The sequence below is a fragment of the Mycobacteroides abscessus ATCC 19977 genome, assembly GCF_000069185.1.
Classification (GTDB): domain Bacteria; phylum Actinomycetota; class Actinomycetes; order Mycobacteriales; family Mycobacteriaceae; genus Mycobacterium; species Mycobacterium abscessus.
The window spans coordinates 621,814-847,929 of sequence record NC_010397.1; the positions used below are offsets into that span (position 1 = coordinate 621,814).

A 226,116-nucleotide genomic window follows, 5' to 3' on the forward strand; every position below is an offset into this window, starting at 1 on the left:
TCAGTACGGTGCTCAGCCCGTTGTGTGCCGCGGTGAGCGCCGCAACCATGCCGGCACCACCACTCCCGACGACGACGACGTCGTACTCCTGCTCAGTCATGTAGAACACGTTATAGAATTGAGGCGGCCTGGCGCTACCGGCGCTGGCCTGTGGTTTCATCGCCCGGACGCTGTGATGTTGCGGTGAAAACAGAAACATGTTGCTGTTTTGGCTACACGACGATGAGGGAGGCCCCGTGCCGGGTCGTTCGGACATGCCGTCGGCCGATGTCATCATCGTCGGGTATGGGGTGGCGGGTGCGTCCGCCGCACTGGCGGCCCTGGAGCGCGGGGCGTCCGTGATCATCCTTGAGCGATTCGATGGTGGCGGAGCTTCGGCCATCTCAGGAGGCATTTATTACGCCGGCGGCGGCACTAATATTCAGCGTGACGCCGGGGTCGAGGACACTCCGGAGCTGATGCTGGAGTACCTGCGGCTTGAGGTCGGCGATGCCGTCAAACCCGAGACGCTTCAGAAATTCGTCGACGGCAGCGTGGACACTCTGAATTGGCTGCAAGGTTACGGAGTTCCGTTCGAAGGTTCGCTGGCACCTTTCAAGACTTCGTACCCGACTGACGACTACTACCTCTACTTTTCCGGCAGTGAATCCTCCGGCATGGCGCGTGCCGCCACCCCGCCCCGCCAGCGCGGGCACCGTGCCTTTGGCCGGGGGGTGTCCGGTAAGGCGTTGTTTGCGCCCTTGGCGGATTCTGCGGAGCGTTTGGGGGCCGACGTGTGGCGGCAGACCAGGGTCACCGGGCTGGTCGTCGAGGAGGGGCGCGTTGTCGGGGTGCGCGGGATGACGCTGAAGGACGCGCCGGCCTGGGCCCGCCGGTTGTACTCGCGTCTTACGCACTACGCGACCAAGCCGGGCATCTACTACCCGCCGATGCGAAAGACGCTCGAAGGCCCCGCATATGCGTTGGAGCGCCGGTTCGCCAAGCCATTTGAGATCCGTGCCGACGACGGAGTGATCCTGTCGTCCGGTGGTTTTATCGCCAATCGTGAGCTCGTACGGCGGCATGCTCCGGCCTATCTGGACGGGCTCGAGCTCGGCACCGCCGGCGACGACGGAACCGCACTGAAGCTGGCCGAGCCGTTGGGCGCGGCAACGGGGCATCTCGATGAGATCTCGGCCTGGCGGTTTATTGTGCCGCCTGCCGCTTTCCTGGGTTCCTTGCTGGTAGATACCAAGGGGCAGAGGATGATTGACGAGTCTCGCTATGGAGCGGCCTTGGGCAAGGAGATTGTGCGTACGGCCGGCGGAGTGGGATATCTGGTTGCCGACCAGCCGTTGGTGAAGCGGGCCCGCCAACAGTTGGGATCGCAGACGCTGTGGTTTCAGCGGATTCAGGCCGAGGCGTTCCTCAACGTGGGGCGCAAGAAGGCCGGGTCCATCGAGGAGCTGGCAGCCAAGGCTGGTATCGACCCGGAAGGATTGGCGCGCACCGTATCCGAACACAACCGGGCCATTGCCGGTGGCACCCCCGATCCGCTGGGGAAGCCCGATGACATCAGGGTGCCCATTGAGCGGGCGCCGTTCTATCTGTTCAACGTGTCCATCAAGACCAACATGCTCAATCCGTGTCCGATGCTGACTCTTGGCGGTCTGGTCGTGGACGAGGAGACTGGTGCCGTGCAGACCACGTCGGGCGCGGCGATCCCGGGGCTCTATGCCGCCGGGCGTGCGGCGGTCGGTATCTGCTCAAATTCGTATGTGAGCGGATTGTCCCTGGCCGACTGCGTCTTCTCCGGACGCCGGGCCGGGACCGAGACTGGAAGGCGTATAGATGCTTAGTTCCGAGGTACGCGATTCGATCGCGGCCGACCTGGCCGAGGCCGAGCGCACCCGAGTGGCGATCGCGCCGCCCACCGACACGCATCCGGATTTTGACGTGGTCGACGCCTATGAGATCCAGCTCATGAATATTCGCTCCCGTCTAGCGGACGGCGCCAAGGTCGTGGGGCACAAGGTGGGCCTATCGTCCGAGGCGATGCAGAAGATGATGGGCGTCCACGAGCCGGACTATGGGCATCTGTTGGCCGATATGGAGCTGTTCGAGGATGTGGCGGCCTCGGCGTCCAAGTTCCTGTTCCCGCGGGTTGAGGTGGAGGTCGGGTTCATCCTGGCCGCAGACCTGCCCGGCGAAGATTGCACCGAGGACGATGTGCTGGCCGCGACCGCGGCGTACGTGCCGTCCATCGAGGTGGTGGACAGCCGGATCACCAACTGGCAGATCAAGATCTGCGACACCATCGCTGACAACGCCTCCTCTGCGGGGTTTGTCGTTGGTAAGCAACGGGTTTCACCCAAGGACATCGACATCAAGTCGATCGACGCGGTGCTGACCTGCAACGGTGAGAAGTTGGCCGAGGGGAGAAGCGATGCGGTACTGGGTAATCCGGTGACATCGGTGGCATGGCTGGCACGCAAGGTGGCCTCGTTCGGGGTGCGTCTGCGGGCTGGCGACGTGGTGCTGCCAGGTTCGTGCACGCGGGCGTTCGACGCGCATCCGGGCGACGAGTTTTTAGCCGAGTTCGCCGGACTTGGTTCGGTCCGACTGGCTTTCGAGTAGAGGAGAGATTGTGGCGTCAAAGGCATCTGTAGCGATCGTCGGTTCGGGAAACATCAGCACCGACCTGCTGTACAAATTGCAGCGTTCCGAGTGGCTGGAGCCGCGGTGGATGATCGGCATCGACCCCGAGTCCGAAGGTCTCAAGCGTGCCCGCGGTTTCGGTCTGGAAACCTCGCACGAGGGTGTGGACTGGTTGCTTGGGCAGGACGAGAAGCCGGATCTGGTCTTCGAGGCAACGTCCGCCTACGTGCACAAGGCCGCCGCGCCACGCTATGAGGAAGCGGGCATCCGGGCCATCGATCTGACTCCCGCGGCGGTGGGACCAGCCGTTGTGCCGCCCGCGAATCTGCGCGCCCACCTTGATGCTCCGAACGTCAACATGATCACCTGTGGTGGCCAGGCGACGATTCCGATCGTGTACGCGGTGTCGCGCGTTGTCGAGGTGCCTTACGCCGAGATCGTCGCCTCGGTCGCCTCGGTGTCCGCAGGACCCGGAACGCGCGCCAACATCGACGAGTTCACCAAGACCACGTCCAAGGGGGTGGAGGTGATCGGAGGCGCCAAGCGCGGAAAGGCGATCATCATCCTGAACCCCGCGGATCCGCCGATGATCATGCGCGACACAATTTTCTGCGCAATTCCTGAGGACGCGGACCGTGCGGCGATTGCCGCGTCGATTCACGATGTGGTGAGCCAGGTTCAGCAGTACGTGCCCGGATACCGGCTGCTCAATGAGCCGCAGTTCGATGAGCCGTCGGTGGTCAACGGCGGCAACCATGTCGTCACTACCTTCGTCGAGGTTGAGGGCGCCGGTGACTTCTTGCCGCCGTATGCCGGAAACCTGGACATCATGACCGCGGCCGCGACCAAGGTCGGCGAGGAAATCGCCAAAGAACTTCTATCTGCAAAGGTTTCGTGAAATGGGTTCGGACACCAGCACTCAGCTCTTGGGCACCGACGGCATCTTCTTCGACGCCGCATGGGACGTGCGGGTCACCGATACGTCGTTGCGTGATGGCTCGCACCACAAGCGGCATCAATTCACCGCGGATGAGGTGCGGGCTATCGTGGCGGCGCTGGACGGCGCCGGCGTCCCCGTCATCGAGGTGACTCACGGCGACGGCCTGGGCGGATCCTCGTTCAACTACGGATTCTCGAAAACCCCTGAGCAGGAACTGATCAAGCTTGCCGCCCAGACCGCGACGAATGCCAAGATCGCCTTCCTGATGCTGCCGGGCGTAGGCACCAAGGAAGACATCATCGAGGCGCAGGGCAACGGCGGGTCGATCTGTCGCATAGCCACTCACTGCACCGAGGCCGACGTCTCGATCCAACACTTCGGGCTCGCCCGTGAGCGCGGTCTGGAAACCGTTGGCTTCCTGATGATGTCGCACACCATCTCGCCGGAGAAATTGGCCAAGCAGGCACGGATAATGGCAGACGCCGGCTGCCAGTGCGTATACGTGGTGGATTCCGCGGGTGCGTTGGTCCTGGACGGAGTGGCCGACCGGGTCGCCGCGGTAGTGGCGGAATTGGGGTCGGATGCTCAAGTGGGTTTTCATGGGCATGAGAACCTCGGGCTTGGTGTCGCCAACTCCATCGAGGCGGTGCGCGCCGGCGCCAAGCAGATTGACGGCAGCACAAGGCGATTCGGCGCCGGTGCAGGCAATGCTCCGGTGGAGGCGCTTATCGGTGTGTTCGACAAGATCGGTGTGAAGACGGGCATCGACTTCTTCGATATCGCCGACGCCGCCGAAGAGGTTGTGGCGCCCGCGATGCCCGCGGAATGCCTGCTGGATCGCAATGCGCTGATCATGGGTTATAGCGGTGTGTACTCCAGCTTCCTCAAGCACGCCATCCGTCAGGGTGAGCGGTATGGGGTACCCGCGCATCAGCTGCTGCACCGTGCCGGCGAACGCAAGCTGATCGGTGGGCAGGAGGACCAGCTCATCGACATCGCGCTGGAGATCCAGCGGGAGAATGCCGCGAACGGGCAGTAGGCGCTCCCGGATCGACGACCTCGGCGACTGTACCCAGGTCGGTGCCGCAGACCTCGGTCGCCGGGGTCGAGCGTGGTCCGGCACCGTAGAATTGCCTCAGATTCGCGAGCTGCAAGCTGGCAGTCGGGGGCTGGCGGCTAAGGCGCCGCCGTTGCTTAGCCAGCGCGTGGTGGTCCAAGTAGCGGTCGGCGGGCATGCCCTGCTGCCGGTATCGACTCGGCATGGGATCGCACCGAACGCTGCGGGGACATCGCAATCTCCCTTAAGCTGCTGGTTGAGTGTGGGGGTTTATTCGGTTGGGTAACCAGTCTTGATACCCGTGCGCTAGCTACTGAGTACCATCGAACTCTACGGTGATTTAGCGATTGAGGAAGGGGAGGGGGACGTTGCCCAAGCAGGATCGTGGCGCACCACCCCGTCCCCCATGGCTGCCCGAAGAAGACGAACAACGAGGCTTTCTTCGGTCGTTGCGGCGCAAAAAGCGCAATCCCGATGAGGGCGAACCCAACGACGAATCGTTAACCCACGAGACCGAGTGGCCGTCCGCGCCCAAGACGGCCGCGCAGAAACCCAGCGCGGAATCGGTGAAGCTTTCCGGGCAAGGGCGTCCGACCCTCACATCGGGTGATGAAAGTGCCGACGGCGACCAGCCGGTGTCCGACCTGTCCAAGTACTACACGCCACCGCGTCGCGCGGAGCCTGCTGACGATTCGTCATCGGCGAGCGAGCCGATCGCCGTCCCCGGCCCGGTTGCAGAGTCTGACGCGCAGGCCCCGCGCATCGTTAGAGGCCCCAGCGCGGACGTGGCCCCGGAGCCGCAGCCCACGCCGCAGGTCGAGCAACTCTCGTCGTCGGTGCCCGTCGAGTCCTCGGCAATGCCCGAACAGGAGCCCGAGGTCCCCGCCTCCAACCCCGTGGTTGAGTCGGCCCTGGCCGTCACCGGTGAGCCGGAGCCTCCCCTGCAGGCCGCCGCCACGCCGGAGGTGACGCGTCCGGTCGTACCCCGCCCCGAGCAGCCTGTGACCGGCCCGGAACGGGTTGTCGTCGACTCCGGTAGCGCGGATCCATTCTCGCGATTCAGCCTGCTGGAGGCGCAGCTGCGCCAGATGAGCCTCGACGAGAGCATCACCGATGACGAGCTTGAGCGTCACCGGCGTCACTCAGCGCCCGAGGCAGAGCCCGCAGCCGCGCCCGCAGCTGCTCTCAGCTTTACGCCGCCGGAAGTCGCCGCCAGCACTCCCGACGGCCCCACGGAGGCGCTCGGGGAGGCACAGGCGGCGGTTGAGTCGCCATCGGAGGAGCCCGCGCCCACCCCCACGCTCGGTTTCACCGCGCCTGAGCCCGAAGACGACGTTCCCGCGGTGGACCAGGAGGCTGTCGGCGCGCGTGGCGAGCAGGAGGCCGCCGTGACCGCGGTGCCCCCCATTGCGGACCGGCCCGAGCCGAATTCCGCCGGGAACGAACCGGCTACCGACCAGACCTCCGATTTCTCATCCCCGAAGCCCGAGGAGAGTGCCGATAGCGGTGACTCGCTGGCGCCGCAGCCTCCCGCCGTCGAGCAGCCCACAGCAGCGGAAGTCGTGGAGCCCCCGGAGTCGGCGCCCGCGGCCGGGGGCGGTGACGCCGATGCGAGAGCCGCCGCCCTGCTGCAGCGCATCGAGGCCAGACGTGCCGAACTCGACGAGGAATTGGCCGCGCATGACGCCGCCGATGCGCAGGCCCGCGCATTCGAACCGGAACCCGCCCCATTCGTGCCGATGGTGGCGCCATGGGCCTCGGTGCCCGAGCCGGTGCGTTCACCTGCGCCGGAGGCCGCCGCACCCGCCAACGATGCCGATGAAACCGCCGACACCGCGACGTCCTCCAGCGGCGCTGCTGAGTTGGAGGGATTTGCGCCTCTGGTCGATGAGGACATCGTGATTTCCGCTCCGGCGGTGTATGAAGAGGCGCCCGCAGACGCCGGACTTGATGACGTGATATTGGAGTCCGAGCTTCCCGACGAGGCGGAAGCCCCGGCGGCGCGTGCGGTAGATCCGGAGCCGGCTGGTGAGACCGCCGATGTAGCACCGGAGTCAGCCGCACCGGAGTCACCGGCGCAGACCCCCACGGCGGATCGACAGGAGGAATCCATATCCGTCGTGGCGCCAGAGCCGGGATCGGCGGAGCCGTCGCCGTGGCAGAACCGCTCGGCAGTGGAAGTCGCGGCGACGGGGGAGCCGCAGGCCACGCCGGCGTACTACGTGCCGCCTGCCGCCTCACCGCAACCTGATACACAAGCGCCGCCAGCGCAGGAACCGGCGGCACAGGTTCCACCGGGATGGAGCCCGCCCCAGCCTTACCCGGGGCAATGGCCGCAGCCTGCACCTGCGGCTCCGCAGCCCTATGGTGGGCAACAGTTTCCGTCACAACCACCGCCGCAGCCAACGAGCGTTCAGGGCCAATGGCAATGGGTGCCCCAGCAGCCACAGGGGCCGCAGTCTGCCGCGCAGCAGGAACCGCCGGCCGGTTACCCGCCGCCGCCTCAAGGGGGCACTCCCCCGGCCAATTACCGTGCGCCGCAGGCATACCGGATGCCCCCCTCTCTTGACGAGGCCGAGGTCATCAACCGTGGGCGCTATGCGCCACGTTCCGGTTGGCGTAAGGCCGTGCACCGTTCAACCGGCGGAAGGGTGAATCCCGGCGACTCGAGGAAGGATCGCGAGCGGGACCTGTTACTGGCAAGCATCCGCCAGCCCATCCTGGGCGACTACCGTATTGCGGTGCTGTCCATCAAGGGCGGGGTGGGAAAGACAACCACCACTTTGGGATTGGGCTCGGCATTCGCGACCATCCGCACGGACCGGATCATCGCCGTCGACGCGAACCCTGACCGCGGAACGCTGGCCGAACGCGTACGGGATCATTCGACGCAGTCGACCGTTCGAGATCTGCTCAACGATCAGAACATCAGAAGTTACGCCGACGTGCGCAATCACACCCGCATGGCGACCAGCCGCTTGGAAGTGCTTGCAAGTGAACAGGATCCAGCGGTATCGGAGGCGTTTGGCGAGATCGACTACCGCAACACCATCGACATCCTGCAGCGGTACTACAACATCATCTTGACGGACTGTGGCACCGGCATCATGCACTCGGCGATGGCGGGTGTGCTCGACCTCGCCCACACCATCGTGCTGGTGAGCTCTCCCGCGATGGACTCCGCGCGCAGCGCCTCTGCGACGCTCGATTGGCTTATGCAGCACGGGTATTCATCGCTAGTGCGCGAAGCGCACGTGGTCTTGAGTGCGTCTCGCCCGGGGTCCGCGGGGATCAAGCTGGACAAGGTCTACGAGCATTTCCAGGCGCGTTGCCGGTCCATACATATGATCCCGTTCGACCCGCATCTCGCCGAGGGCGCCGACGTCGACTTCAACCTGCTCAACGCCGATACGAATGCGGCATATCTGAAGTTGGCCGGCGCGATTTCCGAGAGTTTCCCACGACTTCGCGTGCGCGGCGATGAGCAGCGATAACACGAAAGAGGCAGGACGGCAAGATGGTTGACGCTAGAGACACCCAGCGGCTCTTTGACGCCGGGGTAGTCTCGCTCGGTATTCCGATTGGCTGCCCGGGAACGGTCCGTGACATCGCCGATCAGTTCGGGGCACAGCGACCCGAGAACCTACTTGCGATGATGGCGAAGTGATCTGGCATGGCTGATACCAACGACAACGCACCAGATTCGCCACCACCGAGCGGTCCGTGGCGCGAACCCATAGCCGACGGGCTGGGTGGTGGCGATACCAAGGGCAGCCCATTTCGTCGATCCAAGAATTCCAACCAGGAATTCGTGCCGCCGAGCGCTGACTACTTCCCGCAGCCGACGCTCAAGCCGCCGCCTCCACTGCCGAAGGCTCCCAAGTTGTCGCGGCGACAGCGTAATCACCAGCGCCCGATGAACCCGATCTGGGAACCGGATCCGCTGAGTGCGTACGGCATGCCGCAGCAACAGAACCAAGCACCCCCGGCGCCGCCGCAGGGGTACGGTGCGCCGGTTCAGCAGCCTCCACAGAATTACCAGCCGCCCCCGCAGAACTACTATGCGCCGCCACAGAATTACTACGGCCCGCCAACCGATCAGCCGGCGACCCCCGTAGCTCCGGCGGAACCGGCCGCACCCGCTGTACCACCGCCCGCACCGGCAACTCAGCTGCCGGCGTGGCCCGCCTCCGCGGTGGTACCCGAACAGCCGGCACCCGAGGCTCCCGCGCCGGCGCGACCCGCCGAGCAGTCCCCCGCTCCCGAGGGGCTGGACGAGGCGGCGCAGGAGCAGACGCCCGTCGAGGTGCCGCCGCCTGCGCCTCCCGCGCCGGTGGCGCCCGACCCGGCCCCACAGGTACGGGCCGACGACGCGTCCGCCATGATTCCGGAAGGCCTCACCCCGTGGGGAGGCCGGGCGCCTCAGATGCCCTCTGCGCCAACATCGCCCGCGCCATCATGGGCGCCACCCCCCGCCGGCCCGCCGCTTGCGCCCGCACCGCCGGCGGCGTTTTCGCGTGCCGACTGGAGCGCGCCTGCCGCGCCACCGCGGGCGCCCTATGTTCCGGGCCAGACTCCGTTTACGGCTGCGCGGCCGGAAGCGCCCGTGTACAGGCCGGTGCCGCAGCCCCAGCAGCCATCGCGCCCGCAGGGGCCGAGTCACGATCAGCTCGGCCTCATCAGGTCGGTCAAGCCGCTTCCGAAGAGCGGATGGCGCAAGGCAGTTCACCGGTTGTCGGGTGGTGCCATCAACCCCGGGGAGTCCTCGGAGGAATCGCACCGCAGCGAGTTGATCGACCGGATCAATCTGCCGGTCCGCGGCGACTATCGAATCGCGGTGCTGTCCCTGAAGGGTGGTGTGGGCAAGACCACTACCACCTTCTCCTTGGGGGCGACCTTCGCCTCGCTGCGCGGTGATCGCGTAATCGCCGTGGATGCCAACCCGGACTTTGGAACGCTGGCTCAGCGCGGTCCCGACGAGACTCGTTCAACCGCGCGAGACTTGCTGCGCGATCCTGATATTCACCGGTACTCCGATGTGCGTAGGCACACTTCGCAGAGTGCGAGCCGTCTGGAGGTGTTGGCTTCAGAACGCGATCCGGCGGCGTCGGAGTTGTTCTCCGAGGCCGACTACCTCGCGGTGATGCGAATACTGCAGCGGTTCTACAACATCATCCTGACCGACTGCGGCACTGGCCTCATGCATTCGGCGATGGCCGGTGTATTGGGTGAGGCAAATGCCATCGTCTTGGTGACGTCGCCGGCCATCGATGGTGCGCGCAGTGCCCTGGCAACTCTGGACTGGCTTGACCACCATGGTTATTCGCACTTGGTGCGGCAATCGGTGGTGGCCATCAGCTCGTCGCGGCCGGGGGCATCCTCCATCGACCTCGAACAGCTGAGCCGGCACTTCCTGACTCGTGCCAGGGCGGTGCACATCATTCCGTTCGACAACCATCTGTCGGAAGGGTCGGAGATCTCACTGGATTTGATGGGTAAGAAGACCCGGATGGCGTTCATGGAACTCGCCGGCTCGGTTGCCGACGGCTTCTACGAGGGGGGCAACACCCGGCAGACGAGCTGGGGCTAGCGTTCCAGCTCGTCGGTTGTCATCAGGTCGTCACGGACGCTGCGCTCGTGGTAGGCCAGCCGTGCGACCCGGTGTGCGACCACCGGGGCAGTGATGATGGTGAACAGCCCGGTGAGCACGATCATGCTGACGTCGGCATGTCCGCGTAGCCGCAGGGCGGCGCCGGCCAGGACCAGCAGCAGGCCCAACACCTGTGGTTTGGACGCGGCATGCATCCGGGCCAGCGTGTCAGGGAACCGCACCACACCCATCGCTGCGGTCAGAGCCAGTGCCGATCCCAACAACACCAGCACGCCGGAGATCGCATCGAGGAACGCGTTCATCGCGGCCTACTCCTGGGGTCGTCGGGGTCTATCGCGGTGTCGGGCACCCGGAATCGAGTCACGCTCACCGAACCCAGGAAGCTGATCAAGGACAGCGCGACCATGCCGTAGAGCACGGTGGAATCCAGGCTGTAGGCCGCCCACGCCGCGAGTGCGCACATGGTGACGGCCACCAGGGTATCGACCGCGACGAGCCGGTCCAACGTGTTGGGTCCGGCGAGTAATCGGTACGTCGTGATGCTGGCTGCGGCGACGAGAAACACCGCGGCGATATGCCAGACGAGGCTCATACTTCCTCCCTCGTGTCGGACTCGCGCAAGGGGTTAGTGTCCGGATGCCAATCCACGTCGCGTTCAAACGCCGAGATGAAAAGCCGTTCTAATTGCCGTAATTGGGCGTAAAAACTTGCAACGGCTTTGGGCGAGCCCACATCCAGTACATGTACGTAGGCCAGCCGACGCTCCTGGTCGATCTCCAGGACCACCGATCCGGGGATGATCGTCAAGGTGTTCATCAGGAGAGCCATCACCAGGTCCGATTTCACCGAGAGCTGCGCGCGCAGCACGGCACTCAGCGGTGGTGGCCCCGGCCTGATCGCCCACCAGGCAACCTGCAGGCTGGACAGCACCATGTACCAACCGACGGTGAATGCCAGCCGGATCATGGAGACCACGTGCAGGCGGCCCTCGACCGGTAGCCGCGGCATAGGCAGCAGGACCGTGATGACCAGCGCCACCAACAGCCCGTTGATGGTGTTGGCGACCGAGAAGTTGCCCCAGAGCATCGTCCACACCAGCATGAGCCACACCAATGTCCAGGCACGCAGCACGATTTCACGTGGCCCGTACCGCGCCAGTCGCTTCATCGCGGTGCACCCCCGAGGACAGCGCTGATGTATACCGTGCGATCACGGACCTCGGCCGCGGCGCGATCGCTGATCGCGATGATGGGCCCGGCGAAGATCGTCAGCGCCACCCCCACCGCGATCAGTCCCAGCGTAGGGGCCAGCATGCCGGCCGGAATTCTGCCCACATCTGCGCGATCCACAAACGCGACATCCTCGGCATCGTCGAGAAGTGCTGTGGGCGCGGCTGCGGCCAGATCTCCCTCCGGGGCGTCGGATCGCGGGCGCCAGAACGCCTTTGTCCATACTCGGGCCACGGCGTACAGAGTCAGCAGGCTGGTGATAGTGCCGCCGGCGACGAGGGCCCAGGCCAGCACCGAGCCCTGCAATGATCCGGCCTCTAACAGCGCAACCTTGCCGATGAATCCCGAGAACGGCGGAATGCCGCCCAGATTCAGGGCGGGAACCACGAACACGAAGGCAAGCAGCGGGCTCGCGGCGGCGAGTCCACCCAGACGATTCAGGGACGATGCCCCCGCCTGGCGTTCGATGAGGCCTACCACGAGGAACAAGGTGGTTTGCACGATGATGTGGTGTGCCACGTAGTAAATGGCACCCGACATGCCAAGTTCATTGGACAGCGCGATGCCGAAGATCATGTACCCGATGTGGCTGACCAGGGTGAAGGACAGCAATCGCTTGATATCACTTTGCGCGATGGCACCCAGGATGCCGACGATCATGGTGAGCAGCGCCGCCACCAGCAGCACGGTGTTGAGCCCGCCGCCGGGGAACAGCAGGGAATGCGCGCGAATAATGGCGTATACGCCCACCTTGGTGAGCAACCCCGCGAAGACCGCGGTCACCGGTGCCGGTGCGGTGGGGTAGGAGTCGGGCAGCCAGGTGGACAACGGGAACACGGCAGCCTTGATGGCGAAGCCCACCAGCAGCACCGCGAAGATCGCCATTCGGGTACCCGATGGGATACCGTCTGCGCGGAGCGCGATTTCGGCCATATTCAGGGTCCCGGTCGCCGCATATACGAAGGCGATGCCCAGCAGGAAGACCACCGAGGACATCATCGAGACCATCACATACGAGATGCCCGCACGCACCCTGTCGGCGCTGGCACCGATGGTCAACAGCACGAAGCTCGCGGCCAGTAGTACCTCGAATCCGACATAGAGGTTGAACAGATCGCCAGCGAGGAAGGCGTTGCACACTCCGGCCGACAGCGCCAGGTAGGTGGGCATGAAGATCGACACCGGCTGTCGTTCGTCGCCGTCACGGATACCCTGAGCGGCCGCGTACAGCACCACCGCCAGCAGCACGATGGCCGAAACCACCAGCATCAGCGCCGAAAGGCGATCCACCACAAGGGTTATTCCGAGTGGCCCCAGCTTCTCTTCGGTGGGCCCCCAGCCGCCGACGGCTAGGGCGAAGGTGCCGTCGCGGTCCGTGAGGTATAGCAACGCGGTACAGACTCCGAGCACCGTGGTCAACGCGGTGACCGTGATCAACAGCTGCAACCGGGGGCGTCTGCCGGCGATGAGGGTTAGTGCCGCGGCGGTGGTCGGCACCAGGACGGGCAGCGGCGTCAGAACAGACATGGTGCTCATGACTTCTCACCCGTGGGCAATGCGTCGAGTTCAGCGGGTGAGTCTTCGTCGAGCGACTCGGATACGTCCCGATGTTCGTCCTTGCCGTCGGTGACCGGCTCCGGGGGCTCCTGGGCAACGCGCGCGTCTTCGGCGTCGTCGTCCACGACATCGTCGGCTTCCAGGGTGAACATGCGATAGATCAGGGCAAGGGTGAACGCCGCGACACCCATGGTGATCACGATTGCGGTCAGGATCATGCCCTGGGCCAAGGGATCTGCCACCGAGGTCCGGTTATCGGAATGCCGTCCGATGATCGGCGGATTGCCGGAGGGCCCGCCCAGCGTAAGAATGAGCAGATTGACCGCGTTGCCGATCAGAAGCAGACCCAAGACCATGCGTGTCAGGTTGCGTTCCAGCATCAGATAGACGCCGCACGCGGTAAGCGCGCCGATGATGACGAGTAGCCCGAGGTTGGTCATGATGTGCGCGCTCCCGCTCGGGTACGTGGCGACTCCTCGAGTTCGACGTCAAGACGTGCGCCCAGGCTGCGCAGCACGTCGAGCACCAGACCGACCACTACCAGGTATACGCCCAGATCAAAGAAGATCGCGGTCACGATTTTCACGTGCCCAAAGCCGAGCATGTCGAATTGGATTGTGGCCGAAGACAAAACCGGCGCACCAAGCAGCATCGAGGACAGCGCCGCGCCGCCGGAGAATGCCAGGCCGAGGCCGAGGATCTTGCCGGCGTCGAACGGCAGCGTCTCACCCAGCTCGTAACGCCCACCGGCGAGATAACGCAGCACCAGTGCCAGTCCAGCGGTCAGTCCCCCGGCGAACCCTCCACCGGGAACGTTGTGGCCGGCGAAGAAGAAGTAGAACGACAGCACCATCACGAGCGGAAAGATGAGCCGAGTCGCCACTTCGAGCACCAGCGATCGGTGTTTGGGATCACGTAGCTCGCTGCCGCGCAGCCAGATTCCGGATGCCACCACCACGTCCGGTTGACCGGCTGCGTCCCCGACGCGGGGAGCCCGTCCAAAACGCCGGTGCCGGAACATCAACGAGGCCACCCCCGTGGCGGCGACCAGTAGCACGGAAATTTCGCCGAGGGTGTCCCAGGCACGGATGTCCACCAACAGCACGTTGACGGTGTTGGCGCCGTGGCCGCGCTGATACGCCGCCTGCGGAAGCAGATCAGCGATCGGGCGATCACGCCGCGCGGCCATCGCGTACACCCCGAGTGCGGTCACAGTGCAGCCGACCGCGATCGCGAGGACGGCGCGGGGCAGGCGGAACCTGTTGGCCTGCTGTATGTCCGATTCGGCGGGCAGCGCACGCAGCACCAGCACGAAAATCACCAGTGTCAGGGTTTCGACCAGGAATTGCGTCAGCGCCAGGTCGGGTGCGCCGTGCAGGGCGAAGATGGTGCCCGTTCCGTAGCCGGTGATGCCCACCAACAGCACCGCGGCCAGACGGTTGCGCATGACGGTAGCGCCGATCGCCGCGGCGAGTATCAGTAGGCCGACCACGCCCTGTAACGGTGAATCCCAGAGCTTCAGATGTGCTTGGTCGCGGTCGCCGACTGCGAGGACGATCGTCGGCAGCATCACGAGAGTCACCAGAATGGTGGCCTGTGTGAACGGGATTGAGCCTCGCTGGGTCAGTGCTGTCAGTCGTTGGGAGAGCACATCGGCGCCCCGCAGCACCGCGTCATAGCCACGATCGGCGTTGCCGAGCGGGTTGACGGCCAGGCGTGCCCGGCGCAGGCGTCCGCGCGAGAAGAACGCGAGAATACCGACGGCGAACGCTATCGCGGTGAGTAGCAGCGGAATCCCGAATCCTTCCCAGATCGCGATGTGAGCGTCGACCGGATCGGCGTAGCTACCCAGGGTCCCGTTGAGCCAGCCGGGCAAGATGCCGACCGCCACGCTCGTGACCGCCAGCAGCGCGGGCGCCGTCAGAAATGCGGGAGTCGGAGTGTGCATACCCTGCACGCGGGCGCTGGGCTCGGGTAAACCCTTGCGGGCGAACGCGCCCCACATGAACCGCATGCTGTAGGTGATGGTGAACATCGAACCGATGACGATTCCGGCCAACACCCAGGGCGCGGCCGAGCCGAGTACCCGACTGTGTAATACGGTGGCGAAGGCCAGTTCTTTGCCGACGAATCCGAGGGTCAGCGGAACTCCCGCCATGCTCGCCGCGGCGATTCCGGCGATCACCAGCAGCGGCGGCTGCCGATTGCCGAGCCAGGCCAGCTTGCGGATATCGCGGGTTCCCACGGTGTGGTCGATGATCCCCACCACCATGAACAGTGCGGCCTTGAACAAGGCGTGTGCGCACAGCATGACCAGCCCGGCCAGCAGGATATCGGGATCACCGGTTCCGGTGAGTACCACCAGAAATCCGAGCTGGCTGACCGTGCCGAAGGCCAGAATCAGCTTGAGGTCGTACTCCCGCAGCGCGCGCCAGCCCGCCAGGATCATCGTCGCGATACCCAAGACCAGGACCACCGGCCGCCACGGGGCGGCCTCCGCGAACCCCGGTGACATCCGGGCCAACAGATAGATGCCGGCCTTCACCATGGCAGCGGCGTGCAAGTAGGCGCTGACCGGAGTAGGCGCCGCCATGGCTCCGGGCAGCCAAAAGTGCAGGGGCACAATGGCGGACTTGCTCAACGCGCCGATCAGCACCAGTACCAGACCCACACTGGCCGCCAGGCCCGTCGGCGGATTCGCGATGAGATCTGACAGCAGGAAGCTGCCACCCACATGACCGAGCACGATGACCCCGACAAGCATGGCCAAACCGCCGGCCGTCGTGACCAGCAGGGCCTGCACCGCCGCGCGCCGACTCGCGAGCCGTTCGGCGTAATGCCCGACCAGGAGGAAGGACAGCACCGTCGTCAGCTCCCAGAAGATGTAGAGCACCAGCAGGTTGTCACTGATTACCAGGCCGAACATGGCGCCGGAGAACGCCACCAACTCGGCAGCGAAGCTAGGCAGGCGTGGTTCGGTGTGCCCGTCGCGATGCCGGAAGTAGCTTGCGCAATAGAACAGCACCAGCGACCCGATACCGAGCACGAGCACGCTCATGATCGCGGCCAGCGCGTCGAATCGCAGGGCGATGTCCATTGCGAGCTCGGGCACCCACGGGATGTCGACGCGGACACCCGGACTGTTGCCCGGCCATCTTGCCAACACCCAGATCAGCGAACCAAAGGGAACCAGGGCCAGGGGATAGAAGGCCAGTCGGCCCATGCGCGCCACAAGTAGCGGTGCCACCGCGGCTGCCAGGGCATGGGCAAGCAGAATCGCAAGCAAAGGCACTCCCGTCTATCGGTTGTTGGGCGGGGTGTCGTGATGTCTAGTTTACGGGGCGCTCCATGATTGGCGCGACGCAACCCTTTTCAGCGGTTGTCAGCAAACGCGCGCAGTGATGCCACCTGCACCGGATCCAGCGACGGACGCACGACGGAGCGCGCGGTGTGGATATCCGCGGAGGTGACGTCGGCGGCGTCGATGGATCGCCGCATCGCAGCCATGGCGGCCTCGCGTAACAACGCTGCGCAGTCCGCGGCGGAAAAACCGTCGAGGTCGGCGGCGAGCGCATTCAGATCGACATCCGCACCCAGCGGAACCGAGCGAGCCGCGGTCCTGAGGATGTCCGTGCGGGCCTGAGCATCCGGGGGCTCGACGAATACCAGCCGCTCCATCCGGCCGGGCCGGAGTAGCGCGGGGTCGATGAGTTCTGGCCGGTTGGTGGCGCCGAGCACCACGACATCGCGCAACGGTTCCACCCCGTCGAGCTCGGTGAGCAGGGCGGCAACGACCCGGTCGGTGACTCCGGAATCGAAGCTTTGCCCGCGGCGCGGTGCCAGCGCGTCCACCTCGTCGAGGAACACCAGGGACGGTGCCGAATCGCGTGCTCGTCGAAACAGATCGCGCACCGCCTGCTCGGATGACCCCACCCATTTGTCCATCAGCTCGGCACCCTTGACGGCATGCACCGAGAGCCGCCCGGAGCTGGCCAGCGCGCGCACCACGAACGTCTTGCCGCAGCCGGGCGGCCCGTAGAGCAGAACACCCCGGGGCGGGTCGACGCCGAGCCGTTGAAAGGTGTCCGGATGCTGCAGAGGCCACAGCACGGCTTCTGTCAGAGCTTGTTTGGTGGCGACCATATCGCCGACATCGTCGAGGGTGATCGACCCTACGGCGACCTCTTCGGTGGTCGAGCGGGAGAGCGGGCGGATCACCGACAGCGCGCCGATCAGATCCTCCTGGGCGAGCGCTGGGGCACTGGCCTTCTCGCTGGCGCGCGCGGCCGCGCGCAGCGCCGCCTCTCGTACCAATGCTGCCAGATCGGCTACGACAAAACCGGGCGTGCGTGAGGCAATCTCGTCGAGCTGTAGGTTTTGCGATGGCACCTTGGCCAACAGCACCTCAAGGAGCGATTTGCGGGTGGCGGCGTCCGGCAGGCTCAGACCGAGCTCGCGATCGCACAGCTCGGGGCCACGCAGCCGTGCGTCGAGCGCATCGGGATGTGCGGTGGTTGCGATGAAGGCCACACCGGAAGTGGCTACCGCAGTGCGTAATTCGGCAAGGATGAGCGTTGCGACGGGCTCGGCGGCGGCGGGCAGTAATGCATCGATATCGGATATCAGCAGCACACCCCCGGATTGCCGCACCCTGCTTACCGCCTCGCGGATCATGTCGAGCCGTCCGTCGGCGCTCGTGGCTCCAGCCTCCGGCCCGTCCAATTCGATGAGCGTGCGTGCAGCGCAGACGGCTCGCGCCAGCGTTGCCTTACCCACTCCGGCTGGTCCGGATATCAGTACGCCAAGATTCGGTTGGGCACCAAGTGTTTTGAGTAATTCTGGCTCATCGAGCGCTAGTTTGAGCCATTCGGTGAGACGAGTGGCTTGCGCCTGAGAGCCCTTGAGATCTTCCACGGATATCACCGTGGAAGCCGCCGGAGCTGGACCGGCCGCCGGTGCGAGCTCCGTTTGCCGCGCTGCGGTCGCCGAGGTGGCGCTGGTTGCCGTCGAACCCTGCCAGCTGACAAGCGAATTGGGCTGCACACTGACCGGGCCGTCGGGATCGACCGCCGTCACCGTGAGTAGCTCGGAGGTCCAGGTGATGCCCACCGAGCGGGTCAGCGCCGACGTCGCCTCCGATGTGGAGGTGCCGGGCCCGAGGTCTCGGGGTAGCAGCGAAACCGTGTCACCGACGGTCATCACCTTGCCCAAGAGGGCCATGCGGAGCGTCGCGGACGAAACCGACTGGGTGGCGATCGAGGAACCACTGACGGTGATCGATCGTGCGCCATACACCGTGACCGCCGCGACGATCACCGAGGCGTCCTCGCGCAGGCCCGCGTTGGACAGGGTGACATCGTCGAGCAGGGCTGTCCCGGCGGGAACCGAGCGCGGGGCGACTCCGACCACCGCGGCCGTGGTACGCGACCCTGTCAGAGAAATCGCATCCCATTCCCGGATGCCTAGGGCGGCAATTGCTTCCGGATGCAGCCGGACCACACCGCGTCGTGAGTCGACGGCCGAGGTGTTCAGGCGCGCGGTGAGGGTGAGGGAACTCATGCGGTCCTAGCGCGGTCTGCCGGGGCGGCGCAGGCCCAGGCGCTCGGCGGTGCGCCGCTTGGGAAGTGCTGCCTGCCGGAAGGCGCGGCGCTGGTCGCGCCGCTGATCACGACGCAGATCCCGGCGCTCTTTTGGCTTGGCGTCCCAAGACTCCGGCCGCGCGGCCACCCAGCGCTGACTGCGCCAGGCGAACGGGATGTGTGTCAGGTAGACGACGATCAGGACCAGTAACAGCACATAGGGGTACTGCAGCAGCAGCGCTGCGGCCACCGTGACCAGAGCGAGTAGCAGCACCACCATGCGAGGCGGTACCGAGACGGATTTCATGGCCGCAGTGGGTATTTGACTGACGATGAGCATGGACACGAATACCATCCATCCGCATATCGCCCACACCGACGACCACCAGCCGTCGCCGAACTGCAGATACGCGGCCAATGGCGCCAGCACCATCAGGGCGCCCGCGGGGGAGGGCACTCCCACGAAGTACTCCTTGGTGAACGCGGGCGCGGTGTCGTCGTCGAGCAACGTATTGAAACGGGCCAGTCGCAACACGATGCAGACCGCATAGAGCAGGGAAAAGACCCACGCGGTAGGGGTATCCGCCAGCATCGAGATGTAGAGCACCACAGCGGGGGCGACACCGAAGTTCACCGCATCGGCCAGCGAATCGATTTCCGCGCCCATCCGGGACGTCGCATCCAACAGCCGGGCGATTCTGCCGTCGAGGCCATCGAGGATGGCGGCCGCGGCTATCAATGTCAGTGAGATGTACGGCTTCCCGTCGAACGCGAACTTGATCGACGACAGGCCACCGCAGATCGCCAGCACCGTCATCACACTCGGCAGGATGCGGATATGAACCGGGCGTTTGGGTACTGGACTGCTGATCATGGCAACTCGGCCAGCACAGTCTCGGCACCCACCGCGCGCTGTCCTTGCTGGACAAGAATTTTCGACCCCTCGGGCAGGTAGGTGTCCACCCGGGAACCGAATCGGATCAGGCCGTAGGTGTCGCCGATGGACAGTTGATCGCCTACCTTGGCGTGGCACACGATGCGGCGAGCGATGAGCCCGGCGATTTGCACCACGATCACGTCGTGGCCGGTGCGGGTGCGGATCTGCACGCTGTTGCGTTCGTTGGCGACGCTCGCCTCGGCACGATCGGCGGACAGGAACTGTCCGCTGCGATGGATGACGGCGGTCGCCTCACCCGCGACAGGCACCCGTTGCACATGCACGTCGAAGACGGACAGAAAGATGCTGATGCGCGGCAGTGGTTCGGCGGGCAGGCCCAGCTCCGGCGGCGGCACCGCCCGATCGACGAGGCAGACCTGCCCGTCGGCGGCGGCCACCACCACATCGGCGCGGTTGGGTGGCACACGTGGTGGGTGCCGGAAGAACCCGGCGCACGCGCCCGCGAGCGCCAGCCCGGTCCCGCGAACCCACCTGTTCCTGACGCCCAGACCCGCCAGTCCCAATCCGCCGGCGATAAACGGAAGACCTGCCGGATGGATCGGGGGAATCGTCGAGCGGACGAGCTCGACGATATGCGGAATGCCGGAATCCGGCTCTGAACCTGCGGGGCGGGGGCGTCTTGCCACCGGACCATCCTAGTGATGCGGTCCGCGAGCTGGGGAACACACTGATCGCAACGCCGCTCACGGCCGCCTTGATCAGCTCAGATTCCACACACTGACTGTCGTTCCCGCAGGCAGTTGGGTGACGTCTTCGGGGATGTCCAGCAGGCAGTTCGATACCGCAAGCCAGCGCAGATGATGCGATGCGGGAGGTCCGACGGCGGTCACGGTGCCCTTGTCGGCGGCCCAGTATCCGCGCCGGAACTGGCGTTTGCCGGCGGGGGCGGATATGGCATCGGTGAGGACGGCTTCGTGGCGTGTCCGCGCCGGGGTCAATCCCATCGCGGCGCGCAGCGGTTCGCGAATGAACACCTCGAATGACACCAGTGCGCTGACCGGATTGCCCGGCAGCGTGAGCACTGGAACACCGTTGACGTGACCGGCCCCCTGCGGCTTGCCGGGTTGCATGGCCACCGAAACGAACCGAACACCCGCATCGGTCAGTGCGTCCTTGACCACCTCATAGGCGCCCGCGCTCACCCCCCCGGTGGTGATCACCAGATCGGCCTGCGCGCCGAATTCTTCGAGTACGGCCAGGAATTGCTCGACATCGTCGGCGACGGTCGGTGCCACCACCGCGTCCGCACCGGCCTCCTGGACGGCGGCGGCGAGCATGACCGCGTTCGATTCGTAGATCTGCCCTGGCCGAAGGGGTGTGCCGGGCGGCACCAGCTCGCTGCCGGTTGACGCGATCACCACCCGCAGGCGGGGATGCACGGTCAGCTCGTCCAGGCCGAGCGCGGCGGCAAGGCCCAGTGCCGGCGCGTTGAGGCGGGTGCCTGCGGTCAACACGGTGTCGCCGGCCCGCACATCCTCTCCCGCGCAGCGGACATGTTGTCCGGCAGCGGGCTCCTGGGTGATGGTCACCGTCTCGGTGCCGCCGTCGGTGACTTCGACGGGTACTACGGCGCTGGCACCGGCGGGAACTGGCGCACCGGTCATGATCCGATGCGCGGTGCCCGGGTTGAGGGTCAGTTCATCGGTGCGCCCGGCGGGGATGTCCTCGGTGACCGGAAGGGTTATCGGGCCAGCGGGGCTTGCCCCAACCAAATCCTCGTGCCGAACCGCATAACCGTCCATCGCGGAGTTGTCGAACACCGGCAGATTCAGCGGTGCGACGACGTCGGCGGCCAGCACCAACCGCTCAGCCGCGCCGACCGGTATCCGTACGGGCACAGGTGCCTGGATCAGTTCGGCAACGACTTGCTGGTGCTCTGCGACGGAACGCATCGGCTCATTATTGCCCGAATGCCGAGCGCATACCGCACGCAGGGGTTTTCGCCGAGTTGTGTGCGCCCGGCATGCCCTCGACGTGCGGTGGCGACACCATCGCGGGAAAATAGCGCCATGACCGTCGGCGGAGTGCTCTTCGATATCGACGGGGTCCTGGTGACCTCGTGGGAGCCGATCGACGGCGCCGCGCAGGCTCTCAAGGCACTCGAGAACGACGACATTCGCCGATGTTTCCTGACCAACACCACGTCGCGGACCCGTGTGCAGATCGCCGAGTTGCTCAGCGCCGCCGGGCTGGCGGTGCCCGCCGACGAGGTGATCACCGCGGCGATGTTGACCGCCGATCACGTGATCACCCAGCATCCGGGCGCTCGGTGTTACCTGCTGAACGACGGCGACATCACCGCCGACATGGCAGGCGTCGATTTTGTCGAATCCCTCTCCGACGATCCCGATGTGATCATTCTGGGCGGAGCAGGCCCGCAGTTCGACCATGTGGCGTTGAGCCGGGTGTACGAATTGATGGCCCAGGGCATTCCCGTCGTCGCGATGCACCGTAACGCGGTGTGGAGTACCCGCGAGGGACTGCGCGTCGACACCGGCGTGTATCTGGCCGGTATGGAACAGGTGTCCGGCCGCAAGGCCGTGGCCGTCGGTAAACCGGCTCCCGCGGGATTCCAGCTCGCCGCCGAACGCATGGGCTGCGAGCCGGATCAGGTGGTGATGGTGGGCGACGATCTACATGTCGACGTGCTGGCCGCTCAGGTTGTCGGGATGACGGGGGTGCTGGTGCGCACCGGCAAATTCCGTCAGGACACCCTGGACCGGTGGGCCGCCGATCAGTACGCGATGCAGCCGGCCTACGTGGTCGACTCGGTCGCCGATTTGCCGCCCCTGCTGTCGGGCCTATAAGCCAGAATCGCCGTCATGATCGATCATTTCGGTATCAACTGTGCGGATCTGCCGGCCGCAGCGGCCTTCTATGACAAGGTTCTCGGGGTTCTGGGTTTCACGCGGCAGATGGATTTCGGTGTTGCCATCGGGTACGGACCCGAGGGACAAGCGCAATTCTGGATCGGTGGCGACCCGAGTGGGCATGCCTCGATGGAGTCCAATCGCGAAGTCCATGTTGCGTTTTCGGCGGCGAGCACGGCAAAGGTCGACGAGTTCTTCGCGGCGGCAACGGGTGCGGGCGCCGAGGTGCTGCACGCGCCCCGGCTCTGGCCCGAGTATCACCCGGGGTATTACGGCGCCTTTGTGCGCGACCCGGATGGGAACAACGTCGAGGCGGTCTTCCACGGATGAGTCCCACGTCTAGCGGCGTGGGGTAACGATCGGCGAGGGCGGGGTGATCGAGTCCCTGCTCGTGAGCACGGGTGCCGAGGCAGACGTGCCCTTGGGTTGCACAATCGGCATGGATGCCGCTTTCTTGTCGCCGCCGGGTCGCGCGGTGTCCTCGTCGACGGCTCAGAGGTCGGGGGTGTCCCCGTACGCGTTGACGTGTCATCGGACGTGTCAGTGCCGATCAGCGTGGTGAATGTGAGGGATCTGGGGCAGTATGCAAACGTGACGGTGCACTGGACGACAGCCGATATTCCCGACCAGACCGGACGTGTTGCCGTCGTCACCGGCGCCAACACCGGCCTCGGTCTGGAGACTGCGCGTGCCTTGGCCGCTGCGGGAGCCCAGGTGGTTCTTGCGGTGCGCGACCCCGACAAGGGAGCCGCCGCGGCCGACGATATTACGAAGGGTGCGGCTGGGAGCAACCTCGCGCTACAGCGGCTGGACCTGTCGTCGCTTTCGGATATCAGGTCCGCCGCCCGACAGCTGGGTGCCGACTATCCACGGATCGATCTCCTCATCAACAACGCGGGTGTGATGTATCCGCCGAAGAGCCTCACGGCCGACGGGTTTGAACTGCAATTCGGCACCAACCATCTGGGGCATTTCGCACTCACCGGGTTGCTGCTGGAAAATCTCACCGCAGTGCCTGACTCACGCGTTGTCATCGTCAGCAGCAACGGCCATAAATTCAGGGCAGCAATACATTTCGATGATTTGCAGTGGGAGCGGGGTTACAGCAGGGTGGGGGCCTATGCGCAATCCAAGCTCGCGAACCTGCTGTTCACCTATGAGCTGCAGCGACGTCTCCAGGCTGCTGGAGCCGAGACCGTGGCGCTTGCCGCACATCCGGGTGCATCGGGCACCGAGCTGATGCGGCACATCACATTCGGCCCGGAGGCGCTCACCGCGGCGGCACTGAAAATCGCACAGAGCCCGGCAATGGGAGCGCTGCCCAGTCTGCGTGCCGCCACAGACCCGGCCGCACAGGGCGGCCAGTACTACGGGCCTTCAGGTTTTGGTGAGTTCCGCGGTTACCCGAAGGTCGTCAGGTCGAGCAAGCAGTCTCACGATAAGGTTCTGCAACAACGGCTTTGGTCTGTGTCGGAGGAGCTGACCGGCGTTCGGTTCCCGGTCTAAACGAAGAAGTTGTCGTGGTCGATGAACCACTGGGTGCGCTGGTCATCGGTCATGTCGGCGAGTGCACCGAAGCCCTCGAAGTATTTCTGTCGGGGTGCTCCCGGTGCAAATAGCATGAGCATGGAAGCCGCTGCACCCGAATCGTTTTGGAAGGCGTGTAGGCCGCCCGGCGGTACAAACAAAAAGTCGCCCGCCGTGGCGTCGGCCCAGTTTTCGCCATTGTAGAGACGCCAGGTACCCGATAGCACGAAGAACGCCTCGGACATCGCCTTGTGGAAATGCGTAGCGGCACCAAAGCCTTTCACCGGCCCGGCATCGATCCGGTACAGCCCGTAGTCGCCGGCCGTCGACTGCTGGGTGGCCAGGTAGCGATACTGCACGTTGCCGCCGTCGGGGGCGTAGTCGGGCGGGTCGGTCACCGGTTTGAACGTCGCGCTGACCTCGCCGGTCTCGCCGTGATACCGCGGTTCGGGGTATCCAGAAACGATCAGTGACATGCGCTCCACGCTACGCGCGTCACAGCTCCCGATGAAGGGTCCGGACGGCCTCGATGCGCTCCTTGAGCTGATCGCGTGTGGCCGCGGCGACGGGTGGTCCGCCACACCGCCGTCGCAACTCGTTGTGAATCCAGCCGTGCGGCTTCCCCGATTTGAAATGGGTGGCTGATACCAGTGCGTTGAGCTCGCGCCGTAGCTCGCGCAACTGGCCGTGCGTCGAGGTGATTTCGGGAGGCACCTCCCCTGAGGCGGTGCGCTTGGTCAGCTGTTCTTCTTGCCTGCGCCGCAATAGATCTCGCATCTGGTTGGGATCAAGAAGGCCGGGGATGCCGAGGTATTCGGCCTCTTCCTCGCTGCCCGCCGGTGTTGCGGTGCCGAAGGACGCGCCGTCGAAGATCACCTGGTCCAACTCGGCACTGGCGCTCAGCGATTCGAAGCCCTTCTCCTCTTCGCCGGGCTCGGTGCGCTTGCGCTCCACCGGCTCCTCATCGCCCATCGGCTCGCGATGTGGTTTGCCGAGCACGTGATTGCGCTGCTCCTCCAGCAGGCTGGCGAGTTCCAGTAGCGTCGGTACCGACGGCAGGAAGATGCTTGCCGTCTCGCCCGGCGTACGTGACCGCACGTACCGCCCGATCGCCTGTGCGAAGAACAGCGGAGTCGAGGCACTCGTCGCGTACACGCCCACGGCCAGCCGCGGCACGTCAACCCCCTCGGACACCATGCGCACCGCCACCATCCACTCGCTGGTGCTGGCCGAGAACTGCGCGATGCGGTCGGAAGATTTCGGGTCGTCCGATAACACCACGGTGGGCTCGCTGCCGGTGATCTGGGTGAGCAGCTTCGCGTACGCGCGGGCGGCCTTCTGATCGGTGGCGATGATCATGGCGCCCGCGTCGGTCATGCCTCCTTTGCGCTTCTGTAGCAGCCGTGCATGGGCGGCGCGCAGCACCGCGGGTATCCATTCGCCGTTGGGATCCAAGGTGGTGCGCCAGGCACGCGCGGTTTGCTCTGCACTCAGTGGTTCGCCAAGGCGTGCGGCGTGCTCCTCCCCGGCGCTGTCCCGCCAGCGGGCTTCACCGGAATACGCCATGAAGACCACCGGGCGCACCACACCGTCGGCCAGCGCCTCGGAGTATCCGTAGGTGTGGTCTGCCTGTGAGCGTTGGTAGCCGGCGCCATCGGGCTCATAGTTGATGAAGGGGATGGGACTGTCGTCGCTACGGAACGGGGTTCCGGTCAGCGAGAGGCGCCGGGTGGCGTCGTCGAACGCCTCGCGGACCGCTTCGCCCCAGCTTTTGGCATCACCGGCATGGTGGATCTCGTCGAAGATAACCAGCGTTCGGTGGTTCTCAGTGCGGACCCGGTGCCGCGTGGGGTGGCTGGCCACCTGCGCGTAGGTGACGACGACGCCGTGATACTCCGAGGAGGTCTGTGAATCGGAGTTGCTGAATCTGGGGTCCAGTGACAGGCCGAAGGAGGTGGCCGACTGGGCCCACTGCACCTTCAGGTGCTCTGTGGGCACCACGACGGTGATCTTGTCGACGGTGCCATCGGCCAGCAGCTCGGTAGCAATGCGCAGGGCAAACCGAGTTTTCCCCGATCCGGGAGTGGCCACCGCCAAGAAATCGCGGGGCTTGGCGGCCAAATACCGCACCAATGCCCTGCGCTGCCAGCCCCGCAATGTATGGGTGCTGGGCGCTTCTACAGCCCGCACCCTATGGACTCCGCTCTGCCTAAACGATTGAGTCGCAGACTAACGCAACGGATTACGGGAGTGCATCCCGACGGGCGTGGCGAGCACCGCGTGTCGTGTCACCAGAGTGATAGCTGGAGACGATCAGCACAGCGCTCGCCACCACCGGCTCAGCTCACTTGACCGGGAAGACCACGTCGGTGAGTTCCTCGGATACCGACCACAGCCGACGCTGCAAATCGAGGTTGTAGGACTGTTCGCTCGACGCGACGACCTTGGGGTTACCGCGCTGTTCCATGAATCCGTCGGGCCCGTAGTACTGGCCGCCCAGGGCAGCCGGGTCGGTGGCGGCTCGCAGCGTGGGCAGGGCACCCATATCCGCTCCCTGGACCAATACCGGCGCCACGACGTCGAACACCGCCCGGACCCACAGCGGAGAATTGCGGGCCAGTTCGGTATTGGAGCCACCGGGATGCGCGGCCAGGGCGACGGTGTTGGTGCCGGCCAGGCGCCGCTGTAGCTCGTAGGTGAACAACAGGTTGGCCAGCTTCGACTGTCCATATGCCGCGACACGGTCGTAGTCGCGTTCCCATTGCAGGTCATCGAAGTGGATGTCGGCGCGGATGCGGTGCCCGATGCTGCTGACCGTCACCACGCGTGAGCCCTCCACGGGCAACAGGCGCTCCAAGAGCAGGCCGGTGAGTGCGTAATGGCCCAGGTGATTGGTGCCGAACTGCAGCTCGAAGCCGTCGGCGGTGCTGGACTTTTCCGTCCACATGACGCCGGCGTTGTTGATCAGCAGATCGATCTTGTCGTAGCGCCCCTTGAGCTCATCACTGGCCCGGCGGACGGATTCCAGTGAGGAAAGGTCCAATGACTGCAGGGTGACATCGGCGTTTGAGTGGGCCGCGGTGATCGCCTCAGCCGCGGCTTTTCCTTTCTCCGCGTTGCGGACGGCGAGTACCACGTGAGCGCCGTGCGCGGCGAGTGCCTTGGCGGTTTCGAGGCCGAGTCCGGTATTGGCACCGGTGACGATAGCGATGCGGCCGGTCTGATCGGGGATGTCGGTGGTGCTCCATTTGGTGGTGGATCGCGACATGGGTGCTCCTTGATAGTCTGTCAGTAACCGGGGCGGTTACTCCGCTTGTAAATATACGGAACGCTCGCCCCGTTTTGTCAAGGCGTCAAGGAGTGTGAGATGGATCAACCCGCCCGTCCGTTACGGGCAGACGCTGCCCGCAACCGTGCGCGGGTGTTGGAGGTCGCCTACCAAACCTTCGCCGAAGAGGGGCTTGGGGTGCCTATCGATGAGATCGCGCGACGCGCCGGCGTGGGTGCGGGGACGGTGTATCGGCATTTCCCGGCCAAGGAGGACCTGTATCGCGCGATTGCCGAGGATCGCATGGGCAGCGTGATCGACAAGGGCCGCGAGCTGCTGGCGGCCGTCGACCCCGGCGAAGCGCTCTTCGAATTTCTGCGTTCGATGATGGATTGGGGCGGCACCGATCAGGGCTTGGTGGATGCCTTGTCAGGTGCGGGCATCGACGTTCAGGCGCTCATTCCGCATATCGAGGAGTCCTTCTATGCGGTCTTGGGTGATCTGCTGCGAGCCGCGCAGCAGGCGGGCACGGTGCGCTCCGATGTGGGGGTGCACGAGGTGAAGGCACTCCTGGTCGGTTGCCAGGCCATGCAGAGCTACAACAAGGATGTCTCGCGCCAGGTGACTGACGTCGTGTTCGACGGACTGCGGCCGCGCCCGTAGTCAGGGGCGGTTAGCTTCGCTACCTTGAGTGAGTCGGAGGTAGCAAATGTCATTTCGTCGATGGTCGGTGTCGGTGTCGGTGCTGTTGCTGGCCGTTGGCTGTTCGTTTTTCGGTGCGCCGCGGTCCGGTGATTGGCGTGCCAAGACAGACGACGACGCCGCAATCTTGAGCGTGGCGGACGCGGTGCGGGCTATCGATCCGTGTGGGCTCGTGGATGCGGAATCCATCAAGGCCACCATTCCCCGGGCGATCTCTTTCGGATACACCGATGGCTTTGATCGGTGCACGCTGGCGCTGGGCGCGTACGACGGCGACTTTCCCAGCGATGTCTCGGCAACCATTGGTTTCGACCTGGCCCCGGAAGCCGGGGAGCCGGTGGAGCAGCCCACCGACTCGGTCAGCGTCAACGGGATAGCGATCACCCATATGTTGGGGCCAACCAGCAATCGGGGATGGTGCCGGTACGTCTTCAACCTTGGGCTGGACGAGCGGCCCGTCCAACCCGCGGGCCGTGTCCGGGTGAACGTGGTGGCCAGTCTTGCTCGGGACCCAGGGCCTGGGCGCCCCGTCTATCCCTGCCGGGAGGCATCGGCAATCGCCAGCGGCGCCGCACAGATGAGATCGCAGCACCTGCCTCGCCGAGAGGGTTCGGCTCCCGGGCCCGCCGGTCAGGATCCATGCTCCCTGCTACCTCACCTGGATGGATTCTCCAGCTATCGGCGGTCCAATCCCGGTGCCGGGTTGGACCCCTACGCCTGCAGGTTCGGTGCCGGCCCGGCTGCCGATGGGAAGGCGCCGGACGTAGAGCCGGACGTAAAGGAAGTAGAGGTGGCATTGCGCCCGGTGGGTCCGCACGAACCGGATACCTCCAGGTACGGACAGGATCGGCGTACGGTCGTCGAGGATCGCGACGGGGTGGAGCTGCACGTCAGCACGGTCACAAGCACGTACGACAAGCCGTTCTGCGAGGTCTTCGTATACCTGGGCAAGGAGTATCAGCCGATGTACTTCCCGCCCGAGCGCGCCCGTCCCGGTGACTCCCGGCGGCCCGGGGCGGTAGTACGCGGAACCTCGTCGTGCGACGACGTCAAACGGGTGGCCGTGGCGGCGGGCAGGAAATTTGGTCAGTCGTAGGCGGGGAGCGCGAACGAACGTCCCACCTTGAGTGCCTGACGGGCGACCAACTGGCGAATGCCGGGCAGCCGCAGGGACCATAGCCCGAGCCTTCTCAGCCCGGTCGCCCACGGTGAGTCGGCCTCGCCGATTTTCAGAGCATCCAGTGCCAGCCGCTGGCACCGCGCGGCGTATGGAGCCATCAACGTATGAAATCGGGCGAAGGCGATGCTGAAATCGCCCTGTGCGGAGCGCAATTCGTGGGCGAGCACGTATGCGCCGACGATCGCCAGGCTGGTGCCCATGCCCGATCGGGGCGACGCGCACCAGGCCGCGTCGCCGAGGAGGCACACGCGCCCACGGGAGTACGTGTCCAGATGAACCTGGCACAACGAGTCGAAATAGGGCTCAGCGGTGACGGAAAGGGCGCGCAGAACAGCGGGAGTTTCCCAGCCGAAGCCGGTGAATCGTTCCGAGAACAGCTTCTTGTTGCCTTCGACGTCCCGGTAATCGAACTCGAGGTGGTCATCGGAGAACGAGAGTGAGCCGCGAGCGGGCGCGTCGGGTGCGGTTGCCTGGATGCCGACGCCGCGTGTCCCCTCCCGGAAGCCCACCGTCTGATGGTCGAGGCCGAGATGATTGTCCATCGCGAAAAATGTGAAGTATTGGCCCAGTTGGGTCACGAACTCGTGCTCCGGCCCGAAGGTCAGCGCGCGAACACCCGAATGCACACCGTCGGCGCCGATCAGGAGGTCGTAGCTCTCCGGTGCGGACCTGGAGAAGGAGACTGTGACCTTCGCGCCGTCATCGCGCACGCCGGTGATCGAATCGGCGAAACGAAACACGACGTGTTCGCGTACCGCCTCGTGCAGGATGCGCGCAAGATCGCCCCACAGGATCTCCAATTCACCGCTGATGACCTCAGAGGGAAACCGGGCTATTTCCTTGCCGTCGGCATCGACCATCACCAGGGACCCCATGTGCGTGGCCTGTGCCCGCACCGCGTCGAGCACACCCATTTTGTCCAGCACGTCGATGGACGGACCCCGGAAATCGACGGCCTGACCGCCATTTCGTACGGTCGCGGCACGTTCGACGATCGTGACGGAGTGTCCTTCCTGCACAAGCCAGTACGCCAGCGCAGGGCCCGCGATACCGCCACCGCTGATGAGGATCTCACGTGACATGGCGTCACCGTAGACCGCGTTCCTGAATGTCCGGTGAGTCTTCGCGCGAGCCCGACTCGTGATCGGCTCCGGCTCGGCGGAAGATCGGGCCGGGCGCCGACGTCGGGTTTGTTGGTACAAAGTGCCCTCGATCGCCCTTGCACTCGCCATGGCCGAGTGCTAAAAATGGCATTGGCACTCACGACCGGTGAGTGCTAGGCCGGGACGGTGAGGCCGCAGCCCACACAGCTGCGTCCGTCCGTCGCGGGCACTGAGCCCGGCCGAGAACGTGCAACCCCCTTACACGGAGGAATCACTTCGCAATGGCCAAGACAATTGCGTATGACGAAGAGGCCCGCCGCGGCCTGGAGCGGGGCCTCAACGCCCTTGCTGACGCGGTCAAGGTGACGCTGGGCCCCAAGGGTCGCAACGTCGTCTTGGAGAAGAAGTGGGGCGCCCCCACGATCACCAACGATGGTGTGTCCATCGCCAAGGAGATCGAGCTGGAGGACCCGTACGAGAAGATCGGCGCTGAGCTGGTCAAGGAAGTTGCCAAGAAGACCGACGACGTCGCGGGTGACGGCACCACCACCGCCACCGTTCTTGCCCAGGCCCTGGTCAAGGAAGGTCTGCGTAACGTCGCCGCCGGCGCCAACCCGCTCGGCCTGAAGCGCGGCATCGAGAAGGCCGTCGAGAAGGTCACCGAGACGCTGCTGAAGAGCGCCAAGGAGGTCGAGACCAAGGAGCAGATCGCGGCCACGGCCGGTATCTCCGCGGGCGACCAGTCCATCGGCGACCTGATCGCCGAGGCCATGGACAAGGTTGGCAACGAGGGTGTCATCACCGTCGAGGAGTCCAACACCTTCGGCCTGCAGCTGGAGCTCACCGAGGGTATGCGCTTCGACAAGGGCTACATCTCGGGCTACTTCGTGACCGACGCCGAGCGTCAGGAAGCCGTCCTGGAGGATCCCTACATCCTGCTGGTCAGCTCCAAGGTGTCGACCGTCAAGGATCTGCTTCCGTTGCTGGAGAAGGTCATTCAGGCCGGCAAGCCGCTGCTGATCATCGCCGAGGACGTCGAGGGTGAGGCTCTGTCCACTCTGGTCGTCAACAAGATCCGCGGCACCTTCAAGTCCGTCGCCGTCAAGGCCCCGGGCTTCGGTGACCGTCGCAAGGCGATGCTGCAGGACATGGCGATCCTCACCGGTGGCCAGGTCGTCAGCGAAGAGGTCGGCCTGTCGCTCGAGACCGCCGATATCACCCTGTTGGGTACCGCTCGCAAGGTCGTCGTCACCAAGGACGAGACCACCATCGTCGAGGGCGCGGGCGACTCCGACGCCATCGCCGGTCGCGTGGCGCAGATCCGCAGCGAGATCGAGAACAGCGACTCCGACTACGACCGTGAGAAGCTGCAGGAGCGCCTGGCCAAGCTGGCCGGCGGTGTTGCGGTGATCAAGGCCGGAGCTGCCACCGAGGTGGAGCTCAAGGAGCGCAAGCACCGCATCGAGGATGCCGTTCGCAACGCGAAGGCGGCCGTCGAGGAGGGCATCGTCGCCGGTGGTGGCGTGGCCCTGCTGCAGGCTGCCCCCTCGCTGGATGAGCTGTCCCTCACCGGTGACGAGGCCACCGGCGCCGCGATCGTCAAGGTCGCCGTCGAGGCCCCGCTGAAGCAGATCGCCTTCAACTCGGGCCTGGAGCCCGGCGTTGTGGCCGAGAAGGTTCGCAACTCTCCGTCCGGTACCGGCCTGAACGCCGCCACCGGCGAGTACGAGGACCTGCTGGCCGCTGGCGTTGCCGACCCGGTGAAGGTCACCCGCTCGGCGCTGCAGAACGCGGCGTCCATCGCGGCGCTGTTCCTCACCACTGAGGCCGTCGTTGCCGACAAGCCGGAGAAGGCCGCCGCACCTGCGGGCGACCCGACCGGTGGCATGGGTGGCATGGACTTCTAAGTCCCCCAACGAAGAGGCCCGGCCTGCCTGGAGAAATCCAGTGCAGACCGGGCCTTTTTCGTTACTGGTCCGGGCCGAGTGGGAAGCCGAGGGGGAATCCGAGTGGGAATCCGACGCGGGACGCCGTCTCGATTTTCTCGGGAGATCCCACTCGGCATGTGGCGCGGCGGCTTACACCGGCGCGGGTGCGATGGTGCCCCCGGTCAGGCGCCGGTACGTGTAGACGTGGATCAGTCCGGTCAGGGCGCCCGCTGCCGGGTAGGCGATGATGCCACCCAAACCGCACGTGATGAAGGTCAGCGCGAAGCCTCCGAAGGCGACACCCAGGGTGATCAGGAAAACCACCAACGCCTGCCCCAGATTGTCCTTAACCAGCTGGAAGCTGGCCTTGAGCGCATCGACAGGGCCGAGGCCGCGGTCGATGGCGAAGAACACCGCGTATTGCGCGAAGAACCCGAAGATGACGCCACCGATGATGAGAAGGCTACCGATCAGAACCCCCACCCCCACGAGCAGCGCGGCGCCGACATAGAGGCCGAAACCGCGGGCGCGGAAGAAGGTCCCGAAGCTGACCGGCTTACCGTCCGCGACATCGAGGTTGGCGCTGATGAGGCATGCGCCCACATAGAGACTCACCGCGAAAACTACCGCGTAGAGCAAGATCATGATGGCGATGGCGCCGCCTGAAAGCTCTGGACCCTCATACGAATACGAGTACGAGGAACGTGAATTTCCGCCGTAGCCGCTCGTGCTGGTCTGAGGGAGACTCGCCATCAGGATGGCGTAGACGATCCCGACCGGCAGTCCGATGGCGAGGAACCACACCAGGTACGGGGGAATGAAGGTTCCGAAGCGCTTGCTGACCTGTGCCCAGGACCAGCTCCACGATTCACCGGCAGAGAAGGGCCCCTGCGGTGGCCACGGCCTCTGCTGGGGATAGCCGTAGCCGGCCGGCGGATAGCCCGGCGGCGGGAACTGGGCGCCCTGGTACTGAGGGCCCCCCGGGGGTGGGCCGGCCTGATACCCGGGCTGGTACCCGGGTGGTGGTGGCTGGTACCCCGGCGGCGGCTGATTCGGATATCCCGGAGGGGGCTGATTCGGGTCGTACGCTGAGGGATCGCCCGAGGTAGGCGGCTCCTGTGGTGGATAGGTCACGCGGCTAGGTTAGCAACAGGGAAGTTTGCTAAGTGTTGAATTCGGCGAGTGTCGCCGGGCCGGGTGGCGGAGGGGAGTGGCAGCGCGACGTCGAGTCGCGGTGCCTCGCATTATGCGGTGATACGCTCGGTTGGGCCGGGGTGGATCTTGCTTGCTGGAGAGGGGGCGGTTGGTGTTCGGCTATCGCGAAGACGGGGCACGAGCGTGACGCAGCCGCCGCAGTTCGGCGGCCCCAATCCCATTGACGGACCGGCCAACCCCGCGCCGCAGTACGACGGCCCGCAATTCGGGGGCCCGGCACCCGTGGGTGCGCCGCAGCCAGATCCCCACGGCCCGCCTCCTAACTTTGTTCAGTCTCCCCAGCAGCCCGGTTGGCCCAACCAGTTCGGCGGTCAGCCGCAGCAGTATCAGCAGTTTGGGCAACCACCGGCCGCGCCGCAGCAGAACCGCAAGGCACTGATTGTCACCGGGGTGGCTACCGGTGTGGTGCTGCTGGTGGTGGCCGTTGTGGTGGGAATCGTGTCGTTTTCCGGTGGCGGCGACGGCGAGACGCGGCCCGCCGGCGGCGCGGCGACCGCCGAGGCCGCGGTAAAGGGATACTTGGAGGCACTGTCCAAGGGCGATGCCGAAGCGGCGCTTTCCTATTCGGCGGATCAGCCGGCGTCCAAGGAATTTCTGACCGACGACATCCTGAAGAAGCAGATCGCACAGTGGCCGGTCGGGAACATCCGGATTCTCAATTCCGAGGATATGGGTGGCGTGATGGCACGTGTACATGTAGCCGCGAACTTCGGCGATCAAACTTCCGACGAGACAATTCTTGTCAAGAAGACGGACGGATCCTGGAAGCTCAGCACCGCGGCGGTCAAACTGTCACTTGACCAGAACGGTATCCTGGCCGGCGCCCTCCGTACGCTGTCGCTGTTTGGCAAGCCCGCCTCGAATATGTCTGTCGCATACGTATTTCCGGGTTGGTTGGATATCGGCTCGGCCAACAAGAATCTGACGGCGGTCTCGGCGCGCCCGGTTCTGCTCAACGGGATCCTGGTGCAGGGTGCCCCGGTATTTCCGGGGATCGAGATGCGGATGAGCGAAGAGGGCGCCGCGGCGGTGAAGAAGGCCGTGGCGGACAACATTGCCGAATGTGCGAAATCTACGTCGCTGGCGCCGCCGGGATGCCCTCAGGCACTGCGTAACCCGGCCTATGTTGACGGTACGGCTCGCTGGGAGCCGCCATCGGACGTGGACAAGGTGCAATACACATTTACCGCGTTCGACCTGACGGTGCGGACCACCGGCGTAACCACGTGGATGCTTACTGTGCAGTCCACCAACGGCAGCACCGTGCAAGGGAGGGCGATTGTGCCGACGATGGGGCAAATCGATATGACACAGGATCCGCTGATAGTGAAGTGGTTCGGCCGGTGACCGCCGCGACGCAGACACAGCCCTCGCGGCAGGAACTCGACCAGGCGCGTGCGGTCATCCAGGCCGTCGCGCGGGCATTCTCCGTCAAGGTGGTCGGGCAGTCCGGACTGCAGCAGTCCTTGCTGATTGGTCTGCTCACCGGTGGTCACGTGCTGCTGGAGAGCGTGCCTGGGCTGGCCAAAACCACTGCGGCACGGGCTATCGCGGATGCCATTCAAGCGCAGTTCCGCCGCATCCAGTGCACCCCCGACTTGCTGCCCAGCGATATCATCGGCACCCAGATCTTCGATGCCTCAAAGGGCACGTTCAAGACCCAACTCGGCCCGGTGCATGCCAACATCGTGCTGCTGGACGAGATCAACCGTTCCAGTGCGAAGACGCAGAGCGCCATGCTGGAGGCGATGGAGGAACGACAAACCAGCATCGCCGGAGAGATCTACAAGATCCCTGAACCATTCCTGGTGCTGGCCACGCAGAATCCGGTCGACCAGGAGGGGACCTATCCACTGCCGGAGGCGCAGATGGACCGATTCATGTTCAAGGAGATTCTGACCTACCCGAACCCCGCGGAAGAGGCCGAGGTCGTCTTCCGGATCGATGCCGGCGTCTACACGAATCATCAAGGTGCACCGGTGGCTTCGATCCAAGACATCCTGTACATCCAAGACGTCGTCCGGCGTATCTATGTCGATCCCGCGATCGTGCACTACGTCACGCAGATCGTGAACGTCACCCGTAATCCCAAGCAGTACCTGCCGCCCAACCTGGCCCGGCTCATCGAATACGGCGCCAGCCCGCGCGCGACCATCGCGTTCTGCAAAGCGGCACGTGCGTTGGCGCTGTTGGCCGACCGCAATCATGTGTTACCCGACGACATCAAGGCACTGGCGCATCGGATCCTGCGGCACCGGCTGATTCTCGGATTCGAGGCCGTCGCCGAGAATGTGACAGCCGAGGTGTTGATAGACAACATCATTCAGGCCGTCCGAACCCCCTAGCCTGTTATGGGAGTACTACTTCAGCAGGTCAAAGCGGAGACGCTGACCAATAATCGGCTGACGGGCCCCACCGGCTTGTCTCGCGGGTTGCTCGAAGGCGAGCACCGTTCGATGTTCCACGGTCGCAGCCTCGAGTTCGACGACCTGCGTCCGTACATCCTCGGTGACGATGTCCGCGACATCGATTGGCGGGCGTCTGCCCGATCTTCCTCGGTGCTGGTGAAACGCTTTGTGTCGTACCGCCAGCAGCGGATTCTGGCGGTCGCCGATATCGGGCGAAACATGCTTGCCCTGGCGGCCAGCGGTGAGCCCAAGCAACGAGTCGCGGTGAATGCCGTGGGTGTGGTGGGTCTCATCGCCAACAGCAAGGGCGACGAAATGGGGCTGGTTTATGGTGACGAGCACGCCTCGGGGCGGATGCCGAACCGCCGCGGCGAGCCGCACTTAGAGCACATGCTCGAGAGGATCAACAGCCGTGATATCACGGCGAGCGGACGCAGCAGCATCGCCGCCCAATTGCGCTATGTCGAACGCAACTATCGGCATCGTCACATCGTGTTCGTCGTGTCCGATGAGCCCGATTTGTCCGACGAACTCGACGGAGAGTTTCGCCGTCTGGCGGCGCGCCACAGCGTCTATTGGATAACCATCAAAGATGCTCCGCTGGTAGGTGTTCCAGAGCTGGGCGGTGAGGGTTACGACGTCGATTCCGGTCGCTCCATCCTTCGGGAGGAGATACTCGGAGGCGGGGTGATCGAGGCCTATCAACGGGCCGAAGCGCAGCGAGAGGCCGCGTTCGACGAGTACGTGAATTCGTCGGCCATCCGGTGCGCTCGCGTCGCCGGTAGCCGCGACCTGGTCAAGGCGATCACCACCATGCTGAAGAGGGCCAGCCGTGCCACATGACTATCTGAAGTGGGTGGTGGCGCCCCTGCCGTACTCGGTGCTGTGGCTGGCGCTCGGAGTCATCATGATTTTGTTGGTGGTCGGCTGGTGTGTAGGCATTTTCGTGTGGACGATGCCGGTAGAGAAGCTGCGCTCGATTCCGGTGGTCCGGGACATCGCCGCCTGGGTGCTGCGTCGTAAGTTCAGCGCGGCCATTGACAAGGTACGTAGGGACCACGAGGCCGGAGCGCTGGATTCACGGCAGGCGCACGGTGCGATGAGCCGCGTGCTGCGTACGTTCATCTACATGCGTACTGGCGTGCGTGCGCCGTACATGTCGCTCGGTGAAGTGGCACACGGCGGCGCCCCAAGGGTGGCTCCGGTGGTGGCTCGACTGTATTCGGGCCAGTTCGAGATGGGCGACGACGCCGACGTCGTGGCGGCCGCGGCAGCCGTTCGGGATGTGATCCAGTCGTGGAGCTGAGATGGTGGTTTGTCATGGCGGGCGGGTTGGCCCTGCTGGCGGGGGTCGCGCTGGCCGCCTACTGCTGGCCGATACGGCAACGTCCACGCAGTCTCCGCCCACTGGCTTGGGTGCAGCGACTGACGGCCCTGCCCGAATATGTGCGGGCCTACCGCCGGTATCGGATCATGTTGGCGGCCATTGCGATTGCCACCACGGGATTGCTGCTGGCCGCGATCGTCGCTACCGCACGGCCGGTCAGTAGCAAGGCGACAGCGGCAGAAATCAACCGGGTACACCCGGAAGACATCAACCTGTGCATTGCTTATGACCCTGCGGCTCACGATGTTTCGGAATTACTGAACTACTTCCGCGACCAGGCAAAGACCTTCGACACTCAACGTCTGGCGTTGACCTCGGCTACGCTTCGGGTAATCCCCATGACGGGGGACAACGCCTATGTGGCCGATCGACTCGGCTACTTCGGTGGGCTCAACGCGTTGGTGGGCAAGGACAAACCGGGACCTGAGGACGGCAAAGCGCTGCAGCGAGGGAGACTGGAATTCTCCCGTGGTGTGGCCTATGCCGACTACGCCCGCACGGTCAACGATGCTCTGGCGTTGTGTATGACCGGCTTTCCGGGTTTCACCAAGGCCGGCGATCGGCGCCGGTCGGCCATCTTCCTGGGGCCCACCGCCGAACAGCGACAAGCGCGCCCGATCTACAGCGATGCCAAGCTGGCCGAATTAGCCAGGACTGCACAGATACAGCTCAACGTTCTGACGCCGACCGCCGCAGAAGAAGGTGGTGCGGTACGACGGCTGGCCGAGGCCACGGGTGGCCGGTTCATCACGTATCTGCAAGGCGGTAAGACGACAAGCCCGGGCGAGCAGGCCGGTATCGATAAGACTTTTCGTGGGCATCTCGACGAGATTCGTGCCAACCCTCCGGTTATCACCCAGTCCGATGGCACGGTCTATGTGCAGAAGGTGCAGGACCATCCGAATCTCATCCTGGCGATCGCGCTTGCGATCGCGGTAATCTTCGCGTCGGCTCTGGCTGGGGTGCGCCGATGACCTTCGAGCCGGTGCTGCCGTGGTGGATGTTCATCGTGCTGGCGGTGGTCATCGTCGCGCTACGGATGTACACGCTGTATCGCGTGCTGGTCGTGGTGGGCGGAGGCAGTCAGCGCAAGGTTGTTTTGCGTTGGAGTCTGTTGACGCTCGTGATCGTCAGCGTATTCGCTGCCGCGGCCCGGCCGGGGATCGAGCCCACGCGGCACGTGCTGACGGAATCCCATGCGGTTGCGGCCGCGAACAGCAACGTGAATGTCTTCTTTGTTGTCGATCGGTCCATCAACTCCAGGGCTGAGGACTACGGAAGCGGGCAATTCCGGATGGCGGGTATTCGCGCGGATATGGATGCCGTCGTCAACCAGTATCCGCAAGGTCGGTTTTCCATTACCTCGTTCGCCACGGGCGCGCGTGTGGACTGGCCGCTCTCTGAAGATATTTGGAGTTTGCGGGCGCTGCTCAAGGGTTACTCGGCATATGTGTCGGAGCTGGACTCGGTGTACCGGGTCGAGGTGGCGGCTGCCGCCGATGAGCTCAGAGGGCAACTCGAACTGGCTCGTCGGCAGTACCCCGGCTCAAGCAACGTCGTGTTCTACCTCGGAGAGGGGGCGGGTGCGTCGCGCCAGCCCGCCAAGAGCTTTGATATCCCCGCGGATCTGGTCGACGGAGGCGCGGTGCTCGGCTACGGAACCACTGACGGTGGCGCAGTGGCCAGTCAGCTCGCGGCCAACGGTGAGAAGACCTATTTTCAGAACGCCGCGGGTACCGGTCCGTTCCTGTCCATCCTTGACGAACGGTCCCTGAAAGGCATCGCAGAACAGCTTCACGTGCGATATGTCCATCGGGTACAGGGTGATTCGATTGCCCCGGTGATCCCGGCGCTCGATCCGTCGGCGGCCACCAGCGAGCAGCGTTCAATTTCGCTTCCCGGGAGCCGGACAGAGTTCTATTGGGTATTCACGGGTATTGCGATGGTCCTAATGTTCTATGAACTGTTTGCCATGGTTCGCGAGTACCGCACGTCGCGCATCACGAGGGTGAGGCCGACGTGAACCCGCGGTCGATTCTTGTTTTGGTGCAACGGTTCTTCAGCGAAGGCCCGAGCCGCAAGGTGCTGCGGCGCAGACTGGTGGCCCTCTCGGTGTTGCCCGCATTGTTGTTGCTCGGGTTCGCGGTGAAGCTCATTGTCATGGTGAGCACGGGGTACGCGGCGCAGTCGCACTATCTCGCCTACGACTCGTACTCGCTGCGAGATGACGTGCGAATTCTTAAGTCGTGGAACATCATCGACTCGTACAAGGCATACTTCACGGAGGGCGACCGGTACGTACTGGAAGGCAGACTCGCGGAAGCGGAAACCGAATTCAAGGAGTCGCTCAAGCGGGTGGATCCGCCCGAGTCCTGTCCGGTGCGGATCAATCTGGAAGTGGTATTGGAAACGCGCGGCGACCTCAAGTCCGCCGACCACAAGCGGGATGACGCCAAGAAGTTTTGGGAGGAAGCGCTTGCCGTCACCAGGGAGGCGCCCGCAGGCTGCTTCAACACCACCAGCGAACCCGACGAAGCGGTTCGTAAGCACCTCAACGAGACCGAACAACGACTGCTGGACAAGCTAAAAGACCCTCCTGCGACGTCGGCCTCTCCCAGTCCCACGACATCGCCTTCGCCGCCTCCGCCGGAAGGCGGTGGTGGTAACGGCGGCGACGGTCAAGGCGGTGGTAACGGCGGCGATGGTCAAGGCGGTGGCAATGACCACAACGACGGTCAGCGCGGCGGTGATCAGAATGGTCAACCCAATTCATTACCGGGCGAGCCGACCCAGGAGGGCCCAAGCCCTGGGCAGCCTACTCAGGCTCCGACCCCGGTCGGGCCGGACCGGATTCCTACCAGCGGCGCGAACGGTGCGAACGAGCTTCACCCCGACCAGGGCGATCCGGCGGATGTGCTCAAGCGTTCCCTCGAGAACTCGACGGCCTCGGGTACCGATACCGAATAGTCTCCGACGCTGCGCCGGTTGGCCGTGACGTGCTCAGCTCTTCTCCCGGGGCGTGACATCGACCACTAACGGCATTGTTTTCCAACGATTTCCCCACGCCGCGCAACCGGTCTCTATTTTCCTGGGAACTTTTCGTACGCCGGGATCGACTGCTCCCTTAGTCGCATTAGTTGGTCATATCCGCGAGAAGGTTAGGGAGTCGATGACGCTCAACGTGAAGGGCGAGGGACTGGGGGCGCAGGTCACCGGGATTGATCCAGGCAACCTGGATGGCATTACCACCGAGGAGATCCGCGAACTCGTCTACCGGCACAAGCTCGTCGTCCTCAAGGGCGTGCACCCCACGCCCGAGCAATTCATTGAGCTCGGCAGATTGATCGGCGAGATCGTGCCCTACTACGAACCCGTCTACCATCATCAAGACCACCCGGAGATCTTCGTGTCTTCTACCGAGGAGGGGCAAGGGGTTCCGCGCACAGGTGCGTTCTGGCATGTCGACTACATGTTCATGCCGAAGCCTTTCGCCTTCTCCATGGTGTTGCCATTGGCGGTACCTGGGCATGACCGTGGTACCTACTTCATCGATCTCAGCAAGGTATGGGAATCGCTGCCTGCAAAGACAAAAGACGCCGCACTCGGAACATTCAGCACACATACCCCGCGCCGCTACATCAAGATCCGCCCGAGTGATGTATACCGGCCTATCGGTGAGATCCTGGCGGAGATCGAGCGAACCACTCCTCCGCAGAAGTGGCCGACGGTGATCAAGCACCCGAAGACAGGGGAGGAGATCCTCTACATCTGCGAGGCGGGCACCGAGACCATCGAGGACGGGGCCGGCCGGATACAGGACGCCGCGCTGCTGCAGCAGCTCCTCGAGGCTTCGGGCCAGCTCGACCCGGACTACGCGTCGCCGTTCATCCACGCCCAGCACTACGAAGTCGGGGATATCGTATTGTGGGACAACCGCTCTCTTGTGCACCGTGCGAAGCATGGGACAGCATCGGGCACGTTGACCACCTACCGTCTGACCATGCTGGACGGACTCGAGGCTCCGGGGTTCGCGGCGTGAGCGCGGTCGCCGCAACACTGTCGGTACAGACCGGACTGCCGTCGGCGGGCATGGTGCCGATGTCCGCGGCCTTGCTCAGCAGGGTTCTCGAACCGTATTCGTACAAGGGGTGTCGTTACCTGAACGATGCCGAGTACGGCATCACCTCCGACGCGGTGCATGCACAGGGAAACTTTGCGATCGACGAATCCGCGTACATCCGGAGCACCGGGCACTTCAACGCCGTGGAATTGGTGCTGTGCTTTAACCAGTTGGCGTACTGCGCCTTCGCGCAAGGTGTTGTCAACGACGATATCTGGGCGTTTCGGGGCTGGTCGATCGACGACTATTGCGAGAACCAACTCGCCAGCATGCTGATCAAGAGCACGTCGTCGCGGTTTCGGCGCCTGGTCAATCCGAGGCAGTTCTCCGCCCGTTTACAGGCGCGGGATTTCCATATCGTCGACCGTTCATGGCGCTATCTCCAATTCCACAGCACCATCGAATTCTGGGATCAGGATGGAGGATCTGCGGCGGGAGAATTCGACATCGCGGTCCTCAACATCCCCTAGCCCTCCGACCGGAAGCACATCGTCGCCGTCATGTCTCATTCGCCACCGCCCACCGTGCTGGAACGAATCGTCGCACAGGCCCGGACACGGCCGGATTCAATCGCGTTGCGTCGCTGCGATGGTCGTGACGCCATGAGCTACGGTGAGCTCATCGGTGCCGTCGAAGACCTGGCCGCGACACTTGAAGCCGGCTCGGTCACGCACGGTTCGCGTGTCGTCGTCCTCTCGGACAATGGACCCCAGACATATCTTTCGGTACTGGCATGTGCCCGGCTCGGCGCCATCGCGGTCATGGTTGACGATTCCTTGCCCGCGGCGACTGTCGCGCGGTTCAGTGAGATAACCCGGCCTGCTGCCATCATTCCGAACGAGGGCGGTGGTGTCGGTGCCGAAAATGGCGAAAGAGCTTATCCGAAGGCGCAACCCGACAGTGGTGCGGACGAAGCGCTCGCGATGATCTTCACCAGCGGCACCACCGGTGAGCCGAAGGCCGTGCTGCTGCCCAATCGGACGTTCTTCGCTATTCCGGACATTCTGCGCGCCGAGGGACTGCGCTGGATCGATTGGGTAGCGGGGGAGACAACCTACTCACCGCTGCCGGCGACGCATATCGGCGGGCTGTGGTGGATCCTCAATGGGCTGATGCACGGTGCTTCGTGCATCACCGGTGGCGAGCAGGGAGCGTCGCTGCGGGAACTACTTGTCGACAATGAGGTGGCCACCGCGTGTCTGGTGCCTACTCTCCTCACCAGATTGGTCTCGGAACTCAAGCTCACCGGTACGGATGTTCCCGCATTGCGCTTCATTGCCTACGGCGGTTCACGGGCGATAGCCGCCGATGTGAGGTTCATCGAAGCAGCCGGAGTGCGGACGGCTCAGGTTTATGGGCTGAGTGAAACAGGCTGTACCGCATTATGTCTGCCGACAGATAGCGAATCCATTTCCAGGATTGAACAGGGGGCTGTGGGCCGCCCCTACCCGGGCGTGCAAACCTACCTTTCCCCTGAGGGCGGGGGCGACCCGACCACGGGTGCCGAGTCCGCCTCCTACGGCACATTGTGGATCAAGTCGCCGGCCAACATGCTGGGGTACTGGGGAAGCCCCGAGCGCACCGGCGAGGTGCTGGCCGAAGGCTGGGTGAACACCGGTGATCTGGTGGAGCGTCGTGCCGACGGGTTCTTCTATATCAGGGGACGCTCGTCGGAAATGATCATCTCTGGCGGTGTCAACGTGGTTCCCGATGAGGTCGACCGGATCGCTGAGGACATAGCGGGTGTGCGTGAAGCGGCGTGTTACGAGATACCCGACGAGGAATTCGGAGCACTGGTCGGATTGGCCGTAGTTGCCACCACCGAACTCGATGGTGCGGGCACCGCGGCGTTGAAGCAGCGGATCGCGGCCAGGTATCGGCGTGAGTCGGAGTCGATGGCCAGGCCGTCGACCATCGTCCTGGTTGAGGACATCCCCCGGACCAAATCCGGCAAGGTGATGCGTTCAGCGTTGTCCGCCTCGCTCAACGGGGCACGTGCGCGTGTCTGAAACTACGAGGGACCGGATTCTGGCGGCAGTGTGCGAGGTGCTGTACATCTCGGAAGCTGATCTCTTTGAAGGCGATTCGACCGATCTGCGGGAGCTGGGCCTGGACTCGGTCCGGTTCGTGCTGTTGATGAAGCAGCTCGGCGTGACCCGTGGCTCGGAGTTGCAGAAGCGTTTGGTTTCCGACCTTTCCGTCGCGGGTTGGGCTCAGATCCTGGAACAGGGACAGCCGGAGAGCGCCACATGACGGTAGTCCTGGAACCTCAGGTGGACCGCGTGCCGATGAGCCGGTCTCAGCAGAACATGTACAACGGTGCCGTACAGGCGAGCGATCCAGGGTTGTATCTGATTGGCAAGAGCTTTCGCTTTCATCCCATCGAACTGGCGGCATTCATGTGTGCGCTGGAAGCGGCGGTGGCCGCCAATCCGGTGCAGTTGTGTGTCCTGGAACCAGGTGTTCAGCACGATCGACATCCAGAGCTGGTGCAGCGGCTGCAGTTCGGAGACATTGTGTCGATTGCCGCGGACGAGGAGGGGCTGACCGCCCGTACCGCCGACGCAGTGGCAAGCCAATGGGCCGCCGATCTCAAGGCCAGGCCGCTTGTGCGTTATACCGTGCGCACCGGCGCGGATGGACGAGTGCGGGGTCTGGACATCCACGCACACCATCTGCTGCTCGACGGCGGTGCCATCGGTGTCATCGAGGCCGACCTCGGCCGAAACCTCTCGTCAGCCAAGGAAGCCAAGGTCTCTCGTACCACCGGCGCACTGACACGTATCGCTACGGCACACAGCCGCGAGATCGCGAAGGCGGATGAATCGCTGCAGCGTTTCGGGGCGGCGATCCAACGCGAACTGACGGACGCCGCACGGCGCTCCGTGCCCGGGCAACACTGCGACGGCGCGGCGTCCGGCGCCGCCAAGGGCGTGCTGCTGGAATCGGTCACCGTATCCGCCAAGGCGTTCGATGCGATCACCGCTCTCGCCGAGCGCGAGCAGGTGCCCTTGAATATCCTGGTGGCCGCGGCCGCGGTGGCGGTGGATGCAAGTCTGCGGCAGAGCACACAGACGCTATTGATTCACGCGGTGGACAACAGGTTCGGTGAGCCCGACCTGGAGGTCGCCACCTGTTTGGTCAACTCCATCGCGCATCCGGTCAGCTTCCCGGCCTTTGCCTCGGTACGGGAAGTCGTGCGTTCCCTGGATCGCGACTACGTCAAGGCTTCGCGTCGCCGGTGGCTTCGCGAAGAGCAGTACCGCCGCATGTATCTGGCAATCAACAAGACAGCGCAGGTCGAGGCGTTGACCTTCAATTTCATTCGCGAAACGTGCGCGCCCGCGCTGCGCCCCTTCCTCTCGGCCGCCCCCCGTGTGACGGACATCGGTCCGGTGGAGGGCATGACGGTGTCCTGCGTCGCCGATGAAGATCGGCGCACTCTCACCCTGTCCATCTGGCACCGTAGCGATCTGCCGAAGGCAAGCGCCCACCCATGGGTCGCCGAGAGGATCGCCGGGGCACTGAGCTCGATGGAAGCGATGTGGCACATGCCGATCGCGATGACGGTGAATGAATGGTTCGGGATCGGCGCCGACGGCGCCCGTCGCCGCGGCGACGACCACGCGCCGGCCGAATCTACTGCGCTGCCTGCCTGGTTCGTGGACAGTGAAGACGCCGTGGCGGAGTTCTTACAGAGGCGTAGATTCGTCGAGCCGTGGATCGGATGGCTGATCGCTGCCGGCGTCTCGCCCGGTGACATTGTGGTGTGCGCCGACGACGACTCCGATAAGGCCATTGATCTACTGATCGCCTGCCACCTTGCCGGGTGTGGATACAGTGTGTGCGAGAACTCAGAAGGGCTTGTCGCGCGCTCTGATTCGATTGCGATGCAGGGTGACGACATCACGGTGCATGCGGTAGATATCGCTGTGACCATCCCCACCGAGCTGGATGCTTCGATGCGGGGACGCGTTGCCGAACGTCGAGAGCAGGTGGCCAAAGATGGTGCCCTGGCGGAGAAGACGGCGTACATAATGGCCACCTCTGGGTCGACAGGCCGGCCCAAACTGGTGCCGATCTCCCATGGCGCATTGGCGCTGTTCGTTCGTGCGGCCGGTGATGCATATGGCTGGTGCGCGCAGGACCGCATTCTGCAGTGTGCACCACTGACATCGGATATCAGCGTCGAGGAAGTCTTCGTGGCCGCGAGCCGCGGCGTGCAGGTCATCCGTTCTGCCGCGATGAAATCCGCAGACCTGAGCGCACTTGTGCATGACATTCGTGAGGCCGGCCCAACCCTGCTCGACTTGCCGACCGCCGTGTGGCATCTGTTATGCGAGGACGCTGAGTCGCTGGCCCTGATCGGCGCCTGCGGTGTGCGCCAGGTCGTCGTCGGGGGAGAAGCCATCCGTCCCGGTGCCGTAGATCAATGGGTGAAATCGACGGACAAGAACGGCATCTCGCTCATCTCAACCTACGGGCCAACCGAGACCACGGTGGTCGTCACACACCTGTCCATCGCGGCGGGCGACGGTGTCGACTGCCGTCGAATGGGCGTACCGGTTGTGCCGAACACCGTCTTTGTCGCGTTCGGCGAAGTCGTCATCGTGGGTGGTACCGTCTCGGCGGGGTATCTGGGCACCCCAAGCGAGAGTTTCGGTGTGGTCCGCACCGGAGAGGGCAAGTCGCGACCGGCCTTCGCGACCGCCGATCGTGTGGTGTTCGACGAGGACGGACTTCCCTCGTTCGCCGGGCGCCGCGATGCCATCGTGAAGATCTCGGGCAAGAGGATTGACACCGCCGCGATCATCGCCCGCGTAGCCGAGGACCGGGCGGTTGCCGATGTCGACGTGGCGGTGCACAACGGCGCATTGGTGGTCTGGTTCCAGACCCGTCACGGTGTGGATGACAACGAATCGGCCGTGAGTATCAGACGTCTACTGGTAGAACTCGGTGTCTCATCCTTTGTTGTCGTAGCCGTGCCGAGTATTCCGCGGAAGCCGAACGGCAAGGTCGACAAGGACGGCCTGCGCGCCCTGCCGCAATTTGTGGAAGCGGTGCCCGATGAAGCCAAGGCTGGAGAATTGGCCGCCGGCCTGGCGCGAATCTGGAGCGAGCTGCTGGGACGCAGGATCGGCGCGGAATCTTCGCTTCTGGCCGAGGGGATCGGCTCGCTCGACCTGATCAGGATCCTGCCGGCCAGTCGCCGGCATCTCGGCCGCGAACTGTCGGTGTTGGATCTGATCAGCGCGGACAGCGCCGCTTACCTTGCGGCAGCGGGTGCGGCGGTCGATGAGCTGGCAAGGCGAGACATCGCCGATATCGCCACCGATCTAGAGCGGATGACGCACTCACGAGCCTTTGCGGCGTTGTGTGGCAATGCTTCCGGCGCCGTCGACGATGGTCCGATCGTCGTGCTCGGCGCCTCCGGAATTGTCGGCACCGGCTTCGCGCGCGCCACGCTGGAGCTGAAACGCGAAGGCAGGCTGCGGCCCGACGTCGTCCTGGTCACCAGATCGCCACTCCCCGACGATGGCCCCTGGCCGGGCCTCACGGGTGTCGGCGGTGTCAGGGTTCTACATGCTGGGCCGGAGTTCAATCCCGGGGCAGTGGACGAGCTGATTCGCGTCACCGGCGCGCGCACGCTGGTCAACTGCATAGGGAACACCAATGTGCTGGCCCCTTATCGCGATATCCGGGATGCCAATGTGGAATGGGTGTCTGCGGTCACTCGCGCCTGCACGTCTGGGGGTGTGCGGCTGATTCACATGTCGACCTTCGTCGTCAACGCCGATGCTGTCGCCGCCCAGGTCACCGACCCTCGCGAGGCGGTGTACCCCTACGCGGCGTCAAAGGCGCTGGCGGAACTGATTGTTGCGGCAGCGCCGGGCGAGCTCGACTTCACGCTCGTGCGGTTACCCCGAGTGCTCGGTGAGGCCGGCCAACTGGGTCGCAGCGCCGACATCCTGGTGTCGATTGTTGATGCATGTATGGCGTTGCACGCCTTCCCTTCCGTCAGGTTGATCGAAGAGGTGACCACCGGTGCTAGCGCAGCCAGAGCGATCCTGGGAGTGGCCGCAGCACCGTCCCCGCTCGGTCGGGGAGTGAACGTGGTGCGCGGCATGCCGGTTTCGTACACAGACTTCCTCGGTGGCTTCGGTATTGAAGGGCTCGAGCTACGCGAATGGAAACGACTTCTGGATCGCAGTGCTTGGGCAAAGCGGAATCCGCGGCGATGGTCGGTGATCGATGCCTGGGCAGGTCTGGGGATGCGGCTGGGGTCGCGCACCTATGGCGACTATCTCGCGGGCCATCGGACCATACCGCTCGAAACAGCGCACATAGCCGAGCTTTTCGCTGTCCCGGAATCGATTAGGGACCTACTTACCCAGGGATGTTCCCGATGACTGTAGCGCAGCCAAAGGAGGAGAATTCGCGATGAGTCTCAATGTCGTTCCCGAGGGCCTGACCGCGGCCAGTGCCGCGGTGGAGGCCCTGACCGCCCGGCTGGCCGCGGTGAATGCGGCCGCCGCCCCGGTGATCGGCGCGGTGATGCCACCGGCTGCGGATCCCGTATCGATGCAGAGCGCGGCCTTGTTCAGCGCGCACGGGCTCGAACGCACAGGTGCCGGTGCCAGGGCCGCTTATGAGCTGGGGCGGTCCGGAGTGGGCGCCACGGAGGCCGCCGCAAGCTACACCGTCGGCGATATACAAGCTGCTGCAACGTATCTACCGGGAATCGCATAGTGCCCGGGACAAATCACCACGATCAGAGAAAGGCAATGTTATGAGTTTGCTTGATGCGCATATTCCGGCTTTGGTGGCCGCGGAGGGCACTTTTGGTGCCAAGACGGCGTTGATGCGTTCGACGATTTCGCAGGCGGAGTCGGCGGCGTTGTCGGCGCAGGCGTTTCATGTGGGTGAGTCCTCGGTGGCGTTCCAGGCCGCGCATGCCCGGTTCGTGGAGGTAGCGGCCAAGGTCAACGCGCTGCTGGATATCGCGCAGGTCAACCTCGGTGATGCCGCGGCCACCTATGTGGCCGAGGACGCCGCCGCCGCCAGCCGTTACGTCGGCGTCTAACCCCAACAGACAGGACAGAGAAATGTCGCAGATTACTTTCAACTACCCCGCGATGCTGGCCCACGCCGGTGAGATGAACACCTACTCGGGTGTGCTGACCGCACTGGGTGCTGACCTGGCCGCCCAGCAGGCCTCCCTGCAGGCGGCCTGGCACGGTGATACCTCGATGAGCCAGGCCGCCTGGCAGGCCCAGTGGAACACCGCCATGGAAGAACTCATCCGCGCCTACCGCGCCATGGGCTCCACCCACGAAACCAACACCTTGTCGATGAACGCCCGCGACATGGCCGAAGGAGCCAAGTGGGGCGCATAAACGCCCGTCGACAGGCCTAAATCTATTGTGATTAAACAATTCAGGAGGAAATGAATATGTCCGAACAGATCTTTGCCATCAGCGGGATGCACTGCAACTCATGTGTGATGGGTGTGACCGAGGCGCTCACCGCGCTCGCACCGGTGCGCGAGGTGTCGGTGGACCTGGACCCTAAGGGCGCCTCGACGGTGCGTGTCCTGACCGACAGCGTGCTCTCTGTCGAAGAGGTTCATGACACGCTCGTGCGGGCCGGTGGCGATTTCGCCGTGGCCGCAGGATAGCCAGGGCAAGCCGAATTGCTGATGCCTCAGCCGAACTCGACAACGGTATGAGGTGCGCGCCACCGGTCGAGGCCGGGTAGCGCGTACAGCAACGGAGCCGCCCAGCGCAGTACCTTGCCGCGCCCTGCCGGCATCCGTAGCTCCCGAACACTGCGGATGCCGGGAATGGCGCGTAGTTCGTCGTATTGATTCGCGGTGAACGAGAATGGCATTGGCGGAACAACGTACTGCTCACTGAGCCGTATGCCGCGCTGTGAATGCGTGCTCAGGAATTTAGGTACCGAATCAAAAATCAGCCTGCCGCCCGGAAAGCGTTGCGCACAGACCGATATCAGGTCAAATACCAGATCGCGCTCCAGGTACTGGAACAGGCCCTCCGCGGTGATCAGCACACCCGCGGAGTCGTCGACCCTGTCCATCCACGAGTAGTCCAACGCTGATTGGGCGCAGTGAGACAACCGCTCCGATCGCGGAAGGAGCCGCTGCCGCAACCGCACAATGGGCTCCAGGTCTACCGAGAGCCAGGTTAGCCGGCCGTTGTCGACGCGCCAGAAACTGGTCTGCAGTCCCTCGGCCAACGCCACCACGGTGGCGCAGGGGTGGTAGTCCAGGTATTCCCGTGTCGCCTTGTCGAATATCAAGGCGCGCAAGGCTGTAGCCTGATGGGTACGACCGAAGTGCGCAAAATCGTAGTCGACGCTGGCGTGTAGCGAGATGGCCATCGGGTCGTCGAGGATGCCGTCCGTGCGCGCTGCTTCAGTTGCTCGTTGATGCAAGGTCAGCAGCGCGGTCTCGGACACGCCGTCGAGATGGCGAACATCGATGCCAGACATGGGCCCGACTGTACGGGACGGCACGCGCGAGTGGGAATTCGTGGCGCACAACGATAAATGTGATTTCCGACGCTGATTCTGATTGTTCGGGAACTTTCTGGTACGCGGCCCGACCACTCCTATGGCGACGCGAAACCGTTTGCGTCCATTCAGTAGGGAGGCGGCGCGTGACGGCACCGATATGGATGGCAGAGCCTCCGGAGGTGCATTCGGCGCTGTTGAGCGCGGGACCCGGGCCGGGTGCGGTGCTGGCCGCTGCCGTGCAATGGCAAGAGATCGGGAACAACTACGCCAACACGGCGGTGGAGCTGGCTCAGGTATTGGCCGGGGTGCGGGCGGGCAGTTGGCAAGGGCCCAGCGCCTCGGAATACGTGGCCGCTCACCTGCCCTACTTGGCCTGGCTCGAACAGGCCGCGGCGGAGAGCAGTGTCATTGCCGCACAACATGAAACAACCGCAGCAGCTTATAACAGCGCCCTGGCGGCCATGCCCACGCTCGCGGAGTTGGCCGCTAACCACATTACGCACGGAGTCCTGGTCGGCACGAATTTTTTTGGAATCAACACCATCCCCATCGCGCTCAACGAAGCCGACTACGTTCGTATGTGGGTGCAGGCGGCGGCCACCATGAGTGCTTACCAAGCGACCACGGAGGCCATGACGTCGGCGATACCGCCAACCCAGCAGCCGCCCGCAATCCTCAGCCCGGGCGGTGAGGCCCGCAGTGATCAATCGGACGTTCCGGGATCACCGGATCAGATCATGAAGATGCTGCAGGGCTTTCAGCAGTGGTTCGAGAAGATGGGCTTCAACCCGGCGACCTCGGCAGTACTGGCCGTGATCATGCTGTTTCTCTATGACCTGTTGTGGTACCCGTACTACGCCTCGTACCTGTTGCCCTTCCTGATCCCCGCTCTTAGCGGGCTGAGCGGCCTGGCCGCGCTGATGCACCTGCGGCCGGCGGCTCCCGGACCGGTGCCGGCGGCCGCGCTGTCCCCGGGAGACAGGCCGATACGCCGGCCAACCCAACACGTGGAGCCCAATCTTGCTGCCCTGCCGCTGCCCACTTCCTCCGTGGTTCCCTCGGGCGGCTCCTCGGTGCCGGTATCCACACCGACCGCGCCCGCTCATACCGTGTCTTCGGTCCCGGCTCCATCCGCGGCCATCAGCTACGCGATACCGGGTTTGGTACCACCCGGGGTGAGTTTTGGACCCAAGAGCACCGAGAAGTCATCCGAGTCGGCCGTCGACACCGTCGCTGCCGTCGCGGCGGCGAGAGGGGCTGTGGCGGCCCAGGCCCGGCGCAGGTTGCGCGGTAAGAACAAGGCCGAGGCCGGGGGCAGGCGACACGAGTACCTGGAAGAGACGGCCGGAATGGGGGCGACGGCCACTGCAGACGTTCCGGCGTACGCGGCGACCGGCCGGGGCACCGGCCCCCTCGGCTTCGCGGGCACCGCGCCGGCCGCAGCGAGTACACACGTCGCCGCAACGGTCAGGCTCTCGTCCGATGAGGCCCGGCAGGTGATACCCATGCTGCCGAGCACGTGGGACGCCGATGGCGGCGACCAGAATTAGCGCCTGGAACTGCATGTATAAGTAAAACTTTGGGGCTGCTCACGGATTGGTCCCTACTCACGATCCTTTTTGCGCCGAACAATCGAAGACAGTTGCCGCACGTAATAGCGGCGATATAGCGGCGATGTTCGCGAGATTGCAGAGAGGCCAGAACAGTGAGCGAGTACGTGTGGACGGTGGTCGGAGCGGGACCCGCGGGTATTGCGGCAGTGGGGAAGCTCATTGATCACGGAGTGCTGCCCGCGTCGATCGCCTGGATCGATCCGGAGTTCACCGCCGGCGATCTGGGTGCGAAATGGCGTGCGGTGCCGAGCAATACGTCGGTGAAGCTGTTCATCAACTACCTCACCGGCGCAGATTCCTTCCGTTTTGCCCACGCACCGCATTTCGCATTGAACGACTTGGCGCCTACCGACACCTGCCTGCTCGGTGATGTCGCGGATCCGCTGGTATGGATTACCGGGCAGCTGTGCGCTCAGGTGAGTGCGCTGCGTACCCGTGCGACAGGTCTTGCGCTGCATGGCGGGCGGTGGGAGGTGCAGACCGAACTGGGTGAAATCACTTCCAAGAACGTGATCTTGGCCGTTGGATCGGTCCCCAAAAAGCTTGCATACCCGTGGCTGAACGAAATTCCGATCGAGGTGGCACTTGATCCCGCCAAATTGGCCGAGCAGCCGTTGGAGGGGGCCACCGTCGCGGTGTTCGGTGCGTCGCACTCCAGCATGATCGCGCTGCCAAACCTGTTGGCGGGCCCGGCTGCCAAGGTCATCAACTTCTACCGCGGGCCGCTGCGCTACGCGGTGGACATGGGGGAGTGGACCCTGTTTGACGACACCGGACTCAAGGGTGAGGCCGCCCGCTGGGCCCGCGAGAACATCGACGGAGTGCTTCCGGACCGGCTACAGCGTTGTCTCGTGGACAGCCCGGAATTCCCCGAGCTACTCGAGAGTTGCGATTACGCGGTGTATACGGTCGGATTCAGTCCTCGGCCCATTCCCGCCGCGCCGCAGTGGGGTCAGCTGGAATGTAACGCGGCCAACGGAATCATCGCCCCTGGCCTGTTCGGCGTTGGAATTGCTTTCCCGGAGTACCGAATTGACCCGACGGGCTTCGGGGAATATCGGGTAGGGCTGCAGAAGTTCATGGACCGTCTCACCAAGACCTTGCCGCTGTGGCTGAAGTACGGCTCGTGATCACCGACGAGATCGCGGGTACCGAGCCCGACTACCGATTCACGCTCGCCAATGAACGGACCTACCTGGCCTGGGTGCGTACTTCCTTGGCGCTGATCGCCAGCGGTGTCGCACTCATGCAGTTCGTTCCGGAGTTCGGGATTCCGGGTGCCCGGCACGTGGTGAGCATCGTGTTGGTGACGACGGGCGGGTTGCTGGCCATGGCGGCCGCACGGCGCCGACGCTGTGTGCAGGAGGCCATGCGGCGCGATATGGCGCTGCCGCCGAGCCATATGCCGACGTTCCTCAGCGTGCTGTTGCTGGCGATGGTGGTGCTCTTGGTGGCGCTGCTGTGCACGGGCTAGCACGTGTGGAGCCCCTTGCGCGGTAGAGGCTGGCCGCCTGGGGTGGTCTCCGAACCTGCCATCGGTGCGGCCCGCTAAGCTGTTCGACGATCCAGCGCCTCCGTAGCTCAGTGGTAGAGCACCCGCCTTGTAAGCGGAAGGTCGTCAGTTCAATCCTGACCGGGGGCTCCACACGGTACTCGGATTGTCGGTATCCGCCGTTAGTTTCAGACCGTGAGAGTGTGCCTCGGCTGTGGTGCGCCGCTAACCAAGCGCAGCCAGAAGGTTTACTGCGGTAACGCCTGCCAGGCGCTGGCCAGGCGAGACGTATGCACTCAACTGTGGCTTGAATCCGGTGAGGCCTGGGTCGACAGTCGTCGCGGGCACTACATTCGAGCCTTCCTTACCGAGGCTCAATCGGACCGTTGCGCGATCTGTGGCGGCGCGAGCAGTTGGCAAGGCTCCCCGCTCGTTTTCGTTCTGGACCATGTCGACGGAAACCCGGCCAACAATTGCCGCGACAATCTGCGGCTCGTCTGCCCGAACTGCGACTCGCAACTGCCGACCTACAAGAGCCGCAATCGTGGCAATGGACGCAGTTCCCGCCGGCGGCGCTATGCCGACGGTAAGTCGTACTAGCCGATAGCGACGCCGCCGGCTACCTCTCACCCTCGATAACTCGCTCGGACCGCGCTGGCCGCGGCGAGCCCGACGGCCGCGCGGGGCGCCGGCGTGGCAGGAACCCGCCCAAGGGGCTCATCACGGAACTCAAGGCCGACACCGTATCGGTCAGCAGTTCGACGGTAGGGGTCAGCGCGTCAATGCTCGGCGCGGCCTTGGTGAGCATCTCCGATAGATCGGCCAACTGCTGTAGGGGGCCGTCGGTGGCGGTGAACTTGTCCAGCACGCCCTCTTCCCGCATCAGCCTTTCCAGGATTCCGTCCTCGGCGAGGAGCTGATCGACCAGACCGCCGGGAGCCAACGCCCGGTCCACGGCGCCGTCCGGTGCAGTCAGTCGGTCCACCGGGCCGTCCTTGGCGAACAAGCGGTCCAGGACGCCTCCGGGTTCGGTGAGGCGATCGGCAAGCCCACCGGGCGCCATGATGCGTTCCACCGGTCCTCCGGCGCGCAGTGCTCGGCCTAGCGGTTTGTCTTCCTCCATGAGCTCGGCGACCTTCATCGCGGAGTGCAGGGGACTCTTGCGTCCGGCCATCCCGAACAGGGATTCGACGGCGCTCACCAGGCCCGCGCCGGGGGCGTCACCCTGGTCGTCGGCTGGCCGGCCGTCGGGAAGTGCAGCGAGGATCTCGCGTCCGGTATCGATCGCCCGAGACGCCACCGCCAATCCGGTGTCGGCAACGGCCAGCGAAATCTTGAGAGGCGCGGTGATCAGCGACACCAGCTTCATGGCTCAACTGTAGGGCGACCTCGCGCGGTTGGCTGACAATCTCCTGTGAGTAACTCACAGGAAGCTCACAGTGAAGATCCAGCGCATCGTAAATTTTGGGGGGAAGATTACCTATGGTGAGCATCACGACAGAGACACACCAAGGAACCTTCTCCGCCAACGGCACCACCCCCGCCAAGGTGCTGGTGGTCGACGATGAATCGAACATCGTCGAGTTGCTCTCGGTCAGTCTCAAATTCCAGGGCTTTGATGTCTATACCGCAGACAGCGGAGCCGCCGCCCTGGACCTGGCGCGCACGGTCCGCCCCGACGCGGTGATCCTCGACGTGATGATGCCCGGAATGGATGGATTCGGAGTTCTGCGCAGGCTGCGCGCCGACGGCATCGACGCACCGACACTGTTCCTCACGGCACGGGACGGCCTGCAGGACAAGATCGCCGGCCTGACGCTGGGCGCAGACGACTACGTGACCAAGCCATTCAGTCTGGAAGAGGTGGTTGCCCGGCTGCGGGTGATCCTGCGCCGGTCCGGCATGGGCTCCGAGCCGGCTCGCAAGTCGCGACTGAGCTTCGCCGATATCGAACTCGATGAGGACACCCATGAGGTGTGGAAGGCGGGGGAGCCGGTGGCGCTGTCTCCCACGGAGTTCACACTGCTGCGCTATTTCATGATCAACGCGGGCACCGTGCTCAGTAAGCCCAAGATCCTCGATCATGTGTGGCGCTACGACTTCGGTGGCGACGTGAACGTGGTGGAGTCCTACGTCTCGTATCTGCGCCGCAAGATCGACAACGGTGAGAAGCGGCTATTGCATACTCTTCGTGGCGTGGGATACGTATTGCGCGAGCCGCGATGAGCGTCTGCGCGAAGAGCAGTTGGCGCTGCTAGTGGCAGTCCCCGGCGTTCGTCGGGGTGTACCGCTGCGGGTGAGCCTTGTGGTCGGAACCCTGGTTTTGGTTGCGCTGGGGCTGGTGGCATCTGGCATCGCGGTGACCACCACCATGCAGCGCACCATGATGAACCGCGCCGATCGTGAACTGATCGACGCCGCGAATGGATGGGCCAATCGGCCGCCTCCACCGCCGCCGGCCTTTGAGACAACGCGCCATCGACCCCCGTCGTTGTTCTTCATCCGCACCACCGATGACCGTGGCCGGGTGGTCATCATGCTCAACGATCGGGCTCGGGCCGATCCCGATCTGCCCTTCGACAACGACGTGGGTGGCCGGCCGGTCACGGTGCGGTCGTCAGACGGCGGAACCGAGTGGCGCGCGGTGTCCCGGCACGACGCGTTGGGCGGCTACACGACTGTGGCGCGCGATATCACCGATGTGCGTACGACGGTTCGAGACCTGCTGTGGTTGCAAGTGGCGATTGGGATCGCGGTGCTGACCGTGCTCGGCGTAGCCGGGTATTGGTTGGTGCACCGCAGCCTGCGTCCGCTGGCTGAGGTGGAGGCGACGGCCGCCGACATCGCCGCCGGGCACCTGGACCGCCGGGTTCCAGAACGTGACCCGCGCACCGAAGTGGGCCGATTATCGTTGGCGCTCAACGGAATGCTCGCGCAAATCCAGCGTGCGGTGGCAGACTCGGAGAAATCCGCGAAGGCCGCGCGCACCTCCGAAGAGCGCATGCGCCGCTTCATCACCGATGCCAGTCATGAGCTGCGCACACCCTTGACCACCATTCGCGGCTATGCGGAGCTCTATCGACAGGGCGCGGCCACCGATACCGAACTGGTGCTCGGCCGCATCGAAGGGGAGTCAACCCGCATGGGACAACTGGTGGAGGATCTGCTGCTGCTGGCGCGGTTGGACGCGCATCGCCCCATGGAGCAGCGGTTGGTCGATTTGCTGGTGCTGGCCACCGACGCCGTTCACGACGCGAAAGCCACTGCCCCCGAACGTGATGTGGAATTGGAGGTGTTCGATGGCCCGGGCACTCCGGAGGTGATCGGTGATGAGCTCAGGCTACGTCAGGTCCTCGGCAATCTGGTGAGCAACGCATTGGGTCACACCACTGCCGCAGTGCGGGTCCGGGTCGGTACCGAGGGCGATGACGCCGTCCTCGAGGTCATCGACCGTGGACCCGGTATGACCAAGACGGACGCCGAGCGTGTCTTCGAACGGTTCTATCGCGCGGATTCCTCGCGCACCCGAAGCAGCGGCGGCACCGGACTCGGCCTGTCGATCGTTGACGCCCTCACCGCCGCGCACGGTGGCACCGTCACGGTGCACACCGCGCCCGGCGCGGGCTGTCGATTCGAGGTTCGGCTGCCGCGCGCCGACATGACCGACGACGACGCGGACGTGGACGAGCCCGAATCGGCGACGCCGGATGCCGCGGCATCCGAACCAAAGATCGTGCGGGCTAGTCGATCTGAGTCAGCGCAGCCTTGATCTTGGCCTGTGCCTCGTCGAGGGATTCCGCCGAAGCGTTGGGATCGGCATTCTCGAAGCTGAAATCGGTGAGCTGGTAGCCCGGGAAAACATGTACGTGTAGGTGTGGCACTTCCATGCCCGCGATGATGTAGCCGGCGCGCGGTGCGTCGAAGGCCTTGCGGACGGCGCGGCCGATGCGCTGCGCCACGAGATTGACCTTCGCGAAAAGCGCCTCGTCGATGTCCTGCCACTGGTCGATCTCGGCGCGGGGCACCACCAGGGTGTGGCCCTGGGTGATCGGGGCGATGGTCAGAAAGGCGACGACGTCGTCGTCCTCGTAGACGAACCGACCGGGGAGTTCTCCGTTGATGATCTTCGTGAACACACTCGACATGCCCCCAGGTTAGTGGCCCGCGGGGGCGGCGCAGGCAGACAGCTCACGCGGTCCGCGCTCGGGTGTGTCGGTGTGCTGGGGTGCGCGGGCGGCGGGGCGTGCGGTCATGCCGATCAGGCACCCTGTGATCACCACCGCGGCTCCGACGAGTTCGAGTGCGGTGGGCCGCTCACCGAGTGCGAGCCAGGACGTGGTGATGCCCACGATGGGAACCAGCAGCGAGAACGGGGCCACCCGGCTCGCCGGATATCGGCCCATCAGATACGTCCACAGGCCCAGGCCGACGATGGTGGCCAGCACCACGATGTAGACGAGGCCGGCCAGGGCGATCAGCCCACTATGTGTGCCGATCGAGGTGAGCGCCTTCCAGCCCGCGTCCGGCCCTTCGAGAAAAGCCGACAGGGCGAACAGAGGGATGGGCGGCACCACGGACATCCACAGGGTGAGCCGCAGGGGCGTGTGGGGATCGGTGTTGTGTTCCATGGCCTTTCGGCTGGCGATGTTGCCGAAGGCCCAGCCCAGCGCGCCGAGCAGCGTCACGACTACCGGCACCACCGCGGCCGAAGCACCATGCGTGGCGCGATCGGCCGCGATGAGTGCCATCCCGGCGACCGCGAGCGAGATTCCCGTGACCTGCACGGCGGACATCCGCTCGCCGAGCAGCACCACACCGAGGATCGCCGTGAACGGCGCGGAGGCCTGCAGGACCAGGGACGCCAGACCGGTCGGCATGCCGTTGGCCATGGCCAGGAACAGGAATGCGAACTGGATGGTGCCGAATCCGAGTCCGTAGAGCAGCAGCCATCGCACCGGCACCCGAGGCCAGGGAACGAACAGGATTACCGGCAGCGCCAACACAGCGAACCGCAGACCCGCAAAGAACAGTGGTGGGAAGTGCTCCAGTCCAGCGTGAATGGCCACGAAATTGACTCCCCACAGCACGGCGACGGTCAATCCGAGGAGACGGTGCCGAGTAGTCATGGCGTCGATCCTGCGCAGCGAAACGATTCAGCACAATCTAATTAATATGCACTATTCATGTAGTTTTACTTCATGGATGTGCGCCGCCTGCGGATTCTGCGTGAATTTGCCGACCGGGGCACCGTCGGAGAGGTGGCGGATGCGATGAGCCTCACGCCCTCGGCGGTATCCCAGCAGCTGAAGGTGCTGACGCGTGAGGCCGGTGTACCGCTGCTGCGTCAGGATGGCCGGGGTATCGCGCTCACCGAGGCCGGCCACGCGCTGGTGCTGCGCGCCGATGAGGTGATTGCCGCGGTCGATCGTGCGGACGAGGAAATGGTGGCGTACCGGGAGGGCACGCAGCCTGTGGTGCGGGTGGCGTCATTCCCATCCGGAGCGGGGGTGCTGCTGCCCAGGGTGGTGGCGGCCGTGGCGGAGGCGGTGGACATACGCCCCAGCGATGAGGACGTCACCTACGGCGAGGCGCCGGGGCTGCTGACCGAATACGACCTTGTCATCACGCACCGCGACGAGCGGGCCGCGGCCTTGCAGTCGCCGAGAGTCTGGTCGACGACACTGCTGCGTGAGCCGATCGATCTGCTGGTACACCGGGATCACCCACTTGCGGCCTGCGACTCGGTGACACCGGCCGAGCTGGCCGATGAGACGTGGATCAGCGTGCCCGAGGGCTTCCCGGTTGACGACGTTCTGGTCTCTCTCGGGGTTTCCACCGGGATCATTCCGCGAGTCCGGTTCCGGTTCAAGGATTTTCAGATCGTTGAGGACATGGTGGCTCATGGGCACGGTGTCGCGCTGATGCCGCGATACGCGAGCCGCAGCCCGCGGGTGGCAAGAGTGGTGATCCGCGAGGTGCGTGCCGCGCGGTTGTACGAGGTGTTGGCGCGGCCCGGTGCACGGCACCGGCCGGCTATCGCCGCGACCATCCAGGGGCTGCGGGACGCGGCGGCGGTGCTGGAATCGCGTTAGGCCGAGTACTCGGCGATATGCTCGAGGACCAACGCGGCAGTCTCAAGAGGCCGCTCCTCGGCGATCCAATGGGACACACCCTCGAAGACCTCGAAGCGATACGGCGCCTCCACATACTTGGGAGTGGCGTCCGCGGCCGCGCGGGTGACGGCGGAGTCTCCGTCACTCCAAATGAACAGGGTGGGCACGCGCGAGGGCCGAGCCGGCGATCGAAGCGAATAACGCATCGCCCGATACCAATTCACCGTCGCAGTGGTGGCACCGGGCTCGCTGAACAACTCCCGGATACGTTCGGCGAGCCGGTCGGACACCTTCATCCAGGACTTGCCGAACTTCTTGAACGCCTCCGTCTCGTTGAAGCCGAAGAGCCACTCCGGAAGCCGCGGGATCTGGAACAGCAGCATGTACCAGGAGTGCAGCAGCTGACCGCGCAGCATCGCATCCTGGAACGCACGTGGATGCGGAACCGAGAGAATCGACAACGTTTGCACGCGGTCAGCGTGGTTGCCGGCGAGTTGCCAGGCCACCGCCGCACCCCAGTCGTGTGCCAGCACATGGAATTTACGGACACCGGCTTGATCGACGAGCGCGATGATGTCGCCCTCGAGCTTGTCCACGGCATAATTTCGGACACCGACAGGGCGGGCACCGGGGGAATAGCCTCGCTGATTGGGGGCCAATACCCGGAAGCCGGCGCCGGTCAGCTGGGGGATGACCTCTTCCCACATGGTCGCGCGTTCGGGAAAGCCGTGCAGCGCAACGATGACCGGACCGTCGAGGGCACCCTCGTCGATGACGTCGAAAGTCAGCCCGTCATTGGTGAAGGTGCTCAGTCTGCTCATCGGAGGGCGAGCTTCTCACCGGCCTTCAGGTATCGGCCTGTTTGCAGGTCATGTCCGTATCCCTCGATGAACTCGCCGAGACGGAACACGACCTTGCCGCCGACCGCAGTGGCCACCACGGTCTCGTCGTTGCGGTTCACCATGCGCGATAGGTTGTCGAAGAACGGAGCCTGGGCCTCGTTATAGGCGTCGACGGTGCCATCCAGCTTCTCCGGGTCGATGATGACGAAATCGGCGCGGTCGCCCTCGCGTAGGTAGCCGGCGTCCAGCCCGAACCACGAGGCGAGCTCGCCGGTCAGCCGGTGCACCGCCTGTCCCAGGGACATGACCGGCTTCCCGGCCTTCTGCGCGTCGTTCATGCGCTTGAGGAAGCGCAGGGAGAAGTTGTAGAAGGCCATATTGCGCAGATGCGCACCGGCGTCGGAGAAGCCCAGCTGGAAGTTGGGATCCTTGGCCATCTCGTCGAGCACCTTCGGGCGGTGGTTGCCGACGGTCGTCGTCCAGCGAACGTTCTTCTCGCCGTTGTCGACCAGTACGTCCAGGAACGCATCGAGCGGGGCGATGCCGCGCTCGTCGCCGATCTGTCCGAACGTCTTGCCGACCAGCGAGGCATCGGGGCATTCGACGATCACGGCATCGTGGAAGTCCTTGTGCCACAAGCCCGGCTTGTGTTTCTTGATGGCGAACTCACGCCGGAACTTGCGGCGGTACTCTTTGTCGGCCATCAGCTTGTTGCGATCCAGTTGCTCGCGAATGTGTAATGCCGCGGTGCCGGCGCCGAACTCCTCGAACACCGGCAGATCGATGCCATCGGAATACAGCGTGAACGGCAACGGCATGTGCTGGAATTTGACGTTGGACTTGAAGACCTTGTTGCCGATCCGGGCGGCGGCGCTGAAGAACACGTTCGCGCCCTTGATGCTCTTGGAGTCGGCCGCGACCAGCAGACTGACGGGAACAGCCTTGCGGCGCTTGAAGAATCGGGTTCCTGTGGACAGGAAGAACAGCACCGCGGTGAGCGGGTTGTTGATATTGGGGGCGCTCTGCAGAATGCGGTCACGCTTGCGCAACACGTTGATGAGGCGCCAGCGCTCGTGCCACCACGCGTAGGTCGATGGCAGGGCGCGGGAGCGGTAGCGGTCGCCGTCGAGCTTGTCGATCGGGGCGTCCATGCCGGACATGCCGAGCATGCCCGCGTCGAGTGCCTTGTCGAGCATGTCGGCCATGCGGTCGAGTTCCTTGCGGGTGGGGAAGGACCAGTTGTTGGTGGCACGGCCCAGCCCCATGACGGCAGTGCGCAGATCCGAATGCCCAAGGAAGGACGTCACATTGGGGCCGAGGGGGAGTGCATCGATCTTCTTGACGTAGCTCTCCGGATCGGTCCAGTCCTGGAACTCGTTGAGCGCGCCGATGACATGTTTACGCGGCACCGCCTCCACACGGCTGAACAGGTCGGCGGCGTCCTCGGGCTTGGCGTAGACGGTCGACATGGAACAGCAGCCCAGCACGATGGTCGTGACACCGTGGCGCACCGACTCGTCGAGTCCGGGGTTGAGCAGCACCTCGGCGTCATAGTGGGTGTGAATATCGACGAAGCCGGGCAGCACCCATTTGCCGCCTGCGTCGATCACCTCGGGGCAATCGGTCTCGTCGAGCGCAGTGGTGGAGACGGTAGCGACCCGCCCTTCTTTGATGCCGAGGTTGGCCTTACGGGGCTCGGAATCGGTGCCGTCGAACCAGAGGCCGTCGCGAATGATGAGGTCGTAAACGCTCATGGGGGCTGCCCTTCGTTGGGTGATGAGCCCAGTCTAGAAAAGATGGCAACCGATCACAATCCTTAGTGACATGGTCCAACGTGATCTACGGTGACCTTGTGAGCCCCACCCAGGCCGAGCGCCGCGAGTCGACCATTGCCAGGCTGCTCGACTCCGGTATCGACACCATCGCCGAACTGGGGTATTCACGCGCCTCGGTGCAGCGCATCGCCAAACGAGCCGGGTTGTCCTACGGGGCGTTATTCCGGCACTTCCCGACAGTTGGCGATTTCATGGCAGAAGTGGCGCGCGAGACGCTGCGCCGTCAGCTGGCGACCGTGCGGGCGCAGTTCGACCGGGCCGGGGACCGGCTGGCGGAATTCGAGGACGTGATGGCCGTGATGCGCTCACTCAAAGAAGAGCCCATCAACGCCGTGCTCTATGAGCTCATGGTGGCCGCGCGCACCGATGAGCAGCTGCGCGAGACGCTGCAGGTCGCGGTGGCCGAGTACGGCGCGCAGATGGTCGAGCTCGCGCGGTCGGTGCCGGGGACGGACCGATTGTCCGAGTCCGAGCTCATCACGCTGGTCTTCATGATCACCGACATGTTCGACGGCGAGGCGTTGGTGCAGACGTTGCGCCCATATCCGGAGCTGGTCGCCGGACGTGACGAGTTACTGGCCAAGTTGCTGCGAGGGTACCGCCCGGATGCCTAGCCTGCCCCGTGGCCGGGGTGGCCCCGACCGCTAGGGTCTGGTGCATGGAGTCCTTGCGTGTCCTCATTATTGGATCCGGTGGCCGTGAACACGCTTTGGCGATCGCCCTGAAGCGAGACCCACGCGTGGACTACCTGGCGATAGCGCCGGGCAATGCGGGAACCGCCGCCGTGGCCGAGCAGCATGCCGTCGATATTGGCTCCGGTGCCGAGGTTGCCGCCTTGGCCACCACCCTCAACATCGACCTGGTGGTCATCGGCCCCGAGGTGCCGTTGGTGCTGGGTGTCGCCGACGCCGTGCGGGCCGCGGGCATCGCCTGCTTCGGTCCCTCGGCCGCCGCCGCGCGCATCGAAGGCTCCAAGGCATTCGCCAAAGACGTGATGACCGCCGCGGGGGTGCGCACCGCGCGCAGCGAAATCGTGGACAACCCAGCGCATCTGGATGCGGCCCTGGACCGGTTCGCCAGCGAGCCGGCCTGGGTGGTCAAGGACGACGGACTGGCCGCGGGCAAGGGCGTGGTGGTCACCGATGACCGCGCGGCCGCGCGCGCCCACGCCGCGAGCCTGCTCGACGACGGGCATCCCGTGCTGCTGGAGTCCTTCCTCGACGGGCCCGAGGTCTCCCTCCTGTGCATCGTCGACGGCGAGACGGTGGTGCCGCTGCTGCCGGCCCAGGATCACAAGCGGGTGGGCGACGGAGACACCGGCCCCAACACCGGAGGTATGGGTGCCTACACCCCGCTGCCGTGGCTGCCTGCTGAGACCGTCTCCGAGATCGTCGACACCATTGTCAAACCCGTTGCCGCCGAGCTGGTCAAGCGGGACAGTACTTTTACCGGCGTGCTCTACGCGGGTCTGGCGATCACCTCGAACGGCCCCTCCGTCGTCGAGTTCAACTGCCGCTTCGGTGATCCCGAGACGCAGGCGGTACTTGCGCTGCTCGAGTCGCCGCTGGGGCAACTGCTCAACGCCGCCGCGATCGGGAATCTCCAGAATTTCGGCCCGCTGCGCTGGCGGGACGGCAGCGCGGTGACAGTGGTGTTGGCCGCGGAAAACTACCCGTTGCGCCCGCGCACCGGCGACGTGATCACCGGCGCTGAGGCAGAGGGTGTGCTGCATGCCGGTACGGCCCGACGTGAGGATGGCGCCGTGGTGTCGTCCGGTGGACGCGTGTTGTCGGTGGTGGGCACCGGTACCGATCTGCAGGCCGCGCGCGCCGATGCTTATGCGAAGATCGAGGCGATTCGCCTGCCGGGCAGCCACTTCCGCAGCGACATCGGGTTGGCCGCTGCCGAAGGGCGCATCAGCATCTAGGGGTATCTAGGGGTACGGTCTAGCCAGCCAGGATCGGTGCGATCCAGCCCAGTGCCTGCGGCACTTGGGACAGCCAATATCCGCCCTCGTGCGCGCCCGGACCGAATTCTCCGGCGGGAGGTGCGGGCAGCTGCTCGGCGAAAGTCTTGCTGGCGGCGTAGAACCGGTCATCGAATCCGGCCGAGACCCACAGTGGTATGCCGTTGAGCTGTGGCAGGCCGAACACGGTGTTCTCGGCCCAGTTTTCTTCGTCGTCAAAGGCATCGGCGGTCGCCTCGGGATATGTCATCCAGATCGACGGGCTTACCGCGGCAATAGCGGCGGTCCTCGGACCGCCCAGCCGGGCACCGTTGAGCAGCGCTCCGTATCCACCGGCGGACCAGCCCATGAAGGCCACCCGAGACACGTCAAGCCCCTCTTGGTCGGCCAGCATGGGGATGAACTCGTCGATGATCATCGCGCCGGGGTCATCACCGTTGGTATGGGGATGCCAATAGCTGTTGCCGCCGTCTATCGCGGCGACCGCGAACGGCGGTGCGCCCGCCGCGACCAGATCGCCGAGCATCCGCTCGTAACCCCAGTAGATAGTGCGATCGGCATTCTCGTCGCGGCCGTGCAGCATGATCACCGGCCGCACCGGCCAGTCGACTCCCGGCGGCCTGGCTATCTTCCACCCGGTCGGAATACCTCCGCGGGCTTCGGAGATGAAGGACCCGCTGGTGACCTCGACAGCGGCCCGCGCGGGTGCCGCGAGCGCCGGAAGAAGCGTGGCACCAGCACCGAGCGCGGCGCCCAGCTGCAGCAGGCGACGACGGCTCATTTCGGTCACCCGCTCGATAATGCCAGCGGATGGCAAAGCCGTCGAGGCTTAATCAGCCGCGCTAGGCGGTGAGCAGCGGCGCCATCCAGGCCATTTCCGCGCCGATCTGCGAGCTCCAGAAGGCGCCATCGTGACCGCCGGGGCTGAACCCGCCTGCCGGAGGTGTCGGAAGCTGAGCAATGAACTGCTTGGTGGCGCTGTAGAACGGATCGCTGTCGCCGCAGTCGATGCGCAGGGGGATCGAGTTCAGCGCGGCCAATCCCCAGACCGAGTTGGCGGCGTAGTCCTCGGCACCGTCGAAGGCGCCCGGCGCCGCCGCGCCCGAGGACGTCCACAGCGCAGGACTGACGGCGGTGATGGCGGCGGTGCGGCCCGCTCCCAGGCGTGAACCCAGCAGCATGGCGCCGTATCCCCCCATGGACCAGCCGAGGAACGCCACACGCGAGGTGTCCAGACCCTGTTCTGCCAACAGCGGGATGAATTCATTGAGCACCATGGCACCGGAATCTTCGCCCGACGCCCGCTTGTGCCAATAGCCACCGCCACCGTCGACACTCGCGAGCGCGAACGGCTTGGCGCCCGCGGCCACCGCCTGCGCCAGCATGTTCTCTACGCCGCCTTCCATGACGCCGGCGGCGGTTTGGCCCTTACCGTGCAGTGCGATGATGGGCCGGATCGGCCCGGTGACCCCGGGTGGCCGGGCGATACGCCATTCGGTGCGGACTCCGCCGCGGGCGGCGGAAACAAACGAGCCGGCCGCGATGGCGCCGTCGGCGCCGGCGGGGAAGGCCCCTGCTCCGAGCAACGCGGCGCCGGCACCGGTGGCCGCACCCAGCTTGAGTAGTGAGCGTCGGGACAGATCACGCATGCCGACCATCATGCCGGTTCTGTCCGATACCGTCGCAGCCGTGGTAGACCTCTCGCGGCGCTCGGACGTTCCGCCGTTCTATGTCATGGACGTGCTGGCGGCGGCGGCCACGCGTCAGCGCACGCACGGCGACATGATCTCCCTGGCAGCCGGGCAGCCGTCGACGGGTGCGCCCGCGGTGGTCCTCGACGCGGTGCGGGAGGCGCTCGGTACCCAGGTGCTCGGGTATACCGAAACGTTGGGTCTGCCGGAGCTGCGCAGCGCGATCGCCGCGTATCACCGCGAACGTTCCGATATTGCTGTCACCGCCGACGACGTCGTGGTCACCACGGGGTCCTCGGGAGGATTCACGCTGTTATTTCTCGCCGCCTTCGACGTGGGGGACACCGTCGTGATGACTCGGCCAGGGTACCCGGCATATCGCAATTGCCTTGCCGCGCTGGGCTGTCGAGTTGTGGAATTGGATTGCGGCCCCGAGACGCGATATCAGCCGACGGTGGCCATGCTGGAGGCTCTCGCGCAGGCTGACGGCCGCGTACCCGCGGGCCTCATCGTCGCCAGCCCGGCCAACCCGACCGGCACTATCATCGATGCGGGCAAGCTGGAGGCGATCGCGCTGTGGTGTGAGGCCAACGGCACTCTGCTGATCTCCGACGAGATTTATCACGGGCTTTCCTATGGCGACCAAAAGACTTCCAGTGCATGGGAATTCAGCCGTGAATCGGTCGTGATGGGCTCGGTGTCCAAGTACTTCTCGATGACGGGCTGGCGCCTGGGCTGGATGCTAGTGCCGCGCCGGTTTCTGCGTGCCGTGGACCGGCTGTCCTCCAACTTCACGATCTGCCCGCCGGCCGTCTCCCAATATGGAGCGCTCGCGGCCTTCAGTCCCGAGGCTCGTGACGAGCTCGACGGGCACGTACGCCGTTACGCGGCCAACAGGACATTGCTCATCGACGGCCTTGCCGCCATGGGAATTACCAAGATCGCGCCACCCGACGGTGCGTTCTATGCGTACGCCGATATCGAGCATCTGACCGATAATGCCGAACAGTGGTGTGCGGACTTGTTGGCGCGCACGGGGGTAGCGGTCGCGCCCGGTATCGACTTCGACACTGTGCGCGGCCACCGGACCGTGCGGCTGAGCTTCGCGGGTGGTTCGGACGAGATTGCACAGGCATTGGCGAGAATGCGGCCCGCGCTCGGCCGGGGCTGATATCAACCGCTTGCACGAGATAGCGCAAAACGCCCGTGGGGATGCTTCGCTGCTGGCAGCATGACATGGCGTGACAGTCAGGCAGCACGCGGAGGTGTTCCCCGACGGGAATGCCGCGCACCGTCCGCAAGCCACCCCCAAGGGTGAGCGGCGGCGGCGCGCGTTGATAAGTGCCGCAGCTGATCTATTGCGAGACAACGGTATTGATGCGGTGCGGCACCGCGCAGTGGCGCAACGAGCCGGTTTGCCGTTGGCCTCCACCACGTACTATTTCTCCTCGCTGGAGGATCTCATCGCCCGGGCCGTCGAACATGCGGGAACCCACGAGCTGGAACAGATTCAGGAACGCCTGTCGCTGGTTCAATACCGGCGCCGTGGCGCTGCCGCCACCGCCGAGGCCGTGGTGGAGCTGTTGTTCGGCACACCGGGTTTTGGTGGTGGGGAGCAGTTGGTATCGCGATACGAGCGTGAACTGGCGTGCAGTCGCCATCCCGAACTGCGTGAGGTGCAGCAGCGGCTGCGGGAGCAGCGCGACGACGCCGTGGCCCAAGTGGTGCGCAGGTCCGGCCGGTCGATAGACAACGACCATGTAGCGGTGCTGATTTCGACTGTCGACGGGGCAATGGTCGGTGCTCTTACCGAGGCCGCGGCCAGCCCGACCGCCACGGCTACCGCGATGCTGGTGGACGTCATAGATGTACTAGCTCCGCTGGAAGCAGAACAGCTGGCTGAATCGGTTCCGGCCGATGAGCATCGTGGGCGAAGAGCATGGATCTAGTCCCCATAGACTCTGGTTGTGCAAATCCCTAACGTTCTGGCCTCCCGGTACGCAAGCGACGCGATGACTGCGCTGTGGTCGCCCCAATCAAAGGTGGTGCTGGAGCGCCAGTTGTGGATCGCGGTGCTGCGTGCACAACGCGATCTGGGCATCGAGGTTCCCGACGGTGTCATCGAGGACTACGAGCGTGTGGTCGAGAACGTGGACCTTGACTCGATCTCGGCACGTGAGCGCGTCACCCGCCACGATGTGAAGGCCCGTATCGAGGAGTTCAACGCGCTCGCCGGACACGAGCACATCCATAAGGGCATGACGAGCCGCGATCTCACCGAGAACGTGGAGCAACTGCAGATTCGCCGCTCGCTGGAGTACGTGCATGCCCATGGCGTCGCGGTGGTGGCGCGGCTCGCGCGTCACGCCGTCGAGTACCGGGACGTGGTGATGGCCGGGCGCAGCCACAATGTCGCCGCGCAGGCAACCACGTTGGGTAAGCGGTTCGCATCGGCCGCCGACGAGACTCTGCTCGCGCTGACCCGGTTGCGGGAGCTTCTCGACCGGTATCCGCTGCGGGGGATCAAGGGGCCGATGGGCACCGGGCAGGACATGCTGGACCTGTTCAACGGAGACGTGGTCAAGCTGGCCGAGCTGGAGGAGCGTGTTGCGGGCTTCCTCGGCTTTTCCACGACCCTGACGAGCGTGGGCCAGGTATACCCGCGCTCGCTGGACCACGATGTGGTGTCGGCGTTGGTGCAACTCGGCGCCGGTCCGTCGTCGCTGGCGCACACCATCCGCCTGATGGCCGGACACGAGCTGGTCACCGAGGGCTTTGCGCCAGGACAGGTGGGCAGTTCGGCGATGCCGCACAAGATGAACACCCGCAGCTGTGAACGCGTCAACGGCCTGCAGGTGATTTTGCGCGGCTACGGCTCGATGGCGGCGGAACTTGCTGGGGCGCAATGGAATGAAGGCGATGTGTTCTGCTCGGTGGTGCGCCGTGTCGCGCTGCCCGACGCGTTCTTCGCGATCGACGGGATGATCGAGACCTTCTTGACGGTGCTCGATGAGTTCGGTGCGTATCCGGCGGTGATCGACCGTGAGCTGCGCCGCTACCTGCCGTTCCTGGCGACCACCAAGGTGCTCATGGCGGCGGTCCGGGCCGGAGTCGGCCGCGAGGAGGCCCACGAGGTGATCAAGGAACACGCGGTCGCGACGGCACTGGCGATGCGTGAAAAGGGTGCCGAACCAAACCTTTTGGGTCTGCTGGCGGAGGATGCGCGACTGCCGCTGGACGCCGATGCACTGGAGGCGGCGCTGGCCGACCGCGCCTCGTTCACCGGTGCCGCCGCCGATCAAGTCGACCGGGTGGTTGCCGAGGTCGAGGCGCTGGCGGCCGAGTATCCCGATGCCGCGGTGTACAGCCCGGGCGCCATTCTGTAGCTCACGCCCTCCCGAGGCGCCGACACGCCGTCTTCTGTTGCGAACCTGTGGCGTGTTGCCGCACAGTACGGCGTGTCGGCGCGAAGGGGAGCGTTAGGCGCGAAGGGGAGCGTTAGGTACGCCACTGCTTGGGCACGCCGATCCCCGCCGCCTTCAACTCGACGGCAGCCAAGCCGCGCATCGCGGTGGCGTCCTGGGCCCGCCACGCGGATACCGGATCGGCGGTGATCACCGCCAGCTTCTTGAGCGGACGGTTGGCCAGCGCCCGCAGGGCCAGTAGTTGTTCACCGGCAGGAGTCGCCGCAAGCTGCACCGCGATCAGCTTGCGGCGGAAAAACCTGATGCGCAGAAAGATCCACGGACCGGCGAAGGCCAGGATGGGCGGTGCGGCGACGGCGATCGCCAGAACGACGGCCAGCCAGCTGGCGGTGGTGTCCAGATTGTGGCCGGCGCCTGCCAAATCCGCGGCCGCCTCACTGGCCGCGCGCAGCGGAGCGCCCACCTTGTCGCCGACCAACGGGATTCTGTGGGCACTGTCACCGGCGGAGTTCAGGTTGTCGGAGATGCCGTCGGCGCCGTTCTTCACCTGACGGCCCACCTCGGCGATCGTCGCTACCGCGGCGTGCACAGCAAGCCCGACGAACACCCAGATCGTGGTCCAGGTCGCGACCGCTATATCGCTGAACAGCTGGGCGAGCAACCGTCCCGGTCGGGTCGAGTAGGGCAGGAATCGCATGAATCGTAGGATGGCACGATGCGTCCTTCGCTGTCCGATTACCAGCATGTGGCCAGCGGCAAGGTCCGTGAGCTGTATCGCGTCGACGACGAACACCTGCTGTTCGTTGCCACCGACCGGATTTCCGCATTCGATTTCGTCCTGGATACCCCGATACCCGATAAGGGACGCATCCTCACCGCGATGAGCGTGTTCTTCTTCGGACTGCTGACCGTGCCGAACCATCTGGCCGGTCCGCCCGACGATCCGCGCATTCCCGAGGAAGTGTTGGGCCGGGCATTACTGGTGCGCCGCCTCGACATGCTTCCCGTGGAATGTGTGGCACGCGGTTATCTCACGGGGTCCGGGCTGCTGGATTATCAGCGCACCGGTGCGGTGTGTGGACATGTGTTGCCGCAGGGACTGGGGGAAGCCAGCCGCCTGGACCCACCGTTGTTCACCCCGGCGACCAAAGCCGACATCGGCGAGCACGATATGAATGTCGACTTCGCCGCTGTGGTCGGTCTGGTCGGCGCTGTGCGTGCCAACCAGCTGCGTGACGAGACCATCAAGATCTACACGCGCGCCGCGGCGCACGCCTTGCACAAGGGAATCATCCTGGCCGACACCAAATTCGAATTCGGCGTCGATATCGAGGGCAATTTGGTGCTTGCCGACGAAGTGTTCACGCCTGACTCGTCCCGGTACTGGGATGCCGCCCACTATCAGCCCGGGGTGGTTCAGGACAGCTTCGACAAGCAGTTCGTCCGCAATTGGCTTACCGGCCCCGAATCGGGATGGGATCGTGCGTCGGATACTCCGCCGCCGCCGTTGCCAGATGAGGTGGCAGTGGCCACGCGGGAACGTTATATCGAGGCCTATGAGCGCATTTCAGGGCTGAGCTTCTCTGATTGGATTGGCCCGTCGGCGTGAGCGGGCCGGTACGCCCGCCCGTCGCGAACCGTATCGACACTCTCCGCGAGTATCACGGGGACACCTTCGTCGATCCGTATGAATGGATGCGTGAAAAGGAGACCCCCGAGGTCATCGCGTATTTAGAGGCGGAAAACGCCTATGTCGATGACCAGCTTGGCCATCTGGCGGAGCTGCGCACCACCATCTTCGGTGAGATCAAGTCGCGCACCAAGGAGACCGACCTTTCGATCCCGACCCGGATGGGGCAGTGGTGGTACTACGCCCGCAGCTTCGAGGGAAAGCAGTACGGAGTTCATTGTCGTTGTCCGATAGGGGATCCGAACGACTGGACACCGCCGGCCCTGGATCACGACGTTCCTGGTGAGCAGATCCTGCTCGACGGTAACGTGGAGGCGGCAGGACACGACTTCTTCTCGCTCGGTGCCGCCACCGTCAGTCCGGACGGGAACACACTGGCCTATTCGGTCGACGTCGTCGGCCATGAGATGTACACGCTGCGGTTCAAGAACCTGCGCACCGGCGAGATGTATCCGGACGAGATCGCCGATATCGGCGCCGGTGCAACCTGGGCGATGGACAGCCGCACGCTCTACTATCCCGTGATCGATGAGGCCTTCCGGCCCTACGCCATTCGCCGGTACACATTGGGTGGCGGCGCGGAACCCGTCGAGGTGTTCTCCGAACCGGACGAGCGATTCTGGATCGGGGTGGGCCGCACCCGCAGTGATCGCTTTGTCGCCATTAGTGTGCATTCGTCGGTGACATCGGAGATCCTGATCGGGGACGCCGAGGATCCCGCGGCGACCTTTTCGCCAGTCTGGTTGCGCCGCAACGGTATCGAATACACCGTCGATCACATCGTGGTCGGCGGTGAGGACAGGCTGCTGATTCTGCACAATGACGGCGCCGTGAATTTCGCGCTCGCGGAAATGCCGGTCGCCGCGGTGGTGGACGGACCGGCCGACCCGTCGGCGGCACGCACCCTGATCGCCCACCGCGATGATGTGCGGCTGGACGGGGTCGAGGCATTCGCACAGCGGTTCGTGATCGGGTACCGGCGAGAAGCATTGCCGCGCATTCAGGTCTGGCCCGTCACGGCCGACGGATACGGTTCACCGCAGGAGGTCGAGTTCGACTCCGAGCTCATGCTCTCGGGATTGGGTGACAACCCGGAGTGGGATTCGCCGCTGCTGCGGGTGGGTTGCGCATCGTTCATCACCCCCACCCGTGTCTACGACCTCGATGTGCACACCGGGGAGCGCACGCTGCTCAAGGAGCAGCCCGTGCTCGGTGGCTATCGCCGCGAGGATTATGTGGAGCGGCGGGAATGGGCGCTCGCCGTAGATGGCACCCGGGTGCCACTCTCAGTGGTCCACCGCAGAGGTATCACGTCACCGTCCCCGACCGTGCTGTACGGGTACGGCGCATACGAGATGTGTGAGGACCCCCAGTTCAGCATCGGCCGGCTCTCGTTGTTGGATCGGGGAGTGGTGTTCGTCATCGCTCACGTGCGCGGTGGTGGTGAGATGGGCCGCCTCTGGTACGAGGACGGCAAGATGCTGCACAAGAAGCACAGCTTTTCCGATTTCGTATCGGCAGCAAGGCATCTCGTTGACTCAGGGGTCGCGCTGCCCAATCGGCTGGTCGCCTGGGGCGGCAGCGCGGGCGGGCTGTTGGTGGGTGCCGCGGTAAACCTGGCACCCGAGCTGTTCGCCGGTGTGCTGGCGCAGGTGCCCTTCGTCGACCCCGTCACCACCATTTGCGATCCCTCGCTACCGCTCACCGTCACCGAGTGGGATGAGTGGGGAAATCCCCTGGAAAACAAGGATGTTTACGACTACATCAAGTCGTACTCGCCCTACGAGAACATCCGCGCCGCCGACTATCCGAGCATTCTCGCGATGACATCGCTGCATGACTCGCGGGTGCTGTACGTCGAACCCGCCAAATGGGTGGCCGAACTGCGCCACACCACCACCGGTGAGCGACCCATCCTGTTGAAGACCGAGATGACGGCGGGGCACGGCGGGATAAGCGGCCGCTATGAACGCTGGAAGGAAAGCGCTTTCCAGCTCGCCTGGCTACTGGATATCCTTGGAGCGCAGGGGGAGACGCCGAATGCCCGATGAGGTCGTCGTCGTCATCGGCGTCGGCGGGATGGGCAGGGTCATCGCCCGTCGTCAGGGCATCGGCAAGGCGCTGCTGCTCGCCGACCACAACGAGCAGGCGCTGCAGGCCGTCGTCGATGAGCTGAAGGCCGATGGACACAACGTCATCGGGCAGCGCGTCGACGTCTCGTCGCGTGCTTCGGTTTCGGGGCTGGCCCAGGCCGCGGCGGGCCTGGGAAGGGTCGCTCAGGTGGCGCACACCGCGGGGCTTTCGCCGGCGCAGTCGCCCACGGCCGCCATCTTGGCAGTAGACCTGGTCGGTGTGGCCTTGGTGGTGGAGGAATTTGGCAAGATCGTCGCCTCCGGTGGCGCCGGTGTGGTGATTGCCAGCATGGCCGGACACATGCCGTACGAGCTCACCGCCGAGCAAGAACAAGAACTCGGCACCACCCACGCCGAGGACTTGCTCTCGCTGCCGTATGTACGGGACATCGAGCATCCCGCAGTTGCGTACCAAGTGTCCAAGCGTGCCAATCACATTCGCGTTCGGTTCGCCGCCCGCCAGTGGGGCACGCGGGGAGCCCGCATCAACTCGATAAGCCCCGGGGTGGTATCCACCCCGATGGGTCATCAGGAGCTCGCCTCCGAAACCGGAGCCATCACCAAGGCCATGGTCGACGGTTCGGCATCCAGACGGATCGGCACGTCCGACGACATCGCGGCGGCGGCGGCTTTCCTGCTGGGCCCGGAGTCGTCCTATGTCACCGGCACAGATCTGTTGGTCGATGGCGGGGTCATCGCGGCGGTCCGCTCCGGTCAGCTGTTCAACTGATGGCCGAGTCCATATCTTCCAGCGCCCTGCCCTTGGTCTCCTCTACCCAGCGCGCCACGAACAGCAGGGACAACACCGCGCACAGCGCGTAGCACCCGTAGGCGATTCCCAGTGCATCTCGCAGCGCCGGGAACGTCACCGTCACCGCCCAGTTGGCCGCCCAGTTTCCGGCCGTCGCCAAACCCATGGCCGCTGCCCTGATCCGGTTGGGGAAGATCTCCCCCAGTAGCACCCAGACGACCGGGCCCCAGGACATTCCGAAAGCCACCACAAACAGGTTGGCGGCAACCAGTGCAACCGGCCCGGCGACGGGGCCCAGGTGTGGCTTTCCGTCCACCATGGTGGCCGAACCGAAGATGACGGCCATGGTGCCCAGGGTCGCGGCCATCCCCGCTGAACCGATGAGCAACAACGGTTTGCGGCCCACCCGATCGATCAGCGCGATGGCCACCAGCGTGGTGGCAATATTGGTGATCGAGGTGATCACCGTGATGGTGAAGGATGAGCTCTCGCCGAATCCCACCGCCTGCCAAAGCACATTCGAGTAGTAGAAGATCACATTGATGCCGACCAGTTGCTGAAACACAGCCAGTGCCACGCCGATCCACACGATGGCGTGCAGGCCGCCGGTGGGTTTGCGTAGATCACGCCACGAGGGCGCGGTGCTCTGATCCAGCGTCTCCTGGATCCTGCCGATGGTGATGTCCAGGTTCTTTTCGCCGAGCAAGGTGGCCAGCACCGTGCGGGCCTCGGGGATGCGGTGCGTGGCAACAAGATAACGAGGTGACTCCGGGATGGTGAATGCCAACGTGCCATATACCAGCGCCGGTAGTGCCATGGCGAGGAACATCCAGCGCCACGCGGGCAGGCCCAACCACAATTCATCGCGAGAGCTGCCCGCCAGGTGTGCCAATAGCCAATCGATGGTGAGGGACAAGAAGATCCCGGTAACGATCGCCAATTGCTGCAGGGAACCCAGCCGTCCACGGATGCGCGAGGGGGAGGTTTCGGCGATGTAGGCGGGCGCGATCAGGGACGCGACTCCCACTCCCACGCCGCCGATCACCCGGAAGAGGACCAGCAGCTCGATGTTCGGTGCAAGACCGGCGCCCACCGCGCTCAACAGGAACAAGGCGGCCGCGATCTTCATGACGGCAACTCGCCCGATGCGGTCGGCGACGCGGCCGGCCGTCATGGCGCCGACAGCGGCCCCCAGCAGGGCCGAGGCGACCGCGAAACCGAGCTCGGCATCACGGATGGCGAACGCGTCCTGGATCGCCTGCACAGCGCCGTTGATAACGGCGCTGTCGTATCCGAAGAGGAGTCCTCCCAGGGCGGCTACCGACGCGATCCGCAGGGCGCTGTGGCCCGAGGAGAATTCGTCCTCCTCGCTCATACATGACCTCCCGCAACTTTGCTTGGTGTGCAAACAGTCAACCATCGCAGCCCCGGTACCGTGGGAGGCATGACCGATCTCGCGTCCATCCCGTTGACCGCCCTGGACGGCTCGGCGCTGTCACTTGCCGATTTCGGCGATAACGCCGTCCTGGTGGTCAACGTCGCGTCCAAGTGCGGTCTCACCCCGCAGTACGCGGCTCTGGAGAAGCTGGCCTCCGACTACGCCGACCGTGGTCTGACCGTGCTCGGAGTTCCCTGTAACCAATTCATGGGGCAGGAACCGGGCACGGCGGAGGAAATTCGGGAGTTCTGCTCGTCCACCTATGGGGTGAGTTTCCCGCTGCTGGAGAAGGCCGATGTGAACGGTGACAATCGGCATCCGCTGTACGCGGAGCTCATCAAGACCGCCGATGCGGAGGGTACCGCGGGTGATGTGCAGTGGAACTTCGAGAAATTCTTGATCGCGCGGGATGGTTCGGTGGTCAATAGATTCCGGCCGACAACAGTGCCGGACGCGCCCGAGGTGATCGCGGCCATCGAGAAGGAGCTGGGCTAGCGCCCGGAGCGTTCTTTTCGATGCGGGGTGTCTGACACCTTGCGTACATCTGACGTTGCCACACTAGCGGCATGGCAGGACAGCTGCTGGTATCGGTGTCGGGAATCTGCGATCGCACTCTCGATGAGATTGCGGTGTTCACTGAAGAAATGGATAGGCGGTCGATCCCGCTGTCCTTCCTGGTGTCCCCGCGCTTGAAGGGCAAGTATCGCCTCGTGGAGGATCAGCCGACGGTCGATTGGCTGGCGGCGCGTCGGTCTCGCGGTGACGCCATCGTTCTGCACGGATATGACCAGGCGGCGACCAAGAAGCGTCGAGACGAGTTCGCCGCATTGCCCGCGCACGAGGCCAATCTGCGTCTGATGGCCGCCGACCGTGTGATGGAACAGACCGGGTTACGTACGCGGCTCTTCGCCGCACCCGGCTGGACGGCCTCGGCCGGGGCGATAGAGATGCTGCCGCGCAATGGTTTCCGCTTGAACATCGGGCTGTCCGAGATTACCGATCTGGTGCGTGGCACCTCGGTGCGCGCCCGGGTATTGGGTATCGGAGAGGGCTTCCTCTCCGAGCCGTGGTGGTGCCGCATGCTGGTGCTGTCGGCGGCGCGCACGGCCCGCCGCGACGGTGTGGTACGAGTCGCCATCTCGGCCAAGCATCTACGTAAGCCGGGGCCGCGCCAGGCGATGATCGATGCCATCGACCTGGCGTTGCTACACGGTTCGGCCCCTGGCGTATACGAGTGGTTGCCCAAGCAGGTATTGCACAGCGTGGCCTGAGGGCGATAGTTTGCTAATTGCCCCGCGGGCGGGGTGGCGGGCCGGGGGGCATGGAGGCCATTGGTGCTGCGGAGTAGCTCGCGCCGAGACCGGTCGAGGGGCATAACGGCCAGTGCTTTGTGCTTTCACCGCAAGGAAGTTGGACCTTTTATTCGGCAATCGTGCCCGCTACGGTGAACCGGTGGGTGACACGAGTACCGATGTCATTGTCGTGGGCGCGGGACTGGCCGGGTTGGTGGCGGCCTGCGAATTGGTGGATCGCGGCAAAAGAGTCGTCATCGTCGAACAGGAAAACGCCGCCAATCTAGGTGGGCAGGCGTATTGGTCTTTTGGCGGTCTGTTCTTTGTCAACAGTCCCGAACAGCGCCGCTTGGGAATCAAGGATTCCCACGAATTGGCCCTGCAGGACTGGCTCGGTACCGCCGGATTTGACCGCCCGGAGGATCATTGGCCGCGTCAATGGGCGCACGCGTACGTGGATTTTGCCGCAGGGGAAAAGCGAAGCTGGTTGCGGGCCAGGGGGTTACAGACCTTTCCCGTCGTGGCATGGGCTGAACGCGGCGGCAAGGATGCCTTGGGGCCGGGAAACTCGGTGCCGCGATTCCATATCACGTGGGGCACGGGCCCTGGGCTGGTGGAGATCTTCGCCCGGCGCGTGCTCGCCGCGGTGGATCGCGGTCAGGTACGCATCGCCTACCGCCACCAGGTCGACGAATTGGTGGTCGATCAGGGTGCCGTCGTGGGTGTGCGGGGGACGGTGTTGGAGCCTTCGACGGCCGCGCGCGGTATCGCGTCATCACGAATTAAATTGGGGGAGTTTGAGTTCCGTGCGCAGGCCGTCATCGTTACCAGCGGGGGCATTGGTGGAAACCACGACCTAGTGCGGGAAAATTGGCCCGAGCGGCTGGGTCGGGTGCCGTCACAGTTGTTGACGGGCGTACCCGCCCACGTTGATGGCCGCATGCTGGGGATTTCGGTGGCCGCCGGGGCTCACCTGATCAACCGTGACCGCATGTGGCACTACACCGAAGGCATCACCAACCACAACCCGATCTGGCCGGGCCATGGGATCCGCATCTTGCCCGGCCCTTCTTCACTCTGGTTGGATGCCAACGGATCTCGAATACCTGCTCCGTTGTTCCCCGGATTCGACACCCTGGGCACGCTCGAGCACATCTGTCGCAGCGGGCAGGACTATTCCTGGTTCATACTCAACGCGCGGATCATCGCCAAGGAGTTCGCACTGTCGGGGCAGGAACAGAACCCCGACCTCACGGGCAAGGATGTGCGTGGGGTGCTGCGGCGGGGCAAGGCGGGCGCGCCCGCGCCGGTACAGGCGTTCGTCGACAACGGCGTCGACTTCGTCACCGCCACCAATCTGCCCGACCTGGTGGCCAAGATGAACGCGTTGCCGGACGTCAGCCCCCTGGACTACGCGACCATCGCTCAGCAGGTGACGGCGCGTGATCGTGAGGTGGCGAACCCGTTCGGCAAGGACCCACAGATCGCGGCGATCCGTGCCGCCCGTGCGTACCTCGCCGATCGCGTAGCCCGCGTGGTGGCGCCGCACCGGCTCACCGACCCCAAGGCCGGCCCGCTCATCGCTGTGAAGCTTCACATCCTCACCCGAAAGACATTGGGCGGATTGGAGACCGACCTTGACTCACGCGTCCTGCGCGCCGACGGCAGCTGCTTCGAAGGTCTCTATGCGGCGGGAGAGGTTGCCGGATTCGGTGGTGGCGGTGTGCATGGCTACCGGGCGCTGGAGGGCACCTTCCTGGGTGGCTGCATCTTCAGCGGACGGGCCGCGGGCCGGGGCGCCGCCGAGGACATCGGCTAGAAGGTGACCGCGTCCTCCTGCGGCAGCACCTGGAAATCGGCATCGGACATCTCCCGAAAACGCGTGTAGTAGAACGGGTATGCGGCCTCTTGCAGGATGCCCTGGTGTATGGGCACCGCCCGGGCGGGGTTGACCGCGCGCAGGTATTCGATTGCCTCGGACACCTTCATCCACGGTGCCGCGGCCGGGAGTGCCAGCACATCGACGTCCTCGCCGGGGGCGAAGAGCGCATCGCCGGGATGCATGAGGCGTGCGGCGTGCTCAGCGTCACCGATCAGGTACGACGTGTTGTCGATGAGCGGGATCTCCGGATGGATCACCGCGTGCTGCCCGCCGACCCCCCGCACGGTCAGATCCGCGACGGTGAAGTTGTCACCGGCGTGCACGGCCTGCCACGGTCCACCCAGCTGCGCCGCCGTCATTGGATCGGCATAGAGCGCCGCGCCCGGGTTGGCCTCGACCAGTGCCGGCAGTCTTTGCAGGTCCACGTGGTCGGGGTGCTGATGTGTGATCAAGATGGCCGACAGGCCGGTGATCCCCTCGAATCCGTGCGAGAAGTTGCCCGGATCGAACAGCAGGGTGGTGTTCCCATTCTCAGACGGAAATTCTGCCAGCAGGCACGAGTGCCCGAAGTGGGTCAGCTGCATGAGGGGGAGTCTAGGCGGGATGTGTGCGGGCCCACACGGTAAAGTCAGGCCGTGGCCCGAGTCGTCGTAAACGTCATGCCGAAACCCGAGATCCTGGACCCGCAGGGACAAGCCATCGTGGGTGCGCTGTCCCGCCTTGGCTATGCCGGTGTGGCAGACGTCCGGCAGGGCAAGCGCTTTGAGTTGGAGTTCGACGGTGAGATCAGCGATTCCGATCTGGAGTCGATCGCCGAGGCGCTGCTCGCCAACACCGTCATCGAGGACTGGGAAATCGTGCGGGAGTCCGAATGACCGCTCGCATCGGTGTCATCACCTTCCCCGGCACCCTTGACGACGTCGACGCCGCCCGCGCGGCCCGGCTCTCGGGCGCCGAGGCGGTCTCGCTGTGGCATGACGATGCCGACCTGAAGTCCGTGGACGCCGTGATCGTGCCCGGCGGCTTCTCCTACGGTGACTACCTGCGTGCGGGGGCCATCGCGCGGTTCGCGCCGGTGATGCGCTCGGTGGTCGATGCTGCGGCGCAGGGGTTGCCAATCCTGGGCATCTGCAATGGTTTCCAGGTGTTGTGCGAGGCCGGCCTGCTGCCGGGTGCGCTGACCCGCAATGCCGGGCTGCACTTCGTATGCCGTGATGTATGGCTGGGTGTCGACGCCAACAACACCGCGTGGTCTTCGCGGTATGAGCGGGACGCCGACATCCTGGTGCCGCTGAAGTCCGGAGAGGGCCGCTACGTGGCCTCCGATGACGTTCTCGACGAGTTGGAGGGCGAGGGCCGGGTGGTCTTCCGCTACCGCGAGAACCCCAACGGTTCGATGCGCGATATCGCCGGCATTTCCTCGGCCAACGGCCGCGTGGTGGGGCTCATGCCGCACCCGGAGCACGCGACCGAGCCGTTGACCGGCCCCAGTGACGATGGACTCGGCATCTTCTACTCGGCGCTGGATGCCGTCCTGACCGCGGGATAGTACTCACCGAATGTCGACCTTCTGTTAAGAACTGCGAATGAACCGCCCCAAAGTCGACATTCGGCGAGAAGGGGACTAGGGCAGCAGCGCGACCGATGCCTCGGCGGTGTAGCTCAGGAACGTCAGGGTTTCTTGCAGATAGAGCTGTACGCTGCCGGCGTCGTGAGACAGGTAGCCGATGGTGACATCGGTACCCAGCTGTAGGTCGAAGTCGCCCCCGCGGCAGGTCAGCACGAATGCGCCGTCGATCGCCGGTGCCCAGAGAATCTCTCCGGTGACCAGCCGGCGAAGGTGCTCGCGGATGGGATACCCGCGGTCGGAAGCCTCGCTGACCTTCGTGTACTCCTCGGCGGACAGCAGCACCGAGTACGGGCCGTCCACACCGGCCAGCCGCAGCTCCGAGAGCGCCTGCGCGACGATGTCCGGGTACTCGCGGACATCCTCGGGCAGCTTGAGTTCGGGATTGGAACTGGACTCACGGATGCCGACGATCGAGGCTGCGGGGTATCCCTCGAAGATGGCGCGGTCCTCGGCGAAGGCCAGCTTCTTGGCGGCTTCCTTGACCGGGTCCCAATCGGAATCCTGTGCGCCACGCTCCACGTCGTCAATGGCCGACCTGCTGATGGTGAACGGAACGCGCAGCCGCACAAGCGGCTTGCTCTCCCGCAGATGAGCCTGCACACCGTCTGCGGGCGCCGTCACATCCAGCAGGTGGCCGGTACTTACGGCCGCGCTGGAGGGGCCGCCCGGCTCGCTGACGTCGACCACCCGGCGCCCCGCGATGTGGCGCTTGAAGGTACGGGCGGCCTCGTTCTCGATCTCGGCCCATGCCTCGTCGGTGATAGGTGCGAGTTCGCGGTACAGGTTGTTCATGACAACGATCCTTTCAGGCTGCCGATCGATAGAGAACCCTGGTATTCAACAGATTTGATGGCCACCTCGGCGGGCAGCGACGGAGGAGCGTCGAGAAAGTCTGCGGCCGGGGCGAAGAACAGCCCGCCGGTGATGGCGGTCGAGAAGTCGAGGATGCGATCCGTGTTGCCTGGCGGATCTCCGACAAACATGTTGTGCAGCATGCGTTCTGTCACGTCTGGAGTGCGTGAATAGGCGATGTAGTAGGTCCCGAATTCGGATTTCCCCAGCTCTCCGAAAGGCATGTTGCGTCGCAAGACCTGCAGCTCGTTGCCTTCTTCGTCTTCAATGACATTCAGTGCCACATGAGAATTCGACGGCTTGACGGCATCATCGAATTCGACGTCGTCCAGCTTGGTACGCCCGATCACCTTCTCTTGCTCGTCGACGGGAAGAGCGCTCCAGGCGGCCATGTTGTGTAAGTACTTCTGCACGTGTACGTAGCTGCCGCCGATGAAGTCCGGGTCCTCGGGGCCGACCAGAGCGGCCGCGGCGGCGTCCGCCCCGTCGGGATTCTCGGTGCCGTCCACAAATCCCAGCAGGTCGCGGTTGTCGAAGTACTGGAAACCGTGTACCTCGTCGGCCACTGTCACTGCACCCGCCAGCATGGTGGTGATGCGGGCGGCCAGCTCGAAACAGCGGTCCATGGTCGAGGCACGGATATGGAACAGCAGATCACCGGGTGTGGCCGGCGCCACGTGGCGTTCGCCGCGCACCTCCCGGAACGGCCATAGCCGGGCAGGCCGCGAACCGGAAAAAAGTCGGTCCCATGCCTCGGATCCGATGGCGGTGACCAGCGACAATCTCCGTGCCGGGTCGCGGAACCCAATGGCCCTTGCCAGGCCGGACAGCTCCGGCAGGGCGCCATGAACAGCCTGTTCGGCACCCTCGTCGATGGTCACCACCAGAAAGATGGCCGAAGAGGACAGCGGTTCTAGGACGGCCTGCGGCACGGAATCGGGCACGCTTCGACCCTAGACCGTATTCGGTCAGCCATCATGGGAAGCGTGACCGCGACCGCAGTAGGACTTTGCCAATTCATCGACGCTTCGCCGTCCCCGTTCCATGCCGTGGACACGGTCGCGCAGCGCCTGCGCCACGAGGGCTTTACCGAATTGTTCGAGGCGCAACGCTGGCCGGGCCACTCGGGGGACTACTTCGTGGTGCGGTCGGGCTCGATCGTGGCCTGGCGCGGCGTTGACATGGAAGGCGAACACGCTGCCTTCCGGGTGATCGGAGCACATACCGACAGCCCGAACCTGCGGGTGAAGGCCAACGCTGATCGCGTGCAGGCGGGGTGGCCGATGGTCGCCCTGGAGCCCTATGGGGGCGCCTGGGTGCAAACCTGGTTGGACCGCGATCTGGGATTGTCCGGGCGCGTGCTGGTACGCGACGGAGATGCGGTGCGCTCCACACTGATTCGGATCGATCAGCCGATTCTGCGGGTGCCGAACTTGGCGATTCACATGGTCAGTGCCGAGGAACGCAAGAAATGGGTGATCGACCCGCAGTGGCATGTGAACTCGGTGTGGAGCGGTGAGCTCGGGTTCGAGGAGTACATCGCCGAGCAGTTGGGCGTCAGCCCGGCCGATGTCCTTGGACGCGACCTGATGACACACGACCTGACCGGGGCAGCGCTGGTCGGACCCGACGAAAGTCTGCTCAGTGCCCCACGTTTGGATAACCAGGCCAGCTGTTATGCAGGTCTGGAGGCGTTCCTGGCGGCCGAGTCCAGTTCGACGACGGTGCTGGCGCTTTTCGACCACGAGGAGGTCGGCTCGGTCTCCGACCACGGCGCCCACTCAGATCTACTCTCGACGGTTTTGGAGCGAATCGTGCTGTCCAGTAACGGAACCCGCGAGGACTTTCTGCGGCGTGCGGCTGCCTCACTTATGGTCTCGGCCGACATGGCGCATGCGACCCATCCCAACTATCCGGATCGGCATGAACCCGGGCACCAGATCGCGGTCAATGCCGGGCCGGTCATCAAGATCCACCCCAACGTCCGCTACGCCACCGACGGGCGGGGAGCGGCGGCCTTCGCCCTGGCCTGTGAGCGGGCCGGGGTTCCCGTTCAGCGGTATGAACACCGGGCGGACATGCAGTGCGGATCCACCATTGGCCCGTTCGCGGCATCGCACACCGGCATCACCACAGTGGATGTAGGCGCCGCGACCCTTGCCATGCACTCGGTGCGCGAACTGATGGGCGCACACGACGTGCCGATGTACGCCGATGCGCTGCAGGCGTTTCTGGAGCTGCCCGCTACATCGTGAAACGCAGATTGGCGACGATCTTCCAGCCCAGGTCGGGATCGCCGTCAAGAGTGAATCCGTTGCGGTTGGCGCTGGCGCGCCCGCCCAGATGACGGGCGAACTCGCAGGTGTCCGCGGTGAGCGTCACCTGCGGGGCCTCCGAGAGGGCCGCCACAATGCGAGCCCGGTCCGGAATCTCGATGTTGACCGTTTGCGCGCCAACTCCGTTGAGCACAAAGCGGATACGACTGCCCTGGGGCGCGCCGGCTCGCTTTCCTATCAAGAACGGTAGCGCGTTGATCAGTTCGGTGAGCGCGGGCGCGGCCGTCACCGGATCCGTCGGAGCAGGCAGTCCGAGGCTGTCCCGCACATCCAGTTCGTGCATCCAGCAGTCAAAGTCACGTATCTGCATGAACCGGCCATAGCTCTCCGGCCCCACGGGAGTAGCGGTCTCGGCATTGAACTGCTCTTGGGACAAACCTTCCAGAACGGCCAGGCGGGCGCTGGTGACGGTGCGCAGGTCGTTCATCACCGCGGCCGGTGGCAGCTTGCGGTAGTAGGTGAGCCACCTCTCGTTGAGGACGCCCACGGGGTTGCGCACATGCGGCAGGTCGGTGACGGCCTCGTCGGTACTGGGAATCGGGTCGCCCGACAGCAGGCGTTCGGTGCCCACCACGTGTGCGACGACGTCCTTGACCGTCCAGCCCGGCAATACGGACGGCGTGGCCCATTGGTCGTCGGTCAAGCTGGCGCCCAGCTCATCCAGCGCGCTCCACTCGGCGGCCAACGCGGAGACGACGGGCTCTTTGGCGACGATCGTGACGGTCATGGTCCGAGCCTACGAGAGTCAGCGCGGGCAGGTTTCGAATTGGGCGCGCAGCTTGGCCTGCATATTCACATTGTCCGGCGTTCTGGGTTGCGGTTCTTGCACGCCCGCCGAGCAGCGCCCGGGGCGCACCGTGATCTGCGCCTCGTCGATGTCGTAAACCGTGGCCGTTTCCGACTTCGCGATCAGTTGAAGTTGCTTGACCGCAACGCGATCCATGTCTCGCGGGGCAAGCTTGCCGAGCCGGATGCGATTGCTGTCGGGTTGTTTGGGATTGAAGGCGAGCGGGTCCAGATTGAAGGCGCCGTGGACGGGCGCGATGGCATCCAGTGCCTGCCACAGGCGCAACTGCGCCGGGGTCGGCAGTCCGTGCGCGGATCGGATGCTGGGTGGATCATTGGCGTAGATAAAGGAGTTGGTGATCACCCAGTCGCTTCTCGACTGGGGAAAGTCGGCAGCGAGCCGGCGAACCACCGCCGCGAACTCCTCGGCGCCTATGTTGCCGGGTCGCCGATTCTTGCCATCGAACAAGGTGATCTCGAGGCTGGTCCCGGCGGACCGGTCATGGTCGGCCGGTGTTGCCCAACCGGTGATCTCGTATCCATAGTCGCCCCGGGACAGCCTCAGCCAGTCCTGCCACGGCGGTTCGGGGGTGGTCACCGACGGCCGTAGTTCGACATACATCGTCGAATGCATGTGATTTCCCGGGGGCCAGCGCCGCACATGGAGGGAGGCCCTGAGCGTGCGGAACGCGCGGGAGGCGTGGATTTGATCGGTGAAGACGTGTGTCAACGCGGAGAGCTGGTCGGTGGTCGCCTCGTCGCGTACGTAGACGTCGAAGCTGACCTCGGTGGGCCCGAATCCGCCATTGCGCCCGACGGTGTGCGACACCGACGACACCCCCGGCAGAGGCTTGAGGGCCTGGTCGATTCGATCCGCGGACTGCGCACCGGTGAAGTCGCAACCGGCGAGCACGGACACCCCGATGAGCGCCAGCGCACGGAGCCGTCTCCACTGACCACACATTCCCATGGCTGGAGTATGGCCTCCCGGTGAGCCGCGACGCTCTTGTCGGTCGATATCAATACTGTGAGAGGGTCGATGGAGAAGGGACCTGTGATGGCTGAGGCCAAGAGTGTCGTGTCGAGCGTTCAAGCCGCGTTCGCTGCCCGGACGCCCCCGGAGAAGATCGGTCTCGCGCTGACCGCGATCATCGTGCTGTTCCTGTTGGCCGATGCCATCCCGAAGATCTTCGGAGCACAGTTTTCCCGTAGCGCGACGGAGGCGCTGGGGTTTCCGTCCTATCAAACCGCGCTCATCGGCTGGGTGCTGCTGGCATGCACCATCGTGTTCGCCGTCGCGCGGACCGCGGTGCTCGGCGCCGTTGCCCTGACCGCCTATCTGGGAGGCGCGGTCACCATCGACATGCACGAGGAGGCGTGGTTCCCGGTCATCTTCGCGGTCGGGTTCGGATTGCTGATCTGGGCAGCCCTGGTGTTGCGCCGGCGTGAACTGCTGAAGGTGCTGATCGGGGCGGATCGCTAGGCGCAGCTCTCGAACCACTGGCGCAGCTCGTTCTGCAACGCGGACCCGGTATCGAACTCTGGGGAGCAACCGCCGACAATGACCGTCAGCGTGCTCTCGCCGTATGTCGCCTCGTACGTGACACGTTGCTGATATGCCTTGAGCAGCATCAGTTGGCTCAGCGCTGCGCGCCGCCAGGCCGTCTCATCGACGCCCGGGAGTGTGACGGTGACCGATGACATCTCGTCACTGTTCCCCGCATCCCGGACAAGACTCATCTGCGCCGGGGCGATGTCGGAGAGTGCTTCCCAGAGACCCAACTCGGCCTCGGTGGGCCATCCCCGCGAGGTACCGAGTTCCAGATTGCTCGCGTTCGCCGATGTCTGTCCACGGGTAGCGGTGGCGGTCCACGCCGCCTCGCGCAGACCGGGGAAGTCGGTAGCGATGCGGCGGAAGACAGGGGAGAAGTCTTGTGCGCGAGTTTCTCTCGGCTTCCCGTCGACCGATGGCGCCAACGTCACCGTGATCTGTTTATGAGACTGACCGTTCACATGGCTGGTGTTCACGTGGATGTCGTTTCCGTAGTGTCCCCGGATGAGCGCCTGCCACTCTCGCCAGTCGGGTACGGGTTCGGCACTTTCCCCGTCGGTAGTCGCAGAGATACGACCGCAGTAGCGATCCGGCGGTGCGACAGTGGACGGACAGTCGTTGATGGTCAGCCGGACGTCGAAATGTGCGTGATCGGCTCCGGCGCTCTCTGCTTGACGGGTGAAGACCTCCCAGATTGCCGTGAGCTGCTCTGGTGTGATGCCGGGCCGGACGTTGGCGTCCAGATGCATCGTGAATGTGTCGTACCAGCCGATCGAGAAGCTGTGAGTGGTGCTGTCCACACCGGGCAGGCTGTTGATCGCTTGAGCGATCGAACGGGACGGATCTGTCTGACTTGCCGCACATCCGCCCGCAGCCAGCAGAGAGGAACCCACCAGGATCCCAACCGCGGCCAGCAAACCTGCACGGAGCACCTTCCGAGTATGACGTACATCGTCGGCAGGGGTCGTCCGGTTACGCGACGGATCTGGCACGCGCCGGGCACGCCCGCCGCCGACGAGCATGATCGTGTGCCCGGCCCGCACCATCCCTCCGGCTGGTAGGCCCGCTCCGTACGGTCAGCACGGTGCGTAGCGAGGGCAAGGCGGGTTCGACGGTAGAATCTGTTCGTGACTTCACGGGTTGACACGGTCGACAACGCAGCATCCACCCCCGATCACCCGCAGCCATTCGCTGAGCTAGGGCTCAAGGACGACGAGTACGCGCGCATCCGCGAGATCCTCGGTCGTCGCCCCACCGACGCCGAGCTGGCCATGTATTCGGTGATGTGGAGCGAGCACTGCTCCTACAAGTCCTCGAAGGTGCACCTGCGCTACTTCGGGCAGACCACCACCGAGGAGATGCGCTCGGCGATGCTCGCCGGCATCGGGGAGAACGCCGGGGTGGTGGATATCGGCGACGGGTGGGCAGTCACGTTCAAGGTCGAATCGCACAACCATCCCTCGTACGTGGAGCCTTATCAGGGCGCGGCGACCGGCGTGGGCGGCATCGTGCGCGACATCATGGCCATGGGTGCCCGGCCGATCGCTGTCATGGATCAGCTGCGCTTCGGCGCCGCCGATGCGCCCGACACCCGTCGTGTTTTCGATGGCGTAGTACGTGGTATCGGTGGCTACGGAAACTCACTGGGTCTGCCGAACATCGGCGGCGAGACGGTGTTCGACGCATCGTATGCCGGCAACCCCTTGGTGAACGCCCTGTGCGCCGGCGTGCTGCGTAAGGAAGATCTGCACTTGGCGTTCGCCTCCGGCGCCGGCAACAAGATCATTCTGTTCGGTGCGCGCACCGGGCTCGACGGTATTGGCGGAGTCTCGGTCCTGGCGTCAGAGACATTCGGCGGTGACGAGGCCGACGGCGCCTCGCGCAAGAAGCTTCCCAGTGTGCAGGTGGGTGATCCGTTCACCGAGAAGGTGCTCATCGAGTGCTGTCTGGAGCTGTATGCCGCTCACCTGGTGGTTGGTATCCAGGACCTCGGCGGCGCCGGACTGTCCTGTGCGACATCGGAACTGGCATCCGCGGGGGATGGCGGTATGCACATCGACCTGGACAAGGTGCCGCTGCGTGCCACCGGTATGACCCCGGCCGAGGTGCTCTCCAGCGAGTCCCAGGAGCGTATGTGCGCTGTGGTGACTCCGGAAAACGTGGATGCCTTCATGGCCGTGTGCCGCAAATGGGACGTGCTGGCCACGGTCATCGGCGAGGTCACCGACGGTGACCGGCTCCGGATCACCTGGCACGGCGAGACCGTTGTCGATGTGCCGCCGCGGACCGTCGCGCACGAGGGCCCTGTCTATCAGCGCCCGGTGGCTCGCCCAGATACCCAGGATGCGTTGATCGCCGATACCGCGGGCGGATTGGCGCGCCCGGCCAGCGCCGCCGAGCTACGCCAAACGCTGCTGGACATGATCGGCAGCCCGCACCTGTGCAGCCGCGCCTTCATCACCGAGCAGTATGACCGGTACGTGCGTGGAAACACCGTGCTTGCCGAGCATGCCGACTCGGGCGTGATCCGGGTGGATGAGCAGACCGGGCGTGGAATCGCCTTGGCCACCGATGCTTCCGGACGCTACACGCTTCTGGATCCATACCGCGGCGCCCAGCTGGCACTTGCGGAGGCATACCGCAATGTGGCCGCGTCGGGGGCCACTCCGGTCGCGGTGACCAACTGCCTGAACTTCGGCTCGCCGGAGGATCCGGGTGTCATGTGGCAGTTCTCCGAAGCGGTCCGTGGCCTTGCCGATGGCTGTGTGACGCTGGGTATCCCGGTCACGGGAGGCAATGTCAGCTTCTACAACCAGACCGGTACGACCCCCATTCTGCCCACCCCGGTGGTTGGCGTGCTGGGCGTGATCGACGATGTGAATCGGCGCATTCCCACGGGATTCGGAACCGAGCCCGGGGAAACACTGATCCTGCTGGGCGACACCGCCGATGAGTTCGACGGATCGATCTGGGCGCAGGTGGCACATGACCACCTCGGTGGCACACCACCCAAGGTCGACCTGGCCCGCGAACAGCTGCTGGCACAGGTTCTTACCGCCGCGTCACGGGACGGGCTGGTGTCCGCCGCCCACGACCTATCCGAGGGCGGGCTCATCCAGGCCGTCGTCGAATCGGCGCTGGCAGGTGAAACCGGCTGCCGCCTCCTGCTTCCCGAAGGCGCCGATCCCTTCGTGGCGTTGTTCTCCGAGTCTGCGGGGCGCGTGCTGGTCGCGGTACCGCGCACCGAGGAGAGCAGATTCATGTCGATGTGCGAAGCGCGGCAGCTTCCCGCCGTCCGTATCGGTGTGGTCGATCAGGGCTCGGATTCCGTTGAGGTGCAGGGACAGTTCTCGGTCACCCTGGCCGAGCTACGCGAGATTCACGAAGGCGTGCTGCCCGGACTGTTCGGATGAGCGAGACTCCTGGAGTCCCGGTAACAACGAGCACCGTCGATCCCGATGACTGGATCGGCCGCAGTTGGCTGGCATTTCAGGAACTGGAAGAGCACATCGAACACCGGCACCCGCTGGTGGCCTGGGCGTGGAATCTGCTGCGGTTGGATTTCTGTGGAATCGCTTTCGGCGCCCTGTTCTTCTGCCTGTCGCTGACTCCGTCGCTGATGCCGCGCACCTGGCTTTTTCAGGGGCTTATCGGCGGCGCCACCGCGGCCATCGGTTACGGCATCGGCGTCGCTCTCTCCAAACTTGTGCTCCGTTTCTGGCTGCGCCATCAGAAGTGGTGGCCGCTGCGCGATCGGGTGATGATCACCGTCAAACTCGGGGTGGTGGTCCTGGGAGCGGTGTGCTCACTGGCGATGATCGTGCCCGCCGCCCGTTGGCAGCGCCAGATCGCAGCCCTCATGGATGCCCAGGGCCCGACGACATTGGAATACTCAAAGGCGTTTCTCGTGTCCATAGCCGTCGGAGCGCTGTTCATTTCGGTAGCCCGGATACTGCGTGACCTGGTGCGGTTGCTGGCCCGGTTCCTGATCCGCCGTCTGCGCCTGAGCCAGGAGGTGTCGCTGCTCATCGGTACCGCCATCGTGGCGGTACTGGCCATCATGCTGTTCAACGGCGTGTTGGTGCGCGGATTCTTCGCGGCCGCCAATGCCTCGTTCGGCCCGCATAACGACACCACCAGGGCAGGTGTACAACAACCCCTCCAACCCGAGCGGTCCGGCAGCCCGGCGTCACTGTCCTCCTGGGACAGTCTTGGATACGAGGGCCGCAACTTCGTCTCCGGCGGCTTGCACGCCGATGTACTCGCCAAGGTGAATGGGCGTCCCGCCAAGGAGCCCATTCGCGTGTACGCGGGGCTGGAGACCGCCGATACGGCCGAAGAGCGCGCGGACATATTGGTGCGGGAACTGGAGCGCACCAAGGCATTCGATCGCAAGGTGTTGGTCATTGTGCCGACCACGGGCACCGGATGGGTGACGCCCGCCGCGGCGCGGGGCATCGAGTTGATGTACAACGGCGACACCGCGATCGTCGCCACCCAGTACTCGTTCCTGCCCAGCTGGATCTCCTTCCTTGCCGACAAAAAGAAGGCCCTCGCCTCGGGTCAGTTGCTGGTGGACACCGTCCAGAAGCGCTGGGCGCAGCAGCCTGAGGGACACCGCCCCAAGCTGCTGATCTACGGCGAAAGCCTCGGATCTTTTGCGGGACAAGGTGCGTTCGGTGGCCTCGGCGACATAAGGGCGGCGGGTGTCGCCGGTGTGTTGTGGACCGGCCCGCCGAACTTCAGTCATATCTGGAACGAGCTGGTATCCAAGCGGGACCGGGGCACACTGGAAGCACTGCCGGTGTACGACAGCGGATTCACCGCCCGCTTCGCGATCGGCCCTGACATCGACGCCCTCGCCAAACCGCCGTGGCAGAACCCGAAGGTGCTCTTCGTGCAGCATCCGTCGGACCCGGTGACCTGGTGGTCCACCGATCTGCTGTTCAGCGAACCGGATTGGCTCAAGGAGGCCCCGGTGGGCGACCGGTCGGCTGCCATGCGCTGGTACCCGATCGTCACGTTCTGGCAGGTGGCGGCCGACCTGGCGAATGCCGTCGGCGTGCCCGACGGGCACGGCCATAACTACGGCATCTCGTCGGTCAACGGCTGGGCGGCCATCGCCCCGCCAGCGGGCTGGACCCCGCAGGACACCGAACGCATCCGGAAGGCACTCGTCGACACCGCGTCGCTCGACGGCCCCGACACGTGATGTCCGGCGCGCGAGTGCTGGTGCTGGCCGTTGTGCTCGTGGCCTGGCCGGCGGTACTGGAACGGTTCCCCCAGCGCTGGCGCCCTCTCATCGGGGCGGGCACCAGCACGGCCCTGGCCGGTGCCGCGGGCATCCCGCTCGGTCTCAGGCCGCCCCAGCTTGGCGCGGGATTGCGGCTCGGTGGGATCGTCGCGTCGGCGGTGGCCGCCGCCGTAGGCGCCTCGCCCGCACTACAGCCAGTACGCGCCTCGATGCGAGCTCGCGACATCGACCTACATCCGGCAGTCTGGCTGGGCCTGCACATCCCGGTGGGCACAGTGTGGTCCGAGGAACTCGCCTTCCGTGGAGTGTTGCAGCCCCTGGCGACCGAAGCCTTCGGGCGTACGGCGGGCAGCGCAGTCCAGGCGATGGTCTTCGGGCTGGCGCACATCCGGCCCGCGCGTGCCGCCGGCGACTCCATTCCGGGGACGGTGCTGGTCACCGGAATGTTCGGCTGGCTGCTGGGCCGGCTTCGTGAGCGATCGGGCAGCGTGGTGGCGCCGATGCTGGCTCACCTGGCGCTCAACGAGGCCGGCGCGGTGGCAACCCTGTACCTCGGCCGGTCGAATGTCGACTTGTCACCAGAAAGTGCGAGTAACTGATACCAAAAGTCGACATTCGACGGAATACTGCACAGATGGCCTCGAACTGGATGAGCAGGGCCGGTGCAGCGCTGGCAGGCGTGACGGTCGCCGTCGGGCTGGCGCTGGCGGCACCTGCCGGCGCTGACCCCGGGCAGGGCGCATCGTTGCCCGTATTCGTTCCGCACCCCTCGGACTGGGCGCCGGACACCTCGGTGTACCCGTACAACCTGTGGCAGGGCCGGACCAACGATGAGCAGGTGACCGCGCTACGCGATTCCTGCCAGTGGTTCAATGCGCAATACGACACGCTGATGAGCTCGGTGTATGGATTCCAGAACTATCTGCGCGATCACCACGATGTCTGGGCCGCGTCGGGCTCGGAGACTGTCGGCACCGTGGTAACCGCCAACCTGGATCAGTCGGCCGCGTTCCTGGACCCCCGGGTGCACGCGCTATACATCACCAACTACCCGGACCAGAGCCAGTACTCGCCGCTCTACAACGGCGACTCGTTCTATCACCTGTGGTTCCAGTTCACCCAGATCAGCGACAAGATCAAGCAACAGCTGCCCTCCGGGGTGATCAACGCCAACATCGCCACGGCCAACGTCTACGGAAACACCATCCGGGACTCGGGGATCTGCGACGGGGCGTAGCACCCCGGCCTGCCCCAGATAGGCTGGTAGACATGCCAGCCCGTGCACCCGATGCCGCCTCGACCAGGACGGCAGTGCTTGCGGTGGCCGACTGGCTGCATGGTGAACAGGCGCCGGAGCCGGCGCGTGCGGTTCTTGCCGACGCCGTCCGGTTCACCGCCCGTACTCTCGCAGCCGACGCACCGGGCGCCTCCGTGGAGGTCCGGGTGCCACCATTCGTTGCGGTGCAATGCATCTCTGGGCCACGTCACACCCGGGGCACCCCGCCGAACGTGGTGGAGACCACCCCGCGGACTTGGCTGTTGCTGGTGACAGGACTACTCACACTGGAGCAGGCCATTGCCGACCGCACCGTCACCGTATCCGGGTCACGGGCTGCCGAGATCGCTGAGTGGCTGCCCTTGATACCGCTGTCCTAGCGGAAGAACGGGTACTCCTGTACCCAGTGGAAGCCTCTGCTGCGCAACGGGAAAGTCTCCGGATCCATCCGTTTCAGCATGACTGTGACGGGTTTGCCGTAGAGCTTCCCGCCCAGCAGCAGTGAATCGACATTCGGCTGGCTGTAGGTCAGATCCGCGAAGGGCGCTTTCCCGCCGACCTTTCCGCCGGAGTTGTCCGAGATATCGGCGAGCTTCAGATGACCATCGTCGAACTCGGTCGACACCACCACCAGCTCACCGTTCATGCGCTGATAGGTAGCGGCCCCAGGCTGGTCGAAAATGATTGTCTGCCAACGGCTCCTATCGGTGGCGACGGGCGGCACATACGTTCCGTCGACGAAGAACGCCTGCACCGACCAGATGCCGTAAAGCTCGGACTTGGGGCCGCCGCCCCCGTACTCGTGCCAGGTGGTCCAGCCGTCGTAGACGCCGCCCAGCGCCACCCAGAGACCGATCATCACCTGGGCCCAGATGGCGAGACGGTTCCTGCGGTGGTCGTTGAAGAGCGGAGGCTGGCTCAGCGGCTCGCTTGCACGTTGCCGCACAAAGAAATCGAGCAGGCGGTCCAGATAGGGGGCGAGCAGTACCAGGCTTATCAGGAGTAGATGAAAGGACAATAGCTTGACGGGTACGTCGAACGTCATGTTCATCAGGAAGACCTGGGCCATGCTCGCCAGGCTCAGCATGGTGCCCAACACCGCCGTCCGCGGCACGAACAGCAGCAGCCCGGCGATCACCTCCACCGCACCCAGCGCCATCTCGTAAGGGTGAGAACTGCCTACCTGTAACCACAGCACAGAAGCAGGGCTCAGCGTGCCGTATGGCTGTAGCAGCTGAGCCAGCGTGGGGCCGGGCATTTGAGTGGGGATGAGCTTGGCGAACCCGTAGAAGAGCATCTGTCCGCCCAGGCACAGCCGGAGGAAGAGGGTGAACCACGCGAGCAGCCGCGGATAGGAGAGGCGGCGATCGAGCACCGTCCATACCGTGCTCGCCGCGATCGCTAAGACCAGGATGCAGAACACCAGGACCCAGATCGCGGCCTGATCGCCGCTTCCGGAGTCCTCGTGCAGGACCGCATTCACGCCGAACAGGTTGCTGCCCACCCAGCTGGTAAGAGGATTGAGTAGCGACATCGCCGTCAGCGCGAACCGGCCGCCGACCACCCGGCCCACCACCCCCAGCAGCGCGAAGGGGATCTGCGTCAGGAGCACGCAGAACAGGCCGAAGTAGACGACGCAGAACCGGAATGCGACGCGGGTCGACGGGCGCCATGTCGCGGTGGCCTGGGTCACTTTGCGATGGTACCGATGTGTTCGGGCCAGCCGATTCCCCGATCAGCAACCTTCCCCGTAAACTGGGGGAGTCACCCACCTCCACGCAGGACGCAGCCCAGGGAGCCACACCGTGACCGCACAGCCGATCGAGCTGGAAAACGACCCACGCGAAGAATGCGGCGTATTCGGAGTCTGGGCGCCGGGTGAAGAGGTGGCAAAACTCACCTACTACGGCCTGTATGCGCTGCAGCACCGTGGTCAGGAGGCTGCCGGTATCGCTGTGGCCGACGGCTCGCAGATCGTGGTGTTCAAGGATCTCGGCCTGGTCAGTCAGGTTTTCGACGAGCAGACCCTCGCCGCTATGCGTGGCCACGTGGCAGTGGGGCACTGCCGGTACTCCACCACCGGGTCTGTCACCTGGGAGAACGCTCAGCCGGTCTTCCGCACCACCGCGGCGGGCACCGGAGTCGCCCTGGGACACAACGGAAACCTGGTCAATACCGCCGAGCTGACGGAGCGTGCGCGCGATGCCGGTCTGATCAATTCGAAGACGCCCGGCATGGCCACCACCGACTCCGACATCATGGGTGCGTTGTTGGCGCACGGTGCCGCCGACGCCACCCTGGAGCAGGCGGCCATGACGCTGCTGCCCACCGTGCGTGGCGCCTTCTGCTTGGTTTTCGCGGACGAGAACACGCTGTATGCGGCGCGTGATCCGCACGGAGTCCGCCCGCTGTGCCTGGGACGTCTGGACACCGGCTGGGTGGTCGCGTCAGAGACCGCCGCCCTGGACATCGTGGGCGCCTCCTTCGTCCGGGATATCGAGCCCGGTGAATTGCTCGCCATCGACGCCGATGGCGTGCGCTCCAGTCGGTTCGCCAATGCCACACCCAAGACCTGCGTCTTCGAATACGTGTATCTGGCCCGCCCCGACAGCATGCTCGACGGCCGTTCCGTGCACTCGACCCGTGTGGAGATCGGGCGCCGCTTGGCTGCCGAACACTCTGTGGATGCCGACCTGGTGATCGGAGTTCCCGAGTCGGGCACCCCGGCGGCCGTCGGCTACGCCCAGGGCTCGGGCATCCCCTACGGGCAGGGGCTGATGAAGAACGCCTATGTGGGCCGCACCTTCATTCAGCCGTCACAGACCATCCGCCAGCTCGGTATTCGTCTGAAGCTCAACCCCCTTCGCGAGGTCATTCGCGGTAAGCGCCTTGTGGTGGTGGACGACTCGATCGTTCGCGGCAACACGCAGCGGGCGCTGGTGCGGATGCTGCGCGAGGCGGGAGCCGCCGAGGTGCATGTGCGCATCGCATCGCCGCCGGTGCGCTGGCCATGCTTCTACGGCATCGACTTCGCTTCCCCGGCCGAACTTATCGCCAACGCGGTGGAATCCGATGACGAGATGCTCGACGCTGTCCGCACCGCGATCGGTGCGGACAGCCTGGGCTACATTTCCGCCGAGGGTATGGTCGCGGCCACCCAGGAACCGCGGTCGAGGTTGTGCTGCGCATGCTTCGACGGTAATTATCCGATCGAACTGCCCAAGGAGACCGCGCTCGGCAAGAACGTGGTCGAGCACATGCTTGCGGCCACTGCGCGGGAGACATCGAGCGAGAGTTCGGAATCCGTCCAGGCGCGCTAACGTCCTTGCCCGCGCGGCGGCGGGTACGCCTCGTCGACGATCACGTCTCGCAGCCCGGGAACGCCGGTCCTGATGAGTTCGATGTGAGTGTCGATCATGCCCTCGAGGGCTGCCATGAAGGATTGCTGAAGTTCGCCGGTCAGGATCACTTCGTCGATCAGCACGAACAGCTCCGCGACGACTGATGGCTTCTGTTCGTAGACATTGAGTACGACGGTCGCGTTGGCGCCCTGCAGCCCCTGCGAGGCTACCTGGTAGCGCCCCCGCCGTACAGCGAGAAGTGTTGCTGTATCGGTGATTTCGACGACGACCCATTCGATTGGCGTCATCAGCCCGGCGATTCCGATTTGGGTGGTGAATGTGTCGCCGATGCTCAGGGCATCGAGTCGACGGGCAGTGTCGGCGAAGGCAAGGGGTGCGTGATTGCCCGGTTCGATGTCGTCCGCTGACGGTAGTTCGAAGGCGGAGACCGCGGAGATTTCCTCAAGGCGGCGAGGGAACTGAAAGCGCCGTTCAGCCGATAGCAAACTTCCCCCCTCAGGTTTGGTTGGCCCGAGGCTATGTGATCGACGGGGCACGTGCGATGACCGAATTGGGCGAATTACTTGACCGAACGTGTTCCGTTCCGGTACTGAGCCGGTGAGGCGCCCGTCCAGCGCCGGAAGGCGCGAGTGAAGGCACTCAATTCGGAGAAGCCCAGGCGGACGGATAGATCGTTGAGCGACTCCGAGCCATCCTCAAGGCTTTTGATGGCCTCCGTCCGTAGCGCCGCGTCGCGGATACGCCGGATGGAGGTGCCGAACTCGTTGCGAAGTGAACGCTGGAGCGCCGAGGGGGCCATGTTCAGTGCGGCGGCGATATCGCTCACCGTTGGAATGCCCTGCCCAATACTCGATCCGACTATCCGACTCACCCGCTCGGGCAGCTCCCGGTGGTAGCGGCCGACGTCGAACCAGATCTGCTCGGGGTGATCGAGGATGGAGGTGATCTCCTGCTCGGAGCGAAGAATCGGCACATCGAGGAGTTTGGCGTCCAAGATCACCGCGGCCGAATTGCTTCCGAACTCGACCGGCGCCTTGAGTATGTTGCTGCGATCGGATCGTCCGGCCGGGCGGGCCTGGGGGAGAAGAATTCGTTCCGCGTGGATCGCCCGCATGATCAACCAGCTCCAGACCCGGATGACCAGGGCCAGAGTCCACTCGGTGAACGTGACGTCGGGCAACTTAGGGCTTGGTGACACCAGCACCACGGTGGCGAATTCGCCGGATCTGGCGACGGTCATACTCGGCACCAGCGGCATGGCGTCGCGGAACGCCGCCCAGCGGGCAAAAGCCGCGCCGGCGGTTTCCGAAGTCGCCAGGCTGAACATCAGAACCCGGAGCGCCTCGGGTGGGACCGGGGCTTGGCAGCTGCCGAATGACAGGTCACCGGTACGGGCCAAGACCTCGCGTGTCACCGCGCGTAGCTGCGCCGGGCTGATCATGGTGGGCTCGCCTGCGAGGAACCGCGGCGAAATCTGGGCGTCGATCAGCATTTTGGCTGCGTCCATGCCCTGCTGCTGTGCCAACTCCGATGCCAGGGTGCCCCAGCGCGGCGGGATGGACAGCAGTTCCACGTCACCTCCTGATCAAGATTCGAGAGGTGATCTTGGTATAGATTGTTGCCAGTTTCAACTACCCGCGGTACTGCGGTATGTCAATACCGCGTGCGCGCAAGGAGTCTGCGACCTTGATCAGCAGGCGCAGCAGTTCTGCTTGTTCCCTGGTCGACAGGTCGTCGAAGAGCGCTGCAGAGGCCAGTTCCGAGGGGCCGAGCTCCGTCTTGGCGATTTTCCTTCCCGTATACGTGATTTCGACGCAGGTAATTCTTCGATCGCGTTCGTGTGGTACCCGGCGGACCAGGTTTTCCTTCTCGAGGCCATCGATCAGCACCGTCATGTTCCGCGGGGACATACCGAGATATTCGCCTAGCTCGCTCATCCCGGTGGGCTCGGTCCTGATGGACAAGCCTACGAGCACCGTCGCACGCGGTACGGTCATGCCGCCGCCGGTGGGGATGTTCGATCTCGTCCATTGCGTCAACGCCTTGGACACCTTGAGCAGTGTGAAAAGCAGCGCTCGCTTCGTTGTGCTTGACATGGCCAATCTTAACAATTGATAATATTACTGCTGGTACGTTATCCATGATCCTAAACCTCGCGGGAGCTTGTCGTGACCGAATTCACCGTCGTTATGACCGGCGCCACTGCCGGGCTGGGCGCGTATGCCGCAAAACTCCTTGCCGAACAGCCCAATACGCGTGTGATCGCGGGCGCCAGAGGCTCCGGGCGTGATGTTCCCGGCGCCCAGGTGCTGCCACTGGACCTAGCCTCGCTCGACAGCGTCACACAGTTCGCCGACGAGGTTAAGAACGAACTCGGCCAGACCCCGATTGATGTGTTGGTACTGAATGCGGGGATCCAGTTCCGGGACACCAACCATCGCACCGTCGACGGTTTCGAGACGACCTTTACGGTCAACCATCTGGCTCACTACCTCCTGGCACGACTGCTTGTGCCCAGCATCGCCGACGGAGGCCGTCTGGTGATTACCACGAGTGACACGCACGATCCGGAGATCATTCCATTCGGGCCTCGCGCACTGGATCCGGCACACCTTGCCCACCCGGAATCTGGTGGGGCCATTGCCGGGCTTCGTGCCTATGCAGGGTCCAAACTGTGCAATCTGCTCACCGCCCGCTCCTTCGCCGCCTCCGACGAGATCGTGCGCCGCCGAATCGATGTGGTTGCCTACAACCCCGGCCTCACCCTGGGCACAAACCTGGTGGGAGCGTCGATGTCGGGGCGGGTGGTCACGGGGGCACTGCGGCCGGTGCTGCGTCTGCTCTCTGCGGCGCGGCCCGCGTTCTATCCCGGGCGTGTGGAGACGGCGGGAGAGGCGTTGGCGGACCTGTCGATTGGCGCCGTCAAGCCGCCGGAGGGCCGCCTGTATGCGTCACTTGTGAAGGGGCAGCTGACCTTCCCGGATCCAGCCCCGCTGGCCCGGGACGACCGAGCGGCCGACGGACTATGGCGCGCCAGCGCCGCGATGGTCGGGATTTAAAGCCGGCCGGAGCCCAGAAGAAAGTCCACGAACTCGTTGACGGTGGTTTCTGTCGACCGCGGCTCATAGCCCAATTCGGTACGGGCCTTGGTGATATCCACCGCCGGTGAAACCGTCAGCTTGTTGAACGCTGCCCGGCTCAACGCGTCGTTCTTGAGTAGCTTGCCGATCGGCTCGATGACCGGGATGGCCGCGTTGAGGAGGCCCATGGGCACGGCGAACCGCGGGCCGCGCTTGCCGGCGCGCCGAGCGGCCAGTCGGCACACCTGCAACAGGCTCCCCATGTGGCCACCGAGGAGATAGTTCTCGCCGGTGCGTCCCTTTTCGCCGGCTAGGTAGAGCCCGGCAGCGACATCCCGGGCGTCGACCAGGTCGTACTGACTGTTGACCATCCCGGGCAGCCTGCCCCGGGCGCTATCGAACAGCAGTTGGTTGATGCGTGACAGATTGGGCAGATCGACCGGACCGTAGACGCCGGTGGGGTTGCAGATCACGGCATCCAGTCCGGACGCGATGGTCTCGCGTACCGCCACCTCGCCACCCCACTTGGAGCGTTGATAGACAGGCAGGTCGGCAGCCGCGGAGCGTGGCGACTTCTCGTCGATGGTGGCCACGCTGTTGGAGTAGGAGTCAATCGAGCTGCAGTGCACCATGCGGCGGGCCCCCACGGTCAGGGCGGCCTGTGCGACGGTGCGGGCACCTTCGGTGTTGATCCGCCAGCACAGCTCGTCTTCGTGCTTGAGGGTGATAACGGCCACCAAGTGGTAAACCACCTCGACGCCGTCGAGCGCCTTCGTCATCGAGTCGGGGTCGAGGACGTCGCCAGAGACCCAGGTCACGGCCTCGCGAGTCTCCGGCGAGGCGGGCACCACCCGGTCGATGGCGATCACCTCGTGGCCGTTATCCACGAGCAGATTGACTAGGTTGGTACCAATGAAGCCGGCGGCTCCGGTGACGGCAGTCTTCATCTTTGTCCCTTGGCTGGCTCGGGTGTCATAACCGCCGGGGCGCGTGCGCGACCGGCAGCATCGCAACCAACCTACCTAACGCTCGCTTGGTTGGCGTTGTGACATCTATTGCAGCGCACCTCAGCGGGTTGGGGCAAGTGTTGCCATACTCTCCGGATGGTCCGCTTGCGCAAACTCGCCGTGGCCGCATCCGCAATACTCGTCGCTGGATGCGGGATGGGCCGGCCGCCGGGCGCAATCGACGGCGAATACCTCACGGTCGGCACCACAGATCGCGTTTCCACCCTCGATCCGGCGGGCGCCTATGACAATGGGTCGTTCCAGGTCGAAAATCAGGTCTACCCGTTCCTGATGAACTTCACGCCGGGGACCGGCGACCTCAAACCCGACCTGGCCGCTGGATGCGGGTTCGAGAACCCGACGCTGTACCGTTGCACACTCAAGCCTGGCTCGGTGTTCGCCAACGGACACGAGCTCACCTCATCGGATGTGAAGTTTTCGTACGACCGCGAGCGCGTGATCAACGATCCCAATGGGCCGCAGTCGCTGCTGGCCAACCTTGATCGCGTCGAGACGCCCGATGACCTGACCGTCGACTTTCGGCTCAAGCTGCCCAATGATCAGACGTTCCCTCAAGTGCTGGCCACCAACGCCGGGCCTGTTATCGATGAAGAGGTCTTCCCGCCCGACCGGTTGCTCGACGACGACGCTATCGCGCGCGCAGAACCGTTCGCGGGGCCGTACACCATCACTTCACACACCAAGAATCAGCTGATAGGCCTGCGCGCCAACCCGAAATATGTTGGGGGCCTGGGCAAGCCGCAGTGGGATCTGATCGGCATCAAGTACTACACCGGTGGTGAAAATCTCAAGATCGATATTGAGAACCGGGCCATCGACGTCGCATATCGGAGCTTGTCGCCTAACGATATCGAAACGCTGCGGGTCAACCCGCGCCTGTCCGTGCATGAGGGCCCCGGCGGGGAGCTCAGGTACATCGTCTTCAACCTCAAGACGATGCCGGGTGTCACGGATGCGCAGAAGCTGGCCATCCGTAGGGCGGTCGCGTCGTTGGTGGACCGCGAAGCCCTGTCGCGTGACGTGTACAAGGGTGTCTACACCCCGGTCTATTCGGTGGTGCCTGAATCGATGGCGGGTTCCGTGGAGTCGTTCAAGGCGCTGTACGGCGTCAAGCCGAATGTTGATCTTGCCCGAAAGTTCTTGTCCGAAGCCCAGGTTGCGGCGCCGGTACTGATAAATCTCCAATACAACCCGGACCACTACGGGGGCAACTCATCGGAGGAGTACGCGGCGGTCAAGGGACAACTCGAGGCGTCCGGGCTGTTCTCGGTGGACCTACAGTCCACCGAGTGGGTGGCCTACCAGGAACGGCGATCATCGGATTCTTACCCGGTGTATCAGTTTGGCTGGTTTCCTGATTTTCCCGACCCGGACAACTACCTGACGCCATTCTTCATGCCAGACAACATGTTGGTGAACCACTTTCAGAACGACACCATCACCCGGCTCATCACCGCCGAAGTCACCGAACCGGACAGCGCGAAGCGGCTGCGCATCATCGGGCAGATACAGGACCTGATGGCACGTGACTACATTTCGACGCTGCCACTGCTCACCGGAAAACAAATCGCGGTGTCGGTGAAGAATGTTGACGGGATCAAGCTCGGGCCCTCGTTCAAGTTTCAATTCACTCCGCTGAAGAAGACGGGTGGTACTGCATGAGCACCACGCTTCTGCGTTATCTCGGAGTGCGTTTGGCGCTTATCATCCCGACAGCGTGGATCCTGATGACACTGGTCTTCGTGCTCATGCGGGGGATCGGCGATCCCATCACCGCCCAGGCCGGTGGTCGGCTCACGCCGGCAGAGATAGCCAAACGCAAGGCCGAGGCAGGATTTGACCGGCCTATCTGGGCCCAGTACTGGGAGTACCTCACCGGGTTGCTCCGTGGTGACCTCGGGCAGACGCTGACCGACAAGCGGTCGATCGCCGATATCATCGTGGTCAATGGGGCTGCCACGCTGGAGCTCGCGGTGGGCGCCATCGTGGTGGCGTTGCTGGTGGGAATTCCGTTGGGGCGTATAGCTGCAACGCACCGCGACAGAATCGCCGACGTGTTCTTGCGGCTGGCGGCGGTATTCTTCTATGCCGCGCCGGTGTTCTTTGTGGCGATTCTGCTCAAGCTGTTCTTCTCGGTGAAGCTGGGCTGGCTGCCGGCCTCCGGGCGCAGCACGGTGGGTACCGAGATAGCGCTCGACGCCATGCCGCACCGCACCCATCTGCTGTTGGTCGACACTGTGTTATACGGCAACGGGGCATATTTCGTGGATGCCCTCAAACATCTCGTGTTGCCGGTGCTCGCACTGGGGTTGTTGACGGCCGGGGTATTCCTGCGGCTGGTGCGGGTCAATCTGCTGCAAACGCTGCGCGCCGGATACGTGGATGCGGCCCGGGCGCGCGGGCTGCCGGAGCGGGTTGTGGTAGGGCGGCACGCATTCCGGAACTCGCTGGTTCCGGTGGTGACGGTCATGGGGATGCAGATCGCCATGCTGCTCGCCGGCGCCGTACTGACCGAGACGGCTTTCGAATGGAACGGTCTGGGTTCGCAGCTGGCACACTATCTTTCCGCGCGCGACTTCATAGCGGTGCAAGGCATCGTCACAGTGATCGCGATCATCGTCGCGGTGATGAGCTTCGTCATCGACTTGGTGGTGGCCTTCATCGACCCGAGGGTGAGGTTCTGATGACAACGTCAGTGAGCAAGCCACACGGAAACCGGCTCCGCAGGCTCCCGGGCGCCGACCTACTGCGCTCCGTGCATGGGCTGCAGCGCTGGACGCTCGTCGTCGGTCTCGTTCTCGTCGCCGGATTCATCGCCATCGCGGTGTTGGCACCCGTTCTGGCGCCCTACGGGTTCTCGCAAACCAGCGCGGACGGCCTCGATTTCGTTCGGCAGCAGGCTCCGTCCTGGCAGCACTGGTTCGGTACCTCGGTGCGCGGAGAAGATGTGTTGTCTCGTGTGCTGTTCGGCGCGCGCACTGCGCTGCTGGTCATTGTTACCTCGCTGGTGGTTTCGCTACCCGCGGGCGTGGTGCTGGGTCTTACCTCCGGATACCTGGGCGGCTGGCTGGATCGCGCGTTGGTACTGGTGATGGACGCGCTATACGCCATGCCCTCATTGTTGCTGGCCATCGTGGTGTCAATCGCGGTCACCGGCGGGCAATCCAGCACTGGGGGAGGCATACTCGCGGCGGCCATCGCCATCATGGCCGTCTTCGTGCCGCAGTACTTTCGGGTGGTGCGTAACGCCACCGTAGGTGTGAAACAGGAGCCCTTCGTCGATGCCGCAAGAGTTACGGGCGCCGGTACCCCTCGGATCTTGTTCCGGCACATCCTTTCCAACGTCACCTCCTCACTGCCGGTCATCATCACCCTCAACGGAGCGGAGGCGATTCTGACGCTGGCGGGGCTGGGCTTCCTGGGCTTCGGGATCGAGCCCACCCAGGCCGCTGAATGGGGCTATGACCTAAACAAGGCGTTATCGGATGTGGCCAACGGAATTTGGTGGACGGGGGTGTTTCCGGGTATCGCCATAGTCCTGGTGGTGCTGGGCATGACGCTGGTGGGTGAGAGCCTCAACGAGGTCATCAACCCCCTGTTGCGGACCCGGCGGGGTGAGGCATGAGCCACGTCGAAGCCTCGTCGGCACTTTCCTTTCGGTCGTTGTCGGTGACGTTCAGCACCGACAGTGGTCCGGTGTCCGCGGTCGACGACGTATCGTTCGACGTCAAGCCCGGAGAAGTGCTGGCCGTCGTCGGAGAATCGGGTTCGGGCAAGTCGGTGTCCTCGCGTACCGCGATCCGGCTACTGCCGGACACCGCGCGTATCACCGGTTCGGTTCTGCTGGATGGCCGCGACGTGACCAAACTTTCGGGTCGTGAGCTGGCAGCCATGCGCGGCAAGGACATCGCGATGGTGTTTCAGGAACCCGGTGCGGCCCTGGACCCGTTGTTCACCATCGGGTATCAGGTTGCCGAGGCGGTCCGCGCGCACTCGGATATGAGTCGCGTGCAGGCCCGCGCGCGAGTCATCGAGCTGTTGAAGCTGGTGCGGCTGCCCGACCCCGAGCGACGCTACGACTGTTATCCGCACCAGCTCTCCGGCGGCCAGAAACAACGCGTGGTGATTGCCATAGCCATCGCGTGCGACCCGAAGGTGATCATCGCCGACGAGCCCACCACAGCGCTGGACGTAACCGTGCAAGCCGAAATCCTCGAGCTGCTGCGCGACCTGCGAGACAGGATCGGCAGCGCCATCGTGTTGATCACCCACAACATGGGTGTGGTTGCCGACATAGCGGACCGTGTAGTGGTCATGAAACAGGGCAAGGTCGTTGAAATAGCGCCGGTGGAAAGGCTTTTCGCTGAACCTGCCGAGCCGTACACCCGTGTGCTGCTGGCCGCTGTGCCCCACCTTGGGCAGGGAGATCCCGAACATGGCGCTGAGCCGCGCGAAGACATCGGCGAGCCCGTGTTGGAGGTATCCCACCTGGTGGTGGAGTTCCCCGGGCTGCTGGGCCGGGCAGCGTTCCGCGCGGTCGATGATGTGAGCTTCGGTATCGGGCGTGGGAAAACCCTGGGATTGGTGGGAGAGTCCGGATCAGGAAAGTCGACCATCGGTCGATGCGTGGCGGCCTTGCAGCAACCCGCCGCGGGGTCGGTGCGGGTGCTCGGCCAGGAGATCGTGGGCATGAGCCAGCGCAAGCTGCGCCCGCTGCGAGCCAAGTTCGGATTCGTGTTCCAGGATCCGGCTACCGCGCTCAACCCGAAGATGCGCGTGGGTGACTGCATCGCCGAACCCATGTGGGTGCACCGTTACGGCGATCGGGGCAAAATCGTGGCCCGGGTGGCCGAGCTGATTGACGCGGTGCAGCTTCCTTCAGGAACCGAAAACCGTTACCCACACGAGCTTTCGGGAGGGCAGCGACAGCGTGCCAACCTGGCGCGCGCTTTGGCGCTGGGCCCGGACCTGTTGGTCGCCGATGAGCCCACCAGCGCGCTTGATGTATCGGTGCAGGCGGCCGTGTTGGATCTTTTCGAGGAACTACAGCGCCAGTGGCGGTTCGCCTGCCTGTTCATCAGCCACGATCTTGCCGTGGTGGATCGGCTGGCCGACGAGGTGGCGGTGCTGCGCCACGGCGTCTTGGAAGAGCTGGGGCCCCGCGGCGAGATCTTGCACAACCCGTCACGCGCGTACACCCGCGCATTGGTGGCCGCCGTGCCTGTGCCGGATCCGGTGAAGCAGCGCGCGCGGCGCAACGGTCATTAGGAGCCGCCCGCGGAGTGCTCGTGGGCGGTCCCGCCGGAAGACTTCGTGTGCCCGCCGGAGCCGGAGTCGGTCTGCGTGTGCGCTGCCTTGGTCTCGGCGGCTGAGCCGGTCGCGCCAGACGACGGCGGCGCGCCCGGACTGCTCGGCGTAACGGTATGTGTCGCACTATCATTGGTGTGTGTGCTGGTTTCGGCCGCCGCGGCCGGTGTGTCGTTGGTCTTGATGGCAGCCGATGTCTTCGGCTTCTTCGCGGATCCTGAATCGGCCGCCGTGCCGGTCGAATGGTCGGACGGCAATCTGCTGCCCGCTGTTTTGCCGTCTCGGCTTATCCCGTTGGCGCCGATTCCGATCTTCGGTGTGATCGCGTTGTTCGCGTGCGTCACCTGCGTGTTGCCGGCATCCGGCTTACCGGGTGACTGATGTGTTTTCGTCTCAGTGCTCGCCGGGGACGACGTGGTGGTGGCTTCGGCGGTTTTGGCCAGGCGATCCGGCTGCGCCGGTTTCTTGGTGTCTGGCGCTTGTCCGGCGGGGGCGTTGGCAACCGTCACGCCGTGTGTCTCGCTAATCGAGACGGACTGGCCGCCGCGCTTCAGCGTGACGTCGCCTCCCGTGACCTCAAGAGTCGCACCCGAGGGGGTAGTGGCCTTGGTCGCTGGCGCTGTCGCTGCCTTGCCGGGCGATTGGCGCACCTGCTTTTCGGGGTGCTGGGGTGTTGTGTCGGTGTGGTTGTCGACGGTTGCGACGATGTTCTTGCCCTCAGAGATAGTGGTTGTGTTGCCATCCTTGGTGAGCGTGGTGCCGGGGTTGTCCTTGACCTGCTCGGGTGAACGCTGGGCAGACTGGCTGGATTTGAGGTAATTGGTCACCGCGGAGATGACTTCCACGCTGTTCAAGCCGTGACCGACCACACCGTCGCGCGGTACACCCGGCAGAGAATGCGCTTCGATATTGACAGCGGTGGAACCCGGTGCCGCTGTGATGAATTGAGACTTGTACGGGGTGGCCACGACATCATCGTTGGTACTCACCACCAGATAGTCGACTCCCGGTTTGGTGTCCGGCAGTGTGTTGAGCCTATCGAGAAAGCGGCTGCCCACGGTTTGTTGTGACAAGGAAGGCCAGGCCAGCGCGCTTGCGGCCGAGTAGATCACATCCTTTACGGGTTTCCAGCCGTTGATGTTTACTGAATTGCCCACGGGCCCAATGAAATCAGCAAGCCCGCTGAAGGTGGTTCCGTGGCTGGAGGGTGCCAGTTGAACCACGTTGGCCACACTGTCGGATTTGTCTTGTGCTACGAAGTTCTTGATCAACAGCCCGCCCTGGGAGTGACCGACGAGGTCGACCTTGCTCGCGCCTGTCTGGTTCAGAACATGCGAGACCTCGTCGGCAAGCTGTTGGGTGGACACCTCGACGTCACCGAAGCCGCGCAGGCCGATCTTCTCTCCGATCGACCCGATGAGGCCCTGAAACCCGGTCTGGCCGTATTCGAAGGTGAAGGCCTTCATGCCCGCGCCATGCAGACTCGTCGTCATAGCGTCCCAATACTTTTGATTCTCGGCAGTCCCATGAACCAGGACGACCGGGATGCTGCCGGGCGTGGGTTTGTCGGCTCCGGCAGCCGGCGCGAGCGATTCGGACTTGATGACCGCGCCCGGACCACGGCCGTTGTCACCTGGGTTCAGCGAGACGGTGGTCCTGCGGGTGATGGTCAGCGCCGCTGGGGAATCGGTGCCCACTCCGAGTGGCGTCGAGCTCGAGGTCAGAGAGATGAACCCGGACTCCACCGTGAAGGTCATGGGCCCGGGCAGCGGACTGCTCGAGACCACCTGAAGTGTGGTGGGCGCCCCTTCCGTGACAACCAAGGATGCGACCAGGGCAGTGGCCAATAGGATCCGCAGCTTGCCCGCACGTGGGTGCTGCGGTGCGGGATCCCGTAAGGCACCGCGTGCCCGGTGCGATGCCGTCGGCATGAATTAGACGGTAAGTGCTCAAACTGTGGATCGCATGTCGAGCGCTCTAATTTTGTTGTAACACTGGTGGTTTGTGATTGGAGTCACGGCCACGCATCAGCCCAGTATCGAGAAGGGCTGTGCCTCCTCGATTTCCATCGCCAGCTCGAGCAACGTTCGTTCACTGCCTCGGCGGCCGCTGAACATCACTCCGATGGGCAGGCCGTCGGGGTCTTGGCCGAGCGGCAGCGATATCGCTGGCGCACCGGAGGCGTTGTGCACCGGAGTGAATCCCACGTACGAGCTGAGCTTGTCCAGCAGTACGTCGGGATCCTGGTCCGGGGTGAGATACCCGATGCGTGGCGTGGTGTGGGTGAGCACGGGCGTGAGCACCGCATCGATACCGGTGGTGAAGCCGCGTTCGTATACCCGGGCGGCGGCGGCCAGGCGTGCCAAGAAGAGCGGCGTGCGGTACGAGCGCCTGACGAATCTGCGGCTGAGCCCGAGGGTCAGCCGGTCCAACTTAGCGGGGTCGAACCCCTCGAACAGCCGGGGACCACCCTTAGCCACGGCGAAGGCCAAGAAGGCCCAGTAGTCCTCGAAGTCGATCTTGAACGACGGAAGCACGGCGGGTGTGTACGGTTCGACGGTGTGGCCAAGGGATTCAAGCAATTCCGCGGCGGAGTTCACTGCCTGCCGGGTTGGGTTGTCGGTGGCGGGAGTGAAGGGGGAATCCATGCATAGGCCGATGCGCAGCCGGCGCTGGACCGGGCGATCCACGTGCCCGATCGGTGTCAACTTTGGGTTGCGATAGTGCAGTTCGGCCGACTCGAAGAAGCGGGCACAGTCCCGCACACTGCGCACCAGCACCCCCTCGGCGACGATTTTCACTGGGGCCGAACTGCTCGACGGGTCGCCCAAAAGCCTTCCGCGGCTCGGCTTGAGGCCGACGAGTCCGCAGGCCGCCGCGGGGATCCGGATCGAGCCGCCGCCGTCATTGCCGTGTGCGATGGGCACCACACCGGCGGCTACCAGTGCCGCCGACCCGCCGGAGGATCCGCCGGCAGAGAAGTCCGTATGCCACGGATTGCGGGTAGCCGAGCCACCTGCGCGCTCCGTGGTGGCAGACCAGCCGTATTCGGGCATGGTCGTCGAGGCGATGGGGATCACGCCGGTGCTGAGGAATTGTCGTGCGAACGGTCCATCGTCAGTCTGCGGTGCCGGCGTGATCGCCGCCGAGCCTTCCGTCAGTGGCATACCCGCCACGTGGATATTGCATTTCGTCGCGGTGGGCACACCCCGAAAAGTGCCGGAAGTGCTGGACGCGGCGTCTGCCTGTTCGGCGCGCTCGCGGGCGCGCGGAAAATCCTTGAATTCCACTGCGTTGAGCGTCGGGTTGACCCGCTCGAGACGGACGATGGCGGCCTCGGCGCATTCGGCGGCAGTGACCTCGCCGGAGGCGATTCGCTCGGCGACTCCGGTGGCATCCAGGTCGCCCAGGGCGTCCTCGGTAAACGCGTGGATGCGGGTCATTCGTGACCTCCTAGGTAAGCGACGATCGCGTTGGTCAGCCCGCGACGGGCCTCCTCGAGATCCGAATAGGTACCCAGCTGTTTTTCGGAAACAAGCCCTCGCATGGCGCCGGGGATGAAGGCCGCCACCTCGCGCACTCGGACAGGATCCACCTCCAAGCCGTCGAACGCCTGCTGGCACGCCCGCGCCCAACGATGCTTCCACGAGGCCAGCTCGGCGGCCGTTCGGGGGTACAGACGCTCGAGTTCGGCGGGTTCGGGTGGCAGTGCCCGGCGCAGGTTCTCGATCGCGCGTGAGTCCGGGGCGGTCAGGCCGCGATAGAGGGTTTCGACGATCGCGCTGACCCGTCGATCCAGCGGACCCACCGGATCGTTTCGCCAGGGTTGTTCGCCGCGGCGCTCGGCGGTGCGCTGGAGCACCGCTGCCCACAGTCCGTCGATATCGCCGAATTGGTATTTCACCGCGCCCCAGGTGGCGCCGCACTCCTTGGCGATCTTGTTGGCAGACACCGCTGCCGGATCTCCGGAGGCGAGCACTCGGAGGGCGGCCTCAAGCATGCTCTCGCGGGTTGCCAGACCGCGACGATTCGCCCGCCGCCCGGTGGCCACCACTTCGCTCATCCGGACGATGCTAGCGCGTGCGGGAATTTTTCATAGAAGTCTCTGTGAAAGTTGGTCGGAATGGATTACTGTCGCCGCTTGAGGAGGTTCCGATGCCGAAGCCGCCGTTGTCGATGAGGCCCACCGGGTGGTTCCAGGTTGCCTGGTCCGCGCAGATCACTGTCGGTGCCGTGCACCGGATGAGCTATTTCGGCCGCGAGATGGTGGCCTGGCGGGCGCAATCGGGCGAGTTGGCAGTGATGGACGCCCATTGCGAGCACCTCGGTGCTCACCTGGGCCACGGTGGTCACGTCGAAGGGGACCGCATCGTGTGCCCGTTTCATGGCTGGGAGTGGAATCGTGACGGCAGGAATGTCTGCATTCCCTACGAGCGGCGGCCAAACCCGTTGCGGCGCATTCGGAGCTACCCGGTAGTCGAACGCAATGAGGCCGTCTACATCTGGCACGACACCGCCGGGCGTCCGCCGTACTTCGACGTTCCCGACGTCTTCACCGGATTCGGCGACGGCGGCAGCGCGCGGGACTACTATCCGGGATACCCGCACAGCACGTTGTATCGCGAACGGCTGCAACTACATCCGCAATACGTCCTGGAGAACGGCGTCGATTTCGCGCATTTCAAGTACGTGCACAAGACGCCGTTCATCCCGAGGTTCACCCGGCAGGAGTTCGGCACGCCGATTTCGTACGTCGACTTCACCATCGCCTTCGATGAGATACCGGGCATGTCCGCCGAAGACATAAAGAGCGGCGTGCAGGCCATCAACGGGGGTTTGGGTGTCGCCGTCACCAAGAGCTGGGGAATGGTCGACAACCGCACGGTCTCCGCAGTGACCCCAGTCGATGACGAGACCTGTGATGTGCGGTTCACCGTCTTCATCGGCAGGCAACCCGGCGACGATTCGGCCGAGCCGCCGCAGTCCGCGAAGACGTTCGCGCAGGCCATCATCGACCAATTCCTCGCCGATATCCACATCTGGTCGCATCAGCGCTATTCGGACCCGCCCGCATTGGTGCGCGCCGAATACGAAGGCTTCATCGCCCTGCGTAAATGGGCGACTCAGTTCTATCCGGAGGAGAGCACGGCATGAGCGTAATCAGGGTGTTCCAGGTCGCCACCGGCAACGTCGGCACCGAGATGATCAGGCGCATCGCGTCGCATCCCGACTTGGAACTGGCCGGATTGCATTGCTACTCGCCGGAAAAGGTCGGCCGGGACGCCGGTGAACTGGTGGGGCTGGAACCCAACGGGGTGATCGCGACGGGCACCGTCGAGGAAATCGTCGCCGCCAAACCCGACGTGCTGACCTTCCACGGCGTGTTCCCCGACGAGGATCTCTATGTCAAGGTGCTGGAAGCGGGCATCGACATTGTGACCACCGCCGATTGGATCACCGGGCATCACCGTGACCAGAACCACCCGCACCCGTCGGGCCGGCCCACCACCGAGGTACTGCAGCAGGCGTGTGAACGCGGCGGATCGACGTTCTATGGCACCGGAATGAATCCGGGGCTGACGCAGATTCTTGGTGTCATCCATTCCTGCGATGTCGCCGAGATCGAGAACGTGACCGTCATCGAGTCGGTGGATGTGTCCTGCCATCACTCGGTGGACTCCTGGGAGATGGTCGGATACGGACTTCCCGTGGGGGATCCGTCGATCCCGGCGCTGCTTGAGAAGGGCACCCGGGTCTTCGCCGACGGGGTGTATCTGATGGCGGACTGCTTTGGCCTGGAACTCGACGACGTCACGTTCTCCTATGAATTGGGTGCCTGCACGGAGGACATCGACCTCGGTTGGTACCGACTGCCCAAGGGTTCATTGGGTGCCAATTATCTGAAATACCAAGGGATTGTCGGCGGAGTGCCGAAAGTCGAAGTACATGTCGAATGGCAGATGACCCCAAAGACCGAGCCGCACTGGAACGTCAAGGGCTGCTACATCACGAAGATCCAGGGCGACCCCTGCGTCTACAGCAAGCACATGGTCATTCCCAAGCCCGGCACCGACTTCACCGACCCGGCCGCCTTCGCCTCCGTCGGGATGACGGTCACCGGACTGCCCGCCCTGAACGCCATCCGGAGCGTCATCGACGCGCCGCCGGGGATCCTCACCTCCGCCGACCTGCCGTTGCGTGGCTTCGCGGGCCGGTTCAAATAGCCGCATCGAGGACCAGTGCGGACACCTGTGCCAGTCGGGACGGGTACCGTAATGCCCGATATGAGCGAGCGAGCCGACAAACCCAGTAATTCGTACGCCGCGGCCGGGGTGGACATCGAAGCCGGCGACCGGGCCGTCGAGCTGTTCAAGAAATCCGTCGCCAAGACGCATCGTCCCGAGGTGTTGGGCGGTATCGGCGGCTTCGCCGGGCTGTTCGCGCTCAAGGGTGGTTACCGCGAGCCGGTGCTGGCCGCCTCCACCGACGGTGTCGGTACCAAGATCGCCGTCGCACAGGCCATGGACAAACGCGACACCGTCGGTCTGGACCTGGTGGCCATGGTTGTCGACGACCTGGTCGTGTGCGGCGCCGAGCCGCTGTTCCTGCAGGATTACATCGCGGTGGGCAAGGTGGTGCCCGAGCGTGTCAGCGAGCTGGTCGCCGGAATTGCCGAGGGGTGCGCCATCGCCGGCTGCGCACTGCTCGGCGGTGAGACTGCCGAACATCCCGGGCTGATGGCTCCCGACGACTTCGATCTGTCGGCCACCGGCGTCGGCATCGTGGAAGCCGACCGCGTGCTGGGCCCGGATCGCGTGCGTCCGGGCGATGTCGTGATCGCCATGGGCTCGTCGGGCCTGCACTCCAACGGGTACTCCCTGGCCCGGCACGTGCTGCTGGAGATCGATCGGATGGATCTGTTCGGTCAGGTGGAAGAATTTGGCCGCACTCTGGGGGAGGAGCTGCTGGAACCCACCCGGATCTACGCCAAGGACTGCCTGGCGCTGGCTGCCGAGACCGAGGTACGGACTTTCTGCCACGTCACCGGCGGCGGGCTCGCGGGCAATCTGGCCCGCGTCATCCCCGATGGGCTCGTTGCCGAGCTCGACCGCGGCAGTTGGACCCCCGGCCCGATCTTCGCGATGATCGCCCAGCGCGGCCGCATCGAGCGCGCCGAGATGGAGAAGACCTTCAACATGGGCGTCGGCATGGTGGCCGTCGTCGCGCCCGAGGATGTCGACAGGGCACTTGCGGTCCTGACGGCACGGCACATCGATTGCTGGACCCTGGGCACCATCAAGAAGTCGGGCAAGGATTCAGGCAGCGAGAGCGCCCTACTCGTGGGACAGCACCCGAGGTTCTGAGAACCTCGGGTGTTTACCGCAGTGCCGTTTTAGCGGCGCCAGGCGTCCTCGTCGTCCGACCAGCGGTCGCTGGTGCGGTCGTCGTCCGGCTGAGATACCGGAGCACCCGAAAGTTCCCGGCGGAGCTGCTCAAGATCCGTGTGAGGAGAGCTGTACTTCAGCTCGCGAGCAACCTTGGTCTGCTTTGCCTTTGCCCGGCCGCGGCCCATGGGGGAACCCCCTCGCGCAATAGCGGAGCGGCCCGATTCGAGGGCGGCTCCGGTGGAGTTTGTTTATCGATCCTGACGATAGTTTAGCGTGCCGATCGACCAACTGCTGCACGCCCTAACCGCCCGGTTGGCCAGACCCCTGTCGTAGTCGGTTCACCGCATCCCTTCCGCGCTGCTCAGCATGCAGGTCGGGCAGTAGATCGAGGTCGACCGCGGCGGGTGAAGGACCCGCTGTCAGGGGTGCCGGATTGCCATTCGCAAGGGCCTCGATGACCGACCGTTTGACCAGGGCCAGCGCGATGGGGCCCAGGTCCACATGGTCGACCACCGAACCCACCCGGCCTACCGCGCGGCCGGCCGCGGCCACTTCGTCGCCCGGCGCCGGCCGATCGGCGGAACCGTCCAGATGTAGCAACACCAGCGCACGCGGTGGCTTGCCCAGGTTGTGCACGCGGGCCACCGTCTCCTGCCCGCGATAGCAGCCCTTGGCCAGATGCACGGCCCGTGGATCGTCACCGATGGCGATCCATCCGACCTCGTGCGGGATGGTCCGCTCATCGGTGTCCAGGGTGAGGCGGGGGCGGGTGGCGGCCACCCGCAGCGCCTCGAACGCCCAGAGCCCGGCGGGACGCACCCCTAAGCGTTCCGCGAGGCCCTTACCGGACGGAACGAGGAGGTCGTAGGTCGCCTCGGCCAGCGGCCACGGCACGCGCCGAATGAGGCCGCCGTCGGGCAGCGCCACCGCGTTGTCGAGCTCGGGCAGTGCCGCGATGCCCAGTTTCTCGGCCAGGCCCGCGGTGTCGGGCCCGAGCAGTGTGAAGACCTTCAGGTCGGCGGCAGCGACTTCGACCTTGGACCAGAACACCATCTTGGTGAGGAAGTCTTTGAGCGGCTGGCCGCGCCACGATTCGGTGTCCAGGTACGTGATGCCGTCCAGATCGGTTTGCACCCAGTGGTCTTCGACACGCCCCTGTCCGTCGAGGCTGAGATTCTCCCGAGTCTGGCCATGCCGCAGATCGGCGACGTGCTGGCTGGAGACGGTGTGCAGCCAGCTCAGCCGTTCTGGACCGGACAGGGCGAGCACGGCCCTGGTCGACCTGTCGATGAGGACGGCGTGCGTGAGCGCCGCACGCTGCTCACCCAGAGGGTCGCCGTAGTGCCACACCGCCCCGGCGTCGGGGTTGCCTTCGGGTACGTACACAGCCGTCATCGGTGCCTATGTTTCTTCGCGCAAGCGGCTCATCACAGTTTCAACTCTACGACCGCTAATCTCATTGCCCATGGCGGTAGCGGTGGTGGTCACACTCGACGGTGAAGTGCATGACCCATCGGTCCCGCTGCTGTACGCGGACGAGCTTGCCGCTGTGCGCGGTGACGGCGCCTTCGAGACGGCCTTGGTGCGGGGCGGCGCTGTCTGCAAGCTGGAAGCTCATTTGGGCCGGATGGCTGCATCGGCCGCGTCGATGGACCTGGCCGAGCCGGACCGTGCTGCCTGGCGGTCCGCAGTGAAGATTGCTGTACAGCAATGGAATTCGATATCGGGCGAGGATGCGATGTTACGCCTGGTATACACCAGAGGGCGTGAAAGTGGTGGAGGTGCAACGGCATATCTGACCATCGCGCCGGTTCCCGAGCGATCGTCGAGGGCACGGCGCGACGGCGTCTCGGTAATCACCCTGGATCGTGGATTGCCCGCCCAGCCTGCCGAACCGCTGCCATGGCTGCTCTCGGGGGCCAAGACACTGTCCTATGCGATCAACATGTCTGCCCTGCGGTACGCCGAAACCCAAGGGGCTCAAGATGTCATCTTTGTGAGCTCGGACGGGTTCGTGCTCGAGGGGCCGCGCTCGACGGTCATCGTGGACACCGGTGATGCCTTGGTGACACCCTTCCCCGAGCACGGGATTCTGCACGGCACCACTCAGCGCGCGCTGTTCGAGGTGGCTGCGTCCGAGGGGATCCCGTGCCGGTACGAGGCCGTTAAGCCCGCTGATCTGATTGCCGCGCAGGATGTTTGGATGCTGGCAAGTATTACCCTCGCGGCCCGGGTGCACACGCTGGACGGTGTTGCGCGCCCCGCGGGGCCGCTGGCGCCGCGGTTGCCCGAGCTGGTCGACAAGGCCATCGCGCTCTAGTTCCGATCGCTGGTTCGGATCGCCGCAGAATAAATCGGTTGTGGCACACCTCGTTGCGTCGTACCGTCGTTGGTACACAAGGAAGGAGGTGGTCCGACAAATTGATTGCTTATGGGACATGTGAGGTGGCTGCCCGCTAGCTGCAGCCATGCGCTGCGGTGTGCAAATCCACGGCAGCCACCCGGCCCCCGAACCCTCGATGAGTCCGATCGAGCCGAACGGTTCGGGGGCCGCCCCTTTCTCAGGGGTGGCGGGCCAGCAAGGCAGCCGCGAGCATGCTCAAAAGTGCGCTTTTTGCGCCGTTTTTGGCACATATGGGCATGCTCGGCAGAAAAATTAGCCCGCGAAGCGGGACAGTCGCGCGGAAAGATGCGGCTCCAAGCCGCCGTCGGCGCCCACCCGCTCTTCGACATAAGCCAGATCGCCGCCGTCGACGATGCCGTACAGCCGCTTGGCCCCGCCGATGAGCGCGCCTGATTTGCTCCGGGCCAGTGCATCGGTCACCAATTCCCAGGACGAGGCATTGAGCGGCTGGCCGTAGAACAGCTCGACAAAGCCCGCGGCATGCGCCAGCACCAGCTCGATAGCCTGGTTCTCGTCGGGATCATTGGGGTCGGGCGCAAACCGCCAGAATCCGGTCTCACGCAAGGTCAGCTGCTCGAACTGCCCGTCGGCGTCCAACCGCCACGAGCGTGCGTCCCAAGTGAGGTAGTCGCTGCCGTCGTGCGCGACGACGATCTGCTGACCGAAGCGATAGTCGCCGTCGGTGTCTCGTCCCTCACCCTCGCCGCGCCACACCCCGACCAGCGGCAACAGCGCGAGCATCGCCGCATTGAGGTCCGGGCCTTCACGCAGGTTCGCGGTATCGGCGGGGATGGGAAGGTCTTGAAAGGTGGGGAGGTTCCTGCCCACTGATGGCCGCTGTTCGGCGGCAGCCGGATCCGGTTCCGTCACGACTCGTCGGTGATCAGCCGGTACAGCGCGTACAGCGCGAACCAGGTGATGACGAGCACCGCGGCCACCAACATGATCTCGAAGAAGAGCACCACGGAAAGGGAGCTTACCTGGGATAACAGTGTGACCCACAACTCGCCGGGTAACGTCGATCTCAGCTACCGCGATGTAGGGGTGTGGCGATCTTTCCGGGGCGACTTTTATCTGCGCATTTCATGGCTGGGGCCGTCTTGGCGGCGTTCGCCGTGGTACCTGTAGCGAACGCGCAGCCGCCGAAGTTCCCGGACGTGGACTCCTATCCAGCCGTCGACCTCGCCGAATATCAGGTCATCGGGGCCCACCCGAGCATGTCGGGCTGGGTCTTCAGCACGCCCGGCGGCCTCAGGTGCCAGAGCAATATGATCGCCGACCTGGGCGTCTCGTGCACCGGGCCGATCGTCGGCGCCGCCACGGACATGAACTCCGTGGCGGTGTCGCTCACCAAGCCCGGCCTCATCGCGCGGTACGAGCAGAGCCCAGACGACCACTCGTATCCGTTACTGCCCACCGGTTCGAAGATCGCGCCCGGTAACGGCGTCGTCTGCGCGGTCCTTGCCGATGACGCCCTGGCCTGCCGGGCCAAGAAACCCGATTCCTGGCCCAAGGACACCCAGGATCCGCCGGATCGGCACTACGGCGAACACGGCTTCGTCGTGCAGCCCTCGGGTAGTTGGTCGTACTGATTCGCCCACTGGTGGGGGACAGCCGTACCTCCAGATAGCGGCAGACCCCACCTTATTCGCGTTCAACCGGCGTTCACCGGGACTCGGATCGGAGTTAACTGCGCGCTGGCTAGAAATAACCCGTTCAGTTCGGGCTGAACTGACCGGGCAGAACCGCTGCTACGGCTTTTCAGCACTCACGTGGAAGGCCGACATGGCAGGAACGTTCATTCGATGCATCCGCAGTGCGTGTTTCGCGGCAGTGGTCGTTGGTGTTGCCGTACTGCAAGCTCCCCCCGTCTTCGCGGAGCCGGTGACCATGCAGCCGGAGGACCTGGATCAGGTCACCCCGGACGGTTGGCATATCCATCTGAACAGTTACAACGAGGTCGTCAACTCGATTCCGAACCTCGCCAACGCGAGTAATTCCCGCGAGGCCTTCGTCAACCTGTACTCCTCGGCGGCCGTCAGCGGCGGACAAGGATCGATCCTGGACAGCCTCTTCATCATGGGTTATCAGCTGGGCTGCCAGTCCGATGTGTCGAGCGGACTGCAGCTGGGCGGCGCGGTCTCCGGCGGTGTCAGCGGGACCGGGTCTTTGGGTTCGAGCAACTCCATCGGCGGATCCGTCGGCGGCGGGGCCACCGGTTACGTGCAGACCGACCTGGAACCCGGCGTCATCGTTGATCTGCCGATGTCCAACATGGCGCTGAACCCGGCGGGCAGGGCGACGCTGGATATCACGAATTTGCACGTCAAGGTGGATGCCTGCGGTGGCGATGTCACTATCCGCTCCTACGCGTACCTGCGCATCTCGACTACCGGCGCCCACTCCTCGTACGCCATCTATGGCGAGCCGATCAAGATCTAGACAGGGAGGGCCGCGCACATGACATCACGTATCGGTAAGGGCGCCGGACTGCTCGCTGCCGTTGTCGGCGCCGGTATCTTCCTCGCGCCGGGTGCGCTCGCGGCGCCGTCGCCGCCGGTTCCTCCCGGTCCGCCGCCCGGATACGACGGGCTGCCGTATCACAACATGCCCGGCCGGATCGGGCACCAACCCGGCGCCTATACATACATCCTCGGCTTCTGGATGCGGCCGCGGCGGGTGCTCGACGCGGCAGGCACCGGCGCCATGACCAACACCGATTCCGCCTCGGCCGAATATGGGATGCCCGGCTCGGAATTGGGCGTCGAACCGCTGCGGAACTCGACGCTGGGGGTCGCGCCGGGCGTGCGCCCAGAATCGCCGATGGACTCGATCGGAGCGCCCGACCCTGCCGGTGGCGTGGTGCCCGGGGCCAGCATGCCCGGTGCGGCTCCCGGCGGTCTGGAAGACCCGGTCCCGGGCACGCATCAACCACCACCGGAAACGGACAGTGAGTCCGTCCAACCGAAGGCCAATGGGACCATCGGGCCCGGCTCGCTGAACAGCGGCCCGGATCCTGCCGCCTCGCACTGAATTTCCCCGAGCCGCAATAAAACCCAAGGAATCTGCATGAGATCTTGTACCCGCCGGGCCGGTGTCATCGTGGCGTTCGCCATCGCCGGCCTATTCGGCGCGCCCAGCGCGACCGCCGACCCATCGGTCCCGGGAGACCCGACCGGACAGATCTACACCCCGCCCGGCTACATCGGGTACTACCCGGGTGTTTATGGGCTGCAATCTATTTGGTCGCTGACCCCACCGCCGCGGGTGCGCGACGCGGGCGGCACACGGGCCATGACCAACGCCGACCCCGAGTCCGCCCATGTCGGGATGCCGGGCGATCGCCTGGGTGTGCAGCTGAAACATGTCACGGTCAAACCGCATGAAGCCGGTCCGCTCGGTCAGGTGTTCGGGGCCCGCCCGTCGTCGCCCATGCAGCAGACCGCAGTGCCGGAGGCGGCCGGGGGCACCGCTCCGGGGGCGACGGCCGCTACCGGCCGGCAGAACATCCCCACCGGACAGCCCATGGGTCTGGAGGATCCGTCTCCCACTGGGAACCCGCCCGATCGGCCGATGCCGGGCCTCGAGGCCAGGCAACCGGCCCGCAGTGCGGCGGCCGCACCGGACACCGCGAACTGATCCAGGTGTCGGGACGGTGGCGCCCAACGGCTATCGGTGACCGATGGCCTACTCCTTGGGTGGGCACAGACAGAACGGATGTCCGTCCGGGTCCACCATCACCCGGTAGGAGTCGCCGCCTGGCTGCTCGGAGGCAACCGTGGCACCGAGACCCGTCGCTTGGTCGACAGCGGCACCGAGGTCGTTCACGCGGAAGTCGAGATGAAACTGCTGCGGGTGCTCCTGGCTGGGCCACTGTGGTGACGAATAGTTCTGTACGCCTTGGAAATTGATATTCTGTGAGCCGATCGCCGCCGATGCGTATCCGTATTCGGGATATTCACCCGTGACCGTGCCGCCCGTGAGGTCGGCATAGAAACGGGCCAGTCTGGAGGCGTCGGAGCAATCGATGGTGAACGCAAGCAGTTGGGTAACAGCAGTACTCATGTGCTCAGGCTGCCTAAGCTGAGGCGGTGCCGTCTTGGACCAACCCGACAGAACCACGGGAGGGCCTAGGTGCGGATCCGTGGCGCGCAGTAGTGCGTCCCGAAGGGCTGTTGCCGCGAATCGATCGAGTGGTGCTGCCGGGTCGCGGACCACTGCGCGATTGGGTGGAAAGGATTTGGTCGCTCTCCTGGGCCGAACCCGTACCGGCGGACTTCTCCGGTGTCATCGCCCACCCGACGGTACATCTCACGCTTGAGGGCGGGCCGCCGGGCGAGATTCGGCACGGGCATCGGCTTCCGGCCGGACTGCTGCACGGGGTGGTGACCGAGAGATTTGCCGTCGATCTGCCGGCACCCGGCTGGGTGGTCGGCTTGCATCTCAGGCCGGGAGCGATCTTCGACCTAACCGGCACCGAGGCCAGCACGTGGACGGGTCGAGTGGTTCCCTGGGACCAGGCCTGGCCGGGCTGGGATCTGACGGCGGTATGGGAGGCGTGCGACGCGCGGGCTCGTGCCGAGGCAATCGAGAGGGCGGCACAAGAGATGTTGGGCGGTCGGCGGCCGACCGCCGACGGTCACCGTGCTCGCAGCGTCGAACGGTTGGTACGTACCGATCCGAGCATCGCATCGGTGGCGGATCTCGCCGCGAGGGCGGCGCTGTCCCAGCGCTCATTGCAGCGGTTGTGTCGCAGCCACCTCGGAGTATCGCCACGCTGGCTGCTGCGGCGGGCTCGAGTGATCGATGCTCACCAGCTGCTTTCCGAGACCGATCTCGACGTCGCGGAGGTGGCGAGCCGGTTGGGCTGGTACGACCAGGCACATCTCACCCGCGACTACACCAAGCTGACAGGCACACCTCCGGTGCGGCTGCGCCAGGAACGGCGCGAAGGCCGCTAAACGACAAGACCGCAACTGCGCACGTCGTTCTCCGGGTGGGAGGTGCGCAGTCGCGGTCTCGACGAAGAGGCCTAGGCCACTCAGCTTTCGATCTTGATGTCGACCTCGTGGATGCCTGCGCCGGTGGGGCTCACCGTCGCGGTGCCGTTGCCGGCCGACGACAACGCCCGCAGCGTCCAATCGCCCGGTGCGGCGAAGAACCGGAAGTCGCCGGTCGCAGAGGCCACCACCTCGGCGGTGAACTCATCCGAGGAATCCAGCAGGCGCACAAAGGCGCCGCCCACCGTCTGGCCGTTGCCATCGACCACACGGCCGGTGATCACGGTTTCCTTCTCCACGTCAACGCCCGCCGGAATGGCCAGGCCCTGCTTCGGTGCACTGCACATAACTAGCTTCCCAACTCGATCGGGGCTCCCACGAGAGAGCCGTATTCGGTCCAACTGCCGTCGTAGTTCTTCACGTTCTGGTGTCCCAGGATCTCCTGCAACACGAACCAGGTGTGCGAGGAACGCTCACCGATGCGGCAGTACGCGATGGTTTCCTTCTGGCCGTCCAGCCCGGCATCGGCGTAGAGCTTGGCCAGCTCTTCATCCGACTTGAAGGTGCCGTCCTCGGCGGCGGCCTTGCTCCAGGGAACGTTGATGGCGCCGGGCACGTGCCCGGGGCGCTGGCTCTGTTCCTGCGGCAGATGCGCGGGAGCCAGGATCTTGCCGGAGAACTCATCGGGCGACCGCACATCCACGAGGTTCTTCGTCCCGATCGCGGCAATCACCTCGTCACGGAACGCGCGGATCGTGTTGTCGGGCGCGGCCGCCTGGTATGAGGTCGCCGGGCGCGAGACCGTGTCGGTGGACAGCGGGCGGCCATCCAGCTCCCACTTCTTGCGGCCTCCGTCGAGCAGCTTCACGTCCCGGTGCCCGTACAGCTTGAAGTACCAGTACGCGTACGCCGCGAACCAGTTGTTGTTGCCGCCGTACAGAACCACGGTGTCGTCATTGCTGATGCCCTTGTCGGACAGCAGCTTCGAGAACTGCTGCTGGTCGACGAAGTCGCGCTTGACGGCGTCCTGCAGATCGGTCTTCCAGTCCAGCTTGACGGCGCCCTCGATGTGGCCGACGTCGTACGCGCTGGTGTCCTCGTCCACCTCCACGAACACTGTGTTGGGGGCGGAAAGATTGTCTTGCGCCCATTGGGCGGAGACCAGTACGTCAGAGCGGGCCATATAAAGGATTTCCTTCCGTGTTGTTGATTACTGGGCAGACGGTTGGGTGCGGCGGAGGCGGGTGATCAGGGGGTAGATCTGGCAGCCCAGGCAGATGCCGAAGGCAGCGTTCAGAAAGGCCGCGCCGAGTGCGAGGGCGGTGGCGATCACACCGAGCAATGTGACGCCCGTGGCAAACCCGACGGTGCCGACGGCGGCGAAGGTGAAGCCCAGCAACTGCGCGAACTGCAGCGGGGGGACCGGCTCACGTTCGGTCACCGGGCTCAGCCGAGGCTGGATCAATGTCCGGAAGATCGTTCCGTACGGGGCGCGATGCGGGCCTAACAGCGCACCGATCGCGAACACCACAGCTTGGAGCCCCAGGATCACCGCGGCGGCGGTCGGCGAAACGGCCGACACGGCCAGCGTGATGATGAGAACCGTGGTGGTGACCCAGGCGGAAAAGCGAGGGCCACGGACGTCAACCTGACTGATTGCAGGCGTTGTGTTGGCAGTGGTCATGGGTTGTTGTGCTCCTAAGGGTGGCGGACATGGCTACACCTGTTTCGGCACACTCAAAGGTGGCCGCGATTAGCAGCAACAACAGCAGCAGCCCGCGACGCGGCACAGATCGACGGCGCGTCGTTTCGTGAGCATCGGCTCAAGGCGGGCTAGCACGGCGACGAGTTTACCCCGGCTGCGTCATGCCCTGCAGCGCAGTACGCAGGTCCGTTGCCTTGGGTACCCCGGAGACCCGATAGGCCTGGCGTCCGGTGGCGTCGAAGATGAAGGTTGTCGGCAGTGACAACACCGAGAGCACCCGTGCGGCGTCCGGGTTGGCATCGATGTCGACCTCTATATGTGCGACCTCGGGATGATCGGCCGATACCTGATCGACAACCCGGCGAACCGCGGCGCACGGTCCGCACCACACCGCACTGAAGTGCACGATTGTCGGCCCGGTAGCGGACAGCTCGATGCCGGGCGGGGCCTGGACGTCATCCGTCCCACCGGGGCCTTCACGGAGCTTGCCGGATCTGCTCTTGATGGCGACAGCGATGAGGCTCGACGCCAGCAGCGCGACCGCAATCGCGATGACCGCGGTCACGAGTGGCGACGATCCGCTGGCGTGGAGAGCGGACAGGTCCGACGTCATGACTGTTTGAACGCGTCCAGGGAGATCGTTACTCCCTCGGCGATACCTTCGATGATCACATCTGATCCACGTGCACCGACCGTGGTTGGTTCGATGGCGAACGGGAGCTTTTGCCGTGGGACCACCTTGGTGAAGGCGGCGAACACGCCGGCTTGCTGTTCCTCGGGCACATCGCGATCTGCCGTTCCGGGGCCGGTCACCACGGACGTTGCGACGAGCTGTAGATCTGTCTTGTCCGGCCCGCCGACGGACACGTCGACCGAAACGGTCACCTTGTGTTGGAACTCACCCGTCTTGGGCGTGCCGGTGAACAGCAGACCGGTGCCCGTCGAAATGCCCGACTCGGTGGTGCCGCCGGTGGCGTCGTTCTGTTCCCGGGGAGGCGGCTCGACGGCCAGGTCGTTGATTCCGATGAACCGGCCCAGGTGATTCGAGTCGATGATGATCCGGCTCTCGAGGCGGTCCACCCGCAACGGGGAGTCCGGGCGGATCAGCCAGGACGCCCGCGACACGTCGATGCCGTGCAGCGTGCCTTCCAACGTTGCCTTGCCCGTCTCGGCGTGGTCGACGCCGTGCGCCTTGATCTCGATTTCCTTGTATCGATGTCTCAGGGCCTGCGGAATGAACGGAAACACCAGAATGGCCACCGACGGATCGGAGCTCAGATTGGCCTCGGTACGCAGCGTCCGGGACAGCCGGTATTCGGCGAAAATCGCAAATCCGAAGTCGGTGCCCGTGGCCGCGAGCGCCAGGGCACACACCGCCGCGATGGTGGCGATCAGGGGCTTGCGCATTCGCATATTCTGGCGCATTGCCGCGGGACCGCCGCTCCCGACAGGCCCCGCCGATGCTCACACGAGCGGCTCATCCGCGCTTACCAGCAGGTGGCGCGGTACATTATGGAACACCTGGAGACCGAAGCACCCGGGTGTTGGAGGGCTCGTTGGACCTGTTGCTGTTGACCGCTGACCCAAATCCCGATGGGGTGCTGCCGTCCCTGTCGCTGCTGGCCCATACCGTGCGACCGGTACCCAGCGAGGTGTCCTCGCTGTTAGAGGCGGGCGCCGCAGACGTGGCCATCGTCGATGCCCGCACCGATCTGGCCTCCGCGCGGGGGCTGTGCCGGCTGCTCGGCGCGGCCGGGTCGTCGGTTCCCGTGGTCGCTGTGGTCAACGAGGGCAGCCTGGTGGCGGTCAACGTCGACTGGGGTCTGGACGACATCCTGCTGCCCGGAACGGGCCCTGCCGAGATCGATGCCCGGCTGCGCCTGCTGGTGGGCCGTCGCGCGGGTGCGGTCAACGTCGAGAACGCCAGCAAGGTGGTACTCGGTGAACTGGTCATCGATGAGGGCACCTACACCGCGCGCCTACGCGGCCGCCCGCTTGATCTCACCTACAAGGAATTCGAGCTGCTGAAGTATCTGGCGCAGCACGCCGGCCGCGTTTTCACCAGGGCTCAGCTGCTGCAAGAGGTCTGGGGATACGACTTCTTCGGCGGTACACGCACCGTGGATGTGCACGTGCGACGGCTGCGCGCGAAGTTGGGCGGTGAATACGAATCGTTGATCGGCACCGTACGCAACGTCGGCTACAAGGCGGTGCGCCCGCCGCGCGCCAAGGGCGAGCCCGGCCCGTCCGCGGCCGATGACGACGACGAGTCCGATATCGACGATCTTGACGACGACGGTACCGATCAGGACATCGCCTCCGAACCGGGGGCGATCAACGCGGGGTGAATCTCCGACTAGCGTTGGCGGTATGACCGAATGGGTCCCGCTTCTCGATAATCGGCGCCAACTACAGATCCGCGAGTTGATTGTCGAGGCCACCCGCGCCGACGGCATCGCCCCGGTGGGTGAACAGGTATTGCGCGAGCTGCGGGGAACCGGCGCCAAGCACCTGGTTGCCGAGGATGGCGACGATGTGGCCGCATTCCTCAATTTGGTGGTGCCCGATGAGGCAGCCTCCGAGAACGCCACGGCGATGGCCGAATTGGTGGTGGCGCCGGCCGCACGCCGCCGCGGGATCGGTTCGGCGATGGTGAGAGAAGCACTCGCCGAAGGTGGTGCGGGCACGCGGGTCTGGGCTCACGGTGATCTACCTGCCGCCCAGTCGCTCGCCACGAAGCTGGGGCTGGTGGCGCTGCGACGGCTGCATCAGATGCGGCGCGCATTGGCCGATCTGCCCGCGATACGCGTGGACGCCAGTGTCACGGTCCGGCACTACCTTGGGCCCCAAGATGATTCGGACCTGCTGCGTGTCAACAATGCGGCGTTCTCCTGGCATCCGGAACAGGGTGGCTGGACACCAGGGGATCTGGCCGACCGGTTTGCCGAACCCTGGTTCGACCCGCGGGGATTGTTCCTGGCGCATGACGTGCAGACCGCCAAGCTGCTCGGGTTCCATTGGACCAAAAGGCATTTGGACAAGCCGGGCATGGGTGAGGTGTACATCGTGGGAGTGGACCCCGCCGCACAGGGCCGAGGGCTGGGGCACCTACTGACCCTGGTGGGGTTGCATCACCTTGCCGGCCTCGGCCTGGAGACCGTGTTGCTGTACGTCGAATCGGACAATCAGGCGGCGTTGCGGACGTACGAGCGGCTGGGGTTTGCGGTGGCGCTCACCGATGCCGCCTACGGTCGCGCCTGACAGGGCGTTTACCTGCGATAACGACCGGACTGTCAAGTCTGTGAGTTCACTTCCCGTTCACCTGCGAGCGGGTGCCCGTCCATCGACTGCCTTTAGTTTCCGGGGTGCGCGTAGAAGATCCATCCCCGTCGTCGTCCATCACACATGCGAGAAAGCGAGAGCCGTGAACCTCAAGGCCGTGAATCTCAAAAGCACCGGCACCACGATCTTCGCGGCGGCCGCCGCGGTCGCTCTGTCCGCAAGCCTTGCCGCCTGCGGTAGTGACAACACCACCGGGGCCTCGTCGTCCAGCGCCGTTTCCGCCTCGGGCGACTGCGCGGGTAAGGCCAAGCTGAGCGCGGAGGGCTCCTCGGCGCAGAAGAACGCGTTCGACATCTTCGCCAACGAGTACTCGACCGCGTGCCCCGGCAAGTCGATCAACTACAACCCCACCGGCTCGGGCAAGGGTCGCGACAACTTCATCGCCGGCCAGGTGGACATCGGCGGCTCGGACTCGGCGCTATCGGAGGAAGAGGCGGGCAAGGCCAAGGAGCGCTGCGGCGGCAACGAAGCATGGAACCTGCCCGTTGTCTTCGGCCCAATCGCGTTGGCGTACAACCTCCCCGGCGTTGACAAGCTGGTTCTGAACGCGGATACCGCGGCCAAGATCTTCACCGGTGTCATCACCGCCTGGAACGACCCCGCGATCGCCGCGCTGAACCCGGGTGCGACCCTGCCGGACACCAAGGTCACCCCGGTGTACCGCAAGGACAAGTCCGGTACCAGCGAGAACTTCGGCAAGTACCTCACCACCGCGGCCCCGGAGAGCTGGACCAAGGGCAGCAGCGGCAGCTGGGAGGGTGGCGCCGGTGAGAGCGCCGAGAAGTCCTCGGGCGTCGCCGAAAAGGTCAAGGCGCTGCCCGGAGCCATCACCTATGTGGAAAAGGGCTACGCCGACGACGTCAAGCTGCCGTACGTCCAGATCGACAGCGGTGCCGGTGCGGTGGCGCTGACCCCGGAGACCGCCGCCGCGTCGGTGGAGACTGCCAAGTTCGCGGGTGAGGGCAATGACCTCAAGCTCGATCTGGCCTCGATCTACGGGACCAAGACCGCCGGGGCCTACCCGATCGTGTTGGCCACCTACGAGATTGTCTGCTCCAAGGGTTACAAGGACGCCGACGTCGCCTCCGCGGTGAAGTCGTTCCTGACGGTCGCGGTGAACCAGGGCCAGAAGGGGCTTGCCGATGTCGGTTACGCACCGCTGCCCGCGCAGTTCAAGTCCCGCCTCGAGACGGCCATCAAGGCGCTCTCTTAGCAACGTCACGTCCCCACCCGGTGCGCTCGGGGCGGGCCCGGGTGGGGACGTACCATCGACGACATAGACAGCGAGTTCAATGAGCAGCCAGACCAGCGGCATCGATCCCGTGGGGGTAGCCCGTCCGGCCGATCTTGACGGAACGGTCTTCGAGGAGAAGCCACAACCCATGAGCGACGAGGGCGACCATCAGCCACCCGCCAAGTCCACCAAGGCGGTTACCCGCCCCGGCGACCGCATCTTTGCCGGACTGGCCACGGGATCGGGCGTATTCGTCGTCGCCCTCATCGCCCTGGTGGCGATCTTCCTGATCCTGCGCGCCGTCCCCGCGCTGAACAACGACGACGAGAATTTCTTCCTCTACAACGGTCCGTGGCGCACGGACGACACGGCACACATGCAGTTCGGTGTGCTCGACTTGTTCTCGGTCACCGTATTCGTCTCGATCTTCGCGCTCCTGCTCGCCATGCCCGTGGCCTTGGGGATCGCGATCTATCTCACCGAATACGCACCCGACCGGGTGCGCGGGCCGCTGGCGTACGTCATCGACCTGCTGGCCGCGGTGCCCTCGATCGTCTACGGCCTGTGGGGCATCTACGTGCTTGCTCCGGCGATCGCGCCGGTTGCCCTGTGGCTCAATAGGAATCTGGGTTTCATACCACTGTTCGCCGATAGCCCCGTGAACATCGCCGGCGGCGGCAACCTGTTTACCGGTGGCATCGTGCTGGCGGTGATGATCCTGCCGATCATCGCGGCGGTCACCCGCGAGGTCTTCATCCAAACCCCCAAGGGCCAGATAGAAGCCGCGCTGGCCTTGGGCGCCACCAAGTGGGAGGTGGTGCGCACCACCATCATCCCGTTCGGCACCTCCGGCTACATCAGTGGATCCATGCTCGGTCTGGGCCGTGCGCTGGGCGAGACCATCGCACTGATGCTGATTCTCTCGGGAACCTCGGTGGCGTTCGGGTGGTCGCTGTTCGACAGCGGTAGCACCTTCGCAACCCACATCGCGTCCAACGCGTCGGAATTCAACAATGAGCTGGAGGCCGGCGCCTACATCGCGGCCGGCCTGGTGCTGTTCGTGCTGACATTCCTGGTGAACTCGGCGGCGCGTGCCGTCGTCGGCGGAAAGGGCCGGGTATGACCGCGACTCTCGACAGGCCGGTCAAGGAGCCTGCGTTCCATCCGCTCTCGGGAAGGCGCAAGGCTACCAACGCCATTGCCACGGTGCTGGTCTCGAGTGCGGTGCTGATCGCACTGGTCCCGCTGGTGTGGGTGCTCTACACGGTGTTCGATCGTGGTTTCGCCGCCATCCTCAGCGCCGACTGGTGGTTCAAGTCCCAGAACATGATGACCAACCGGATCGCGGGGGGCGGTGCGTATCACGCTATTGTCGGCACCCTCTTCCAAGGCTTGTTCTGCGCGATCATCTCGGTGCCGATCGGCATCTTCGTGGCCATCTACCTTGTCGAGTACGGCCGTAACTCTCGGCTGGCCAAGCTCACCACCTTTATGGTCGACATCCTCACCGGTGTGCCGTCCATCGTCGCGGCATTGTTCATCTACGCGCTATGGGTGGCTACGCTCGGGCTGCCGCGTTCGGGGCTGGCGGTGTCACTTGCGCTGGTGCTCTTGATGATTCCGGTGGTGGTGCGATCATCGGAGGAAATGCTCAAGATCGTCCCGAACGATCTGCGCGAGGCGTCCTACGCACTGGGTGTTCCCAAATGGAAGACCATCTCCCACATCGTGCTGCCCACGGCGCTCTCGGGTGTGGTCACCGGTGTGATGCTGGCACTGGCTCGTGTGATGGGTGAAACCGCGCCCCTGCTCGTGCTTGTCGGCTATAGCAAGCTGATCAACTACGACATGTTCGGCGGTGAGATGGCTTCACTGCCCGGCATGATGCTCGACCAGCGCAGCGGTTCGGTGGTGGGCCTTGCCGAATCCAGGCTATGGGGCGCCGCCCTCACCCTCATCTTGTTGGTCGCGGTTCTGAACGTTATCGCCAAGCTCATTTCGCGCTTTTTCGCGCCGAAGAAGATTTGAAAGGTAGGCTGGGTTTCTCATGGCCAAGCGCCTCGATCTCAAGGATGTCAACATCTTCTACGGCAAGTTTCATGCCGTTCAGGATGTGGCACTGTCGGTTCCGCCCCGCAACGTGACGGCCTTCATCGGCCCGTCCGGCTGTGGCAAGTCCACTGTGCTGCGCACCCTCAACCGGATGCATGAGGTGACTCCGGGCGCCCGTGTCGAGGGCTCGGTGCTGCTCGACGGCGCCGACATTTACGGTTCCGCAGTCGATCCGGTATCGGTGCGCAAGACCATCGGTATGGTGTTCCAGCGACCAAATCCTTTCCCTACCATGTCGATTCGAGACAATGTGGTGGCCGGGCTGCGGTTGCAGGGCGTGCGTAACAAGAAGACCCTCGACGAGGTCGCCGAACGCTCGCTGCAGGGTGCCAACCTGTGGAACGAGGTCAAGGATCGTCTGGACCGCCCGGGTGGAGGGCTCTCCGGCGGTCAGCAGCAGCGTCTGTGTATCGCCCGGGCGATCGCGGTGCAGCCGGATGTCCTGCTCATGGACGAGCCATGCTCGGCGCTGGACCCCATCTCGACCCTTGCTATCGAGGATCTGATCTCCGAGCTCAAGCAGGAATTCACCATCGTCATCGTCACGCACAACATGCAGCAGGCCGCCCGAGTGAGCGATCAGACCGCGTTCTTCAACCTGGAGGCCGCAGGCAAGCCCGGCATGCTGGTAGAGATCGATGACACCGAGAAGATCTTCTCCAACCCCACTCAGAAGGCCACCGAGGATTACATCTCGGGCCGCTTCGGCTGAGCCGGCGGCAGCCCGCCGATCCCGGCAGACCCATGGCGATAGCACCTACTGTGGTGAGTATGACCAAGGCGGTGCAGTTCGATCAGTACGGCGGTATCGACGTCTTGCAGGTGCGCGACGTGCCACGCCCGGTTCCGGCGCCCGACGAGGTGTTGGTGCAGGTCCGTGCCGCGGGAATCAATCCGGGCGAAGCCAAGATCCGCGCCGGGATGCTGCACGACAGGTTCCCGGCCACCTTCCCATCCGGGCAGGGGAGCGACCTGGCCGGTGTCGTGGTGGAGGCCGGCCACGGAGTCGCGCGCTTCGCGCCAGGAGACGAGGTATTCGGTTACACCGATAATCGGGCCAGTCATGCCGAGTTTGTCGTGGTCCCGGCCAGTCAGCTGGTCACCAAACCGGAGGGCCTGTCCTGGGAGGTGGCGGGCAGCCTATTCGTCGCGGGAACCACCGCATACGCCGCCGTCGGCTCGGTTCATTTGAGTCCGGGCGACACGGTGGCCGTCTCTGCCGCCGCGGGCGGCGTGGGCACCATTGCCGTCCAGCTCGCCAGGGCTGCTGGTGCGACGGTGATCGGGATCGCGGGGCCGGACAACGACGAGTGGCTCACCGCGCATGGCATCATCCCGGTCAACTACGGCGACGGGCTGGCCGAGCGCATCACGGCCGCCGCGCCCCAGGGGCGTGTCGACGCGTTTCTGGACCTGTTCGGCGGCGGCTATGTGGATCTCGCACTCAATGAGCTCGGCGTGGATTTGCAGCGGATCGACACCATCATCGATTTCGCGGCGATCGAGCGATACGGGGTGCAGAGCGTGGGCAATGCCGAGGGCGCCTCAGCGCAGGTGCTCTCCGAGCTGGCCGCACTGATCGTCGATGGAAAGCTGGAAGTAACTGTTGCGCAGACCTTCCCGCTCGACGAGGTGCGCAGTGCGTACGAACTGTTGGAGCGGCAACACACCCGCGGAAAAATTGTGTTGGTGCCCTAACGCGTCAGATCGCCGTGAGGTGGTCGTGGCCCTGTCCCTCGGGCGGCAGGCTTCCGGTCACCTGGAAGATGACCCGGCGGGCGACCTCGACAGCGTGATCGGCGAACCGCTCGTAGAAGCGGCCCAGCAGTGTCACGTCGACGGCGGCGGCCACGCCGTGCTTCCATTCGCGGTCCATCAGAACGGTGAACAGGTGCCGGTGCAGGTCGTCCATCGCATCGTCTTCTTCGTTGATACGGGCAGCCTTCTCGGGATCGCGGGTCAGCAGCACCTCTTGCGCGCTATTTCCCAAATCGACTGCAACGCGGCCCATCTCGGCGAAGTAGCCGTTGACCTCTTCGGGCAGGGCATGCTGCGGGTGGCGGCGGCGGGCGATCTTGGCGACATGCAGGGCAAGAGCGCCCATCCGGTCCACGTCCGCGACTATCTGGATGCTGCTGACGACCTCGCGCAGGTCACCAGCGACCGGGGCCTGCAAGGCCAGTATGGCGAAGGCGCTTTCCTCGGCGGCGGCACTCATCGCGGTGATCTGCTCGTGATCGGTGATCACCTGCTCGGCGAGAACGAGGTCAGCCTGTAGCAATGCGCGGGTGGCTCGCTCCATAGCGGCTCCGGCCAACCCACACATCTCCCCGAGCTGTGCCGACAATGAGGACAGCTGCTCCTGAAACGCGGTACGCATGGATCAAGCCTACGGACCCGTCGCCGTCGAGTCATGGACCTGGTGTGAACGGCGAGTGAATGCCACTACAGGGTCCGCGTAAGAAACTGCGAGCAGCGTCTAAATTGTCGGACTATCCGCAGCTAGTGTCGCCGGCGTTCACGACCGTCAGGTCCATCGGCAGCTCGGTGGGGGCCATTGCGCCCGAGGACAGCTGCAGCGGGACGGTTGAACCCGCCGCGGGCGGAGCCTGCAAGTTCGCGGTAGACGCGTAGTCGCTGCCGAGCACCACCCGCACCGTGGTTTGGGCTCCGGTGATCCGCTGCAGCTTGGCTCCGCCGAATGAGGCGGCAACCGTCGCGGCCTGTTGCTCGTGGCCCGGCGAGAAGAAGACGGTGGTGGTGGGCAGTGCCGAGGGGTAGTCGTCGGTGGTGGTGATGCCAAAGCCGTAGTTGCTCAGCTGGCTGGCCGCCGACGCCGCCAGGCCGGTTTGGCCCGTGCTGTTGGACACGTGCACGTTGATCTCGCTGGGTTCGGTGGTCACCAGGTCGACCTGCTCGGTGGGTGTTGCTGCGGGAGTCGGTGGGGCAGTGGATGTTTCGCCTAGCTCGCTGGCGGCTCCGTGCTCGCTGGCGGCCAGGGTGGTGTCCTGAGTGGTGGTGCCTGGCATGGGAACACGGGTGCCATCGGGCAGCAACTCGCCGGGCAGCGGGTCGTCATTGATGATGGCGTCGAAGATCTTCCGGATGTCGGTGGTGCGCGGTGTCTCGTTGCCCTCGGAGTCGGTGCCGTCGGTGGGCACCGTCAGGAAGGTGATTCGGCCAGCCTTCACATCCTGAAGCGACTGACCAAGGTCCACAAGGTCTTTCGTCCTGATGTTGTCGACATAGGAGTCGTCGATGAAGGTGTTCACCACGTTGTTGAGCTTGCTCAGCGAGAAGAAGGTGTTGTGCGAAATCATCGAACGCAGCAAGGAGGACAGGAACAACTGCTGGCGCTTGATGCGTCCGTAGTCGCCGTTGTATTCGGTGGTGACCTGGCGGGCCCGCACATACTGCAGGGCGGTGTGGCCGTCGATCGTTTGGCGGCCGGCGTTTTGCAGCACCGTGCCCAACTCGTAGTCCTCGATCGGTGTGGGTGTGCACACCTCGACCCCACCGAGTGCGTCGACCATCTTGGAGAATCCGGCGAAATCCACGCCGAGGAAGCGGTTGATGTTCAGTCCCGACATCTTCTGGATGACCTTGACCAGGCACTTGGGGCCGCCGAAGGCGAACGCCGAGTTGAGTTTGGTCTCGGTGTAGGCCTTATCGGGCCCATAGGACTTGGTGTCCTCATTCCAGACCTCGCACAGTGTCGGCTGGATGGCCAGATCGCGGGGGAAGGACACCACCGCGACGCGCTTACGGTTGGCCGGGATGTTGACCAACATCATGGTGTCCGAGCGTGTGCCCTCAGCGTCTGAGGTGTCGCCGGCGCCCATGGCGCTGTTGGCGCCGGCACGGGTGTCGACGCCGATGATGAGGAAGTTCTCGTCGCCGTACTGGGCGTTGGGATCGCGGATGTCGCGCGAGTTGGGGTCCAGCGCCTCAACGTGATTGAGCCTGTTGTTCTTGACGTTGCTCCACTGCCACGCACCGCCGGTCACGGTGAGTGAACACACCGCGACGACGGCGGCGATCGAGCGTCCTAGGTAGATGGGCCGCCGTGAGCGTTTCGGTTCTTCTTCTCGGACCGCGGCGTCCGGGTTGCCCACCCGGACGGGAATGGCGCGGGTGTCGATGTTGTCGTCCAGATTCGATGCCCGAACCCGACGCGCGGCGGCCTTGTCGTAGAGGGGCGCGTCATCGGGGTAGTCCACGTACGGCGGGTGCTCGTCGGCCGGCCCATCGGTGTACTGAGCACGCTGCGGTGCGGCTTCGTGCACCTGTGGGAGAACGTCTGTGTGGCTGTCGTCGGCGGACGACGCTGGAGCAGGCTCCTCTGCGTAGTCGTCCGACTCCTGGGTGCGCGCGTGCCGACGTGAACGACGGCTGCCGTTGGCGCCCTCACGGGCCAGCAGATCGGCGACCGACAACGAGTGCGATCCGGTCTCGTGTGCGGAGGGCGCCGGCGGCTGCGGGGCCGTGGGTGCCGTTGCGTTGGGGGCCGGTCGGGCGGGCCGGGATGCCGGTACCTCGGGCACCGCCCGCCGCGGTTCGCGTAGGGATTGTTCGGTCTCGAGCCGTCGCGTCCACTCGTCGTCGGTGGGGTCGGGCAATGAGTGATTGAGAGCCGGCGGTGGCGTCCACGGTGTGTTGGATGGTTCTGGCGCCACGTCGATGTCAGGATGACTGCCAACGGGTTCGATCGCGCGTTCCCAGGGGGCCGAGCCATACGCGCGTGGTTGGGCAGGAGTGGCGTTTGGGCCATCACCCATGTTCAACCTCGCTTAAAACGTCTGGACAGTTGCAAGTTCACGGCACACCGGCAGCAGATAACGCCGTGCCCGGGGCACGGTCGTCGTCACATGCTACTGAGCATTGCCGCAGATCACCATGCCCGGTGACCTAGATGTGACCCCGCGTCATCCACCAGAGTGCATGACGTCGGCTGCTGAGGGAACTGTGCAATCGTCGGGGTCATTGAGCCAGCCATCGGGTAGCGACACCTTCGCGGGTGACCCCTGGCGTCCGCGAGGTCCGTTTCCGCCCTCAGGGAAGGGCGCGGATTGATCGAGCTGTTCGAGCAGGGTGTCCAGCTCGGCGCGGGTGCTCACGAGCGCGAGCGCCCGCCGGATGTCACCACCGGCGGGGAAGCCGTGGAGATACCAGGCGATGTGCTTGCGCATGTCGCGCAACGCCTTGTCTTCCCCAAAATGGTCGACGAGCAACTCCGCGTGACGACGCATAATCACCGTTACCTGACCGAGATTCGGAGGCGCCGGAATCGTCTGACCGTTGAAAACGGCACTCAATTCGGCAAAGAGCCACGGACGTCCGAGACAGCCGCGGCCGATGACGACGCCGTCGCAACCGGTCTGTTCCATCATCGCGACCGCGTCGGCGGCGTCGAATATATCGCCGTTCCCCAGGACGGGGATGGTTGTCACGTGGTTCTTGAGCGCGGCAATCTGGCTCCAGTCGGCGGTGCCCGAGTAGCGCTGTGAGGCGGTGCGGGCATGCAGCGCGACGGCTGCGGCCCCCTCCGACTCGGCGATGGCGCCGGCGTCCAGGTGGGTGTGGTGGTCGTCGTCGATGCCGACGCGGAATTTGACCGTCACCGGGATATCGGTCCCCGCGGTGGCACGCACGGCGGCGGCCACGATCTGCCCGAACAGCCGCCGTTTGTAGGGAAGGGCGGCGCCACCGCCGTTTCTGGTGACCTTGGGTACCGGGCAGCCGAAATTCATGTCGATGTGATCGGCGAGGCCTTCGTCGACCACCATCTTGGCGGCGCGGTAGGTGGTCTCCGGATCGACCGAATACAGCTGCAGGGATCGTGGCGACTCTTCCGGCGAGAAGGTGGTCATGTGCAGCGTCACCGGATGCCGCTCGGCGAGCGCACGGGCGGTGACCATCTCACAGACGTACAGCCCGCTGACGGTTCCCGTGGTGGCCAGTTCGAGCTCGCGGCACAGCGTTCGGAACGCGACGTTGGTGACACCGGCCATCGGGGCCAGCACCACCGGGCTGGGCAATGCCAAAGACCCGATCCGCAGTTCGCGGGATCGGGCCTCTGGTAGGTCGACAGATGCGGTCACAGCCGGTTAGACGCTGACAGCTTCCCGGGCAGCCTTGGCGGCCTGGCGTTCTGCGCGCTTGGCCTGGCGTTCCAGGTACTTGGCCTTGACCTCTTCGAAGTCCGCGGACGTCTTCTTGAGGTCTCCGATGATCCGGTCGAGGTCTTCGCGGTACCACTCGCCCTCGCTGCTGATGTCGTCGCGTTCGAAGATGCGCCACTTGCGCAGCACCGGCATGACGACCTCATCGAGGTGCGACTGCGGGTCGTAGACACCGCCGGTGGCGATGGTGACGGCATTGCGGCGGAACCCCGGAATCGTGTAGCCGGGCATCTTGAAGTTGTCGAGCACCTTATGGATGGACTTCAGGGCCTGGTCGGGAGCGATGTGCATGCCCGCCTCGACAAGGTTGCGGTAGAAGATCATGTGCAGGTTCTCGTCGGTGGAGATGCGCTTGAGCAGCTCGTCGGCGACGGGCTCGGCGCAGGCCTTACCGGTGTTGCGGTGCGAGACGCGGGTGGCCAGCTCCTGGAAGGTCACGTAGACCACCGAGTCAAACAGGCTCTCGGCGAAGAGTTCGTCGCCGCCCTGGCGGTTCTGGCCGGGGGAGAAGCCGCGGGTCATCTGCTCCACGCGCAGTTTCTCCAGTTCCACCGGGTCCACCGAGCGGGTGACCACCAGGTAGTCGCGGATGGCGATGCCGTGCCGGTTTTCCTCGGCGGTCCAGCGGTTGACCCAGGTGCCCCACGGGCCGTCCATGGTGAAGTTCATGGCGATCTCGCGGTGATACGAGGGCAGATTGTCCTCGGTGAGCAGGTTGGTGATCATCGCGATCTTGGCGACCTCGGAGAGCTTGGACTGCTCCGGATCCCAGTCCTGCCCGCCCAGGGCCTTGTAGTTCTTGCCCTCCGACCACGGGACGTAATCGTGCGGGTTCCAGTCCTTGGTGACACCGAGGTGGCGGTGGACATTCTCCTCGACCACGGGCTCCAGCTCGTGCAGCAGCTCGAGGTCGGTGAATTCCTTCTGCGACATGAATGTGGTCCTCGGTTCGACAGAGTTATCTGTATCTGGAAGTTGCAGTCAATATATCTGTAAACGGCGGTTGCATACAAGTGGACCGGCCGTGGCACACATCCACCCTTCCGCGCGCCTTCTGACGTGCGGATTAATGCTTTTCCCGCTCGGGCTGCGAGGCCCTTACACCCGCAGTATGCTTGCTCACAACCCAAGGTGGAGGTCTAACCAGTGAAGTCGGTATTCAATGCGGCCATTGTCGCGGTTGCGGGTGCGGGTTTCTCGTTGACAATGGCCGGGCTGGCCCATGCGGGCGGTCCTACGGACACCACCGGGCAGTTCTACTCCGACGCCTCCTCGACACTCAAGGGCGAGGGCTACACGGTCGTCGTCGCGGGCCGCTCCGGTGATCAGGTCGGTCTGGACAATTGTCTCGTCGCGCATCAGGAAGCCTTCACCGTCAAGAAGGGCCAGGACGACCGCGGCAAGATGGTCCATGTGACTCTGCGTTGCTACAAGGCGGAGGTCGCCGCTGCTAAGAAGGCTGCTGAGGAGAAGGCGAAGTCGGCCGCGGCGTAACCGACGCGTTCGCTCCCTGTAGCAGTATCTGCACGCAGTAGTCCACGAAACGCTGTCGGTCCACGTTCAGTTCCTCGTTCAGGTACGCCGTGAAGAGGCTTGTCAGGGCACCGACCAGGCTGGTGGCCACCAACTGCTGCTGGACCTCGTCGGCGAGGTTGGTGCTGAGCTTTCCCTGCAACAAGGCCACGAATCGCGGCAGCCAGTCATACCCGGATTCGGAAAGTGTCGGCTCAAAGGTCGGTGCTATCAACAGGACTCGTCCCATGGTCGGTTCATCGACCATGAGGCGGGCGAAGGCATCGACACCCTCATACGCTGACCGCACACCACTGAGCGCTTCGATCGCGCGGAAGCCCACGTGGTCGTATACGGCGCGGACAAAGGTGTCGCGGTCGGAGAAATGTTCGTAGAAGTACCGCTCTGTCATACCCGCGGAGCGGCAGACCGCGCGGACGGTGACGGCGGGCCGGGGGCGCAGGCCCAGTAGCCGCACGCCGGCAGCCATGAGTTCACGACGCCGCTCATCGGCACGCTCGGCCGGTGAGACACCTGCCCAGCTCCGTCGCTGCGCTTGACCGTTCGCCACGGGCCTCCTAGTGTGATGTCAAAGTTGACAACCTTGATTGTCACTATACGTCGAACCGCAATGGAGCGTTCCGCATGGTCAACGATATGTCCGAGCTCGCCAAGGTGCAGCCTGCCGCCGAATCCGGTGCCTTCGTGTCGGGCTGCCCGGTGAGTCACGGGACGGGCAAGTCCATGCCGGTACCGCTGGGGCCGGAATCGTTGACCTGGAAGTACTTTGGCGACTGGCGCGGCATGCTGCAGGGGCCCTACGCCGGATCCATGCAGAACATGCACCCGCAGTTGGGCGCGGCCGTCGAGCAGCATTCGCAGTTCTTCCGCGAGCGCTGGCAGCGGTTGTTGCGTTCGCTGTATCCGATCGGAGGAGTGGTATTCGACGGGGACCGGGCGCCGATGACCGGGGCCGAGGTTCGTGATTACCACGTCAATATCAAGGGCGTCGACGATCAGGGGCGTCGCTACAGCGCGCTCAACCCCGACGTATTCTATTGGGCGCACGCCACTTTCTTCATGGGCACGATCATCGTGGCCGAGCGCTTCTGCGGTGGAATCACCGAGGCCGAGAAGCGGCAGCTCTTCGATGAGCACATCACCTGGTACCAGATGTACGGCATGAGCATGCGGCCGGTGCCCAAGTCCTGGGAGGAATTCCAGGAGTACTGGGATCACATGTGCACCAACGTGTTGGAGGACAACAAGGCCACACGCGATGTGCTGGACCTGACGACCTTGGCGGTGCCGCCCTTCGCGCCGTGGATCCCCAAGTGGCTGTGGGCGTTGCAGCGGCGCATGTTGTCGCCGTTCTTTGTCTGGTTCACGGTGGGGTTGTACGACCCGCCGGTGCGAAAGCGGTTGGGCTACACCTGGTCTGATCGAGACGAGTGGTTGCATCGCAGCTTCGGCCGACTGGTCAATGTGGTGTTCAGGTTTGTCCCGGAGAGATTCCGCCGGCATCCCCGTGCGCGTGCGGGGTGGGATCGCGCGCTCGGGCGCATCCCGGCCGACGCTCCGTTGCCGCAGACTCCGGATCGCAACCTTCCACCGTTGGACACCTGGGGCAGCCCGAACCACTACAACCCCAAGGTCTCGTAGCCGCAGTTTGGATTTCGGCGCCGTCGGCGTGTTCGTGATGACATGATTTCTGCCTCGGTCGCCGTCCCGATACTGGCCTATGTCGCTGCGGGCCACCGCCTTGATGACGCGATGCGACGACTCAAGGACTGGATGGATAAGAACAATGCCGCGTTGATGGCCGCAATACTGATCGTCATCGGTGTGATGGTGCTGTACAACGGGATCCACGCACTGAGGTGAGCGTGCGCTTAGTCGTGTGATGGTTCCGGGCAGTCGTGGTAGAAACCCTCGCCCGACTTCACCCCCAGCTTGCCCTCGTCGACATATTGCTGCAGCAGGTCGCGTGACGTAGTGGGGATGTAGGGGAAGTGTTTGATGTAGTTGTCCTCGATATCCAGTGCGACGTCGAGGCCGACGCGATCGATGGCCCGGAATACGCCGATCGGACTCATGCCGGATGCGACCCAGATGCGGTCGAACTCGGCGGGTGTCGAAACTCCCTCGGCGACAACGGCCAAGGCTTCACGCTTAACGGCAGCCCATACCCGGTTGATGATGAAGCCGACGCTTTCCTTGTGCGCGACGGCGGTCACGAATCCGTGTTTGGGCAGTTCGGCCCCGAGGATGTCGAAAATCCGTTCATTGGTGTGTCCGTCGGTGACCAGCTCGGCCTGCGGTGCCTCGGGCGGCTGCCCGTAGTGGGTGTTGAGAAACCGCTGCGGATGCTTGACCTTGCCGATGAGCTCGCTGCTCATGAAGGACGACGAGTTGGTGCCGATGATCGCATCAGGTGCGGCGATTTCGTCCAGCTGGCCCAGCATATCGATCTTGAGCGCCTGCACCTCGGGAACCGATTCGACTACATACCAAGCATCTTTCACTGCGCTGGGCAGGTCGGTGTAGTACTCGATGGTCGCGGGTTGAGCGCCCAGGGCGGAGCGAGCCTTGACCAATTCCGGGATCCGCTGATCAAGGAACTCCTTTGCTGACTGTAGTGATTCCTCCGAGACGTCGTAGAGATGCACCACACCGCCGCGGGTGGCGAAGGTCAGGGCGATGCGGCGGCCGAGTGTTCCTGCGCCGAGCACGGCGACCGGGCGATTGTCGATATCTGCCGGGGGTGAGTACGTCACGTTCTGTCCTGTCTATAGCGGTCTCTAGCGGTCTATGACGATGATTGGTGAGTTGGTTCAGACTCCAACGATTCCGGTGAGGTTGCCGTCGACCTTCGCGAACGTGCGCTCGCCACTCCCATCGAGGTTGACCGCCCGAATCTCGCCGGACATATCGCTCACGTAGGCGATACCGGCCTCCTTGTCCACCGCCAGGCCGATGGCTTCCGCGAAGCCCGAGGCAAGCACGGTGACCTCGCCGCCCGCCTGCCCTGAGGCGGGAATCTGGGCCTTGTTCAAGGTGTTGCCCAACGGGGCGGCGCCTCGGTCGGTCCAGTAGATCACCCCCGCCTCGAGGTCCAGTTCGATGTCGATCGGTTCGGGGAGACCGGACCACAGCACCTCGATATCGCGGTTTTCGGGTGTGTGCCCGGCAGGAATCTTTAAGGAAGTGCGGAAGATTCGGCCATCGCCGCCCTTCGAGGGGCCCTTCTGCGTCCAGTACAGCAGCCCGTTCTGCTCGTCGACCGCTATTCCGACACACTGATTGCGGGCCACGTGACGGCCCTCGTCGTCCAGTGCGACCAATACCTCGTCACGTAGGTCGCTGCCGTCCAGCAGCACACTGCGTATCGCCGCGCCTTCGCGATCGGACCAGTACAGGCGGCCAAGCGACCAGGCCGCCGAAAGTTGTTTTCCGGTAACAAAACTCCCCGGAGTCAGCAGATAAGTCCGTGCACTGCCGTCGATCGCCGCCCGTTCGATGGAACCGGTCTGGCCAGAGAAATCCAGATTACGTTCGGTGGGTGGCGCATTGGTGTCAACGAGCGTGGGCACACCCATGTTGGTCCAGTAGATGTTCTGCCGGGCCGGATCGACGGCAATGCCATCAGGCAATTCATTCAGGTCCACCACGAGTTCGGTGAACTCTTCCCCGGACGTGGGGAACTTCAGGATGGACCTCTTGACCTGGTTGAGGGCCAGCAAGTATTGAAACATGTTGTTCTCCTTGTGGTGTAACACGTGGTTAGGCGTCGAGCTGGCGTAGTGCCGCCAAGACCGCGCGGGTGCGTTCGTTGCGCCGAGCGAGCAGCCGTTCGTAGTTCTCTGGTCCCGTACCGTAGGCGGTGTCTATATCTTCGATCAGTTTCTCGATCACCCGCGGATCTGACGACGGGGTTCCCATTGTGATCTTTCCTACTTCGGCGCCGAGTCCCTCGTAGAGGTGCCGCGCACCCTCGGGACCGCCGCCCAGCGTGTTCCCTTCGAATAATCCCGTTGCAGCCCACCGCAACCCAAGCGAATTCTGCAATGCGGTGTCGAGGTCGGTAACGCTGACCACCCCTTCTTCGACGAGGTACTGCGCTTCGCGGGTCAGCGCTACCTGGAGCCGGTTGGCTACGAAACCGGGGATCTCCTTGCGGATTACGATCGGCGCACGGCCGAGTTTCCGATATAGGTCGACAGCGGCATTCAGGGTGGAATCACTCGTCTGGGTTCCAGGTACCACCTCGACGAGTGGCATCAGCTCGGGTGGATTGAATGGGTGCCCCACAATCACCCGGTCACCAGCGCCGAGGCCGTCGGCGATGAGGGTCGCCCCAATCGAAGAACTGGACGTGGCCAACACGGCGTGCTCGGGCGCTGATTCGAGAAACTGGCCGAACAGCTCGCGTTTGACGGCCAGGCGTTCAGGGCCGTTCTCCTGGACCAGATCGGCTTCCGCGACCACATCGGCGAGCGTGTGACTCGTGAACACATCGGAGTCGTCCGCGCCGAAGGCCGCTCGCACGACCGCGTCGAGATCGTCGCGGGGGTCGGTTATCCCGACGCGCCACCCGTGGCTGCGGGCCAGTCGTGCCCACGAGAGCCCGATAACCCCGGCGCCCACCACGGCCATAGTCTTCTGCTGATCACTCATCGTCCTGCTCCTCCTGTGCGTACCAGCAATGTCTGTCTGGATGTCTCGCCGTCCGGCTGCCCGCCCTGCGTTTCGGGATGAATACTGGCTATAGGAACAACATATCGATCTCTTCCTCGCACGTCGATGGCATCCGAGCCAACAAGTTGGCGGATGAGATTGTTCATTTGAACAATTCGCCGCGGAGATAAAGCGCTATCCTTGGGACCGTGAGTGAATCACCCTCAGGTAGTGCAGGAGCAAACTTGAAAACGGTGGGCGAGCAGCTACTGGCCCGGGTGGACGAACTTTGTGCCGAACAGTGTCGGATCATTCGTGAGCGGGTGGCCGCGTACCGCGACCCGGTGTTGGTCACCGATGAGGATTTGTTTGCGGCCGGCCGTGACCAGATGGTGTACGTCTTGGCGGCGATGGGCTCGGGGGCACCTGACACGAGCGCGGCGGCCCGGGTGGGCAGGCTGCGCGCTGAACAAGGTGTGCCCCTGGCCGACGTGATGTCGGCCTACCGGGCCGGGGGCCAGTTCCTGTGGGACGCACTTTCACAGGCTATTGATGCGGCGGGCTTGTCTCGGCAGGAGCTGCGAGCCGCGGCGTCGCAGGCGTGGCAGAACCACGACAGGTACACGGACGCGATGGCTGAGGGATATCGCGATGTCGTTGTCGAGCAGCTCATCCAGCGGGACCAGGAACGTGCCGCCCTGGTGAGTGGCCTCATTGACGGGCGCTTCCCGGCGGGGATAACCGCCTGGAACGCGGCGCATCAGCTGGGATTACCGGAATCCGGGGCCTTCGTCGTGGTCGCTATCGAATCGGGTCCGCTCGACTACCGGACATTGCGGAGCGCGGAGAAGGCCTTGCGTGACCAGGGGTTCGCTTCGGCATGGCGGGTCGACCCCGACATGCAGGTGGGTATCGTCGCGCTCCCCACGCCTTCGCGGCTCGAGGAGCTCGGTGAGACCTTGCGTAATCTTGGTGTACGACGTATCGGCGTCAGTCCGGTATACGACGGTTATCCGCCGCCGGGCCCGCCTCTGAACTACGCGAAGGCGGCGTTGCTTGCGGCCACCGAGGATGACCCGGTGGTGGCGTTTGACGCGAATCCCTATGCCGTTGCCGCCATTACCGATCCACAGACCATGGCACGGTACCGCGATCTGGTGCTGGGCAGTCTTACCGAGATCGGAGTAGTGGACCGCCAGTTGCTCGTGGACACCTTCCGGCAGTGGGTGGACTGCGACGGCTCCATCCCCGCCACAGCGAGGGTGTTGTTCTGTCATCCGAATACCGTGAGGTACCGGCTGCGCAGGCTAAAACAATTGACCGGGCGTGATGTCGCCCGGCCGCGCGACATCGCTGAACTCCATCTCGCCGTCGAGGCCGATCGTCGGCTGAGCTGGGCTTAGCCGCGTACGGGCAGCGGCTCGACGCCCACCAGCGCACAGCTCTTAGCGTAGAGGTTATCTTGTGCCGCTAGGTTTTTCGTGTAGCGGCGTACCGGGCTTGGCGTTTGTGCGGCGAGGTAGTCGCCATTGCGCCCACGGTGCTCTTCCGATACCGCCATATCGGCGATCAGCTGGCTTGGCCGCTCCGGCGTGATCAGGGCCAGCATCACCAGCGAGCGGACGGGCTGTGGTATCTCACGCCAGATTTCCGATCTGACGTTGCCCGGGTGCAGTGCGTTCGAGGTCACCCCATCGGGAAGGCGGCGGGCCAGCGCATTGCTGAACATGAGATTGCCCATCTTCGACTGCGCGTACGCCGAGAAGGTGAAGTAAAAACGTCTACCGTGCCAAGTCTTTTCGTTGATCCTTCCTACGCTGTGGGCGACGGAGGCCAGATGGATCACGCGGGCGTCTCCGCTTCGGGAGGCTTGCAGCTGCGGAAGCAGCAGATGCGTCAGCAGAAAGGGGCCCAGATAGTTCGCACCCCATTGCAGTTCGAAGCCCTCGTCGGTTTTGGACTGGCGCATGGGGGAAGCGCCCGCGTTGTTGACCAGTACGTCGATCTGCGGATGCTGTGCGGCCAGCTCGCCGGCGAAGCGATAAATGCGTTCGAAGGACGACAGGTCCAGCGACATGATGTCGATCTGAGCCCCCGGTGTCGCGGCCAGGATCTGATCCCGCGCCTGCTGAGCCTTCTGCTGATTGCGGCATGCCATGACGATGGAGTGCCCGCCGGCGGCGAGTCGATGCGCCGAGGCCAGACCGATCCCGGCGTTCGCGCCGGTGATGACCACCGTTTTCGGAGTGCCGGGCATACTGAATCTCCTCATCGAGACGTCCAGAACACCGAGAAGTCTCACACGGCACTTGCGGGGTGTCGAGCCCAGGCCTGCCACACAAGGCGCAGGGCTCGCATCGCGAAGAGCAACGCAACTGCCGTGAGCGCCACGCGAACCAGGTTCAGCACATTCCATTGCAGTGCGAGCCGGTGCAGCTCCTGAGGTGTTTCGCCCAGTGAGCCGAAGTAGAGCGTCATGTTGAGCTTGGCGATGACGTAGACGGACAGGACGATTGCCATGATCTCAGCGACGCAGGCCAGAAGCAGTGAAAGCTTCTCAGGGGCCTTGCGCGGTGTGCGTACGAACCACACGATCAGCGTGACCGCGGCGATCAAGGTCAGCGGTACGTAGTAGTACATCGGGTTGGTCACCTCGGTGAACTGCTGAAAGGCCCTCAGTTGCTCCTTGCTGTCGCCGGCGATGTTGGGGCCGATCACGATGGCCTCGTACAGGTTTCCGAAGAACCACATCGCTATCCCGAACACGGTGAAATACATCAGTATTCGACGGCCCATCGGCTCATACTCCCAAGAACGCGGTCCGATACGGCCAAAAGTCGTCGAAATATGGCCAGCAGCGGGCTTTCGGTTCCGGTGGTGGGGCAGATAGCGTCTGCGCGTGACCAAGCTATTGCTCTCGATCCATGTCCTGGCCGTGATCCTGGCGGTTGGGCCGATCGCCGTGGCGGCCAGCATGTTTCCGGCGTTCGCACGCCGGGCCGCGGCCGAGGGCGGCGCGGAGCTGGGCAGCCTGCGCACGTTGCACCGGGTATGCCGCGTGTACGCGGTGGTGGGCATCGCGATTCCGATGTTCGGTCTGCCGCTGGCCGATCTGATGGGCGTGTTGGCCAGCCCGTGGCTGATCGCGTCGTTGGTGCTCACAGGTGCGGCGGCGGCCGTGCTGGTGTTCGTGGTGCTGCCCCGACAGCAGCGTGTGCTGGCCGAGCTGGGCGGTGGGCACCCGCTCGATGCGCGGGTGTTCGGGAGATTGGCCATGTTCACCGGGATTTTCAACCTGCTGTGGGCGGTGGTGACGGTGCTGATGATTGTGCGCCCCGGGTCCAGCACGGGCGTGTAAACGACGGCAGAAATCCGCTAGCGCCCTCCGCCGGTAGTCCTGTGCAATTGTCGGGTGGATACCGCGACCGCCGCTCCGGCCCGTAGCCGTTGGCTGCCTCTTCAGTTCGCGGCTCTTGCCCTGGTGTGGGGCGCGAGCTTCTTGTTCATCAAAGTCGGGTTGCAGGGGCTGTCGGCGTTGCAGGTGGCGGCGGCGCGCCTGGATTTCGGCGCCCTTACCCTCGTGTCCCTGCTTGTACTGCTGCGGGTTCCGCTGCCGCGCGAGATCAAGGTGTGGGGACATATCGCTGTCGTCTCGCTGACGCTGTGCGTGATGCCCTTCGTGCTCTATCCGTGGGCCGAGCAGACCATCGACTCCGGGCTGGCAAGCATTTACAACGCCGCAACGCCGTTGATGACCACCTTGGTGACGCTTTTGGCGCTGCGCGCCGAGCGGCCCGATCGGACGCAGCTGCTCGGATTGGCCCTGGGGTTCCTGGGTGTGTGCGTGGTGCTGGCCCCGTGGCAGCTGATCGGTCACGGGGGGCCCGTGCTCGCGCAATTCGCCTGCTTGGCAGCAACTCTGAGCTACGGGATCGGCTTCGTCTACATGCGCAAGTACGTCACGCCGCTCAGGTTGCCCGCGTTGACGGTGGCCGCGATTCAGGTTGGCCTGGGCGCGGTGCTGATGACGGCCGTCGTAGCGCTCGTCGACCCGCATCGGATCGTCGCGACGTCGGCGGTGGTGCTCAGCATGTTGGCGCTCGGGATGCTGGGAACGGGTTTGGCCTATGTCTGGAACACCCACATCATCAATGGCTGGGGTGCCACCGCGGCGTCGTCGGTCACGTATCTGACCCCGGTAATCGGTGTGTTGTTGGGGGCGTTGCTGTTGGGTGAGCACATCGGCTGGCACGAGCCGCTCGGCGGGGCGATCGTGATCGCAGGAATTGTGGTGAGCCGCAGGGGTAGTCGGTGACCTTTGTCATCCGGACCGGTGGTGTGTACGCCAACGCAGTGGTGGTTCACCGAATCGGCGCTGAAACGCGCGGCTGAACGCGGCATCGGATGTGTATCCGACGGCTCGCCCGATCTGGCGCACCGGGTCGGTGGTGGAGCGCAGCAGATGCGCGGCACGGTCGAGGCGCCGCTCGCCGATATAGGCGGCAGGCGGCTGGCCCAATAGCTCGGTGAATCTCTGCGTGAAGGCCGAGCGCGATTGCCGGGCATGCTGGGCGAGCTCCGCGATCGACCAGGGGTGCTCCAGGTTGTTATGTATCGCGGTGAGCACGGGCGCCAGACGCGGATCCATTGCGGCCGTAAGCCACCCGGGCTCGGCGTGACTGGAACTTGACCATTCGCGCACGGCGTGGATAAACAGCAAGTCCAGGATCCGCGAAATCATCACCCACGAGCCCGGACTGGGCGTCAGGATCTCGGCCAGGATGAGCTGAAGTGAGAGCGGCAACCACTCGTGTCCGGGCCGAGCGGCTTGAATGATGATGGCGGGAGGCAACACCGAGAGCAGCGGGTCGGCGGCCTTACGCTCCGCCGTGAACCTCCCGCTGACCCAGTGCAGGGTGCCCGCGGGCTCGCCGTGTGGCTGGGCTCCGGAGAGCCGATGCGCGGTGCCGCGCGCCATGAGCACCATGTCTCCGGCAGCAAGCACGCACACCGGATTCCCGTCGACATACACACGAAGCCCGGCCGTCTCGGCGATATGCAGCACACGCTCGTTCGCGGGTACGGAGACGTCAAACGGGAGCTCGGCCGAGCAACGCAGTGCGGATTCACCGCGCAGCCCAATGGCAGACAGGATCCCGGAGAAGGCGTCGATACTCGGCGACCCTGTGGGCCAGCTGAGAGATTTTGGCTGATCGGCAAAATAATCTGGATTATGGATCATTTAACTTGCCTCATCATCCAAATATGTTGGTGTGATCCCTGGAAGTCAAGAGTGCCGCAGTCCCTGGGCGCAACGGGATGATTCATCCGACATCTACTGAGAGGAAGACATGTCCAGCAAACCGACTATCGTTCTGGTCCACGGATTCTGGGGTGGTGCCGCGCATTGGGGGAACGTGATCGTTGAGCTGCACGGGCGCGGCTTTGAGGATCTTCACGCGGTGGAGAACCCATTGACGTCGTTGGCAGATGACGCGGCGCGTACGCGGCAGATGGTCCAGCAGATCGACGGGCCGGTGCTTCTTGTCGGGCACTCCTATGGCGGTGCGGTGATCACCGAGGCCGGCGATCTGCCGAACGTGGCGGGGTTGGTTTATGTGGCGGCGTTCGCTCCCGACGCGGGGGAGAGCCCCGGTCAGCTGACCGAGCAACTGCCGCCGGCCGCCGCGGCCAATCTGGTTCCCGACAGCGACGGTTACCTGTGGATCAAGCAGGACAAGTTCCGCGAGAGCTTCGCTCAGGACCTTCCCGAGGATGCGGCGCTGGTGATGGCGGTCACGCAAAAGGCGCCGCTGGCATCGACATTCGGCGATGCCATCACCGCGCCGGCGTGGCGCAACAAGCCGTCCTGGTATCAGGTATCGACGCAGGACCGAATGATCAACCCGGAGAACGAGCGTCGGATGGCACAGCGGATCAAACCCCGCAAGACCATTGAACTGGATGCCAGTCACGCCTCGTTGGCGTCTCAGCCGGTTGCCATCGCCGATCTCATTGCCGAGGCCGCTGGGGACATCGCGTAGCAACGAGGCCCGGGGGCGTCGGTTGCGGCCGCCGGTGCCCCCGGTGGCGGTGCGCTGTCACTGAGCGACGGGTGTCGTGATGCCGGGCGGGTAATGCATCGTCAGGACCGCTTCGGCGGGGCCGTTCACGGCACGGTAGACGTGAGGGACATTCCCTGGGAAGCACATGGTTTCACCGGCGGCCGCGATCTGTGGGTCGCCCAGCGGCCCCGCCTCGAGCGTTCCCGCAACCACGGTGATCGTTTCACGTACCCCGGTAGCGTGCGCCGGAGAGTGTTGAGTGGTGGTCTCGACGGTGATCCGGTAGACCTCGACGTAGCCGTCGTCGGTCTGCCACCCGCTCAGTGACACGGCGTGTACGGCCTGACCGTGCACCGACGGTCCGTCGGCGGGAGGCGAGACGCCGACGGCTGCGCTCAACGGAGCGCCGAGTGCTTTGGTCAACGCGAACAGGGTGTCCAGGCGGGCCGTGCGACGTCCGTTCTCCAACTCCGAGATGCTGCCCTTGCCGACGCCGCTTCGCGTCGCCAATTCTGCGAGGGACAGTCCTGCCTCTGTGCGGAGTCGGCGTAGCCGGGCGCCGACCTCTGCAGGGGCCGATTGGTCGTTGTCCACGGGACCACTCTAGAGTTCTGTTTACAGAACCCTAGAGGAAGGCTCCCTGATGACCGAAGTATTGCCCGAAACCAGCCGACAATTGCAGGCCACCCTTGCCGGTTTGGGATGTCGGGGACGCATCCGTCAGCTGCCCGATTCCACGCATTCGGCGAACGATGCGTCGGCGGCAATCGGTTGTGCGATCGATGCCATCGCCAGCAGTCTGCTGTTTATGGCGGACGATTCACCGCTGCTGGTGATGGCCAGCGGCGCACATCGCGTTGACACTGACCGCGTTGCCCAGCTGGTCGGTGCGCTCAAGGTGCGGTTGGCGCCCGCCAAGGCCGTCGCGAAGATTACCGGCCAGGTAGTGGGAGGTGTTGCACCGGTTGGTCATCCGAACCCGATCCGGACCTTGGTGGACAGCACGCTGGAAAAGTGGGATGAGATCTGGGCGGCCGGTGGCACGCCGCGCACTGTCTTTCCGCTCACCTTCGCCGAGCTTGTCCGGATCACCGGCGGACAGGTGTGCGAGGTCGCTTAGCGATCAGCCCGGCAGATCCTCGGTAAGCGCCTCGTCGGCAAGGTCTTCCAGCTCTTTACCCTTGGTTTCCGGTCCAAGCAGGTATCCGATGATCGTCAGTATCCACAGGCCGCTGAGAGCCAGGTAGGGCGTTTGGATTCCGTAATGCGTGATGGCCCAGCCCACCAGGGCCGGCGCCGCGATGGAGACGACGCGGCCGCCGCCGACGGCGATGCCGAACCCGGTGCCGCGTAGCACGGTGGGGAAGAGTTCGGCGACGTAGGTGTCACCGACTCCCCACAGCCAGCCCAAGGTGGCGATGGAGATGGCGCCGAACACCAGGTACTCCGGCAGGGTGTCCGAAGTGGCTCCCAATGCGGTGGAGGCGATTTCGATCAGGGCGCCGAGGACGGCCGAGGGTCGCCGCCCGATCCGGTCGGCCAGTGCGGTGCCGATGAAGACGAACACAGCCTGTAGCAGGAAGAAGGCGAGGGCGTAACGGATCGCGTCAATGGAGGTGGCATGAAACTTCTTGACGATGTAGGTGGTCAAGAACAGGGTCATGCCCCAGTAGCCGACCGCATTGGCGGTGTAGACGAGCCAGCCGACGACGAGGCGCCGCCGTACTCCGGGAACATGCCACAGCTTCGGCCTGGTGGCACGGCCTTGGACGCGCGCCTTGGTTTGGGTGTAGCGGTGCGATTCCTTGATGCCTTGGCGGGCAAGGAAAAGCACCACCGCGGGGATGATCGCGACGATGAATGCCGCCTGCCAGCCAAACCGCGGGACCAATACGAGTGCGACCCCGGCGGCCAGGACGTAACCGAGTGAGAAGAGCGAAAAGATCACGCCACCAACGCCGATGGCCCGTGTCTTGGCCGGCCACACCTCGGCGGTGTAGGGCGCGCCGACCGCGAGCTCGCCGGCACCGCCCACACCCGTCAAAAAGCGCAACCCGGTGAACGCGGCCACATTGGTGGTCAGGCCGGCCAGGGCGGTGGTTATGCCATACAGCAGGATCGAGGCCCCGAGGGTGGTCTTCCGGCCCCAGCGATCGGCGGCGAGGCCGAATCCGACGGTGCCGATGGTGTACCCGAGCAGGAAGATCGAGCCGATGTACCCGGCCTGCGCCTCGGTGATGTGCAGTGTGTCCTTGATCTCCGGTAGCACTAGGCCGTAGATGTTCACCGCGTAGGAGTCGAACCCGTACCCGAGGCCTGCGGTCAACGCGACGAAGAACGCCTGCCGGAACGTCACGGGACGGGATTGGGGCGGGTGCGTCCCGGTGGTGTTCTCGGCCGTGGAAGTCATTGGCCGAACGGTATGAGCCGGTCGACGGCCTGGTAAGGCTCCTGCTCCCGCTGATTGCAACGGATGATCTGGTGCCCCACCAGGGCTCGAACCTGGGACCTGCGGATTAAAAGTCCGCAGGATTGCGCAAAAGATCCGCAGATTCGCCAGCTGCCAGCCGCTCAGGCCCCAGTCGAGCCTGAGCGGAAGGCGGCATAAGAGTCCGTAGTTTCCAGCCCAGACCGCGATCGGTGGTGCTGGCCTTATGGTCGGGCCTCGGCGACATAGGGTTCCATGATCACCACATCCGACGAAAATCCTTGGCGCCCAGCGCTTGTATCGGCCTCGGCGTGCGCTGGCGGTGCAGTGGGCGCAGGCACGACCCTTCCCGGGTGCGACGGATGGCTCGCTGCCGTCCTGCTCCACATCCAGCGTCCAGCCGTTGGCGCGGGTAGTGATGGTCATCGTGGTGTTCCCAGTGGGCTGGCCCAGCTCGGCCAGCGTGCCCGCCTGTGCGAGAGTGACTATCACGGCCAGACCCCAATCCTGCCCGCCGGATTGGCGCTTAAGGTCGGGGATATCCGGCGGCGTGGAACGCCACTTACCTGGGTCGGTGTCCATGAGGACCTTGCCGTCGACGGTGATCTTGATATTGCTCATTGGGCTAGGAACTTTCGTAGTTGACGGGCATCGATCGTCACGTCGTCGGTCTTGCCGACCGTCAGCACCAACAAGGGCGTGGCGCGCTGGTGGTCGGTGCGGTCGTACAGCGTGACGATTCGGGTGCCGTCCGGCGCTTCTGCGGCGTCCTGGCGCAGCTGTGCCGCATCGGCTTTGGTGAGTACGTCGAATTCGCCATCGATGACCGACTCGATGGCCTCGGCCCAGAGCTTGGCGGCCTGGCCGATCATTTCCTGCGCTTGGTCTTCAGGCATACCGGTCGCCCGGAAGCCGGGAATCGGAATCACTCGTGCGGGACTGTTTGCGTTGCCGGGATGTTGAAGGGCTCCCGAAGCGAACGTGCGAGTGAGCAGGTCGACTAGGGATTGGTTCACAGCGCGTGTGCCCTCCTTTGGAGGCTGCCAGCGTTATGGCGGGGTCGCTCTGGCGACTGGCGGCCTGGCGTAAATGAACTGGCCAGTGCATAGTGAGAAGAAAGTCAGCAAAGTAGTGGTCATGTGCAAGGGAGGGGTTGCAGTGAGCGTTGGGCTGATGGCACTGACGCCGGTTGTGGTGGTGTTTGGCTATCTCGGTTGGCAATCGGCCCGCGGCGTCGGGCGCTGGGTGCTAGATCGTCGGCGCCGTGACGTTTCAAATGCCGCCCTGGGATCCGAGTCGGAGGCCGGGGACGCCACAGGAATCTTTGATGGCAAACCTACTGGGCGGATTCGCGTGAAGAGTCAATCCGAATCCAGCTGGGAACTAGCGATAGAACCGATAGGTGACCATGTTCAGCTTCCTAGCGGCGACGATGCGCTCATCGAGTACGTGTTACCTGGTAGGCCGATGATCACTCGAGATGGTGTACCGGAGGTAATCGCTTACTCTGATCGCGGCATCGTTGTGTGCCTACCGCGATTCGACGAGTTCAGGGTCCTCAACAAGGCAGGCGAGATACTCATTGAAGTCGGAACCATAGGGCCGAAGCCCAGGAGTAGTGACGAAAACCCCAGCTAGACCGGGGTTTTCATACGGTGGACATAGTTGTCCAGGTCAAGAGATTGCCCGCCCAGCGGCGTCTTGAGCTGGTGACCTACTGCCCGGCGTTGAGATTCTGGCCAGTCCATAATGAGAAGAACGTCAGCAAAGTGGCTGCCAGATGCAAGGAGTGGTTGCAGTGAGCATTGGGCTGATCGCGCTGACGCCGTTTGCGGTGTTACTCGGGTACCTCTGCTGGCAGTTAGTCCGCAAAGCGAGCCCTCGGGGGCCAGATCATGGCGGTCGTCGCGTTTCGGACGGTGCGCCTGGGTATAGCCCGGGAGCCGGGGCCGACACGGGAACCTTTGGCTTCTTCGGCGGATTCGGCGGAGGCAGTGGCGGCGGGTACTGCGACAGCGGCGGATTTAGTGACGGCGGTGGTGGGTGCGACGGCGGTAGCTGACCGCCAGAGCCTCGAAACGACGAAAACCCCAGCTAGGCTGGGGTTTTCATGCGGTGGATATAGTTGTCCCACCGACATGTTGGGACTCATTTTGCCATACGTGCAGGTCAGGCCTGCGATATCGGCGCTTTCGCGTGTCGCGACGCCACAGGGTGTGCGCGGCCATGAGTGCTGAGGCCAGCGCTGGCGCGTCCTGCACGGGCAGCTTGTCGGGCACGTTGCGAATGGCCACCTGGTCGCCGTGCGGGCTGATGCGAACGGCGCCGTCAGACCATGGTTGTGCGGTGATCGGTACTCGGACATATTGCCGGCCGGACTCGTAGGTCTCGACCTCGGGTAGTGCGATGACCACGTGGCCCCTGGACTTGAGGGCGTCGGGCAGTATCGAGGCGACGATGTCGGCGACCTGCGCCTGCGTGTACACGATGGTCTCGGTCTGACCTTCGGCGCCGATGCTCTCGATGACCTCACGAATGGCCTTCCGGGCGTCCATGGGCGAGTTCTACGCCGAGAGTCCGACATGACGGCTAGATCGCGGGCAGAAGATGAAGATCTGGCGAACACGGTCCGACCCGCCGAGCGAGACGTGGCGTCCCATGGTCGATGTTGCTCCAAGATCGCGGTACCGCGCGAGGGTCTTCATGCTGTGTCTACCAGCGGAGATGCAAGCCCGTGCTGAAGTGGCTAACTCTTTAGCTGGGGTTTTCTCGACATGGCAACCATATGTGTGTAATGATCTGCCCAGGGGCGCGTTCAGCGTCGGCTGAAAGGGGCGGTTGTATTCATGGTCATGAAGGAGCGTTGGACGATGCCAGCGGGTTTGCGGCGAGCCTCGGCGCTGGTGGCAATTGTCGCTTTGGCTGTCGGTGGAGCGAAGGTTATCGACGGCCACACCGTCGCTGGTAGCGGCTTTTCGGCGGTCGCGACCGTGGCAGCTGATCCCACTGGCGGCCCAACAGGCGGGCCTGGCAGCGGGCCCGGAGGAATGAATGGAAGTCAGTTTCAGCCACCTTCTGCGCCTCAGCAGATGCCCGACTATCAGGGTGGAAACAACTTGCCGCCGCTAGATCAGAATGGCGGAATCAGCATCTATAACAGCGGGGTTCAAGGTGCCCCGCAACAGGCGCCGGGTGAGCAAAGCGCGCAACAGCCTCAGCAGGGCTGGGATCAGCCCGCTCATGGGAATCAGATTCCTGACTATCAAACGAATCCCGGGTTCACCCAAGGCCCCGGTAAGCCCAACCCGGACGCTCAAGCGCCTCAGCAAGGCAACCAGCCTCAGCAGGGTCAGCAGCAGCCGAGTCAAGCCCCGACACAACAGCAGCAGCCGGGGCAGGAGCGCGATAGTGATCGAATTCGGGATTTCTCCGAGAGGTGCAGTCTGGCGTCTGATGTGCTGCAGTCGGGAAGTGTGCCGGTCTCGCTGATCGGTGCGGCAGGGGGCGCCTTGGTGAATGCGCGCCTCGAGCCTGGTCGGGACCCGAGTATTCCGATTTGCCCGGACTGTAACCCACCGGTTCTTAAGCAATTCACTGATGGGGACAATCCGCTGGATCAGTTGTGGCGGGATGTGCTCAAAAAGTACGTCGACGAGAAGATGGATGAAGCCAAAGAAGAGGCCATTGACAGTGCTTTGGAGCCGTTGAAGAAGTGGCTCTCGGAGAACTCGACGGCGGACTGCGGTATCACCTCATGCTCGGTCTATTTCCACAAGAACGTAACGAAGTGGCTTAAGGACAACGCAGCACTTACTGCTCTTGCTCCGGCGGTAAGCGGCTATATCCTGTGCACTGTCGTCGGCGCTAAAACTAACGCGTATGTGGGTGGCGCATGCGGATTGGCGAATACCGCCAGCTGGGCTTTTCTTATCAATGCCATCAACCGTGCGGGCGACGGCACTGGTTGCCTGCGCGTGCGTGCGGGTATCCCTGCCGGGTATTACGCTGATCATTCGGGGTTCTGTGTATGAGCAAGCAGCTTATGAGGAGATATGCCGTCGCGTTTGGTGCCGTGGCCGTGCTGGTGGGATGCTCCGCCCCCGAAGAGGGTGCGGGGGAAGTCCCTGCGGTAGAGAAGGCCGTCCGGGGGTATGTTGAGGCCTATAACAGCGGGGACGTTCAGCGGTATCTAGGTTCGATGTGCCCAAGCCTGAGGGATTCGCGTGTAGCAAAAACAAGATCGCCCGACCGAGATTTGAAGGATGCTCTTGTTCAGGATGGGGCGATGGCCCTCGACTCCATCACCGATGTTCACCTGGAATCGTCAACCAAGGCCACTGCGCTGGTTCAAATTCGCTACGCCAATGATGAGAAAAACGGCGGTACCGGCGCCTTTCCGCAGAAGCAGGTTTTTATTAAGGACGGTGACCGTTGGATGATCTGCACTGGGAAGACCGACGAGTAATAGAGTGCGTCAGATGGAGAAGAAAACCGCCCTCAAGCGCCTCACTCTTTTGAATAGTGCAATTGCCGCTGCGTGGTGGCTCACCTATCCGCTATTAGGCCTCAAAGGTGTGGTTATAGGCGAAATCGTTATCTTTGTGGTCACGGTGATCGCGGCCGTGTCGATCGAGAGAAAGATGGAACGCTGAGAATGTTTGCCAAGACCGGATCTTTGATCGCTGGGATGGTCGTACTCTCAGTAGCGGGATGCTCAAGCACGGAGCCATCAGGGACGGGCGCCACGACAGTCCGTACCTCCGTAGCGTCAGGTCCGGTGGATTTCGCAAAGATCCCGGGACAAATACCTGCTGAGGCGGAAATGACGCAGCAGGGAAGCGAAGAGGCGCCTATCGGAGCCTGCGTCTACCTCAAGGGAAAACCCGGCAGCGTCACGCTAAACAAAGTGGACTGTGACTCCCAAGATGCGAACTACCGTGTCATCCAGAGAGTCGGCTTCCCTGACCAATGCGTCAACGACGCAGACCGACGATTCTACTTGGGCAGTCCGCAGGGCGAATGGACTGCCTGCATGGACTACGCATGGACGAGTGAGGGCTGCATCAGCGTCGCGCCGGACAAGGTTGTCCGGGCCGAATGTGATGACAAAAATCTGCCGAACCGAGAACGGCCAATAACGATCTTATTCAATACGATTGATACCAGCCGCTGTCTTTTCGGCGGGTTTGCACATCCGGTGCGCCGGTTCACGGTATGTACGGAGACCCAGAAGTAGCCTGTCATGTGTGGCTGATGGTGTAGCTCAGCGGCGGTGGACCGCTGACGAGCTGGCAGTGGCGCTGGACCGGTCACTATCGTGCGCCGAGGCTGGCGCGAGGTTGGGCCGCACCCGGCTACAGGTGGAGAAGGCTCGAAAGCGGTACCGGGGACGCGATATTGAGCAACTGCTCGCCCAGAAACGTGGTCGCGCTGCCGAGCTAGAGCAGGTAGCCGAGACCGACATCGCCTGCTATGGGTCATGGACACCACAGGAGATCGCGATCGCACTGGATCGGTCGATTTCCCGCACTGAAGCGGCCCGCCGGTTGGGGCGTTCCTTCAGGGCGATCAAGCACATTCGAGACCTGCAGCGCCAAAAGGCCTCGGGTTTGATCCCGGCGCGCGAGTCGCGCGCGGAGCCGATACGGCAGCGCCTCTGGACCGAGGATGAGATCGCTGTCCTGGCCGATGAGTCCCGCACACCTACGGAGATTGCCGCCTTCGATCAATTCGGTCACTGTGGCTCGTGCGCGGTGGCTGGGGCGCCTGCAGGGCAAGGTCCCTGAACATCTGCACGGAACCAACACGGGCGTGAGCCGATACGGATGCCTATGTCCGCGGTGCCGGGACGCGGCCGAAGCAGAGCGGGAGCGACGCCAAGAGGCCACCCGGCACACGGCGGTCAACTACAAGGCGCCCTGGACCGACAGCGATATCGAGATCGCGCTAGATCGCAACCTGACCGTGATTGAGGCCGCCCAGCGCTTGGGACGAACCCACAGCGCGGTGCGTGCGCTGCGATACAAGTACCGAGACTCCTGATTGCCGTTGGGCACGAGGTCGCCGACGTACGCGTTAGGGAACTTGTCGCGTGGTGGGCGTGCCATGTTCTGGTTCTACGCCGAGGGTCTGACACATTTGCTACGTTCACGTGATGGTTGAAGTTAGGGGTGCGGAAATGACTTCGATTTCGAATGAAACCGAAGATGAAAGGGCAGCCAAGGCTGGCATACGGATGCTTACAGGAATTGGCGGGTTAATCCTGCTGTTTGCCTTGGCGAATCTGGACTACGTTCCGCGCATCATTCGTTTCAAACAAGTCCACCCTGATCTGTTCTGGTGGACTGCGGCGATAACCGGCATAAACGCGGCGATCATCCTGCTCGCGGCTGTCGTTCTATGGAACTGCCCGCCTCGACCACTGATACCCGACAATCGACTTACGGTGCGGGTGAAGCAGATTGCGAAATTCTTGGTCGGCGCCACGACCTTCGGACTCGCTGCCTTCTGGGGAGCCCTAGCTGGCGCCATGATGCCTTCGCCTGAGAAGGGCGTCACGCACGATGAGATGAATCATCTTCTAGGCCAGATCGTGGGTGAGCCATTGAAGTTCATGACCATGCTGGCGTTAGTGGGAATGGTCCTAGCACTTTGTTTGGATCTCTACGTGGTGGGTCGAGAACGTCGAAAATCTATATTTAGAGGGCTACGCCCCGTGCTGGCGTGGCTTTGCACGCAACTGACATCACCGCGGGTGATCGGCACCGTGTCTTATCTGTCGCTGGCGATGATCACCTGGTGCGGCACGCTCCCACGCACCTAGTCGGCTTCAATGCCAATTCTGAATTTCCCCTAAATATGCATACGGCCTGACGGCGCCAGTGTAAGTATCACGGCAAATATGGTTCGTGGGGGATCTGAAATGGAAGGCGGCACAATGGAACGCGAGCGCAGGCTACAGGCAGGACATTGGTATCTGGTAGCCGATGAGCACGGGCAGGCCGATATCCGGGCTTACATGGATGACGGGTGGTATCCCCTCACCCCCGAGCCGAAGTACGCCGTATGTGAGATGAGCAGATCACACCACCCGGACAACGTTGACCCCATCGTTGATTCGGCCGATGATGTGGAAGTGCCCGAATCTGATCAGGCCATTATCGAGCACCACTATCCCATCGCTATTTCCGGTTCGCCCGTATCGAAACTGGTGTGGGTCTTCGCAGAGCGAATCTCAAGGGCAAACGGGGCCGATTGGGAAGACCTCGACAGCCGCGCAAACTACTTGGCGATCTCCACTGGTTTCATCAAGCAGGCGCAAGACAACACCAATCCGCCTACCCCGCCAATGCTAGGCGTCTTCCGGCCCAAGCGCTGGCCGATGAAAACTACGCCGCAGGAACCGGTTCCAGTTGGCTAGGCGTCGACCACGCCTTGAACACCTTTATGTGAGGCCCCTCGCGTTCCGTGGCCGCTCCGCCCGCACCGTGCGCACATCGCCAATGCGAACCATCTGGTGCCCCTGGGCGTCCCGGCCGCGCACCGGCACCCGCCCGCGTCTGATCCACCGCTCGATGGTCGACTGCGGCACGTGCTCATCAAGGCGGGGGAGTATCACGTCGACGAGTTCGCGCACGGTCGCGTTGCGGTCGTCGAGCTCGCTAAGGTTGCGTGCCAGCACGTCGGCCACCGAATGCGCGGTGTCGCACTGGGGGCACACGATTGAGCCGCTGTGGCTCGGTGCCATGAGTGCGTATCCGCACCGGGTTGAGTTGTCGCCCTTGCGGCCCCGCTCGGCAAGCACCTCGTCGGGTGCCGGGTCGGTGATGCATGGTCCGATGATCATGGGCTCGGGTGGGCGGTTCACCACGCGTGTAATTGACCGGTACACCTGCTCGATCTCGTCGCAGATCTCGGCGCCGTTCTCCTGCAACGCGATATTGGCCGCGTGCCGGTGCAGCCACTTGGCCATGCGCGCCGTCGTCGCGATCGAATGCGTCTCGTCGCCGCGCCTTCCTGCGTAGATGACGCGCCAGTTTTCCGCGGAAAACTGGTCGAGTGCGCGCGTCTCCGGGGCGCCGTCGCAGTCGTCGCACAGCGGTCCGGCCGCCGAGGTGGGCAACGTGACGAAGCATCGTCGACACGAGCCCGCCCGGGCCGGCGGTGCCGAATCGAGGCTGAACCGATCTGCCGGTCGCCGTGCATCCGATTCGACGACCATCGGCAGAGGCCTTGGACTCGTGCGGAACTCGGGCACCTCCAGCCCGCGCGTCTCGCACATGTCGCGGATGGTCGTCGACAGCGCGTTGCGGATTCGGTCGAGCTCGTCGCTGGCGCGTCCGTTGACCCGGCCGAGTGCCAGGGCATGCCACAGTGCCCCCTGGTGCCTGTCCCGGTGGTCCCTCGCGGTCGGGGTGGTGTCCTTGTCGCGCGGGAACGGTTCGACGTGGCTCACGAGCGTGTCGTCGCCGTGCAGTACGTCGCGGCGCTATTTCGATCCGACTGAAGCAAGAGCTGGTTGCGTTGGGTCTATCGGTGAACAGGGCGGCCAAAGAGCTTGGTGTAAGCCAACCTTGGCTGTCACGCCGAACCCTCGGTGGCGTCCGATGGAAGGTGGAGGAGGTAGACGACATCTGCGACAAGCTCGGTCTTGATGCCAACTACACCCTCACCGGTTACCGCTCACTGCCTGACGGCGGTGACGACGGCGGTGCTGCTGGTGCCCCCACCAGGGCTCGAACCTGGGACCTGCGGATTAAAAGTCCGTAGCTCTACCAACTGAGCTATAGGGGCGTGCCGAGACAGGATACTGGTCGAGTGTGCGCGCGAGCACCGAGGTTATCCGGTTTGGGTTCTGAGGCAGTTGTGCCCTAAGCTGGGCGAGCTCCCAACGCGACACGCGTTGTGGGTACCCCGGAGAGATTCGGAACGGGCCCCCATCGTCTAGTGGCCTAGGACGCCGCCCTTTCACGGCGGTAGCACGGGTTCGAATCCCGTTGGGGGTACGCAACCAGTCATACTGGGAGCAGAGTAAGGCCCTGTGGCGCAGTTGGTTAGCGCGCCGCCCTGTCACGGCGGAGGTCGCGGGTTCGAGTCCCGTCAGGGTCGCCAGTACGGCGAGGCAGTAAGTAGTTGGGTCTGCCGTCCGGCCAGGTAGCTCAGTTGGTACGAGCGTCCGCCTGAAAAGCGGAAGGTCGCCGGTTCGATCCCGGCCCTGGCCACCATAAAACCACCTGATAGCGGGTGGTTTTTCTCGTTTCTGGGGCGGGTGCTCGGAAGCGTAAATCTGGCCATCTGGCAGCTACGCGTCGATCGGGAAGTAAGGAACGGCTGAGGCTGTAACTCACGTGAGGCGCCATGCGTCGGTTTCCGAGACCACTGAAACGCCAGCTCGGGCCGGATGCTTCGATTCCGGGGAAACCGCGTCGAGCTCAAGACGAATTGCGCGCTCCCCGAAAACGCTTCTCCTTGTGATCGGTAGCACGCGTCATGGGACAGTGTGGATAGAGAAGAGAAGGGACGTTACGCACCCCGCGGACGGCGGTGAGCACTGGTCGGGACGACACAGAACCGCACCACACTATGGCGATCCCTGACCTGACGGGAAGGGCGGACACATGCCGCAGCACAGCCCGGGGATGGCGACCCCCAGCGATCACTCAGTGATATGGGCGAGCGCGAGCGCATCGATGCCGACCACCCTCGATCGCCCTCACGACGTTCCGCGTCCGGAGTCGGTCGACGAAATTAGCCGATGGGCCGGCAGCGAGGATCTGCGGCGCACCGAGCTCGTGTATGCGCCCGTGTTCTGGGTGTTCCTTCCCCTCGCTGTCATCGGTTTCCTGATCTACCAGATGATCACCGACCCGACGGGTGCTGGCCGGAGCATCACGGCAAATGGTGCGAGCCGTGATACGTGGCTGGCTTGGGTGCCGCGGCTCGCATGGATCGGCGTCACCGTATGGCTGCTCATCGCCGTCGCGGTTCTGCTGCTGCGGCTCAGTGCGCTGAGGGATCTGCGTGTCGAGAACGCGTGGGTCTACGGGCATGGCGTCGCGCACTCGATCCATCGCGCCTGCATCGACCACGACGACGGTGAGGCTCGCTGGGCGACGTACATCGCCCTCGACCACCGCCTCGATGACGGACAGGCTGCGACGATTCACGCCGCGTTCGAGCTGTGGCTCTTTCAGGCAGGACTGCCTCCTTCGGGCTCCAAGCCGATCTCCTCGGAGACGCTGTTCGGTCCGCAGGCCAAGGGTGGGTACTTCATCCTGCACCTCCCCGTCTCGACGATCGCCGGAGACACCACCGAGCACCAGTGGATGCTCATCACCCAACCGCAAGAGTACGAGCGCGACGTGATCGTCACACCTGTGCCGGTACCGAAGAAACTCGCGAGGATCCGCCGCAGGCTCCACCGGAAGACAGAACGACGGAGTACGTCATGAGCAGCTTCCGGATTATCACGCTGCGAAGTGTGTTCGGGACCGATCAGCAGACCAGGCAGTGGATGGCGCGGGCACGGACTGTCGAGACCCGAACGGAGATCCGGCGCTGGGCGAGATGGGAGTCCGTCAGCTTCTGGTTGCTGCTGCTCGGCGGCATCTGCGTCTTCGCCGCCCCGGTTCTCGGTCTCGCCTCAGGTATTTGGAGCGCGTTCGACGATCAGGCCCCGCCGTGGCTGTGGTTCCTGTTTGCTCCGCTCGGCGCCGCATTCATCCTGCTGCTCGCAGGTGCCTGGTCCGGGTCGTATGCGAGTGACCGGCGGTTGACGGCGCTCTACGCCGACGGACAGTCGACGGTCGGGCGTGTCGACGAAGTCATCACCCACCCGGGCGGTGGGGACGAGCAGACCACCTACGAGTTGCTCATCGGCGCAGAGCTCCCCGACGGGACATTGTTGCGCCGCAGGCTCGACTGGGGCGAGGACAACACCAGCTGGCCCATCCCCCGAAGATGGGTAGGCAGATCGATCCGGTTCCGCCACAACACCCTCGATCCCGACGATCTGCGGGACGTGCGCTTCGACGGCTGGCCGGACCGGAACGGGAGCCGGTCATGAGCAGACTCCGGCTCTTCTCTCGGACGTGGGATCGGCCCACGAAGGACCAGCACGCCGAGCACTGGGCGAGCCTCGCGAAGACCCCGGAGACCCGCGCCCGGATCCGCCGCCTGTCCCGGATCGAAAACATCACCATCTGGCCCATGGTGGTCGGCGGCCTCCTGCTCCTGCTCATGCTCCCGGTGACCCTCGGGAGCATGATCTGGTTCTGGATCACACGCACCGTTTACCCCGAGATCCTGTTCTGGGGCTTCCCGATCGCGACCGGCGTCGTAGTGCTGGGGGCGATCCCGTATGGCATCGCCAGCGCTCTGCTGGGCAGGGCCCAGTACGCCGACGCGGACAGCGCGATCGGTGTCGTCGAGGGCGTGACGAGCTGGGAGGAGCGGGACGGCGAGGGCGACCTCGTTACCGTCTACCGCGTCCGTGTGACCGCCTGGCCCTCCGACGAGCTCACGCTGCACCGGCACCTCGACGGCGGCAGGAGCGATCACGGCGGCCCGGACGAGACCTGGATCGGGCGCAGGATCCGCATCCTGCACAACACGGTCGACCCCGACGATCTGTACGACGTGCGCTTCGATGGCTGGCCGGACCGCGAGACGAAGGGGTGGTGACGATGAGCCGAGTAGATGAGATCGCAGTGCAGCCCTGGCCGGGCAATCCGGCCACGGCGTGGGCCGCCGTGGAAGAGCGCGCGCGGACGCACCGTCTCTCCGACCGGCCTGAGGCGATCCCCCGTATGGACGATCTCGGCACCCGGCTGCAGAAGATGAGCGGTCTGATGAACCAGGTTGCCGGGGTCGGGCTGCTCATCGTCACGGCGATAAGCGTGATGATGCTGCTTCGGTCGCTCTCGGGCGAGCCGGAGGACTGGCTCGTCGTCGGAATGGCGGCGTTGGTAGCCGCAGTGATGGTGCCGCTCGGTGTCTTCTTGCTGCTGTACCCGCGCCGGTCTTGGGGGCCGACCGCGTGGGTCGTGGATTCCGCGATGCTGTGCGAGGCGCACCCGTACCGGCTGCGGCTGCGCAAGCACCCGTCGAGCGCCGCCGTCGCGACGATCCTGCTCGGCGGCGGAGGCATCGAAGGCGAGACCGTTCGGATGGACGGCGAGAAAGCGATGCGCATCGTCAGCGCCTGCGAACAGTGGGCGACCCAGCTCGAGCAGGATCCGTCGGCCTATGCCGAGTTCTGGCGGCGATGGAAGCGGGAGGACCCGGAGGTGCTCCCCACCGAGCTGCTCTTCGGCCCGGACGCGAAGGGCGGCTTCATCACCTGCGTGGACCGCCACCACCGCTGGTTCCTCGCGATCCCCCGCCGCCGTAAGGCTCGGCTGGGCAACCCCTGGCACCATGCGCACGCCCTGCCCGTGTGGTGGACCACCGAGCACGCCGACTCGATCGGCATCGACTGGGACTCGATGAGGAGCGGATCATGAGCAATCATTCACCCGGCCAACGGTCAGCTCGGTCTGTGCTCAGACGGATCGGGAAGGGCATCGCCAGCGAGTTCACCCCTCCGCCGAAGCCGCGCCCTGCCCCGCTCCGCAAAGAGCTCCTTGAGGGGCGAGAGACCGTTGGCGTCATCCGCTACGCCGTGTCGAACGACTCCCCCGAGGGTGGGCCGACAGACGACGACCTCGTCATTCACATCGACGTGAGTGTCGACGGTAAGCATGTGACGTTGCCTCGGACGGTCCGGTCCCCGCTGCTCGGCCCGTCCGCGGGCCGCAGGCTCATCGGGAAGGAAGTCGTCATCCGCCACACGACGCTCGATCCGACCTACGACAGCGACGTGCTCGTCGTCCAATGGCCGGCGGAGCTCGACGGAGAGCTGGCACCGTTCCGGCCGCACGGTCCTGGGACGCTTGGCTACCGGATCTGGGGCGTTCTCGCGAGCCTGTGCTTCATGATCGGCTGGGGCGGGGTCATGCTCGTCGTCCCGACGGCATGCTGGCTTCTCATCGGCATGCTCCTCCTCGGAAATCATCCGTTCGACGGCTTCCCTGGCTGGACGAACCCCGCGGTGCTGTTCCCGGCCAGCATCGTCGCGATCCCGCTCGGTTTCTGGTTATACGCTGCATGCGCTTACCGCAGGGACCGGGCGCAAGCACGGATCGAAGAGATGTCGTCATGAGCAAGTGCGGATCAGTGTTCGACCGGGTCACGATGCGGCTGCTGGGCATCGGGTACGGGCCCGACATGCCGTTCCACCGCTACGACCGAGTGATGCCGACGATCGTCATCGCCTGCGTCATCGGGGTCGTTGGGCTCGCCGTCCTCTTGGTAGCGCTGGGGCCGGTGTTCATGTGGGCTTTCATCGGACTCCTCGTGCTCTTCTCTGCCATCGTGATCCTGCGCGCAGTGCTTCTCAGCCCGAAATCTCTCGACACCCTGCCGGCCATCGACCGGACCCCGCGCGTTGCGACGGTCTCGGCGAACGAGGGCACCGACTCAGTGACCGGTTGGCCCGGCCTGTACGTGACCTATCAGGGCAGGGGTGGCAAACAATACGAAGTGCATCTCGCCGATGACGTCGATGAATCCTGGCTCGATCGCTTCCCCATCGGGAGCACCTGGCAGGTGTACGCGTTCCGCGATACAGCGCTCGCGGACACCGTGGTGTTCCTGACGGAGGCCCACGATGAGGTGCTGCGCTCGGGCATCTACCTCTGGCTCGGGGTCCGGGGCGAAGTGCACACCGGTCGGTTCCGGAAACCTCGCCCGGGATCGACATTCTTCAGCCAGGATTCCAAGTGGAGGATCGAGTCGTGACCGGCGCAGCAGACAGCCGCCGGCTAGGTCCGGTGAACGGTTCGCGCGGCTCGATCTGGACCGACGGTCGAACATGGATCGGACTGTTCCTGACCAGCTCGGTCCTGCTGAGCTGGGGCATCTTGTCCTTGCCGCTCGACGGGACTGTCCGCGGCGTGATGCTGTTCTTCGCCATTCTCGTGGTCGCGATCGCGTGCGGCGTCGGGTGGCTCCAGGCGATGTCGAGCACACCACTGCCCGCGCTGGACCACACCCCCGGGTGGCGCGCGTGCGCGAGATCCGCGAATGGGACCAACCTGACACCACAGCGGAAGCAAAAACGAAGAAGGTCATCGTCGACTACGACGGAGCCGACGGGAAGACACACACAGCCTGGCTGGGCGATCTCATCAACGAGGCGTCGATCGACCAGTTCACACCCGAGAGCAGCTGGCACGTGTACGCCTTCGCCGATCCGGAGCTGGCCGACACCATGGTTCTGCTCACCGAAGCACACGACGACGTGCGACGCAGCGGCTACCTGATCACCGGCCTCCACGGCAACACCGAGTTCACAAGCCTCCAACAACCCGCAGCAGGGTCGCCGTTCCTAAACGGGAAGCGCAGGTTCGTCTCGTGAACCGCGACGCCACAGCGTGGATGGCCCTGGCGCGGACGCCCGAGACCCGGGCGCGGATCCGCCGGTGGGTGTTCCTCAAGCGCGTCTTCTTCGGGCTGGCCTGCCTCGGGTTGACGGGGTTCGTGATCACCGTCGTCGTGGCTGCGATCCGCGAAGTCCTCGGGAAGCCGGACCCGTGGTGGGTCTTCCTCGCAGCCTTCGCAGTACTCGTGGTTTCGATCCTCCCGTGGTGCCTGGCCTCGTTCAGGCTTGACGTCGCACGGTATGCCGACGGTGACGAAACCGTCGGCACTATCACCAAGATCGTTGTCGATGAACACACGGATCCAGAGGCACTGCCCGCATACGACATCACGATCGCGGCCAGGCTTCCGAATGGGGGCATCCGTCGCACCTGCCGGGTGTCTGAGCGCACGGCGCCGGAGCTTGGACAGATGGTCCGGTTCCGTCACAACACCGGCGACCCGGACGACCTGAAGGATGTGTTGTTCCTCGGGTTCGTCGATGCACCAGATCCCGCAGAAGGCCCAGTGACATGAGTCGCGCAAAGAACTTCCTCGGCGCTCTGTTCGGGTGGCGACACCGCCGCGCCGAGCGTGCTCGGAGTATCCGGCTCACCGGGCCGCGGGTGCGGGCGAAGGTGGTCGAGGTGAAGCGCTCGAAGGGCAGCAACGTCCACGCGTACTACGACGTCATCCTGCGCTTCACCGACTCCCAAGGTATCGAGCACGATCACAAGGCCATGACGCGCACCCACAAGCCCTACGTCGGCAGCAAGCACTGGATCCGCTACGACCCAAAGAAACCGAACCGAAAGTCCACCTGGTTCGTCGACTGGGAACGGCGGCGGTGAGTAGACAGAGCGCGGCCCCCAGGGGCGCGGGAGATCGTGCGTCCGTCACGGGGACGGCACCGCTCATCCTGGGCGCACTGTTGTTCACGGGGATGCTTGCCCTCGGTGCGACGACCGGCAACGTCCCCGCGGAGAACAAGGCGCTCTTGTTCGCGCCGGTGTTCTACTCGCTGACCGTGATGGGCGGGCTCATCGCTTCTTTCCCCGGGTTCAGCATCCTCGAGACCGTCCTGCGCCGCCGGCACGATCCCGAGCAAGGGTGGACTCGCGCGGCGCTGACGATCCTGGTGTTGATCTCCGCTCTCTTCGTCGTCGCGTGCATGTTCGCGCTACCCGTGGTCGCACTCGGGATCGCCGCGAACGGGCTTGGAGTGGGTATCGCCCTGCTCTGGTCGGCGCGTGGTCCGCGTGACGGCTCTGGTGCGTTCTGGGCGTTGCTGTGGGTGTCGCTCGCACTGGCAGCCGTCGCCGCGGCATGGACCACAGTCGCCATCCTCGGTGCGCTCAGTTGAGGCGCGAAGGCCGGGTGCACCCGCGTCGATATCGTGGCGTGTATGGGTGATGGGCAGGAACCAGCGGACGTGGAAGCGACTGCGGTGCCGTGGCCACCGCGCCGCCGCCGGACGTTCGGTGTTCTCAGCGGGGTGGTGGTGCTGGCACTTTTCGTATTCGTTCCCGGCCCCGTCTCGGGGATCCTCAAGGCGAACAACGCCCGTCAGCTGGTTGACGACGTCTCCACCGGACGCGCAAAACTGCTCGCCAAACAGGACGAGTTCCGGCCACCGCTCGCGAGCTTAGGAAACCCGGCGCGCTCATGGACTCAGGTCTCGTGTTGGATGTCCCCGCGCTACAGCGACGGCGACGGTGAGCAGGACGTGGTCATGTTCTACTGGCAACAATGCGCGCTCCTGGCCTACGAGATCTACGCGCTGCCGCCCGATGCCGATGACGCAGCGCAGGTCGCACAGCGCCTCCGTGGCCACTCTGCGGGTGAACCCTCCTGTGCCGAGCCACTCTTCGACGTGCTGACCCCCGACGTCGGTGCCAGCAGGATCGACGAGTTTGCGACAGGTCTCTGGTGGATGAATCCCGAAGGAGTACCGCCGTCTCATCAGCCGGACCGCTGCACGATGCCCACCCCGGACGACCCCGACACTGCACACACGCAAATAGGTATCGATGCCCGATTGGGCGCGGACGCCTACGTCGTCTACCAGGTCCGATCGCCAGTCAGCATGGTCGATGTGGGCTGCGACCGGCGACTGTCCTGGCTCGCGCCCTGCCGGGGAGAACCGGAGGGCTTCCCAACGCTGTGAACCGAGCAACGCGCTACAGCAGCTGCTCCGGCAGCGGGCCGCAGACGTCGACGAACGGACCCATCACCAGTTCGAAGACTCGGGCGTCGACGTCGTTGGGGGCGAGGTCGCGCATCAGGGCCGCGACGCCGAGTGTCCAGAACGGCCCGCGATCGATACCGCGGCCCTGCGGGGCGACATCATGCAGATGCGACAGGAACGCCCCGACCTGCTTGCGTAGATCGTCGGGGATGCTCGGGCCCCAGGAGTACAGCTCGGCTTCTGCTCGAACCCAGGCGTTTCCGTCACGGCGGATGTGATCGAGGATGGCCTGGGCCTCGGGCGTCGTCAGCAGGCCGAGCCGGTAGCAGACGGCGTCCCAGGCCGGGTGCGCCGCCGACGCGGTCGGTGTCATCAGGTTGGCCAGTTCGGCGGCGGAGGGCGGCGGGTACAGTGCCGCCAAGGCGCTCGTGCGCAGGTCCCGGGCGTCTCGGATCGCCTGCAGATCATCTGGCACGAGCGGCAGATCCGGGCCGCACGGTGGTTCGAGCAGGATCACGCGTTTCGGATCGGCCCCGTCGATGATCACTGGGGCGTGCCAGCGGATGACCAGTCCGGTGAAGCTCTCTGGATCCGTGCCGCTGCGCAGTTCCGCTCGGAAGGAGGCTCGGCCCGGCGGCTGGACCTCGATGATCGCCGCGTCGTGATCAACTTGGAGCACGAGCGCACGCGCGTAGACGGGTTCGGCGAGGTCCGGGACACCGACGTCCGCCGACGCCGCGTCTCCGGTGGACGGCCGCTCCCGCCCGCGCAGTCGGTCTATCCAGCCCATGCGCTTCTCACCCCTGTGCCTGGTCGACGGGGATCACGAGCGCATTGCGCATCGGGTATGCCGGGGCCTCGGGTTCTCGCCAGTCGAGCAGCAGCGCCCACCGTGAACGCTTGGCGGTCCCGCGGACGAGGTATCCACCGGAGGCCTCGGGGCCGAAGATCTCGTCAGATGCGAAGGCGTTGATGATGCGCCGCCGGAACCCCGAGTTCCACGCATTCTTGGCGGCGGAGTCGGCTTCCTTGTCGGCTTCGAGGCGGGCCAGCCAGATCCGGAATGCGGTCGCGATCCTCGACACCTGCTCATCCGGGGTGCGTGCGTCGATAGCGACCGAGGTCAGGCACCACCCATCGCCGTCACCGATGTGAAAGCTCGTCGGATAGATCTCACACAGCACACCGCGCGCGGGTGGGAAACCCTGGCGCTCTTCATACTTGCGCCACTGCCGGTGCCCGAGCCACAGCGCCGGCCCAACGATCAGCAGAACGACGCCGGCGAACCACTGCACACCAGCGGAGGTGCTGCGCCCGCTCAGCGGGAACACCCCGACCAGCAGGCCACCGACGAGAATCGCACCAACTACGGTGAACACCAGGGCGACCGCCGGCACGAACACCCGCTGCCCGCGCACGTCAGCCGCAATCTCCTCCAACGGCCTGATCGACGGCCGCTCGCCATACCGTGACTTCGCCGCTGGGGCAGCGACTGCCTGCGCCCATGCGGACACGGGATCGGCGGGCCAGGGCCGAAGCTCAGTCGGACTCACCCGGTGCCTCGCTGATGTTCGCGGATGCTGTCGAACAGTGCGTCCTCCAGGTCGTCGGGGTCCAGAGTGGTGTGCCGGAAGCGCAGCGTCTGCCCGATCCGTGGGCGGGGGTGGTCCCCACCCACGGTGCAGTGCCTTCGGATGGCCGGCCCGCCCTCCACTGCCACGGACACGGACACGGACACGGACACGGACACGGTGAGCATGAAGTAGCGCGAGACGCTGCCGTCGTCGTTGGTACGACGCACCTCGGTGACCTCTTCGATCGGCGCTTCGGAAACATGCGCGTTGGTGAACCACGCGCGGTACCGCTTGTGCCCGCAGTAGAGGCCGCCGAGGATGCCCGCCGGGATCAGGACGAAGACCGCGACGGCGGTTGCGACCCACAGCTGTTCTGGGCTGGAGCTGAACGCGCTCGCGATGGCTCCGAGCAGACCGGTCACCGCCAGAACCAGGCACGTGATCGCCCCGACGCCCCACCAGCGGTAGGCGCGGCCGGGCGGGGTCGACGCGGACTCGTGGGCGCTCACGAGCCAGGCCCCAACGACGCGTTGCGCTCCTCACGCCCGACGAACGCGTCGTCGAGGTCATCCGGGTCGAGGGTGCGGTGACGGAACCGGACCTGGTTCCCGACCCAGCCGAGCGGATCAGGATCCCCGCCGATGTCGATCCGCCGGTGGATCGACACCCCGTGTGCGAGTTCCGCATCGATCAGCAGCTGGTACTTCGATGCCCCGTCTCCGAACTGGCTTTCCAGCACGTCGCGGACCGTGCCCACGGCGGTGGGGGCTCCCGCGAAGAGAGCCACGCGGTGCTTGTCCCAGGCGATCCTGAGCAGGCACCCGCTCACCAAGGTGGCGGCGAACCCCGCGATCCACACCCAGTGCGGGGAGGTGCCGAGCACACTGGCGATGCAGAACACGACCCCTGCCAACGTGAGGAACGCGAACAGCGACCGTGCGAGGTTCCAACGCCGGACGCGGTGATCGACCGACACGTCACTCAGACCATCCACGGCGCTCCCCTCATCCCTCGCTTCCCGACGATGTCACCCACCATATCCAGCGATCAGGCGGGCGATGTTCAGCTGCTGGGCGGCCGAAGAAGGGCCCCGTCGACGGGGCGCGGATCCTGACACCTGGGCTCCCACGGCTTGGGTTACGTGCTGTAGACCGCTCCGAGTCCGGCCGTCGCGTCGAGGAGGGACGGGCACCAGCGGTCACGGATCGACATGGAATCACTGTGGGGCGCGTGGCGGGCGGGCCGCAGGCCGTCGAAAACCGGTTGTGGCGCCCCCGCCTACGACGCACCCTAGAGGGCATGGAGGTCACGTTCGTCAAGCGCCGGAACGGGTACGACGTGCGGATCCGCCGGGAGAGGGGCCCCGAGCTCACGCCGCGCGGCGGGCCGGGTGGCCGTCCACCCGTGCCGCACGACGCGGCGCACCTCATCGTCGAGCAGGAGGCGCGGCTGCGCGGCGGCGTGTTCGGGCGCCTCGCCGACGCCAACGGCCTCGACGGGCTCTTCTGGCCCGCCGATCCGGCGGAGCGGCGGAAGGCGTCCCGGCGAAACCGCAAGCCCACGGCGGCGCAGGCGGCGGACATGGCACGGTCGGAGTACCTCGCGTCGCTGACGGCGGCGCTGTGGGAGGTCGAGCGCGGCCACCGGCAGGCCGCTGGCCCGTGGCCCGGGCCAGCGGCCGAGGTCTACGTCGAACCCGCTCTCCTGGACCGGATCTTCGCCCGCTACGACGACTTCGCACCGCGCTGGGCGGAACTCCCCGACGGCGGAGAGCTCACGTTGCTCTGGCGCTGAACCGTGGCCATATGGAGCACACGCACACGCAACGAACGGCGGCACCCTACCGAGTTCGTTCGCATCGGTCTCCGGGAACACGGCGATGATCCGGTCGCGATACTCCACCCACTATTACTTGGCTTTTCACGAGATCGACTCTCCCTCAGAAGACGAGAAGTTCTATCAAGCCGCCGAGCGGCTCCTTCTGCGCATCAACGGCCTTGGGCGCGTTGAAAATCAGAACTTTCGTCCGGTAGCGCTGAGCGACGAGTACACGACGTCCGACGGTCGGCGGCACACGGTCCTCCGACCCGCACCGGCTCAGATCCGTGTGAATGTTGGGCGACCGACAGTTACGGTCGCGAGACCAGACGGCACGGTAGTTCCCGATCCGCCATCTCCCTGGCCGGACCGTTTCGCAGCGGCGGCGTCGAATCCAGATCTCGCCGAGGCGCTGGAAGTTCTGGGTAAGCCAGAGAATGTCTGGTGGTCAGATCTGTATTGGGTCTTCGAGATCATCACCGACGTGATTGGTGGCCGGAGTAAGATCTATGACGAATTAGATTGGGCCACAAAGACACAAGTGGATTCATTCATTGCCTCGGCGCAACGGGTGCGGCATGCCAGGTCGACAGCGGTACCCCCTCGCGAGCCTCTTACCGAGGCGCATGATCTGGTGAGCGCCCTTGTAGCCAAGTGGGCGGCGATGCTCGCCGCCAAGGGGTGAATAAGTGTGGCAACCACCCTGGGGTCTTACAGGCCATATCCCTCAGCGGCGACTGCAGCTTTCGATGCGACGTGTGATCGCATCGTGGATGGCGGGGAGATCCACCGCCCGGCTTTCATCACCCACGAGCGTTCGTCTCTCGCCGCACACCATATTCGCTGTGAAAGCGTTTGCGCCACAACACCATATGCCGCTTCACTGGAGCCCCCTTGGGGCGACGCTCTCCCATTCGCCCGGATAGGTGAACGTCACCATCGCTGGGATGCGGCCCGATTCGACTAACGGGCTGTAGTCGAGCTCGGCGAAACTGCGGCAGGTTGCAGAACGGGACTTACGCGACCACTTTCGTGATGACCCGCCCGGTTGAGCCGGGTGCAATGTCCGTAAGGCTCCGTCGCGACACAGTCACGACGGCACGGGGATCAAGCTGGGATGCCTTGGCGAGGAGGTGGGGCAGCGGCGTAGAGCTCGGTTTCGGTCTGTGGAGGCCGGTCGAGCCAGCCGAGATCGACCGGGTTTGGTGCAGCTCGGACAAGCTCTCCGTCACAGCGTCGTCGGCAACGTAGCTACGCCCAATTCCTCAGCTCCAACTGCATCACGGCTGTTGTCCCGAAAACTGCTTCGGCGTTGTTTTCGTAGGCGGGCTCTCGAAGTGGCCGCATTTGGTCGCTGGCGCGGGCAGGTGGTGATCGGCGACTGGGCACTTGGGTGCAGCGGCGGTCGGCCACATTTGAGGTTGCGGCTATCTTTTCCCCACGCCCGCAGCTTTCGTCATCAGTCACACTCAACGCCTGAACTCGGTCGAATATCGCCCTGGAGTGCAGAAACGGGCGGGTCAACGAAGGACGCCTTCTATAGTTTGCCATACCGTGTAGGTGTGCTGGTATTGCTGGTATAGTCTAGTCGCTGACAGGTTGGTATCAATACGGCTCAAGGGGGGCTCGTGGGCGGCGAAACCGGCAGTCGGGGCGTACCGCATCGGCTGATGACGGTGATCAACTGCCGTACGCGACCTGCTTCCAGCGAATCTTCGGGCGTCCACTACAGCCGACGCATGCCTAGGCGGTTCCATCTCAGATCGGTTTTGTTGGCGGCCGTGACAGCGGTTGCTGGGTTTGCGTTATCTAGCGCGAGTGCAGCTGGAGCAGACCCCAATCAGCCTGGGCCTCCTGCTCCGGCTCCGCCGCCGTTGGCGGTGCCGCAGCCCGATAATTTGCCGCGTGCGGTGAGTATTGGTGGGGCACAGGCTAAGACGAATGTGCCGCAAGGGATGGGGTCAGGAACAGGGCGACCTCTTGCGGAGGCGCGCCAGCGTGGTGTGGTGGCCGTTCCGCCAATCGCTACCGACGGGGTACATGCCGCGACCGCTTGGCCAGGCAAGCAAGTCGTCATCCATCTACCCAACGAACGGGCCTTGACGGCTGCCAATTGGGGTGAGGGCGGTGCGGCCGCATACGGATCAGGCCCGGTGGATTATGTGGTGCTCCCCGATGCCGGCGGGGGCGCCGATATTCGCATGATTCGCAAGACCTTCATCTCGCCGAGTGACTTCACGTTGGGCGTCCGCTATCCGGAGGGCACTCATCTGCGCCAAGCCGCGCAAGCGGTGGTTGTTGAGACCGATGCAGCCCCCGGACATTCGGCAGCGATTATCGGGGCGCTGAGCATCCCTGATGCAAAAGACGGTGCCGGTAACCCGATCCCGGTCACACCGTTGGTCGGGGGAAGTTATCTGTATCAGCAATCGGATGTGAATCTGAACGTCGGCGATGTCGGATTGCTCAATTTTCCCGTCACCATCACCGTGGCCTACCGGCCATCTACCGGTGTTCCGGCGGTCGCTCAAGGCGATCCCGCGCCTAAAGCACCAGCGGGCAGTGCGGCCGGGCGGTGTGTGTCTGGGCCGCCACAATTCGCCGGCGGCGGGGACGACGGAACCCCTGGCGGGGCCGCTGATTTCGCGCCGTCGTGTGCCCGGCTGGCTGCGTGCATGAGCGCTGCCCCCGCCCACACCAGCGCCCTAACGTGTGAGAACACGTTTATGGCCGACCTGACGAATACCTGCGTGGCCGCGTTCGGCCACGACGGCGGTGACTACGAGGGCTGCCTGGCCACCGCCAACGGGCATGTGCGGTGGGCCAAAGAAAACCTGGCACCCGGCCAGCCCGCCGCAGCAGCGGGCGGAGCTTGACATGCCTACGGCACAACATCTTTCACAGCACGTTCTCCGGGGAAAGAAGGTTAACCGATGACCGACACCGATCGCCCTGATGGCGATGATGCGCCCACGCAAACCCTGCCCGCCGCAGCCCCATTGTCCGCGCCGGAGTTGACGGGCTTTCCTGCCGGGATCGTCGGGGCCGCGCTGACGGTGCTCGGGGTGTGGGGTCTACATGTGCTCACCCGCGGTGATGGTGTGGCAGGTGTCCTCGGCTGGGTGATCCTGCTGTGCTTGGCCTTTAGCGCCTTGGGTAAAGGCATCACCTTGCTACGTCGCGCCCTGGCCCCGCTGTCGGCGGTGTGGTCGGCATCGGTCGACGGTGTGCCACCGCTGCTACGAGCCGCGGCGGGGATCATTGTCGGTGCGGCCGGTATCTGGTGGGTGATGCGCGGACACGCCAGCGGATGGTGGGCACAGATAACCGGCGGTGACTCCGGCAGCGGGCTGGGGTGGTCGCTGCCCTCACAGCTCGTGCAAGTGGCGATCATGGTGGTCGCCGGAGCGCTGCTGTTCGGCGGCGCCAAGGTCTTGGGCAAGCTTATCTTCGCCAACTCCGGTACCCGCCAACAGCCCTCACCCAACCACGACGGTGGCCAGCGTTGGCGGCAGTGGTGGGCCAGCCACCCTGGCCTGGGTTTGACGCTGCTGGCTGGCGGCGGCGCTCTGGTGTTCCTGTCCGGGTATGTAGTTCCGCGGGTGTCGTCATGGTTGACCGGCGATGACCCGATGGCGGCCCTGGCGGCGATCACCGCGATCCTGGCTCTGGCGCTGCTGGCCAACACGTGGTGGTGGCGGGCGCTGTCGGGCTGGTGGGCGTGGGCTCACACCCCCAACGGCCCCGGCGGGCCCACCCCGATCGGGCAGATCTATGCCGGCGCCGGGGTGTTGGCATTGATCGCGTTCTCGGCCACCGCCTTCGGTCTGGCCACCTTCTCCTCTTACCTGCCCCAGAACGCCGCTACAGCTTCGGCTGATCCGTGTGGGGATCGTTGTGGTGGGGGTGGCAATGGGCAAGGTTCCTATGGTCCAGATACCGGTAACTTCCAGCCTCCGCAGATGCCCGGTCAGCAGCCCGACTATCAAGGCGGGATCAATCAGCCGCCGCTAGACCAAAACTCGGGGATCTCGATTTACAACGAAAGCCCTGGCCAGGGCGGTCAGCAGATTCCGCAACAAAACATGGGCCCGCAGACCTCTGGCCAGCGCGCCGCACACGGAGAACCGTTGCCCAACTACGGGCCCTGGCAACCCGACGCACAACCTCCCGCCCAAGCACCCGTACAACAGGCACCCGTTCAGCAGGCTCCTCAAGCTCCGCAGCAGCCCGCACAAGCACCACAAAATCCTGCCGGCCAGCAGCCGGCGCAGCAGGCACCGCAACAACCAGCCGGGCAGCAACCGGCACAACAGAATCCGCCGCAACAGGGCCAGCCTGGCCAGCAGCAGCCACAGAATCCTGTCAACCAGCAGACCCCGCAACAGCAGCCGCAGAAAGAGCCGGACACACCGAAGAAGAATCCGATGGATCCCACGGATCTCGCGACGGCGGCCACACGCCGCGGTTCACAACAAGCCGGGCAGCAAGCCGCCCAGCAGGCTGGACAACAAGGCGCCCAACAAGCGGCCCAGCAGACCACCCAGGGGACACAGCAGGCGACCCAGCAGGGCACACAAAAGCCGGTCGAATCCGGCGAACAGTTCCCCGCCGACTTCCACATGGGCCAGCTCGGTGACGGCCTGAGCAAAACCGGGAAGTACGCCAATACAGGTACCCACTGGGCTCCCGACGCGAAAGTCTCGACCATGTCGAAAAGCACGGCCCAAAACCTTCTGCGGGCCGGAGAAAAGTTCACTTGGCTGGGGCGTGGGATGGAAGTCGCCAAAGCTGGTGTCGACTTGGCCAATGGTGCGCCGGTACCGGAAACGGTCGGTAGCACTGTGGGTTCGCTTGCCGGCGCGTGGGCCGGGGCCGAGGGCGGTGCCATCATCGGGGCCTCGATCGGATCATTCTTCCCCGGCCCCGGCACCGTGATCGGGGGTGCAGTAGGCGGGGTGATCGGCGGGTTCGTCGGCAGCGGCCTAGGCTCCGAAGTAGGAAAAGCGGCCGGCGGGGCTGTCCGCGCAGCTGGTTCTGCACTCTCCAAAGCTGGCGGCGCCGTCGCATCCTTCTTCGGCAGCTTGTAACTGAAAGAAACGAGAAACCATGCTCACAGTAGCCGCAGTAATAATCGGCTTTCTCGGATTAGCAATCACGCTCGTCCTCATCCAGCTCCCGGAACGCGTTTCATCTATTCAGCTATCGGCACTGGCGACCGGAGCGATGGCGTTCCTGGCGCTGACAACCTTCGGGCTATATACGCTGTCGGACTCACAGGCGCTGAAGACCGGCGCTGTATGCGGCGCTGTTGTCATCTTGCTGAATATCGCTACCGTGGTACGGCGGCGACACGACACAGCATCACCGGGTAGTAGCTCATGACCGCAGATGGAGTGCTAAAAGGGCTGTTCTACCTCGTTCTGATACTGAACTACATAGTCCTGGTATCACCCGTATTTAGCTCTAGAAAAGACGCCTATAAGGAGATGTCAACTGCCCGGTCCTGGCTGGCACCCGCAGCGGCGGCGGCGCTGTTTCTCTTCGTATCGCCAAATCTCGCAATCGCTTTCGGATGTATTTTGTTGTTCTTGTCAGCCCGATTTCTTTTTGTTCTCCGGTATACGCCACTAGGAAATAAAACGTTCGACCGGATTACCCTGCCGTTGCGTCGGCGCCTGCGCAGGAGCCGCAATAAGCACGACAAGTATTGACGAGCCAGTAATCGTTGAGCGGAAAGAGGTTCTGCTGTGAAAAGCTTTAGCTTGTTAGTGGCGTTGTTTGGCGCGGTAGTTGCTGTGGGCGCCGCAGGGTGTTCGTCACCTCAGTCACCGACCGTTGCATCTGACTCACCGGCTACGTCATCAACGCCGTCGACGGCAGCCACCGCCGCAGGGTGTGCGGCTAGTGACGTTCACCGGGTCATGTTGGATACCAAGGCTGCCGAAGAGCCGAAGCTGGCATTGCCCACACCGGCCGGATGGGAGTACACGGCGGCGATGAATTCGCCGATGATCCGCGGCACCGTCACCAATATAGGGTTGCGGGCCAACGATTTCACACCGAACGCGGTGGTGACCTTGGAAGACCTGACCGGCAAGGTCACATCCGCCCAGCAGGGGATAGATGCCGAGATCACCGGCGTGGAACAGGGCGGTATGGCCGTGCAGTCCCGCACTGCGGGAACTGTGTGCGGGCACCCGAGCAGCACAATCACCTACACCCTGCAGAATCGACCGGTCACGGCGCTCATCACCGCAGCCGAGGACGGCGCGAAAACCTGGGCCGCGATCGTAACCATCCAAACCACCGACCCCGACAACCCTGCCTACGTTGCGAGTAAGCAAGCCATTCTCGATGGCTTCCAGTTCACGGTGTCCGGGCAGGATCAGTAGCAGTTGCGATGTGGCTGCGAATGGCGTTGTGGCAAGCACTGCTTGTCGTGGTTGCGATGTTGGTTGGTTGTTCGGAGCTAGTTAACGGGCGGGCGCTCAAGCCTGCACCGCCCCCTGACCCGCCCGAGCGTCCGATTACGAGGGTGTTGCCCGATCAAGCGGAACTATCCCGAGTGCTGCGTTCGCCGATGCAGGCCAGGTACGGCGGCAGACCTGGTGGGGTGCAGATGCTGCCGGATGGCATGGCCGGCGCATCCCTGGTGGAGTGCATCAAGGTCCATGCGCCAGTCATGCGGCACACCTATGAGCAAGCGCCAGTACACGCCGCAACCCGGATTACCTGGAACACCGAGCGCGGCCACATGCAGTTCCCCGCACCGGACTTGCGGACCACATTCGGGGTTATCGAACTCGACACCTCTGACAGCGCCCGTTCTTGGTACCGACGGTTGGCGGCCGACTGGCGCCGATGTGAAGGCAAAACTGCGGTCATAGTCAGGGCCAACTACACGCTTCGCTACGACATCGGCCCCATCTCCGATGCCGGCGACCTGATGACCACGGTGCTGATGTTCTCCGGAACGGGCAGTAGCCGCCCGATGCCCGTGCAACGTGCCTTGGCCCAAGTATCGCGCTATCTCATTGATGTTGAAATCATGGACTTCGCCGATCTGAAGCACCCCGCTGAACCCGGTATAACCGACAAAGCCGAGGCCATCGCACAGCTGATCACCGATCAGATCAACGCAGGCGGCGATATATAGACTCGTTGCAATGTGCCGGGGCACAACACAAGTAGAAGCGCTCTCTGTTCGGGTTCGTCGGGACGCGGCTTTGGAGCCGGACCAAGACGGGCAAAGTTTGACTACTTACAGCGACCCTGGTTGGCCGATAGTTCGGCACACCCTTTAGCCAACGCGATCTCACGCCCGGTGCGCTCAACCCGCTTCCCTGAGCACGAGAAGGCGCCTGCAGACGCTGTGCAAGAATGTTTGCTGTGTGGATACGCATGTCGGTGGCGCCCTGGTGGGTCAACTGGTTGGCGATGGTGTGCCTGATGACGGCGGTCTCCGCGCCGATGTGGCTGCTGATGCAGTCCGACAGCGATACCCGCGGCTGGCTGTTCTTCATCGTTAAAGTGACTGCTTTCAGCGTGGGGTTAGCGACCATGTTTGCGTTGATTCAGCAGCCGGTTCGCCGTTCGTTCGCTACGGCGCTAGCCGGACTCAACCGGGTCCAGCGGCGGCAAGCCGCCACGGCAATTTCGCGCGGCGATATTCCGCGCGACCCCGCGGTGCTGTCCGCGGCCGTTCGACTGGCCACTATCGCTCTTGGCGTTCAACGCCGAGCACCTTCTTGGGCCAAATGGTTTCAGCGGATATCACCAATCTTGTTCCTCGCCTTCGCAGTTGGCGATTTCATCAACGATAAGAATCGGCATGCACTGGCTTACACCGTATTCGCGGTGCTGCTCCTGGTTTCGGTGCTGTGGAGTGAACATGTCCGGCACCGCACACAGAGCCGTGTCGATCTCTTGAACTCGGCCGCAAGCGCAGCCGGGGCCGCTCCGCCCCACTCTGCAGCCGACTACCCGGCGTTAATGTCAGGGCGAAAGCAGGTATTGATCGCAGTAGCAATCGGGCTGACAACCGCCATCTTCGCCGCAGCAGTTACCTATTTCGCCGATCAACCAAACCGAACCCTCAAGCGAGACTGCGTAAATGCCGTGCATGGCATTTACTACTTCACTGAGCACAAGGAGATGATCGACGGGCCAACGATCCTGCCCAACGGCCCGAGCCTGTCCGCCTACCAAGACTGGTCCGACGAGATCAACCGCTACGCAGCTCCAATACCGGAAGGTGATATCGGAGTATCGATGCACCGCGTCGCCAGCCTCTCAAAACAGGCGCTCAATCTCGTGCGCGACGCTCGCAATGACCCTGACGCCCCGCAAGCAAAAACGACGGAACGACAGATCAACTACTACAAGATCATCAACCAGATGTATGACGAAACACACCAGGTACTCCAAGCCTGCGACGGCGTCTTTCACTGACCCAAGGGCGAGCACCGGCGCAGTTCCCTCAGAGGCCAGGCCACATCCACCCGCCCCTCGGCTGGGCTTTAAGCGGCCAACGCGCGATATACGGTGCGTTTGGAACAGCGCAGCGATGCTGCGATCTCTTCTGCGGAGCTATCGCCGTCAAACAGCATCTTCGCGTGCCGCCGGTCCGCAGCAGAAAGTGAGCGGGGACAGCCGATCTTCGCGCCGCGGGATCGAGCAGCAGCGAGGCCGGCCTTCGTGCTCTCAGCCAGAACCTCACGCCCCATGGTCGCGACGGCAGCTAGCAGTGTGTACGCGAAACGACCTGCAGGGCAGGTGGTGTCGATCGGTTCGGTGCAGGAGAGTTTCTGGCAGACAACGGATTCACTTCAGCCTTCGAGCACGTTCATGCTCAACTATCATTTCACTGGAACTGCGTCGGCTGGGATGGAGTCGATCAGGGTGATTCGCCGGTTTGCGTAGCGGGCTCGAAATTGTGGTTGGGCCGACTTGCCGTTCCTGATCAGATGGACGGTCAGGTGAATGAGCGTGGGGTCGGTCTTGTCGACTTGGCCCTGCAGCCACGAATACGCGTGGTCGGTGACGGGTCCAACGTAGCGGCCATGATCGAACGTCAGCAGATAGGTGGGCATCGCCGTCATCTGGTGGTTGTTGTCGTAGTCGTTGGTGCCGGCCTGGAAGAGTTGCAGGTCCTGGTAGGTGTAGAAGTCGCCGGTTCCTACCGACGTCCAGTGCAGGCCAACGCTATTGGGTAGCGACGTGATGGCAGTTTGATCGCGGAGTAATTTCACTCTGGTTCCGGAGTATGCGTTTCCTGGCGTACGCGGTTCGACACGGGAGTCCCGCGCGCATGGGCGAGATATCGCTCCTTGCGATCGTTAGTCAGCCGATCAGCCTGCGCTTCACCGCCTTAGTCCTGGCGGCCGTGCTCCGGGTCCCACGTATTGGGCACCATCGGCGCCCGCACTCCCTCGAACAAGTCGTCGTCGCGACTCAGCATCGCCAACCCTGACGCCGTTGCGCCCGTTTTGATTACGGTCCCGGCGAATCCCATGGTGCCGGCTCCGCGATGCGAGGCGGTCGTGTCAGGAGCGGGCTCCTCGCACCGTGCAGTGGCATTCATATCCATGTACTCGATGCCGCGACCCTGTTGCTTGCCCTTGTCTCGCCGTCGTCGTGCCTGACGGGCCGCTGCGGTTTCCGCGGCGGCGGCCTGCTCTCGCGCCGAGGACCGCGCTGCCGCACTGGTTCCCCTACGTACTTGAGCCGCCAGCGCCAACCCGGTGCCGAGACGCGGCCCGCCACCGACGGCATACGGGAAGGAGAATCCCGGGTCGCCCACGGGCGGCGGGGATGGCGGAGCGGGCGCGGTACCGGATGCGGTGGGTGCGGGGGCGCTTGCAGGCGCTGCCGGGGCGGCGGCCGAAGCGGGCGGGCTGGGTGCCAGAGCCGTGCCGGCGGACGCTGCCATGGGAGCATCTTCAACGGAACCCGGTTCCACGGCAAGGATTTCCGGTGACGGCTGGATTCCGGCCAGGCCCGCGAACCCGGCCGCCCAACCCAGGTTGGCGATCGCCAGAGCCAACGCCGGCTGAATCAGTGCCGGCGCGAACTGGCCGATTGTCGACGCCAATTGGGCCGCGTGGAAGGCCACATCTGCCAAGACCATTGGCAGGTTGGTGAGCAGCGCGGCGGGATCGGTGAGCAGGTTGTTGAGCAGCAACTCGAAATGCTCGACCATCTCTCCGGCCACATGCACCCACCATTCCGGGTCGGTCGGGTCCAGATCTCCGTGCCCATGGTCGTCATCGTGACCGTGCTCATGGTCGTGATCGTCGTGTCCGTGATCATGATCGTGCAGGATCGACGGCGGTGGTGTTGAGGGAGGGGCGGACGCCAACGCCACCTCGGAGGCCGTTTGGTAGGTCGCCATCGTGGTGGCGGCCTGCACCCACATGCGGACATAGTCCGCCTCGGTGGCGAGGATGGGAATTGTGTTGATTCCGAAGAAGTTTGTTGCCACCAGTGCCGCGTGTGTGGCGTGATTGGCGGCAAGCTCGGCAAGAGTGGGCATCACGGCCAGCGCGGTGCTGTAGGCGCCGGCGGCGGCTCCATGCTGGACTGCCCGGGCGTTGCTCTCGAGGGCTCCCTGGTTCAGCCATTCCAGGTATGGAGTGTGTGCTGCCACATACGTTTCCGCGCTTGGGCCGTGCCATGCACTCGCGTGGGTGGCGGCCAGAATTGCCCGGAGTTCTTGGGCAGTTGCGCTGTAGTGCGCGCCTAACGACGACCATTCGGCGGCCGCCGCGAGCAGGGGGCCGGGGCCCGGACCACTGCTGAGCAGGGCTGAATGCACCTCAGGCGGCGACGCCATCCACACCGGAGCAGCCAACATATGCCCTCTCGCTAATGATAATGAAAACGGTCTTCATTTACATTAGCGGCAGCGATCTCACAGCTTTCGGCCACCTAGCTCACAGAGTTCGGCGCCCGTCGTGCCGCGTTGTGTGGTGTGCACACATTGGGCTACTAGCCGGCGCCCTCGGCAATATATTTGCTGACCAAAGGTTCCAGGCGTCGTATTCCCTCAGAAATATCGGCGGGAGACGGGGCGGCGACATAGCTGATCCGGATATGTGGCCTGCCGCCGCCGCTGGTGAAGTAGTTGTCTCCCGGGGTGATCGCCACCCCCCGGGTGAGTGCCTCGGCGGCGAACTGCCGACTGTCGGACTGCGGGGGCAGCGACACCCAGAGGTGATATCCACCGCGCGGGTAGTGGGTGAGTTCGGTCGGGAAGGCCGCGGCGATGGCGTCGCGGGCGGTCGCGCGCCGGTGTTTGAGAGTCTTGCCGAGAGTCGCCAGGCCACGTCGCCACGACGGCGAGGTCACCACCTCCAGGGTGGTGTATTGCAGTGGTGCGGGAACCAGCATGGTGTCGATGACCGACGCCGCGCGCAGACGGGCCATGACGGGCCCGCGTGCGGCGATGGCTCCCACCCGCAAGTTGGGCGACGTCACCTTGGTCATCGAGCGTATGTGCACCACGGTGCCGTCGGGATCGTCGGAGATCAATGGCGGCACAAGCGGTTTGCCGTCATCGTGGGCCATGTACCGGGCGAAGTCGTCCTCGATCAAGAATGCTCCATGCCGACGGGCTATCTCGCGGAGTTCGTCGCGGCGTTGCGGTGTGAGGCTGGCACCCGTTGGGTTCTGGAAGAGAGGCTGCACGACGATCGCGCGAGCGTTGGTGTGTGAGAGTGCCTCGTTGAGACGGTCCGGTCGAATCCCATTGATGTCCAACGGAATAGCGATGGGCCGCAGACCCGCCGCACGTGCCGCGGCTGTCGCGCCGGGATAGCACGGTGATTCCAGTAGTACCGGGTCACCCGGCTGGCACAGTGCACGCAGGGAAGTGGACAGTGCGCTCTGGCCCGCGCCGCAGATCAGAATGTCCTGGCGGCCAAGCCCGCCGCCGAGTTCGGCGGCGAACCAATCGCGGAGCTCGGGAAGTCCGCCGGGAGGAGGACGGTCCCATGCCTCTGGCCGGCGCGCGGCGCGGGCCAGCGACGCGGTGAGCATCGACAGTGGTTGCAAGTCCGGATGCAGGTACCCGCCGTTGAGATCGACGACGTCGGCGGCGCTGGGCGCCAAGGTGCTCAGCAGCCCCGGGGCATCGAACACGCGCCGGATCCCGGGTGGGGATTCTTCTTGTGGGCCGAGCTCCAGTGCCGTCTCTTGCCATGAGGTGTCGCCCGGCCGGGGCACCGGGCGATTCTCGGTGCGGAAGGATCCGGCCCCGGGCCGCGATTCGATCAGGCCCTGCTGCGCCAGCAGCGATAGCGCATCGGCGACGGTGCTCGCGCTGACATGAAAGCGCCGGACCAGCTCTCGGTGGCTTGCAATGCGACTACCGGGCGCTAGTGCCAGGATCTCGCCACGCACCTGCTCAGCCACCTGGCGATGACTGCTACCATCATCCATGAGATACAATAGTAGCGCTACTGTGCAGGCGGGAACGCCGTCACTATCCAAGGGCACCGGGCTGGCGGCCCTCGGCGTGCTGAGCTTCTCGCTCAGCTTCCCGGCGACAGCCTGGGCACTGGAGGGTTTTGGGCCATGGAGCGCCACCGGTATCCGGGGCGCCGTCGCCGCGGCCCTCGCGCTCATCGCTCTTGGCGTGGCACGCAGCCCATTGCCCGCGCGCTCGGACTGGGGTGCGCTGGCGGTCGTCGCTATCGGCTGCGCCGTTGGCTTCCCGCTGCTGACCACGCTGGCCTTACAGACGTCGTCGACCGCGCACTCGGCCGTCGTAATCGGTGCACTGCCCATGGCAACCGCGGCGATCGCGGCGGTCCGCACCGGAGCCCGCCATTCGGGAACGTTCTGGGCGGCAGCGTCTGTCGGTGCGGCCACCGTCATCGTCTTCACTCTCGCGCAGAATCATGGGCGTCCCACCCTCGCCGATCTCTACCTGTTCGCCGCGCTACTGGTCTGTGCGGCCGGATACGCCGAAGGAGGTCGGCTATCGGCCCGCATGCCCGGATGGCAGGTGATCGCCTGGGGGGTGGTGCTGGCAGCGCCGGTGAATCTGCTTGTCACGGTGTTGGCGTTACCGCACGAACCGGTCCATCTGAACGCCCACGCACTGATCGGCATGGCCTATTTGGCCGCGATCTCGCAGTTCGGTGGCTTTGTGGTCTGGTACCGGGGTATGGGATTCATCGGCGTGGCGCGCGCGAGCCAGCTTCAGCTGGCACAGCCGCTGTTGACTCTGATCTGGGCGGTACTGCTGCTCGATGAGCGGTTCAGCCCGGCGGTCCCGCTCACGGCTGCGGTAGTGTTCACGTGCATCGTCATCACCCAGCGCGCGCGAACGTGAAACCGGCGGGCGGTCGGGTACCGTCTGCCTGTGGTGGTCGAGGTCAAGAGCCTTGCGCGAGCTCTCGATGTCTTGCGCGCAGTGACGGGCTCGGACGCTCCGCTGTCGGCCACCATGGTGGCCGATTATCTCGGCCGCGACCGGGTCCAGATCGCTCGTACTCTCCACAGCCTGGAGTCGGCCGGCTTTCTCGAACGAGATGGCGACCGTCGGTATGCGCCCAGCCCGAGAGTCTTTGGTGTATCCGCACAGATTGCGGCGGCCCGGCTGCGGACTTTCGGAACCGAGGCGTTGCGCCAGACTGTCGAGGCAACGGGGGAGAGCGCTTTCATCGCGGAGGTCCGCGGGGATAGCTCGGTCGCGGTCCTGGAGCGGTTGGTCTCTGGGGTGTCCTGGGTGGGCCGGTCATTCCCGCTGTATTGCGACGACGCCGGTCAGGCGCTGTTGTGGGACTGTGAGCGCGACGAAGTGGAGCTTATCTTTCGGGATACCGATTTCGTCGCGTACTCGTCGACGACACCCACTTCGACGGCCGATTTCTATCAGCGGTTGGAACGTTCGCGTGAAGCCGGATACTCCTTGGTGGACGGGGAGTCTCAGCCTGGTGTTTATGCGATTGCCGCTCCGGTAAGGGATTTCACCGGGACGGTGCGGTGCGCTCTGCATATCCAGGGGCCAACGCACACCCTCGCGCCACGTGCCCGGGAACTGGGCCCCACTATCAGGGAGCTGGCCGGCCAGCTTTCGGAGCGATTGGGCTGGCGGCCCGCAGTAATGCGGTGACACCCTGCGCAGCTTCGGCCACCGAGGTGGCGATGGCCGTCGTCCGGCCGGAGATTCGGTGTTTGGGAACGGCAACGCTTACGGCCACCGTCATATCCAGCTGATCGCATTGTGCCGGGGCCGAGAACTCGACAACATCGTGCTCGAATTCGCTATCGGCGACTACCGCAATCATCTTGGCGGACTGAAGGTTTCGTTCGAAAAGTTCTAGTGGGTCACGCACCGCTCCAGGTCCGCCGCCGACGAACGTTTCGTCCTGAAACAAGGTCGTCAGCTCTTCGCGAGAAAGGTCTTGGGTGAGCGCGCGGCCGGGCCCGCTGCACCAGGCCGGCGTCATCGCGCCGACTCGTACCGGAAAGTACGGGAACCATTGGCTGGGCTCAGCCTGGACAGTGAGCACCTGCCCGCGAGACAGCACCGAGAGCCACGCGGGTTCATGCCAGGCGTGCAGCAGCCCCCGAACCACGGGGCGGACTTTCGCGAGCACCTCGACACGCATGGCGGCAGCACCGATATCGAAGTACCTGGAGCCCACGCGATATCCCCGTGACTCGGGCTCTCGTTCTGCCAATCCGGCCGCCGCCAGCGCGCTGAGCATTCGTGATACCTGCGCCTGGTCAAGGTTCAACTGGTCGGCCAGCCACGTGTTGGTCACCGGCGCGCCCGTACGTGATTCCTCGGCGGCCAGCGCCTGCAACAGCAACAACCCCTTGTCGACGGTCGTGGCCACAGCAAAAGAATAGCGCGTTCGTAATAAACAACAATGCTTGACAATTATGAACGTCACCCACCACACTGGGCCGCGCAGGTGATCTACGGCACACGGAGGATCGATGACGACCAGCACCAACACCGCCCCGTCCGGCTCGGGGCGCGCCCTAAATCCGACCCTTCGTCGCGTGGACGTCTTCGCGGTATTGGTCTGTGCGTTGGTGGGTGTCGACACCCTGGGCGCGGTCAGCGCCTATGGGCCGCAAGGGCTCCTGTGGATGGCGCTGGTCGCAGTCATCTTCTTCCTGCCGTACGGGTTGCTCACCGCGGAATTGGGGTCGGCTTTCCCTCAAGAGGGCGGCCCCTATGTGTGGACCAAGCTTGCGTTCGGCAAGTTCGCCGCAGGTATCAATCAGTTCTTCTACTGGATCTCCAATCCGGTGTGGATCGGTGGCACGCTCTGCATCGTCGCGGTGGTCACCTTTGAAGAGTTCTTCTTCCCGCTGCCGGGTTTGTGGAAATGGGTGGCCGCCGCCGTCTTCGTATGGGGTTCGGCGTGTGTGATCGGCGCCAGTGTCCGGTTTGGGCGATGGATCTTTCTGGTGGGCGCCGCCGCACGTATCGCCCTGTTGGGGTTGTTCATCGCGTCGGTGATCGTCTATGCGTACAAGAACGGTCTGCAGCCCATGCACACCAGCGACTTCTCCTGGACCTATGCGGGATTCGTTGCGGTGATACCCGTGATTGTCTTCAATTTCCTGGGCTTTGAAGTGCCCTCGAACGCGGCCGAAGAGATGGTCAATCCGCAAAAGGACGTCCCGCTGACGGTGTTGCGTGGCGGACTGACTGCCACGTTGCTCTACGGCATCCCGGTCTTGGGAATTCTGTTGGTACTGCCCAAGAATCAGTTGGGAACCGTTACCGGATTCGTTGATGCGTGCCGGGCCGTGTTCACCGTGTACGGCGGTAGTGTCGCGCCGGACGGGACCGCAGAGCTGCACGGGCTGGGACAAGCGGCCGCCCAAGTCGCGGCCGCCGGGCTGATCATCGGTCTATTCACGAGCGGTACGGCCTGGGCCATGGGGGTCAGTCGCGCGCAAGCGGTGGCATTCACCGACGGTGCAGGGCCGGCATGGCTTGGAAAGTTTTCCGGCAACGGTTCTCCGGCCAGGGTGAACATCATGTCGGCAGTGGTGTCGACGATCGTCATGGCGGCGGCGATGATCTTTGCCCACGGCAATGCCGAGAAGTACTTCTCGGCGGCAATCGGATTGGTGGTGTCAGCCACCGCGATCTCCTACATCCTGACGTTCTCGTCGTTCATCCGCCTGCGGCACAAGTATCCGCATACCCGGCGACCGTTCCAGGTTTTCGGTGGACGGATCGGCGGCTGGATCGTCACGGTATTGACGGTGGGGACGATGCTGTTTACCGTCGTTTCGCTGTTCTGGCCCGGTGTGGGGGTGGGGTGGACCGGCTCCGGGGATGATGCAGACGCATTGCTTCCGAAGGGGTTTGAGGGGCATCGGCTCGAATACACGTTGAGCCAGCTGGTCCCGATGGCAGCCGTGTTGGGGATGGCCAGCTGTCTGTACTTGCTCGGTGTGTTCGGTAAACGGCCAACGGCGGCTCGCCGAGACATGTCTTCGCCGCAGGACGGCGTTCCCGGCATCACTAACGAAAAGGAAAGTATCGGTGCATAACGTGCTCAACAGGTTTGACGTCGCGGTTGTCGGCGGCGGGACCGCCGGATGTGCGGTGGCCGCGCGCCTGGCAGGCAGCGGCAGGAAGGTGCTCGTGCTAGAGGCCGGCCCAGACTATGGGCATGCGTTGTCCGGTCGTTGGCCGGCGGACCTGCTGTCGGCCGCCACTATCCCCAGTTCACATGATTGGGGTTACCGGGGAACCGGAGCGGGCGGGCAGCATCTGGAGTTCGAACGCTGCCGGGTCATCGGAGGGTGTTCGACTCACAACGGCGCCACACAGAACGTGGGCTGGGGCGGCGACTATGACCGTTGGGCTGCAACGGGACTGACCGGGTGGAGCTCGTCGGAGCTGGAGCCGTTCTTCGAGCTGGCAGGCAAGGCGCTGAATCTGCGGAACTATCGAGACGAGCAGCTCCAACCGCTCCAAACCGCCTTCGTGGCCGCGGTCGTTGACCAGGGCCTCGAAGAGCGCAACGACTTTCTGTCTATGAACGGCAGTGCAGGAGTCGGCTATTCGCCGGTCAGCATCACCGATGACGGCACCCGCTACAACACCGCTTTCGCCTATCTTGATGATCTTCGCGAATCGGGCAGGCTGACGGTACTCGGTGGCGTGGAGGTCACCGGCATACGGCTCGAACAGGGCCGAGCGGTCGGTGTCTACGTGTACGCGCCGGATCGCACTGCGCCGGAACCCGCACTGGTCTATGCCGATACGGTGGTACTAAGTGCGGGGGCCTATGGAACCCCTGAGCTGCTGCTGCGATCGGGTATCGGCCCCGCGGGTGAGCTCGCCGGAGTCGGCGTGCCGGTGCAATGCGACCTTCCCGGTGTGGGGAAAGGGCTGCAGGATCATCCCTCACTGCAACTCGAATACGCCGCCACCCGTGAACTTGCCGATGCCCTCGCGGAATTCATGAGCAGACAATGGCTTCCGGATGAGCAAGCCATTGCCAAGGTGAAGTCGCCGGAGGCCGGTGACGCACCGTTCGACCTACACATCTACCCATGGACGGAGCGCGATCCGGCAAGCCCACATGGCTGGCGATGCGTGGTGCCGATCGGGTTGGTCAAGCCGCGCTCGCGTGGCGCCTTGACTCTCAGGCTGGTGGGCGGAGAACTGAAGACTGAAGTGAACCACGGCTATCTGGCTGACCCGCGCGATGTGAACGCCATGCGTTACGGCATGGAATGGGCTGAGGAGATCATTGATACGGGCATCTCGGAGTTCTCCAGATACCTTGGCCCACGGATCAATCCGATGGAGGGCCTCACCACGGACTGGATTGCGGCCAATCATCGGCACTATTGGCACCCGGTAGGCACCTGCACGATGGGCATGCCTGCCACCGGTGGGGTCGTCGACCATCGCGGCGCCGTGCATGGAATCGACAACCTGTACATCGCCGATGCCTCGGTGTTCCCGGACATCCCGCGGGGTACCACGGCCCTCCCGACCACCGTTGTCGGTGAACGCATCGCAAGTTTTCTCATGGAGGACAACTGACATGGCCAAGGTTTTGTACGGAAACGGCACTGAAATCGTGGACCCACGCACGGGAGAGGGCTATGAGTTTCAGCCCGACTCGACCCACGGTGAGGTCGACGCGGCGTTCTCGGCGGCGCACGAGGGGTGGCGGAACTGGCGCGGCACTACGCCAGCGGAGCGCCAAATAGCACTGATTGCTTTCGCCGATGCCATTGAATCTCAGTCGGATCAGCTGGTCGCTATTGAACAACGCAACACCGGAAAGACTCGCGAGCAGGCTAGCGACGAGCTCTCCGGGGCTCTCGACGAGATGCGCTTCATGGCGGGGGCCCAGCGTGCGCTGCAAGGGCCGTTGGCCGGCAGCTACGTGCCGGGCACTGTCTCCACGTCATCACGCGAATCCCTCGGAGTATGTGCCCAGATTTTGCCCTGGAACTATCCGTTGGCGTCCGCGATCTCCAAACTCGCCCCGGCATTGGCCATGGGCAATACATCGGTCCTCAAGCCCGCGGCCCCCACGCCATGCAGTGTCCAGGCCCTCTTGGCGATAGCGAGTGAGACATTGCCGCCTGGTGTGGTCAACGCCGTATTCGGCGGGCGCGAGACGGGCCAATACATGGTGGCACACCACATCCCGGCCTTGATCTCGCTGACGGGCAGTGTGCGGGCAGGACACGAGATCACGCGTGCGGCAGGGCTGAAGGTGCTGCACCTGGAACTCGGGGGCAACTGCCCGGTCATCGTCCTCGGGGACGTCGATGTCGAAGCGGTCGCGCACGAGATTGCCGAGGCCGCACTGTACAACGCGGGCCAGGATTGCACGGCCGCCGCCCGTCTCATCGTTGCCTCCGAGGTGGTGGACGAGTTCGTCGCAGCCCTCACTCGGGAGTTCCTGGCCAGCCGGACGGTACCGTTGGCGACCCGGGAACACCTGGACAGGATTACTGCACTACTGGCCCGCGTCCCCAAGACGGCGCGTGTGGAATGCGGCGGACGGCGTGCCGACGCTCCCGGTCTGTACGTGGAACCGACGGTGGTGACCAACGTCGCACAAGACGACGAGATCGTCACCGAAGAGATCTTCGGACCGGTGGTCACTGTGCAGCAATTCGAGAGCGCAGATGAGGCGGTGGCTCTGGCCAACGACACCGAATACGGTCTGGCGGCATCGATCTGGACCACAGAGCACTCTTCGGCAGTCGCGTTGTCGCAGCGGATTGATGCTGGCACGGTATGGATCAACACCCATGGCGTCTACGCCACGGAGATGCCGTTCGGTGGCTTCAAATCCTCCGGCTACGGCAAGGACCTGTCGCCGCTCGCGCTTGAGAATTACTCACGGGTCAAACACATCATGACCGGCTCCATGGGATAACGGCTGCACGCCATCCGCCACAAGAAGCCCCCGACACACGAGGAAACACGAATGACCAGCCTCCTGCCAGGAGCCGACAATGCCATCAAGCCTGTTTCAATCTTTGGGCCCGACTTCCCATTTGAGTTCGACGCATGGATCAGCCATCCCGACGGGTTGGGCCAAGTACCGGAAGCCGCTTTCGGTCAGGAGGTTGCCATCATCGGCGCGGGGATCGCCGGAATGGTGGCCGCCTACGAACTCATGAAACTGGGACTGCGGCCTGTGCTCTATGAATCGGCACGGATCGGCGGCCGGCTGCGTTCGCAGCAATTCGACGGCGCACCCGAGGGCGTCATCGCGGAGCTGGGCGGAATGCGCTTTCCCTCATCGTCGTTTTCGTTCTTTCACTATGTCGACATGCTTGGCCTGACGGCCAAACCATTTCCCAACCCGCTCACCCCTGCTGCCGGAAGCACCGTGATCGATATCGAGGGAGTGACACACCACGCGCGTGCGATCGATGAATTGCCGCAGATCTTCCAGGAAGTAGCCGAGGCCTGGGCGGAGGCGCTGGAGGAAGTCAGCTTCACACCTGTCCAAGACGCCATTCGGGCACGCGATGCGGTGACGCTCAAGTCGTTGTGGAACCAGCTCGTCACCGAATGGGACGACCGCACCTTCTACGACTTCGTGGCGAGTTCAAAAGCCTTCTCTAAGTTGTCGTTCCATCATCGCGAGGTTTTTGGCCAGGTCGGGTTCGGTACCGGAGGCTGGGATTCGGATTTCCCCAACTCGATGCTGGAGATACTTAGGGTGGTGATGACGAATTGCGATGAGGACCAACAACTTATCGTCGGTGGCGCCGAGCAGGTTCCGCGTGGCCTCTGGACGTATGAGCCCGACAGCATGTGCCATTGGCCGCGGGGGACCACTTTGGCGAAGTTGCACCGCGGGGTTCCCCGGTCTCGGGTAAAGCGGATAGCGCGCGGCCCGCACGGGCAGCTGTCGGTGACAGATCAGTGGGGCGTCACGCGCGATTACCCGGCCGTGTTGGCGACCTGCCAGTCTTGGTTGTTGACCACCGAGATCGATTGTGACGAGTCATTGTTCTCGCAGAAGATGTGGACCGCGCTGGATCGCACCCGGTACATGCAGTCATCCAAGACATTTGTCCTGGTTGATAGACCGTTCTGGAAGGATGTTGACCCGGTCACCGGGCGAGACACCATGAGCATGACGCTCACCGACAGGATGACCAGGGGAACTTACTTTTTCGACAACGGAGACGACGCTCCGGCCGTGGTATGCCTGACCTACTCCTGGATGAGTGACGCGATGAAGGTGCTCCCGTATTCGGCGCAGGATCGCGCGGATATGGCGCTCAACGCCCTTAAGCGCATCTACCCGCAGGTCGACATCAACCAGCACATCGTCGGCGAGCCGATTTCGGTGTCGTGGGAGGCGGACCGCAATTTCCTCGGGGCGTTCAAGGGTGCCCTACCGGGCCACTACCGGTACAACCACCGGATGTATTCGCACTTCATGCAAGATCAGCATGAGGCCGGACATAGGGGGATCTTCCTTGCCGGCGACGATGTTTCGTGGACGCCCGCCTGGGCCGAAGGGGCGGTGCAGACCGCCTTGAACGCGGTGTGGGGAATCATGACCCATTTCGGGGGTGGCTCGAGTACTCGGAACCCGGGCCCGGGTGATGTGTTCGCGGAAATCGGCCCGCTGAAGTTGCCCGAATGACCGGGCGGCTACGGCTGGCGGTGGTGCAGTGCTCGTCGCAGGCCGCCGATGTACAAGCGAACCTGGCCCGGCTCGCCGAAACAGCCCATGCCGCGGCTGCGGGTGATGCTCAGCTCGTGGTCTTCCCGGAGATGTATCTGACCGGATACAACATCGGCGAATGGGATATCCGGGACCTCGCCCAGTCACCGGACGGTCCGGCCATGCAGTTCATCCGGCAGACCGCATGCGATGCGGACATGCACATCTGCGTGGGGTACCCAGAACGTGCCTCTGACGGCCAGATCTACAACTCTGCATTGATCTGTGATCCGCGGGGGCGCGTGGTGCTGAACTATCGAAAGTCCCATCTGTTCGGCGACACGGAGAGGAACGTCTTCACCCGGCCCGGCCCGCAGCTGCCGCTGGCTGTGGTGCACGGTGTCTCTGTCGGCCTGTTGATCTGTTACGACGTTGAGTTTCCCGAGAACGTTCGGGCATTGGCGATGGCCAGGGCGGACGTTGTCGTGGTGCCCACCGCAAATATGGAACCGTTTCATGCGGTGTGCGAAACCGTGGTCCCGGCAAGGGCATATGAAAACCAGCTGTATGTGGCATACGCAAACTATTGCGGTAACCACGATGGCTTGGCGTATTGCGGCGGAAGTTCCATCGTCGGCCCGGACGGCACAGCCCTGGCGCGGGCCGGTGAGGGGGTGGGCCTCCTTGTCGCCGACGTGGACCGGGCGGTGATCGACCGAACCCGTTCCCGGCACTGTTTCCTTGAAGATCGGGTGGCTAGAGCGATTTCGCCCTAGCCGCCGGCCCCGCCGGCCCAGCGGCACAAGCTCGACAGCTCGGCACTGATTGCCGCGGCACGTGGCACATCTACGAACCCATCCCTGCGCGCGCGAGCTACCACCTCCTTCAGCCGTGAAATCCGCTCAGGTGCAATGGGTTGCCAGCCGTCAACGTGACGTGGAAACTCCGTCAATCGATGGAGTGCGTCGGTGATGTCGTCCCGCAGCGCATCAGCTGCCATGGCCTCCCACCAATTGGCAGGGTGATGTGATTCCAGCGCGTTGATCACCCAGTTCATGCCGAGCGCCTCTTCGAGTGCCAGATGTGTTTGCGCGACGTTCCGGACATCAGAGCCGAGCCGCACGGCGGTCTCACTCAAGTCGACGGCCTGACGGCGCAGCCGCAGCCAGGAATCTGGCGCGTTCCTTTGCAGATGACTGCGCAATGTGTCGATATGTGCGGCATATCGCTCGACGGTCGCGGCGATGTCGATACGGCCACCGGCGTGGCGCAACAACCTGCCCGCTGTGTGCTCGATGAACTGTTGCAGGTCATGGAGGCCTTGCCACCGTCCCTGTGCTCCAACGGTTCCTCCGCGTCGCGCATGCTCCCACAAGCTGTCGACCTTGAACAGCCTTCGGGTGACCATGTAGGCCGCCGCCACTTCCGGGCTGCGTACGCCGAACCGCTCCTCGAGCCGGTAGATCAGACCGGGGCCGACATGGTTGATGAGGTCGTCGGAGATCTGGGTGGCGATAATCTCACGGGCCAACCGATGTTCGGTGATGCCGTCGGTCAGCAGTCCGCACTGCCAGGAATCGGGGAAATACGCCGACAACGCAGACACGAAGGCGGGATCATCGGGGATGTCGGAGCTGAGTAGCTCCTGGCACACCACGTTCTTGGAATAGGCGAGCAAGACGGCGATTTCGGGCCGGGTAAGTCCCCGCCCGTCCTGAGCGCGCGCGGCGATCTCGGATTCGGACGGCAACCCCTCGGCTGTGCGATTGAGGCCATTGTGCCGCTCCAGACTCTCGATCAGCCTTTCGTGACGATTGAGGAGCCGCGGTGCGTACGCCTCCGCGAGCCCGAGCGCCAGGACCTGATTGTGGCACCCCGACAGGACGGTCGCGGCGACATCGTTCTCGGCTGCCGTCAGGCGAGCGTTGCGTTGTACTTCGGTGAGTTGCCCGCTACGGCAGACGGACTCAAGCGCGATTTTCAGGTTGACCTCGCGGTCGGAGGTGGCCACGCCGGCAGCATTGTCGATGAAGTCGGCGTTGACCCTGCCGCCACGCAGAGCGAAGTCCACCCGTGCCCGTTGGGTGAGGCCCAGGTTGCCTCCCTCGCCGATGACTCGCGCGCGTAATTGTTCGGCGTTGACGCGCACGCTGTCGTTGGCGGGATCTGCCGCATCGACATGAGATTCGCGATGGGACTTCACGTACGTGCCGATACCCCCGTTCCAGAGCAGGTCGACCTTCGCGCACAGCACGGCCTGTACGAGCTGATCGGGGGTGAGGGTCTGCCGATCGACGGACAACAGTTCCTGTGCAGGCTTGGGCAGCACAATGTTTTTGGCAGAGCGGGGCCAGACACCGCCACCATCAGAAATGAGGTTCGGGTCGTAGTCGGCCCAGCTGCTGCCCGGTTGCGTGTGCAGTCGCCGGCGTTCGGCGTGACTGGCGGCAGGATCGGGATCCGGGTCGATGAAAATGTGCCGGTGGTCGAAGGCGGCCACCAACCGCAGATTGGCCGAGTGCAACATGCCGTTGCCGAATACATCCCCCGAGCAGTCCCCGATGCCGGCCACCGTAACGGCTTCAGTGTCGACATCGATCCCGATCTCGGTGAGATGATCGCGTACCGATACCCATGCGCCCCGTGCGGTGATGCCCATCTGTTTGTGGTCGTAGCCAGTGGTGCCACCGGCGGCGAACGCATCGCCCAGCCAGAAGCCGCGTTGTGCGGCAATATGGTTAGCGATGTCCGAGAAGGCTGCGGTGCCCTTGTCGGCGGCTACCACCAGGTAATTGCTGTCCGCACCGTAGGTCACCGTATGGGCGGGGTGCACGGTTTTGCCGTCGGCAATGTTGTCGGTCACGTCGAGCAGTCCGTTAATGAATACGCTGTATGCCTGAGCGACAGTGATTTCCGGGTTCTTGCGGATGAATACGCCCTTGGCTCCCGTCGGCACGATAGGGGAGTTTTTGACGGTTTGGGTTTTCATCAGGCCTAGTACCTCGGTGCGGTAGTCCTCGGGCCGGTCGGAGAACCTCAGGCCACCACGTGCGATCGCTCCGCTGCGGACGTGGAGACCCTCCATATCGTCGCAGTCCACGAAGATCTCCCGATACGGGACTACCGACCCGCACAAAGACAGCTGCGCGGAATCGAACATGAACGCCTGGTGTGCCTTGTGGCCGCCGCTTTCCGAGACCTGAAACCAGCTGGTGCGGACCAGGGCGCCGAAGCAAGTGGCAAACGCACGCAGCACTCGGTCTTCATCGACGGTAGTGGCGGCCTCGACATGACTGTCGAGCACGCGTGCGGCCTCGGTGACGGCCCGGTCCCGGTCCGCCGTCATGGGATCGAATCGTGCGTTGAAGTAATCCAACAGCGCGGCGACAAATCGCGGTCTTTGGGCAAGGTTGTCGATCACGTATGCGTGTGACATACCGAGCCCCGCTTGTTTGAGGAACCGAGCGAGAGCCCGTAACAAGACCGTGTCCCGCCAGCCGATATTGGCAGCCAGGATAAGAGCGGCGAACGGATCTACCGTGAAGTGCTTAGTGCCGTGGGCCTGGACGGCGGCCGCGACATTCCGGAGGCTATCGGCCAGAGGTGTTGCGGTTGAGGTGAATTCATACAAATACGTGCCGGCTCCCGTTGGGCCCAAGGGCAGTTGCCTACGCAGCCGCAAGCCGAAATGTTCGAAGAGTGTGCAGATATCTGACAGTGCGATGTCTTCGGTGGGCCACGCGATAACCGCGCGTATGGTGCCGTCCCCCGCGTCGTCCAGGAACTCGGCGCGCACGGTCTCCTGCGGTGCGCCCGTCAGGCGTTCGGCGACCTCCTGGACGTGCGCCGTGTATGGCAGTACCGGCGATTGGATCGCTGTCATGGTGCCCTCCGTATTTCTTTCGCTGTGGTCTCAGTCTGGCGTTTGCGACGTGCGTCACATATGTCCAAAAAGGCCATGAAACATATATGACTTGTCCAATTCGGATATTCCTGTCCACCGTGTTCCGCTCCTACGCTCGGGGTGACTTTGAGCGGAAGGAAAGCTGATGACCTCGGTGTATAGCCTCCAGGGAGGGCCGGCAGTGGCCCAGGTGCGACGAATGGCGACGGAAGTGCCTGGGCCACGCTCGCGCGAGCTCGCCGAGCGCCGCGCAGCGGCGTTGCCAGCCGGCCTGGTCAGCGGTGCCGGTGTGTATGCCGCCGCGGCGGGCGGCGGCGTACTGGTCGATGTCGACGGCAACAGCTTTCTGGATCTGGGCAGCGGCATTGCCGTCACCACGGTGGGCAACAGCGCACCTGCGGTGGTTGCCCGTGTGGCCGCGCAGGCTCAACGGTTCACCCACACATGCTTTCTGGCGACGCCCTACGAGCAGTACCTGGAGGTCGCCGAGACACTCAACCGAATCACTCCCGGGGACCACGAGAAGCGCACCGCGCTGTTCAACACCGGTGCCGAAGCGGTTGAGAACGCGGTCAAGTACGCCCGGGTGGCGACGGCCCGCCCGGCGGTGGTTGTTTTCGATCATGCCTTCCATGGCCGGTCGCTGATGACCATGACCATGACCGCCAAACAGGCTCCGTACCGTCGGGGTTTCGGGCCGTTCGCTCCGGAGGTGTACCGGGCACCCATGGCCCACCCCTATCGGTGGCCGTCCGGAGCCGAGAACTGCGCCTCGGACGCGTTCCGCCAGTTCGCGTCCCTGGTCGACAACCAGATCGGTGCCGAAGCGGTGGCCTGTGTGGTGGTGGAGCCGATCCAGGGCGAGGGCGGCTTTATCGTCCCGGCGCCCGGATTCTTGGCGATGGTTGCCGACTTCTGCCGGGCGCGTGGCATCCTGTTGGTCGCCGACGAAGTCCAAACCGGTATTGCCCGGACCGGTGCATGGTTCGCCTCCGAGCACGAACAGCTGGTACCCGACCTCGTCACCACCGCGAAGGGGCTTGCGGGCGGACTGCCTCTGGCTGCGGTAACCGGCCGCGCCGACGTCATGGACGCCGCGCATCCGGGTGGTATCGGTGGAACCTTCAGTGGCAACCCGCTTTCCTGTGCGGCGGCACTCGGCGTCTTCGAAGAGATCGAGACCCACGACCTGCTCAGGCGTGCCGCCGATATGGGCGAGATGTTGCTTCGGGAGATGCGTGGCATCTCCGCGGAGACCGGCCTGATCGGAGACATCCGTGGGCGCGGCGCGATGATCGCTGCCGAGCTGGTGGTGCCGGGCACCGACTCGCCGAATCGTGAAGCGGTGATACAGATCTTGAAGTATTGCCAGGACAACGGTGTGCTGGTGCTTTCTGCTGGAACGTACGGCAATGTGCTGCGATTCCTGCCGCCGCTGTCCATGCCGGACGAGCTGCTGCAAGAGGCCCTCGCCGTGCTGCGCGACGCGTTCCGGAACCTCTAAAGACGTTGCGAATAGACCAGACCCAAGGAGTTTCGATATGTCCACTGCAGTAACCCCGTCGCCGGAGATGTGCTCGACCCCGCTGGAGCTGTTCGACACAGATCGCCGGCTGGACCAGGACGAGCGCGACATCGCGGCCACGGTGCGTAAGTTCGTCGATACCAAGCTGCGTCCGAACATCGCGGAATGGTTTGAGTCCGCGACACTTCCCAGAGATCTGGCACGCCAGTTCGGTGAACTGGGTGTGCTCGGTATGCACCTCGACGGCTACGGGTGTGCGGGCACCAACGCCGTGAGCTACGGGTTGGCTTGCCTTGAATTGGAGGCAGGCGATAGCGGTCTGCGCAGCTTCGTGTCGGTGCAGGGTTCTCTGTCCATGTATTCGATCCACCGGTACGGCTCGGAAGAGCAGAAGCAGGAATGGTTGCCGCAGTTGGCATCTGGTCATGCCATTGGCTGCTTCGGTCTTACCGAGCCGGACTTCGGATCCAACCCCGGGGGGATGCGAACCCGCGCACGCCGCGACGGCAAGGACTGGATACTCGACGGCACGAAGATGTGGATCACCAACGGCAATCTTGCCGATGTCGCCACAGTCTGGGCGCAGACCGACGACGGTGTGCGTGGTTTCGTCGTGCCGACGGCCACCAAGGGATTCGCCGCCAATGTGATTCACAAGAAGCTATCCCTGCGGGCATCGGTGACCTCGGAGCTTGTGCTCGACGGTGTGCGGCTGCCGGATTCGGCGGAACTGCCCGGCGCCCGGGGGCTTTCGGCTCCGCTGTCCTGTCTCAACGAAGCACGTTTCGGCATCGTCTTCGGCGCGCTGGGCGCCGCGCGCGACAGCCTGCAAGCGGCGCTTGACTATACGCGTACTCGCGAGGTGTTCGGGCGTCCGTTGTCGAGCTATCAGCTCAGCCAGGAGAAGCTCGCCAACATGACGGTTCAGCTGGGCATGGGCATGCTGTTGGCGCTGCATCTGGGCCGCATCAAGGACTCTGTCGGGTTACGGCCGGAGCAGGTCAGCCTGGGCAAGCTGAACAACGTGCGTGAGGCACTCAACATCGCCCGTGAATGCCGAACCCTATTAGGTGCAAGCGGTATCACCCTTGAATACTCGCCCCTGCGCCATGCCAACAATCTTGAATCGGTGCTCACCTATGAGGGCACGTCCGAGATGCATCTGCTTTCGATCGGGCGAGCGCTGACCGGCCAGGCAGCCTTCCGCTGAGCCCACACGTTCCAGGTGGAGTAGAAATCACGATGCATATCAATGAGATTCAAAGTTTTGTGGGTGGCCGGTGGATCAGCGGGGGCGGCCAGGCGGTGATCAGCGTGTGCCCCGCATTTCCTGACCGGGTCATCGCCGAAGGGCTGGCTGCGGGGCCGGCGGAGTTCGATGAGGCCGCCGCGGCGGCGCGCGCGGCGCAGCCCGGTTGGGCCGCCATGTCCTTGCACGCGCGGGGCGCGATGTTGTCGCACGCTGCCGCGGTTGTTGACCGTAACGCCGATGCCTGGGGCCTGGAACTTGCTGCGGAGGAGGGGAAAACCAAGGCAGAGGGCATCGCGGAGGTGCGGCGGGCCGCGCAGATCCTGCGGTACTACGGCAACGAGGGCGACCGGCAGACTGGGGAGATCTTCAGTTCACCGCGACGCGGTGAACACATCCTGGTGACCCGCAAGCCCCTTGGAGTCGTGGGCGTAATAACCCCATTCAATTTTCCTATCGCCATACCGGCCTGGAAGATCGCCCCCGCATTGGTATATGGCAACGCCGTGCTGTGGAAGCCGGCGAGCACGGTCCCGCTGTTGGCCATGCGTCTTGCCCAGGCATTTGATGCCGCTGGGCTGCCACCTGGCGTGTTGAACCTCGTCGTCGGGGATACAGGTGTCGGTGATGCCATGGTGAATGACAGCCGAGTCGATGCCCTCACGTTCACGGGTTCAACCGGCGTCGGTCGGCGTATTGCGGCGGCAGGGGCGGCGCGGGGCATACCGGTCCAAGCGGAAATGGGTGGCAAGAACGCCGCCGTCGTTCTCGACGATGCCGACGTCGACCTCGCCGTGGAGCAGGTACTGCTGGGCGCCTTCCGCTCGACGGGACAAAAGTGCACCGCCACGTCTCGGCTGGTGCTCACCGAGGGCATCGCGGATGCGTTCCTGTCGTTGCTCAAGGATCGCGCGGACGCGCTGGTTGTCGGCGATCCCACCGCAGACGACACCCAGATGGGCCCGGTGGTCAGCGAGTCCGCGTTCGGCACGATCACCGCGGGGATCGGCGGCGCGGTCGCACAGGGTGCGGTCACCCTTGCCGGTGGGCACGGCTACGGGGACGGCCCCCTGGCCGCCGGCTACTTCATCGCGCCCACCATCATGGAACTCGGTATGGGAGCGGTGGACCTCTGGACCGAGGAATTGTTCGGCCCGGTTTTGGCGGTGCGCCGCGCCGCAGACACCGAGGAGGCATTCAGGTTGGCGAACGACAGTGAGTACGGTTTGTCCGCAGCGATATTCACAAAAGACCTCACCCGGGCCTTATCGGCGGTCGACCACGTGGACGTGGGCATCCTGCATGTGAATTCGGAATCCGCTGGCGCAGACCCGCATGTTCCGTTCGGAGGCGCCAAGAAGAGCGGGCTAGGCCCCAAGGAACAGGGCCGGGCCGCGCGGGAGTTCTTTACCCACACCACCACCGTGTACCTGCGCGGTGAGGAGGCAATGTGACGGCGGCGGCGCTGGACGGGCTGCTGGTGGTCGACTTCAGCCGGGTGCTCGCGGGACCCTACGCCACGATGATGTTGGGTGACTTCGGCGCCGAGGTGATAAAGATAGAACGGCCAGTACTTGGCGACGACACCCGGCAGTGGGGACCTCCTTACGATTCCGATGGCCAGGCAACGTATTTCAATTCGGTCAACCGGAACAAACAGTCGGTTGTGCTGGATCTCACCAGCCCCGACGGTCAGCACCGGGCACGCGAGTTGGCAGGCAGAGCCGACGTGGTGGTCGAAAACTTCCGGGCGGGCACCATGGAGAAGTTCGGTCTCGGCTACCAGAGCCTGAAGCAGCTCAATCCGGGATTGATATATTGTGCGATAACAGGTTTCGGACGCGGAGCAGGGGCAGATCTGCCGGGCTACGACCTGTTGGTGCAGGCCGTTGGTGGGTTGATGAGTGTCACCGGTCCCGACGCCGCCCATCCGTCCAAAGTCGGTGTCGCACTGGTCGATGTGCTGACCGCGCTACACGCGCTATCCGGGATACTCGCCGCACTCTCGTATCGGGACCGCACTGGGCAAGGACAACGCGTCGACACCGATCTGATGTCAGTGTTGTTGTCCTCGTTGGTCAATCAGGCATCGGGCTACCTCGGGGCAGGCGTAGTACCGGAGGCTCTCGGAAATCGGCACCCCAGTATCGCGCCCTACCAGACATTCGAGACGGCTGATCGGCCGATCGCGATCGCGGTGGGCAACGACAAACAGTTCCGGCTGCTCGTACAGGCACTGGAAATGCCGCGGCTGGCGCGCGACGACCGATTCGCTACGAACCCGTTGCGCGTCCGCCACCGTGGCGAGCTGGTGCGGGTGTTGGAACAGCGGCTTCGGGAGAAGAACGCCGACGACTGGTACGACACCTTGACCGCTGTGGGTGTTCCGGCGGGCCCGATCAACGACATCGCGGAGGCGTTCCGGTTCGCCGAGCGTCTTGGGCTCGATGTGGCCGTGACGGTGCCGGGTAGCCCGGAACCGCAGGTGGCCAATCCCATCTCGATGTCCAAGACTCCGGTTGTGTATCGCAACGGCCCGCCGCGGCTGGGACAGTCGCGCGCCTGATGAGACAGTTGTCGGGGCATGGCCGAGTACCGTCTAACCGTGCCGATCACCGTCAGGGACTTGACTCAGCGAGCTGATCTGGGGCTGGTGCTGTCCGCTGGCGAGGCGGGCGCTGCCAGGGCCATCAAGTGGGCGCATGCGATTGAACTGAACGATCCGACACCGTACCTATTTGGTGGGGAACTGGTGATGACCACCGGGCTGACGGTGGGGTTGAGCCATGCCGAGCAATACGAGTATGCGGCGAGGCTGTCCGGCAAGAACGTGGCCGCGCTGGCATTCGACACCGGAACAACCTTCAGCGAGGTGCCGCCCGGGATCCTCGCGGCGGGCGATGAACTGGGCTTGCCGATTCTGCAGGTGCCGGTGAGTACGCCGTTCATCGCCATCACCCGGGCGGTGATCGATGAATTGACGGCAGACGAATTGCGCGCCGTGCAACGAGTGGTGGATCAGCAGGACGTGCTTGTGCGGGCTACGCTGCGCGATGGTGCGCCCGGTGTGGTGTCCGCGCTAAGTCGCTCTCTCGCCGCGACCGTGATCGTGACCGCAACGGACGGAACACTTCTGGCCGAGGCAGGGCATGATGCCGAGCATCTGGCCGAGATCACGCGCGGCGCTTTCCCGAATCACAGTCGCAAGCATGCCAGCCGGGTGGTCGCCGATCGCGACGGTTACTGCACGATCCAGACGGTCCGTGCCGGGAAGGCCGAGCGCGGCTATCTTGCGGTGCGTTCGGAAGACGCATTGACCGCGGCGCAGCGTCTGCTCGTCTCGCATGCCATGGCGCTGATCGCCATCGAGCTCGAGAAGCCGGCGCGCGTCGCGGACGCGGAGCAGCGACTACGGGGTGCGGTGACCAGGGCACTGCTGGCAGACCCCGCGGCGGCGGACCGAAGTGTGTTGCGCTACTTCGGGTTCGATCCGGATACCGAGGTCGTCGTGGTGCTGTTGTGCAACGTCGGCTCGGTGTTGCCGGGCGAGTTGCATATCGACAGGCAATTGGCCAGGGGAGGCCCGTATTTGATGGCCTCGGTGTCCGGCGAGATCGTGGTGGTGCTGGCGGCCAAGAACGTGGGTCGAGCATCGGAGCTTCATCGAAGCCTGGGCACCGCCCTCGGACGCACGATCTGCGCCGGTATCAGCAGACGGGTCCGGCTCGACGAAGTGCCGCTGGGGCTTCACCAGGCGCGGTCGGTCGCGCGTGCCCACCCGGACGGGCGAATAGCGGAGTTTGATGAGCTCGATATCTACGGCGTCCTGCTCGGCGGCCGCGACCGCGGCGAACTCGCAGTGCTGGCACAGTCGGTGGCGCCCCTGCTCGGCACGGGGGCCGATACCACGCTGCTGGACACCCTCGAGTCGTTCCTGGCCTGCAACGGTCAGATGGAAACCGCCGCACTGAATCTCGGTGTCCATCGGCACACCATGAGGAACCGGATCGCAAGGATCGCGGCGTTGCTCGATTGTGACTTGCACTCTGCGGACACCCGGGCTGCTCTGTGGATCGCCATCCGTGCTCGGGCGCTGTTGGGATAGTTCATGTCACGGGAAGTTGTGTAAGCCGGCCGCGAAGATCGGGTCAGCTCAGCGCGCCCAACAGGCTGCGGCACGCCTTTGCCACGAAGTCCCTGGACACTCCTGCCCACGGCACGAGTTTGTCGAAGCCGTGAAATGCGCCGGGCACCACCTCCAGCTCGCACGGGACCCCGGCGGTGCGTAGGCGTTCGGCATACGCCAGATCCTCGTCGTGAAACAGGTCGGCCGTTCCGATGCCAATCCAGGCAGGCGCCAGTCCCGCCACATCGGTGCGACGGCCGGGTACGGCGATATCGCGATCCGCGTCGCCCAGATAGGAATCCCAGCCAAACCGGTTGCTGTCTCCGCTCCATAGCCGCAGATTTGTTCCGTCGATATCCGTGCGCTCACTGGAGCGGTCGTCGAGCATGGGGTAGATCAGCAGCTGTGCGGCGGGAGCTACCTCGCCACGGTCGCGGGCCAGGAGCGCAAGCGCCGCGGCCAGTCCGCCACCGGCACTGGCGCCGCCGACGGCGATGCGCGTCGGATCGATCCATCCCTGCACGGACAGCCAGCGCAGCGCGGCGTAGCAGTCCTCGAGTGGAATGGGGTAAGGGTGCTCGGGTGCCAGTCGATAGTCGACCGACACGACCGGTATCCCGGTTTCGTGCATCACCTTGCGGCAGAAAAAGTCGTCCTGACGTGCGGTACCCATCACGTAGCCGCCGCCGTGAATCCACAACAGCGCCGCGGACGGTTCTTCGAGGTTCTTGGGAACATGTGCCCGGACCGTCACGTTGTCGTTGACCGCGATGCGCCGCACCCCGTGCCGGGGCAGCAGATCGGTGAGGTAAATGCTCGCACGCAGTATCGAGAGGGTTCGCGGCAGGCCGACCTGTCGCGGAAATGCCCTGGCTGCCAAGCGGAGATCGGGATGAATGTCAGGCGACGACACATAGCGAGTATGCCCGTGGTGTGTACACACCGCGGCTGTTTGGTGTGACGGGGAATGTTTCGGACCCCAGTCCGCTTGAAAGTCATGTATCTACGGAAGGAGCACCATGACGTCACCATTGAAGAGCCGTCGCGCGTTTGTGACGGGCGGATCGCGCGGCATCGGCGCGGGCATTGTCCGCAGGCTCGCCGAAGACGGGGCACGGGTCGTCTTCACCTATTCGAGTTCGGTGCAACAGGCCGCCGATGTCGTGGACGACATCAACGAGGACGGTGGCTGGGCACGGGCCGTCAAGGCAGATGTAGCCGATCCGGACCAGCTTGGCGCGGCCATCGGTCAGGCAGCGGAAGAGCTTGGCGGACTCGATATCCTGGTGAACAATGCCGGTATCTTGTCAATCGGCGATGTAGATACCGCTACCTTGGCGGACTTCGACGAGATTGTGGCCGTCAACGTTCGTGCGGTTTTTGCCGGAATCAAGGCGGCGTCACCGCACCTCACCGAGGGCGGCAGAATCGTGACGATCGGCAGCATCAACGGAGATAGTTCTCCCACAGCTAACCTGTCGCTGTATTCCATGACGAAAGCGGCGGTGGCGGGCCTCACGCGTGGATTGGCGCGCGAGTTCGGCCCCCGGGGCATAACCATCAACAATGTTCAGCCCGGGCCCATCGGTACCGACATGAACCCCGAGGACGGCCAGCTGGCAGACATTCTGAGGCCCAATATCGCGGTCGGGCGCTATGGTCAGCCCCGCGATATCGCCAGCCTGGTGAGTTATCTGGTATCCGACGAGGCCTGGTACATCACCGGAACCGCGATCAACATCGACGGCGGATTCACCGCTTAATCGAAAGGTTGTTTGAAGATGACTCTTGAAAGAATTACCGACAAATTGGTTGAAATGACGCCATTTGTACTGTCGATATTGCGTGTGGTGGTGGGCTTTCTATTTTTTCTGTATGGAACATCACATCTATTCGGATGGCCATCGACTTCACACCTGCAACCTTTTGGAACCTTACAGTGGTGGGCTGGAGTGATCGAGTTGGTGTGCGGAGGAGCGATAGTGATCGGTTTTGGGACGAGACCGTGTGCTTTCATCGCTTCAGGAGCGATGGCGTTTGCATACTTTGCCATTTTACAACCGCGAGGGCTTTTTCCTATCCAAAACAATGGCGACGCGGCGGTCCTCTATAGCTGGATTTTCTTGCTTTTAGTGTTTACCGGAGGCGGCGCAATATCTGTGGACGAAGCATTAAAGCGCAAATTCAGATCATCTGAATGATTTGAATTTCGAGCCTGCGGGTTGGGGGCTACTAAAAATAGGCAGGTATAGCCGCACTGGAGAATCATGGTATTGCAAAGCTTGTTTGCATGGGTTGAACGCATTCCAGCAAAGAATTGGCTAATTTATTGCGGGCCATCCAGCAGGACATCAATGCGAAAAAGGGATTGGTTGAGGTAGGCTTATGGCTAAAAAGTCATCCGCGGAAAGTTATGACTCACTTGTACGCCGGCTGGGATTGGTCTCAATACAGATTGTGTTTATTTATACATTGGGACTGTCTGGGGCGGTCAAGCTGTTGAACTGGCATAATGTTATGGCTAAGTACATTGACATGTTTAACCCCACGTTTGTCAGCCACTTCCCCGGTACCGTAGTAGCGATTTATGCGACCGGAGGACTGGAAATAGTTGCCGCGCTGCTTTTTATCGCGAGTATTGTTAGGCGCGAGTTCCTCGATGATGTGGATAGAGTATTCTTGAACTTCGCATTCCTGCTTGCACTGATAATCTTCGCTATCCTTGGTTTTGGATTGAAATTGTTGGCTGAATACAACAACAACCACGCTGCTACTTTCCAAATGTTTGGCTATACACTGCTAACTTTTATTGCATGGCGAGCGATTATGTATACCCACAGGCGTCCGATTTGATCGGGATCCTGCATTAACCCGTGTGCCTATTCAATAATGTTGTCAAGGTTATAGGGTGGTGGTTTACGAGTGCCTCTATCGTTTGACTGTTGATGAACGACCAAGGCACCCAAATTCACGGGCGATTTCCGATCGTATAACCGTTCCAGCCCCAGCGTTTGTGGCTAACCAAAGTGTTCAAAGCACGATGCTTGTAATGAGAAGCACACTCAAGGAGAAAGTTTTATGCCAACGATCTTCAATTCGATCAAATTGGGTCAAATCGAGCTCTCAAATCGCCTAGCTGTAGCACCAATGACGCGAAGCAGGGCAAATGCAGACGGCACCCCTAACGCATTGAACGCAGAGTATTACGGCCAGCGTTCCAATTTTGGGTTGATAGTCGCTGAGGGTACCCAACCGTCCGATGAAGGGCAGGGTTATCCGAATAGTCCTGGTGTATATACGCGCAGCCACGTAGATGGCTGGAGGTCCATAGCGGATTCCGTCCATGCTGGTGGCGGCAGGATATTCGTACAACTAATGCATGTTGGAAGAGTTTCTCATCCGTTAAACACACAACATGGCACATACCCTGTGGCGCCTTCTCCGGTACCATTACGCGAGCTCAAAATGTTCACTGCGGAGGGCATGAAAGAGATACCGGTCGCTAGAGAGCTATCTAGTTCTGACATTGAAGAAACGATAAATGACTTTGTTTTTGCTGCGCGATCGGCGATTGATGCAGGGGCGGACGGTGTGGAATTGCACGGTGCAAATGGGTATCTACTGCAGCAGTTCTTGGCTCCGAACACTAATACGCGCACTGATGGTTACGGTGGAAGCGTGGAGAATCGACAGAGATTTGTGATTGAAGTTGCGCGACGTGTGGCAGAGGAAATTGGGCCCGAACGGACAGGGATTCGTCTCTCGCCCGGAGGTGAGATAGGTGAAATTGAAGAGGGGGACAACTATGTCGACGAGTACATTCAACTTGCGGAAAAGCTATCTGAACTATCGCTGGTATATATTCACATAGCGTTTCTACGGCCTACTACGGATAAAGATGATCAACTGTTGCGTCGGCTTCGTGAGGCTTATGATGGTGTAGTGATCGTCAATAGAGGTGGACGTCCTGCCGAATATATTGGCCAAGATGTTTCGACTGGTTTAGCTGACATCGAATCCATTGGAGCGCTGGCGTTAGCAAATCCGGATTTGCCTCGACGGCTGGAAATGGAACTACCGCTGAACGAGCCGCGGAAGGAATTCTTCTACGGCGGCGGACGTGAGGGGTATACGGACTATCCGGTTTACCTACCGTGAGTCAGGCTAAGAATGTTTCGGATGTACACATCGGCTGCCTAGTTATTTGTGACATCTAGGATTAGAAGACTCAAAAGCTAAATATCAATATCAGATGTGATGCCATGGTGAAGATGAGGAGATCTTCGGCGATTGATGATTAGGTCGATCATGGCGTACGTTGAGTGTGAAATAGCTTGGCATGTAGCGTCAAATATTGGCAGGCTGTGGTGGCGAATATCCTTAACCGAATACTAGCCTTCAGAAAAATGACAAAGGCTTAGGTTGTGTCGTATCCACGGTTACCGTCAGGTTTGTGTCGTACGTCATAGATCGTCTTGTTATGTGAGTGCGCATTGTGGTGGTTTTAGTGTGTGAACAGGGGTTGTAGAGTATGTGTGCCGTAGTGGCGTTGCGGCAAACAGTGATGTATTAAAAAGTACGAAGGAAGAAAAGCAAGCCAGGAAAGCTTATACGGATATGGCATTTACCCTGGACCCACAAGCTGCTCTCCTCAAACCGATTCGTATGGGCGAGGTTGTTGCGTCCAATCGAATCTTGATGGCGCCGATGACGCGTTCGCGGGCACAAGGAGATGGCACCCCATCAGAGTTTGCGCCGGTCTATTACGGCCAGCGCGCGAGCGCTGGCCTAATCATCAGCGAGGCCACTGCGATCTCCCAGGCTGGCAACGGCGCGTATATGAATACACCCGGCATCTACACCGATCGACACCAACACAAGTGGGCTGAAATCGCCGAGACAGTGCATTCTGAGGGCAGCAAGATGTTCTTGCAAATCTGGCATGTGGGGCGGTTGGGCCACCCGGCGGTCAGTGGAGGTTTTGAGCCGGTTGCACCGTCGGCGGTTGCCGCCCAGATGACCACTCACACGCCTTCAGGCAAGGTGCCCTTAGTGATTCCACGGGAGTTGCGTATAGACGAGATCGCAGAGATCGTAGACGATTTTCGTGCCGCTGCGCGCCGTGCCATAGACGCCGGTTTGGACGGTGTCGAGATACACGGCGCGAATGGGTATCTACTTCACCAGTTCTCGTCCGATGTCATCAACCAACGCACTGATATCTATGGCGGATCGCCGGAGAATAGGGCCCGTCTGACCGCCGAGGTAGTCGAGGCCGTTGCCGCAGAAGTTGGTCCTACCAGAGTGGGTGTGCGCATATCGCCGGGAACGAGCGCCGGCGATATGCACGAGAATGACACCGTGTCCACATATGCGGCGTTACTGGAGCGTATTGACCCATTGGGTCTGGCCTACTTACATGTGGTCATCGATCCAGGTGCCGTAGAGCTCCGGGCCATGGGAGCTATGTGGTCGAACAATCTGGTCTTGAATTCCAGCACGGAAACCGAGACGGAATTTTGCGTTCTAGAGGGGTTGGTCGAGTCAGGCGCTGTCAATGCAGTAGCCCTCGGGCGTAAATTCCTCGCCAACCCAGATTTGATCGATCGGCTGCTGTTGGGCGCTGAACTTAACGAAGCGAACGCGGCCACCTTCTACAGCCCGGGCAAGGAAGGTTACATTGATTACCCCAGCCTCTCAGCGGGTCGCTAGGGTCAGATCATGGCCACTAGCGACACCCGGGAAATCGTCATCGAAGCGACTCCCGAACAGATCATGGATGTCATCGCCGACTTTGAGGTGCTGCCGAAATGGTCCTCGGCACACCAAAGTTCCACGGTATTGACGACGGGGGAGGATGGGCGCCCGCACCAGGTCACGATGAAGGTCAAGACCGCGGGCATCACGGACGAACAGACCGTCGCGTACACCTGGGGTCCGGACACCGTCAGCTGGACGCTGGTCAAGGCCAGTCAACAGCGCCGCCAAGACGGCAAGTACACGTTCACTCCCCAGGGCGACAAGACGCACGTGAAGTTTGAGTTGACGGTTGACCCGCTGATCCCGCTTCCCGGGTTTGTGCTGAAACGCGCCATCAAGGGCGCCATGGAGACCGCGACCGATGGGCTGCGCAAGCAGGTTCTCGCCACGTATCGGTAGGGCCTTCCCTCTCATACGCCCCGCTAGTATCGTTATTGTTGATATCGAAACTAGCGGGGTGGGCGGAGAGTGGACAAACGACAGGGCGGACGCCCCCGCGACCCGGACAAGGATGACGCGGTGCGCGAGACGGTGCGCCGGATGCTGGCCGCCGACGGGTATCAACGCACCACCATCCCCGCCGTGGCGCGGGCCGCCGGAATCGGCGCCCCTACGATCTACCGTCGTTGGCCAACCCAGGCCGCCATGGTGGAAAGCGCCATCGCGGATCGGCCCTGGCCGGAGGAGCTGGCAGCGCCCAGCGAATTCCGGTACTACTTACCGGTTTTGGTGCGCGCGGTAGTCGGGTACTTCGCCGATCCGGCGACGCGCGCGGCGATGCCTGGCTTACTGGTCGAGTACTACCGCGAACCGAGCCAATACGTGGTTTTGGCCGAGCGCACCGAAATGCCACTGCGTGAGGCATTCCGCCGGGCTCACGCCGGGGCCGTCGGATCCGGCGAACGCGCCGACCAACCGGGCGCGGACGCGCTCTTCGACACCATCGTGGGTATGGCCGTCTATCACGGCGTGCTCCGTGGAACCGCGGACGATGCACTCGTCGAACAGATCCTGGACGTGGTAGATGCCGCGAGTTCCGTGGGCCGGGGCCTTCATCTCGACGAGACGAACAGCGACAAGGAACGGAAACGATGAATCGAGAGACCTTCTCCCGCTTGTTCGATCTCACGGGGCGCACCGCCATCGTGACCGGCGGTACTCGCGGAATCGGGCGTGCACTTGCCGAAGGGTATGCCTGTGCGGGGGCCAATGTTGTTGTGGCAAGCCGCAAACCGGAGGCGTGTACGGAGGCGGTCGAGCGCCTGCGCTCCCTGGGGGCCCGGGCGCTGGGCGTGCCGACGCATACCGGTGACATCCATTCTCTCGAAGAGCTGGTGCGGGCCACGGCCGAGGAGTTCGGTGGTATCGACATCGTGGTGAACAACGCGGCCAATGCCCTTACTGAACCGGTCGGTGCCTTCACCGTAGACGGGTGGGACAAGTCGTTCGGAGTCAACCTGCGCGGCCCGGTTTTCCTGGTGCAGGCGGCGCTGCCGCACCTGGTGGCCAGTCCGCATGCGGCGGTACTCAACGTGGTCTCGGTGGGGGCCTTCATGTTCGGTCAGGGGGTGTCCATGTACTCGGCCGCCAAGGCCGCTCTCGTCTCCTACACCCGCTCGGCTGCGGCCGAGCTCGCCTCGCGCGGTGTGCGCGTCAACGCGCTCGCGCCCGGTGCCATCGACACCGATATGGTGCGCAAGACGCCACCGGCTGAAGTGGAGCGAATGGCGAACACCAACCACCTCAAACGGCTCGGATTGCCTGACGAAATGGTAGGCACCGCACTCCTTCTGACCTCTGATGCGGGCAGTTACATCACCGGCCAGACCATCATCGCCGATGGCGGGCTGGTGGCCCGATGATCCGTGTCGAGCCGCGGGAACACGGAATCCTGGTAGTCACCATTGATCGTCCGGAACGTCGCAATGCCTTGGACCCGCAGACGGTGGCCGAGCTGCATGCGGTGATCGAGAGCATCGATGGAGATCCCAAGGTTCGTGTGGTGGTGCTCACCGCCGTCGGCGCATCCTTTTGTGCGGGAGCCGATCTGAAGTCGCTACCGAGTGATTTCACCAGCGCCGGGGTAACCTCCACAGCCGCACTGCTTGCCGCCACCGACTCCGAGCTGGTGCGTACGCTCGCCGCGCAGGAGCTGATGGCGTCTCTATTCGAGCGGATACACCGGATGCGGCAGCCGGTCATTGCGGCCGTCAACGGGCACGCGATAGGCGGCGGCTTTGCCCTGGCCCTCGCCTGTGATATCCGTTTTGCCAGTCCCGCAGCATCTTTCGGCGCAGTGTTTATTCGTCATGGGGTTTCCAACTGCGATATGGGCACCAGTTATCACTTGCCGCGACTGGTGGGTGCCGCCCGTGCTGCCGAGCTGATGTTGACGGGCCGTGTGTTTGACGCGCAGGAGGCATACCGCATGGGTCTGGTCTTCGACGTGGTGCCCGCCGAGGAACTTCTGGATGCGGCGCTGTCGAAGGCCCGGGAGATCGCCGTTCACTCGCCGCTGGCCGTCTGGATGACCAAGGAGACGATGTGGCAGACGGTGGATGCGCCGAGCCTGCGGCATGCGCTGGATCTGGAGAATAGAACGCAGGTGATGTGCACTGCCACCGGAGAACTGCGTCGATCCTTTGACGCGTTCCGGGAAGGGCGCGGCTAACTCTCGTCCGGAGGCCCGGCCAAGATCGCCGTCACCATGTCGATCAGTTGTGCGTTCATCTGCCCATCGTCCAGATAGGTTCCGCTCAGCGACATCAGGCGATTGGTATGCGCGATATCACCGAGGACCACGCAGGTGAGCGTCACCGCATGGGTGACCCCGAACCGGATGGAGGGCAGGGTCGCGTCGGGGCGTAGCCGCAAGATGAGTTCCTGCAGGCGCGCGGCCTGCGGCTGGAAGCTCACGCTCATCGGGATCAGCGCTGGGTGTCCGCTGATCAATAGCTTGCCAAGCGTGGAAAGCCATGCAGTCGAACCTTCTTCGGCGATTTCGGACAACGGTGTGACGATCGCTTCGGCGATGGCGCGCAGTGTGCGCGCGGTTTCTGCGACATCCAGGAGGGCGAACCGGCGCTTCTCTATCTGGTCCAGGTACCTGTCGAGCAGCGCCTCGATGAGACGTTCCTTGGAACCGAAGTGGTAGTGCACCGACGCGACATTGGTTCCGGCTGCCGCCATGATGGCGCGCAGCGAGACCGCATCCACCCCACGTTCGGCGAAGAGCCGTTCGGCGGCATTGAGCAGTCGCTGGTCGGTGGAATCCTCTGTGAGGATGGTTGTTTCAGCCGACGTGTCGGTCATCTCCCGGTAAACCGTGCCTCTCGCTTCTCCTTGAACGCGGCCAATCCCTCGCGTGCGTCGGCGGAGGTGATTACCGGGCGAGTGAGCCTCGCCTCGATGGCACGGGCGTCTTCCTCGGCCAGCCATCCGCTGCGGACAATCGCTTCTTTGGCATTGCGCACGGCCAGCGGGCCGTTGCGGACGATCCGGTCGGCGAGGCTGCGTGCTTTGTCCAGTGCGGTACCCGCGGGCACCACATGTCCGACCAGCCCGAAATGGTATGCCTCGAAGGCGGTGAGCGGCTCGCCGGTCAGGATCATCTCCATGGCCTTGGTATACGGAATCTGTCGCTTGAGCCTGACCATCGATCCGGCACCGGGCACCAAGCCGCGCTGTACCTCGGGTAAGCCAAAGGTAGCGTGCTCATCGGAAACCCGGATGTCGGTCTGCTGCAACATTTCGCAACCACCGCCGAGGCATGCGCCGTTGACCGCGGCGATAAGGGGCTTAGTGAGGGTGTGGCTCAGGAGCAGCCCCTTCCCGATGGTGGCCGGATCAAGCGGTGGCGCCGAGCCGTCCCGCACCATCCAGCCGTCACTCAGGTCACCTCCCACGCAATAGGCGGAGCCGGCACCCGTGAGGATCGCGGCCCGAATGCCGTCATCGTGGTCGATCTCGTCCCAGGCCGCGGCGAATTGGCTGACCATGTTGGTGGACAGGGCATTTCTCCGGTGCGGGCGGTTCATCGTCAGGATAACGACCGGCCCGTCGCGTTCGACAAGGAGTTCTCGTGCTGCGCTCATGGTTTCTCACTTCCCACCACCCACAACGCGTGGAACTGTGACGCCCCGCCCATGGCGTGGCCTATCGCACGTCTGGCTCCATCGACCTGGTGTTCACCCGCGAGCCCCCGCACCTGCAGGGCGGCCTCGGCGAATCGGAGTAGGCCGGTGGCACCGGTCGGATTGCCGGAGAGCACGCCTCCGGACGGGTTGATCGGGTGCCGGCCCCCGAATGCGGTGTGGCCCTCATCGACGGCGCGCCAGCCCGAACTCTCCGGTGCCAGACCGATGTTCTCCATCCACATCGGCTCATACCAGCTGTAGGGAATGTAGAGCTCGGAGACATCCACTTCGGTGCCGGGATCGGTGATGCCCGCCTCGCGATACGCGGCGGCGGCGCACTCCTGTCCGGCGCGCGGGTTCACTTCGTCTCGGCCCGCGAAATGTCCTGTTTCGGTGCGCCATCCGGTGCCATGAATCCAGGCCGGCGGTCGGGGAGCGAGCCGCGCATGCATCTCCGAAGAAATCACGACGGCACATGAGCCATCCGAGGACGGGCACGACTCCAGGAATCGGATCGGGTCCCACAGCATCGGGGAGTTGCGCACCTCCTCGATGGTGATATCGGGTTTGTGGATATGCGCGTAGGGGTTCCGGGTGGCGTTGAGGCGGTGATTCACCGCCACCTGCCAGCCGATATGTTCCGGTGCGTGCGAGCGGCGGATGTACTCCCGGATCACCGGTGCGAAGTGGCCGCCGGCGCCCGCTCCCAACTGGGCACTGAATGGCAACGGACGTGACAGTGCCCACGTGAAATTGCCCTCGGACTCTTTGGAATATGCGACCACCAATACCCGTCCGGCCAGCCGGGCCTGGATCAGGTGCGCGGCGTAGATGGCGGCGTGACCGCCGACGCTGCCACCGGTGAATACGCGCGTGACCGGCAGACCCCGCGCGCCGATCGCGTCGGCGAGGTACAGCTCCGGGTTCATGACGCCGTCGAATAGATCGGGTGTCTTGGCCAGCACGATCGCGTCTATGTCGCCGAAGGTCAGCTCGGCGTCGGCCAGCGCCCCGTCCACCGCTTCGCGGACCAGCGCGGCGATGGTCACCTCACGTTTTTTGGCTTGCTTGCTTTGCCCGACACCGACGACGGCGACACCGCGGCTCATGCGCTTGTTTCCATCAAGCACACCAGGTTGTGCTGCAGTGCAGGGCCATTGGTAGCGTGCGCCAGTGCGCGGGTGGCGCGTCCCTGCATGATGGTGCGGGCGGACTCGCCGATGCGGATCAATCCCGTCGCGGTGGCCGGAGCACCCGCCAACGGTCCGCCTGACGGGTTGACCAAGGCGTTCTCGATGCCGAAGGTCGTGGTGAGCAGGGGCTCGGCGTAGCTGTATTCGGTGTGAAGTTCGGCGACCTCCACATTGGCGGCCGAGAAACCGGCCATCACGGCGGCCTTCTCGGCGGCGATTCGGGCCGATTCGAGCACCGCCAGGTCGCGTGATCCGGGGTAGTGCGTGTCCATCCGGTGATCAATGGCCCGGATCCACGCCGGCCGCCGGGCCAGCCGGCGTGCGACCTGATCGGTGGCCAAGATCAGTACCGCCGCGCCGTCGCAGACCGCTGCCGTGTCGTGCTGGCGCAGCGGTGAGGCGATGTACGGCTGCTCCAGCAGTGCTTCCACTCCTGGAGCACCTGACTTGAGGGCGAAGGGATTTGACAGCGCATCGGTCAGTGACTGGTTGACCACATCGGCCATCTCGCGCTCGGTGGTGATGCCGGCCTCGATGGCAGCGGCCGCTTGCAGTCCGGCGATGGCGTGACGATGTGGATACAACGGGGTCAGGTAGTAGGGGTCGAGCGAGGAGGGCATCACCTGGTCGAGGTCGGCCGGCAGCGAACCCCGGCCGACGCCATAGACCAGCGCGATGTCGCCGTGCCCCAATTGGAGCCAGGCCCACGCCTCGTAGCAGGCCCAGGCGGCATCCATTTCGACATGCGATTCCGATATCGGCGGCCAGGCGCCGATGGCGTCGAGGGATTCTATGTATGCGAAAGTGCGGCCCTCGAAGAAGTCATGGCTACCGGACGCGTAAAAGTCGATGTCCGTACGGCGCAGGTCTGCCTGGGCGAGCGCATCGCGGACCACAGGCAGCAGTATTTCGGCCATATCGTCGTGCAGATTGGCAGTGGTGCAGTGGGATTGGGCAAAGGCAACCACGGCGACGTCACGCATGGGAGGCCTCGTCCGAGGACGGGCGGAAGTAGCGGATGCTCTGCATCGTGGGTGCCAGCTCCGCGTCGGCGACCCAGGCCGGTTCGACTGTCATTCCGATGTGAACCCTGTCCAACGTGGTGTCGCCGATCATGTGCATGAGTCTGGTGTCGGCTCCACGCAGCTGGATGTGTGCCACCGCGTACGGCGGCGTGAAGACCTGGCCCGGAAAGGGGAAGCTGACGATGCAGAAGGTTGCCACCGTGCCCTTCCCATCGAGCGGGTACGGACTGCCGAGTTCGGTGAGGCAGCGCGAACAGAATTGCGGCGCAGGACAGTACGCACGTTCGCAATTCGGGCATTGGCGCGCGAGGAGCAGCCGGCGGGCCAATCCACGCAGGAAGACCGAGCGGCCGGTACCCGCGACATACGTGTAGTCCATGTGAAATGGACTGGTGATCGAAGAGACGGGTTCGGGCACCGCGGTCACTGTTCACCGATGGGCTGGAAGCAGATGATGTCGGTAATCGCACCGACGCGGTCTGTGCGCCAGCGCGGCGTGACCGCCAACCCGGACTTCATGGCCGCGGGATTGCCGCCGACATCGACAGCGTGGAACATCGAGTTGGTGGTTCCCTTAATGCGGATGAGCGCCCAGGCGAAGCTCGTCTCCAACTCGTCCGCGGGCCGTGGCGGCACCCATGTCCATTGCAGGACAACCCCCTTCGGTTCCAGCTCGACCAGCGCGCCGGTGGCACTGCCATCGGCCGGATCGAATTCGAGCACCGGACACAGCACGTGGCCGCCGGCGGTTCGCACTCCGAACAGCCGGGCAGCGCGCAGACCGTCGAGGAAGGCGCCGATTTTGGGGCCAACAGTCCGTTCGAACCCGAATTCGATCGTGTAAGGAGCCCGGAGAGATTCGGCGGTTTGGTCGGTCACAGCCCTCCCAGAGAAGGTTTCTATCGACTGATTGAATCAAGCGATAGGACCGTAGCACGCGAGTGATCGGGGCCACAGGTCTACATCCGGCTACGCACGTCGGTGCCCCGCGCGTAGCCGGATGTAGCGGGTGCCGGCCCATTCGAGCCGCATCCGGCCTGATCGGACCGGGCAAGCTAGCACCGGCCAGCGGCGGTAAACGGATGTGACCCGAATCGGCTCGGGGTGAATCGAACGACCGCCCGGAGGGTTGCACACCCACCACCTGCGGGAACGTCACCAGCTGGATTTCGGCTGCGGGGGCATTGCCATTGACGCACTGTTGGGACCTTCATACGTTTGCGCCGTTCCCAGCTCGTGCCACGGGTCAGAGCAACAGTGCAATAAGCCTGCAATAGGACCACCGATGATCAAGCATCTCACCCGCCGCGCGACGGTCGCCCTCGTTGTGGCAGCCGCGGCGATCTCGCCTGCCGCCTATCCGGCTATGGCCGATACCGCCACGCCGCTGAACGGACTATTCGCGTTAACGCCTGGCAGCTGCGCGGAAGGTCGTGCGACCGGTTCCTACTTCCGCATGATCCTGCCGGCCGGTGATGCGTCGGGCCCCTATCTGGCCAATGGCGATTCGACATGCTCGGATAACACGGTCACCTTGTTGGCGCCGGGTACCGATGGCGGCCTGAAATCGGGTGAGTATCAGCCGCAGCCGGCCAACGCGTTCGATGGCAATGGAAATGCGGTGTCCGGCAGTATTACTCAGCCGGTTAAGTTCTACGGCGTCGGCTTTGCGACTGCTTCGAATCAGACGGACCCACAGACCGGCCAAGGTACCTCCACGCCGCAGATCACGGTAAGCGGCGACAAGCTGGGCGGTGATCTCAGCGCCTTCGGCGTGACCTGGAACAACCAGGTGTTCAACCAGGGAGCGCCGAAACCCGGTGGCGCACTTCCCGGCAAGACCACGCCAGTGACCGGCACCTACGACCGCAACTCCGGTGCCTTCATTCTCGAATGGACCAGCCAGATTGTGGGAGGACCCTTCAACGATTTCACCGGACTGTGGCATCTGGTGGGCAAGGTCGGAGGTGCGCCCGGCGGAGCGGCCGCCGCGCCGCCGCCCGCTCCGGCCCCGGGTGTTCCACCGCCGCCCGCCGACGCTCCACCCGCCGCGGCGGCGCCGGTGGCGCCCGTGCCGGGGCAGGTGGTGGTCCAAGCGGGACAGCAGTTCGCTTCACCGCCTCCGCTATCCGCGGGGCAACAGCTCATCGCGCTGCCCGTCGACGACAACCCCCGCACCGTGACCCCGCCGTGGGTCATCGCGCTGCTGGTCTTCGTGGCCATCGGTGGCGGAATCCTGTTTGTGGTGGGGGAGCGGATCTTCAGCCGTGGGCGCTGAGGCCCTCGCGCGCGGGGCCACACCTGAGCCAGCCGACACGCCGCCGGCTCTGCCCACGTATGCCGCCATCGTGGGTGAGCGGGCCGTGGTCGCCGAGGCGGGCCCGGCGCCGAGACCCCGGTGGCCGTTCCTCGTGCTCATTGTGCTCGGTGTACTGCTGTTCGCACTGCCGGTACTCACCGGAATGTTCACGCGGGCAGCGGGTGGCCAGCAGCTGCTCACCGAATTCCATCCGTTTGTCTCCACCGAGGTTCTCGCAAAGTTTCGCGGCTACCTGGACACGGTCGATACCGCGCGCGCCGACGTACAGGCCACCCAGGGGATTGCGGGCGGCCGCTATGAGCGGCTGGATTCCTTTGTAACCCAATACCCGTCGATTCGACGGGACATGAGCGATCTACTGACCGCGGTGGACGGCCAGGTGCGCAACTATGAGCAGTTGCGCGCCGTGGGGCCCTTTGACGTGTTGCCCTTCCTGCTGGCGGTGCCGGGTCTGATCCTGATCGCCGCCGGAGTGTGGGGCCTCCGGCGTACCCGCGACGGCGAAAAGACGTCGGGTGCAAGGATTCTCGCTTTGCTGGCGGCTACGGTGTTGATCGCCGTGCCGTTCGCGGATGGTCTATTTTCGCGTGCCCCCGCCGGTGCTCAGCTCATCGATGCCTTCACCCCGATCATGACGCATGAGCGGGTGGCGGCGGTGCAGCGGCACTTCGTGGTGCTGGTGGCGGCGGAGGGAGAACTGGACACCCAGTTCCTCGAGGATCTGCGGCACCGCGATCCGGCTCGCGCGGTTCCGGGGATCGATGCTTTCGTATCGCAATGGCAGCCCATGACAGCTGATTTCGCTTCGCTGATCGGCGTGATGGCTGACAACGTCGACAACTTCGACAGGGTGGTGGCCCTCGATCGGATCACCGCCCCGCTGGGATTGCGGTCATTCAACTACTTCGGCTGGTTTTTCCTCGTGCCCGGTGTACTGGCGGCCGCGGTCGCCCTCGACTCGAAAGGCTTGCTTCGATGGCCCAACAAAAAGTGACCGCGAAAACGATGTTGCGTTGTGCGCTGGGTTTCACGGTGGCGGCCACGGTGCTGGTGACCGCGCCGGCTTGCGGGTCCGAGAAGCCCGCCGAGTCCGCCTTGAAGGGACTGCTGGCGCTGGAGCCGGGGAAGATCGAGGGCAACAAGCTCAGCGGCACCTGGTTCAAAATGGTGCAACCGGGCGGTAATCCCCAGGAGGGGCCATTCATGCCGAACGCCAATTCGCCTGTGCCCCAGGGATCGGCGACGCTGCTCTCGCCGGGCACCGACGGCGGGCTGATCCTGGGTGATTATCAGGGCGAGCCGGATCCCGCGTTCGACGAGGCCACGGGCTATTCGCTGGCATCGCGGGTGACTCAGCCCACGAAGTTCTTCAACATCGAATTCGGCATATCCACCAACAAGATCGATCCGCAGACTCAGCGCGAACTGCTGGCGCCCACGGCCACCGTCTCGGGCGATTCGATCTCGGCGGACCTGTCGGCGTGGGCGGCATCGTGGAATCGGCAGGAGTTCAACCAGGGGGCGCCCAAACCGAAAGCCAAGGAGCAGGCCCAGATCCCCGGTGAGGCGCGCGCCAAACAGGTGTGGGAGTTCGTCGCCGGACGTTGGGTCGGCCACGATTCCGTGGACGGCGAAAGTCCCAAGGCCACCGGGACCTATGACAAGGACACCAAAAAGTTCACCCTCGATTGGACCAGTCTGATCGTCGGTGGTCCGTTCAACAGTTTCACCGGGGTGTGGCATCTAGAAGGCGTGGTGAGGGATCGATGAGCGAAACTCCCGCCGAAGAGACGGCGCCGATCACCACCGCCAGCCCGAAGCGTGCCAAGGAACGTGTGTTTGGCATCGCGGTACGGGTATTCGCCGCGGTCACGGTCATCGGAAGCGTGGCCGCGATCACCCAGCTGTCGTACTCGCCGCCGCGTGCACCCATCGTCGGATACCAGATTGTCAACCGGGACGGCTCGATTCCCGAGGGTGCGATTCCGATCCCGGTGCCGCCGCCAGGCCCGCAGCTGGTGGCTCCGCTGCCTCGCCCTCAGCCGCCCTCGCATCCGCCGGGGCCGGTCGCCGCCGGTCCGTTCGGCGCGCTGCCTTCGGTGACGGACCGCGGTCTACCGATATCCGTCGCCCAGCCCTGCCCCTTCGGCTGGCCGGCGCCTGGTCCCGACGAACAGGGCGGTTTGGCCTCGTTGATCGACGTGGCTCCTGCCGCGGGCGTGTTCTCCTCCGAGGCTTTCGCCCCGGCCACCGCCTATGAACCGATTCTGAAGATGATGGGCCCGGTGCTGGCGCGAATCTCCCCGCTGCTGTCCCGGCATCCGTGGGCGATCGACCAGTTCGTCACCCGATTTCAGACCGTCATGGTGCGGATTCTGGAGGCGATTCTCCCGTACTACGGGCCGTACCGGAATGATGTGCTCAAGGCCGAGGGCGATCTCGCAAAGGCGTTGACGCCGTTCCTGGAAAGCTTGTACAACACACCGACCGCCCAATGCCTTGTCGCGTGGGAGGCACAACGCATCCGAGACGCGCGCGGGGGACGCCCGCCCGCCTTGCGCCTGCACGACCTGGGCAAGGTGATCGACCTGTATCGCTCGACGCACTGGCGTGAGGGCGATGACGATCCGCCACCCCCGCCGCTGCCCGCGTACGAGTTCACACCGCCGCCTGCGCCACCTCCGGCCTCGGACACCCCGGCGGCGCCCAGCACGTCACGGCCGGTGATCCCCAATTTCCCCACCCCGACTCCGGCGCCGGCGCCCACGCAGACGTCGTCGCCGGCCATCTCCTCGTCGCTGTAGCCGCACTTCCCAACCAACGGGTTGACTGGCTAGGGTGGCCCCATGGCTGACACTGGCGTCAAGACGGGCCCCCTGGCGGGCGTGAAGGTGATCGAGCTCGGCGGGATCGGCCCTGGGCCGCATGCGGCGATGATGTTGTCGGACCTGGGTGCCGACGTCATCCGGGTGCGCCGGCCGGGCGGGCTCGCCATCCCCGCCGAGGAGACCGACCTGTTCCACCGCGGCAAGCGGCTGGTCAATCTGGACGTCAAGAAGGACCCCGAGGCGCTGCTGGCCCTGGTCGATAAGGCCGATGTGCTGCTGGATCCGTTTCGTCCCGGCGTATGTGAGCGCATCGGGATCGGACCCGAGGAGTGCGCCAAGCGGAACCCGCGGCTGATCTTCGCCCGGATGACCGGCTGGGGACAGCACGGCCCGATGGCAGACCGTGCCGGGCACGACATCAACTACCTGTCGCTGACCGGAGCCCTCGGCTCGATGGGTTACAAGGACCGCCCGCCGATGCCGCCCATGAATCTGGTGGCGGACTTTGGCGGTGGCTCAATGCTTTTGGTGCAAGGCATCCTGGCCGCGCTGTATGAGCGCGAAAAGTCGGGCAAGGGCCAGGTCATCGATGGCGCAATGGTCGACGGAGTGAGCCAGCTGGCTCAGATGCAGTGGACGATGTACAACAACGGTCTGCTCTTCGACGAGCGTGAGGCCGGACTGCTCGACGGTGGCTCGCCCTTCTACGGGACGTACGAAACATCCGATGGCAAGTACATGGCGGTGGGTTCTATTGAGCCGCAGTTCTTCGCGATCTTGGTGCAGGGTTTGGGGCTGGATCCAGAGAGTGTGCCGTTCCAGCTCGACAAGGCGCGCTACCCGGAGATGCGCAAGATGTTCGACGACGCCTTCAAGACCAAGACGCGCGACGAGTGGACCGAGATTTTCATCGGCACCGACGCGTGCGTATCACCGGTGCTCACCTGGGGCGAGGCCAAGCAGAACGAGCACCTTCGTGATCGCGGCACCATCGTTGACGTGGACGGGGTGACTCAGGCGGCGCCGGCCCCGCGCTTTTCGCGGACGCCGAGCGGGCCCCTTGGAGCTCCCCCGAAGGACACGACGGAGCTCTCCGATATCGGCTGGTGATTTAGCCGGGATTGTCGGTACTAGGTACTGGTAGTCTCACTCCAGGCAATGACGCTATGAGGAGGCTTGATGACCAGTGCCCGACATGCCGCCGATTCCCGGCTGGCCGCGGTGACATATGCCGGACCGGAGTGGATGGGCAAGGCCAATTGGCATTCGGTGGCCGAGACGTACCTGTTCAAGGCGCTGGGAAAGCCTGGTCTCTACGCGCTGACCCGGCTGATGCTGGCCGTCAATCGCCGGTTCCCCGATGTGCTGCTCAATCGGCGATACGACGGGCTGGAACGCTTGATGGGGTGGGTTCCGGGCGTCTCGGGAACGCGCACGGAGCGGGTTCAGCTGCCGAACTGCCCCGCAGAATGGACGTGGAACGTCAAGAACGAATCGGCCTCCAGCGCATCGAGTGACGCGCCGGTGGTCATCTATTTCCATGGGTCGGCATTCATCGCCTTGGGTATCAACAGCCATCGGCCGCTGGTGAGCCACATCGCACGTGATTCCGGTGCGCGAGCGTTGAGCGTCGGATACCGGTTGTGTCCACGCAATCTCGTCGAAGACGCCATCGCCGACGGCGTCGATGCCTATCGCTACGTGCTGAGCCAGGGCGTCGATCCCGACAACATCGTGCTCGCGGGAGACTCGGCCGGTGGCTTCCTGGCGGCGATGACCGCGATCGCCGTGCGCGATCAGGGGTTGACGCCGCCCGCGGGTTGTGTGCTGATCTCGGCGGCAACCAGCAACGACATGGAGCCCAAGTATGCGGTCGGCAAGCGTGTCGGCGACGCCATGTTCCCGGTGGACTTCTTGAGGATGATCAACGATGTCTTCCTGCTTCGCAACGGTGCCCGGGAGCCGGGGGCATGTCCGGTGGATGCTGACCTGACGGGCCTGGGGCCGTTCCTATTGCAGGTGGGTTCGCAGGAGGCATTGCGTCCGGACTCCGAGCTGCTTGCGGAACGTCTTGTCGCAGCCGGAGTTCCGGTGCGCCTGCAGATCTTCGATCGGGCGATCCACGTGTTCCAGGTGTTCGCGATGACCAACCCGGATGCGCGGCGGGCGGTAGCGGAGATCACCGACTTCATCAAGGTCCTGCCGGGGCTGGCCAAGGCGCGGCAGCGTCCCGGTGAGATGGCGACCGGCCTAGGCTCCTAGCCGGGCCAGGCGGGTGATGGCCTCATCGATCACCACATCGCGCTTGGCGAAGGTGAACCGCACCAAGTGATTCCATTGGTCGGCGTATCTGTCACAGAAGGCGCTTACCGGGACTGCGGCGACGCCAACAGTTTCCGGTAAACGCCGGCAGAGCTCCGCGCTATCGCTGAACCCGAGCGGCCGCGGATCGGCGCAGACAAAGTATCCGCCGTCACTGCTGTGCACCTCGAATCCCAGGCCAGTGAGGGCGGCCGAGAGGCGATCGCGCCTGCGCTGCAGTGATTCTCGTAGGGTCTTCACCCACGACTGTTCGGTGTCCAGGGCCACTGCCACCGCCGGTTGAAATGGTCCGCCGCCGACATAGGAGAGGAACTGTTTAGCGGCCCGCACGCCCGCGACCAACTCCGGCGTGCCACAGGCCCAGCCAATTTTCCAACCGGTGCAGTTGAATGTCTTGGCGGCGCTGGAGATGGTCACGGTCCGGTCGGCCATCCCGGGCAGGCTTGCCATCGGAGTTTGGGTGCGCCCATCGAAAAGCAGGCGCTCGTATACCTCGTCGGAGACGACAAGCAGGTCGTGTTCCACCGCGAGCTCGGCTATCCGCGCCAACTCGGTATCGGTGAACACCTTGCCCGTCGGGTTATGCGGCGAGTTGATCACCAGCGCCGCCGTCCGGGGCGTGATGGCCGCCGCCAGCGCGTCGGTATCCAATGCGAAGCCCGCCCCGTCCGGTACGAGGGGCACGGGCACGCGGACCGCTCCCGCCATCGCTACCACGGCGGCGTAGGAGTCGTAGTAGGGCTCGATCAGGATGACCTCGGAACCGGGTTCGACGAGGCCGAGCAGGGCGCCGGCGATCGCTTCGGTGGCGCCGACGGTCACCAGCACCTGGGTGTCCGGGTCAAGCTCCTCGCCGTAGCGGGCGAGCCGATCGGCGGTGATGGCCCGGCGTAATTCGGGAATGCCCAGCCCCGGCGGATATTGATTCAGGCCGGAGCGGATGGCCTGTTGCGCCGCATCGAGCATGGATGCGGGTCCGTCCTCGTCGGGGAAGCCCTGACCAAGATTGATCGCGTCATGCCGGACGGCCAGTGCCGACATCTCGGCGAAGATCGTTGCGCCGAAAGGACGTAACCGTTCGACGGTTCTCTGATTCACGCTGGCCCGTGTTCGGTGTGCCGCGGCTCCATGCCGGGCAGCCTACCGCTGGACTTAGCAGCTGGGCGGTTCGAAGGACAGGTCGGTATCCGGGATCGGGCAGAAGTAGTGGCTTAGGCCGGGATTGCCCCGATCGTGGCTGTCCACGAACACCTCGACATCCCGGCCCGTGCTGTAGACGCGGTAGTAGGTGGTGGTGTCCTCGAGGAAGAAGTTCGCGACGGTGGTCACCAACTCCGCACCCGTGCCCCCGGCACGGGCCTGTCGCATGCAGTTCAGGTAATCCGGTGGGATCTCGTGGGACGGCGGCAACATCCGCAGCCGGCCGCACGAGTGCAGCGGTGCTCGCTGATCGAATGCTGCCTCGGCGCTGAGTTGTTCTGGCTCGGCCTGTGCCACCGGCGGATACGCGGCCGCGGCCAGGGCGAGGGTCGCAGTTGCCGTGCAGAGTCGTCTGAGCATCGCTCCAGACTTGCCGGATACGGCACGGCCTGGGGAGGTTTCGGCGAAATCTCGTCGCAGGGCACCGCAATCTACGCGGTGCCCTGGGGTCGCACCCCAGGGCGGCTAGCGGTCGGGCTGGTCTGTCGGTGATACGCAGCTGGGATCCGGTGGGTAGTTCAGCGGTACCGCCCAGCAGTAGAAGTGGCTCCAGCCGGCATTGCCGAACCGATCGGCGCTTGCGTCGGTGAAGATCTCCACGCGCCGGTCCGTCGAGAAGACGCGGTAGTAGGTGGTGATGGGATCACCCTCGAAGGTGGGCTGGACCACGGTGAGTTCTCCGCCGAGTCCGGAGGCTCTGCCGTTGTTCATGCAGTCGCGTTGGGCAGCGGGGAGATCCTCGCGGACGTACCGGTGCGTTCCGCAGTCGGGAAGCGCGATCCGCTGGGTGAACGAGACGGGCGGGGGTGCCGGCTTGCGGTGACCGGGACCATCGGTGAACGACTCCCAGCCATTCCACACCGCGAATATCACCACAAGTGCAATAGCGCCGATGAGCACGCGTCTTAGTGGTCGTGATCGGGTCCACAGCACACTCGAAGCATAGCGTCACAACATTCCCAACCAACGGGTTGGGAGGGCTGCTTACCATGGGTACGCCACCCTGGTCTAACGTAGGGCTGTCTCGGCGAAACTGACCCGGAGTCAATCCGGGTTCTGGGCCGGGGCACCTGCACCACATGCCCCCATACGCACCGGATAAGGACGTATACCCATGACTGAAGCATTCATCTACGAGGCCGTCCGTACGCCTCGCGGCAAGCAGCGTGGCGGCGCTCTCAACGAGATCAAGCCGCTGAACCTGGTGGTCGGCCTCATCGAGGAGATCCGGCACCGTCACCCCGACCTGGACGAGAACCTGATCAGCGATGTCGTGCTGGGTGTCGTGTCCCCGGTCGGCGACCAGGGTGGCGATATCGCCCGCACCGCGGTGCTGGCGGCCGGCCTGCCCGACACCACCGGTGGTGTCCAGCTCAACCGTTTCTGTGCCTCGGGCCTGGAGGCCATCAACATCGGCGCACAGAAGGTGCGTTCCGGCTGGGACGACCTGGTGCTCGCCGGTGGTGTGGAGTCGATGTCGCGCGTGCCGATGGGCAGCGACGGCGGCGCGTGGGCGTCGGACCCGGCCACCAACTACGACGTGTCCTTCGTTCCGCAGGGCATCGGTGCCGACTTGATCGCCACTATCGAGGGCTTCACCCGTGACGATGTGGACGCCTACGCCGCCCGCTCGCAGGAGCGTGCCGCGGCCGCGTGGTCCGGTGGCTACTTCGCCAAGTCCGTTGTGCCGGTCAAGGATCAGAACGGGCTGCTCGTTCTCGATCACGACGAGCACATGCGCCCGGGCACCACCGCGGCAGACCTGGGCAAGCTCAAGCCCGCGTTCGAGGGCCTGGCCGCGCTCGGCGGCTTCGACGACGTGGCGCGCATCAAGTACCACTACGTCGAGAAGATCAACCACGTCCACACCGGTGGCAACAGCTCCGGCATCGTCGACGGCGCCGCCCTGGTGCTGATCGGTTCCGAGGAGGCCGGCAAGTCGCAGGGCCTGACCCCGCGCGCTCGTATCGTGGCCACCGCCACCTCCGGCAGCGAGCCGCTCATCATGCTGACCGGTCCCACCCCGGCGACCAAGAAGGTGCTCGACCGTGCCGGGCTGACCGTGGACGACATCGACCTGTTCGAGCTCAACGAGGCCTTCGCCTCGGTGGTCCTGAAGTTCCAGAAGGACCTGAACATCCCGGACGAGAAGCTCAACGTCAACGGCGGCGCCATCGCGATGGGCCACCCGCTGGGCGCCACCGGCGCCATGATCACCGGCACCATGGTCGACGAGCTGGAGCGTCGCGGCCTCAAGCGTGCCCTCATCACCCTGTGCGTCGGCGGCGGCATGGGTGTAGCCACCATCATCGAGCGAGTCTGAGCTAAGGGAGCGAGAACTTATGTCTGCAAACACCATTCAGTGGGAGAAGGACGCCGACGGCATCGTCACCCTCACCCTGGACGACCCCAACGGCTCGGCCAACGTGATGAACGACGACTACAAGCAGTCGATGGCCGCGGCCGTCAAGCGCCTTGTGGAAGAGAAGGATTCGATCACCGGCGTGGTGATCACCAGCGCCAAGAAGACCTTCTTCGCCGGTGGTGACCTGACCAAGATCATCCAGATCCAGCCGGAGAACGCCCAGGAGGCCTTCAACGAGGTCGAGGAGATCAAGGCCGACCTGCGTACGCTGGAGACCTTCGGCCGCCCCGTGGTGGCGGCCATCAACGGCGCCGCCCTCGGCGGTGGCCTGGAGATCGCGCTGGCGACCCATCACCGGATCGCGGCCGACGTCAAGGGATCTCAGATCGGTCTGCCCGAGGTATCGCTGGGCCTGCTGCCCGGTGGCGGCGGCGTCACCCGGGTTACCCGCATGCTCGGTATCCAGAACGGCTTCGTGACCGTGCTGGCGCAGGGCACCCGCTTCAACCCGACCAAGGCCAAGGAAGTCGGCTTGATCGATGAGTTGGTCGGCTCCGTCGACGAGCTGATCCCGGCCGCCAAGGCGTGGATCAAGGCCAACCCGGAGGCCGTGCAGCGCTGGGATGTCAAGGGCTACAAGATCCCCGGCGGCACCCCAGCAACTCCCGCCCTGGCCGCGATTTTGCCGTCGTTCCCGTCGAACCTGAAGAAGCAGCTCAAGGGTGCGCCGATGCCCGCCCCGCGGGCCATCCTGGCCGCCGCGGTCGAGGGTGCGCAGGTGGACTTCGACACGGCCAGCCGCATCGAGAGCCGTTACTTCACCAGCCTGGCCACCGGCCAGGTCGCCAAGAACATGACGCAGGCGTTCTTCTTCGACCTGCAGCACATCAACGGCGGTGGCTCACGTCCGGACGGCATCGCCAAGCAAGACATCAAGAAGATCGGTGTGCTGGGCGCGGGCATGATGGGCGCCGGTATCGCCTACGTCTCGGCCAAGGCCGGTTACGACGTCGTGCTCAAGGATGTTTCGCTGGAGGCGGCTCAGAAGGGCAAGGGTTACTCCGAAAAGCTTGAAGAGAAGGCTCTTTCGCGGGGCAAGACCACCCAGGAAAAGTCCAGCGAACTCCTCGCAAGAATTCACCCGACTGCCGACCCTGCCGACCTGGCCGGTGTCGACTTCGTGATCGAGGCCGTTTTCGAGAACACCGAGCTCAAGCACAAGGTGTTCCAGGAGATCGAAGACATCGTCGAGCCCAACGCGCTCCTTGGCTCCAACACCTCCACCCTGCCCATCACGGGGCTGGCCACGGGTGTGAAGCGTCAGGAGGACTTCATCGGTATCCACTTCTTCTCGCCCGTGGACAAGATGCCGCTGGTGGAGATCATCCGCGGTGAGAAGACCTCGGACGAGGCGCTGGCCCGGGTGTTCGACTACGTGCTGGCCATCAAGAAGACCCCGATCGTCGTCAATGACAGCCGTGGCTTCTTCACCAGCCGCGTCATCGGCACCTTCGTCAACGAGGCCGTCGCCATGCTGGCCGAGGGCATCGAGCCCGCGACCATCGAGCAGGCCGGCAGCCAGGCCGGATACCCGGCCCCGCCGCTGCAGCTCTCCGACGAGCTGAACCTGACGCTCATGCAGAAGATCCGCAAGGAGACGGCGGAGGCTGCCAAGGCCGAGGGCAAGGAATTGCCGGATGACCCGGCCGGTCGTGTCATCGACACCCTGGTTGAGGCGGGCCGCCCCGGCCGCCTCGGGGGCGCCGGTTTCTACGACTACGTGGACGGCAAGCGCACAGAGCTGTGGCCCGGCCTGCGGGAGACGTTCAAGACCCGCAATGGCGCCGACCCCGCCAACCCGCCGCTGCAGGACCTCATCGAGCGCATGTTGTTCGCCGAGGCCATCGAGACGCAGAAGTGCTTCGACGAGGGTGTGCTGACGTCGACCGCCGATGCCAACATCGGTTCGATCTTCGGCATCGGCTTCCCGGCCTGGACCGGTGGTGTGCACCAGTACATCCTCGGGTACGACGGTCCCGCCGGAAAGGGCAAGGCTGGTTTCGTCGCCCGCGCAAAGGAATTGGCCGCCAAGTACGGTGACCGATTCAACCCGCCTGCTTCGCTCCTGGACGCATAGCAGGTCGAAACAATCCCCTCAGCCGCTCACCCTTTCGGGTGGGCGGCTGAGGTCGTTTCAGGGCCGTTTTCGGGTATGCGCCGAGCAGTTCGCCCGGGGGCGTGGCCGCCGCGGAGGTCCGGATGGGGTGGCGGGGGCCAGAGCAGTGGGGCCCGCGGGGCGTGGCCCACAAAATCTCCGCAAGATCCCGTAGGTTCTCTGCAGGCACTACGGACATAGTTATTGGCACTTCGCGTAACCAGATGCGAACCGCCAGGTCATGCGGTATTTCTGCATGTAAGTTATATTTGCTGGAATTAGGTTACGGTAAGTCTTTCGAGAAGTTGCTGTAGATTGGCGT

The 226,116-nt window shown here is 64.2% G+C and carries 227 protein-coding genes, 6 tRNA genes and 4 pseudogenes (1 of these 237 only partly in view); 147 read left to right on the top strand and 90 right to left on the bottom strand.

From position 1 onward, the window contains the following. Window positions 1-109 carry the beginning of a 3-oxosteroid 1-dehydrogenase gene (gene kstD, locus MAB_RS03300; RefSeq protein WP_005072821.1) on the bottom strand. It extends 1,580 nt beyond the left edge of the window, so only the first 109 of its 1,689 coding nucleotides appear in the window; it begins with the start codon at window positions 107-109; its stop codon lies off the left edge, out of view. Window positions 110-197: 88 nt separating this feature from the next. On the opposite strand from kstD, the gene MAB_RS03305 reads away from it, so the two are divergent. The 7 genes from MAB_RS03305 to MAB_RS03335 all read left to right on the top strand — a co-directional run bounded on the left by MAB_RS03305 (window position 198) and on the right by MAB_RS03335 (window position 10,224). After that, window positions 198-1,838 carry an FAD-binding protein gene (locus tag MAB_RS03305; RefSeq protein WP_005089081.1) on the top strand — a complete coding sequence of 547 codons (1,641 nt, stop codon included), beginning with the start codon at window positions 198-200 and terminating at the stop codon, window positions 1,836-1,838. After that, window positions 1,831-2,616 carry a 2-keto-4-pentenoate hydratase gene (locus tag MAB_RS03310; RefSeq protein WP_005113175.1) on the top strand — a complete coding sequence of 262 codons (786 nt, stop codon included), beginning with the start codon at window positions 1,831-1,833 and terminating at the stop codon, window positions 2,614-2,616. The genes MAB_RS03305 and MAB_RS03310 overlap by 8 nt, the downstream gene beginning before the upstream one ends. A gap of 10 nt (window positions 2,617-2,626) precedes the next feature. Further along, complete coding sequence (locus MAB_RS03315) at window positions 2,627-3,535, top strand: acetaldehyde dehydrogenase (acetylating) (protein WP_005064835.1); 909 nt, start codon at window positions 2,627-2,629, stop codon at window positions 3,533-3,535. A gap of 1 nt (window position 3,536) precedes the next feature. Next, a complete protein-coding gene (gene dmpG, locus MAB_RS03320; protein ID WP_005064836.1) occupies window positions 3,537-4,616 on the top strand; it encodes a 4-hydroxy-2-oxovalerate aldolase in 1,080 nt (359 codons plus the stop codon). A 386-nt stretch (window positions 4,617-5,002) separates the two neighbouring features. After that, window positions 5,003-8,128, top strand: a complete 3,126-nt coding sequence (locus tag MAB_RS03325) for a MinD/ParA family ATP-binding protein (RefSeq protein ID WP_005113177.1) — start codon at window positions 5,003-5,005, stop codon at window positions 8,126-8,128. Between the two features lie 23 nt (window positions 8,129-8,151). Next, the gene (locus MAB_RS03330) at window positions 8,152-8,301 is read left to right on the top strand and encodes a hypothetical protein (RefSeq protein WP_005092255.1); all 150 of its coding nucleotides are present in this window, start codon (window positions 8,152-8,154) and stop codon (window positions 8,299-8,301) included. Window positions 8,302-8,307: 6 nt separating this feature from the next. Next, window positions 8,308-10,224 (top strand): MinD/ParA family ATP-binding protein, encoded by a 1,917-nt coding sequence (locus tag MAB_RS03335; RefSeq protein ID WP_005113178.1) that lies wholly within the window; start codon window positions 8,308-8,310, stop codon window positions 10,222-10,224. Here the strand turns inward: MAB_RS03335 and mnhG are convergent. The 10 genes from mnhG to moeA all read right to left on the bottom strand — a co-directional run bounded on the left by mnhG (window position 10,221) and on the right by moeA (window position 21,460). Continuing rightward, a complete protein-coding gene (gene mnhG / locus MAB_RS03340) occupies window positions 10,221-10,547 on the bottom strand; it encodes a monovalent cation/H(+) antiporter subunit G (RefSeq protein ID WP_005064840.1) in 327 nt (108 codons plus the stop codon). The genes MAB_RS03335 and mnhG overlap by 4 nt on opposite strands. Then, a complete protein-coding gene (locus MAB_RS03345; protein ID WP_005064841.1) occupies window positions 10,544-10,837 on the bottom strand; it encodes a monovalent cation/H+ antiporter complex subunit F in 294 nt (97 codons plus the stop codon). The genes mnhG and MAB_RS03345 overlap by 4 nt, the downstream gene beginning before the upstream one ends. Next, the gene (locus MAB_RS03350) at window positions 10,834-11,412 is read right to left on the bottom strand and encodes a Na+/H+ antiporter subunit E (protein ID WP_005089085.1); all 579 of its coding nucleotides are present in this window, start codon (window positions 11,410-11,412) and stop codon (window positions 10,834-10,836) included. Before MAB_RS03350 ends, MAB_RS03345 begins: the two co-directional genes overlap by 4 nt. Then, window positions 11,409-13,001: a Na+/H+ antiporter subunit D gene (locus MAB_RS03355; protein ID WP_005092260.1), complete on the bottom strand. Its 1,593-nt coding sequence runs from the start codon at window positions 12,999-13,001 to the stop codon at window positions 11,409-11,411. Before MAB_RS03355 ends, MAB_RS03350 begins: the two co-directional genes overlap by 4 nt. A 5-nt stretch (window positions 13,002-13,006) precedes the next feature. Next, a complete protein-coding gene (locus tag MAB_RS03360; RefSeq protein WP_005085546.1) occupies window positions 13,007-13,471 on the bottom strand; it encodes a Na(+)/H(+) antiporter subunit C in 465 nt (154 codons plus the stop codon). Further along, window positions 13,468-16,317 carry a Na+/H+ antiporter subunit A gene (locus MAB_RS03365; protein WP_005113179.1) on the bottom strand — a complete coding sequence of 950 codons (2,850 nt, stop codon included), beginning with the start codon at window positions 16,315-16,317 and terminating at the stop codon, window positions 13,468-13,470. Before MAB_RS03365 ends, MAB_RS03360 begins: the two co-directional genes overlap by 4 nt. Window positions 16,318-16,403: 86 nt before the next feature. After that, the gene (locus tag MAB_RS03370) at window positions 16,404-18,590 is read right to left on the bottom strand and encodes an AAA family ATPase (RefSeq protein WP_005092266.1); all 2,187 of its coding nucleotides are present in this window, start codon (window positions 18,588-18,590) and stop codon (window positions 16,404-16,406) included. A 6-nt stretch (window positions 18,591-18,596) separates the two neighbouring features. Next, entirely contained in the window at window positions 18,597-19,484 is an 888-nt protein-coding gene (pssA, locus tag MAB_RS03375) for a CDP-diacylglycerol--serine O-phosphatidyltransferase (protein WP_005064848.1), read from the bottom strand. Beyond that, on the bottom strand, window positions 19,481-20,194 hold the full coding sequence (locus tag MAB_RS03380; protein WP_005113180.1) for a phosphatidylserine decarboxylase: 714 nt from the start codon (window positions 20,192-20,194) through the stop codon (window positions 19,481-19,483). Before MAB_RS03380 ends, pssA begins: the two co-directional genes overlap by 4 nt. Before the next feature lie 72 nt (window positions 20,195-20,266). Further along, window positions 20,267-21,460, bottom strand: a complete 1,194-nt coding sequence (gene moeA, locus MAB_RS03385) for a molybdopterin molybdotransferase MoeA (protein WP_005113181.1) — start codon at window positions 21,458-21,460, stop codon at window positions 20,267-20,269. 117 nt (window positions 21,461-21,577) lie between these two features. Here moeA and MAB_RS03390 point away from each other — a divergent pair, with 117 nt between their 5' ends. The 3 genes from MAB_RS03390 (at window position 21,578) to MAB_RS03400 (ending at window position 23,944) form a co-directional block, all read left to right on the top strand. Further along, window positions 21,578-22,375 (top strand): HAD-IIA family hydrolase, encoded by a 798-nt coding sequence (locus MAB_RS03390; RefSeq protein ID WP_005064851.1) that lies wholly within the window; start codon window positions 21,578-21,580, stop codon window positions 22,373-22,375. Between the two features lie 15 nt (window positions 22,376-22,390). After that, window positions 22,391-22,768 carry a VOC family protein gene (locus MAB_RS03395; protein WP_005085555.1) on the top strand — a complete coding sequence of 126 codons (378 nt, stop codon included), beginning with the start codon at window positions 22,391-22,393 and terminating at the stop codon, window positions 22,766-22,768. A 261-nt stretch (window positions 22,769-23,029) separates the two neighbouring features. Then, entirely contained in the window at window positions 23,030-23,944 is a 915-nt protein-coding gene (locus MAB_RS03400) for an SDR family NAD(P)-dependent oxidoreductase (RefSeq protein WP_005113182.1), read from the top strand. On the opposite strand, the gene MAB_RS03405 is transcribed toward MAB_RS03400, so the two are convergent. The 3 genes from MAB_RS03405 to MAB_RS03415 all read right to left on the bottom strand — a co-directional run bounded on the left by MAB_RS03405 (window position 23,941) and on the right by MAB_RS03415 (window position 27,233). Beyond that, window positions 23,941-24,441: a cupin domain-containing protein gene (locus MAB_RS03405; RefSeq protein WP_005113183.1), complete on the bottom strand. Its 501-nt coding sequence runs from the start codon at window positions 24,439-24,441 to the stop codon at window positions 23,941-23,943. The genes MAB_RS03400 and MAB_RS03405 overlap by 4 nt on opposite strands. Window positions 24,442-24,460: 19 nt before the next feature. Continuing rightward, window positions 24,461-26,155: a DEAD/DEAH box helicase gene (locus MAB_RS03410; protein WP_005085559.1), complete on the bottom strand. Its 1,695-nt coding sequence runs from the start codon at window positions 26,153-26,155 to the stop codon at window positions 24,461-24,463. Window positions 26,156-26,309: 154 nt separating this feature from the next. Beyond that, the gene (locus tag MAB_RS03415; protein ID WP_005085560.1) at window positions 26,310-27,233 is read right to left on the bottom strand and encodes an SDR family NAD(P)-dependent oxidoreductase; all 924 of its coding nucleotides are present in this window, start codon (window positions 27,231-27,233) and stop codon (window positions 26,310-26,312) included. A gap of 99 nt (window positions 27,234-27,332) precedes the next feature. On the opposite strand from MAB_RS03415, the gene MAB_RS03420 reads away from it, so the two are divergent. After that, window positions 27,333-27,896, top strand: a complete 564-nt coding sequence (locus MAB_RS03420) for a TetR/AcrR family transcriptional regulator (RefSeq protein ID WP_005085561.1) — start codon at window positions 27,333-27,335, stop codon at window positions 27,894-27,896. A 46-nt stretch (window positions 27,897-27,942) separates the two neighbouring features. Continuing rightward, window positions 27,943-29,031: a hypothetical protein gene (locus MAB_RS03425; RefSeq protein WP_005113184.1), complete on the top strand. Its 1,089-nt coding sequence runs from the start codon at window positions 27,943-27,945 to the stop codon at window positions 29,029-29,031. Here the strand turns inward: MAB_RS03425 and MAB_RS03430 are convergent. Next, entirely contained in the window at window positions 29,022-30,197 is a 1,176-nt protein-coding gene (locus MAB_RS03430; RefSeq protein ID WP_005085563.1) for an FAD-dependent monooxygenase, read from the bottom strand. The genes MAB_RS03425 and MAB_RS03430 overlap by 10 nt on opposite strands. 302 nt (window positions 30,198-30,499) lie before the next feature. Between MAB_RS03430 and groL the strand changes: the two genes are divergently transcribed. After that, complete coding sequence (groL, locus tag MAB_RS03435; RefSeq protein ID WP_005064866.1) at window positions 30,500-32,125, top strand: chaperonin GroEL; 1,626 nt, start codon at window positions 30,500-30,502, stop codon at window positions 32,123-32,125. 171 nt (window positions 32,126-32,296) lie between these two features. Here groL and MAB_RS03440 read toward each other — a convergent pair whose 3' ends face one another. Continuing rightward, the gene (locus tag MAB_RS03440; protein WP_005113185.1) at window positions 32,297-33,280 is read right to left on the bottom strand and encodes a DUF2189 domain-containing protein; all 984 of its coding nucleotides are present in this window, start codon (window positions 33,278-33,280) and stop codon (window positions 32,297-32,299) included. A 204-nt stretch (window positions 33,281-33,484) separates the two neighbouring features. Here MAB_RS03440 and MAB_RS03445 point away from each other — a divergent pair, with 204 nt between their 5' ends. The 16 genes from MAB_RS03445 (at window position 33,485) to MAB_RS03520 (ending at window position 48,954) form a co-directional block, all read left to right on the top strand. Then, window positions 33,485-34,708 carry a DUF4878 domain-containing protein gene (locus MAB_RS03445; protein WP_005113186.1) on the top strand — a complete coding sequence of 408 codons (1,224 nt, stop codon included), beginning with the start codon at window positions 33,485-33,487 and terminating at the stop codon, window positions 34,706-34,708. Continuing rightward, window positions 34,705-35,706: an AAA family ATPase gene (locus MAB_RS03450; protein WP_005092280.1), complete on the top strand. Its 1,002-nt coding sequence runs from the start codon at window positions 34,705-34,707 to the stop codon at window positions 35,704-35,706. Before MAB_RS03445 ends, MAB_RS03450 begins: the two co-directional genes overlap by 4 nt. Before the next feature lie 6 nt (window positions 35,707-35,712). After that, window positions 35,713-36,612 (top strand): DUF58 domain-containing protein, encoded by a 900-nt coding sequence (locus MAB_RS03455; RefSeq protein ID WP_005085567.1) that lies wholly within the window; start codon window positions 35,713-35,715, stop codon window positions 36,610-36,612. After that, entirely contained in the window at window positions 36,602-37,075 is a 474-nt protein-coding gene (locus MAB_RS03460) for a hypothetical protein (RefSeq protein WP_005085568.1), read from the top strand. Before MAB_RS03455 ends, MAB_RS03460 begins: the two co-directional genes overlap by 11 nt. A gap of 14 nt (window positions 37,076-37,089) precedes the next feature. Then, window positions 37,090-38,130 carry a hypothetical protein gene (locus MAB_RS03465; RefSeq protein ID WP_005113187.1) on the top strand — a complete coding sequence of 347 codons (1,041 nt, stop codon included), beginning with the start codon at window positions 37,090-37,092 and terminating at the stop codon, window positions 38,128-38,130. Further along, a complete protein-coding gene (locus MAB_RS03470) occupies window positions 38,127-39,179 on the top strand; it encodes a vWA domain-containing protein (protein WP_005085570.1) in 1,053 nt (350 codons plus the stop codon). The genes MAB_RS03465 and MAB_RS03470 overlap by 4 nt, the downstream gene beginning before the upstream one ends. Next, window positions 39,176-40,123 carry a tetratricopeptide repeat protein gene (locus tag MAB_RS03475; protein ID WP_005113188.1) on the top strand — a complete coding sequence of 316 codons (948 nt, stop codon included), beginning with the start codon at window positions 39,176-39,178 and terminating at the stop codon, window positions 40,121-40,123. The genes MAB_RS03470 and MAB_RS03475 overlap by 4 nt, the downstream gene beginning before the upstream one ends. A gap of 202 nt (window positions 40,124-40,325) precedes the next feature. Next, window positions 40,326-41,195: a (3R)-3-[(carboxymethyl)amino]fatty acid oxygenase/decarboxylase gene (gene scoE / locus MAB_RS03480; RefSeq protein ID WP_005064878.1), complete on the top strand. Its 870-nt coding sequence runs from the start codon at window positions 40,326-40,328 to the stop codon at window positions 41,193-41,195. Next, window positions 41,192-41,746: an FcoT family thioesterase gene (locus MAB_RS03485; protein ID WP_005113189.1), complete on the top strand. Its 555-nt coding sequence runs from the start codon at window positions 41,192-41,194 to the stop codon at window positions 41,744-41,746. Before scoE ends, MAB_RS03485 begins: the two co-directional genes overlap by 4 nt. 54 nt (window positions 41,747-41,800) lie before the next feature. After that, a complete protein-coding gene (gene fadD10 / locus MAB_RS03490) occupies window positions 41,801-43,285 on the top strand; it encodes a fatty acid--CoA ligase FadD10 (RefSeq protein ID WP_005113190.1) in 1,485 nt (494 codons plus the stop codon). Beyond that, complete coding sequence (locus MAB_RS03495) at window positions 43,278-43,529, top strand: acyl carrier protein (protein ID WP_032667629.1); 252 nt, start codon at window positions 43,278-43,280, stop codon at window positions 43,527-43,529. Before fadD10 ends, MAB_RS03495 begins: the two co-directional genes overlap by 8 nt. Then, entirely contained in the window at window positions 43,526-47,686 is a 4,161-nt protein-coding gene (locus MAB_RS03500; protein WP_005113191.1) for an AMP-binding protein, read from the top strand. Before MAB_RS03495 ends, MAB_RS03500 begins: the two co-directional genes overlap by 4 nt. Window positions 47,687-47,717: 31 nt before the next feature. Then, window positions 47,718-48,026, top strand: coding sequence for a PE family protein (locus MAB_RS03505; protein WP_005085575.1), 309 nt, complete (start codon window positions 47,718-47,720; stop codon window positions 48,024-48,026). Window positions 48,027-48,066: 40 nt separating this feature from the next. Beyond that, the gene (locus MAB_RS03510; RefSeq protein WP_005064886.1) at window positions 48,067-48,360 is read left to right on the top strand and encodes a type VII secretion system protein EsxS; all 294 of its coding nucleotides are present in this window, start codon (window positions 48,067-48,069) and stop codon (window positions 48,358-48,360) included. A gap of 22 nt (window positions 48,361-48,382) precedes the next feature. Continuing rightward, complete coding sequence (locus MAB_RS03515; protein WP_005062633.1) at window positions 48,383-48,673, top strand: WXG100 family type VII secretion target; 291 nt, start codon at window positions 48,383-48,385, stop codon at window positions 48,671-48,673. Window positions 48,674-48,729: 56 nt separating this feature from the next. Continuing rightward, on the top strand, window positions 48,730-48,954 hold the full coding sequence (locus MAB_RS03520) for a heavy-metal-associated domain-containing protein (RefSeq protein ID WP_005085579.1): 225 nt from the start codon (window positions 48,730-48,732) through the stop codon (window positions 48,952-48,954). A gap of 26 nt (window positions 48,955-48,980) precedes the next feature. On the opposite strand, the gene MAB_RS03525 is transcribed toward MAB_RS03520, so the two are convergent. After that, window positions 48,981-49,787, bottom strand: a complete 807-nt coding sequence (locus MAB_RS03525; protein WP_005085580.1) for a class I SAM-dependent methyltransferase — start codon at window positions 49,785-49,787, stop codon at window positions 48,981-48,983. 167 nt (window positions 49,788-49,954) lie between these two features. On the opposite strand from MAB_RS03525, the gene MAB_RS03530 reads away from it, so the two are divergent. The 5 genes from MAB_RS03530 (at window position 49,955) to MAB_RS03550 (ending at window position 53,516) form a co-directional block, all read left to right on the top strand. After that, complete coding sequence (locus tag MAB_RS03530; protein WP_005113192.1) at window positions 49,955-51,361, top strand: PPE domain-containing protein; 1,407 nt, start codon at window positions 49,955-49,957, stop codon at window positions 51,359-51,361. A gap of 155 nt (window positions 51,362-51,516) precedes the next feature. After that, window positions 51,517-52,554, top strand: a complete 1,038-nt coding sequence (locus MAB_RS03535) for an NAD(P)/FAD-dependent oxidoreductase (RefSeq protein WP_005113193.1) — start codon at window positions 51,517-51,519, stop codon at window positions 52,552-52,554. Next, window positions 52,551-52,898 (top strand): YidH family protein, encoded by a 348-nt coding sequence (locus tag MAB_RS03540; RefSeq protein ID WP_005065640.1) that lies wholly within the window; start codon window positions 52,551-52,553, stop codon window positions 52,896-52,898. The genes MAB_RS03535 and MAB_RS03540 overlap by 4 nt, the downstream gene beginning before the upstream one ends. 96 nt (window positions 52,899-52,994) lie before the next feature. Beyond that, a tRNA-Thr gene (locus tag MAB_RS03545) sits at window positions 52,995-53,069 on the top strand. Window positions 53,070-53,117: 48 nt separating this feature from the next. After that, window positions 53,118-53,516 carry an HNH endonuclease signature motif containing protein gene (locus MAB_RS03550; RefSeq protein WP_005113194.1) on the top strand — a complete coding sequence of 133 codons (399 nt, stop codon included), beginning with the start codon at window positions 53,118-53,120 and terminating at the stop codon, window positions 53,514-53,516. A gap of 19 nt (window positions 53,517-53,535) precedes the next feature. Here the strand turns inward: MAB_RS03550 and MAB_RS03555 are convergent, their stop codons facing one another. Next, window positions 53,536-54,285, bottom strand: coding sequence for a hypothetical protein (locus MAB_RS03555; RefSeq protein ID WP_005085587.1), 750 nt, complete (start codon window positions 54,283-54,285; stop codon window positions 53,536-53,538). 113 nt (window positions 54,286-54,398) lie between these two features. On the opposite strand from MAB_RS03555, the gene MAB_RS03560 reads away from it, so the two are divergent. Both MAB_RS03560 and MAB_RS03565 read left to right on the top strand, forming a co-directional pair. Further along, window positions 54,399-55,142: a response regulator transcription factor gene (locus MAB_RS03560; RefSeq protein WP_005064128.1), complete on the top strand. Its 744-nt coding sequence runs from the start codon at window positions 54,399-54,401 to the stop codon at window positions 55,140-55,142. Continuing rightward, window positions 55,108-56,685, top strand: a complete 1,578-nt coding sequence (locus tag MAB_RS03565; protein ID WP_005085588.1) for a sensor histidine kinase — start codon at window positions 55,108-55,110, stop codon at window positions 56,683-56,685. Before MAB_RS03560 ends, MAB_RS03565 begins: the two co-directional genes overlap by 35 nt. On the opposite strand, the gene MAB_RS03570 is transcribed toward MAB_RS03565, so the two are convergent. Together MAB_RS03570 and MAB_RS03575 are read right to left on the bottom strand one after the other, a co-directional pair. After that, entirely contained in the window at window positions 56,657-57,061 is a 405-nt protein-coding gene (locus MAB_RS03570; protein ID WP_005087112.1) for an HIT family protein, read from the bottom strand. The genes MAB_RS03565 and MAB_RS03570 overlap by 29 nt on opposite strands. 9 nt (window positions 57,062-57,070) lie before the next feature. After that, window positions 57,071-58,042, bottom strand: coding sequence for an EamA family transporter (locus tag MAB_RS03575; protein ID WP_005113950.1), 972 nt, complete (start codon window positions 58,040-58,042; stop codon window positions 57,071-57,073). A 72-nt stretch (window positions 58,043-58,114) separates the two neighbouring features. On the opposite strand from MAB_RS03575, the gene MAB_RS03580 reads away from it, so the two are divergent. Beyond that, the gene (locus MAB_RS03580; protein ID WP_005085592.1) at window positions 58,115-59,008 is read left to right on the top strand and encodes a LysR family transcriptional regulator; all 894 of its coding nucleotides are present in this window, start codon (window positions 58,115-58,117) and stop codon (window positions 59,006-59,008) included. Here MAB_RS03580 and MAB_RS03585 read toward each other — a convergent pair. Next, window positions 59,005-59,850 carry an alpha/beta fold hydrolase gene (locus MAB_RS03585; protein ID WP_005113951.1) on the bottom strand — a complete coding sequence of 282 codons (846 nt, stop codon included), beginning with the start codon at window positions 59,848-59,850 and terminating at the stop codon, window positions 59,005-59,007. The genes MAB_RS03580 and MAB_RS03585 overlap by 4 nt on opposite strands. Further along, entirely contained in the window at window positions 59,847-61,625 is a 1,779-nt protein-coding gene (locus MAB_RS03590) for an N-acyl-D-amino-acid deacylase family protein (RefSeq protein ID WP_005085594.1), read from the bottom strand. The genes MAB_RS03585 and MAB_RS03590 overlap by 4 nt, the downstream gene beginning before the upstream one ends. A 65-nt stretch (window positions 61,626-61,690) precedes the next feature. Here MAB_RS03590 and MAB_RS03595 point away from each other — a divergent pair, with 65 nt between their 5' ends. Then, on the top strand, window positions 61,691-62,320 hold the full coding sequence (locus MAB_RS03595; protein ID WP_005085595.1) for a TetR/AcrR family transcriptional regulator: 630 nt from the start codon (window positions 61,691-61,693) through the stop codon (window positions 62,318-62,320). 53 nt (window positions 62,321-62,373) lie between these two features. Beyond that, window positions 62,374-63,633 carry a phosphoribosylamine--glycine ligase gene (gene purD / locus MAB_RS03600; RefSeq protein WP_005085596.1) on the top strand — a complete coding sequence of 420 codons (1,260 nt, stop codon included), beginning with the start codon at window positions 62,374-62,376 and terminating at the stop codon, window positions 63,631-63,633. A 19-nt stretch (window positions 63,634-63,652) separates the two neighbouring features. On the opposite strand, the gene MAB_RS03605 is transcribed toward purD, so the two are convergent. After that, entirely contained in the window at window positions 63,653-64,462 is an 810-nt protein-coding gene (locus MAB_RS03605) for an alpha/beta hydrolase (RefSeq protein ID WP_005087117.1), read from the bottom strand. A 52-nt stretch (window positions 64,463-64,514) separates the two neighbouring features. After that, entirely contained in the window at window positions 64,515-65,321 is an 807-nt protein-coding gene (locus MAB_RS03610; protein ID WP_005087119.1) for an alpha/beta hydrolase, read from the bottom strand. On the opposite strand from MAB_RS03610, the gene MAB_RS03615 reads away from it, so the two are divergent. The 3 genes from MAB_RS03615 (at window position 65,320) to purB (ending at window position 68,749) form a co-directional block, all read left to right on the top strand. Then, window positions 65,320-66,534 carry a pyridoxal phosphate-dependent aminotransferase gene (locus MAB_RS03615; RefSeq protein WP_005113200.1) on the top strand — a complete coding sequence of 405 codons (1,215 nt, stop codon included), beginning with the start codon at window positions 65,320-65,322 and terminating at the stop codon, window positions 66,532-66,534. The genes MAB_RS03610 and MAB_RS03615 overlap by 2 nt on opposite strands. 70 nt (window positions 66,535-66,604) lie before the next feature. Beyond that, window positions 66,605-67,312 carry a TetR/AcrR family transcriptional regulator gene (locus MAB_RS03620; RefSeq protein ID WP_005085599.1) on the top strand — a complete coding sequence of 236 codons (708 nt, stop codon included), beginning with the start codon at window positions 66,605-66,607 and terminating at the stop codon, window positions 67,310-67,312. A gap of 18 nt (window positions 67,313-67,330) precedes the next feature. Then, entirely contained in the window at window positions 67,331-68,749 is a 1,419-nt protein-coding gene (purB, locus tag MAB_RS03625; protein ID WP_005085600.1) for an adenylosuccinate lyase, read from the top strand. A gap of 112 nt (window positions 68,750-68,861) precedes the next feature. Here purB and MAB_RS03630 read toward each other — a convergent pair whose 3' ends face one another. Next, window positions 68,862-69,485 carry a hypothetical protein gene (locus tag MAB_RS03630; protein ID WP_005085601.1) on the bottom strand — a complete coding sequence of 208 codons (624 nt, stop codon included), beginning with the start codon at window positions 69,483-69,485 and terminating at the stop codon, window positions 68,862-68,864. A gap of 18 nt (window positions 69,486-69,503) precedes the next feature. On the opposite strand from MAB_RS03630, the gene MAB_RS03635 reads away from it, so the two are divergent. The 3 genes from MAB_RS03635 to MAB_RS03645 are packed head-to-tail and all read left to right on the top strand — an operon-like array spanning window position 69,504 to window position 73,340. Continuing rightward, window positions 69,504-70,397: a phosphoribosylaminoimidazolesuccinocarboxamide synthase gene (locus MAB_RS03635; RefSeq protein WP_005085602.1), complete on the top strand. Its 894-nt coding sequence runs from the start codon at window positions 69,504-69,506 to the stop codon at window positions 70,395-70,397. Next, window positions 70,394-72,529 (top strand): S9 family peptidase, encoded by a 2,136-nt coding sequence (locus MAB_RS03640; protein ID WP_005113201.1) that lies wholly within the window; start codon window positions 70,394-70,396, stop codon window positions 72,527-72,529. Before MAB_RS03635 ends, MAB_RS03640 begins: the two co-directional genes overlap by 4 nt. Beyond that, entirely contained in the window at window positions 72,519-73,340 is an 822-nt protein-coding gene (locus tag MAB_RS03645) for an SDR family oxidoreductase (protein ID WP_005085604.1), read from the top strand. The genes MAB_RS03640 and MAB_RS03645 overlap by 11 nt, the downstream gene beginning before the upstream one ends. On the opposite strand, the gene MAB_RS03650 is transcribed toward MAB_RS03645, so the two are convergent. Beyond that, complete coding sequence (locus MAB_RS03650; RefSeq protein ID WP_005085605.1) at window positions 73,333-74,736, bottom strand: sugar porter family MFS transporter; 1,404 nt, start codon at window positions 74,734-74,736, stop codon at window positions 73,333-73,335. The two genes, MAB_RS03645 and MAB_RS03650, sit on opposite strands and share 8 nt — an antisense overlap. A gap of 69 nt (window positions 74,737-74,805) precedes the next feature. Here MAB_RS03650 and MAB_RS03655 point away from each other — a divergent pair, with 69 nt between their 5' ends. The 3 genes from MAB_RS03655 (at window position 74,806) to MAB_RS03665 (ending at window position 77,910) form a co-directional block, all read left to right on the top strand. Beyond that, on the top strand, window positions 74,806-75,294 hold the full coding sequence (locus MAB_RS03655) for a glutathione peroxidase (protein ID WP_005085606.1): 489 nt from the start codon (window positions 74,806-74,808) through the stop codon (window positions 75,292-75,294). Window positions 75,295-75,365: 71 nt separating this feature from the next. Continuing rightward, the gene (locus MAB_RS03660) at window positions 75,366-76,070 is read left to right on the top strand and encodes a DUF2334 domain-containing protein (RefSeq protein ID WP_005064160.1); all 705 of its coding nucleotides are present in this window, start codon (window positions 75,366-75,368) and stop codon (window positions 76,068-76,070) included. Window positions 76,071-76,251: 181 nt separating this feature from the next. Next, window positions 76,252-77,910 carry an FAD-binding dehydrogenase gene (locus tag MAB_RS03665; protein ID WP_005113202.1) on the top strand — a complete coding sequence of 553 codons (1,659 nt, stop codon included), beginning with the start codon at window positions 76,252-76,254 and terminating at the stop codon, window positions 77,908-77,910. Here the strand turns inward: MAB_RS03665 and MAB_RS03670 are convergent. Then, window positions 77,907-78,557 carry an MBL fold metallo-hydrolase gene (locus tag MAB_RS03670; RefSeq protein WP_005113203.1) on the bottom strand — a complete coding sequence of 217 codons (651 nt, stop codon included), beginning with the start codon at window positions 78,555-78,557 and terminating at the stop codon, window positions 77,907-77,909. The genes MAB_RS03665 and MAB_RS03670 overlap by 4 nt on opposite strands. A 51-nt stretch (window positions 78,558-78,608) precedes the next feature. On the opposite strand from MAB_RS03670, the gene purS reads away from it, so the two are divergent. Both purS and purQ read left to right on the top strand, forming a co-directional pair. Next, on the top strand, window positions 78,609-78,848 hold the full coding sequence (gene purS, locus MAB_RS03675; RefSeq protein ID WP_005064165.1) for a phosphoribosylformylglycinamidine synthase subunit PurS: 240 nt from the start codon (window positions 78,609-78,611) through the stop codon (window positions 78,846-78,848). Then, entirely contained in the window at window positions 78,845-79,522 is a 678-nt protein-coding gene (gene purQ / locus MAB_RS03680) for a phosphoribosylformylglycinamidine synthase subunit PurQ (protein WP_005113206.1), read from the top strand. Before purS ends, purQ begins: the two co-directional genes overlap by 4 nt. 75 nt (window positions 79,523-79,597) lie before the next feature. Here purQ and MAB_RS03685 read toward each other — a convergent pair whose 3' ends face one another. Then, complete coding sequence (locus MAB_RS03685) at window positions 79,598-80,395, bottom strand: family 1 encapsulin nanocompartment shell protein (RefSeq protein ID WP_005113207.1); 798 nt, start codon at window positions 80,393-80,395, stop codon at window positions 79,598-79,600. Then, complete coding sequence (locus MAB_RS03690; protein ID WP_005085612.1) at window positions 80,392-81,399, bottom strand: Dyp-type peroxidase; 1,008 nt, start codon at window positions 81,397-81,399, stop codon at window positions 80,392-80,394. The genes MAB_RS03685 and MAB_RS03690 overlap by 4 nt, the downstream gene beginning before the upstream one ends. Window positions 81,400-81,441: 42 nt before the next feature. Here MAB_RS03690 and MAB_RS03695 point away from each other — a divergent pair, with 42 nt between their 5' ends. Continuing rightward, window positions 81,442-82,710: a M18 family aminopeptidase gene (locus MAB_RS03695; RefSeq protein WP_005113211.1), complete on the top strand. Its 1,269-nt coding sequence runs from the start codon at window positions 81,442-81,444 to the stop codon at window positions 82,708-82,710. Here the strand turns inward: MAB_RS03695 and MAB_RS03700 are convergent. Both MAB_RS03700 and MAB_RS03705 read right to left on the bottom strand, forming a co-directional pair. Continuing rightward, window positions 82,700-83,518, bottom strand: a complete 819-nt coding sequence (locus MAB_RS03700; RefSeq protein ID WP_005085614.1) for a maleylpyruvate isomerase family mycothiol-dependent enzyme — start codon at window positions 83,516-83,518, stop codon at window positions 82,700-82,702. The two genes, MAB_RS03695 and MAB_RS03700, sit on opposite strands and share 11 nt — an antisense overlap. An 18-nt stretch (window positions 83,519-83,536) precedes the next feature. Continuing rightward, the gene (locus tag MAB_RS03705; RefSeq protein ID WP_005085615.1) at window positions 83,537-84,547 is read right to left on the bottom strand and encodes a hypothetical protein; all 1,011 of its coding nucleotides are present in this window, start codon (window positions 84,545-84,547) and stop codon (window positions 83,537-83,539) included. A 69-nt stretch (window positions 84,548-84,616) separates the two neighbouring features. Here MAB_RS03705 and MAB_RS03710 point away from each other — a divergent pair, with 69 nt between their 5' ends. Further along, the gene (locus MAB_RS03710; RefSeq protein ID WP_005115085.1) at window positions 84,617-85,060 is read left to right on the top strand and encodes a DoxX family protein; all 444 of its coding nucleotides are present in this window, start codon (window positions 84,617-84,619) and stop codon (window positions 85,058-85,060) included. Here the strand turns inward: MAB_RS03710 and MAB_RS03715 are convergent. After that, window positions 85,057-86,121 (bottom strand): hypothetical protein, encoded by a 1,065-nt coding sequence (locus MAB_RS03715; protein ID WP_227975878.1) that lies wholly within the window; start codon window positions 86,119-86,121, stop codon window positions 85,057-85,059. The two genes, MAB_RS03710 and MAB_RS03715, sit on opposite strands and share 4 nt — an antisense overlap. A 135-nt stretch (window positions 86,122-86,256) precedes the next feature. Between MAB_RS03715 and purL the strand changes: the two genes are divergently transcribed. The 5 genes from purL to MAB_RS03740 are packed head-to-tail and all read left to right on the top strand — an operon-like array spanning window position 86,257 to window position 92,039. Continuing rightward, window positions 86,257-88,542 carry a phosphoribosylformylglycinamidine synthase subunit PurL gene (gene purL, locus MAB_RS03720; protein WP_005064180.1) on the top strand — a complete coding sequence of 762 codons (2,286 nt, stop codon included), beginning with the start codon at window positions 86,257-86,259 and terminating at the stop codon, window positions 88,540-88,542. Further along, entirely contained in the window at window positions 88,539-90,341 is a 1,803-nt protein-coding gene (locus tag MAB_RS03725; RefSeq protein ID WP_005113213.1) for an alpha/beta hydrolase, read from the top strand. The genes purL and MAB_RS03725 overlap by 4 nt, the downstream gene beginning before the upstream one ends. After that, complete coding sequence (locus tag MAB_RS03730; protein ID WP_005115747.1) at window positions 90,341-90,982, top strand: Rv0804 family intramembrane glutamic endopeptidase; 642 nt, start codon at window positions 90,341-90,343, stop codon at window positions 90,980-90,982. The genes MAB_RS03725 and MAB_RS03730 overlap by 1 nt, the downstream gene beginning before the upstream one ends. A gap of 35 nt (window positions 90,983-91,017) precedes the next feature. Continuing rightward, window positions 91,018-91,620: a hypothetical protein gene (locus MAB_RS03735; RefSeq protein WP_005085620.1), complete on the top strand. Its 603-nt coding sequence runs from the start codon at window positions 91,018-91,020 to the stop codon at window positions 91,618-91,620. Between the two features lie 32 nt (window positions 91,621-91,652). Further along, on the top strand, window positions 91,653-92,039 hold the full coding sequence (locus MAB_RS03740; RefSeq protein ID WP_005087146.1) for a sterol carrier family protein: 387 nt from the start codon (window positions 91,653-91,655) through the stop codon (window positions 92,037-92,039). On the opposite strand, the gene MAB_RS03745 is transcribed toward MAB_RS03740, so the two are convergent. Continuing rightward, a complete protein-coding gene (locus tag MAB_RS03745; protein WP_005087148.1) occupies window positions 92,036-93,352 on the bottom strand; it encodes a hypothetical protein in 1,317 nt (438 codons plus the stop codon). The two genes, MAB_RS03740 and MAB_RS03745, sit on opposite strands and share 4 nt — an antisense overlap. Before the next feature lie 112 nt (window positions 93,353-93,464). Here MAB_RS03745 and purF point away from each other — a divergent pair, with 112 nt between their 5' ends. Next, entirely contained in the window at window positions 93,465-94,979 is a 1,515-nt protein-coding gene (gene purF / locus MAB_RS03750; RefSeq protein ID WP_005085623.1) for an amidophosphoribosyltransferase, read from the top strand. On the opposite strand, the gene MAB_RS03755 is transcribed toward purF, so the two are convergent. The 3 genes from MAB_RS03755 to MAB_RS03765 form a co-directional block, all read right to left on the bottom strand. Next, the gene (locus MAB_RS03755) at window positions 94,976-95,506 is read right to left on the bottom strand and encodes a hypothetical protein (protein WP_005085624.1); all 531 of its coding nucleotides are present in this window, start codon (window positions 95,504-95,506) and stop codon (window positions 94,976-94,978) included. The genes purF and MAB_RS03755 overlap by 4 nt on opposite strands. Window positions 95,507-95,580: 74 nt before the next feature. Next, complete coding sequence (locus tag MAB_RS03760) at window positions 95,581-96,594, bottom strand: AraC family transcriptional regulator (protein ID WP_005085626.1); 1,014 nt, start codon at window positions 96,592-96,594, stop codon at window positions 95,581-95,583. 58 nt (window positions 96,595-96,652) lie between these two features. Next, window positions 96,653-97,117, bottom strand: a complete 465-nt coding sequence (locus MAB_RS03765; RefSeq protein ID WP_005113215.1) for a MarR family winged helix-turn-helix transcriptional regulator — start codon at window positions 97,115-97,117, stop codon at window positions 96,653-96,655. A 72-nt stretch (window positions 97,118-97,189) separates the two neighbouring features. Between MAB_RS03765 and MAB_RS03770 the strand changes: the two genes are divergently transcribed. Continuing rightward, window positions 97,190-98,080 (top strand): SDR family NAD(P)-dependent oxidoreductase, encoded by an 891-nt coding sequence (locus MAB_RS03770; protein WP_005113216.1) that lies wholly within the window; start codon window positions 97,190-97,192, stop codon window positions 98,078-98,080. Here MAB_RS03770 and MAB_RS03775 read toward each other — a convergent pair. Further along, window positions 98,077-99,048, bottom strand: coding sequence for an NAD-dependent epimerase/dehydratase family protein (locus tag MAB_RS03775; RefSeq protein WP_005085629.1), 972 nt, complete (start codon window positions 99,046-99,048; stop codon window positions 98,077-98,079). The genes MAB_RS03770 and MAB_RS03775 overlap by 4 nt on opposite strands. A 216-nt stretch (window positions 99,049-99,264) precedes the next feature. Between MAB_RS03775 and MAB_RS03780 the strand changes: the two genes are divergently transcribed. Genes MAB_RS03780 through MAB_RS03795 form a run of 4 tightly spaced genes read left to right on the top strand, consistent with a single transcriptional unit; the run spans window position 99,265 to window position 104,397 of the window. Continuing rightward, a complete protein-coding gene (locus MAB_RS03780; RefSeq protein WP_005113217.1) occupies window positions 99,265-100,791 on the top strand; it encodes an ABC transporter substrate-binding protein in 1,527 nt (508 codons plus the stop codon). Continuing rightward, the gene (locus tag MAB_RS03785; protein ID WP_005087153.1) at window positions 100,788-101,813 is read left to right on the top strand and encodes an ABC transporter permease; all 1,026 of its coding nucleotides are present in this window, start codon (window positions 100,788-100,790) and stop codon (window positions 101,811-101,813) included. Before MAB_RS03780 ends, MAB_RS03785 begins: the two co-directional genes overlap by 4 nt. Then, window positions 101,813-102,754: an ABC transporter permease gene (locus MAB_RS03790; RefSeq protein WP_005115089.1), complete on the top strand. Its 942-nt coding sequence runs from the start codon at window positions 101,813-101,815 to the stop codon at window positions 102,752-102,754. Before MAB_RS03785 ends, MAB_RS03790 begins: the two co-directional genes overlap by 1 nt. After that, a complete protein-coding gene (locus MAB_RS03795) occupies window positions 102,751-104,397 on the top strand; it encodes an ABC transporter ATP-binding protein (RefSeq protein WP_005092467.1) in 1,647 nt (548 codons plus the stop codon). The genes MAB_RS03790 and MAB_RS03795 overlap by 4 nt, the downstream gene beginning before the upstream one ends. Here MAB_RS03795 and MAB_RS03800 read toward each other — a convergent pair. The 3 genes from MAB_RS03800 to MAB_RS03810 all read right to left on the bottom strand — a co-directional run bounded on the left by MAB_RS03800 (window position 104,394) and on the right by MAB_RS03810 (window position 108,436). Beyond that, window positions 104,394-106,367: an alpha/beta hydrolase gene (locus tag MAB_RS03800; protein ID WP_005087159.1), complete on the bottom strand. Its 1,974-nt coding sequence runs from the start codon at window positions 106,365-106,367 to the stop codon at window positions 104,394-104,396. The two genes, MAB_RS03795 and MAB_RS03800, sit on opposite strands and share 4 nt — an antisense overlap. A gap of 96 nt (window positions 106,368-106,463) precedes the next feature. Further along, window positions 106,464-107,879 carry an amidase gene (locus MAB_RS03805; protein WP_005087162.1) on the bottom strand — a complete coding sequence of 472 codons (1,416 nt, stop codon included), beginning with the start codon at window positions 107,877-107,879 and terminating at the stop codon, window positions 106,464-106,466. Next, the gene (locus tag MAB_RS03810; RefSeq protein ID WP_005097777.1) at window positions 107,876-108,436 is read right to left on the bottom strand and encodes a TetR/AcrR family transcriptional regulator; all 561 of its coding nucleotides are present in this window, start codon (window positions 108,434-108,436) and stop codon (window positions 107,876-107,878) included. Before MAB_RS03810 ends, MAB_RS03805 begins: the two co-directional genes overlap by 4 nt. A gap of 155 nt (window positions 108,437-108,591) precedes the next feature. On the opposite strand from MAB_RS03810, the gene MAB_RS03815 reads away from it, so the two are divergent. The 3 genes from MAB_RS03815 to purM are packed head-to-tail and all read left to right on the top strand — an operon-like array spanning window position 108,592 to window position 111,800. After that, window positions 108,592-109,590, top strand: coding sequence for a Rieske 2Fe-2S domain-containing protein (locus MAB_RS03815; RefSeq protein WP_005113220.1), 999 nt, complete (start codon window positions 108,592-108,594; stop codon window positions 109,588-109,590). After that, window positions 109,587-110,660, top strand: a complete 1,074-nt coding sequence (locus MAB_RS03820; RefSeq protein ID WP_005064221.1) for an NAD(P)H-dependent amine dehydrogenase family protein — start codon at window positions 109,587-109,589, stop codon at window positions 110,658-110,660. Before MAB_RS03815 ends, MAB_RS03820 begins: the two co-directional genes overlap by 4 nt. A 60-nt stretch (window positions 110,661-110,720) precedes the next feature. Beyond that, window positions 110,721-111,800, top strand: coding sequence for a phosphoribosylformylglycinamidine cyclo-ligase (gene purM, locus MAB_RS03825; RefSeq protein WP_005064223.1), 1,080 nt, complete (start codon window positions 110,721-110,723; stop codon window positions 111,798-111,800). A gap of 29 nt (window positions 111,801-111,829) precedes the next feature. On the opposite strand, the gene MAB_RS03830 is transcribed toward purM, so the two are convergent. Both MAB_RS03830 and ygfZ read right to left on the bottom strand, forming a co-directional pair. Then, complete coding sequence (locus MAB_RS03830; protein WP_005085639.1) at window positions 111,830-112,009, bottom strand: DUF3073 domain-containing protein; 180 nt, start codon at window positions 112,007-112,009, stop codon at window positions 111,830-111,832. Between the two features lie 115 nt (window positions 112,010-112,124). Continuing rightward, entirely contained in the window at window positions 112,125-113,219 is a 1,095-nt protein-coding gene (gene ygfZ / locus MAB_RS03835; RefSeq protein ID WP_005113221.1) for a CAF17-like 4Fe-4S cluster assembly/insertion protein YgfZ, read from the bottom strand. Between the two features lie 70 nt (window positions 113,220-113,289). Between ygfZ and MAB_RS03840 the strand changes: the two genes are divergently transcribed. Then, complete coding sequence (locus MAB_RS03840; RefSeq protein WP_005087166.1) at window positions 113,290-114,144, top strand: aminodeoxychorismate lyase; 855 nt, start codon at window positions 113,290-113,292, stop codon at window positions 114,142-114,144. Between the two features lie 336 nt (window positions 114,145-114,480). Here the strand turns inward: MAB_RS03840 and MAB_RS03845 are convergent, their stop codons facing one another. Next, entirely contained in the window at window positions 114,481-115,098 is a 618-nt protein-coding gene (locus MAB_RS03845) for a heme-binding beta-barrel domain-containing protein (RefSeq protein WP_005064231.1), read from the bottom strand. Between the two features lie 287 nt (window positions 115,099-115,385). On the opposite strand from MAB_RS03845, the gene MAB_RS03850 reads away from it, so the two are divergent. From MAB_RS03850 to MAB_RS03865, 4 genes are all read left to right on the top strand, one after another. Then, a complete protein-coding gene (locus tag MAB_RS03850) occupies window positions 115,386-115,820 on the top strand; it encodes a hypothetical protein (RefSeq protein ID WP_005096761.1) in 435 nt (144 codons plus the stop codon). Window positions 115,821-116,013: 193 nt separating this feature from the next. Continuing rightward, on the top strand, window positions 116,014-116,670 hold the full coding sequence (locus MAB_RS03855; protein ID WP_005085643.1) for an MspA family porin: 657 nt from the start codon (window positions 116,014-116,016) through the stop codon (window positions 116,668-116,670). 18 nt (window positions 116,671-116,688) lie between these two features. Then, complete coding sequence (locus tag MAB_RS03860; RefSeq protein ID WP_005087171.1) at window positions 116,689-117,261, top strand: hypothetical protein; 573 nt, start codon at window positions 116,689-116,691, stop codon at window positions 117,259-117,261. Between the two features lie 36 nt (window positions 117,262-117,297). Continuing rightward, on the top strand, window positions 117,298-117,867 hold the full coding sequence (locus MAB_RS03865) for a hypothetical protein (protein ID WP_005085645.1): 570 nt from the start codon (window positions 117,298-117,300) through the stop codon (window positions 117,865-117,867). 48 nt (window positions 117,868-117,915) lie between these two features. Here the strand turns inward: MAB_RS03865 and MAB_RS03870 are convergent, their stop codons facing one another. Beyond that, window positions 117,916-118,293 (bottom strand): VOC family protein, encoded by a 378-nt coding sequence (locus MAB_RS03870; protein ID WP_005113222.1) that lies wholly within the window; start codon window positions 118,291-118,293, stop codon window positions 117,916-117,918. 92 nt (window positions 118,294-118,385) lie between these two features. Between MAB_RS03870 and MAB_RS03875 the strand changes: the two genes are divergently transcribed. Continuing rightward, window positions 118,386-119,189 carry a helix-turn-helix domain-containing protein gene (locus MAB_RS03875; RefSeq protein ID WP_005113223.1) on the top strand — a complete coding sequence of 268 codons (804 nt, stop codon included), beginning with the start codon at window positions 118,386-118,388 and terminating at the stop codon, window positions 119,187-119,189. A gap of 80 nt (window positions 119,190-119,269) precedes the next feature. Here MAB_RS03875 and MAB_RS03880 read toward each other — a convergent pair whose 3' ends face one another. The 6 genes from MAB_RS03880 to lmeA form a co-directional block, all read right to left on the bottom strand. Next, window positions 119,270-119,575 carry a DUF1416 domain-containing protein gene (locus MAB_RS03880; protein WP_005064245.1) on the bottom strand — a complete coding sequence of 102 codons (306 nt, stop codon included), beginning with the start codon at window positions 119,573-119,575 and terminating at the stop codon, window positions 119,270-119,272. A 2-nt stretch (window positions 119,576-119,577) separates the two neighbouring features. After that, window positions 119,578-120,411 carry a sulfurtransferase gene (locus MAB_RS03885; protein ID WP_005113224.1) on the bottom strand — a complete coding sequence of 278 codons (834 nt, stop codon included), beginning with the start codon at window positions 120,409-120,411 and terminating at the stop codon, window positions 119,578-119,580. Between the two features lie 27 nt (window positions 120,412-120,438). Further along, complete coding sequence (locus tag MAB_RS03890) at window positions 120,439-120,912, bottom strand: DUF4395 domain-containing protein (protein WP_005085648.1); 474 nt, start codon at window positions 120,910-120,912, stop codon at window positions 120,439-120,441. Window positions 120,913-120,981: 69 nt separating this feature from the next. Next, window positions 120,982-121,068 (bottom strand): Ms5788A family Cys-rich leader peptide, encoded by an 87-nt coding sequence (locus tag MAB_RS25460; protein WP_350494436.1) that lies wholly within the window; start codon window positions 121,066-121,068, stop codon window positions 120,982-120,984. A 10-nt stretch (window positions 121,069-121,078) separates the two neighbouring features. Beyond that, a complete protein-coding gene (locus tag MAB_RS03895; protein WP_005073019.1) occupies window positions 121,079-121,498 on the bottom strand; it encodes a thioredoxin family protein in 420 nt (139 codons plus the stop codon). Between the two features lie 44 nt (window positions 121,499-121,542). After that, a complete protein-coding gene (gene lmeA, locus MAB_RS03900) occupies window positions 121,543-122,346 on the bottom strand; it encodes a mannan chain length control protein LmeA (protein ID WP_005087179.1) in 804 nt (267 codons plus the stop codon). 143 nt (window positions 122,347-122,489) lie between these two features. On the opposite strand from lmeA, the gene MAB_RS03905 reads away from it, so the two are divergent. The 7 genes from MAB_RS03905 (at window position 122,490) to MAB_RS03935 (ending at window position 129,319) form a co-directional block, all read left to right on the top strand. Beyond that, window positions 122,490-123,281 (top strand): winged helix-turn-helix transcriptional regulator, encoded by a 792-nt coding sequence (locus MAB_RS03905; protein ID WP_005092492.1) that lies wholly within the window; start codon window positions 122,490-122,492, stop codon window positions 123,279-123,281. A 22-nt stretch (window positions 123,282-123,303) separates the two neighbouring features. Beyond that, a complete protein-coding gene (gene mshD / locus MAB_RS03910; protein WP_005092494.1) occupies window positions 123,304-124,194 on the top strand; it encodes a mycothiol synthase in 891 nt (296 codons plus the stop codon). A gap of 163 nt (window positions 124,195-124,357) precedes the next feature. Further along, window positions 124,358-125,488, top strand: a complete 1,131-nt coding sequence (gene pstS / locus MAB_RS03915; protein WP_005113225.1) for a phosphate ABC transporter substrate-binding protein PstS — start codon at window positions 124,358-124,360, stop codon at window positions 125,486-125,488. A gap of 79 nt (window positions 125,489-125,567) precedes the next feature. Next, window positions 125,568-126,632, top strand: coding sequence for a phosphate ABC transporter permease subunit PstC (gene pstC, locus MAB_RS03920; protein WP_005092497.1), 1,065 nt, complete (start codon window positions 125,568-125,570; stop codon window positions 126,630-126,632). Next, window positions 126,629-127,537, top strand: a complete 909-nt coding sequence (gene pstA / locus MAB_RS03925) for a phosphate ABC transporter permease PstA (protein WP_005064265.1) — start codon at window positions 126,629-126,631, stop codon at window positions 127,535-127,537. The genes pstC and pstA overlap by 4 nt, the downstream gene beginning before the upstream one ends. Window positions 127,538-127,556: 19 nt before the next feature. Beyond that, window positions 127,557-128,333: a phosphate ABC transporter ATP-binding protein PstB gene (pstB, locus tag MAB_RS03930; RefSeq protein WP_005064266.1), complete on the top strand. Its 777-nt coding sequence runs from the start codon at window positions 127,557-127,559 to the stop codon at window positions 128,331-128,333. A gap of 59 nt (window positions 128,334-128,392) precedes the next feature. Further along, complete coding sequence (locus MAB_RS03935; RefSeq protein WP_005113228.1) at window positions 128,393-129,319, top strand: NADP-dependent oxidoreductase; 927 nt, start codon at window positions 128,393-128,395, stop codon at window positions 129,317-129,319. Window positions 129,320-129,323: 4 nt separating this feature from the next. Here MAB_RS03935 and phoU read toward each other — a convergent pair whose 3' ends face one another. The 4 genes from phoU to MAB_RS03955 form a co-directional block, all read right to left on the bottom strand. Continuing rightward, window positions 129,324-130,001 carry a phosphate signaling complex protein PhoU gene (phoU, locus tag MAB_RS03940; protein WP_005064270.1) on the bottom strand — a complete coding sequence of 226 codons (678 nt, stop codon included), beginning with the start codon at window positions 129,999-130,001 and terminating at the stop codon, window positions 129,324-129,326. A 112-nt stretch (window positions 130,002-130,113) separates the two neighbouring features. Continuing rightward, window positions 130,114-132,399, bottom strand: a complete 2,286-nt coding sequence (locus MAB_RS03945) for an LCP family protein (protein WP_005115754.1) — start codon at window positions 132,397-132,399, stop codon at window positions 130,114-130,116. 147 nt (window positions 132,400-132,546) lie between these two features. Continuing rightward, window positions 132,547-133,722 (bottom strand): tRNA dihydrouridine synthase DusB, encoded by a 1,176-nt coding sequence (gene dusB, locus MAB_RS03950; protein WP_005085657.1) that lies wholly within the window; start codon window positions 133,720-133,722, stop codon window positions 132,547-132,549. A 6-nt stretch (window positions 133,723-133,728) separates the two neighbouring features. Further along, complete coding sequence (locus MAB_RS03955; protein WP_005064274.1) at window positions 133,729-134,736, bottom strand: acyl-ACP desaturase; 1,008 nt, start codon at window positions 134,734-134,736, stop codon at window positions 133,729-133,731. Between the two features lie 213 nt (window positions 134,737-134,949). Between MAB_RS03955 and MAB_RS03960 the strand changes: the two genes are divergently transcribed. Continuing rightward, on the top strand, window positions 134,950-135,297 hold the full coding sequence (locus MAB_RS03960) for a hypothetical protein (RefSeq protein WP_005064276.1): 348 nt from the start codon (window positions 134,950-134,952) through the stop codon (window positions 135,295-135,297). Here the strand turns inward: MAB_RS03960 and MAB_RS03965 are convergent. Continuing rightward, on the bottom strand, window positions 135,254-135,886 hold the full coding sequence (locus tag MAB_RS03965) for a TetR/AcrR family transcriptional regulator (protein WP_005073044.1): 633 nt from the start codon (window positions 135,884-135,886) through the stop codon (window positions 135,254-135,256). The two genes, MAB_RS03960 and MAB_RS03965, sit on opposite strands and share 44 nt — an antisense overlap. Window positions 135,887-135,972: 86 nt before the next feature. On the opposite strand from MAB_RS03965, the gene MAB_RS03970 reads away from it, so the two are divergent. Further along, a complete protein-coding gene (locus MAB_RS03970) occupies window positions 135,973-136,977 on the top strand; it encodes an oxygenase MpaB family protein (protein ID WP_225580855.1) in 1,005 nt (334 codons plus the stop codon). A gap of 48 nt (window positions 136,978-137,025) precedes the next feature. Then, a pseudogene (locus MAB_RS03975) lies at window positions 137,026-137,199 on the top strand (GAP family protein); the annotation flags it as partial. Window positions 137,200-137,207: 8 nt separating this feature from the next. On the opposite strand, the gene MAB_RS03980 reads toward MAB_RS03975, so the two are convergent. The 3 genes from MAB_RS03980 to MAB_RS03990 are packed head-to-tail and all read right to left on the bottom strand — an operon-like array spanning window position 137,208 to window position 139,992. Beyond that, entirely contained in the window at window positions 137,208-138,092 is an 885-nt protein-coding gene (locus tag MAB_RS03980) for a 3-hydroxyacyl-CoA dehydrogenase family protein (RefSeq protein ID WP_005092523.1), read from the bottom strand. Window positions 138,093-138,149: 57 nt separating this feature from the next. Then, entirely contained in the window at window positions 138,150-139,070 is a 921-nt protein-coding gene (locus MAB_RS03985; RefSeq protein WP_005087190.1) for a hypothetical protein, read from the bottom strand. Between the two features lie 28 nt (window positions 139,071-139,098). Next, entirely contained in the window at window positions 139,099-139,992 is an 894-nt protein-coding gene (locus MAB_RS03990; protein ID WP_005113234.1) for a 3-hydroxyacyl-CoA dehydrogenase family protein, read from the bottom strand. Window positions 139,993-140,246: 254 nt separating this feature from the next. Here MAB_RS03990 and MAB_RS03995 point away from each other — a divergent pair, with 254 nt between their 5' ends. Beyond that, window positions 140,247-141,395 carry a PucR family transcriptional regulator gene (locus MAB_RS03995; protein ID WP_005083409.1) on the top strand — a complete coding sequence of 383 codons (1,149 nt, stop codon included), beginning with the start codon at window positions 140,247-140,249 and terminating at the stop codon, window positions 141,393-141,395. Here MAB_RS03995 and MAB_RS04000 read toward each other — a convergent pair. Beyond that, window positions 141,392-142,249: an SDR family NAD(P)-dependent oxidoreductase gene (locus MAB_RS04000; RefSeq protein ID WP_005073061.1), complete on the bottom strand. Its 858-nt coding sequence runs from the start codon at window positions 142,247-142,249 to the stop codon at window positions 141,392-141,394. The two genes, MAB_RS03995 and MAB_RS04000, sit on opposite strands and share 4 nt — an antisense overlap. Before the next feature lie 41 nt (window positions 142,250-142,290). Next, window positions 142,291-142,788, bottom strand: coding sequence for an anthrone oxygenase family protein (locus tag MAB_RS04005; RefSeq protein WP_005083407.1), 498 nt, complete (start codon window positions 142,786-142,788; stop codon window positions 142,291-142,293). Window positions 142,789-142,891: 103 nt separating this feature from the next. Between MAB_RS04005 and MAB_RS04010 the strand changes: the two genes are divergently transcribed. After that, entirely contained in the window at window positions 142,892-143,350 is a 459-nt protein-coding gene (locus tag MAB_RS04010) for a DUF2269 family protein (RefSeq protein ID WP_005073069.1), read from the top strand. Window positions 143,351-143,404: 54 nt separating this feature from the next. Continuing rightward, window positions 143,405-144,307, top strand: coding sequence for a DMT family transporter (locus MAB_RS04015; RefSeq protein ID WP_005113238.1), 903 nt, complete (start codon window positions 143,405-143,407; stop codon window positions 144,305-144,307). 6 nt (window positions 144,308-144,313) lie between these two features. Here the strand turns inward: MAB_RS04015 and MAB_RS04020 are convergent, their stop codons facing one another. Beyond that, window positions 144,314-145,234 carry an AraC family transcriptional regulator gene (locus tag MAB_RS04020; RefSeq protein WP_005083401.1) on the bottom strand — a complete coding sequence of 307 codons (921 nt, stop codon included), beginning with the start codon at window positions 145,232-145,234 and terminating at the stop codon, window positions 144,314-144,316. A gap of 109 nt (window positions 145,235-145,343) precedes the next feature. Here MAB_RS04020 and MAB_RS04025 point away from each other — a divergent pair, with 109 nt between their 5' ends. Then, window positions 145,344-146,036, top strand: a complete 693-nt coding sequence (locus MAB_RS04025; RefSeq protein ID WP_005083398.1) for an alpha/beta hydrolase — start codon at window positions 145,344-145,346, stop codon at window positions 146,034-146,036. Between the two features lie 57 nt (window positions 146,037-146,093). Here MAB_RS04025 and MAB_RS04030 read toward each other — a convergent pair whose 3' ends face one another. After that, on the bottom strand, window positions 146,094-146,651 hold the full coding sequence (locus MAB_RS04030; protein ID WP_005087202.1) for a helix-turn-helix domain-containing protein: 558 nt from the start codon (window positions 146,649-146,651) through the stop codon (window positions 146,094-146,096). A gap of 49 nt (window positions 146,652-146,700) precedes the next feature. On the opposite strand from MAB_RS04030, the gene MAB_RS04035 reads away from it, so the two are divergent. Beyond that, a complete protein-coding gene (locus tag MAB_RS04035) occupies window positions 146,701-147,177 on the top strand; it encodes a YbaK/EbsC family protein (RefSeq protein ID WP_005092530.1) in 477 nt (158 codons plus the stop codon). A gap of 3 nt (window positions 147,178-147,180) precedes the next feature. Here the strand turns inward: MAB_RS04035 and MAB_RS04040 are convergent, their stop codons facing one another. From MAB_RS04040 to MAB_RS04050, 4 genes and pseudogenes are all read right to left on the bottom strand, one after another. Continuing rightward, entirely contained in the window at window positions 147,181-148,467 is a 1,287-nt protein-coding gene (locus MAB_RS04040; RefSeq protein WP_032667864.1) for an MFS transporter, read from the bottom strand. A 69-nt stretch (window positions 148,468-148,536) separates the two neighbouring features. After that, window positions 148,537-148,636: transfer RNA gene (locus MAB_RS04045), tRNA-Lys, on the bottom strand. A gap of 73 nt (window positions 148,637-148,709) precedes the next feature. Then, a pseudogene (locus tag MAB_RS25105) lies at window positions 148,710-149,106 on the bottom strand (MFS transporter). Beyond that, on the bottom strand, window positions 149,103-149,501 hold the full coding sequence (locus MAB_RS04050; protein ID WP_225580852.1) for a hypothetical protein: 399 nt from the start codon (window positions 149,499-149,501) through the stop codon (window positions 149,103-149,105). Before MAB_RS04050 ends, MAB_RS25105 begins: the two are co-directional and overlap by 4 nt. A 142-nt stretch (window positions 149,502-149,643) precedes the next feature. On the opposite strand from MAB_RS04050, the gene MAB_RS04055 reads away from it, so the two are divergent. After that, entirely contained in the window at window positions 149,644-150,123 is a 480-nt protein-coding gene (locus MAB_RS04055; protein ID WP_005092536.1) for a hypothetical protein, read from the top strand. A gap of 470 nt (window positions 150,124-150,593) precedes the next feature. On the opposite strand, the gene MAB_RS04060 is transcribed toward MAB_RS04055, so the two are convergent. After that, entirely contained in the window at window positions 150,594-151,040 is a 447-nt protein-coding gene (locus MAB_RS04060; protein WP_005092540.1) for a hypothetical protein, read from the bottom strand. Window positions 151,041-151,331: 291 nt separating this feature from the next. Between MAB_RS04060 and MAB_RS04065 the strand changes: the two genes are divergently transcribed. The 8 genes from MAB_RS04065 to MAB_RS04100 all read left to right on the top strand — a co-directional run bounded on the left by MAB_RS04065 (window position 151,332) and on the right by MAB_RS04100 (window position 155,905). Further along, complete coding sequence (locus MAB_RS04065; protein ID WP_005122064.1) at window positions 151,332-152,516, top strand: proline-rich domain-containing protein; 1,185 nt, start codon at window positions 151,332-151,334, stop codon at window positions 152,514-152,516. Beyond that, a complete protein-coding gene (locus tag MAB_RS25110; RefSeq protein WP_012296344.1) occupies window positions 152,513-152,950 on the top strand; it encodes an Rv0361 family membrane protein in 438 nt (145 codons plus the stop codon). Before MAB_RS04065 ends, MAB_RS25110 begins: the two co-directional genes overlap by 4 nt. Window positions 152,951-152,954: 4 nt before the next feature. After that, the gene (locus MAB_RS04075) at window positions 152,955-153,137 is read left to right on the top strand and encodes a hypothetical protein (protein ID WP_005113245.1); all 183 of its coding nucleotides are present in this window, start codon (window positions 152,955-152,957) and stop codon (window positions 153,135-153,137) included. 125 nt (window positions 153,138-153,262) lie between these two features. Then, window positions 153,263-153,721: an LppU/SCO3897 family protein gene (locus MAB_RS04080; RefSeq protein WP_005130453.1), complete on the top strand. Its 459-nt coding sequence runs from the start codon at window positions 153,263-153,265 to the stop codon at window positions 153,719-153,721. Window positions 153,722-153,731: 10 nt separating this feature from the next. After that, entirely contained in the window at window positions 153,732-154,271 is a 540-nt protein-coding gene (locus MAB_RS04085) for a hypothetical protein (protein ID WP_005113247.1), read from the top strand. 25 nt (window positions 154,272-154,296) lie between these two features. Continuing rightward, window positions 154,297-154,527 (top strand): hypothetical protein, encoded by a 231-nt coding sequence (locus MAB_RS04090; protein ID WP_005113248.1) that lies wholly within the window; start codon window positions 154,297-154,299, stop codon window positions 154,525-154,527. Between the two features lie 136 nt (window positions 154,528-154,663). After that, window positions 154,664-155,308, top strand: coding sequence for a hypothetical protein (locus MAB_RS04095; protein ID WP_005115099.1), 645 nt, complete (start codon window positions 154,664-154,666; stop codon window positions 155,306-155,308). A 114-nt stretch (window positions 155,309-155,422) separates the two neighbouring features. Then, entirely contained in the window at window positions 155,423-155,905 is a 483-nt protein-coding gene (locus tag MAB_RS04100) for a hypothetical protein (RefSeq protein WP_005113251.1), read from the top strand. A gap of 24 nt (window positions 155,906-155,929) precedes the next feature. On the opposite strand, the gene MAB_RS04105 is transcribed toward MAB_RS04100, so the two are convergent. Together MAB_RS04105 and MAB_RS04110 are read right to left on the bottom strand one after the other, a co-directional pair. After that, entirely contained in the window at window positions 155,930-156,940 is a 1,011-nt protein-coding gene (locus MAB_RS04105) for a hypothetical protein (protein ID WP_005113252.1), read from the bottom strand. 262 nt (window positions 156,941-157,202) lie between these two features. Next, window positions 157,203-157,278, bottom strand: a tRNA-Lys gene (locus MAB_RS04110). Window positions 157,279-157,417: 139 nt separating this feature from the next. On the opposite strand from MAB_RS04110, the gene MAB_RS04115 reads away from it, so the two are divergent. The 14 genes from MAB_RS04115 (at window position 157,418) to MAB_RS04180 (ending at window position 165,112) form a co-directional block, all read left to right on the top strand. After that, window positions 157,418-157,490 (top strand) — tRNA-Glu (locus MAB_RS04115). Between the two features lie 29 nt (window positions 157,491-157,519). After that, a tRNA-Asp gene (locus tag MAB_RS04120) sits at window positions 157,520-157,596 on the top strand. Window positions 157,597-157,632: 36 nt separating this feature from the next. Continuing rightward, window positions 157,633-157,709 (top strand) — tRNA-Phe (locus MAB_RS04125). A 465-nt stretch (window positions 157,710-158,174) separates the two neighbouring features. Next, complete coding sequence (locus tag MAB_RS04130; protein WP_005113253.1) at window positions 158,175-158,936, top strand: hypothetical protein; 762 nt, start codon at window positions 158,175-158,177, stop codon at window positions 158,934-158,936. Continuing rightward, entirely contained in the window at window positions 158,933-159,550 is a 618-nt protein-coding gene (locus MAB_RS04135; protein ID WP_005113254.1) for a hypothetical protein, read from the top strand. Before MAB_RS04130 ends, MAB_RS04135 begins: the two co-directional genes overlap by 4 nt. Continuing rightward, window positions 159,547-160,167, top strand: a complete 621-nt coding sequence (locus MAB_RS04140) for a hypothetical protein (RefSeq protein WP_005113255.1) — start codon at window positions 159,547-159,549, stop codon at window positions 160,165-160,167. The genes MAB_RS04135 and MAB_RS04140 overlap by 4 nt, the downstream gene beginning before the upstream one ends. Before the next feature lie 2 nt (window positions 160,168-160,169). Continuing rightward, window positions 160,170-160,988, top strand: a complete 819-nt coding sequence (locus tag MAB_RS04145) for a hypothetical protein (protein WP_005122065.1) — start codon at window positions 160,170-160,172, stop codon at window positions 160,986-160,988. Further along, window positions 160,985-161,686: a hypothetical protein gene (locus tag MAB_RS04150; RefSeq protein WP_012296349.1), complete on the top strand. Its 702-nt coding sequence runs from the start codon at window positions 160,985-160,987 to the stop codon at window positions 161,684-161,686. The genes MAB_RS04145 and MAB_RS04150 overlap by 4 nt, the downstream gene beginning before the upstream one ends. Further along, on the top strand, window positions 161,683-162,324 hold the full coding sequence (locus MAB_RS04155; RefSeq protein WP_005113258.1) for a hypothetical protein: 642 nt from the start codon (window positions 161,683-161,685) through the stop codon (window positions 162,322-162,324). Before MAB_RS04150 ends, MAB_RS04155 begins: the two co-directional genes overlap by 4 nt. A gap of 259 nt (window positions 162,325-162,583) precedes the next feature. Beyond that, window positions 162,584-162,943: a hypothetical protein gene (locus tag MAB_RS04160; RefSeq protein WP_005089692.1), complete on the top strand. Its 360-nt coding sequence runs from the start codon at window positions 162,584-162,586 to the stop codon at window positions 162,941-162,943. After that, window positions 162,940-163,482 carry a hypothetical protein gene (locus MAB_RS04165; protein ID WP_005089691.1) on the top strand — a complete coding sequence of 181 codons (543 nt, stop codon included), beginning with the start codon at window positions 162,940-162,942 and terminating at the stop codon, window positions 163,480-163,482. The genes MAB_RS04160 and MAB_RS04165 overlap by 4 nt, the downstream gene beginning before the upstream one ends. After that, window positions 163,479-163,796 carry a DUF3592 domain-containing protein gene (locus MAB_RS04170; protein ID WP_005089689.1) on the top strand — a complete coding sequence of 106 codons (318 nt, stop codon included), beginning with the start codon at window positions 163,479-163,481 and terminating at the stop codon, window positions 163,794-163,796. The genes MAB_RS04165 and MAB_RS04170 overlap by 4 nt, the downstream gene beginning before the upstream one ends. A 92-nt stretch (window positions 163,797-163,888) precedes the next feature. Further along, window positions 163,889-164,308 (top strand): hypothetical protein, encoded by a 420-nt coding sequence (locus tag MAB_RS04175; RefSeq protein WP_005113262.1) that lies wholly within the window; start codon window positions 163,889-163,891, stop codon window positions 164,306-164,308. Window positions 164,309-164,350: 42 nt separating this feature from the next. After that, the gene (locus MAB_RS04180) at window positions 164,351-165,112 is read left to right on the top strand and encodes a hypothetical protein (protein ID WP_005130688.1); all 762 of its coding nucleotides are present in this window, start codon (window positions 164,351-164,353) and stop codon (window positions 165,110-165,112) included. 13 nt (window positions 165,113-165,125) lie between these two features. Here the strand turns inward: MAB_RS04180 and MAB_RS04185 are convergent, their stop codons facing one another. From MAB_RS04185 to MAB_RS04200, 4 genes are read right to left on the bottom strand one after another with little or no spacing between them, the layout of a single operon-like run. Then, window positions 165,126-165,923 carry a hypothetical protein gene (locus MAB_RS04185; protein WP_005113264.1) on the bottom strand — a complete coding sequence of 266 codons (798 nt, stop codon included), beginning with the start codon at window positions 165,921-165,923 and terminating at the stop codon, window positions 165,126-165,128. Window positions 165,924-165,930: 7 nt separating this feature from the next. Continuing rightward, window positions 165,931-166,686, bottom strand: coding sequence for a hypothetical protein (locus MAB_RS04190; protein WP_005089683.1), 756 nt, complete (start codon window positions 166,684-166,686; stop codon window positions 165,931-165,933). Beyond that, complete coding sequence (locus tag MAB_RS04195) at window positions 166,683-167,216, bottom strand: ABC transporter permease (RefSeq protein WP_005113975.1); 534 nt, start codon at window positions 167,214-167,216, stop codon at window positions 166,683-166,685. The genes MAB_RS04190 and MAB_RS04195 overlap by 4 nt, the downstream gene beginning before the upstream one ends. Next, a complete protein-coding gene (locus MAB_RS04200) occupies window positions 167,213-167,701 on the bottom strand; it encodes a hypothetical protein (RefSeq protein ID WP_005089679.1) in 489 nt (162 codons plus the stop codon). Before MAB_RS04200 ends, MAB_RS04195 begins: the two co-directional genes overlap by 4 nt. Before the next feature lie 305 nt (window positions 167,702-168,006). On the opposite strand from MAB_RS04200, the gene MAB_RS04205 reads away from it, so the two are divergent. Both MAB_RS04205 and MAB_RS04210 read left to right on the top strand, forming a co-directional pair. Continuing rightward, the gene (locus MAB_RS04205) at window positions 168,007-168,501 is read left to right on the top strand and encodes a hypothetical protein (protein ID WP_005073138.1); all 495 of its coding nucleotides are present in this window, start codon (window positions 168,007-168,009) and stop codon (window positions 168,499-168,501) included. A gap of 85 nt (window positions 168,502-168,586) precedes the next feature. After that, the gene (locus MAB_RS04210; RefSeq protein ID WP_005113269.1) at window positions 168,587-169,210 is read left to right on the top strand and encodes a hypothetical protein; all 624 of its coding nucleotides are present in this window, start codon (window positions 168,587-168,589) and stop codon (window positions 169,208-169,210) included. Between the two features lie 148 nt (window positions 169,211-169,358). On the opposite strand, the pseudogene MAB_RS25115 reads toward MAB_RS04210, so the two are convergent. Further along, window positions 169,359-169,628 (bottom strand): annotated as a pseudogene (locus MAB_RS25115) (rolling circle replication-associated protein); the annotation flags it as partial. Between the two features lie 900 nt (window positions 169,629-170,528). Here MAB_RS25115 and MAB_RS04215 point away from each other — a divergent pair. The 6 genes from MAB_RS04215 to MAB_RS04240 all read left to right on the top strand — a co-directional run bounded on the left by MAB_RS04215 (window position 170,529) and on the right by MAB_RS04240 (window position 176,979). Continuing rightward, complete coding sequence (locus MAB_RS04215; protein ID WP_005086720.1) at window positions 170,529-171,401, top strand: hypothetical protein; 873 nt, start codon at window positions 170,529-170,531, stop codon at window positions 171,399-171,401. 57 nt (window positions 171,402-171,458) lie between these two features. Beyond that, window positions 171,459-173,615 carry a hypothetical protein gene (locus tag MAB_RS04220; RefSeq protein ID WP_005113273.1) on the top strand — a complete coding sequence of 719 codons (2,157 nt, stop codon included), beginning with the start codon at window positions 171,459-171,461 and terminating at the stop codon, window positions 173,613-173,615. A gap of 291 nt (window positions 173,616-173,906) precedes the next feature. Beyond that, entirely contained in the window at window positions 173,907-174,239 is a 333-nt protein-coding gene (locus MAB_RS04225; RefSeq protein WP_074324997.1) for a hypothetical protein, read from the top strand. Window positions 174,240-174,323: 84 nt separating this feature from the next. Then, complete coding sequence (locus MAB_RS04230) at window positions 174,324-174,920, top strand: LpqN/LpqT family lipoprotein (protein WP_255765299.1); 597 nt, start codon at window positions 174,324-174,326, stop codon at window positions 174,918-174,920. A 56-nt stretch (window positions 174,921-174,976) separates the two neighbouring features. After that, a complete protein-coding gene (locus tag MAB_RS04235) occupies window positions 174,977-175,684 on the top strand; it encodes a sensor domain-containing protein (RefSeq protein ID WP_074338394.1) in 708 nt (235 codons plus the stop codon). Between the two features lie 245 nt (window positions 175,685-175,929). Further along, window positions 175,930-176,979, top strand: a complete 1,050-nt coding sequence (locus tag MAB_RS04240; RefSeq protein WP_005086713.1) for a hypothetical protein — start codon at window positions 175,930-175,932, stop codon at window positions 176,977-176,979. Window positions 176,980-177,047: 68 nt separating this feature from the next. Here the strand turns inward: MAB_RS04240 and MAB_RS04245 are convergent. From MAB_RS04245 to MAB_RS04260, 4 genes and pseudogenes are all read right to left on the bottom strand, one after another. Next, window positions 177,048-177,317 (bottom strand): annotated as a pseudogene (locus MAB_RS04245) (recombinase family protein); the annotation flags it as partial. Between the two features lie 69 nt (window positions 177,318-177,386). Further along, entirely contained in the window at window positions 177,387-177,779 is a 393-nt protein-coding gene (locus MAB_RS04250; protein WP_005086712.1) for a hypothetical protein, read from the bottom strand. 119 nt (window positions 177,780-177,898) lie between these two features. Further along, window positions 177,899-179,383, bottom strand: coding sequence for a PPE family protein (locus MAB_RS04255; protein ID WP_005113275.1), 1,485 nt, complete (start codon window positions 179,381-179,383; stop codon window positions 177,899-177,901). 134 nt (window positions 179,384-179,517) lie between these two features. Further along, window positions 179,518-180,969: an aminotransferase-like domain-containing protein gene (locus tag MAB_RS04260; RefSeq protein ID WP_021268999.1), complete on the bottom strand. Its 1,452-nt coding sequence runs from the start codon at window positions 180,967-180,969 to the stop codon at window positions 179,518-179,520. A 22-nt stretch (window positions 180,970-180,991) separates the two neighbouring features. Between MAB_RS04260 and MAB_RS04265 the strand changes: the two genes are divergently transcribed. After that, the gene (locus MAB_RS04265) at window positions 180,992-181,867 is read left to right on the top strand and encodes a DMT family transporter (RefSeq protein WP_005113278.1); all 876 of its coding nucleotides are present in this window, start codon (window positions 180,992-180,994) and stop codon (window positions 181,865-181,867) included. A gap of 30 nt (window positions 181,868-181,897) precedes the next feature. Beyond that, complete coding sequence (locus MAB_RS04270; RefSeq protein ID WP_005083380.1) at window positions 181,898-182,650, top strand: IclR family transcriptional regulator; 753 nt, start codon at window positions 181,898-181,900, stop codon at window positions 182,648-182,650. Here the strand turns inward: MAB_RS04270 and MAB_RS04275 are convergent. Beyond that, window positions 182,589-183,380, bottom strand: coding sequence for an IclR family transcriptional regulator domain-containing protein (locus MAB_RS04275; protein ID WP_005113280.1), 792 nt, complete (start codon window positions 183,378-183,380; stop codon window positions 182,589-182,591). The two genes, MAB_RS04270 and MAB_RS04275, sit on opposite strands and share 62 nt — an antisense overlap. Before the next feature lie 103 nt (window positions 183,381-183,483). Between MAB_RS04275 and MAB_RS04280 the strand changes: the two genes are divergently transcribed. From MAB_RS04280 to MAB_RS04300, 5 genes are read left to right on the top strand one after another with little or no spacing between them, the layout of a single operon-like run. Then, window positions 183,484-185,064 carry an APC family permease gene (locus MAB_RS04280; protein WP_005133405.1) on the top strand — a complete coding sequence of 527 codons (1,581 nt, stop codon included), beginning with the start codon at window positions 183,484-183,486 and terminating at the stop codon, window positions 185,062-185,064. Then, entirely contained in the window at window positions 185,057-186,574 is a 1,518-nt protein-coding gene (locus tag MAB_RS04285; RefSeq protein WP_005113282.1) for a GMC family oxidoreductase, read from the top strand. Before MAB_RS04280 ends, MAB_RS04285 begins: the two co-directional genes overlap by 8 nt. Window position 186,575: 1 nt before the next feature. After that, window positions 186,576-187,931 (top strand): gamma-aminobutyraldehyde dehydrogenase, encoded by a 1,356-nt coding sequence (locus MAB_RS04290; RefSeq protein WP_005092629.1) that lies wholly within the window; start codon window positions 186,576-186,578, stop codon window positions 187,929-187,931. Between the two features lie 51 nt (window positions 187,932-187,982). After that, the gene (locus MAB_RS04295) at window positions 187,983-189,665 is read left to right on the top strand and encodes a flavin monoamine oxidase family protein (RefSeq protein WP_005113283.1); all 1,683 of its coding nucleotides are present in this window, start codon (window positions 187,983-187,985) and stop codon (window positions 189,663-189,665) included. Further along, on the top strand, window positions 189,662-190,462 hold the full coding sequence (locus MAB_RS04300; protein ID WP_005113284.1) for a carbon-nitrogen hydrolase family protein: 801 nt from the start codon (window positions 189,662-189,664) through the stop codon (window positions 190,460-190,462). Before MAB_RS04295 ends, MAB_RS04300 begins: the two co-directional genes overlap by 4 nt. Here the strand turns inward: MAB_RS04300 and MAB_RS04305 are convergent. After that, window positions 190,459-193,569 (bottom strand): NAD-glutamate dehydrogenase domain-containing protein, encoded by a 3,111-nt coding sequence (locus MAB_RS04305; RefSeq protein ID WP_005083365.1) that lies wholly within the window; start codon window positions 193,567-193,569, stop codon window positions 190,459-190,461. The genes MAB_RS04300 and MAB_RS04305 overlap by 4 nt on opposite strands. A 166-nt stretch (window positions 193,570-193,735) precedes the next feature. Between MAB_RS04305 and gabT the strand changes: the two genes are divergently transcribed. From gabT to MAB_RS04330, 5 genes are all read left to right on the top strand, one after another. Next, window positions 193,736-195,094, top strand: a complete 1,359-nt coding sequence (gene gabT, locus MAB_RS04310; protein ID WP_012296353.1) for a 4-aminobutyrate--2-oxoglutarate transaminase — start codon at window positions 193,736-193,738, stop codon at window positions 195,092-195,094. Window positions 195,095-195,161: 67 nt separating this feature from the next. After that, window positions 195,162-196,325: an acyl-CoA dehydrogenase family protein gene (locus MAB_RS04315; protein ID WP_005092635.1), complete on the top strand. Its 1,164-nt coding sequence runs from the start codon at window positions 195,162-195,164 to the stop codon at window positions 196,323-196,325. A 32-nt stretch (window positions 196,326-196,357) separates the two neighbouring features. Further along, on the top strand, window positions 196,358-197,818 hold the full coding sequence (locus tag MAB_RS04320) for an aldehyde dehydrogenase family protein (protein WP_005113286.1): 1,461 nt from the start codon (window positions 196,358-196,360) through the stop codon (window positions 197,816-197,818). Further along, window positions 197,815-198,930: a CaiB/BaiF CoA transferase family protein gene (locus tag MAB_RS04325; RefSeq protein WP_005113287.1), complete on the top strand. Its 1,116-nt coding sequence runs from the start codon at window positions 197,815-197,817 to the stop codon at window positions 198,928-198,930. Before MAB_RS04320 ends, MAB_RS04325 begins: the two co-directional genes overlap by 4 nt. Window positions 198,931-198,948: 18 nt before the next feature. Beyond that, window positions 198,949-200,469, top strand: coding sequence for a PucR family transcriptional regulator (locus tag MAB_RS04330; protein ID WP_005086694.1), 1,521 nt, complete (start codon window positions 198,949-198,951; stop codon window positions 200,467-200,469). Window positions 200,470-200,512: 43 nt separating this feature from the next. Here MAB_RS04330 and MAB_RS04335 read toward each other — a convergent pair whose 3' ends face one another. Next, window positions 200,513-201,403 (bottom strand): alpha/beta hydrolase, encoded by an 891-nt coding sequence (locus MAB_RS04335; protein ID WP_005113289.1) that lies wholly within the window; start codon window positions 201,401-201,403, stop codon window positions 200,513-200,515. A gap of 106 nt (window positions 201,404-201,509) precedes the next feature. On the opposite strand from MAB_RS04335, the gene MAB_RS04340 reads away from it, so the two are divergent. The 9 genes from MAB_RS04340 (at window position 201,510) to MAB_RS04380 (ending at window position 208,921) form a co-directional block, all read left to right on the top strand. Continuing rightward, window positions 201,510-202,253: an SDR family NAD(P)-dependent oxidoreductase gene (locus tag MAB_RS04340; RefSeq protein ID WP_005113291.1), complete on the top strand. Its 744-nt coding sequence runs from the start codon at window positions 201,510-201,512 to the stop codon at window positions 202,251-202,253. A gap of 18 nt (window positions 202,254-202,271) precedes the next feature. Next, the gene (locus MAB_RS04345) at window positions 202,272-202,691 is read left to right on the top strand and encodes a DoxX family protein (RefSeq protein ID WP_021268997.1); all 420 of its coding nucleotides are present in this window, start codon (window positions 202,272-202,274) and stop codon (window positions 202,689-202,691) included. A gap of 184 nt (window positions 202,692-202,875) precedes the next feature. Beyond that, a complete protein-coding gene (locus MAB_RS04350; RefSeq protein WP_012296354.1) occupies window positions 202,876-203,343 on the top strand; it encodes a hypothetical protein in 468 nt (155 codons plus the stop codon). 225 nt (window positions 203,344-203,568) lie between these two features. Next, entirely contained in the window at window positions 203,569-204,648 is a 1,080-nt protein-coding gene (locus tag MAB_RS04355) for an alkene reductase (protein ID WP_014850276.1), read from the top strand. Between the two features lie 459 nt (window positions 204,649-205,107). Then, window positions 205,108-206,202: an alkene reductase gene (locus MAB_RS04360; protein WP_005113293.1), complete on the top strand. Its 1,095-nt coding sequence runs from the start codon at window positions 205,108-205,110 to the stop codon at window positions 206,200-206,202. A gap of 9 nt (window positions 206,203-206,211) precedes the next feature. Beyond that, on the top strand, window positions 206,212-206,649 hold the full coding sequence (locus MAB_RS04365; protein WP_005064383.1) for an SRPBCC family protein: 438 nt from the start codon (window positions 206,212-206,214) through the stop codon (window positions 206,647-206,649). Window positions 206,650-206,718: 69 nt separating this feature from the next. Beyond that, window positions 206,719-207,345, top strand: coding sequence for a TetR/AcrR family transcriptional regulator (locus MAB_RS04370; protein ID WP_005083350.1), 627 nt, complete (start codon window positions 206,719-206,721; stop codon window positions 207,343-207,345). Then, on the top strand, window positions 207,342-208,112 hold the full coding sequence (locus MAB_RS04375; RefSeq protein WP_005092652.1) for an SDR family NAD(P)-dependent oxidoreductase: 771 nt from the start codon (window positions 207,342-207,344) through the stop codon (window positions 208,110-208,112). Before MAB_RS04370 ends, MAB_RS04375 begins: the two co-directional genes overlap by 4 nt. Beyond that, window positions 208,109-208,921, top strand: coding sequence for an enoyl-CoA hydratase/isomerase family protein (locus tag MAB_RS04380; protein ID WP_005086691.1), 813 nt, complete (start codon window positions 208,109-208,111; stop codon window positions 208,919-208,921). Before MAB_RS04375 ends, MAB_RS04380 begins: the two co-directional genes overlap by 4 nt. Here the strand turns inward: MAB_RS04380 and MAB_RS04385 are convergent. From MAB_RS04385 to MAB_RS04410, 6 genes are read right to left on the bottom strand one after another with little or no spacing between them, the layout of a single operon-like run. Further along, window positions 208,918-209,562 (bottom strand): TetR/AcrR family transcriptional regulator, encoded by a 645-nt coding sequence (locus tag MAB_RS04385; RefSeq protein WP_005083342.1) that lies wholly within the window; start codon window positions 209,560-209,562, stop codon window positions 208,918-208,920. The genes MAB_RS04380 and MAB_RS04385 overlap by 4 nt on opposite strands. Then, window positions 209,559-210,344 (bottom strand): enoyl-CoA hydratase-related protein, encoded by a 786-nt coding sequence (locus tag MAB_RS04390; RefSeq protein WP_005083337.1) that lies wholly within the window; start codon window positions 210,342-210,344, stop codon window positions 209,559-209,561. The genes MAB_RS04385 and MAB_RS04390 overlap by 4 nt, the downstream gene beginning before the upstream one ends. Beyond that, entirely contained in the window at window positions 210,341-211,495 is a 1,155-nt protein-coding gene (locus tag MAB_RS04395; protein ID WP_005086688.1) for a thiolase domain-containing protein, read from the bottom strand. The genes MAB_RS04390 and MAB_RS04395 overlap by 4 nt, the downstream gene beginning before the upstream one ends. Next, window positions 211,492-212,562 carry a thiolase domain-containing protein gene (locus tag MAB_RS04400; protein ID WP_005083334.1) on the bottom strand — a complete coding sequence of 357 codons (1,071 nt, stop codon included), beginning with the start codon at window positions 212,560-212,562 and terminating at the stop codon, window positions 211,492-211,494. Before MAB_RS04400 ends, MAB_RS04395 begins: the two co-directional genes overlap by 4 nt. Then, window positions 212,555-213,031, bottom strand: coding sequence for a Zn-ribbon domain-containing OB-fold protein (locus MAB_RS04405; protein WP_005083333.1), 477 nt, complete (start codon window positions 213,029-213,031; stop codon window positions 212,555-212,557). Before MAB_RS04405 ends, MAB_RS04400 begins: the two co-directional genes overlap by 8 nt. After that, on the bottom strand, window positions 213,028-213,483 hold the full coding sequence (locus tag MAB_RS04410; RefSeq protein ID WP_005113296.1) for a Zn-ribbon domain-containing OB-fold protein: 456 nt from the start codon (window positions 213,481-213,483) through the stop codon (window positions 213,028-213,030). The genes MAB_RS04405 and MAB_RS04410 overlap by 4 nt, the downstream gene beginning before the upstream one ends. 406 nt (window positions 213,484-213,889) lie before the next feature. On the opposite strand from MAB_RS04410, the gene MAB_RS04415 reads away from it, so the two are divergent. The 6 genes from MAB_RS04415 to MAB_RS04440 all read left to right on the top strand — a co-directional run bounded on the left by MAB_RS04415 (window position 213,890) and on the right by MAB_RS04440 (window position 220,014). Further along, complete coding sequence (locus MAB_RS04415) at window positions 213,890-214,882, top strand: hypothetical protein (protein WP_005073213.1); 993 nt, start codon at window positions 213,890-213,892, stop codon at window positions 214,880-214,882. Further along, entirely contained in the window at window positions 214,872-215,918 is a 1,047-nt protein-coding gene (locus MAB_RS04420) for a hypothetical protein (protein ID WP_005115764.1), read from the top strand. The genes MAB_RS04415 and MAB_RS04420 overlap by 11 nt, the downstream gene beginning before the upstream one ends. Further along, complete coding sequence (locus MAB_RS04425) at window positions 215,900-216,694, top strand: hypothetical protein (RefSeq protein WP_005092677.1); 795 nt, start codon at window positions 215,900-215,902, stop codon at window positions 216,692-216,694. The genes MAB_RS04420 and MAB_RS04425 overlap by 19 nt, the downstream gene beginning before the upstream one ends. Next, window positions 216,691-217,728: a hypothetical protein gene (locus MAB_RS04430; RefSeq protein WP_005092678.1), complete on the top strand. Its 1,038-nt coding sequence runs from the start codon at window positions 216,691-216,693 to the stop codon at window positions 217,726-217,728. Before MAB_RS04425 ends, MAB_RS04430 begins: the two co-directional genes overlap by 4 nt. Before the next feature lie 42 nt (window positions 217,729-217,770). Continuing rightward, complete coding sequence (locus MAB_RS04435; RefSeq protein ID WP_005083324.1) at window positions 217,771-218,862, top strand: CaiB/BaiF CoA transferase family protein; 1,092 nt, start codon at window positions 217,771-217,773, stop codon at window positions 218,860-218,862. A gap of 69 nt (window positions 218,863-218,931) precedes the next feature. Then, on the top strand, window positions 218,932-220,014 hold the full coding sequence (locus tag MAB_RS04440; protein ID WP_005083321.1) for an alpha/beta hydrolase: 1,083 nt from the start codon (window positions 218,932-218,934) through the stop codon (window positions 220,012-220,014). Here the strand turns inward: MAB_RS04440 and MAB_RS04445 are convergent. From MAB_RS04445 to MAB_RS04455, 3 genes are all read right to left on the bottom strand, one after another. After that, window positions 220,003-221,172, bottom strand: coding sequence for a pyridoxal phosphate-dependent aminotransferase (locus tag MAB_RS04445; RefSeq protein ID WP_005086678.1), 1,170 nt, complete (start codon window positions 221,170-221,172; stop codon window positions 220,003-220,005). The genes MAB_RS04440 and MAB_RS04445 overlap by 12 nt on opposite strands. Window positions 221,173-221,226: 54 nt before the next feature. Further along, window positions 221,227-221,634, bottom strand: coding sequence for a hypothetical protein (locus MAB_RS04450; RefSeq protein ID WP_005083317.1), 408 nt, complete (start codon window positions 221,632-221,634; stop codon window positions 221,227-221,229). 105 nt (window positions 221,635-221,739) lie between these two features. Next, window positions 221,740-222,174 (bottom strand): hypothetical protein, encoded by a 435-nt coding sequence (locus MAB_RS04455; protein ID WP_005083315.1) that lies wholly within the window; start codon window positions 222,172-222,174, stop codon window positions 221,740-221,742. Window positions 222,175-222,388: 214 nt separating this feature from the next. Here MAB_RS04455 and MAB_RS04460 point away from each other — a divergent pair, with 214 nt between their 5' ends. Continuing rightward, the gene (locus MAB_RS04460; RefSeq protein ID WP_005063664.1) at window positions 222,389-223,597 is read left to right on the top strand and encodes an acetyl-CoA C-acetyltransferase; all 1,209 of its coding nucleotides are present in this window, start codon (window positions 222,389-222,391) and stop codon (window positions 223,595-223,597) included. A 19-nt stretch (window positions 223,598-223,616) separates the two neighbouring features. Beyond that, window positions 223,617-225,776 carry a 3-hydroxyacyl-CoA dehydrogenase NAD-binding domain-containing protein gene (locus MAB_RS04465; protein ID WP_005083313.1) on the top strand — a complete coding sequence of 720 codons (2,160 nt, stop codon included), beginning with the start codon at window positions 223,617-223,619 and terminating at the stop codon, window positions 225,774-225,776. Window positions 225,777-226,116 lie beyond the last annotated feature (340 nt).

What these genes read in the sequence shown, in the direction of transcription:
- MAB_RS03810 (WP_005097777.1), bottom strand. Translation starts at nt 108,436, where the DNA reads ATGCTTGAGGCCGCCCTCCGAGTGCTCGCCTCCGGAGATCCGGCAGCG.
- MAB_RS03355 (WP_005092260.1), bottom strand. Translation starts at nt 13,001, where the DNA reads ATGTCTGTTCTGACGCCGCTGCCCGTCCTGGTGCCGACCACCGCCGCG.
- MAB_RS04390 (WP_005083337.1), bottom strand. Translation starts at nt 210,344, where the DNA reads ATGAGCGCAGCACGAGAACTCCTTGTCGAACGCGACGGGCCGGTCGTT.
- MAB_RS03515 (WP_005062633.1), top strand. Translation starts at nt 48,383, where the DNA reads ATGTCGCAGATTACTTTCAACTACCCCGCGATGCTGGCCCACGCCGGT.
- MAB_RS03670 (WP_005113203.1), bottom strand. Translation starts at nt 78,557, where the DNA reads ATGCAGCTGACCCACTTCGGGCACTCGTGCCTGCTGGCAGAATTTCCG.
- MAB_RS03345 (WP_005064841.1), bottom strand. Translation starts at nt 10,837, where the DNA reads ATGAGCCTCGTCTGGCATATCGCCGCGGTGTTTCTCGTCGCCGCAGCC.
- MAB_RS03455 (WP_005085567.1), top strand. Translation starts at nt 35,713, where the DNA reads ATGGGAGTACTACTTCAGCAGGTCAAAGCGGAGACGCTGACCAATAAT.
- MAB_RS03555 (WP_005085587.1), bottom strand. Translation starts at nt 54,285, where the DNA reads ATGAAGCTGGTGTCGCTGATCACCGCGCCTCTCAAGATTTCGCTGGCC.
- MAB_RS03635 (WP_005085602.1), top strand. Translation starts at nt 69,504, where the DNA reads ATGCGTCCTTCGCTGTCCGATTACCAGCATGTGGCCAGCGGCAAGGTC.
- MAB_RS04375 (WP_005092652.1), top strand. Translation starts at nt 207,342, where the DNA reads ATGAATCGAGAGACCTTCTCCCGCTTGTTCGATCTCACGGGGCGCACC.
- MAB_RS04440 (WP_005083321.1), top strand. Translation starts at nt 218,932, where the DNA reads ATGACCAGTGCCCGACATGCCGCCGATTCCCGGCTGGCCGCGGTGACA.
- MAB_RS04135 (WP_005113254.1), top strand. Translation starts at nt 158,933, where the DNA reads ATGAGCAGCTTCCGGATTATCACGCTGCGAAGTGTGTTCGGGACCGAT.
- MAB_RS04430 (WP_005092678.1), top strand. Translation starts at nt 216,691, where the DNA reads ATGAGCGAAACTCCCGCCGAAGAGACGGCGCCGATCACCACCGCCAGC.
- MAB_RS04415 (WP_005073213.1), top strand. Translation starts at nt 213,890, where the DNA reads ATGATCAAGCATCTCACCCGCCGCGCGACGGTCGCCCTCGTTGTGGCA.
- MAB_RS03560 (WP_005064128.1), top strand. Translation starts at nt 54,399, where the DNA reads ATGGTGAGCATCACGACAGAGACACACCAAGGAACCTTCTCCGCCAAC.
- purQ (WP_005113206.1), top strand. Translation starts at nt 78,845, where the DNA reads ATGACCGCTCGCATCGGTGTCATCACCTTCCCCGGCACCCTTGACGAC.
- MAB_RS03955 (WP_005064274.1), bottom strand. Translation starts at nt 134,736, where the DNA reads ATGTCGCAGAAGGAATTCACCGACCTCGAGCTGCTGCACGAGCTGGAG.
- MAB_RS03335 (WP_005113178.1), top strand. Translation starts at nt 8,308, where the DNA reads ATGGCTGATACCAACGACAACGCACCAGATTCGCCACCACCGAGCGGT.
- MAB_RS04225 (WP_074324997.1), top strand. Translation starts at nt 173,907, where the DNA reads ATGACCGCAGATGGAGTGCTAAAAGGGCTGTTCTACCTCGTTCTGATA.
- MAB_RS04385 (WP_005083342.1), bottom strand. Translation starts at nt 209,562, where the DNA reads ATGACCGACACGTCGGCTGAAACAACCATCCTCACAGAGGATTCCACC.
- pstC (WP_005092497.1), top strand. Translation starts at nt 125,568, where the DNA reads ATGAGCAGCCAGACCAGCGGCATCGATCCCGTGGGGGTAGCCCGTCCG.
- MAB_RS03510 (WP_005064886.1), top strand. Translation starts at nt 48,067, where the DNA reads ATGAGTTTGCTTGATGCGCATATTCCGGCTTTGGTGGCCGCGGAGGGC.
- MAB_RS03650 (WP_005085605.1), bottom strand. Translation starts at nt 74,736, where the DNA reads ATGAGCGAGGAGGACGAATTCTCCTCGGGCCACAGCGCCCTGCGGATC.
- MAB_RS04180 (WP_005130688.1), top strand. Translation starts at nt 164,351, where the DNA reads ATGGGTGATGGGCAGGAACCAGCGGACGTGGAAGCGACTGCGGTGCCG.
- MAB_RS03795 (WP_005092467.1), top strand. Translation starts at nt 102,751, where the DNA reads ATGAGCCACGTCGAAGCCTCGTCGGCACTTTCCTTTCGGTCGTTGTCG.
- MAB_RS03815 (WP_005113220.1), top strand. Translation starts at nt 108,592, where the DNA reads ATGCCGAAGCCGCCGTTGTCGATGAGGCCCACCGGGTGGTTCCAGGTT.
- MAB_RS04305 (WP_005083365.1), bottom strand. Translation starts at nt 193,569, where the DNA reads ATGACAGCGATCCAATCGCCGGTACTGCCATACACGGCGCACGTCCAG.
- MAB_RS03700 (WP_005085614.1), bottom strand. Translation starts at nt 83,518, where the DNA reads ATGACCGTCACGATCGTCGCCAAAGAGCCCGTCGTCTCCGCGTTGGCC.
- MAB_RS04020 (WP_005083401.1), bottom strand. Translation starts at nt 145,234, where the DNA reads ATGATCCATAATCCAGATTATTTTGCCGATCAGCCAAAATCTCTCAGC.
- pstB (WP_005064266.1), top strand. Translation starts at nt 127,557, where the DNA reads ATGGCCAAGCGCCTCGATCTCAAGGATGTCAACATCTTCTACGGCAAG.
- MAB_RS04425 (WP_005092677.1), top strand. Translation starts at nt 215,900, where the DNA reads ATGGCCCAACAAAAAGTGACCGCGAAAACGATGTTGCGTTGTGCGCTG.
- MAB_RS03990 (WP_005113234.1), bottom strand. Translation starts at nt 139,992, where the DNA reads ATGAGTGATCAGCAGAAGACTATGGCCGTGGTGGGCGCCGGGGTTATC.
- MAB_RS03945 (WP_005115754.1), bottom strand. Translation starts at nt 132,399, where the DNA reads ATGGGTGATGGCCCAAACGCCACTCCTGCCCAACCACGCGCGTATGGC.
- MAB_RS04205 (WP_005073138.1), top strand. Translation starts at nt 168,007, where the DNA reads ATGGAGGTCACGTTCGTCAAGCGCCGGAACGGGTACGACGTGCGGATC.
- MAB_RS03780 (WP_005113217.1), top strand. Translation starts at nt 99,265, where the DNA reads ATGGGCCGGCCGCCGGGCGCAATCGACGGCGAATACCTCACGGTCGGC.
- MAB_RS03305 (WP_005089081.1), top strand. Translation starts at nt 198, where the DNA reads ATGTTGCTGTTTTGGCTACACGACGATGAGGGAGGCCCCGTGCCGGGT.
- MAB_RS03735 (WP_005085620.1), top strand. Translation starts at nt 91,018, where the DNA reads ATGGCCTCGAACTGGATGAGCAGGGCCGGTGCAGCGCTGGCAGGCGTG.
- MAB_RS04380 (WP_005086691.1), top strand. Translation starts at nt 208,109, where the DNA reads ATGATCCGTGTCGAGCCGCGGGAACACGGAATCCTGGTAGTCACCATT.
- MAB_RS03775 (WP_005085629.1), bottom strand. Translation starts at nt 99,048, where the DNA reads ATGAAGACTGCCGTCACCGGAGCCGCCGGCTTCATTGGTACCAACCTA.
- MAB_RS04005 (WP_005083407.1), bottom strand. Translation starts at nt 142,788, where the DNA reads ATGGGCCGTCGAATACTGATGTATTTCACCGTGTTCGGGATAGCGATG.
- MAB_RS03405 (WP_005113183.1), bottom strand. Translation starts at nt 24,441, where the DNA reads ATGTCACTGATCGTTTCTGGATACCCCGAACCGCGGTATCACGGCGAG.
- MAB_RS03575 (WP_005113950.1), bottom strand. Translation starts at nt 58,042, where the DNA reads ATGACTACTCGGCACCGTCTCCTCGGATTGACCGTCGCCGTGCTGTGG.
- MAB_RS03645 (WP_005085604.1), top strand. Translation starts at nt 72,519, where the DNA reads ATGCCCGATGAGGTCGTCGTCGTCATCGGCGTCGGCGGGATGGGCAGG.
- MAB_RS04000 (WP_005073061.1), bottom strand. Translation starts at nt 142,249, where the DNA reads ATGCCCGGCACTCCGAAAACGGTGGTCATCACCGGCGCGAACGCCGGG.
- MAB_RS03580 (WP_005085592.1), top strand. Translation starts at nt 58,115, where the DNA reads ATGGATGTGCGCCGCCTGCGGATTCTGCGTGAATTTGCCGACCGGGGC.
- MAB_RS03705 (WP_005085615.1), bottom strand. Translation starts at nt 84,547, where the DNA reads ATGGGAATGTGTGGTCAGTGGAGACGGCTCCGTGCGCTGGCGCTCATC.
- MAB_RS03880 (WP_005064245.1), bottom strand. Translation starts at nt 119,575, where the DNA reads ATGTGCAGTGCACCGAAGCAGGGCCTGGCCATTCCGGCGGGCGTTGAC.
- MAB_RS04290 (WP_005092629.1), top strand. Translation starts at nt 186,576, where the DNA reads ATGGCCAAGGTTTTGTACGGAAACGGCACTGAAATCGTGGACCCACGC.
- MAB_RS03630 (WP_005085601.1), bottom strand. Translation starts at nt 69,485, where the DNA reads ATGCGATTCCTGCCCTACTCGACCCGACCGGGACGGTTGCTCGCCCAG.
- MAB_RS03415 (WP_005085560.1), bottom strand. Translation starts at nt 27,233, where the DNA reads ATGTCGCGATCCACCACCAAATGGAGCACCACCGACATCCCCGATCAG.
- mnhG (WP_005064840.1), bottom strand. Translation starts at nt 10,547, where the DNA reads ATGAACGCGTTCCTCGATGCGATCTCCGGCGTGCTGGTGTTGTTGGGA.
- MAB_RS04145 (WP_005122065.1), top strand. Translation starts at nt 160,170, where the DNA reads ATGAGCCGAGTAGATGAGATCGCAGTGCAGCCCTGGCCGGGCAATCCG.
- MAB_RS03390 (WP_005064851.1), top strand. Translation starts at nt 21,578, where the DNA reads ATGACCGTCGGCGGAGTGCTCTTCGATATCGACGGGGTCCTGGTGACC.
- MAB_RS03465 (WP_005113187.1), top strand. Translation starts at nt 37,090, where the DNA reads ATGGCGGGCGGGTTGGCCCTGCTGGCGGGGGTCGCGCTGGCCGCCTAC.
- MAB_RS03500 (WP_005113191.1), top strand. Translation starts at nt 43,526, where the DNA reads ATGACGGTAGTCCTGGAACCTCAGGTGGACCGCGTGCCGATGAGCCGG.
- MAB_RS04140 (WP_005113255.1), top strand. Translation starts at nt 159,547, where the DNA reads ATGAGCAGACTCCGGCTCTTCTCTCGGACGTGGGATCGGCCCACGAAG.
- MAB_RS03520 (WP_005085579.1), top strand. Translation starts at nt 48,730, where the DNA reads ATGTCCGAACAGATCTTTGCCATCAGCGGGATGCACTGCAACTCATGT.
- MAB_RS03685 (WP_005113207.1), bottom strand. Translation starts at nt 80,395, where the DNA reads ATGAACAACCTGTACCGCGAACTCGCACCTATCACCGACGAGGCATGG.
- MAB_RS03395 (WP_005085555.1), top strand. Translation starts at nt 22,391, where the DNA reads ATGATCGATCATTTCGGTATCAACTGTGCGGATCTGCCGGCCGCAGCG.
- MAB_RS04395 (WP_005086688.1), bottom strand. Translation starts at nt 211,495, where the DNA reads ATGAGCCGCGGTGTCGCCGTCGTCGGTGTCGGGCAAAGCAAGCAAGCC.
- MAB_RS04235 (WP_074338394.1), top strand. Translation starts at nt 174,977, where the DNA reads ATGTTGGTTGGTTGTTCGGAGCTAGTTAACGGGCGGGCGCTCAAGCCT.
- MAB_RS04170 (WP_005089689.1), top strand. Translation starts at nt 163,479, where the DNA reads ATGAGTCGCGCAAAGAACTTCCTCGGCGCTCTGTTCGGGTGGCGACAC.
- groL (WP_005064866.1), top strand. Translation starts at nt 30,500, where the DNA reads ATGGCCAAGACAATTGCGTATGACGAAGAGGCCCGCCGCGGCCTGGAG.
- MAB_RS04295 (WP_005113283.1), top strand. Translation starts at nt 187,983, where the DNA reads ATGACCAGCCTCCTGCCAGGAGCCGACAATGCCATCAAGCCTGTTTCA.
- MAB_RS04260 (WP_021268999.1), bottom strand. Translation starts at nt 180,969, where the DNA reads ATGGATGATGGTAGCAGTCATCGCCAGGTGGCTGAGCAGGTGCGTGGC.
- MAB_RS03615 (WP_005113200.1), top strand. Translation starts at nt 65,320, where the DNA reads ATGCCGACCATCATGCCGGTTCTGTCCGATACCGTCGCAGCCGTGGTA.
- MAB_RS04315 (WP_005092635.1), top strand. Translation starts at nt 195,162, where the DNA reads ATGTGCTCGACCCCGCTGGAGCTGTTCGACACAGATCGCCGGCTGGAC.
- MAB_RS04100 (WP_005113251.1), top strand. Translation starts at nt 155,423, where the DNA reads ATGGAACGCGAGCGCAGGCTACAGGCAGGACATTGGTATCTGGTAGCC.
- MAB_RS03820 (WP_005064221.1), top strand. Translation starts at nt 109,587, where the DNA reads ATGAGCGTAATCAGGGTGTTCCAGGTCGCCACCGGCAACGTCGGCACC.
- MAB_RS04040 (WP_032667864.1), bottom strand. Translation starts at nt 148,467, where the DNA reads ATGACTTCCACGGCCGAGAACACCACCGGGACGCACCCGCCCCAATCC.
- MAB_RS04300 (WP_005113284.1), top strand. Translation starts at nt 189,662, where the DNA reads ATGACCGGGCGGCTACGGCTGGCGGTGGTGCAGTGCTCGTCGCAGGCC.
- MAB_RS03865 (WP_005085645.1), top strand. Translation starts at nt 117,298, where the DNA reads ATGAGATCTTGTACCCGCCGGGCCGGTGTCATCGTGGCGTTCGCCATC.
- MAB_RS04150 (WP_012296349.1), top strand. Translation starts at nt 160,985, where the DNA reads ATGAGCAATCATTCACCCGGCCAACGGTCAGCTCGGTCTGTGCTCAGA.
- dmpG (WP_005064836.1), top strand. Translation starts at nt 3,537, where the DNA reads ATGGGTTCGGACACCAGCACTCAGCTCTTGGGCACCGACGGCATCTTC.
- MAB_RS03765 (WP_005113215.1), bottom strand. Translation starts at nt 97,117, where the DNA reads ATGTCAAGCACAACGAAGCGAGCGCTGCTTTTCACACTGCTCAAGGTG.
- MAB_RS04465 (WP_005083313.1), top strand. Translation starts at nt 223,617, where the DNA reads ATGTCTGCAAACACCATTCAGTGGGAGAAGGACGCCGACGGCATCGTC.
- lmeA (WP_005087179.1), bottom strand. Translation starts at nt 122,346, where the DNA reads ATGCGAATGCGCAAGCCCCTGATCGCCACCATCGCGGCGGTGTGTGCC.
- MAB_RS03885 (WP_005113224.1), bottom strand. Translation starts at nt 120,411, where the DNA reads ATGGCCCGCTCTGACGTACTGGTCTCCGCCCAATGGGCGCAAGACAAT.
- MAB_RS04220 (WP_005113273.1), top strand. Translation starts at nt 171,459, where the DNA reads ATGACCGACACCGATCGCCCTGATGGCGATGATGCGCCCACGCAAACC.
- MAB_RS03730 (WP_005115747.1), top strand. Translation starts at nt 90,341, where the DNA reads ATGTCCGGCGCGCGAGTGCTGGTGCTGGCCGTTGTGCTCGTGGCCTGG.
- MAB_RS04025 (WP_005083398.1), top strand. Translation starts at nt 145,344, where the DNA reads ATGTCCAGCAAACCGACTATCGTTCTGGTCCACGGATTCTGGGGTGGT.
- scoE (WP_005064878.1), top strand. Translation starts at nt 40,326, where the DNA reads ATGACGCTCAACGTGAAGGGCGAGGGACTGGGGGCGCAGGTCACCGGG.
- MAB_RS03590 (WP_005085594.1), bottom strand. Translation starts at nt 61,625, where the DNA reads ATGAGCGTTTACGACCTCATCATTCGCGACGGCCTCTGGTTCGACGGC.
- MAB_RS03855 (WP_005085643.1), top strand. Translation starts at nt 116,014, where the DNA reads ATGGCAGGAACGTTCATTCGATGCATCCGCAGTGCGTGTTTCGCGGCA.
- MAB_RS03505 (WP_005085575.1), top strand. Translation starts at nt 47,718, where the DNA reads ATGAGTCTCAATGTCGTTCCCGAGGGCCTGACCGCGGCCAGTGCCGCG.
- MAB_RS03330 (WP_005092255.1), top strand. Translation starts at nt 8,152, where the DNA reads ATGGTTGACGCTAGAGACACCCAGCGGCTCTTTGACGCCGGGGTAGTC.
- MAB_RS03710 (WP_005115085.1), top strand. Translation starts at nt 84,617, where the DNA reads ATGGAGAAGGGACCTGTGATGGCTGAGGCCAAGAGTGTCGTGTCGAGC.
- MAB_RS04460 (WP_005063664.1), top strand. Translation starts at nt 222,389, where the DNA reads ATGACTGAAGCATTCATCTACGAGGCCGTCCGTACGCCTCGCGGCAAG.
- MAB_RS03310 (WP_005113175.1), top strand. Translation starts at nt 1,831, where the DNA reads ATGCTTAGTTCCGAGGTACGCGATTCGATCGCGGCCGACCTGGCCGAG.
- MAB_RS04360 (WP_005113293.1), top strand. Translation starts at nt 205,108, where the DNA reads ATGGCATTTACCCTGGACCCACAAGCTGCTCTCCTCAAACCGATTCGT.
- MAB_RS04210 (WP_005113269.1), top strand. Translation starts at nt 168,587, where the DNA reads ATGATCCGGTCGCGATACTCCACCCACTATTACTTGGCTTTTCACGAG.
- MAB_RS04255 (WP_005113275.1), bottom strand. Translation starts at nt 179,383, where the DNA reads ATGTTGGCTGCTCCGGTGTGGATGGCGTCGCCGCCTGAGGTGCATTCA.
- MAB_RS03890 (WP_005085648.1), bottom strand. Translation starts at nt 120,912, where the DNA reads ATGACCACTGCCAACACAACGCCTGCAATCAGTCAGGTTGACGTCCGT.
- purM (WP_005064223.1), top strand. Translation starts at nt 110,721, where the DNA reads ATGAGCGAGCGAGCCGACAAACCCAGTAATTCGTACGCCGCGGCCGGG.
- MAB_RS03860 (WP_005087171.1), top strand. Translation starts at nt 116,689, where the DNA reads ATGACATCACGTATCGGTAAGGGCGCCGGACTGCTCGCTGCCGTTGTC.
- MAB_RS04280 (WP_005133405.1), top strand. Translation starts at nt 183,484, where the DNA reads ATGACGACCAGCACCAACACCGCCCCGTCCGGCTCGGGGCGCGCCCTA.
- MAB_RS03420 (WP_005085561.1), top strand. Translation starts at nt 27,333, where the DNA reads ATGGATCAACCCGCCCGTCCGTTACGGGCAGACGCTGCCCGCAACCGT.
- MAB_RS04155 (WP_005113258.1), top strand. Translation starts at nt 161,683, where the DNA reads ATGAGCAAGTGCGGATCAGTGTTCGACCGGGTCACGATGCGGCTGCTG.
- MAB_RS04365 (WP_005064383.1), top strand. Translation starts at nt 206,212, where the DNA reads ATGGCCACTAGCGACACCCGGGAAATCGTCATCGAAGCGACTCCCGAA.
- MAB_RS25110 (WP_012296344.1), top strand. Translation starts at nt 152,513, where the DNA reads ATGAGCAAGCAGCTTATGAGGAGATATGCCGTCGCGTTTGGTGCCGTG.
- MAB_RS03800 (WP_005087159.1), bottom strand. Translation starts at nt 106,367, where the DNA reads ATGCCGACGGCATCGCACCGGGCACGCGGTGCCTTACGGGATCCCGCA.
- MAB_RS04340 (WP_005113291.1), top strand. Translation starts at nt 201,510, where the DNA reads ATGACGTCACCATTGAAGAGCCGTCGCGCGTTTGTGACGGGCGGATCG.
- MAB_RS03740 (WP_005087146.1), top strand. Translation starts at nt 91,653, where the DNA reads ATGCCAGCCCGTGCACCCGATGCCGCCTCGACCAGGACGGCAGTGCTT.
- MAB_RS04350 (WP_012296354.1), top strand. Translation starts at nt 202,876, where the DNA reads ATGGCTAAAAAGTCATCCGCGGAAAGTTATGACTCACTTGTACGCCGG.
- MAB_RS04035 (WP_005092530.1), top strand. Translation starts at nt 146,701, where the DNA reads ATGACCGAAGTATTGCCCGAAACCAGCCGACAATTGCAGGCCACCCTT.
- MAB_RS03935 (WP_005113228.1), top strand. Translation starts at nt 128,393, where the DNA reads ATGACCAAGGCGGTGCAGTTCGATCAGTACGGCGGTATCGACGTCTTG.
- MAB_RS03785 (WP_005087153.1), top strand. Translation starts at nt 100,788, where the DNA reads ATGAGCACCACGCTTCTGCGTTATCTCGGAGTGCGTTTGGCGCTTATC.
- MAB_RS04355 (WP_014850276.1), top strand. Translation starts at nt 203,569, where the DNA reads ATGCCAACGATCTTCAATTCGATCAAATTGGGTCAAATCGAGCTCTCA.
- MAB_RS03525 (WP_005085580.1), bottom strand. Translation starts at nt 49,787, where the DNA reads ATGTCTGGCATCGATGTTCGCCATCTCGACGGCGTGTCCGAGACCGCG.
- MAB_RS04060 (WP_005092540.1), bottom strand. Translation starts at nt 151,040, where the DNA reads ATGGACGCCCGGAAGGCCATTCGTGAGGTCATCGAGAGCATCGGCGCC.
- moeA (WP_005113181.1), bottom strand. Translation starts at nt 21,460, where the DNA reads ATGCGTTCCGTCGCAGAGCACCAGCAAGTCGTTGCCGAACTGATCCAG.
- MAB_RS03370 (WP_005092266.1), bottom strand. Translation starts at nt 18,590, where the DNA reads ATGAGTTCCCTCACCCTCACCGCGCGCCTGAACACCTCGGCCGTCGAC.
- MAB_RS04240 (WP_005086713.1), top strand. Translation starts at nt 175,930, where the DNA reads ATGTCGGTGGCGCCCTGGTGGGTCAACTGGTTGGCGATGGTGTGCCTG.
- MAB_RS04175 (WP_005113262.1), top strand. Translation starts at nt 163,889, where the DNA reads ATGCTTGCCCTCGGTGCGACGACCGGCAACGTCCCCGCGGAGAACAAG.
- MAB_RS03655 (WP_005085606.1), top strand. Translation starts at nt 74,806, where the DNA reads ATGACCGATCTCGCGTCCATCCCGTTGACCGCCCTGGACGGCTCGGCG.
- MAB_RS04065 (WP_005122064.1), top strand. Translation starts at nt 151,332, where the DNA reads ATGGTCATGAAGGAGCGTTGGACGATGCCAGCGGGTTTGCGGCGAGCC.
- MAB_RS04095 (WP_005115099.1), top strand. Translation starts at nt 154,664, where the DNA reads ATGACTTCGATTTCGAATGAAACCGAAGATGAAAGGGCAGCCAAGGCT.
- MAB_RS03570 (WP_005087112.1), bottom strand. Translation starts at nt 57,061, where the DNA reads ATGTCGAGTGTGTTCACGAAGATCATCAACGGAGAACTCCCCGGTCGG.
- MAB_RS04130 (WP_005113253.1), top strand. Translation starts at nt 158,175, where the DNA reads ATGCCGACCACCCTCGATCGCCCTCACGACGTTCCGCGTCCGGAGTCG.
- MAB_RS03425 (WP_005113184.1), top strand. Translation starts at nt 27,943, where the DNA reads ATGTCATTTCGTCGATGGTCGGTGTCGGTGTCGGTGCTGTTGCTGGCC.
- phoU (WP_005064270.1), bottom strand. Translation starts at nt 130,001, where the DNA reads ATGCGTACCGCGTTTCAGGAGCAGCTGTCCTCATTGTCGGCACAGCTC.
- MAB_RS04435 (WP_005083324.1), top strand. Translation starts at nt 217,771, where the DNA reads ATGGCTGACACTGGCGTCAAGACGGGCCCCCTGGCGGGCGTGAAGGTG.
- MAB_RS03870 (WP_005113222.1), bottom strand. Translation starts at nt 118,293, where the DNA reads ATGAGTACTGCTGTTACCCAACTGCTTGCGTTCACCATCGATTGCTCC.
- MAB_RS03985 (WP_005087190.1), bottom strand. Translation starts at nt 139,070, where the DNA reads ATGTTTCAATACTTGCTGGCCCTCAACCAGGTCAAGAGGTCCATCCTG.
- MAB_RS03970 (WP_225580855.1), top strand. Translation starts at nt 135,973, where the DNA reads ATGTCCGAGCTCGCCAAGGTGCAGCCTGCCGCCGAATCCGGTGCCTTC.
- MAB_RS04320 (WP_005113286.1), top strand. Translation starts at nt 196,358, where the DNA reads ATGCATATCAATGAGATTCAAAGTTTTGTGGGTGGCCGGTGGATCAGC.
- MAB_RS03840 (WP_005087166.1), top strand. Translation starts at nt 113,290, where the DNA reads ATGGCGGTAGCGGTGGTGGTCACACTCGACGGTGAAGTGCATGACCCA.
- MAB_RS03360 (WP_005085546.1), bottom strand. Translation starts at nt 13,471, where the DNA reads ATGACCAACCTCGGGCTACTCGTCATCATCGGCGCGCTTACCGCGTGC.
- pstA (WP_005064265.1), top strand. Translation starts at nt 126,629, where the DNA reads ATGACCGCGACTCTCGACAGGCCGGTCAAGGAGCCTGCGTTCCATCCG.
- MAB_RS03350 (WP_005089085.1), bottom strand. Translation starts at nt 11,412, where the DNA reads ATGAAGCGACTGGCGCGGTACGGGCCACGTGAAATCGTGCTGCGTGCC.
- MAB_RS03610 (WP_005087119.1), bottom strand. Translation starts at nt 65,321, where the DNA reads ATGCGTGATCTGTCCCGACGCTCACTACTCAAGCTGGGTGCGGCCACC.
- MAB_RS03585 (WP_005113951.1), bottom strand. Translation starts at nt 59,850, where the DNA reads ATGAGCAGACTGAGCACCTTCACCAATGACGGGCTGACTTTCGACGTC.
- MAB_RS03805 (WP_005087162.1), bottom strand. Translation starts at nt 107,879, where the DNA reads ATGACCCGCATCCACGCGTTTACCGAGGACGCCCTGGGCGACCTGGAT.
- MAB_RS03725 (WP_005113213.1), top strand. Translation starts at nt 88,539, where the DNA reads ATGAGCGAGACTCCTGGAGTCCCGGTAACAACGAGCACCGTCGATCCC.
- mshD (WP_005092494.1), top strand. Translation starts at nt 123,304, where the DNA reads ATGACCGAATGGGTCCCGCTTCTCGATAATCGGCGCCAACTACAGATC.
- pssA (WP_005064848.1), bottom strand. Translation starts at nt 19,484, where the DNA reads ATGATCAGCAGTCCAGTACCCAAACGCCCGGTTCATATCCGCATCCTG.
- gabT (WP_012296353.1), top strand. Translation starts at nt 193,736, where the DNA reads ATGACCTCGGTGTATAGCCTCCAGGGAGGGCCGGCAGTGGCCCAGGTG.
- ygfZ (WP_005113221.1), bottom strand. Translation starts at nt 113,219, where the DNA reads ATGACGGCTGTGTACGTACCCGAAGGCAACCCCGACGCCGGGGCGGTG.
- MAB_RS03790 (WP_005115089.1), top strand. Translation starts at nt 101,813, where the DNA reads ATGACAACGTCAGTGAGCAAGCCACACGGAAACCGGCTCCGCAGGCTC.
- MAB_RS04345 (WP_021268997.1), top strand. Translation starts at nt 202,272, where the DNA reads ATGACTCTTGAAAGAATTACCGACAAATTGGTTGAAATGACGCCATTT.
- MAB_RS04185 (WP_005113264.1), bottom strand. Translation starts at nt 165,923, where the DNA reads ATGGGCTGGATAGACCGACTGCGCGGGCGGGAGCGGCCGTCCACCGGA.
- MAB_RS04400 (WP_005083334.1), bottom strand. Translation starts at nt 212,562, where the DNA reads ATGCGTGACGTCGCCGTGGTTGCCTTTGCCCAATCCCACTGCACCACT.
- MAB_RS03830 (WP_005085639.1), bottom strand. Translation starts at nt 112,009, where the DNA reads ATGGGCCGCGGCCGGGCAAAGGCAAAGCAGACCAAGGTTGCTCGCGAG.
- MAB_RS03430 (WP_005085563.1), bottom strand. Translation starts at nt 30,197, where the DNA reads ATGTCACGTGAGATCCTCATCAGCGGTGGCGGTATCGCGGGCCCTGCG.
- MAB_RS03660 (WP_005064160.1), top strand. Translation starts at nt 75,366, where the DNA reads ATGGCAGGACAGCTGCTGGTATCGGTGTCGGGAATCTGCGATCGCACT.
- MAB_RS04450 (WP_005083317.1), bottom strand. Translation starts at nt 221,634, where the DNA reads ATGCTCAGACGACTCTGCACGGCAACTGCGACCCTCGCCCTGGCCGCG.
- MAB_RS03470 (WP_005085570.1), top strand. Translation starts at nt 38,127, where the DNA reads ATGACCTTCGAGCCGGTGCTGCCGTGGTGGATGTTCATCGTGCTGGCG.
- MAB_RS04330 (WP_005086694.1), top strand. Translation starts at nt 198,949, where the DNA reads ATGGCCGAGTACCGTCTAACCGTGCCGATCACCGTCAGGGACTTGACT.